The sequence below is a fragment of the Janthinobacterium saanense genome, assembly GCF_014200675.1.
GTDB lineage: Bacteria > Pseudomonadota > Gammaproteobacteria > Burkholderiales > Burkholderiaceae_D > Janthinobacterium.
In genome coordinates this window covers 1-229894 of the sequence record NZ_JACHCI010000002.1, presented here as the reverse complement: position 1 = coordinate 229894, position 229894 = coordinate 1, and the positions used below count along the sequence as shown (strand labels likewise).

The 229894-nt window shown below is 58.9% G+C and carries 221 protein-coding genes and 2 pseudogenes (1 of these 223 cut by a window edge); 110 read left to right on the top strand and 113 right to left on the bottom strand.

All coding sequences use genetic code 11. From position 1 onward, the window contains the following. On the bottom strand, positions 1–337 hold the beginning of the coding sequence (locus tag HDE72_RS27945) for a methyl-accepting chemotaxis protein (RefSeq protein ID WP_183737405.1). It extends 1226 nt beyond the left edge of the window; 337 of the gene's 1563 nt are visible here — the first part of the coding sequence; its start codon is at positions 335–337; its stop codon lies beyond the left edge, outside the window. A gap of 378 nt (positions 338–715) precedes the next feature. On the opposite strand from HDE72_RS27945, the gene HDE72_RS03835 reads away from it, so the two are divergent. The 3 genes from HDE72_RS03835 (at position 716) to HDE72_RS03825 (ending at position 2921) form a co-directional block, all read left to right on the top strand. Beyond that, entirely contained in the window at positions 716–1225 is a 510-nt protein-coding gene (locus HDE72_RS03835; protein ID WP_183737404.1) for a GNAT family N-acetyltransferase, read from the top strand. Between the two features lie 51 nt (positions 1226–1276). Next, positions 1277–2380 carry a DNA alkylation repair protein gene (locus HDE72_RS03830; protein WP_183737403.1) on the top strand — a complete coding sequence of 368 codons (1104 nt, stop codon included), beginning with the start codon at positions 1277–1279 and terminating at the stop codon, positions 2378–2380. An 88-nt stretch (positions 2381–2468) separates the two neighbouring features. Continuing rightward, positions 2469–2921 (top strand): DUF4019 domain-containing protein, encoded by a 453-nt coding sequence (locus HDE72_RS03825; RefSeq protein WP_183737402.1) that lies wholly within the window; start codon positions 2469–2471, stop codon positions 2919–2921. 486 nt (positions 2922–3407) lie between these two features. Here HDE72_RS03825 and HDE72_RS03820 read toward each other — a convergent pair whose 3' ends face one another. Continuing rightward, positions 3408–5411 (bottom strand): DUF262 domain-containing protein, encoded by a 2004-nt coding sequence (locus HDE72_RS03820; protein ID WP_183737401.1) that lies wholly within the window; start codon positions 5409–5411, stop codon positions 3408–3410. Between the two features lie 1285 nt (positions 5412–6696). Between HDE72_RS03820 and HDE72_RS03815 the strand changes: the two genes are divergently transcribed. Continuing rightward, a complete protein-coding gene (locus tag HDE72_RS03815) occupies positions 6697–7041 on the top strand; it encodes a DUF4288 domain-containing protein (RefSeq protein WP_183737400.1) in 345 nt (114 codons plus the stop codon). Between the two features lie 142 nt (positions 7042–7183). Here the strand turns inward: HDE72_RS03815 and HDE72_RS03810 are convergent, their stop codons facing one another. From HDE72_RS03810 to cyoA, 7 genes are all read right to left on the bottom strand, one after another. Next, the gene (locus tag HDE72_RS03810) at positions 7184–7720 is read right to left on the bottom strand and encodes a response regulator transcription factor (protein WP_183737399.1); all 537 of its coding nucleotides are present in this window, start codon (positions 7718–7720) and stop codon (positions 7184–7186) included. Beyond that, on the bottom strand, positions 7713–8996 hold the full coding sequence (locus HDE72_RS03805; RefSeq protein ID WP_260176509.1) for an ATP-binding protein: 1284 nt from the start codon (positions 8994–8996) through the stop codon (positions 7713–7715). The genes HDE72_RS03810 and HDE72_RS03805 overlap by 8 nt, the downstream gene beginning before the upstream one ends. Positions 8997–9051: 55 nt before the next feature. After that, complete coding sequence (locus tag HDE72_RS03800; RefSeq protein ID WP_183737397.1) at positions 9052–9870, bottom strand: SURF1 family protein; 819 nt, start codon at positions 9868–9870, stop codon at positions 9052–9054. Beyond that, positions 9867–10268 (bottom strand): cytochrome o ubiquinol oxidase subunit IV, encoded by a 402-nt coding sequence (gene cyoD, locus HDE72_RS03795; RefSeq protein WP_183737396.1) that lies wholly within the window; start codon positions 10266–10268, stop codon positions 9867–9869. The genes HDE72_RS03800 and cyoD overlap by 4 nt, the downstream gene beginning before the upstream one ends. After that, positions 10265–10900, bottom strand: a complete 636-nt coding sequence (cyoC, locus tag HDE72_RS03790; protein ID WP_183737395.1) for a cytochrome o ubiquinol oxidase subunit III — start codon at positions 10898–10900, stop codon at positions 10265–10267. Before cyoC ends, cyoD begins: the two co-directional genes overlap by 4 nt. Continuing rightward, positions 10893–12896, bottom strand: a complete 2004-nt coding sequence (gene cyoB / locus HDE72_RS03785; protein ID WP_183737394.1) for a cytochrome o ubiquinol oxidase subunit I — start codon at positions 12894–12896, stop codon at positions 10893–10895. The genes cyoC and cyoB overlap by 8 nt, the downstream gene beginning before the upstream one ends. Positions 12897–12986: 90 nt before the next feature. Continuing rightward, positions 12987–13970: a ubiquinol oxidase subunit II gene (cyoA, locus tag HDE72_RS03780; protein WP_260176470.1), complete on the bottom strand. Its 984-nt coding sequence runs from the start codon at positions 13968–13970 to the stop codon at positions 12987–12989. A gap of 220 nt (positions 13971–14190) precedes the next feature. Between cyoA and HDE72_RS03775 the strand changes: the two genes are divergently transcribed. Continuing rightward, positions 14191–15537: an MFS transporter gene (locus tag HDE72_RS03775; RefSeq protein WP_183737393.1), complete on the top strand. Its 1347-nt coding sequence runs from the start codon at positions 14191–14193 to the stop codon at positions 15535–15537. A 93-nt stretch (positions 15538–15630) separates the two neighbouring features. Here the strand turns inward: HDE72_RS03775 and HDE72_RS03770 are convergent, their stop codons facing one another. After that, positions 15631–16122 (bottom strand): hypothetical protein, encoded by a 492-nt coding sequence (locus HDE72_RS03770; protein ID WP_183737392.1) that lies wholly within the window; start codon positions 16120–16122, stop codon positions 15631–15633. Positions 16123–16273: 151 nt separating this feature from the next. On the opposite strand from HDE72_RS03770, the gene HDE72_RS03765 reads away from it, so the two are divergent. Genes HDE72_RS03765 through HDE72_RS03750 form a run of 4 tightly spaced genes read left to right on the top strand, consistent with a single transcriptional unit; the run spans position 16274 to position 22917 of the window. Continuing rightward, positions 16274–19741 (top strand): response regulator, encoded by a 3468-nt coding sequence (locus HDE72_RS03765; RefSeq protein WP_183737391.1) that lies wholly within the window; start codon positions 16274–16276, stop codon positions 19739–19741. 8 nt (positions 19742–19749) lie between these two features. Next, the gene (locus tag HDE72_RS03760; RefSeq protein ID WP_183737670.1) at positions 19750–20613 is read left to right on the top strand and encodes a CheR family methyltransferase; all 864 of its coding nucleotides are present in this window, start codon (positions 19750–19752) and stop codon (positions 20611–20613) included. Next, positions 20603–21793, top strand: coding sequence for a hybrid sensor histidine kinase/response regulator (locus HDE72_RS03755; RefSeq protein ID WP_183737390.1), 1191 nt, complete (start codon positions 20603–20605; stop codon positions 21791–21793). Before HDE72_RS03760 ends, HDE72_RS03755 begins: the two co-directional genes overlap by 11 nt. A gap of 8 nt (positions 21794–21801) precedes the next feature. Continuing rightward, on the top strand, positions 21802–22917 hold the full coding sequence (locus HDE72_RS03750) for a PAS domain-containing protein (protein WP_183737389.1): 1116 nt from the start codon (positions 21802–21804) through the stop codon (positions 22915–22917). On the opposite strand, the gene HDE72_RS03745 is transcribed toward HDE72_RS03750, so the two are convergent. Both HDE72_RS03745 and HDE72_RS28045 read right to left on the bottom strand, forming a co-directional pair. Beyond that, a complete protein-coding gene (locus HDE72_RS03745) occupies positions 22914–26144 on the bottom strand; it encodes a PAS domain-containing protein (RefSeq protein ID WP_311735190.1) in 3231 nt (1076 codons plus the stop codon). The genes HDE72_RS03750 and HDE72_RS03745 overlap by 4 nt on opposite strands. A 63-nt stretch (positions 26145–26207) precedes the next feature. Continuing rightward, positions 26208–26531 carry a hypothetical protein gene (locus HDE72_RS28045; RefSeq protein ID WP_260176523.1) on the bottom strand — a complete coding sequence of 108 codons (324 nt, stop codon included), beginning with the start codon at positions 26529–26531 and terminating at the stop codon, positions 26208–26210. Between HDE72_RS28045 and HDE72_RS28040 the strand changes: the two genes are divergently transcribed. Beyond that, positions 26421–26762 carry an FAD-dependent oxidoreductase gene (locus tag HDE72_RS28040; RefSeq protein WP_409254947.1) on the top strand — a complete coding sequence of 114 codons (342 nt, stop codon included), beginning with the start codon at positions 26421–26423 and terminating at the stop codon, positions 26760–26762. The genes HDE72_RS28045 and HDE72_RS28040 overlap by 111 nt on opposite strands. On the opposite strand, the gene HDE72_RS03735 is transcribed toward HDE72_RS28040, so the two are convergent. Genes HDE72_RS03735 through HDE72_RS27665 form a run of 4 tightly spaced genes read right to left on the bottom strand, consistent with a single transcriptional unit; the run spans position 26763 to position 29667 of the window. Next, complete coding sequence (locus tag HDE72_RS03735) at positions 26763–27602, bottom strand: HNH endonuclease (RefSeq protein WP_260176455.1); 840 nt, start codon at positions 27600–27602, stop codon at positions 26763–26765. It lies immediately after the preceding gene. Then, positions 27599–28297, bottom strand: coding sequence for an OmpA/MotB family protein (locus HDE72_RS03730; RefSeq protein ID WP_183737388.1), 699 nt, complete (start codon positions 28295–28297; stop codon positions 27599–27601). Before HDE72_RS03730 ends, HDE72_RS03735 begins: the two co-directional genes overlap by 4 nt. Before the next feature lie 6 nt (positions 28298–28303). Continuing rightward, positions 28304–29194: a hypothetical protein gene (locus tag HDE72_RS03725; protein WP_260176454.1), complete on the bottom strand. Its 891-nt coding sequence runs from the start codon at positions 29192–29194 to the stop codon at positions 28304–28306. A 32-nt stretch (positions 29195–29226) separates the two neighbouring features. Next, entirely contained in the window at positions 29227–29667 is a 441-nt protein-coding gene (locus tag HDE72_RS27665) for a hypothetical protein (RefSeq protein ID WP_260176453.1), read from the bottom strand. Between the two features lie 224 nt (positions 29668–29891). Between HDE72_RS27665 and HDE72_RS03720 the strand changes: the two genes are divergently transcribed. From HDE72_RS03720 to HDE72_RS03705, 4 genes and pseudogenes are all read left to right on the top strand, one after another. Next, positions 29892–30809, top strand: a complete 918-nt coding sequence (locus tag HDE72_RS03720) for an alpha/beta hydrolase (RefSeq protein ID WP_183737387.1) — start codon at positions 29892–29894, stop codon at positions 30807–30809. Then, positions 30806–31342, top strand: coding sequence for a hypothetical protein (locus HDE72_RS03715; protein ID WP_183737386.1), 537 nt, complete (start codon positions 30806–30808; stop codon positions 31340–31342). Before HDE72_RS03720 ends, HDE72_RS03715 begins: the two co-directional genes overlap by 4 nt. Positions 31343–31497: 155 nt before the next feature. Next, positions 31498–32214, top strand: a complete 717-nt coding sequence (locus HDE72_RS03710; RefSeq protein WP_183737385.1) for a DUF2628 domain-containing protein — start codon at positions 31498–31500, stop codon at positions 32212–32214. Positions 32215–32325: 111 nt separating this feature from the next. After that, a pseudogene (locus HDE72_RS03705) lies at positions 32326–32823 on the top strand (DUF6624 domain-containing protein); the annotation flags it as partial. Between the two features lie 109 nt (positions 32824–32932). Here the strand turns inward: HDE72_RS03705 and HDE72_RS03700 are convergent. Together HDE72_RS03700 and HDE72_RS03695 are read right to left on the bottom strand one after the other, a co-directional pair. Further along, positions 32933–33694: a PEP-CTERM sorting domain-containing protein gene (locus HDE72_RS03700; protein ID WP_221291145.1), complete on the bottom strand. Its 762-nt coding sequence runs from the start codon at positions 33692–33694 to the stop codon at positions 32933–32935. 65 nt (positions 33695–33759) lie between these two features. Further along, positions 33760–33987, bottom strand: a complete 228-nt coding sequence (locus tag HDE72_RS03695; RefSeq protein WP_183737383.1) for a hypothetical protein — start codon at positions 33985–33987, stop codon at positions 33760–33762. A 535-nt stretch (positions 33988–34522) separates the two neighbouring features. Between HDE72_RS03695 and HDE72_RS03690 the strand changes: the two genes are divergently transcribed. Continuing rightward, entirely contained in the window at positions 34523–35356 is an 834-nt protein-coding gene (locus HDE72_RS03690; RefSeq protein ID WP_183737382.1) for a hypothetical protein, read from the top strand. A 296-nt stretch (positions 35357–35652) separates the two neighbouring features. On the opposite strand, the gene HDE72_RS03685 is transcribed toward HDE72_RS03690, so the two are convergent. Next, entirely contained in the window at positions 35653–36177 is a 525-nt protein-coding gene (locus tag HDE72_RS03685) for an SRPBCC family protein (RefSeq protein WP_183737381.1), read from the bottom strand. Positions 36178–36315: 138 nt separating this feature from the next. Here HDE72_RS03685 and HDE72_RS03680 point away from each other — a divergent pair, with 138 nt between their 5' ends. The 4 genes from HDE72_RS03680 to HDE72_RS03665 are packed head-to-tail and all read left to right on the top strand — an operon-like array spanning position 36316 to position 41026. Further along, entirely contained in the window at positions 36316–36768 is a 453-nt protein-coding gene (locus tag HDE72_RS03680) for a MarR family winged helix-turn-helix transcriptional regulator (RefSeq protein ID WP_183737380.1), read from the top strand. Next, positions 36768–38342 carry a DHA2 family efflux MFS transporter permease subunit gene (locus tag HDE72_RS03675; RefSeq protein ID WP_409254946.1) on the top strand — a complete coding sequence of 525 codons (1575 nt, stop codon included), beginning with the start codon at positions 36768–36770 and terminating at the stop codon, positions 38340–38342. Before HDE72_RS03680 ends, HDE72_RS03675 begins: the two co-directional genes overlap by 1 nt. Positions 38343–38362: 20 nt before the next feature. Then, positions 38363–39823 carry an efflux transporter outer membrane subunit gene (locus HDE72_RS03670; RefSeq protein WP_183737664.1) on the top strand — a complete coding sequence of 487 codons (1461 nt, stop codon included), beginning with the start codon at positions 38363–38365 and terminating at the stop codon, positions 39821–39823. 24 nt (positions 39824–39847) lie between these two features. Continuing rightward, positions 39848–41026 (top strand): HlyD/EmrA/EmrK family protein, encoded by a 1179-nt coding sequence (locus tag HDE72_RS03665; RefSeq protein ID WP_183737379.1) that lies wholly within the window; start codon positions 39848–39850, stop codon positions 41024–41026. A gap of 82 nt (positions 41027–41108) precedes the next feature. Here the strand turns inward: HDE72_RS03665 and fusA are convergent, their stop codons facing one another. Then, entirely contained in the window at positions 41109–43217 is a 2109-nt protein-coding gene (gene fusA, locus HDE72_RS03660; RefSeq protein ID WP_183737378.1) for an elongation factor G, read from the bottom strand. A gap of 233 nt (positions 43218–43450) precedes the next feature. Here fusA and HDE72_RS03655 point away from each other — a divergent pair, with 233 nt between their 5' ends. Next, on the top strand, positions 43451–44569 hold the full coding sequence (locus tag HDE72_RS03655) for a phospholipase A (RefSeq protein WP_260176448.1): 1119 nt from the start codon (positions 43451–43453) through the stop codon (positions 44567–44569). Positions 44570–44614: 45 nt separating this feature from the next. Here the strand turns inward: HDE72_RS03655 and HDE72_RS03650 are convergent, their stop codons facing one another. The 10 genes from HDE72_RS03650 to mltG all read right to left on the bottom strand — a co-directional run bounded on the left by HDE72_RS03650 (position 44615) and on the right by mltG (position 51749). Further along, positions 44615–44812, bottom strand: a complete 198-nt coding sequence (locus HDE72_RS03650; protein WP_183737377.1) for a hypothetical protein — start codon at positions 44810–44812, stop codon at positions 44615–44617. A gap of 172 nt (positions 44813–44984) precedes the next feature. Beyond that, the gene (locus tag HDE72_RS03645) at positions 44985–45233 is read right to left on the bottom strand and encodes a hypothetical protein (RefSeq protein WP_183737376.1); all 249 of its coding nucleotides are present in this window, start codon (positions 45231–45233) and stop codon (positions 44985–44987) included. Positions 45234–45335: 102 nt separating this feature from the next. Beyond that, positions 45336–46259: a methyltransferase domain-containing protein gene (locus HDE72_RS03640; protein WP_183737375.1), complete on the bottom strand. Its 924-nt coding sequence runs from the start codon at positions 46257–46259 to the stop codon at positions 45336–45338. 293 nt (positions 46260–46552) lie between these two features. Beyond that, positions 46553–47215, bottom strand: a complete 663-nt coding sequence (locus tag HDE72_RS03635) for an ankyrin repeat domain-containing protein (RefSeq protein WP_183737374.1) — start codon at positions 47213–47215, stop codon at positions 46553–46555. 7 nt (positions 47216–47222) lie between these two features. After that, complete coding sequence (locus HDE72_RS03630; RefSeq protein ID WP_183737373.1) at positions 47223–48002, bottom strand: TatD family hydrolase; 780 nt, start codon at positions 48000–48002, stop codon at positions 47223–47225. 66 nt (positions 48003–48068) lie between these two features. Next, a complete protein-coding gene (locus HDE72_RS03625) occupies positions 48069–48437 on the bottom strand; it encodes a VOC family protein (protein ID WP_183737372.1) in 369 nt (122 codons plus the stop codon). Between the two features lie 50 nt (positions 48438–48487). Next, positions 48488–49003, bottom strand: coding sequence for a GNAT family N-acetyltransferase (locus HDE72_RS03620; RefSeq protein WP_183737371.1), 516 nt, complete (start codon positions 49001–49003; stop codon positions 48488–48490). A gap of 35 nt (positions 49004–49038) precedes the next feature. Continuing rightward, a complete protein-coding gene (locus HDE72_RS03615; RefSeq protein WP_183737370.1) occupies positions 49039–50070 on the bottom strand; it encodes a DNA polymerase III subunit delta' in 1032 nt (343 codons plus the stop codon). Between the two features lie 15 nt (positions 50071–50085). Continuing rightward, the gene (gene tmk, locus HDE72_RS03610) at positions 50086–50727 is read right to left on the bottom strand and encodes a dTMP kinase (protein WP_183737369.1); all 642 of its coding nucleotides are present in this window, start codon (positions 50725–50727) and stop codon (positions 50086–50088) included. A 35-nt stretch (positions 50728–50762) separates the two neighbouring features. Further along, the gene (gene mltG, locus HDE72_RS03605; protein ID WP_183737368.1) at positions 50763–51749 is read right to left on the bottom strand and encodes an endolytic transglycosylase MltG; all 987 of its coding nucleotides are present in this window, start codon (positions 51747–51749) and stop codon (positions 50763–50765) included. Positions 51750–51943: 194 nt separating this feature from the next. On the opposite strand from mltG, the gene ygfZ reads away from it, so the two are divergent. From ygfZ to HDE72_RS03560, 9 genes are all read left to right on the top strand, one after another. Beyond that, complete coding sequence (gene ygfZ, locus HDE72_RS03600; protein WP_183737367.1) at positions 51944–53041, top strand: CAF17-like 4Fe-4S cluster assembly/insertion protein YgfZ; 1098 nt, start codon at positions 51944–51946, stop codon at positions 53039–53041. A 7-nt stretch (positions 53042–53048) separates the two neighbouring features. Further along, positions 53049–53339 carry a DUF4936 family protein gene (locus HDE72_RS03595; protein ID WP_183737366.1) on the top strand — a complete coding sequence of 97 codons (291 nt, stop codon included), beginning with the start codon at positions 53049–53051 and terminating at the stop codon, positions 53337–53339. After that, positions 53330–54073 carry an NRDE family protein gene (locus HDE72_RS03590; protein WP_183737365.1) on the top strand — a complete coding sequence of 248 codons (744 nt, stop codon included), beginning with the start codon at positions 53330–53332 and terminating at the stop codon, positions 54071–54073. Before HDE72_RS03595 ends, HDE72_RS03590 begins: the two co-directional genes overlap by 10 nt. A gap of 278 nt (positions 54074–54351) precedes the next feature. After that, positions 54352–55353, top strand: coding sequence for a LacI family DNA-binding transcriptional regulator (locus HDE72_RS03585; RefSeq protein WP_183737364.1), 1002 nt, complete (start codon positions 54352–54354; stop codon positions 55351–55353). Positions 55354–55400: 47 nt separating this feature from the next. After that, complete coding sequence (gene xylB / locus HDE72_RS03580; protein WP_311735198.1) at positions 55401–56876, top strand: xylulokinase; 1476 nt, start codon at positions 55401–55403, stop codon at positions 56874–56876. A 35-nt stretch (positions 56877–56911) separates the two neighbouring features. Further along, positions 56912–57859 carry a transaldolase gene (gene tal / locus HDE72_RS03575; protein WP_183737362.1) on the top strand — a complete coding sequence of 316 codons (948 nt, stop codon included), beginning with the start codon at positions 56912–56914 and terminating at the stop codon, positions 57857–57859. A gap of 117 nt (positions 57860–57976) precedes the next feature. Beyond that, positions 57977–58912: an ABC transporter substrate-binding protein gene (locus HDE72_RS03570; protein WP_183737361.1), complete on the top strand. Its 936-nt coding sequence runs from the start codon at positions 57977–57979 to the stop codon at positions 58910–58912. 77 nt (positions 58913–58989) lie between these two features. Next, on the top strand, positions 58990–60489 hold the full coding sequence (locus HDE72_RS03565; RefSeq protein WP_183737360.1) for a sugar ABC transporter ATP-binding protein: 1500 nt from the start codon (positions 58990–58992) through the stop codon (positions 60487–60489). A 24-nt stretch (positions 60490–60513) separates the two neighbouring features. Continuing rightward, complete coding sequence (locus HDE72_RS03560) at positions 60514–61530, top strand: ABC transporter permease subunit (protein ID WP_183737359.1); 1017 nt, start codon at positions 60514–60516, stop codon at positions 61528–61530. A 50-nt stretch (positions 61531–61580) separates the two neighbouring features. On the opposite strand, the gene HDE72_RS03555 is transcribed toward HDE72_RS03560, so the two are convergent. The 3 genes from HDE72_RS03555 to HDE72_RS03545 all read right to left on the bottom strand — a co-directional run bounded on the left by HDE72_RS03555 (position 61581) and on the right by HDE72_RS03545 (position 62761). Further along, on the bottom strand, positions 61581–62006 hold the full coding sequence (locus HDE72_RS03555) for a GNAT family N-acetyltransferase (RefSeq protein WP_183737358.1): 426 nt from the start codon (positions 62004–62006) through the stop codon (positions 61581–61583). A gap of 336 nt (positions 62007–62342) precedes the next feature. Continuing rightward, entirely contained in the window at positions 62343–62582 is a 240-nt protein-coding gene (locus HDE72_RS03550) for a PIN domain-containing protein (protein ID WP_183737357.1), read from the bottom strand. Beyond that, entirely contained in the window at positions 62573–62761 is a 189-nt protein-coding gene (locus tag HDE72_RS03545; protein ID WP_183737356.1) for a hypothetical protein, read from the bottom strand. Before HDE72_RS03545 ends, HDE72_RS03550 begins: the two co-directional genes overlap by 10 nt. 441 nt (positions 62762–63202) lie before the next feature. Here HDE72_RS03545 and HDE72_RS03540 point away from each other — a divergent pair, with 441 nt between their 5' ends. Further along, entirely contained in the window at positions 63203–63919 is a 717-nt protein-coding gene (locus HDE72_RS03540) for a hypothetical protein (protein WP_183737355.1), read from the top strand. A gap of 9 nt (positions 63920–63928) precedes the next feature. Here HDE72_RS03540 and HDE72_RS03535 read toward each other — a convergent pair whose 3' ends face one another. From HDE72_RS03535 to HDE72_RS03525, 3 genes are all read right to left on the bottom strand, one after another. Next, positions 63929–64924: an NADP-dependent oxidoreductase gene (locus tag HDE72_RS03535; protein ID WP_183737354.1), complete on the bottom strand. Its 996-nt coding sequence runs from the start codon at positions 64922–64924 to the stop codon at positions 63929–63931. A 15-nt stretch (positions 64925–64939) separates the two neighbouring features. Further along, on the bottom strand, positions 64940–65242 hold the full coding sequence (locus HDE72_RS03530) for a Dabb family protein (RefSeq protein WP_183737353.1): 303 nt from the start codon (positions 65240–65242) through the stop codon (positions 64940–64942). A 90-nt stretch (positions 65243–65332) separates the two neighbouring features. Continuing rightward, positions 65333–66511: an acetyl-CoA C-acyltransferase gene (locus HDE72_RS03525; protein WP_183737352.1), complete on the bottom strand. Its 1179-nt coding sequence runs from the start codon at positions 66509–66511 to the stop codon at positions 65333–65335. A 224-nt stretch (positions 66512–66735) separates the two neighbouring features. On the opposite strand from HDE72_RS03525, the gene HDE72_RS03520 reads away from it, so the two are divergent. Beyond that, the gene (locus HDE72_RS03520; protein ID WP_183737351.1) at positions 66736–68436 is read left to right on the top strand and encodes an MFS transporter; all 1701 of its coding nucleotides are present in this window, start codon (positions 66736–66738) and stop codon (positions 68434–68436) included. A gap of 89 nt (positions 68437–68525) precedes the next feature. Here the strand turns inward: HDE72_RS03520 and HDE72_RS03515 are convergent, their stop codons facing one another. Beyond that, positions 68526–68732, bottom strand: coding sequence for a hypothetical protein (locus HDE72_RS03515; protein ID WP_183737350.1), 207 nt, complete (start codon positions 68730–68732; stop codon positions 68526–68528). 127 nt (positions 68733–68859) lie between these two features. Next, the gene (locus HDE72_RS03510) at positions 68860–69786 is read right to left on the bottom strand and encodes a LysR family transcriptional regulator (RefSeq protein ID WP_183737349.1); all 927 of its coding nucleotides are present in this window, start codon (positions 69784–69786) and stop codon (positions 68860–68862) included. Between the two features lie 100 nt (positions 69787–69886). Between HDE72_RS03510 and HDE72_RS03505 the strand changes: the two genes are divergently transcribed. The 3 genes from HDE72_RS03505 (at position 69887) to HDE72_RS03495 (ending at position 71504) form a co-directional block, all read left to right on the top strand. Then, positions 69887–70123, top strand: coding sequence for a DUF2798 domain-containing protein (locus HDE72_RS03505; protein ID WP_183737348.1), 237 nt, complete (start codon positions 69887–69889; stop codon positions 70121–70123). Between the two features lie 62 nt (positions 70124–70185). Then, positions 70186–70584, top strand: coding sequence for a VOC family protein (locus tag HDE72_RS03500; RefSeq protein ID WP_183737347.1), 399 nt, complete (start codon positions 70186–70188; stop codon positions 70582–70584). Between the two features lie 92 nt (positions 70585–70676). Beyond that, a complete protein-coding gene (locus HDE72_RS03495; RefSeq protein WP_183737346.1) occupies positions 70677–71504 on the top strand; it encodes an alpha/beta fold hydrolase in 828 nt (275 codons plus the stop codon). 50 nt (positions 71505–71554) lie between these two features. Here the strand turns inward: HDE72_RS03495 and HDE72_RS03490 are convergent, their stop codons facing one another. After that, positions 71555–73642 carry a 3-hydroxyacyl-CoA dehydrogenase NAD-binding domain-containing protein gene (locus tag HDE72_RS03490; RefSeq protein ID WP_183737345.1) on the bottom strand — a complete coding sequence of 696 codons (2088 nt, stop codon included), beginning with the start codon at positions 73640–73642 and terminating at the stop codon, positions 71555–71557. 488 nt (positions 73643–74130) lie between these two features. Here HDE72_RS03490 and HDE72_RS03485 point away from each other — a divergent pair, with 488 nt between their 5' ends. From HDE72_RS03485 to HDE72_RS03470, 4 genes are read left to right on the top strand one after another with little or no spacing between them, the layout of a single operon-like run. Continuing rightward, a complete protein-coding gene (locus tag HDE72_RS03485; RefSeq protein WP_183737344.1) occupies positions 74131–75828 on the top strand; it encodes a methyl-accepting chemotaxis protein in 1698 nt (565 codons plus the stop codon). Positions 75829–75831: 3 nt separating this feature from the next. After that, positions 75832–76656, top strand: a complete 825-nt coding sequence (locus HDE72_RS03480; protein WP_183737343.1) for a CheR family methyltransferase — start codon at positions 75832–75834, stop codon at positions 76654–76656. Between the two features lie 8 nt (positions 76657–76664). Further along, a complete protein-coding gene (locus tag HDE72_RS03475; protein WP_183737662.1) occupies positions 76665–77222 on the top strand; it encodes a chemotaxis protein CheD in 558 nt (185 codons plus the stop codon). Next, positions 77212–78759 (top strand): chemotaxis protein CheW, encoded by a 1548-nt coding sequence (locus HDE72_RS03470; RefSeq protein ID WP_183737342.1) that lies wholly within the window; start codon positions 77212–77214, stop codon positions 78757–78759. The genes HDE72_RS03475 and HDE72_RS03470 overlap by 11 nt, the downstream gene beginning before the upstream one ends. Positions 78760–78768: 9 nt before the next feature. Here HDE72_RS03470 and HDE72_RS03465 read toward each other — a convergent pair whose 3' ends face one another. Next, a complete protein-coding gene (locus HDE72_RS03465) occupies positions 78769–80415 on the bottom strand; it encodes a 3-(methylthio)propionyl-CoA ligase (protein WP_260176439.1) in 1647 nt (548 codons plus the stop codon). 219 nt (positions 80416–80634) lie between these two features. On the opposite strand from HDE72_RS03465, the gene HDE72_RS03460 reads away from it, so the two are divergent. The 6 genes from HDE72_RS03460 to HDE72_RS03435 all read left to right on the top strand — a co-directional run bounded on the left by HDE72_RS03460 (position 80635) and on the right by HDE72_RS03435 (position 85362). Continuing rightward, positions 80635–82113: a protein adenylyltransferase SelO gene (locus HDE72_RS03460; RefSeq protein ID WP_183737341.1), complete on the top strand. Its 1479-nt coding sequence runs from the start codon at positions 80635–80637 to the stop codon at positions 82111–82113. Positions 82114–82122: 9 nt separating this feature from the next. Then, entirely contained in the window at positions 82123–82524 is a 402-nt protein-coding gene (gene msrB / locus HDE72_RS03455; RefSeq protein ID WP_183737340.1) for a peptide-methionine (R)-S-oxide reductase MsrB, read from the top strand. A gap of 78 nt (positions 82525–82602) precedes the next feature. After that, positions 82603–83232: a septation protein A gene (locus HDE72_RS03450; protein WP_183737339.1), complete on the top strand. Its 630-nt coding sequence runs from the start codon at positions 82603–82605 to the stop codon at positions 83230–83232. 38 nt (positions 83233–83270) lie between these two features. Then, the gene (locus HDE72_RS03445; RefSeq protein ID WP_183737660.1) at positions 83271–83528 is read left to right on the top strand and encodes a BolA family protein; all 258 of its coding nucleotides are present in this window, start codon (positions 83271–83273) and stop codon (positions 83526–83528) included. Between the two features lie 114 nt (positions 83529–83642). Beyond that, on the top strand, positions 83643–84422 hold the full coding sequence (locus HDE72_RS03440) for a peptidylprolyl isomerase (protein WP_183737338.1): 780 nt from the start codon (positions 83643–83645) through the stop codon (positions 84420–84422). A gap of 154 nt (positions 84423–84576) precedes the next feature. Beyond that, positions 84577–85362, top strand: coding sequence for a foldase protein PrsA (locus HDE72_RS03435; RefSeq protein WP_183737337.1), 786 nt, complete (start codon positions 84577–84579; stop codon positions 85360–85362). A gap of 72 nt (positions 85363–85434) precedes the next feature. Here HDE72_RS03435 and HDE72_RS03430 read toward each other — a convergent pair whose 3' ends face one another. Next, positions 85435–85797, bottom strand: coding sequence for a nuclear transport factor 2 family protein (locus tag HDE72_RS03430; RefSeq protein ID WP_183737336.1), 363 nt, complete (start codon positions 85795–85797; stop codon positions 85435–85437). Positions 85798–85926: 129 nt separating this feature from the next. On the opposite strand from HDE72_RS03430, the gene ypfJ reads away from it, so the two are divergent. After that, positions 85927–86826 carry a KPN_02809 family neutral zinc metallopeptidase gene (gene ypfJ / locus HDE72_RS03425; RefSeq protein ID WP_183737335.1) on the top strand — a complete coding sequence of 300 codons (900 nt, stop codon included), beginning with the start codon at positions 85927–85929 and terminating at the stop codon, positions 86824–86826. Positions 86827–86955: 129 nt separating this feature from the next. Here ypfJ and HDE72_RS03420 read toward each other — a convergent pair whose 3' ends face one another. From HDE72_RS03420 to HDE72_RS03405, 4 genes are all read right to left on the bottom strand, one after another. Beyond that, positions 86956–87735 carry a substrate-binding periplasmic protein gene (locus HDE72_RS03420; RefSeq protein WP_183737334.1) on the bottom strand — a complete coding sequence of 260 codons (780 nt, stop codon included), beginning with the start codon at positions 87733–87735 and terminating at the stop codon, positions 86956–86958. Next, positions 87735–88601, bottom strand: coding sequence for a carboxylating nicotinate-nucleotide diphosphorylase (gene nadC, locus HDE72_RS03415; RefSeq protein ID WP_183737333.1), 867 nt, complete (start codon positions 88599–88601; stop codon positions 87735–87737). Before nadC ends, HDE72_RS03420 begins: the two co-directional genes overlap by 1 nt. Next, entirely contained in the window at positions 88598–89731 is a 1134-nt protein-coding gene (gene nadA, locus HDE72_RS03410; RefSeq protein ID WP_183737332.1) for a quinolinate synthase NadA, read from the bottom strand. The genes nadC and nadA overlap by 4 nt, the downstream gene beginning before the upstream one ends. 159 nt (positions 89732–89890) lie before the next feature. Continuing rightward, positions 89891–91489, bottom strand: a complete 1599-nt coding sequence (locus HDE72_RS03405; protein WP_183737331.1) for an ABC-F family ATPase — start codon at positions 91487–91489, stop codon at positions 89891–89893. 194 nt (positions 91490–91683) lie between these two features. On the opposite strand from HDE72_RS03405, the gene HDE72_RS03400 reads away from it, so the two are divergent. Beyond that, positions 91684–91917, top strand: coding sequence for a hypothetical protein (locus HDE72_RS03400; protein WP_183737330.1), 234 nt, complete (start codon positions 91684–91686; stop codon positions 91915–91917). Positions 91918–92072: 155 nt separating this feature from the next. Here HDE72_RS03400 and HDE72_RS03395 read toward each other — a convergent pair whose 3' ends face one another. After that, positions 92073–92264 carry a hypothetical protein gene (locus tag HDE72_RS03395; protein ID WP_183737329.1) on the bottom strand — a complete coding sequence of 64 codons (192 nt, stop codon included), beginning with the start codon at positions 92262–92264 and terminating at the stop codon, positions 92073–92075. Between the two features lie 220 nt (positions 92265–92484). Between HDE72_RS03395 and HDE72_RS03390 the strand changes: the two genes are divergently transcribed. Together HDE72_RS03390 and HDE72_RS03385 are read left to right on the top strand one after the other, a co-directional pair. Beyond that, positions 92485–93024, top strand: a complete 540-nt coding sequence (locus HDE72_RS03390) for a DUF2939 domain-containing protein (RefSeq protein WP_183737328.1) — start codon at positions 92485–92487, stop codon at positions 93022–93024. A gap of 113 nt (positions 93025–93137) precedes the next feature. Beyond that, a complete protein-coding gene (locus HDE72_RS03385) occupies positions 93138–93851 on the top strand; it encodes a DUF6058 family natural product biosynthesis protein (protein WP_183737327.1) in 714 nt (237 codons plus the stop codon). Between the two features lie 23 nt (positions 93852–93874). Here the strand turns inward: HDE72_RS03385 and HDE72_RS03380 are convergent, their stop codons facing one another. Next, positions 93875–94567 carry a DUF3334 family protein gene (locus tag HDE72_RS03380; protein ID WP_183737326.1) on the bottom strand — a complete coding sequence of 231 codons (693 nt, stop codon included), beginning with the start codon at positions 94565–94567 and terminating at the stop codon, positions 93875–93877. 358 nt (positions 94568–94925) lie between these two features. Here HDE72_RS03380 and HDE72_RS03375 point away from each other — a divergent pair, with 358 nt between their 5' ends. From HDE72_RS03375 to HDE72_RS03335, 9 genes are all read left to right on the top strand, one after another. Continuing rightward, the gene (locus tag HDE72_RS03375) at positions 94926–95396 is read left to right on the top strand and encodes a DUF6138 family protein (protein WP_311736793.1); all 471 of its coding nucleotides are present in this window, start codon (positions 94926–94928) and stop codon (positions 95394–95396) included. 111 nt (positions 95397–95507) lie between these two features. Continuing rightward, the gene (locus HDE72_RS03370; RefSeq protein WP_183737324.1) at positions 95508–96194 is read left to right on the top strand and encodes a hypothetical protein; all 687 of its coding nucleotides are present in this window, start codon (positions 95508–95510) and stop codon (positions 96192–96194) included. A gap of 69 nt (positions 96195–96263) precedes the next feature. Then, the gene (locus HDE72_RS03365; protein WP_183737323.1) at positions 96264–96902 is read left to right on the top strand and encodes a hypothetical protein; all 639 of its coding nucleotides are present in this window, start codon (positions 96264–96266) and stop codon (positions 96900–96902) included. Between the two features lie 74 nt (positions 96903–96976). Next, positions 96977–97840, top strand: coding sequence for an alpha/beta hydrolase (locus HDE72_RS03360; RefSeq protein ID WP_183737322.1), 864 nt, complete (start codon positions 96977–96979; stop codon positions 97838–97840). A gap of 155 nt (positions 97841–97995) precedes the next feature. Then, the gene (locus HDE72_RS03355; RefSeq protein ID WP_183737321.1) at positions 97996–98841 is read left to right on the top strand and encodes an undecaprenyl-diphosphate phosphatase; all 846 of its coding nucleotides are present in this window, start codon (positions 97996–97998) and stop codon (positions 98839–98841) included. A gap of 46 nt (positions 98842–98887) precedes the next feature. Continuing rightward, on the top strand, positions 98888–99451 hold the full coding sequence (locus HDE72_RS03350; RefSeq protein WP_183737320.1) for a manganese efflux pump MntP: 564 nt from the start codon (positions 98888–98890) through the stop codon (positions 99449–99451). Positions 99452–99534: 83 nt separating this feature from the next. Next, entirely contained in the window at positions 99535–99741 is a 207-nt protein-coding gene (locus tag HDE72_RS03345; RefSeq protein ID WP_183737319.1) for a hypothetical protein, read from the top strand. 255 nt (positions 99742–99996) lie between these two features. Continuing rightward, positions 99997–100299 carry a hypothetical protein gene (locus HDE72_RS03340; protein ID WP_183737318.1) on the top strand — a complete coding sequence of 101 codons (303 nt, stop codon included), beginning with the start codon at positions 99997–99999 and terminating at the stop codon, positions 100297–100299. Between the two features lie 103 nt (positions 100300–100402). Next, the gene (locus tag HDE72_RS03335) at positions 100403–100657 is read left to right on the top strand and encodes a hypothetical protein (protein WP_183737317.1); all 255 of its coding nucleotides are present in this window, start codon (positions 100403–100405) and stop codon (positions 100655–100657) included. 10 nt (positions 100658–100667) lie between these two features. Here the strand turns inward: HDE72_RS03335 and HDE72_RS03330 are convergent, their stop codons facing one another. Then, positions 100668–100889, bottom strand: a complete 222-nt coding sequence (locus HDE72_RS03330; protein ID WP_183737316.1) for a hypothetical protein — start codon at positions 100887–100889, stop codon at positions 100668–100670. Positions 100890–101032: 143 nt separating this feature from the next. Between HDE72_RS03330 and HDE72_RS03325 the strand changes: the two genes are divergently transcribed. After that, complete coding sequence (locus HDE72_RS03325; protein ID WP_183737315.1) at positions 101033–101743, top strand: SOS response-associated peptidase; 711 nt, start codon at positions 101033–101035, stop codon at positions 101741–101743. Here the strand turns inward: HDE72_RS03325 and HDE72_RS03320 are convergent. The 8 genes from HDE72_RS03320 to queE all read right to left on the bottom strand — a co-directional run bounded on the left by HDE72_RS03320 (position 101719) and on the right by queE (position 110293). Next, complete coding sequence (locus HDE72_RS03320; protein ID WP_311735192.1) at positions 101719–102918, bottom strand: DUF418 domain-containing protein; 1200 nt, start codon at positions 102916–102918, stop codon at positions 101719–101721. The two genes, HDE72_RS03325 and HDE72_RS03320, sit on opposite strands and share 25 nt — an antisense overlap. 3 nt (positions 102919–102921) lie before the next feature. Further along, positions 102922–103836: a muramoyltetrapeptide carboxypeptidase gene (gene ldcA, locus HDE72_RS03315; RefSeq protein ID WP_183737313.1), complete on the bottom strand. Its 915-nt coding sequence runs from the start codon at positions 103834–103836 to the stop codon at positions 102922–102924. 35 nt (positions 103837–103871) lie between these two features. After that, positions 103872–104789, bottom strand: a complete 918-nt coding sequence (locus HDE72_RS03310; protein ID WP_183737312.1) for an alpha/beta fold hydrolase — start codon at positions 104787–104789, stop codon at positions 103872–103874. 117 nt (positions 104790–104906) lie between these two features. Then, entirely contained in the window at positions 104907–106073 is a 1167-nt protein-coding gene (locus HDE72_RS03305; protein WP_183737311.1) for a hemin-degrading factor, read from the bottom strand. A gap of 54 nt (positions 106074–106127) precedes the next feature. After that, complete coding sequence (locus tag HDE72_RS03300) at positions 106128–108497, bottom strand: TonB-dependent hemoglobin/transferrin/lactoferrin family receptor (protein WP_183737310.1); 2370 nt, start codon at positions 108495–108497, stop codon at positions 106128–106130. Between the two features lie 210 nt (positions 108498–108707). After that, positions 108708–109208, bottom strand: coding sequence for a tRNA adenosine(34) deaminase TadA (gene tadA, locus HDE72_RS03295; RefSeq protein WP_183737309.1), 501 nt, complete (start codon positions 109206–109208; stop codon positions 108708–108710). Continuing rightward, positions 109201–109647 (bottom strand): 6-carboxytetrahydropterin synthase QueD, encoded by a 447-nt coding sequence (gene queD, locus HDE72_RS03290; protein ID WP_183737308.1) that lies wholly within the window; start codon positions 109645–109647, stop codon positions 109201–109203. The genes tadA and queD overlap by 8 nt, the downstream gene beginning before the upstream one ends. Positions 109648–109657: 10 nt before the next feature. Further along, entirely contained in the window at positions 109658–110293 is a 636-nt protein-coding gene (queE, locus tag HDE72_RS03285; RefSeq protein ID WP_183737307.1) for a 7-carboxy-7-deazaguanine synthase, read from the bottom strand. Positions 110294–110585: 292 nt separating this feature from the next. Between queE and HDE72_RS03280 the strand changes: the two genes are divergently transcribed. The 6 genes from HDE72_RS03280 (at position 110586) to HDE72_RS03255 (ending at position 117595) form a co-directional block, all read left to right on the top strand. Beyond that, positions 110586–111506, top strand: a complete 921-nt coding sequence (locus tag HDE72_RS03280) for a sensor histidine kinase (protein ID WP_183737306.1) — start codon at positions 110586–110588, stop codon at positions 111504–111506. Between the two features lie 98 nt (positions 111507–111604). Then, the gene (locus HDE72_RS03275; protein ID WP_183737305.1) at positions 111605–112615 is read left to right on the top strand and encodes a sensor domain-containing diguanylate cyclase; all 1011 of its coding nucleotides are present in this window, start codon (positions 111605–111607) and stop codon (positions 112613–112615) included. A 31-nt stretch (positions 112616–112646) separates the two neighbouring features. Further along, a complete protein-coding gene (locus HDE72_RS03270) occupies positions 112647–113243 on the top strand; it encodes a TetR/AcrR family transcriptional regulator (RefSeq protein ID WP_183737304.1) in 597 nt (198 codons plus the stop codon). After that, positions 113240–113716 (top strand): nuclear transport factor 2 family protein, encoded by a 477-nt coding sequence (locus HDE72_RS03265; protein ID WP_183737303.1) that lies wholly within the window; start codon positions 113240–113242, stop codon positions 113714–113716. Before HDE72_RS03270 ends, HDE72_RS03265 begins: the two co-directional genes overlap by 4 nt. Before the next feature lie 99 nt (positions 113717–113815). After that, complete coding sequence (locus HDE72_RS03260; protein ID WP_311735193.1) at positions 113816–116704, top strand: M16 family metallopeptidase; 2889 nt, start codon at positions 113816–113818, stop codon at positions 116702–116704. A 264-nt stretch (positions 116705–116968) separates the two neighbouring features. Continuing rightward, positions 116969–117595: a TraB/GumN family protein gene (locus HDE72_RS03255; RefSeq protein ID WP_183737302.1), complete on the top strand. Its 627-nt coding sequence runs from the start codon at positions 116969–116971 to the stop codon at positions 117593–117595. Between the two features lie 42 nt (positions 117596–117637). On the opposite strand, the gene HDE72_RS03250 is transcribed toward HDE72_RS03255, so the two are convergent. Both HDE72_RS03250 and HDE72_RS03245 read right to left on the bottom strand, forming a co-directional pair. After that, positions 117638–117892: a hypothetical protein gene (locus HDE72_RS03250; protein WP_183737301.1), complete on the bottom strand. Its 255-nt coding sequence runs from the start codon at positions 117890–117892 to the stop codon at positions 117638–117640. Positions 117893–117919: 27 nt separating this feature from the next. Next, positions 117920–118705 carry a DNA/RNA non-specific endonuclease gene (locus HDE72_RS03245; protein WP_183737300.1) on the bottom strand — a complete coding sequence of 262 codons (786 nt, stop codon included), beginning with the start codon at positions 118703–118705 and terminating at the stop codon, positions 117920–117922. Between the two features lie 189 nt (positions 118706–118894). Between HDE72_RS03245 and HDE72_RS03240 the strand changes: the two genes are divergently transcribed. Next, positions 118895–119422 carry an SRPBCC family protein gene (locus tag HDE72_RS03240; RefSeq protein WP_183737299.1) on the top strand — a complete coding sequence of 176 codons (528 nt, stop codon included), beginning with the start codon at positions 118895–118897 and terminating at the stop codon, positions 119420–119422. Positions 119423–119449: 27 nt separating this feature from the next. Here HDE72_RS03240 and HDE72_RS03235 read toward each other — a convergent pair whose 3' ends face one another. The 6 genes from HDE72_RS03235 to HDE72_RS03210 form a co-directional block, all read right to left on the bottom strand. After that, positions 119450–120463, bottom strand: a complete 1014-nt coding sequence (locus HDE72_RS03235) for a response regulator (protein WP_183737298.1) — start codon at positions 120461–120463, stop codon at positions 119450–119452. Next, positions 120456–121568 carry a response regulator gene (locus tag HDE72_RS03230; protein ID WP_183737297.1) on the bottom strand — a complete coding sequence of 371 codons (1113 nt, stop codon included), beginning with the start codon at positions 121566–121568 and terminating at the stop codon, positions 120456–120458. Before HDE72_RS03230 ends, HDE72_RS03235 begins: the two co-directional genes overlap by 8 nt. Continuing rightward, on the bottom strand, positions 121558–122913 hold the full coding sequence (locus HDE72_RS03225) for a sensor histidine kinase (RefSeq protein WP_183737658.1): 1356 nt from the start codon (positions 122911–122913) through the stop codon (positions 121558–121560). Before HDE72_RS03225 ends, HDE72_RS03230 begins: the two co-directional genes overlap by 11 nt. Beyond that, complete coding sequence (locus HDE72_RS03220) at positions 122913–124307, bottom strand: methyltransferase domain-containing protein (protein WP_183737296.1); 1395 nt, start codon at positions 124305–124307, stop codon at positions 122913–122915. Before HDE72_RS03220 ends, HDE72_RS03225 begins: the two co-directional genes overlap by 1 nt. Before the next feature lie 575 nt (positions 124308–124882). Then, on the bottom strand, positions 124883–126424 hold the full coding sequence (locus HDE72_RS03215; protein ID WP_183737295.1) for a cryptochrome/photolyase family protein: 1542 nt from the start codon (positions 126422–126424) through the stop codon (positions 124883–124885). 156 nt (positions 126425–126580) lie between these two features. After that, positions 126581–127114, bottom strand: a complete 534-nt coding sequence (locus HDE72_RS03210) for an NMCC_0638 family (lipo)protein (protein WP_183737294.1) — start codon at positions 127112–127114, stop codon at positions 126581–126583. A gap of 545 nt (positions 127115–127659) precedes the next feature. On the opposite strand from HDE72_RS03210, the gene HDE72_RS03205 reads away from it, so the two are divergent. Continuing rightward, entirely contained in the window at positions 127660–128598 is a 939-nt protein-coding gene (locus tag HDE72_RS03205; protein ID WP_183737293.1) for an alpha/beta hydrolase family protein, read from the top strand. 63 nt (positions 128599–128661) lie between these two features. On the opposite strand, the gene HDE72_RS03200 is transcribed toward HDE72_RS03205, so the two are convergent. Continuing rightward, entirely contained in the window at positions 128662–129318 is a 657-nt protein-coding gene (locus HDE72_RS03200) for a hypothetical protein (protein WP_183737292.1), read from the bottom strand. A 203-nt stretch (positions 129319–129521) separates the two neighbouring features. Next, positions 129522–129782 (bottom strand): hypothetical protein, encoded by a 261-nt coding sequence (locus HDE72_RS03195; protein WP_183737291.1) that lies wholly within the window; start codon positions 129780–129782, stop codon positions 129522–129524. Between the two features lie 161 nt (positions 129783–129943). Here HDE72_RS03195 and HDE72_RS03190 point away from each other — a divergent pair, with 161 nt between their 5' ends. Next, positions 129944–130822, top strand: a complete 879-nt coding sequence (locus HDE72_RS03190) for an EamA family transporter (RefSeq protein ID WP_183737290.1) — start codon at positions 129944–129946, stop codon at positions 130820–130822. A gap of 82 nt (positions 130823–130904) precedes the next feature. After that, complete coding sequence (locus HDE72_RS03185) at positions 130905–131333, top strand: c-type cytochrome (protein ID WP_183737289.1); 429 nt, start codon at positions 130905–130907, stop codon at positions 131331–131333. Positions 131334–131536: 203 nt separating this feature from the next. On the opposite strand, the gene HDE72_RS03180 is transcribed toward HDE72_RS03185, so the two are convergent. The 5 genes from HDE72_RS03180 to HDE72_RS03160 form a co-directional block, all read right to left on the bottom strand. After that, the gene (locus HDE72_RS03180) at positions 131537–131893 is read right to left on the bottom strand and encodes a hypothetical protein (protein WP_183737288.1); all 357 of its coding nucleotides are present in this window, start codon (positions 131891–131893) and stop codon (positions 131537–131539) included. Between the two features lie 37 nt (positions 131894–131930). Further along, a complete protein-coding gene (locus tag HDE72_RS03175) occupies positions 131931–132194 on the bottom strand; it encodes a DUF378 domain-containing protein (RefSeq protein ID WP_183737287.1) in 264 nt (87 codons plus the stop codon). Positions 132195–132362: 168 nt separating this feature from the next. Then, positions 132363–132899 carry a GNAT family N-acetyltransferase gene (locus tag HDE72_RS03170; RefSeq protein ID WP_183737286.1) on the bottom strand — a complete coding sequence of 179 codons (537 nt, stop codon included), beginning with the start codon at positions 132897–132899 and terminating at the stop codon, positions 132363–132365. A 7-nt stretch (positions 132900–132906) separates the two neighbouring features. Next, positions 132907–133479 (bottom strand): helix-turn-helix domain-containing protein, encoded by a 573-nt coding sequence (locus tag HDE72_RS03165; protein WP_183737285.1) that lies wholly within the window; start codon positions 133477–133479, stop codon positions 132907–132909. A 43-nt stretch (positions 133480–133522) separates the two neighbouring features. Further along, positions 133523–134425, bottom strand: a complete 903-nt coding sequence (locus HDE72_RS03160) for a LysR family transcriptional regulator (RefSeq protein WP_183737284.1) — start codon at positions 134423–134425, stop codon at positions 133523–133525. Positions 134426–134525: 100 nt separating this feature from the next. Between HDE72_RS03160 and HDE72_RS03155 the strand changes: the two genes are divergently transcribed. Continuing rightward, complete coding sequence (locus HDE72_RS03155; protein WP_183737283.1) at positions 134526–135614, top strand: YeiH family protein; 1089 nt, start codon at positions 134526–134528, stop codon at positions 135612–135614. 54 nt (positions 135615–135668) lie between these two features. Beyond that, positions 135669–136310, top strand: a complete 642-nt coding sequence (locus HDE72_RS03150) for a LysE family translocator (protein WP_183737282.1) — start codon at positions 135669–135671, stop codon at positions 136308–136310. On the opposite strand, the gene HDE72_RS03145 is transcribed toward HDE72_RS03150, so the two are convergent. Next, positions 136269–137060: an alpha/beta fold hydrolase gene (locus tag HDE72_RS03145; protein WP_183737281.1), complete on the bottom strand. Its 792-nt coding sequence runs from the start codon at positions 137058–137060 to the stop codon at positions 136269–136271. The genes HDE72_RS03150 and HDE72_RS03145 overlap by 42 nt on opposite strands. Positions 137061–137151: 91 nt before the next feature. Here HDE72_RS03145 and HDE72_RS03140 point away from each other — a divergent pair, with 91 nt between their 5' ends. Beyond that, on the top strand, positions 137152–137919 hold the full coding sequence (locus HDE72_RS03140) for an AraC family transcriptional regulator (protein ID WP_183737280.1): 768 nt from the start codon (positions 137152–137154) through the stop codon (positions 137917–137919). Here HDE72_RS03140 and HDE72_RS03135 read toward each other — a convergent pair. Further along, positions 137916–138650 (bottom strand): CatA-like O-acetyltransferase, encoded by a 735-nt coding sequence (locus HDE72_RS03135; RefSeq protein ID WP_311735194.1) that lies wholly within the window; start codon positions 138648–138650, stop codon positions 137916–137918. The two genes, HDE72_RS03140 and HDE72_RS03135, sit on opposite strands and share 4 nt — an antisense overlap. Positions 138651–138747: 97 nt before the next feature. Between HDE72_RS03135 and HDE72_RS03130 the strand changes: the two genes are divergently transcribed. Further along, positions 138748–140574 carry a right-handed parallel beta-helix repeat-containing protein gene (locus HDE72_RS03130; protein ID WP_183737279.1) on the top strand — a complete coding sequence of 609 codons (1827 nt, stop codon included), beginning with the start codon at positions 138748–138750 and terminating at the stop codon, positions 140572–140574. A 2-nt stretch (positions 140575–140576) separates the two neighbouring features. On the opposite strand, the gene HDE72_RS03125 is transcribed toward HDE72_RS03130, so the two are convergent. Then, positions 140577–141785 (bottom strand): MFS transporter, encoded by a 1209-nt coding sequence (locus HDE72_RS03125; protein WP_183737278.1) that lies wholly within the window; start codon positions 141783–141785, stop codon positions 140577–140579. Between the two features lie 182 nt (positions 141786–141967). Between HDE72_RS03125 and HDE72_RS03120 the strand changes: the two genes are divergently transcribed. Next, positions 141968–142564 carry a hypothetical protein gene (locus HDE72_RS03120; protein ID WP_183737277.1) on the top strand — a complete coding sequence of 199 codons (597 nt, stop codon included), beginning with the start codon at positions 141968–141970 and terminating at the stop codon, positions 142562–142564. Between the two features lie 136 nt (positions 142565–142700). Here HDE72_RS03120 and HDE72_RS03115 read toward each other — a convergent pair whose 3' ends face one another. The 4 genes from HDE72_RS03115 to HDE72_RS03100 form a co-directional block, all read right to left on the bottom strand. Beyond that, complete coding sequence (locus tag HDE72_RS03115; protein WP_183677707.1) at positions 142701–143015, bottom strand: pentapeptide MXKDX repeat protein; 315 nt, start codon at positions 143013–143015, stop codon at positions 142701–142703. A gap of 205 nt (positions 143016–143220) precedes the next feature. Then, a complete protein-coding gene (locus HDE72_RS03110; RefSeq protein WP_183737276.1) occupies positions 143221–143991 on the bottom strand; it encodes a molybdopterin-dependent oxidoreductase in 771 nt (256 codons plus the stop codon). Positions 143992–144004: 13 nt separating this feature from the next. Beyond that, positions 144005–144610, bottom strand: a complete 606-nt coding sequence (locus HDE72_RS03105; protein WP_183737275.1) for a cytochrome b/b6 domain-containing protein — start codon at positions 144608–144610, stop codon at positions 144005–144007. Further along, positions 144610–145413 (bottom strand): DUF1223 domain-containing protein, encoded by an 804-nt coding sequence (locus HDE72_RS03100; protein WP_183737274.1) that lies wholly within the window; start codon positions 145411–145413, stop codon positions 144610–144612. Before HDE72_RS03100 ends, HDE72_RS03105 begins: the two co-directional genes overlap by 1 nt. 176 nt (positions 145414–145589) lie before the next feature. On the opposite strand from HDE72_RS03100, the gene HDE72_RS03095 reads away from it, so the two are divergent. The 14 genes from HDE72_RS03095 (at position 145590) to HDE72_RS03030 (ending at position 162068) form a co-directional block, all read left to right on the top strand. Then, positions 145590–146171, top strand: a complete 582-nt coding sequence (locus HDE72_RS03095) for a sigma-70 family RNA polymerase sigma factor (protein ID WP_183737273.1) — start codon at positions 145590–145592, stop codon at positions 146169–146171. After that, entirely contained in the window at positions 146168–146809 is a 642-nt protein-coding gene (locus tag HDE72_RS03090; RefSeq protein WP_183737272.1) for an NrsF family protein, read from the top strand. Before HDE72_RS03095 ends, HDE72_RS03090 begins: the two co-directional genes overlap by 4 nt. A 359-nt stretch (positions 146810–147168) precedes the next feature. Next, positions 147169–148668 (top strand): DUF4331 domain-containing protein, encoded by a 1500-nt coding sequence (locus HDE72_RS03085; RefSeq protein WP_221291144.1) that lies wholly within the window; start codon positions 147169–147171, stop codon positions 148666–148668. Positions 148669–148692: 24 nt separating this feature from the next. Continuing rightward, the gene (locus tag HDE72_RS03080; protein ID WP_183737271.1) at positions 148693–148941 is read left to right on the top strand and encodes a hypothetical protein; all 249 of its coding nucleotides are present in this window, start codon (positions 148693–148695) and stop codon (positions 148939–148941) included. A 69-nt stretch (positions 148942–149010) separates the two neighbouring features. Then, positions 149011–150222, top strand: coding sequence for a tetratricopeptide repeat protein (locus HDE72_RS03075; RefSeq protein WP_183737270.1), 1212 nt, complete (start codon positions 149011–149013; stop codon positions 150220–150222). Further along, a complete protein-coding gene (locus HDE72_RS03070; RefSeq protein ID WP_183737269.1) occupies positions 150219–151412 on the top strand; it encodes a HupE/UreJ family protein in 1194 nt (397 codons plus the stop codon). Before HDE72_RS03075 ends, HDE72_RS03070 begins: the two co-directional genes overlap by 4 nt. A 94-nt stretch (positions 151413–151506) precedes the next feature. Continuing rightward, positions 151507–152013 (top strand): sigma-70 family RNA polymerase sigma factor, encoded by a 507-nt coding sequence (locus tag HDE72_RS03065; protein WP_183737268.1) that lies wholly within the window; start codon positions 151507–151509, stop codon positions 152011–152013. After that, a complete protein-coding gene (locus tag HDE72_RS03060) occupies positions 152010–152999 on the top strand; it encodes a FecR domain-containing protein (RefSeq protein ID WP_183737267.1) in 990 nt (329 codons plus the stop codon). The genes HDE72_RS03065 and HDE72_RS03060 overlap by 4 nt, the downstream gene beginning before the upstream one ends. 101 nt (positions 153000–153100) lie before the next feature. Beyond that, entirely contained in the window at positions 153101–155575 is a 2475-nt protein-coding gene (locus HDE72_RS03055; RefSeq protein ID WP_183737266.1) for a TonB-dependent siderophore receptor, read from the top strand. 11 nt (positions 155576–155586) lie between these two features. Beyond that, positions 155587–156789, top strand: coding sequence for a PepSY-associated TM helix domain-containing protein (locus HDE72_RS03050; protein ID WP_183737265.1), 1203 nt, complete (start codon positions 155587–155589; stop codon positions 156787–156789). A gap of 90 nt (positions 156790–156879) precedes the next feature. Beyond that, positions 156880–158289, top strand: coding sequence for a protein kinase domain-containing protein (locus HDE72_RS03045; RefSeq protein WP_183737264.1), 1410 nt, complete (start codon positions 156880–156882; stop codon positions 158287–158289). Between the two features lie 11 nt (positions 158290–158300). Further along, positions 158301–159449 (top strand): UvrD-helicase domain-containing protein, encoded by a 1149-nt coding sequence (locus HDE72_RS03040; RefSeq protein ID WP_183737263.1) that lies wholly within the window; start codon positions 158301–158303, stop codon positions 159447–159449. Positions 159450–159455: 6 nt separating this feature from the next. Continuing rightward, positions 159456–160901, top strand: a complete 1446-nt coding sequence (locus HDE72_RS03035; RefSeq protein WP_183737262.1) for a hypothetical protein — start codon at positions 159456–159458, stop codon at positions 160899–160901. A gap of 171 nt (positions 160902–161072) precedes the next feature. Further along, positions 161073–162068 (top strand): IS481 family transposase, encoded by a 996-nt coding sequence (locus tag HDE72_RS03030; RefSeq protein WP_183737261.1) that lies wholly within the window; start codon positions 161073–161075, stop codon positions 162066–162068. Positions 162069–162108: 40 nt separating this feature from the next. Here HDE72_RS03030 and HDE72_RS03025 read toward each other — a convergent pair whose 3' ends face one another. Further along, positions 162109–164166, bottom strand: coding sequence for a TonB-dependent receptor (locus HDE72_RS03025; RefSeq protein WP_183737260.1), 2058 nt, complete (start codon positions 164164–164166; stop codon positions 162109–162111). Between the two features lie 97 nt (positions 164167–164263). Between HDE72_RS03025 and HDE72_RS27930 the strand changes: the two genes are divergently transcribed. After that, positions 164264–165427: a response regulator gene (locus HDE72_RS27930; protein ID WP_183737259.1), complete on the top strand. Its 1164-nt coding sequence runs from the start codon at positions 164264–164266 to the stop codon at positions 165425–165427. A gap of 5 nt (positions 165428–165432) precedes the next feature. On the opposite strand, the gene HDE72_RS03015 is transcribed toward HDE72_RS27930, so the two are convergent. Continuing rightward, positions 165433–168114: a polysaccharide deacetylase family protein gene (locus tag HDE72_RS03015; RefSeq protein ID WP_183737258.1), complete on the bottom strand. Its 2682-nt coding sequence runs from the start codon at positions 168112–168114 to the stop codon at positions 165433–165435. Positions 168115–168301: 187 nt separating this feature from the next. On the opposite strand from HDE72_RS03015, the gene HDE72_RS27655 reads away from it, so the two are divergent. Further along, positions 168302–168433 (top strand): hypothetical protein, encoded by a 132-nt coding sequence (locus HDE72_RS27655; protein WP_260176406.1) that lies wholly within the window; start codon positions 168302–168304, stop codon positions 168431–168433. On the opposite strand, the gene hmgA is transcribed toward HDE72_RS27655, so the two are convergent. The 9 genes from hmgA to HDE72_RS02970 form a co-directional block, all read right to left on the bottom strand. Then, positions 168430–169752 (bottom strand): homogentisate 1,2-dioxygenase, encoded by a 1323-nt coding sequence (gene hmgA, locus HDE72_RS03010; protein WP_183737257.1) that lies wholly within the window; start codon positions 169750–169752, stop codon positions 168430–168432. The genes HDE72_RS27655 and hmgA overlap by 4 nt on opposite strands. 109 nt (positions 169753–169861) lie before the next feature. Continuing rightward, positions 169862–170260, bottom strand: a complete 399-nt coding sequence (locus tag HDE72_RS03005) for a DUF1842 domain-containing protein (protein WP_183737256.1) — start codon at positions 170258–170260, stop codon at positions 169862–169864. A gap of 320 nt (positions 170261–170580) precedes the next feature. Further along, on the bottom strand, positions 170581–171093 hold the full coding sequence (gene msrA, locus HDE72_RS03000) for a peptide-methionine (S)-S-oxide reductase MsrA (protein ID WP_183737255.1): 513 nt from the start codon (positions 171091–171093) through the stop codon (positions 170581–170583). A gap of 41 nt (positions 171094–171134) precedes the next feature. Further along, complete coding sequence (locus tag HDE72_RS02995; RefSeq protein WP_183737254.1) at positions 171135–172508, bottom strand: MBL fold metallo-hydrolase; 1374 nt, start codon at positions 172506–172508, stop codon at positions 171135–171137. 81 nt (positions 172509–172589) lie between these two features. Further along, entirely contained in the window at positions 172590–173564 is a 975-nt protein-coding gene (hemB, locus tag HDE72_RS02990) for a porphobilinogen synthase (protein WP_183737253.1), read from the bottom strand. A gap of 101 nt (positions 173565–173665) precedes the next feature. Further along, on the bottom strand, positions 173666–174628 hold the full coding sequence (locus tag HDE72_RS02985) for a VirK/YbjX family protein (protein ID WP_183737252.1): 963 nt from the start codon (positions 174626–174628) through the stop codon (positions 173666–173668). Positions 174629–174813: 185 nt separating this feature from the next. After that, on the bottom strand, positions 174814–176184 hold the full coding sequence (locus HDE72_RS02980; protein ID WP_183737251.1) for a sensor histidine kinase: 1371 nt from the start codon (positions 176182–176184) through the stop codon (positions 174814–174816). Continuing rightward, a complete protein-coding gene (locus tag HDE72_RS02975; RefSeq protein WP_221291143.1) occupies positions 176184–176918 on the bottom strand; it encodes a winged helix-turn-helix domain-containing protein in 735 nt (244 codons plus the stop codon). The genes HDE72_RS02980 and HDE72_RS02975 overlap by 1 nt, the downstream gene beginning before the upstream one ends. 18 nt (positions 176919–176936) lie before the next feature. Further along, a complete protein-coding gene (locus HDE72_RS02970; RefSeq protein ID WP_183737250.1) occupies positions 176937–177842 on the bottom strand; it encodes a LysR family transcriptional regulator in 906 nt (301 codons plus the stop codon). A gap of 113 nt (positions 177843–177955) precedes the next feature. Here HDE72_RS02970 and HDE72_RS02965 point away from each other — a divergent pair, with 113 nt between their 5' ends. From HDE72_RS02965 to leuD, 3 genes are read left to right on the top strand one after another with little or no spacing between them, the layout of a single operon-like run. After that, positions 177956–178858 carry an alpha/beta fold hydrolase gene (locus tag HDE72_RS02965; RefSeq protein ID WP_183737249.1) on the top strand — a complete coding sequence of 301 codons (903 nt, stop codon included), beginning with the start codon at positions 177956–177958 and terminating at the stop codon, positions 178856–178858. Beyond that, positions 178855–180282 carry a 3-isopropylmalate dehydratase large subunit gene (leuC, locus tag HDE72_RS02960; protein WP_183737248.1) on the top strand — a complete coding sequence of 476 codons (1428 nt, stop codon included), beginning with the start codon at positions 178855–178857 and terminating at the stop codon, positions 180280–180282. Before HDE72_RS02965 ends, leuC begins: the two co-directional genes overlap by 4 nt. An 8-nt stretch (positions 180283–180290) precedes the next feature. Beyond that, positions 180291–180908: a 3-isopropylmalate dehydratase small subunit gene (leuD, locus tag HDE72_RS02955; RefSeq protein WP_183737247.1), complete on the top strand. Its 618-nt coding sequence runs from the start codon at positions 180291–180293 to the stop codon at positions 180906–180908. A gap of 11 nt (positions 180909–180919) precedes the next feature. On the opposite strand, the gene HDE72_RS02950 is transcribed toward leuD, so the two are convergent. Next, a complete protein-coding gene (locus HDE72_RS02950) occupies positions 180920–181294 on the bottom strand; it encodes a hypothetical protein (RefSeq protein WP_183737246.1) in 375 nt (124 codons plus the stop codon). 244 nt (positions 181295–181538) lie between these two features. Here HDE72_RS02950 and HDE72_RS02945 point away from each other — a divergent pair, with 244 nt between their 5' ends. The 4 genes from HDE72_RS02945 to HDE72_RS02930 all read left to right on the top strand — a co-directional run bounded on the left by HDE72_RS02945 (position 181539) and on the right by HDE72_RS02930 (position 185672). Further along, the gene (locus tag HDE72_RS02945; protein ID WP_183737245.1) at positions 181539–182342 is read left to right on the top strand and encodes a DUF481 domain-containing protein; all 804 of its coding nucleotides are present in this window, start codon (positions 181539–181541) and stop codon (positions 182340–182342) included. Between the two features lie 14 nt (positions 182343–182356). Further along, positions 182357–184228 (top strand): esterase/lipase family protein, encoded by a 1872-nt coding sequence (locus HDE72_RS02940; RefSeq protein ID WP_183737244.1) that lies wholly within the window; start codon positions 182357–182359, stop codon positions 184226–184228. A 117-nt stretch (positions 184229–184345) separates the two neighbouring features. Continuing rightward, positions 184346–184990, top strand: coding sequence for a hypothetical protein (locus tag HDE72_RS27650; protein WP_260176404.1), 645 nt, complete (start codon positions 184346–184348; stop codon positions 184988–184990). A 1-nt stretch (position 184991) separates the two neighbouring features. Further along, positions 184992–185672 carry an RES family NAD+ phosphorylase gene (locus HDE72_RS02930; RefSeq protein WP_183737243.1) on the top strand — a complete coding sequence of 227 codons (681 nt, stop codon included), beginning with the start codon at positions 184992–184994 and terminating at the stop codon, positions 185670–185672. Between the two features lie 18 nt (positions 185673–185690). Here the strand turns inward: HDE72_RS02930 and HDE72_RS02925 are convergent, their stop codons facing one another. From HDE72_RS02925 to ppc, 5 genes are all read right to left on the bottom strand, one after another. Further along, a complete protein-coding gene (locus HDE72_RS02925; protein WP_221291142.1) occupies positions 185691–186686 on the bottom strand; it encodes a response regulator in 996 nt (331 codons plus the stop codon). Positions 186687–186711: 25 nt separating this feature from the next. Then, on the bottom strand, positions 186712–190425 hold the full coding sequence (locus HDE72_RS02920; protein ID WP_260176403.1) for a PAS domain S-box protein: 3714 nt from the start codon (positions 190423–190425) through the stop codon (positions 186712–186714). Between the two features lie 674 nt (positions 190426–191099). Beyond that, positions 191100–192560: a pyruvate kinase gene (pyk, locus tag HDE72_RS02910; protein ID WP_183737239.1), complete on the bottom strand. Its 1461-nt coding sequence runs from the start codon at positions 192558–192560 to the stop codon at positions 191100–191102. Positions 192561–192660: 100 nt separating this feature from the next. Beyond that, positions 192661–193671: a type I glyceraldehyde-3-phosphate dehydrogenase gene (gene gap / locus HDE72_RS02905; protein ID WP_183737238.1), complete on the bottom strand. Its 1011-nt coding sequence runs from the start codon at positions 193669–193671 to the stop codon at positions 192661–192663. Between the two features lie 108 nt (positions 193672–193779). Continuing rightward, entirely contained in the window at positions 193780–196533 is a 2754-nt protein-coding gene (ppc, locus tag HDE72_RS02900; protein ID WP_221291141.1) for a phosphoenolpyruvate carboxylase, read from the bottom strand. A 420-nt stretch (positions 196534–196953) separates the two neighbouring features. Here ppc and HDE72_RS02895 point away from each other — a divergent pair, with 420 nt between their 5' ends. After that, a complete protein-coding gene (locus HDE72_RS02895; RefSeq protein ID WP_183737237.1) occupies positions 196954–197403 on the top strand; it encodes an RrF2 family transcriptional regulator in 450 nt (149 codons plus the stop codon). 71 nt (positions 197404–197474) lie between these two features. On the opposite strand, the gene HDE72_RS02890 is transcribed toward HDE72_RS02895, so the two are convergent. From HDE72_RS02890 to hmpA, 3 genes are all read right to left on the bottom strand, one after another. Then, on the bottom strand, positions 197475–199148 hold the full coding sequence (locus HDE72_RS02890; RefSeq protein WP_183737236.1) for a cation acetate symporter: 1674 nt from the start codon (positions 199146–199148) through the stop codon (positions 197475–197477). After that, a complete protein-coding gene (locus HDE72_RS02885; protein WP_183737235.1) occupies positions 199145–199453 on the bottom strand; it encodes a DUF485 domain-containing protein in 309 nt (102 codons plus the stop codon). The genes HDE72_RS02890 and HDE72_RS02885 overlap by 4 nt, the downstream gene beginning before the upstream one ends. Positions 199454–199579: 126 nt before the next feature. After that, positions 199580–200761 carry an NO-inducible flavohemoprotein gene (hmpA, locus tag HDE72_RS02880; protein ID WP_183737234.1) on the bottom strand — a complete coding sequence of 394 codons (1182 nt, stop codon included), beginning with the start codon at positions 200759–200761 and terminating at the stop codon, positions 199580–199582. Positions 200762–201055: 294 nt separating this feature from the next. Between hmpA and HDE72_RS02875 the strand changes: the two genes are divergently transcribed. After that, positions 201056–201859, top strand: a complete 804-nt coding sequence (locus HDE72_RS02875; RefSeq protein ID WP_183737233.1) for a substrate-binding periplasmic protein — start codon at positions 201056–201058, stop codon at positions 201857–201859. Between the two features lie 4 nt (positions 201860–201863). Then, a complete protein-coding gene (locus HDE72_RS02870) occupies positions 201864–202985 on the top strand; it encodes a metallophosphoesterase (protein WP_183737232.1) in 1122 nt (373 codons plus the stop codon). A gap of 1 nt (position 202986) precedes the next feature. On the opposite strand, the gene HDE72_RS02865 is transcribed toward HDE72_RS02870, so the two are convergent. Beyond that, entirely contained in the window at positions 202987–203910 is a 924-nt protein-coding gene (locus tag HDE72_RS02865; RefSeq protein WP_183737231.1) for a LysR family transcriptional regulator, read from the bottom strand. A 125-nt stretch (positions 203911–204035) separates the two neighbouring features. Here HDE72_RS02865 and HDE72_RS02860 point away from each other — a divergent pair, with 125 nt between their 5' ends. Then, on the top strand, positions 204036–204797 hold the full coding sequence (locus HDE72_RS02860; RefSeq protein ID WP_183737230.1) for an SDR family oxidoreductase: 762 nt from the start codon (positions 204036–204038) through the stop codon (positions 204795–204797). A 17-nt stretch (positions 204798–204814) separates the two neighbouring features. Here HDE72_RS02860 and hpaR read toward each other — a convergent pair whose 3' ends face one another. From hpaR to HDE72_RS02845, 3 genes are all read right to left on the bottom strand, one after another. Continuing rightward, positions 204815–205270, bottom strand: coding sequence for a homoprotocatechuate degradation operon regulator HpaR (gene hpaR, locus HDE72_RS02855; RefSeq protein WP_260176394.1), 456 nt, complete (start codon positions 205268–205270; stop codon positions 204815–204817). A 98-nt stretch (positions 205271–205368) separates the two neighbouring features. Further along, on the bottom strand, positions 205369–207180 hold the full coding sequence (locus HDE72_RS02850; protein WP_221291140.1) for a DUF885 domain-containing protein: 1812 nt from the start codon (positions 207178–207180) through the stop codon (positions 205369–205371). An 80-nt stretch (positions 207181–207260) separates the two neighbouring features. After that, positions 207261–208271 (bottom strand): LacI family DNA-binding transcriptional regulator, encoded by a 1011-nt coding sequence (locus HDE72_RS02845; protein ID WP_183737229.1) that lies wholly within the window; start codon positions 208269–208271, stop codon positions 207261–207263. An 87-nt stretch (positions 208272–208358) separates the two neighbouring features. On the opposite strand from HDE72_RS02845, the gene HDE72_RS28035 reads away from it, so the two are divergent. Beyond that, positions 208359–208589, top strand: coding sequence for a hypothetical protein (locus tag HDE72_RS28035; protein ID WP_183737228.1), 231 nt, complete (start codon positions 208359–208361; stop codon positions 208587–208589). Between the two features lie 211 nt (positions 208590–208800). Here HDE72_RS28035 and HDE72_RS02835 read toward each other — a convergent pair whose 3' ends face one another. Next, positions 208801–210822 (bottom strand): glycoside hydrolase family 3 protein, encoded by a 2022-nt coding sequence (locus tag HDE72_RS02835; RefSeq protein WP_260176392.1) that lies wholly within the window; start codon positions 210820–210822, stop codon positions 208801–208803. Positions 210823–211047: 225 nt separating this feature from the next. Between HDE72_RS02835 and HDE72_RS02830 the strand changes: the two genes are divergently transcribed. Further along, complete coding sequence (locus tag HDE72_RS02830) at positions 211048–212076, top strand: helix-turn-helix transcriptional regulator (protein ID WP_183737227.1); 1029 nt, start codon at positions 211048–211050, stop codon at positions 212074–212076. A 7-nt stretch (positions 212077–212083) separates the two neighbouring features. On the opposite strand, the gene HDE72_RS02825 is transcribed toward HDE72_RS02830, so the two are convergent. Beyond that, positions 212084–212464: a winged helix-turn-helix transcriptional regulator gene (locus HDE72_RS02825; RefSeq protein WP_183737649.1), complete on the bottom strand. Its 381-nt coding sequence runs from the start codon at positions 212462–212464 to the stop codon at positions 212084–212086. Between the two features lie 162 nt (positions 212465–212626). Between HDE72_RS02825 and HDE72_RS02820 the strand changes: the two genes are divergently transcribed. The 3 genes from HDE72_RS02820 to HDE72_RS02810 all read left to right on the top strand — a co-directional run bounded on the left by HDE72_RS02820 (position 212627) and on the right by HDE72_RS02810 (position 214254). Then, positions 212627–213199 carry an FMN-dependent NADH-azoreductase gene (locus tag HDE72_RS02820; RefSeq protein ID WP_183737226.1) on the top strand — a complete coding sequence of 191 codons (573 nt, stop codon included), beginning with the start codon at positions 212627–212629 and terminating at the stop codon, positions 213197–213199. 121 nt (positions 213200–213320) lie between these two features. Then, positions 213321–213608, top strand: coding sequence for a putative quinol monooxygenase (locus HDE72_RS02815; RefSeq protein WP_183737225.1), 288 nt, complete (start codon positions 213321–213323; stop codon positions 213606–213608). Positions 213609–213687: 79 nt separating this feature from the next. Further along, positions 213688–214254, top strand: coding sequence for a hypothetical protein (locus HDE72_RS02810; RefSeq protein WP_183737224.1), 567 nt, complete (start codon positions 213688–213690; stop codon positions 214252–214254). 49 nt (positions 214255–214303) lie between these two features. Here HDE72_RS02810 and HDE72_RS02805 read toward each other — a convergent pair whose 3' ends face one another. The 5 genes from HDE72_RS02805 to folE2 form a co-directional block, all read right to left on the bottom strand. Beyond that, positions 214304–214492 (bottom strand): hypothetical protein, encoded by a 189-nt coding sequence (locus HDE72_RS02805; RefSeq protein ID WP_183737223.1) that lies wholly within the window; start codon positions 214490–214492, stop codon positions 214304–214306. 98 nt (positions 214493–214590) lie between these two features. After that, positions 214591–217065: a penicillin-binding protein 1A gene (locus HDE72_RS02800; protein WP_183737222.1), complete on the bottom strand. Its 2475-nt coding sequence runs from the start codon at positions 217063–217065 to the stop codon at positions 214591–214593. 81 nt (positions 217066–217146) lie between these two features. Next, positions 217147–217923 (bottom strand): class D beta-lactamase, encoded by a 777-nt coding sequence (blaOXA, locus tag HDE72_RS02795; protein WP_260176503.1) that lies wholly within the window; start codon positions 217921–217923, stop codon positions 217147–217149. A gap of 173 nt (positions 217924–218096) precedes the next feature. Next, complete coding sequence (locus HDE72_RS02790; RefSeq protein ID WP_183737220.1) at positions 218097–218267, bottom strand: hypothetical protein; 171 nt, start codon at positions 218265–218267, stop codon at positions 218097–218099. Positions 218268–218337: 70 nt separating this feature from the next. Next, entirely contained in the window at positions 218338–219264 is a 927-nt protein-coding gene (gene folE2, locus HDE72_RS02785; RefSeq protein WP_183737219.1) for a GTP cyclohydrolase FolE2, read from the bottom strand. 368 nt (positions 219265–219632) lie between these two features. Here folE2 and HDE72_RS02780 point away from each other — a divergent pair, with 368 nt between their 5' ends. Together HDE72_RS02780 and HDE72_RS02775 are read left to right on the top strand one after the other, a co-directional pair. Further along, a complete protein-coding gene (locus HDE72_RS02780; protein ID WP_183737218.1) occupies positions 219633–221864 on the top strand; it encodes an NADP-dependent isocitrate dehydrogenase in 2232 nt (743 codons plus the stop codon). A 406-nt stretch (positions 221865–222270) separates the two neighbouring features. After that, entirely contained in the window at positions 222271–222807 is a 537-nt protein-coding gene (locus tag HDE72_RS02775; RefSeq protein ID WP_183737217.1) for a Csu type fimbrial protein, read from the top strand. Between the two features lie 179 nt (positions 222808–222986). Here HDE72_RS02775 and HDE72_RS02770 read toward each other — a convergent pair whose 3' ends face one another. After that, entirely contained in the window at positions 222987–223928 is a 942-nt protein-coding gene (locus tag HDE72_RS02770) for a GlxA family transcriptional regulator (protein WP_183737216.1), read from the bottom strand. On the opposite strand from HDE72_RS02770, the gene HDE72_RS02765 reads away from it, so the two are divergent. Both HDE72_RS02765 and HDE72_RS02760 read left to right on the top strand, forming a co-directional pair. Further along, entirely contained in the window at positions 223927–224796 is an 870-nt protein-coding gene (locus tag HDE72_RS02765; protein ID WP_260176390.1) for a DJ-1/PfpI family protein, read from the top strand. The two genes, HDE72_RS02770 and HDE72_RS02765, sit on opposite strands and share 2 nt — an antisense overlap. Positions 224797–225017: 221 nt before the next feature. Beyond that, a complete protein-coding gene (locus tag HDE72_RS02760; RefSeq protein WP_183737215.1) occupies positions 225018–225476 on the top strand; it encodes a hypothetical protein in 459 nt (152 codons plus the stop codon). A 318-nt stretch (positions 225477–225794) separates the two neighbouring features. On the opposite strand, the gene HDE72_RS02755 is transcribed toward HDE72_RS02760, so the two are convergent. Genes HDE72_RS02755 through HDE72_RS02745 form a run of 3 tightly spaced genes read right to left on the bottom strand, consistent with a single transcriptional unit; the run spans position 225795 to position 229393 of the window. Then, complete coding sequence (locus HDE72_RS02755) at positions 225795–226502, bottom strand: TIR domain-containing protein (protein WP_183759339.1); 708 nt, start codon at positions 226500–226502, stop codon at positions 225795–225797. Positions 226503–226505: 3 nt separating this feature from the next. Then, positions 226506–226877: a hypothetical protein gene (locus HDE72_RS02750; RefSeq protein ID WP_183737213.1), complete on the bottom strand. Its 372-nt coding sequence runs from the start codon at positions 226875–226877 to the stop codon at positions 226506–226508. 26 nt (positions 226878–226903) lie between these two features. Continuing rightward, a complete protein-coding gene (locus tag HDE72_RS02745) occupies positions 226904–229393 on the bottom strand; it encodes a P-loop NTPase (protein ID WP_183737212.1) in 2490 nt (829 codons plus the stop codon). Between the two features lie 294 nt (positions 229394–229687). Here HDE72_RS02745 and HDE72_RS28120 point away from each other — a divergent pair. Further along, positions 229688–229797 (top strand): annotated as a pseudogene (locus tag HDE72_RS28120) (helix-turn-helix domain-containing protein); the annotation flags it as partial. Positions 229798–229894: the final 97 nt, after the last annotated feature.

Here is a 229894-nt window from a genome sequence, read left to right as displayed (position 1 = left end):
GACGGTCTTCGTCCGTGCTGGCGCTCTTTTCCAGCTGGTTTATGGAGGCTACGATGACTTTCGCGCCGGTTTCTATGCTGTCGAGTTCACGCTTGATCTGCGCCGGATCGGACAGCAGCATGGCATTGCGCATGCTGATGACGGCTTCCGTGACCTTGCCCTTGATCTGGGTGGCCAGCACGGTTTTCGGGTACAGATAATTATTGGTGGAATCGATATCGCGGTCCAGCGCATCGATACGCACAAAGGTCAGCGCAGCGATAATCGCCAGCAACGCCGCCACCACACCGAAGCTCAGGCTCAGCCTGTGCCCGATGCGCAAATTCTTGACATCCATTTTCTTCCTTGAGTGATAAATATAGGTACGCTGCATGTCGTGCTGCCCCTACTGCTGATCGCGTTGATCTTGAGGCAATCTACCAAAATAGCATATTAGACAAATGTTTCACTAAGGAATTATTATTGCGGATTGTACACATTGCGTTACATTGTTAATGTTCGTGCCATGAGCCCTGCTGTCTGTTCTCTGCCACTCCTTTTACTATCAGGCACAAAAGGAGTTGTTAAAAATAAATATTCTGGCGATACTGGATAGTGCCCCCTCACCTGAACAACTTTGAAGGCAATATGAAAAAATTATTCCTTGGTGCACTCGCCACCTTGCGTTTGCTCGCCGCTGGCGCCGCCAGTGCAGGTACGATGCCCCACTAAGCTGATGAGCCTGACAGTTTGCATCACCATCCGCCCCACGGCTCCTCTCGACTGGGGCGCGCTGAAAGCTATCCGCCTGGCCGCCCTGCTCGACGCGCCGACGGCGTTTGGCGTCAGCCACGCCAGCGCGGCGGCCCAGGGCGATGAAGAGTGGCAACAACGGGCCAGCAGTTCGGCCCAGCGGACCTTTTTCCTGGCCTGGCATGGCGAACAGGCGGTCGGCATCGCCGCGCAGGTCGTCAATAGTCTGCAAGAATGCATGCTGATCGCCATGTGGGTCGATCCCGCTTACCGGGGCATGGACGTGGCCGCGCAACTGGTCCATGCCGTCAAGCAGCGCGCCATGGCAAGCGGCCATCGCCGGCTGGTGCTCGATGTGGCGGCAGACAATGCACGGGCGGCGGCGTTTTACCGCAACCAGGGTTTTGTGTTCTTGCCGGAATGGGAGCCGCTGGCCAGCCATCCGCATATCCAGGTGCAGAAAATGGAATGGCTGGCTACTGACAGAAACTGACAGCAGCGTGCAGCATACTCACGCCTCCCAGCAATCGAACCCTGCGTCACCATGACAACATCTACCAATACGCCACTCAAGCAATCGATGGGCGCACAGCAATTGCGCACCCTGTCGGCCACTCTGGCCGCGATCGCGCCCGCATTTGATGCCACAGCCTTTCTTGCCTGCGCACTCGAGGGCCTCGATCAACTGAGCCTGATGCAGCGCGTGCGCCGCGCCAGCGAGGCCATCGTCGCAGCCAGCCTGGCCATGGATGGCTACGAGGCGGTCTTGCCCATGCTGATGGAAGCGGCGCCCAAGCTCGGTAGCGGTTTCGTTTCGCTGGTGGCGCCCGATTATGTGAGCCAGTATGGCCGCCATGCCTTCGAGCGCTCCATGGATGCCTTGAAATTCTTCACGCGCTACAGCACTTCCGAGTTCGCCGTGCGCACATTCCTGCGCGACGATACTTTACGCGCGCTGGACATCATGCAGGGCTGGTCGCAGGACGCCGATGCGGCGGTGCGCCGGCTGGCATGCGAGGGCTGCCGGCCACGTTTGCCCTGGTCATTCCGTTTGCGCATGATCGAACAGTCGCCCGAACTGGCCGCGCCCATCCTCGACAATCTGCGCGCCGACGCTAGCCTGTACGTGCGCAAGTCGGTCGCCAATCATCTGAACGATGTGACAAAGAGCCATCCTGCCTGGGTACTGGAACGGGCGGCGTTATGGGGCGTGGAAAACGCGCACACGCGCTGGATCGTGCGCCACGCCTTGCGCACCCTGCTCAAACAGGGCAACCCGCAAGCGTTGGCCATGCTGGGGGCGGAAACCGCACCCGAGATTATCGTGGGCAAGTTCGAGGTGACGCCGGGCCAGATCATTCTTGGCGAAACCCTCACTGTGGCATGCCAGCTCAGCTCGACCGCGCCCGGGCCGCAGAAGCTGCTGATACACCACCGCATCGGCTATGTGCGGCAAAACCAGGCCACCACGGCCAAGGTCTTCAAGCTCAAGGAAGTGACTTTGGAACCTGGCCAGCATATTGCGTTTGAGCGCAGGCAGCAGATCCGCGACTTCACGACGCGCACGCATTATGCCGGCCGTCATCAGGTGGAATTGATCGTCAATGGACAGCTGGTCGCGCAGAGTTTTTTTGATCTGCTACGCTAGCGTTCATCTGGCCTTCCACCAGCATGATGCTACGCGGCGACATCTGCTTTTAAAAATACTATGCTGGGCATTGCCTTCGAGATAATATGTGAGATTACCAACATTTTCCATCGCCACCATGAAAACCCTGTCTGCCCTGATCGTCGCCGCCACCGTGTTTGCCGCTCAACCCGTGATTGCCCAGGAATCCCCGGCCGTTGCAGCCGCCAAGGTATCGGCCGATGCCTGGCTCAAGCGCGTCGATACGGCAGATTATGCGGGAAGCTGGGAAACCAGCGCCGCTTCCATGCGCAGCGAGATGTCGAAATCAAGCTGGAAGATGTTGATTACAGCCCTGCATTGGCCGCTGGGCGATTTCAAGTCGCGCAAGTTCAAGTCGGCCGTGCTGCAAAAAGCGCCCGCCGGCAAGCCGGGCCCGGACCAGGTCATCATCGATTACGTGAGCCAGTATGAAAACAAGGCCGACGTGAAAGAAACCGTCACGACGACCTTGGAGAAAGACAATAGCTGGAAAGTGTCCGGCTTTAATATCAATGGATAGGAATCCTATTTGCTACGGGTTGCCCTGCATCAAGAATCTATACGACAGAAAAAAATTCTGCAATCAGTTCATCACGATACTTTCGAAGTTTACAAAGGATATACAGCCAATTAACTCAAAGACGAGGTAAAGCATTTATACGACCATATCAGCTCTGATTGATGCTCGCATGGAGATACGTATCCATTGAAACAACTAGAAAGCAGATCTGTATCAGTAGCGCTGATCGATTGAAACCATGTTTAAGACTTTGATAGGGCTTGAACTATAAATTTTAGAATCTCTAAAAAAATTACAGTATAGAAATCCCCCTTCATTATCGCTCATTGATTCGCTCAGTATAAACATCCTCATAAATTTAAAAATTCAGCGAGATCTAATCGGATTGGCAGAAAGACCTTTATTTATCCAGAGCAATAAATCTCATACTCTTAGGATACTTATTACACTTAACACCAACCCGCATATTTATTGCAACAAATAAAATTATTGAGAACTGAATTTATTACTTCTCAGCAAAAACGAAAGTCCAAGTGCTTTAATTTTTTGCTCATTATCACCAATAACAAATCCCCATTTTGACTCCATAAAACTTAACATTTTAATTCCACGCTCAACAATCTCAGGCGCACCCCAATCTGCATATGCAGCAACTTCATTCTCTGAATAACTACCATACCGATATCCAACAGTATCACTTTCTCTTCCAATTTTCTCATGAAATGATTTATTACCTAAGCTGGAATTTTTCGGAGCCGAAAGAGCAAGTAAATTACCCAAAGAATTTCTTAGGAGACGTTTTTGAGTAGGTGTAAAACTCCCAAACCTTTCAGTCCAGTACGGAGATCTTGCTTTCTGAGGATATATATGCTCAATAGACGAGTAATCGCTTTGGAAATTTTCAGCACAAAATGCATCCCAATCAATTTTTGATCTGGAAGATTTAGATTTTTCTTTTAAAGAAAGTTCATATTCAAATAAAAAATAGTTAATGCTTCTCCATCCGTAATATCCTGGCCCATTTTTTATCCAATTATTTATTGAATCAGCAACAGATTCTTCTTTTAATATCTGATCGATAGTGTTTGTGTAAAAAGTTACCAAATGATCTATTTTTACTTTGCCTTTCATGAATTTAACAACTTCAATATTTATATAGCGATTAAAATATAAGGTTCTTTGAACACCCCACTTCATGGATGTTAAAAAGTTCCAACGCTCAAATGCATGAAGCAAAGTATGACGTTTTGCCGAATTTTTTTCCAAAACATACAATGTCAACAACAAAGGACTTGCACCATATCCCCGCAATCGCCCTAAGCGCTCGAGCATTATTTTCTCATTTTCTGAATAATCACTTCTATCAGGAGTGCTTATTTTAAAATAAATTTCTACAGAAGATTTTAAGTGTGCAGCATAGTCGTGAAGTGTTTCAGACGTAATATTCGGAAGAGGATCATTCGGACTCTCAGAGAGCCTTTTTCTTGTAAATAATCTACCCAATAAAAAGCTAGATGTATTATCAATAACCGTCATATATTTTGACATATATCGCTGACTCTCATCTTCGTCCACAGGAAGTTCTGGGCTTACATATAAATGATAATATAATGAAAAATGAGTTCTTAAAAAATCATCATCTGCAAGTTGTCGCCTTTCATTTTTCCCTAAATTATGATAAACAGTTTTCCATGCATCATTAATAACTCGCCTCAATCTTGTTCCATCACCATTACCAGCATCAGGCATCTGCATTGCTAAATATATTAATCTATTTTTCAGCAGCTCAAGAGTTGACAGTGGCTTCCCTCGATTATTCATAGTCTCAAATGCGACAAATACATCTATTTCTTTTGCTATTTCATATACATTAAAAACTAATTGTTGAGAAATTTTTGTATATAAAACTTCTAGGCTTGACTTCTTTATATCTTTTAATTTTTTTATGAAAAAATCTTTAGCATTTAAAAGATTTCTTGTGTAAATTGTTTCTTCGTTTGTGGAATGATGGTCAGATGGTTCACCAAATATCTTTGTTTTTAGATATTCATAACTTGGATTGTCTTTTTCATATCCAAATATATAGGCTCTAGAGTGACTTTTTGCACGATGATCAAAAATGTATTTTTTCTCAACAGAATCGGCAGGAGTAAAATTTAAATCGTCATCACCGGAAATTTCCAATATACATTGCAGTAATATAGTGATAGTTGTAAGACGTTGTTGACCATCAACGACATAGTATGGCGCATATCTCCTCGATTCAATTATCCACCTATCATCAACCCAATTCTCCCAAATAGTTGCAGGTACAGCTTCTAAAGTTAACACACCGGTATAGTGGTTCTTTCCTTCGACGAGCTGCTCCAAATCTGCCCAAAAATCTTTCAAATGACGCTCCTCCCAAGAGTAGCCACGTTGGTAATCTGGAATGCGGAAGAGTGATTCGTGAAATATTTTTGATACTGTAAAGAGCTCCGTTTTCATCATTTATCTTCCATTGCTATAATTTAAATTGCAAGAAATGCCACACTACCATAGTTCCATCCTTTTGGGGAATTATATTTACTCCAGACTTATTTCTTTAACAACATAATTAAACCAAGAATCACAAAGAAAATTATCTAGAAAAAAAATAGCTAGAGATTCCCTACATCCCTTTTTATTTGTAAATCTAAATAAATATATGATTTATAAATAATAAAAAAATAGGCCTTATTCCTTGGATAATGAAGTGGGTTTTTACTATTGGTATAAATTTCACTCCCTCAACACTTCAATCATGTAATTACTTCTCGAATGGCTATGCGTAAATTCAGAGGTGACCGACATATGAATTTCCAATAGGACGAATATTCCATTTTAGTTTAAAGGTAGAAAATAAGGCGCTAGGAAAATACTGATTATTCATCGACGGCACTTCTCTAAGGAAGCGCTGATTAATTCAGTTTCTAAAAATCCGTCCCCTTACAAATCAAGAACTTACATACATGGTTTGGACGAAAAGTCGAATTAATCGGTGGCTCCCTAACGCATTGAGCTGAGACAACAACGGCATTTCACCAGCCCATCAGGCTTTGACAGCAAAAAATTGATGAACTACTTAGATATGGAACTAGAACTAACCACCGCAGTGCGAGAAAGAATAATGTCGCTCTCGGCATCAGTTGATTAGCTAAGTAATCTCCACGAAATTATTGTGCATTGGTCGTAAACAGAAGCGGATGCGCTGCAAGGTGGCCGCCGCGATGCAATGGAGCAGAGGATGAACCTTACTGACAGCCCTACAGCGCGCCGCTTATGAAATTCAGGAATAACAATAATTTAATGCAACTTACTTAGTAAAGGTCAATGACTGTGTGGTGCGAGTTCGAAGTACAACGAGACTTGGAAGATTGTTTCTGAACCTAAAAGCGAATGGGAGGCTAGCACCTGATTCCTGGCAGCAATGGCAGACGCACGCTTCCCCTGGGGGTATTGTCAGTTTGGATGCGTTTTGCTATACAATGATCTTCCCTAGTGGCGCAGACATTCAATTCTTGCATCTTCGCTTGGAACAATGTGCATTAGAGAAAAGTGAATTGGATGAAGCCGCAGAATACTTAACATGCGCATATATGCTGAAAAAACGGGAATTCGTTTGGTCGGGTAACTGCAAATATTTTTAATTCTTAAAGAGCAGGATAATATCGCCGGAACCTGGCCAGTGGCAGTTCCTCGTCGTAGGCGTGTCAAGCTTTCTATCTGTGCTTGCAATGGTCGCGCAGGTGACGATGTGGCCGTCACGAATTGCGCGCAGCCGACCTTACTCATTGAAATCGTATTGATCAAGGCTGACTGTCCGGACGCGGCCTATATGAAGGCCAATTTACTCTGCGAATCGTCGGAACATGTTTACATGAATCGTCAGGGCAAGGCCGTGACACAGCGATATGTGGGACTTCATGCGCTAGACAGCTTGCAGACTGAGGAACTTGACGATGAAATGATACTGCAAGTGCGACTTGTAGACGACCCGCGTGCAGACCAAGCTGACTTGCTAGTGCGCTCTCGCGAGCACTTGTCCCTCTTTGGCGGGAAAATGGAAGGGATCGACCATCTCGACCATCTCGATCAGTGAACTATTCTGTGCTTAATCACTGCCCGACCGGGCGAGAATTTTTGGGAATTCAACCTTCATCCTCAATCAAACAGCCCGAAGTCGCACTAGCCGTTGTCATGCGCGCCGTCGGGTATGGGAAGCAGAGCCGGCAGATCAGCCCCTACTTCACCCGCTGCTTTTCCAGCTTCCTCGCCAAAGTCCGCCGGTGCATGCCCAGGCGGCGGGCCGTTTCCGAGATATTGAAATCCGTTTCGGCCAGCATTTCGTGGATGCGCTCCCATTCCAGGGTCTTGATATTGGTCGCGCGGCTGGTCAGTTCGATTTCGGCGCTGCCGGCCACGTGGCCGAAGGCCGCCTCGATATCGTCCGTGTTCGATGGCTTGGCCAGGTATTGGCAGGCGCCCAGCTTGATCGCCTCCACAGCCGTGCCGATGCTGGCGTAGCCGGTCAGCACGACGATCAGCATGTCTTCATTGCGCTGGTGCAGCATCTGCACGCAAGCCAGGCCTGAGGTGTTGCCGTTCAGCTTGAGGTCGACCACCGCGTAATCGGGCTTGTGGTGTTCCAGCAAGGCGCTCGCTTCATCATGATTGGTGGCGTGGATCACGGTGTAGCCGCGCCGCTCGAACGAGCGGGCCAGGGTGCGCGCAAACGCCGCGTCGTCTTCCACGATCAGTAACAAACGCTCGTCAGTCATTATTCTTGTTTTCCGTTTCCAGTTTGATGGCCGCCAGCGGCAAGGTCAGGTGCACTACCGCCCCGCCCTGCACGCGGTTGCGCGCCGTTACCGTGCCGCCCAGGGTGCGCGCCACGTTGACCACCAGGAACAAGCCCAGTCCGCCGCCGGGTTTGCCCTTGCTGGACTGATACGGCTTGCCCAGGTGATTCAGCATCGAGGGCTCGAAACCGGGGCCGGCGTCGGTGACGACCAGGTGCAAGGCATCCTGTTCGCGCGTGGCTTCGAAGCGCAGCCAGTCCGGCGATGCTTCCAGTGCATTATCGAGCACATTGCAAATGGTTTGTTTTAAAGTCGAATCAAACACCACCGGCACATCGTGTTCGATGCGGTTGTCGTATTCAAAATCATGGATCGGGCGGCTGCTGCGCCATTCGTCGACCAGGTCGCCCAAAAAGGTATTGATCGTGGTCTTGACGGAAGATTCGCCGCGCGCCTCGCCAGCCGACAGCAAGATGCCGCTGACGATGCTCTTGCAGCGTTGCAACTGCGCCTGCATTTCGGTGATTTCTTCCAGCAACTCGCCATTCTTGCTCAATTCGGGCATGCGGCGCCAGTCACCGAGGATGACCGATAAAGTGGCCAGCGGCGTGCCCAGTTCGTGCGCCGCACCGGAAGCCAATAGACCCATGCGGATGATATGTTCTTCTTCGGCCGCGCGCTGGCGCAAATCGGCCACCTTGGCGTCGCCGGCGCGCTGGTTGCGGTTGATGCGCGTGATAAACACCACCAGCAAGGCCGCGTTCAGGATAAAGCAGATCAGCAAGCCCTGGACGTACAGGCTGGAAAAGCCGCGCTCGGGATCGATGGACAGGATCAGCGGTGGCCCCGGCAGCAAGGCCAGACCGCCCAGGCACAGACTGGTAATGGCCACCATGATCCAGGTCGACCATACTTCCAGCAGCACGGCGCTGAGGATGACTTGCAGTAAATACAGGAAGGCAAACGGGTTGCTGATGCCGCCGCTCAGGTAGAGCTGGGCTGTCAGCACGGTCACATCGACCAGCAAGGCCAGGAATAGCGCCGTGTTCGAGACGGGCTGGCGTTCGTGCCAGCGCAACAGGCTGGCCAGGTTGAAGGCGATCAGACAAGACAGCACTTCGAGCATATACGGCACGGGCAATGCGATCCCGAGGCCGACGCCGACGCCAAAAATCGTGCTGATCTGGCCGATCACGGCCAGCCAGCGCAGCTGGATCAGCAGCTTCATGTTCTGGTGGCCGGCCGGATGTTCCATCTCGGCCGCCACCGCACCGCGTTCCAGCACAGCGCGGTTAGGCAGTATTTCCACCTTAGCCGCCCTGCTGTCCAGCTTGTTTTGCCTCGGCCTTGGCCTTGCGCTTGCGCTCTTCGCGCAGCAGCCACCAGCTGATGCCGGCCACCATCAGGGCCAGCGCATACCAGGTGAAGGCGTACACCAGGTGACTGTTATGGAAGGAAATCACCGTCAGGCCACCGACCGGGGCGTCGGCGGCGGTTTCCTGATTTTTTTCGGCATCGACAAAATATGGCGCCACCTTGGTCAGCATGTTCGAGGTGGCAATCGCCGCCACGTCGCGCGAATACCAGTGCTGCGTGGCAGGACTGTTTTCACGCAAAAAGCCGCCGCCCGTCTCGCTGATGCGCAGCAAGCCCTGGACGGTGACGATGCCGGCCGGCGTGCTGGCGGCGATGCTTTCGCGCCTGGGCACGAAACCCCGGTTGATCAGCACGGTGCTGCCGTCTGCCAGGCGCAAAGGCGTCATCAGCCAGTAGCCGCTGCCGAGTTCGGTGGTGGCTTGCACCAGGGTATTGAATATGGGGAGATAAGTACCGGAGAGCCGCACGTGGCGGTATTCATCCGTTTGCTGCGTCACACTGGCCCATGCTGCAGGTCCAGGTGCGTCCGTTGCGGGCGCATGTACGCGCTGGTCGACGCGCGCGATCAGGTCAAGCTTCCATTGCAGGCGCTTGACTTGCCAGGTGCCCAGGGCACAGAAACCGGCAAACAAGATCCCCGCCAGCACCAGCCATACATAACGCATGACTGTGCCGCGTGGGCCTGGCGCGGCATCTTGCGATGCGGCGCCAGGGGCGCGCCCGATACTGCCTGGGCGCGGTTGACTCATCATGGAGCCGATTGCATGTGCATGGCGTCAGGCATCATGCTAGGCATCATGTTGTGGTTCATGTGGTACATGACCCACAGCGAACCGGCCATGGCAATGACCACCACCATGATGGTGAAGACCAGTGCCATCATGTTCCAGCCGCCTTCGGACTTGGCGTTCATGTGCAGGAAGTACACCATGTGTACCACCACTTGCACTGCTGCAAACGCCAGCAGTACCAGGCCCATCGTGCCCGAATCGGTGATGACCTTGTTCATCACCAGCCAGAAAGGAATTGCCGTCAGGATCACCGAGAGGATGAAACCGATGGTGTAGCTTTTCAGGCTGCCATGATCGTGCTGGTCATGGTGCTGGCTGTCATGGTGATCATGGTCGCCGTGTGTGGTGTGGTCGCTCATGGCAGGACTCCCATCAGATAAACAAAGGTGAATACGCCGATCCAGATCACGTCCAGGAAATGCCAGAACAGCGACAGGCACATCATGCGGCGGCCATTTTCAGGCGTCAGGCCATGCTTTTTCAGCTGGAACATCAACGTCACGAGCCAGACGATACCGAACGTCACGTGCAAGCCGTGGGTGGCAACCAGCGCGAAGAACGAAGACAGGAACGCGCTGCGTTGCGGGCCTGCGCCTTCGTGGATCAGGTGATGGAACTCATACAGTTCCAGCGACAGGAAGGCCAGGCCGAACAGGCCGGTAATGGCCAGCCATACCAGGGTAGCGCCCAGTTTCTTGCGCTGCATGGTCAGCATGGCGAAGCCATAGGTGATCGACGACAGCAGCAGCATGGCCGTGTTGACGGCCACCAGCGGCAGGTCGAACAGTGCGGCGCCGGTCGGACCGTCTGCATAGTTGCGGCCCAATACTGCATAGACGGCAAACAGGCAGGCGAAGATCAGGCAATCGCTCATCAGGTAGAGCCAGAAACCCAGCAAGCTGGCGTTTTCCGGGTGGTGCTCGCGCACAAAGTAGCTGCGCGATGGTGCGGCGCCAGCGGCGCCGGTGTTATGGGCGATGGTATCAGACATGGCTGCTCAGCAATTTAGTGTAAGCGTCTTCGGTACGGGTCACTTCTTCCGCCGAAATATAGAAATCGCGCTTGTAGTTAAAGGTATGGGTGATGATGGCAGCCATCATGACCACGAAGCCGAGGCCGGCGACGAGCCACATTTGCCAGATCAGGCCAAAACCAATCACGGCGCTCAAGGCGGCGATCACGAAACCAGCCCAGGTGTTCTTAGGCATGTGAATCTTCGTGAAGCCCGACGTCGGACGCTGGTAACCGTGTTTCTTCATGTCGGTCCATGCATCGAGTTCGTGCACTTGCGGCGTGAAGGCGAAATTATAGTCTGGCGGTGGCGACGACGTCGACCATTCCAGCGTACGGCCGCCCCATGGGTCGCCGGTCACATCGCGCAGTGCTTCGCGGTTGCGGAAGCTGACATAGAACTGCACCAGCATCGAACCGATACCCAGCGCGATCGAGACAGCACCAAACCAGGCGATGATGGTCCACACTTGCAGCGATGGATCTTCAAAGTGGTTCATGCGGCGGGTCACGCCCATCAGGCCCAGCACGTACAGCGGCATGAAGGCCAGGTAGAAGCCAACGAACCAGAACCAGAACGAGCATTTGCCCCAGAAGTTATCGAGCTTGAAGCCGAATGCTTTCGGGAACCAGTAGTTGATTGCAGCGAACACGCCAAACACCACGCCACCGATGATCACGTTATGGAAGTGAGCAATCAGGAACAGGCTGTTGTGCAGCACGAAGTCAGCAGGTGGTACGGCCAGCAGCACGCCGGTCATGCCGCCGATGGTGAAGGTGATCATGAAGCCGATCGTCCACATCATGGGCAGTTCGAAACGGATACGGCCGCGGTACATGGTAAACAGCCAGTTGAAGATCTTCGCGCCCGTCGGGATCGAGATAATCATGGTGGTGATACCAAAGAAGGAGTTGACGCTGGCGCCCGAACCCATGGTGAAGAAGTGATGCAGCCACACCAGGTAGGACAGGATCATGATGACGCAGGTAGCGTAGACCATCGAAGCATAGCCGAACAGGCGTTTGCTGCTGAAGGTGGCGACGACTTCCGAGAACACGCCGAACAGTGGCAGGATCAGGATGTACACCTCTGGGTGACCCCAGATCCAGATCAGATTGACGTACATCATGGCGTTGCCGCCCAGTTCGGTGGTGAAGAAGTTAAAGCCGGCGATACGGTCCAGCGACAGCATGGCCAATACAGCGGTCAGCACCGGGAAAGCAGCGACGATCAGGATGTTGGTGCACAGAGCGGTCCAGGTGAACACTGGCATTTTCATCCAGGTCATGCCAGGCGCGCGGAACTTGACGATGGTGGCGATCAGGTTGACGCCAGACAATAGCGTCCCGACCCCGGCAATCTGCAATGACCATATGTAATAGTCTACCCCCACATCCGGACTGGCAGCGATGCCAGACAGCGGTGGATATGCCAGCCAGCCCGTGCGCGCGAATTCGCCGACGAACAGGGAAGCCATCACCAGCACGGCACCGAAGGTGGTCATCCAGAAGCTGAAGTTGTTCAGGAATGGGAACGCCACGTCGCGGGCGCCGATCTGCATCGGCACGACATAGTTCATCAGACCCGTTACGAAAGGCATCGCGACGAAGAAGATCATGATCACGCCGTGGGCGGTGAAGATCTGGTCGTAGTGATGCGGAGGCAGGAAGCCAGGGTTGTCGCCAAAGGCGATCGCCTGCTGGGTACGCATCATGAGCGCGTCGGCAAAGCCGCGCAACAGCATGACCAGGCCCAGGATCATGTACATGATACCGATTTTTTTATGGTCGATACTGGTAATCCAGTCGCGCCACAGGGTACCCCAGACGCGGAAATACGTCAGCGCTGCAAGCAGTGCGACGCCGCCCACTCCGACCATGGCAAAGGTCGCGAGCAGGATAGGTTCGTGAAATGGAATTGCATCCCAAGTCAGACGGCCGAATATAAGCTTCGTCAGATCAATATGGTCTAGCATTGTTACTCTCAGAGAAAAAAGGGAGGCGCCAGGCAAACGGCGCCAGTATCTGCAGCGCCAATACCATGCGCTGCCTGATTCATGCAGTTGTTACTTGGATTGAACGCCCTTTTCAACGACTGCATCGCTAGCGACTACTGCCGTTACGGCCGCTACCGGGCTGTTTGCCACCGGCGCCTTGTAAGGCTCGACCGGCGTAACACACAGGGCGTCCGAAACGATGGTGCGGTTCAGGATAGCCTTGTACAAATCAGCCGGCACATTGCTGTAGCGGCGCACAGGATCGCGCTCGCTCGGCTTTTCCAATGCCAGGTAATCGTCGCGGTTCAGCGCGCCGCCACCGGCACGTGCCGTTTCTACCCATTTATCAAAGTCCGCGTCGCTCACGCCATGGAACTTGAAGCGCATGCCCGAGAAGCCGGCGCCGCTGTAGTTCGACGAGAAGCCGTCATACACGCCGGTCTTGTTCATCACGGCATTGAGTTTCGTTTCCATACCCGGCATGGCGTAGATCTGACCTGCCAGTGCTGGAATGAAGAACGAGTTCATGACGGACGAAGCGGTAATCTTGAAGCGGATAGGACGATCAATCGGCGCATACAGCTCATTGACCGTGGCGATACCTTGCTCAGGGTAAATGAACAGCCATTTCCAGTCCAGCGCCACGACTTCCACGATCATCGGCTTGGTGCTGGCCGGAATCGGGCGGTTGGCGTCGATACGGCTCAATGGACGATATGGGTCCAGGGTGTGGGTGCTGATCCAGGTCAGCAGGCCCAGCACGATAATGATCAGCAGGGGCGCGCCCCAGATGATCAGCTCGAGGCGAGTCGAGTGGTCCCAGTCCGGCTCATATTTGGCCGCGGTGTTGTTTTTACGGTAGCGCCATGCGAAGAGCAGGGTCAGGGCGATCACCGGAACGATAATCAACAGCATCAGCAATGTCGAGATGACAATGAGATTGCCTTGCTGAATAGCAATGTCACCGGACGGATTCAGTACCACTGTATTGCAACCAGCCAACAGAGTCAGGGGTAACAAAGCCAGTCCGTGACGAACTTTTAATGAAAACATACAGGAAAATCCAGTACAGGGGATGAAGATATGTTACTGTATTCTTACTGGAGCGCGTTGGCAATTGGACGTTTTGTCCACCCCCTGGCTCGGACTTTTACTCGGCAGCAGCTGGTTTTTTTGCTACTACCGCATGAATAGTCCACCTCCGGGCGTGAGACCCCCGGGGTAGTGAGCAAACGCGTTGGCCGAACTCGAAACTATATTGGAGACGATCATCATGTCCAGCACGCGCACACACAACGGGGACGTTCCTGCCGACTTTTCCCCACATTCCCTGCGCGACGCACGCGGGGCCGGCACCGAAGAGTCGCACATCGACCCTGGCGAAATTGCCGTCGGCGTCATCATCGGCCGCGCTTCCGAATACTTTGACTTCTTTGTGTACGCCATCGCCTCGGTGCTGGTGTTTCCGCGCGTCTTCTTTCCGTTTGAAGAGCGCCTAGAGGGCACCTTATATGCCTTTTTGATTTTCTCCTTCGCTTTCATCGCCCGCCCCTTCGGCACCGTGATCTTCATGGAGATCCAGCGCCGCATGGGCCGCAGCGCCAAGCTGACGATCGCCCTGTTCCTGCTGGGGGTATCGACCGCCGGCATCGCCTTCCTGCCCACCTACTCCCATCTGGGCTTCGCCGCCATCATCTGGCTGTCCGTGCTGCGCATCGGCCAGGGCGTCGCGCTCGGCGGTTCCTGGGATGGCTTGCCGTCCTTGCTGGCCCTGAACGCGCCAGCCAACAAGCGCGGCTGGTACGCCATGCTGGGCCAGCTGGGCGCACCGGTCGGCTTTTTGATCGCCGCCGGCCTGTTCTTATATATGCTGGTCACCCTGTCCGACGATGAATTCCTCGACTGGGGCTGGCGCTACCCCTTCTACGTGGCCTTCGCTATCAATGTGGTAGCCCTGTTTGCCCGTTTGCGCCTGGTATCGACCAATGAATATGCGCGCCTGCTCGATGAACGCGAACTGCAGCCGGTCAGCGTGTTCGAGATGAGCCGCGGCCAGGGCCGCAACGTGGTGATCGGCGCCCTCGCCGCGCTGGCCAGCTACGCCCTGTTTCACCTGGTCACCGTGTTCCCGCTGTCGTGGATTTCCGTCTACCAGACGCGTTCGGCGCCCGACTTCCTGAAAGTCCAGATGGTGGGCGCCGTGCTGGCCGCCGTCGGCATCGTCCTGTCGGGCTTGCTGGCGGACCGCTTCGGCCGCCGCACTACCCTGGGCGTGCTGGCCGTGCTGATCGCCATCTTCAGCGCCTTCGTGCCTACCCTGATGGGCGGCGGCAATACCGGCCAGGACGTCTTCATCCTGGTGGGCTTCAGCCTGCTGGGCTTGTCCTACGGCCAGGCCGCCGGCGCCGTGACCGCCAACTTCCCTGCCCGCTTCCGCTACACGGGCGCCGCCCTGACCTCCGACCTGGCCTGGCTGGTCGGCGCCGGTTTCGCCCCACTGGTGGCACTGGGACTGTCGGCCAACTTCGGTCTGGCCTACGTCAGCTTCTACCTGCTGTCGGGCGCCGTCGCCTCGCTGGCCGCGCTCAGCCTGAACCGGGCGCTGGAGATACGCGACTGACATATATGTAGCCGTCAACTTCAAGCCAACAAAAAGCGCCGGACAATTTGTCCGGCGCTTTTTCATTTACCCAGTAGCAGCCGCATCAGCCAATCACGGCATCAGGTGATACACATTGATAAATTTCCGCACACCATCAGGATGGGCCGTTTTCCACGCTTCCAGTTCGGGCCGGTAAGCTTCTTTATATTGCAGCATCAATAAGGCGGTTTCCAGCTGGCCGGCATCGGCCAGTTTGCGCATCACCTCTTGCGCCAGCGGATCATTGGCGTCAAGGGCAATTGCGCGCGCCGCCAAGCCCTGCGAGGCGCTGCGTGCATCCTTGTGTTGTTCAGCAGTGAGGCTCTTTTCATTCGACACCACGTAATAAAGCAAACTCAGGGCACTGACCGGATTGGACGCCACAGGATCGGCCTCGCTTGCCTGTTCAAATTTTCCACGCGCTTCCTTCATTTGCCCCGAACTCAGCAAGGTTATGCCCTGCTGCACCAGTTGCTGGCTTTGCTGGTTACCGAGCACCACCGCTTGCGCGCTCAGCTGGACACTGCCAGCCAGCATGGCGCCGAAAATAATATGACGAAGCATAGACTCCCTATTCTTGAATGATGGAAAAACACCAAGCAGAATGGCATTGCTGACAACTCGCCAGACATGCTAATGCAAGCTGCGCTCCCGTGCATGAAAAACATTGCACTTCAGTTAAAATCCTTTCCACCGCTCACCCACCCCGGCCCCGATGAATACCAAGACGCCTATCGACACCTTCAGTTTCCGCCGCATACTGGCCCGCAATGTCACCCTGCCCCTGATCGTGGGTGTGGTGACGGCGCTGGTGTTTGTCGGCCTGATCGCCTACCTTTTGTCCTCATTGCGTTCCGTCGAGCATTCGGAACGGGTGATCGGCAATGCCAATGAAGTCATGAAATTGTCGGTCGACCTGGAAACGGGCATGCGCGGCTATTTGCTGACGGGAGATGAAACCTTCCTGGCGCCCTATAAATCGGGCAAGGCCAAGATCGCCGTCGAAATGTCTACCCTGCTGGAACTGGTAGCCGACAGCCCGATGCAGGTCGACCGCCTGCGCCGCATCCGCGCCTTGCAAGGCCAGTGGATGGACTACGCGGAAAGCGTGATCGCACAGCGCCGCAACAACCAGGAATTCCTGGTCCGCGTACGCCAGGGCGAAGGCAAGCTGGAATTCGATGAAATCCGCCGCGAATTCCTCAACTTCATCACCATGGAGCAGCGTTTGCGCCAGGAACGCAGCGACCAGGCCGAAAATGGCACCACGTTCACGGTGCTGGTATTTCTTTTCCTGAGCCTGGGCTTGTCGGGCCTGCTGGCCTACCTGGGCCGGCGTGAGTTGCTACAGCTATCGTCCATTTACAACGAGGCACTGGAGCAGCGCGGCAAGGATAATGATGTGCTGCAAGAACAGGCGTGGTTGCGCACGGGGCAAACCGAACTGGCGGAACACACGCGTGGCCAGTTGGCCCTGCAGCAACTGGGGCGGCAAGTACTCGATTTCCTGGCCAGGCGGCTGGAAGTTGCTGTCGCCACCCTGTATGTGGTCGATGACGATGGCAGCCTGCGCCGTGCAGCCGTGTATGGTTTCACCGAGCAAGGCGCGCGCGAAAAACAGGTGTTCAAGCTGGGCGAAGGACTGGTGGGTGAAACGGCGCGCGAAAAACGCCTCAAGCATATCCGCCAGGTGCCGGGCAACTATCTGACCGTCCATTCCAGCGTGGGCCATGGCGCGCCGCTGGAACTGGTGCTGTTGCCGGTGGATAATGAAGGCACCGTGAATGGCGTGATCGAGCTGGCCTTTACGCACCCCGTCGACAAACGCGACCTGGAATTGCTGCGCCTGATCGCCGCCAATGTCGGCACTTCGGTGGAAGCGGCGCAATACCGTCAGCGTCTGCAAAATGTACTGGAAGAAACCCAACAACTGAATGAAGAGCTGGAAGTGCAGCAAGAAGAATTGCGCACCGCCAACGAAGAACTGGGTGAACAGTCGCGCGTGCTGGAACAGTCGCAAGCGCATCTGGAAACGCAAAAAACGGCGCTGGAACACTCCAACGAGCAACTCGCCGTGCAGGCACTGGCGCTGGACCAGAAAAACATGGCCATAGTCGAAGCCCACACCCAGCTCGAGGCGCGCGCCGAGGAATTGCAAAAGGCCAGCCGCTACAAGTCGGAATTCCTGGCCAATATGTCGCACGAGCTGCGCACCCCGCTCAACAGCTCCTTGATCCTGTCGAAACTGCTGGCCGACAATAGCGGCGGCAATCTGACGCCCGAGCAAGTGACGTTCGCGCAAACCATCTATTCGGCCGGCAACGACTTGCTGACCCTGATTAACGACATCCTCGACATTTCCAAGGTCGAAGCCGGCAAGCTGGAACTGGTGCCGGAATCCGTGCCTTTCGAAGAGTTATTAAGCAGCATGAAGATGCTGTTCGGCCCGCAAGCCCAGCAAAAGCATCTGGACTTTGTGGTGCAAGTGGCGCCCGATACGCCGCCCGCGTTTGTCAGCGACCGCCAGCGCCTGGAACAAATCCTCAAGAACCTGCTGTCGAACGCCATCAAATTCACGGATGCGGGCACGGTAACCCTGCACGCCGGCGTGGACGAGGCCGGCAATGCGCGCTTCCAGGTACAGGATTCCGGCATCGGCATCGCCAGCGACCAGCAGCAGCGCATCTTCGACGCCTTCCACCAGGCCGATGGCACGACCAGCCGCCGCTATGGCGGCACGGGCCTGGGCCTGTCGATTTCACGCGATCTGGCAGCATTGCTGGGCGGCAGCATCGAGCTGGCCAGCACGCCGGGCCAGGGCAGCACGTTCAGCTTGACCCTGCCGCTGGCCTGGCAAGCAGCGGCAACGCCGCATCGCCCAGACCTCGTTAGCGCACCAGCCAGCCAGCCTGCCGCACCTGTAGCCATACCTGCAAGGGCCGTGCCCTTGCCTACTTTCAAGGATGACCGCGACCAGGCAGGCGCCGCCAAGACGGGCCAGCGCTCGGTACTGGTGATCGAGGATGAACCGGCGTTTGCCGGCATCCTGTTCGACCTGGCGCATGAAATGCACTACCGCTGCCTGGTGGCGCACGGCGCCGACGAGGGCTTGCGCCTGGCCTTGGAGTTCTTGCCCGACGCCATCTTGCTCGATATCGGCCTGCCCGACCGGCCAGGTTTGCTGGTCTTGCAGATGCTCAAGGAAAATCCGCTGACCCGCCATATCCCCGTGCACATCGTGTCCGGCAACGACCAGGTGCAAGCGGCCATGCAGCTGGGCGCCATCGGCTACGCGACAAAACCGCGTACGCGCGACCAGCTGAAAGACGTATTCCTCAAGCTCGAGGCCAAGTTCACGCAAAAGATGAAACGCATACTGCTGGTGGAAGACGATGAACGCCAGCGCGCAAGCGTGGTGCGCCTGATCAGCGACGATGACGTGGAGATCACTGCCGTGGCGCTGGGCGAAGAGGCTTTGGCCTTGCTGAAAACCCAGACTTTCGATTGCATGATCATCGACTTGAAACTGCCCGATATCCAGGGTAACGAGTTGCTCGAGCGCATGGAACACGAGGAACTGTGCTCCTTCCCGCCCGTCATCGTCTACACGGGGCGCAACCTGAGCCGCGAAGAAGAAGCGGACCTGATGAAATATTCGCGCTCCATCATCATCAAGGGCGCCCGATCGCCCGAGCGCCTGCTGGACGAAGTGACCTTGTTCCTGCACAAGGTAGAGTCGGAACTGTCGAGCGAGCGGCAAGGCATGCTGCAACAGGTGCGCAGCCGCGAGCGCGTCTTCGAAGGCCGCAGAATCTTGCTGGTGGACGACGACGTGCGCAACATCTTTGCCTTGACCAATGCGCTGGAGCAAAAAGGCGTGCTGGTGGAAATCGGCCGCAATGGTTTCGAAGCGATCAGCAAGCTCAACAGCGTGGACGATATTGACCTGGTGCTGATGGATGTGATGATGCCCGGCATGGATGGACTGGAAGCAACGCGCCAGATCCGCGCCGACGGCCGCTTCAACAAGCTGCCCATCATCGCCATCACGGCCAAGGCCATGAAAAATGACCAGGAAGAATGCCTGCAGGCGGGCGCTTCCGATTATCTGGCCAAGCCTATCGACCTCGACCGCCTGTATTCGCTGCTGCGCGTGTGGATGCCGAAGATGGAACGCATGTGACGCAAACGATGCATGCCTCGGTAGTACCCTATACAGATGCGCAACTGCAAGCGTTGATGGAAGCGCTGTACCAGCGCTACAGCTACGACTTTCGCCACTACGCCCTGCCCTCGCAGCGCCGCCGCCTGAACCACGCGCTGGAGCGTTTCCAGTGCGCCAGCCTGCCCGCTTTGCAGCGGATCGTGCTGGACGACGCCGTCGCTTTTGGCCAGCTGCTGCAGATTTTGACCGTGCCGGTAACGCAAATGTTCCGCGACCCCGGTTTTTTCCTGGCCTTGCGCCAGCAGGTAGTGCCTGTGCTCAAGACTTACCCTTCGCCCAGGATCTGGGTGGCCGGCTGCTGCACGGGCGAGGAAGCGCTGTCGCTGGCCATCGTGCTGCACGAAGAAGGCTTGCTGGCGCGCAGCCTGATCTACGCCACCGATATCAATCCGCAGGCGCTGCAGAAAGCAGCCCAAGGGGTGTATCCACTGTTGCGCATGGAGCAGGCCAGTGCCGACTATCTGGCGGCGGGCGGCACGGGCTGGCTGCAAGACTATTACACGGCCGAGCATGCGACGGTGCGTTTCGATGCCCGTTTGCTGGAACACATCAATTACGCCGACCACAGCCTGGCGACGGACAGCGTGTTTGCGGAAACGCAATTGATCTGTTGCCGCAACGTCTTGATTTACTTTAACAAAACCTTGCAAGACCGGGCGCTGGGCCTGTTTCACGAATCGCTGTGCCACCGGGGTTTCCTGGGACTGGGCAGCCGCGAAGTACCCAACTTTTCCAGCGTTGCCGACGATTTCGAGCCTCTGCCTGAAGTAGCAAAGCTGTACCGCAAGCGCGCCAGGAAACACGTTTCAGGAGTACGCCATGACACATGACAGCAGCACCAAATTATTGATCGTCGACGATCTGCCTGAAAACCTGCGCGCCCTGAACGCCCTGATACGCGAACACGACCGCAGCATCTATCAAGCCTCGTCGGGCGAAGAAGCGCTGGCTTTGCTGCTGGAACATGATTTCGCGCTGGCCATCCTCGACGTGCAAATGCCCGGCATGGATGGTTTCGAGCTGGCGCAATTGATGCGCGGCACCGAAAAAACCCGCCATATTCCCATCGTCTTCGTCACGGCGGCCGGCAAGGAAATGAATTTTTCCTTCCAGGGTTATGAAAGCGGCGCCGTCGATTTCCTGCACAAGCCGCTCGACATCAATGCCGTGCAAAGCAAGGTCAACGTCTTCGTGGCCCTGCACCAGCAGCGCATGGAAACGCGGCGCCAGGTCTTGGCGCTGGAACAAAGTCGTTTACAACAGGAAGCGCTGCTGCAGGAATTGCGCACCACCCAGGCCGAGCTGCAGCGTTCCTTGCGCATGCGCGACGAATTCATGTCGATGGTGGCGCACGAATTGCGCACGCCATTAAATACCCTGTTTTTGGAAACGCAGATGCGCACCTTGAACCTGGAACGCGACAATCTGGCCGCATTCGCGCCAGACAAGCTGCAAAAAATGGTCGAGCGCGACGGGCGCCAGATCCGCAGCATGGTGCGCCTGATCGACGACATGCTCGACGTATCGCGCATCAGCAGCGGCAAGCTGTCGATACGCCGTGAACTGGTCGACCTGAGCGAACTGGTGCGGCGCCTGGCCGACGATCTGTCACCCTATGCGGCATCGACCGGCAGCACGCTGGAGCTGCAGGCGCTGGAGCAGATCAGCGGTTACTGGGACGCCTTCCGCGTCGAACAGATCGTCGTCAACCTGATCAGCAATGCCTTGCGCTATGGCGGGGGGAAACCGGTTGCCATCAGCCTGGCGGCCACGCAAAACAGCGCCGTCATCGAAGTGCGCGACCACGGCATCGGCATCAGCGCCAAGGACCAGGAACGTATCTTTGACGCCTTCGAACGGGTGGTGCAGCATGACCGCAGCGGCGGCCTGGGCCTGGGACTCTTCATCACCAAGCAACTGGTCGACGCCCACGGCGGCGCCATCACCCTGCAAAGCCAGCCCGGCCACGGCGCGCTGTTCAGCGTCACCTTGCCGCTGGCAGGAAGCTGAGGCCCGGCATGACCGAGATCAACAAATCTGGCACTGCCGCCTTTCTGCTGCAGCTGGAACGCCGCTTGCGGCCATTGCACGATACGCACGACATCCTCGCCCTGTCGGCGCAGATGCTGGGCCAGCGCCTGGGCGCGCAGCAGGTCAGCTGTTTTGAGGTCGACCCAAAGCATGCTGGCCTGATCGTGCAGCATGCCTGGAGCGACGGCATGGTGCCTGGCGCCGCGGGCGAGTATGTGCTCGGAGATGAATTAAAGGCGGAATTGGCGGCCGCCCGTCCCGTCGCCATCAGCGACGTGGCCCACGATACGCGCACGTCCACGCCGGCAGCCCTGGCAGCATTCTTTCGCCTGTCCGTGCAGGCCCTGCTCTACGTGCCCATCACCAGGGAAGGACGGCTGGCCGCGCTGGTCGCCATCCACAGCCACACGGCAAGGCTGTGGCACGCGGACGACATCGAACTGGCCGTGCATGTGTCGGAGCGGGCCTGGTCGACCATCTTGCGGGCGCAGGTCGAAACCAGGCTGCGCGCGCTGAGCGCCAACATGGAACGCCTGCTGGCAGAGCGCACGCACGCATTCGGCCGTACCTGGACAGTCAGCCCGGACCTGCTGGGCGTGCTCAACCTCGATGGCTATTTCGAGCATTCCAATCCCGCCTGGCAAGCCACCCTGGGCTGGAGCGAAGAAGAAATCCGCCGCACGCGCTTTCTGGAACTGCTGCATCCCGACGACCTGCTACGCACCCAGGCCACCTGGGAAGCGGCAAAACAGGGCCAGCCCGCCTTGCGCTTTGAAAACCGCTACCGCCACAAGCTGGGCGGATGGCGCTGGCTATCGTGGGTGGCCGTGCCCGAGGGAAACAAAGTATATTGCAGCGCCCGCGACATCAGCCTGGAGAAAAAACTCGAAGCGGAACTGCTGCAGGCCTCGCGCCCCTTGCACGGCAGCGTGGCCCGCGATCTGGACGAGGTGCTGCAAATTATTGCCAGCAAGCTGCAATTGCTGCAAGCCAGCGTGGCCAACGATCCGCAAGCGGCACTGCAACTGGCCGCTTGCAGCGCCGCCGTCGAACAGGGCGGCGCACTGGCCGCGCAGTTGCTGGCCAGCCGAACCGGCAGTTAGCCTGCCTGCGCAGCACGCCTGCGCTTGAGCGCGGCTGCCAGTTCATCCAGGCTGTAGGGTTTTTGCAGGAAATGCGCATGCTGGTCTTGCGCCAGGCTGGCGCCCCAGTCGTGGCCCGAGGCAAACACCACGTCCAGGTGGGGCCAGCCGGCGCGCGCGTGGCGGGCCAGTTCCACGCCGGACAGGCCGGGCAGGCTGATGTCGGTCACCAGGATGTCCAACCCCGGCAAGGCCAGCAGCGGCAAGGCTTCTTCGGCGCTGCGCACGCCGTGCACGGTATGGCCGAGGATATTGAGCATTTCCGTGCTCATCACACGGGCATCGTCATTGTCTTCCACCAGCAGCACGCGCCGGCCCGAGGGGTCGGGCGCGCCCGGCAGGCGGCGGTCGGCCAGCAGATGGCGTACCGTGCGCGCCAGGTCTTCGCGCCGGTAAGGTTTGCTCAGCAGCTCCACGCTGGGCGCCAATCGTCCATCCTGCATGATCACGTTATGCGTGTAGCCCGAGGTAAACAAGACGGCCAGTTCCGGCAGCAGCAGCCTGGCCTGGCGCGCCAGTTCGGTACTGCCCACGGCGCCGGGCATGACCACGTCGGTAAACAACAGGTCGACGCTGACGCCGCCGCGCAGAATCGTCAAGGCAGTCGCGCCATCGCCCGCGTGCAGTACTTCATAGCCCAGGCCGCGCAGCATGTCGACCACCGTGTTGCGCACGGCGGCGTCGTCTTCCACCACCAAAATGGTTTCGCCGCCGCCCAGCACGGGGCCGGCCAGGCCAGGTGGCGGTTCGGCCAGGCGCTCCAGCGAGCGCGGCAGGTAAATCTTGAAGGTGGTGCCGGCGCCGGGCGCGCTATCGACCTTGATGTGGCCGGCGCTCTGGCGTATGAAACCATAGGCCATGCTCAGGCCCAGGCCGGTGCCATCACCTTCTTTCTTGGTGGTAAAGAACGGCTCGAAAATCTGGTCGATCACGTGGCGCTCCATGCCATGGCCCGTGTCGGTGATAGTCAGCAAGACATACTGGCCGGGCAGCACATCGGCCTGCTGGCTGGCATAGGCAGCATCGAGCGTGACATTGCTCAAGGTAAAAGTGAGGCGGCCACCCTCTTCCATCGCATCGCGCGCATTGATCGCCATGTTCAGCAGCACGTTTTCCATCTGGTTCGGGTCGACCAGGGTGTGCCACAGGCCGTCACTGATAAACGTTTCTTCGGCGATTTGTTCGCCCAGCGCGCGCCGTATCAATTCATGCATGCGGCGCAGCAAGCGTCCCAGGTCCGTCACCAAAGGCCGCAAAGGCTGGCGGCGGGCAAAGGCCAGCAATTGGGACGACAGCTTGGCGCCCCGTTCGACGGCTGCCGCAGCCGAGGCCAGGCGCTGCGCCGCCTGCGAATTGTCGGCCAGGGTCAGTTTCAGCAATTGCAGATTGCCCGAGATAATTTGCAGCACGTTATTAAAGTCGTGCGCCACACCACCCGTCAGCTTGCCAATCGATTCCAGCTTTTGCGCCTGCAGCAGCGCCTGCTCGCTGCGCACCAGCGCCAGCCGCGCGTCGCGCTCATCGGTCACGTCGCGGCCGATCGCATGCACCAGGTTTTGCGCGGGCACGGCCGTCCACGAGATCCAGCGGTAACTGCCATCGCGGCGCCGGTAACGGTTTTCCATGCGCAAGGTGGCGCCACAGCGGGCCATGCGCGCCAGATCGTCCAGCGCCGCGCTGCGGTCTTCGGGATGCACCAGGCTGATGAAATCCATGCCCAGCGACTCGATTTCAGGTCGCTCCAGTATATGGGTCCAGGCCGGATTGACAGCGATAATCTTGCCGCGCATATCGGCCACCAGCATGATGTCGGTCGACAAGCGCCACATGCGGTCGCGGTCCGCCGTGCGGTTGGCCATTTCCTCTTCCAGCGAAGAATTCAGATAGGCCATCTTTTCCAGCAGATTTTTTTGTTCCTGCACGTCCGTGTTGGTGCCTACCCAGCGCAACACCAGACCCTGCTCGTCGAACAAGGGCATGGCGCGCGCCAGGAACCAGCGGTAGCTGCCATCGCTGGCGCAGCGCATGCGAAATTCATTTTCATAGGCGCTGGCGTTGGCCACGGCCTGCCGCCAACTGTCTTTGGAAGCCTGGCGGTCATCGGGATGCACGCATGCACGCAAGCCGCCTTCGACCAGCGCCTGCAGCGACAAGCCCGTGTATTCGCAGACGCGCTCGTTGACCCAGTAAGTGTTGCCCTGGCTGCAGGCCAGCCAGGCCTGGTTGGGCATGGCCGAAGCCAGCGAGCGGAACTGGGCCTCCCGGTCAAGCAAGGCATGGCGCGCATGCCAGTGGTCATCGATATCTTCCGTGGAGCCATACCATTTCATGGGCTGGCCAGCCTCATCGCGCCGGCAATAGGCGCGCGCCCTTACCCAGCGGTAGCGCCCGCCACGCCGCTGCACGCGCAACTCCACGTCGCAGGGCTGGCCGCTGACAACCGCCTCGCGCCAGGCCGCCTCGGTGCGCGCCAGGTCTTCGGGGTGGACTGCATCGCGCCAGTCGTCGCCGAGGCCGGGATTACCCGTCCATTCGCGCCAGCGCTGGGCCACGTAATCGAGCTGACCCTGCTTGTCGGCGGTCCACAACACCTGGGCGTTGAGTTCGATAGCGTACTGAAAATGTTCGCGGCTGGCGTGCAAGGTCGCTTCCAGCTCGCTGCGTTCGATCACATGGGCCGTAATGCGCGCCGCGACCAGCAGTAATTCGATTTCGTCTTGTGTAGGATGTCCAGGCGCCTGGAACAGCAGGCCCAGCACGCCCAGGATGTGGCCCTTGGCGCTAAACACGGGGGCGACCCAGCAGGCACGGTAGCCGTGCAACAAGGCTTCCTTGCGGCCCAGGCTCCAGCCTTGCTCGCGCGCAATGTCGCCGCAATACACGGGCGCGCCGGAAAAAGCCGCCACGCCGAAGGGCGACAGCGGCGACGGCGGCGTATCTTGCTGCAGGCTATGGCAAAGATCGTGTGGCAGGCTGGGAGCGGACAGACCACTGATGCGGTCAGCCTCGTCGATCGTGACGACGCAGCCATGCATGATCTCCTCTGACTGGCCTTGCAGCGCCAGCAACAGATGTTCCAGCACATGGACCAGGCTGCTGCCCGCTGCAATGCTTCCCAAGGCGCCATGTTCGGCGTCCAGCAGTTTGATGATGTTGTTTGCGTGCACCTTGTCGATAAGCCATGTCACTGATGCCCGGAATATACCATGGTGCAAGCCTATCAAGACAGAAAAGCATAACAGTGTTTTCTATCAGGCCGCCATCTTCACCATCCCAGGCAAGCGCTGTTGCAGCAGCGCCAGCAAGGCGCGCGTCTTGGCCGCCAGGTGGCGATGGCTGGGATAACAAGCCACCACGTCCAGCGGCATCGCGTCAAGATCGAGCTTGACATGCACCAGATTGCCCTGCGCCAGGCCGCCATTCATGACCACGATCCTGTCGATTGCTGGCACTGCGGCAATGTTTTGCTGGTAGGCGATGCCGCCCACGCCGCCCTGCCCACCTCGGGCCAAGGCGCCTGCCAGGCACTGGAAGATGCGTATCACCTGGCGCAGTGCCTGCAACAGTGTCTGCAAGGAAGTGACCTGGAGACAGCCTTGCCTGCGTTCACGGCCCGCCGGCAAACCAAGACAAGCCAGATCACCTTGCAGGCGCGCGCCGTGGCGCAAGCCTTGTTCAACACAGATAAACACGCCTGCCGGCAACGCGACGAACAGGCGCGCCAGGCCGATACGCGGCAAATCATGGCCGATATGGCGCGCGGCTGGGGCAGTGGATTGCCGCTAAGCAGAAATTTACTTGCTTAGCTAATGACGGGCCTGCATATACTCCTGATAGGACGGCAGGCTCTTCATATGGCCGTGGAAGGGTTCCTCAGCATGGCAGCGGATGCATAGCAGCTCGAGATTCTCGTCAACATTATCGCTCTTTACCCCATTGCGATGATGCAAATGAAGATACTGCGCCATTACACCGTTCAGGTTCACCCTGCATTTATTACACGAATACCCACGATTTTTCTTGACCGCCAAAGCGATATCTTGCCAATCCGCCGGATAATCATTCAATGGGGCCGTGTCCGATGTATGTGCCGGCCTCACTGCGTTGAGATCTTTGGGGTAAGTTTTAAAAAATGCCTTTAATTCAAACTGCCGGACTCGCCCTAAGCGCACGTCTTGCGCCAAGCCCATATGAAAATCTTGCCAGCGTATGTGGACCAGACAAAGCTGGCAGACATTGAGCATCGCCATCTTGGAAACAACCGGTTGGCCAATGAGATTCACCTGAAAATGACCATCATCGCGATTCGCCACCACATAGCGCTCAAAACGCCGTTTTTGACGCATGCCGTCGAGCGTCTTACAAAACGTCAGGTGAAATTTAGGCAACTCCTGCTTTCCGCCATAGTTGCTAACATCACGGATATATAACAGCACGCGGTGACCACGATAGGCAAGCGTCTTATCTGAAAGAATTTGTATCTCTTCCAGGCCCACGTCGATACCATTTTCCTGCAATCGCGTGACGACGGGCAGTTCGATTTCTTTCATACGATGCTGGCGTCCAAAAGCCTCGGCCAAGGGCGCCGCCATGTGATGGCGCAGATTATTGAGCAAGGGCCAATCCAGAAAGTTAGGTAACTTCAAGATGAGCCCGCCTTGAGATCATGCGCAATCTGATCCATGCGATCGCTGGCATTGGTGACGATACGAAATTCCACCCGCTGATTTGCCAGTTGGGCGGCAGCAGATTGTTTACCGGGCGCTATAGGCCGCGATGATGACAAACCATTCGCAGTCACATGTTGTATCAGCCAATCCTGATCATTCGACACGGCAGGGAGACTCAACAGATACTCCAGCGCACTGCGCGTTCTTTCCTGCGATAGTCCCATATTGAGAAAATACGCGGTTTTCACATCCGTTTCCTTGGTCCAGTCAAGACTGGTATGCCCCTCGATACGTACTTCCTTGACAGCAGCCTTATAGCGCTCCGAGGTCAGCAACGCGATATACCGCGGAAAGAAAGTAGCGAGTATCTGCTTGAACTGAGGCCTCAGCTGTGCTGAACCGGTGGCAAACAACACGGTAGGATCATTAAAGCGTATGGTCATATCGCCCAGCAACTCGGCATTCCATTGCTTCAAGTCCTGGGCGAATTCCTTCTGCAGCGCCTGCAGCATGTCATTCTTGGTATCTTCGTATTCCTTCACCACCAGGGTAGTGGTCTGCTCCACCCGCAACATGAAGGCGGCCGTCAGCAGCATGAATATCATCATCAGCCCGGTCATCAAGTCCGCCAGCGGAATCCAGTATGACTGGTTACTTTCTTCGTTTTCCATGATTTATCACCTCGCCGCCATTTGCACGACGTCACGCAAACGCTCAGTCAGCGGCGTGTAGTCACTGACAAATTTCTCCGACAAGGAAGCAAGTTGTCGTCCCAGCAATTCCAGACTTTTCGTCAGCTCTTCCTGCAAGCCCTTGTCCAGCGTGATAACACTCTGGCGTACCACATCCAGTCCTTTCGAAAGCTCATCATTGACCTCCTTCTGTGACTTTTTCAAGGTTTCAGCCAAAAGCTGTTTCATCTCGGCGGACGAACTTTGTACCTGGGTACCAAAATTGCGTACCACGTCGCTCACATCCGCTTGCACTTTCGCTACACCACGCTGCATGCTCGATGCGAGCTCATCTAATTTCTGAGCAAACTGGGGCGCGACATCTTTCATTTCCATCAACACAGTGGATAATGAACGCTGGGACTGTTCAATAATCACCGATTGCTGGGCCAGTCCACGCAATATCGACTCCATACTCGCCGCAGCATCAGTGAATGCACCGGCCCGTTCCGTCATGGCAGACAAACTGCCAGCGGCGATACGCAAATCGTCAGCAGCCGAACGCTGCACGGTCTGCATCTGATCGAGCTCCACGCGATATTGCTGCTGCCAGACGACTAATTCCCCCACTGCGGCATTTAAATGTTTAAAGTTTTCGCCAAACTGCTCATTGATTTGAGTATTAAAGTCGCCGATCACTTCCTTTAAAGCCTCAATCAACGCTTTGGAACCGTCTTCCGCCATTTTGCTGGCAAATGTATCGAACGATGCCCGCAGCCCGCCTAACTGATCTGCCTGTTCCTGACGCATGAGCTTCATTTGGGTTAATAAACTTCCCTCCTCTGATCCTGCCAGACTTTTCTGCAACGCCTGAACAGCTGAAACAACATCACCCATGCCTGCCACATGGGCCGCACCAGGACTTGGCGCTATAGGGATTTTCTGTTGATGATGACGAAAACGGATAACCAGCGATCCGGCAACACCACAAAACGGATAACCAGCGATCCGGCAACACCACTGAGTGACGCCCAGAATGCCGTCTTCACGCCTTTTAACAGCTCCGGAACACTTGATGAGACATTCGATGTATCAAATCCCATGAGGGCAACTGCAATTCCCAGGAAGCACCCAAGAATACCGACGGTTGTCAACACTTCTGGTCCATGTTGGACGGCAAAACGATTGAAGCGATAACCAGCAAACCAAATCGTCAATAAAATATTAATTCCAATAAATATCGGCGTTATTGGCTCATCAAACATCGAGGCAAAGCCCGTACTTGCGTAAGCGAAGGATGGAAAACTGGTAAAGAAAAGCAGTAACAAAAAACGCATTGTAATCCCATGAAAAACAGCAATCAGAAACATCAACGTCTGATGCCGTAGTCAATTAAATGACTTTTAATAAAAATAACCTTTTATTTTATCACTAACGAAATTAGCCGTCAGGAAATTGTTTTCACAATAAATATTTATTGATTGCCGCTTTCATCGCCCAGGCGCGTGAAAACTCTCACCGGAATGGGCAGGCTTCAGGGATGGCCCTGGCTATGCTAGAGTGGGAAATTGCCCCAACAACAAGTGTGAATGCCATGCCCCACAGTCTGTCTCACTCCCTGATCGCCACCGCCCTGCTCGCCTCCATCCACGGCGCCGTTGCCGCTCCCATGAGCCTCAATGATTATCTGGCCCTGCATGGCCCCGAGCCGACGGTGCAAATCCCTTATGGCGCGGCGCCCTCGCAATACGCCCAGCTGTTCCGCCCGACTGGTGCGGGGCCGTTTCCGGTGGTGGTGCTGGTGCATGGCGGCTGCTGGACGGTGGAGTTCGGTGGCATCACGCAAATGCATAACGTGGCCGGCGCGCTGGCTGCGCAAGGCATTGCCGTGTGGAACGTGGAGTATCGGCGCGTCGATGAAGCCGGTGGCGGGTATCCCGGCACTTACCAGGATATGCATGCGGCGCTCGACAGCCTGCAAAACCATGCGACGCAATATCAGCTCGATACCAGCCGTATCGTGGCCATGGGCCATTCGGCCGGCGGGCAACTGGTGCAATGGATCGCCGGCCGCGCCAAGTTGCCGAAAACCAGCCCGCTGTACCGCGACAACTTCCTGCCCGTCAACAACATCATCAGCCTGGGCGGCCTGGCCGACCTGCGCCATGAACAAGACTTGATCAGGAGCAGTTGCGACCGTGAAATGGTGCAACTGGCAGGCAGCGCCAGCAGCGAGCGCCCTGACATCTACAGCGACACCAACGCGGCCAATCTGATGCCCAACGGCAGCCGCACCGTGCTCGCTAGCGGGGAACTGGACACCATCTCCCCGCCGAGAGTCGCCCACGACTATGCGGCCAAGGCCAAACTGGCCGGCGACCAGGCGGAAGTGCTGATCTTGCCAGGCGCCAGCCATTACGATGAAATCGCCGCCACGTCGAATGCCTGGAAAATGATCTTGCCGGTAATACGCCAGATGCTGGGCATGGATGCTGGTGAGGCTCGCCCATGAAGGAACTGAAGTTCCTGCAATGTCACATTCAAGCCATCGCCGGCATGCTGCTTGCCGCCAGTTCCGCCTTTGCCTACGGCGAGACCGGCCAGCAGCTGGAAACCGGCTTGATCCATGCGCTGCAACTCAAGCCAGGCACAAGCGAGCGCAGCGGCTATTCAGGCAAGGCCATCCAGGCCTATATGCAAGCTGGCCTGGTCGGCAAGAAACCGAACCAGCGTTCTGACTACACCGATTACTATCTGGTGGCCGAGGGTGCAAGCTTCCTGGGTCATGAACTGGTGCTGATCGAAGAAGAATACATCACGCAATACATAGGTTGCTGCGTCAGTCCCGGCGCCGGCGTCACGGTGAAAGTGAATGGCAGTACGAAAAACCTGGCAGCCTTCGCCAAGACCAATCGCTGCACCTTGCTAGACCCGGTCGATCTCAACCATGCACTGCGCGAAGACGCCATCAAGGCCCGCTTCCCCAAAGCACACTATGCGTCGCTCAGTTGCAGGGAGCGCGATGCCATCCCTGACGATGCCTGACTCAAACCAGGCTCCATGTCACCGGCCTCAAGATATTCCAGTCAATGTGACAATGCACGCATATTTCCATTTGGCAATTTGATATCCTCTTGCGGCCATGAGCGGGGAGATAGATTCAGGATATTTCCCGCTCTGGTACTTACATAGGAACGCATATGAGTGACCGTATCAAAGTTGGCGATGTATATTTTGAACTGCCGAAGGGAGCACTGGGGCGCCCTATGAAGGTTGTTGCTGAAAAAACTGAATTACCCCAAGCCCTGGACCCGGTGGCTTTTGCTCCGTCCACACCAGATTTACTCACACAATACTTCACGCATTCCGCCACGGTGGAAAAGCATGAAAGCGTTCGGCCAGCATCCGAACCGGAACTCGATCAAATGACAGCCTTGCAGACATTTGTCGGCGTAAAAAGCACGTTGCCAAAAAAGTGGCTGGAATATGCTGACGGCAAGCGCAAACATGGCGGCTTCAACATCTGGACCTTTGTGTTCGGATTCTATTGGTTTGTCTACAACAAGATGTACGGCAAGGCGACCATTTCCGCAATTTTTGAACTTTTCATGCTGTTGCTCGCATTGGGCACCGTCGGCGAGATCATCCAGTCGCCCGGCTATCAGCCATCAGGCGTCCCTCTGGAACTGCTCGCCGTATTATTTGGCTTCGTCCTGCCACGCCTTGTCATTGCTTACTGGGCAAACATCGCGCTCTATCGAAAAGCCACGCGTGAAATAGGCAAGATACGCAGCTTTAAAGTCAACAAGCAAAGAACACTCTCCATGATCGCCAGTGCCGGTGCAGGAAGCCTAGGTTCAGTGATCTTTCTCAATATCGCATTTTTCATCATACGATTTGTATTTAACAATTCGTAATTTATTGAGTGCAATGAAAAACAATGAAGATTCGTTTCTATATTTTCTTACTGACCCTCTGTCATACGCTTGCCTCGGCAACAGAACCCTGCCTGAGCCAGTGCGGATCAGCAAATCCGGCAGGAATGGAATGAGCAACAGCAAAACCCCGATGCCAGCAATGCGGAAAAAGAAGGATTGCAACAGCGCTGGCGCGCCATCGATGCAGGAAACCTAGCGGAACTCAAAACCATCATCGCTGCTTGCGGCTGGCCGTCCGGCGCACAGGGTAGCCACAGCGCCTGGTTGCTGGCGCAGCATGCCGATAGCGACATCGCATTCCAGCGCCAGGCTAGAGGCTTGCTGGAAGCGGCCGTCAAGAACGGTAGCGCTGCAGCACGCAACCTGGCTTATCTGGCCGACCGTATCGCAGCCGCCGAAGGCCGGCCACAGGAATATGGCACCCAGTTCACACAGCCTGACCGCTGCCACCTGGAAATGCTACCAGTCGACAACATCGACGCCGTAAACCGCCGCCGCCTTGCCATTGGCCTGCCAAGCCTAGAAGCATATGCAGCAGAGAGACGCAAGCGCTTGATTCCTGCAGATTGCCAAAATGATGTCAAATAAACAAACCAGAAAAAATGCTGCTGAACTCACTTCCCATTTTAGTATCCATACCCGGCGAGACTGAGAATAGCCAGAAGTTGGCCAGCTCAAGACCCGCCCAAGATAACACTCAAACCTGGCGTCGGCGTAAAGCAAAGCCTATCAACGCCAGCCCAGCCAGCGACATCGTCACACTACCGGGCTCCGGCACAGCCGAAATGGCTTGAGCATCGAATATCCATTTGCCGCTCGTTGCCGTGGCGCTGGTGATCACATTAATACCGCCATTTTGTCCGCCATCGAAAATACTGAAATACATGGCATAAGAAAGGGCCGACGTACTCCATTGCGGGAGATCATCATCTCCATACCACTGATCGCGCCAGCTTGCACCTTTAGCATCAGACAAAGTATATTCCTGTACACCAGACTGGCCGTTATACAGATTCATAGCGCTCACCGCAACAGTAACCCTGGTCAAGCCATCGGCCTCGGGACGGATCACAAATTTCCCGTCTGCGAAGGTCCCAAACATCGCATTGTGCGCAACCAGAGCATAAGCGCCACCCTCTCCACCTCCAAAGCGAGCCGTCTCATAGGTACCGCTCATCACCATCGTGGGCGCGACACTAACGCTGAATCCGGCATGCGGCACTACGATCAGACCGTCGAATGAGCGCTCAAAGCTACCAGTCGGATAGGAAAAGTGTAAGGGGATGTCCAGCGTATTGCCATTGACGCTAAGGCCGTCGACGCCATATGTATCGATGTCGTAATAAAAGTCCATATTGCTACCAACCAACTTTTCATAATTGGCAGCCTGCACAGGGAAGATACAGGCGAGTGCCAACGCTGCGGCAAGCAAGCGACGAGGCAAGTTCAAAGTTTTCATTGAGTGTCCTGAAATATAATCAAGACATAAAGATAACTATATTGTTTCTTTTAGTATACAAATTTTTAATTTTTATAAATATCATTTACGGCAAGCCCAGTCAACGCAACCATGGCAGGCTCGGCCCATGCGGCAAGGCCGCCGGCAAAAGCGATACGGATGGCCATGGTGCTGGCGGGCAAGCGCCGAGGAAATTGCGGGAGTTGTGAAGTACAGCGGAAAGGCATAGCTGGTCTATCCTTATGTTCTATCAGCAACTTGCTCAGTTGCTCCAGCGCGTGCAGCGCCATCACAAGCACTTCAGCCGATGGCGCAGTATCAGACTGGCCGGCAAGACTAACCAGCTACGCCAAATAAGCCTATTCCATCAGCTGCCGGCGCGGCCGATCAATCAACAGCCTTTTCGCCATCGTCATCAAATAAGCACGCGGCGTCTACACTTCGCCCAAGCCATCGCGCAAGCCCAGCAGCCGCATAAAAGTACCCTGCACCAAATCCACCACCTACTCCGTACACCCTATCTTCTTGCGCCCCCGCAACCAGGCGCTATGGCTGCCGTAAAGTAAGTCGATCTGTTCATGATGCATGTCAGCCATTGAGACGAAGACTGTTCGACTGCATGGAGGAATAGGTCTGAAAGATAGCTAGAGTGCGGCGCTACGTATCTACTAGCGCACGAAAAAATAAATATTTATGCAACAAAATTTCTATGCAACCTTTATAATTAATCCCCTTGATTTAATAAATTCCTTCTTGGCAACAAACTTAGTCCTAATCTTCTGATCTTTTATATTTGTTTTTAATTATGAAACTAACGAGAAATCAATCATGACGGACGCGGCGAAAAGTAAAGATTGCTTCATCATCATGCCAATAGCGGATACGGAAGGCTATCCACAGGGGCATTTTAAGCATGTCTACGACAACATCGTGGCCCCCGCATGTGATATGTCTGGCTATAACGCGGTCAGAGCTGATGATGTCAAGGCTACAAATCTTATTCATCTGGACATTCTCAAAAAGCTTATTGAAGCGCCAGTTGCCATATGCGATCTAAGCAGCCGAAATCCAAATGTTCTATTTGAACTTGGTATCAGACAGGCGTTTGATAGGCCTGTCGTTCTGATCCAGGAAATTGGAACCCCTAAGATTTTTGATATAGCGCCGCTTCGTTATCTTGAGTACTCAAAGGACATGAAGTATCACGACGTACTTAAAAATCAACGCGAGCTAAAGGATGCTATTGAAGCAACCGTTACGGCTAGCGGAGAAGCCGGCAATGTCAACTCAATCGTTAAGCTTCTCGCACTAAGTCAATCTGCGAAAATTCCGGAGCTTAAGGGTGACAAAGAAGGCTTAGCGCTTGGAGTGCTCCGAGCAGAAATGCAAGAGATGAGAAAGCTTATGGAGCTTTCCATGTACGACAGAAATCGTGGTGGCCGCAAAGGATCCATTTCCGCAGTCGAGTACGAGCGAATTCTTAATACACTTGACAAAATTCAGGCATCAAAACGCGTTTCTGCCCCTGAAAGGGCTGAACAATTGCATGTACTGATGCGTGATGCTGAAGAACTAATGATGCGATGTGATGAGAAGGCGGATCATATGCACTTCCGGCATCTTCTTGAGCGAATTCACCGCGCATTGATAGATATTGCATAATAATTCATTCAATTCGACGTCGTTCTGCGGCACGGAATAATTCAGCGTGATCCGAACTTTTGGATTGGGTCGCAAACAGAATTTATCCAACATTACCATACATCTCAAGACCGCAAACCAACCACAAGACCTCGCGTGGGCCCAAGCCCTCCGCCAAGGCTCCCCGGGCCCAGCGGACCTGAAAAATGGCCAGGGCAAGGCGCGCGGGCGCAGACAGTACGCATGTACGGCAAGCCCAAGCAACGCAGCCCTGGACAACTCTCACGCCCGCGACTCAGGCCCGCACTTCTAAAAAATCATTGAACAGTCGCAAGATAACGGGCTAGCTGGGCGAAGGTAGCCTTGAACCCCTCCGTCATGGAAGCATGCCCTTCAACAAAAGTCTTGTGCTGCTCGTCGGTGGCCTTGTGCGGCGTTGAGCGCAACGTCATGGTCGTCTTGCCATTCTCTTCCGTGAGCGTCATGGTATTGAACGACTCAAGAGGCCAGGTCGCACTGGCCGGATGCTGCACAGGATTGCCCTGCTGATCCGCAAACGACAAGATAGAAACGATACGCTCCGGGGCATCAATCTGCTGGTAGGTAAACTTGCCCCACATCTCATAACCATTATCGGCCCGCATGCCGTAGTGAAAAACACCACCGGGTTTGAGCTCCAGCGCCAGCACGCTGAGGGTAAAGCCTGCCGGGCCCCACCATTGCGCCAGGCGTTGCGGCTCCACCCACGATTGAAAAACCAGGTCGCGCGGGGCGTCGAAAGTCTGGCTGATGACAAAGTCGCTACTGTCGCGGTACTGTCCCTGCTGGTCTGCCGTGCTCATGCTGTCTCCCTATGATGGTTTGTAGTTGTCCCACCGCCTAATGTAGCAGCGGCGTGAAAAAACAGGAAGGCCCGCACGCTGCTCAAAACGGCATGCTAGAATATTAGTTCGAAACCTAACTATTAGACGACTCACCTTATGATCTCTATCGAAGAGCGCTTCTCGACCGCGCTCCACCGGACGGCGCGGGGCTGGCGCAATGCCATCGACCGGCGCCTGAAAGACCTGGACTTGGGGCAAGCCAGCTGGCTGACCATCGCCATGATCGCCAAATCGCCCCAGCCGCCATCGCAAAGCGAGCTGGCGCAGCAGCTGGGCGTGGAAAACCCCACCATGGTGTCCATGCTGGACCGGCTCGTGAAATCGGGCTTCGTGCTGCGCCAGCAATCGGAAACCGACCGCCGGGTCAAGCTGGTGGTGCTGACGGAATCGGGCACGCAAGTGTATGACACGGTGCGCAAGGAAGCCGATGGTTTCCGCAAGGAGTTGCTGCAAGGCATAGATCCTGAGCAATTACGCATCGCCACGGAATTGCTGGAAACCTTGCAGTGCATGACGGAACTGGGCGGGTCTGAAAGCGGGTGCGCCTGATGAGCTCCGCCACTGTCGGTAGTCCCCCCTCTCTGCCCGCTTCGCAGGATCCAACCTTGAACCGGCGCATGATCACGATTTCGATCATGCTTGCCACCATCATCCAGGCGCTCGACGGCACCATCGCCAACGTGGCGCTGCCGCATATGCAAGGCAGCTTGTCCGCCTCGCAAGACCAGATCACCTGGGTACTGACCTCGTTTATCGTCGCCGCCGCCATCGCCACGCCGCTCACGGGCTGGCTGTGCGACCGCTTCGGCCAAAAGAATACCTTCCTTGTTTCCGTTGCCGGTTTTACCATCGCCTCGGTGCTGTGCGGCCTGTCTGGCACTTTGTCGGAAATCGTCGCCGCCCGCTTGCTGCAGGGCGTATTCGGCGCGGCGCTGGTGCCGCTGTCGCAAGCGGTGCTGCTCGACATCAATCCGCGCGAGAAACACGGCTCGGCCATGGCCATCTGGGGCATGGGCGTGATGATAGGCCCCATCCTGGGCCCTACCCTAGGCGGCTGGCTGACGGACAGCTATAGCTGGCGCTGGGTATTCTTCATCAATATCCCCATCGGCGCGATGGCCTTTTACGGCATCTGGCGCTATATCCGCAAGGATGCGCCCAAGGGCCGCATGACGTTCGACATGTTCGGTTTCGCCACCCTGAGCCTGTCCATCGGCGCCTTGCAGATGCTGCTGGACCGGGGTGAGCAAAATGACTGGTTTTCATCCCCGGAAACGTGGATAGAAGCCATCGTGCTGGCCATGAGCTTGTGCTATTTCATCGCCCATACGGCGCTGCGCCCGGCCGGCAAGTCTTTCCTCGACTACCGGCTGCTGAAAAACTCGAACTATGTCAGCGGCTTGCTGTTCATCTTTATCGTCGGCCTGGTGCTGTTCGCCACCCGCGCGCTGACGCCATCGATGCTGCAGGGATTAATGGGCTACCCGGCCGCGATTGCCGGCCTGGTTACGGCGCCTAGCGGCCTGGGCACGATGATGGCCATGCTGGTGGTCGGCAAGGTGACAGGCAAGATCGATACCCGCATGCTGCTGGCGGCAGGCTTTTCGATTACCGCGTTTTCACTGTGGCAAATGGCCAATTTCACTCTGACCCTGGTGCCCGGCACGGTGGTATGGAACGGCATCATCCAGGGCATAGGCCTGGGCCTGGTGTTCGTGCCGCTGAGCGCGGCCACCTTCGCCACTTTGTCGCCCGAGATGCGCGCCGAAGGCACGGCGATTTACAGCCTGGTGCGCAATATCGGCAGCAGTATCGGGATTGCCCTGGTGCAAACCCTGCTGGTACGCAACACGCAGATCGCCCATGCTTCGCTGACGGAACACATCACGATCGCCAATCCGGCCCTGCAAGACCCGGGCATTGCCAGCGTGTTTAACCTGAGCACCAGCACCGGCATGGCGGCCCTGAATAATGAAATCACGCGGCAGGCATCGATGATTGCCTACCTCGATGACTTCTGGATGATGATGTGGCTGACCATCCTCGTCCTGCCGCTGCTGTTATTGATACGTCCCCCCAAGAAAAATGCGCCTGTCGTGGTCGACCACGCGGCCATGGAGTAAGCACCATGCATAAGAAAACGATGAAACTTTCCCTGACCGTAATGGCCTTTAGCTTGGCATTAGCCGGCTGCGCCAGCATTCCGCCCGACACGCTCGTGTTGCCGCAGCAAGACCTGGCCACGGTGCAACTGGCGGCCGACATCCACCTGGCCAGCGAAGGCTGGCCGGCCGCCCAGTGGTGGCGCCAGTTCCAGGACGATCAGCTGGACGGCTTGATCAGCCAGGCCTTGGCTGCCAGCCCCAGCCTGGATGTGGCCAATGCGCGCATCAACTCGGCCCAGGCCGCGTTCGATTACCAGCACGCCGACCGCGACGCCAATGTCAGCCTGAGCGCCAATGCCAACCGCCAGCGTTATTCGGGCAATGGCCTGTTCCCCGCCCCCATAGGCGGCAGCTACTACTCGGAAGAAACAGTGGGCGTACAAGCCCATTACGACCTCGACTGGTGGGGCAAGCACAAGGCGCAAATCGCTTCGGCCCTGGGCGAAGTCAATGCGCGCCGCGCCGAATTCGCCATGTCGGAACAGATGCTGGCAGCCGAAATCGCCAAGCACTATTTCAGCATCCAGACCAACTGGGCGCGCATGGATAATCTGCATGCGCTGGTGCAACTGCAGCAAGACCTGGTAGTCGACAAGGAAAAGCGCATCGCCAATGGCCTGGGCGTGAATGACGAACACCTGTCGGCGCAAACCCGTTTGAGTCTGATACAGCAGCAAATCGCCTTGCTGGAAACGCAGATCATCACCGAGCGCGAAGCCATACGCGCCCTGCTGGGCGCCGACAGCACCGCGCTGGCCAACTTGCAGCCGCGCACGGCCCTCGCCTTGCCACACGCCATGCCGGGCAAGCTGGGCATGGAATTGCTGGCGCGCCGGCCCGACTTGCAAGCGGCCCGCTGGCGCGTGCAGGCATCGTTAAGCCGCATCGATGCGGCCAAGGCCGCGTTTTATCCCGATATCGACCTGGGTGCTTCGTTTGGCCTCGATGCCGTAAAACTGGGCAAGCTGCTGGAGTCTGGTAGCCGCACCCTGTTTATCGGCCCGGCGCTGTCCTTGCCGCTGTTCGATGCGGGCCGGCTACAGGCCCAACTGGGTGGCGCGCGCACGGAGCGCAACGAGCTGATCGCCGATTACAACCAGAGCGTCTTCAATGTGGTGCGTGACGTGGCCCAGGCCGGCGCCAAATTGCAGGGCGTGGAAAGCCAGTTGCGCCTGCAAGATGACAACATGCGCACCAGCGAAAAACAATTGCGCAACGCCAATGCCCGCCTGAAACAGGGTCTGGCCGACCGCGCCACGCAGCTCAGTGCGGAAATGACCGTGCGCTTCCAGCAAGACCTGTTGATGCAATTGCAGCAGCAGCGGCAAAACGCGGAAATCAGCCTGAACCTGGCTCTGGGTGGCGGCTACCGCGGCGCCAGCGATTTTCCGGACACCAGCACGGCAGCAACTGTCACAACTTCCACGGCTACACACTAAACATCGCACACTAGAGAACTCATCATGAGCAACGATAACAATACAAATACAGCTTCCGACACGCCTATCGAAGGCAACAACAAGCGCAAGAAAGTCTTGCTGGGTATCACAGCCCTGTTCGTGCTGGCGGGCATCGGCTGGGCCGGCTACTACAAGCTGGTGCTGTCGAAGGAAGAGCAGACCGACAACGCCTACGTGGGCGGCAACCTGGTCACCCTGTCGTCGCAAGTCACGGGCAACGTCAATGAAATCCGCGCCGACGAAACGCAGATGGTGCAGGCGGGCGCACCCCTGATCACACTGGACGGTATCGACGCCGACCTGGCCTTGAGCCAGGCGCAAGCACGTTTGGGCAATGTAGTGCGCCAGGAACGCGAACGCTATACGGGCGTGGCGCAATACGACGCGGTGGTCGAACAGCGCCGCCTGGCCCTGGCCACGGCGCAAGGCAACCTGGCCCGCCGCGCCCCTTTGGCGGCCGATCACACGATTTCCGGTGAAGACCTGGCGCATGCAAAACAAGCTGTGGATGACGCCAGGGCCGCCTTGACGGTAGCCCAGCGCCAGGCCGATTCCATGCGCGCCGGCGTGGCGGGCGTGCTGCTGGCCAGCCACCCGGCCGTGCTGTCGGCCAAGGATGACCTGGTGCAAGCCTGGCTGTCCGTGCGCCGCAACGCGGTGATCGCGCCAGTTTCCGGTTATGTGGCCAAGCGCAATGTGCAGCTGGGCAGCCACGTCACGCCAGGCACGCCGCTGATGTCCATCGTGCCGCTGGATCAATTATGGGTCGACGCCAACTTCAAGGAATCGGAATTGCGCAATATCCGCGTGGGCCAGGCCGCCACCATCGAGACCGACCTGTATGGCAGCAAGGTGGTGTACCACGGCAAGGTGCAAGGCATGTCGGCCGGTACGGGCAGCGCGTTTTCCCTGCTGCCGGCGCAAAACGCCACCGGCAACTGGATCAAGGTGGTGCAGCGCGTGCCGGTGCGCATCGCGCTCGACCCGCAAGAACTGGCCGCCCACCCGCTGCGCATCGGCCTGTCGACCACCGTCACGGTCGACACCAGCCATGGCGAAGGCGCAACCCTGGATCAACCGATGGTGGCGTCCACCGTGTACAGCACCAAGGCCTTGAGCCAGCCGGTGGATGAGGCGGTGAAAATGGCGGATAACATTATTGCGCAGAACCTGGCGCATTGAATTAACGTGCCAAGCCCAAAAGAGGCCGGGGTCGTACCCTCAGGGTACGACCCCAGTCTCTGCCCTGCGGGTTACATCGACACTACTTCGCTTTCCCCGCAGCCGCCACCTGCTCCAAGATATGCTTGGGTACGGCGGCGTAGTGCTTGAACTCCATCGTGTACGTGGCCCTGCCCTGCGTCAAGGAACGCAGGGTGGTGGAGTAGCCGAACATTTCGGCCAGCGGTACCAGGGCGCGCACGATGCGACCGGTGCCGCCGGGGATGTCGTCGACGCCCTGCACCATGCCGCGCCGGGCCGTCAGGTCGCCCATCACATTGCCCATGAAGTCTTCCGGCGTTTCCGCCTCGACCTGCATCATCGGCTCCAGCAGCACGGGCGCCGCCTTGCGCATGCCATCCTTGAAGGCGATCGAACCGGCCATGCGGAAGGCGTTTTCATTCGAATCGACGTCGTGATAGGAGCCGAAGGTCAGGGTTGCCTTCACGTCCACCACCGGATAACCGGCCAGCACGCCCGATTTCAGGGTTTCCAGTATGCCTTTGTCGACGGCTGGAATAAATTCGCGCGGCACCACGCCGCCCTTGATGGCGTCGACAAACTGGTAGCCGGTACCCGGCGCCAAGGGTTCGAGTTTCAGCACCACATGGCCGTACTGGCCGCGTCCGCCTGACTGCTTGACGAACTTGCCCTCGATATCTTCCACCATGCGCGTGATGGTTTCGCGGTAAGCCACTTGCGGCTTGCCCACGTTGGCCTCGACGCCGAATTCGCGCCGCATGCGGTCGACCAATATTTCCAGGTGCAATTCGCCCATGCCCGACATGATGGTCTGGCCCGATTCCTCGTCCGTATGCACGCGGAAAGACGGGTCTTCCTGCGCCAGCCGGTTCAGGGCGACGCCCATCTTTTCCTGGTCGGGCTTGGTTTTAGGTTCGACCGCCTGCGAGATCACAGGTTCCGGGAAGATCATCTTTTCCAGCACGATAATGTGATCGATGGCGCACAGGGTGTCGCCGGTGGTCACGGCTTTCAGGCCCACGGCGGCGGCGATGTCGCCCGCATACACTTCCTTGATTTCCTTGCGTTCATTCGCATGCATCTGCAAGATGCGCCCCAGCCGCTCGCGCGCGCTCTTGGTGGGGTTGTAGACCATGTCGCCAGAATTGACCACACCCGAATACACGCGGAAAAACGTCAACTGGCCGACAAAAGGGTCGGTCATGATCTTGAAGGCCAGGGCCGAAAAGTGTTCATCGTCGGCCGGGTGGCGCTCCACCTCGTTGTCGTGTTCGTCGTGGCCCATGATGGGCGGCACTTCCAGCGGTGACGGCAGATATTCGATGACGGCGTCCAGCATCGCTTGCACGCCCTTGTTTTTAAAGGCGCTGCCGCACAGCATGGGCACGATTTCATTGCGGATGGTGCGTGCGCGCAAGGCTTGCTTGAGCTCCGCTTCACTGAATGTGTCGCCATTCAGATAACGCTCCGTCAATTCGGGCGTGGCTTCGGCCGCCTGCTCGACCAGATTGTCATGCCACTGCTGCGCCTGCTCCTGCAGGGCGGCGGGTATCTCGCCATAGCTGAACTGCACGCCCTGGCTGGCGTCGTCCCAGGTGATGGTACGCATTTTCAACAGGTCGATCACGCCCGTAAAATGCTCTTCAGCGCCTATCGGCAGCTGGATCGGTACAGCAATGCCTTTCAGGCGGTCGCGGATCTGCTGGCGCACGCGCAGGAAATCGGCACCCACCCGGTCCATCTTGTTGATGAAGGCGATGCGCGGCACATGGTATTTATTGGCTTGCCGCCAGACGGTTTCCGACTGCGGCTGCACGCCGCCCACAGCGTCATACACCATCACGGCGCCGTCGAGTACGCGCATCGAGCGCTCCACCTCGATGGTGAAATCGACGTGGCCCGGCGTATCGATAATGTTAATCCTGTGTTCCGGGAAATTGCCGGCCATGCCTTTCCAGAAGGCCGTGGTGGCGGCCGAGGTAATCGTGATGCCCCGCTCCTGCTCCTGCTCCATCCAGTCCATGGTGGCGGCGCCGTTATGCACCTCGCCTATCTTATGGTTCACGCCGGTATAGAACAGGATACGCTCGGTGGTGGTGGTCTTGCCGGCGTCGATGTGGGCGCTGATGCCAATGTTGCGGTAGCGCTCGATAGGTGTTCTGCGGGTCATCACAATCTCCATTGCTAGCCATGTTACCTCTACGCCGCGCCGGGATTGCGCGACGGTTTTTCAGTGTAGCAGACATCGATTTCACCGGCATGACAGGGCCGCATTCTGGTGCGCACGCTAGCCACCCCGTAGAAATAAAGCTTTCCGCTATACTTTCGATCAATTACCAAGACAATAAGCAAGACCAGTTGATCAGTATCAATACCGGTAATTCCCTCCCTGCTATGGCGCCTATGAAAATTGAAATAAAAACCCTCATCCTGACCACCTTGCTGGCCTCGCCAACATTTGCCATGGCCGGCGAACTGGAGCAGCAAATGCAACGCTGCTCCGTGCTCGGCGACGCCAGCGCGCGCCTCGGCTGTTTTGACACTTTGGCCAAGGCCGTCGAAGAAGCAACCATCGCCAATGGCGGCAACCCGCATGCCACGGCCGCTACCCTGGCAGTCGCAGCAGCTTCGACCACCAGTTCCGCCGCCAACCCGGCCGCCATCGTCACGCCAGACGCCGTCAACGCCGCCATTCCGGTCGTGGCCCAGGCTGGCGCCGCGCCACCGGAAGCACCGATTTCGCGGGTGACGCAATTGTGGGAACTCGATGACGCGTCCAAGCGGGGCTTGTTCAACTTCCGCCCGCACCGCGACAATTATCTGTTGCTGGCCAATTACAGCACGTCCTCGAACGACGAACCGTTCAAGGAATTCACCCCGGGCGGCATCAAGAGCCAGCATGTGGAGCTGACGTATCAGCTGAGCTTCAAGATGAAGATGATGGAAGACATCGCCGGCACGCCTATCGATATGTGGTTTGGCTACACGCAGCAAAGTTTCTGGCAAGCTTATAACCGCAAGGAATCGAGCCCTTTCCGCGAAACCAATTACCAGCCGGAAGTCATGCTGGTCATGCCGATCGGCAAAACATTGGCGGGCGTGGACTTCAAGTACCTGAACCTGGGCCTGGTGCACCAGTCCAACGGCCAGACCTCGACCTTGTCGCGCAGCTGGAACCGGCTGTATGCGGAACTGGGCATGGAGCATGAAAACGTGGCGGTTGCAGCGCGCATCTGGCGCCGCCTCGACAATGGCGTGGCGGACAATGACAATATCGATATCGTCGACTACATGGGCCATGGCGACGTGAAGGTCAGCTATCGCAATGACGGACATGAATTCTCCGTCACGGCCCGGCGCAACTTCAGCACGCGCCACGGCTCGCTGCAAGCTGGCTGGGCTTTCCCGCTGAAAGCCAACCTGAAGGGTTATCTGCAAGTATTTTCAGGCTATGGCCAAAGCCTGATCGACTATAACTACTCGCAAAAATCGCTGGGTGGTGGTTTCCTGGTGGATTTCTAAATGCAAAAATGGCGCCGATGGCGCCATTTTTATTCGTGCAAAGATTTAGCGTCGGCCGCCGCCCAATACGCGGGCTGGCAACATCACTATGGCGCGCAGCAACTCAAACACGCCTTCCACGCCGATGCCGATCAAGCGAAACGGCAGCAACATCAGCCAGGCCAGCGGGTACAGCAGCAGGGCCAGCAAGGCCAAGGGCCAGCACACCATCAACAGCAGCAGCCACAGCACGAATCCCAGCATGACACTCTCCCATTTCTCCGAATTAATGAGCGGGGCAAGCTGTCTGGCTCATCCCGCTACTGTGAGCACACTATATAAAAGCGCCACTGCGACAGCAATCGCCATGCGATGAAATGCACGATACGGGGATGGACGGGACTAAAGCTGGAATGAACTGCGTAAAACGACAGACCTACTGGCCGACGCAAATGACCTTGGTCACGTATTCGTGCGCATTCGGCTTCTTGCCGGTAGCCCATTTGATGGCCTGGTTGGCTTCGGCGATGGTCATTACCGTGGCCTTGTCTTTCGACTTGATAAAGGAAACGCCTTCAAACACGCCTTCCTTGCTGCGCATGACCTTGGCAAACACGGGCGGCTTGGTCTCGCCGTCGCTGATTTTGTTTTGTTGCACGAGGTAACGCTGATCGATCTGTTCCATGATAGTAAAGCTGTTCAGTGATAAAGCACGCAATATACCCTGAATGGACAAAGACCGCAGGACGAAATGCCTGCGGTCTTATCTAAAAAATCATTCTGATAATCAGGCAAACACAGGATTCTGCACCACCGGCTGCAGGCAGGCATCATAGACCACCTGGGCTTGCATCGATGCTTCCAGCGAAGGAATCGAACCGCCCGCGCGGTACTGGAAACTTACCTGCAGCACATCACCCGCCTTCACGGCGACCGGCGTGGCCAGCGGCAAACACATATAGTGGTTGAGCCAGTCGATGGTGGTCGAATGTTCGGGCACCACGGCCAGGATGTTCTTGGTGACGAAACGCAAGGCATTCAGGGTACCGCTGCGCTCGACTATGAACTTGCCGTCGAAGCCGAACAGGCCATCGACGGGCTGCGTGAAGTCGATGATGCTGTAGACCGACGGCGGCGCCAGTTCCAGCACGCCGGGGTGGATGGCCGTGGTTTCCTGGAATTGCACGATGGGCGCATGGAAACCTTCGAAATCGTATTCCTGCTGCATAGGCTGCACGGCCATGATCACCGCTTCCGGCAAGAACAAGGGCAGCGGGCCGCCAAAGCGGGCCAGGTAGCGGCGCTTGAACGATTCGATCACTTCGACCTGCTTTTCACGCAGCATGCCCACATGGATCATTTCACAAATGACCACATCGACCGGTTCGGGCGGCAGATATTCAAACGCATCCGCGTGCACGACCTCGACTTTTTCACCGTTGGGATTGAGCGCCAGCATCTTGCGCGCTTCTTTCACCATGTCCGGATTGAACTCCACGCACCATACCTTGTCCGCTTTTGCCGCCGCAAACCAGGACAGCACACCCGTACCGCCGCCCAGTTCCAGCACCTTCATACCCGGCTTGACCGCATAGTCGATGGCCGACTTGAAGCCATGCATGCGGTTCTGGTCCATCAGCATATTGTGGTGGTAATGCACGGGGATAAATTGCCCCAGATAACAACTCTCAATTTCTCGTTCATTCAGCATATCTGTCCTCTTGGAGCCTGGCTCCGATGGCCGATCAATTTTGTCGTTCCAGAAAGCAGTGAGATCGCAGGGGCTGCGTGAGGGGCGGCGACAAAACAGCCGGCGCCTGACGTGCGTATTGTGTGCCATGCGGTCTATCTCCTGATTAATGCGACGAGATCATTATCGTTAATCAGGAGCAAGGACAAAGGGCTGAGATGAGAGGCAATTCCATGTCACTTCCAGCGCTGGCATGGAAACCATTAGTAACGAGATAATGATTGATCTTGTTACCGACTATATTGCCAACATGATTACTTGCGGGCTGCGCGCGCCTGTTGCGCCGCCGTGACAAGGGCAGCCACGCGGGGCTTGTCAGCCGCCATGGCAAACTGGTCGGCAGTCCAGCCATGGTCGCTCTTCAGAGTGGGATCGGCGCCCCAGGACAGCAGCAGCTTGACGGCCTCTTCCTGCCCTTCGCGGGCGGCAAACATCAGCGGCGTGATATTGGTGGTGGCGCGTGCATCAACCACCGCCTGGCGGTCAAATAAAATCTTCATGATGGGCAAGTCACCGGCCGAGGCCGCATAGTGCAAAGCCGTCCAGCCCGGTTGATTGACTTTGGCGCCCTTGGCCAGCAAGGCTTCCACCAGCGCTTGCTTGTGCTTGTAGGCAGCCAGCATCAAGGCCGTATTGCCATTCGTAGCCGGCGTTTCCAGGTTGATGCCTGGCGTGTTCAGCAAAACCTGGAAGACCTTGTCGGCATCATCGCGCACGGCCAGCACCAGTGCGGGTTCATCGTAGACCGTGGAGATCAGATTGGGATCGATGCCGTCGCTCAGCATATCGCGCACGCCGTTGGCATTATCGACCGAGACGGCGCGGAAGAAAGACACCGGATCGGGCGCCGCCTGGACAGCAGTTATGGCAGCCGTCATGGCGGCCGCGATGGCCATGCGCAGAACTCGATTTAGCATGAAGAAATCACCGTACCTGGTTGAATAATTTGAAGAAATTATCAGTCGTCTGTTCCGCCACCTGGGCCAGTGGTATGCCTTTCAAGGCCGACAGATACTCGGCCACATGGGCGACATAACCGGGCTCGTTCATGCGGCCACGGAAAGGCACGGGCGCGAGGTAGGGCGAGTCCGTTTCGATCAGGATGCGCTCGAGCGGCACTTCCAGGGCGACCGCCTGCAAGTCCTTGGCGCTCTTGAAGGTGACGATGCCGGAAAACGAAATATAGAAGCCCATGTCGATGGCGGCTTTCGCCACTTCCAGCGATTCGGTAAAGCAATGCATGACGCCAGCTACGCCGCCGTCCGCCACGCCAGCGCCCTCTTCGCGCATGATGCGGATGGTGTCTTCACTGGCTGCTCTTGTGTGAATAATCAAGGGCTTGCGCGTGATTCTTGAAGCTTTGATGTGAGTACGAAAACGCTCGCGCTGCCACTCCAGGTCACCGGTCAAACGAAAATAATCGAGACCCGTCTCGCCGATGGCGATGATCTTCGGATGATCGGCCAGGCGCACCAGGTCTTCGACCGATGGTTCAGGCGTGTCCTCGTAATCGGGATGCACGCCGACGGACGCGAAAATATGGGGATACTGCTCGGCCAGCGCCAGCACCTGCGGAAAATCCGGCAAGTCCACGGACACGCACAAGGCGTGCGTCACCTTGTTCTCGGCCATCTTGGCAAGAATCTCGGGCATGCGAGCAGCCAGCTCGGGGAAATTGATATGGCAATGGGAATCGATATACATAAGGCAGGATTGTACCGGAGGGCGGGCAAACTGGCAGGGGAAAGCGGGAATCCTGCAGGAAGCCGCCTATTGCCCCTTTGGTGGCTGCCACAGTTCCACCTTGTTGCCTTCAGGATCGATCACCCAGCCGAACTGGCCGTATTCCGAGTCAGGCGCCTTGTCCAGCACCTGGCAGCCTTCGTCGCGCAAGGCTTGCAGCAAGGCGTCGAGGTTGTCGACGCGGTAGTTGATCATGAAGGATGCCTTGCCGGGGGCGAATTGCTCGCGGTCACCGCCTACCGACCAGATGGTGCTGCCGCCAGGATCATTCCAGCTAAACGCCGCGCCGCCCCAGGCTTGCACGTCGATGCCAAGGTGGCGCTGATACCAGGCGCGCAGCGCGGCCGGATCCTGTGCGTGGAAGAAGATACCGCCGATACCAGTGACGCGCTTCATATGATCTCCGTTCAAGACTAGTTGCCTGAACTCTAGCACGCCCGGCTTGCTTAGCCTACCCGCTTGCCCAGGATAATCAGGTCGCGTTCGACGCCGTCCAGGTTCGCCACTTTCGGCAGGTTGGCCCAGATCTCGAAACCGAATTTCTTGAACAGAGCGAGGCTGGGGGCGTTGTGGCCGAAAATAAAACCCAGCACCGTGTGCACGCCCACCGATGGCGCGTGGGCGATGGCCTGCGTCAGGCCGTAAGCGCCTATGCCCTTGCCGCGCGCGGCTTCGGCGATGTAGACGGACAACTCGGCCGTGCCCGAATAGGCGGGGCGGCCATAAAAGTTGGAGTAGGACAACCAGCCCAAGGGCAAAGGCTCGGCGGACGTATCGTCGGCCGCTTCGATGATCCACAGCGGGCGGCGCTCGGGCGTGTGCTCGTGGAACCAGGCCAGGCGCGACTCGACCGTGACCGGCTCCGTATCGGCCGTCACTTCGCGCGAAGCGATGGTGGTGTTGTAGATGGCGACGATGGCAGGCAGGTCGGCAAGCGTGGCGATGCGGTGGCGATAGCTCATATTATGGATTAAATAATGAATTCAAGTGATTGATTTTACTGACAATTCGAGGCGTAATCGAGCAGCATGTCTTCCAGGAACAGCTTCGGCGACAAGGGGTGTTCGGCAATCGCGCGGCGCTCGTTGGCAGCCTTGATGGCAGCCATGAGCTTGCTCACATTGATGCGTCCGGCCAGCGCTTCGAGCTCGCGCCGATGGCGCGGGTAGTAGCGTACGGTGCCCGACAGCTTGATCGAGAACAGGTCGTACAGCCAGCGCTGCAGGGAAGCGACCAGCGGCGCCAGCGGCGCTTTCTGCAATTTGTCGGCCGCCTTCAGGGCCGCTTCCACGCCGGGGTTGGCCAGCACCTGCAGCAATTGCTCCGTTTCTTCGCGCCCGCCCGACTCGGACTGGGCCAGGGCCGCCAGCGGTGCGCCGCCCTGCTCGCGCAGCCAGCTGTCGGCGTCGTTCAAGCCTTGGCCCTTGAGCCAGGCCAGCGCCTGTTCGTGGCTGGGCATGGGCAAGGAAAATTTGCGGCAACGCGACAAGATCGTCGGCAGCAAGCGGTCCAGGCTATTCGATGCCAGCAGGAATACCGTGCCCGGCGGCGGTTCTTCCAGGGTTTTCAGCAAGGCGTTCGAGGCCGGCGTATTGAGCGCCTCGGCCGGATACAGCACCACCACGCGCAGCCCCTGGCGGTGGGTAGAGATATTCATGAAATCGGCCAGGTTGCGTATCTGCTCGATCTTGATATCTTTCGATGGCGTCTTGCTCTTGGCGCTTTTCTTCGCGCCCTCGCCCTCGCCTTCGCCCTCGTCGGCGATCTCGTCTTCCAGCGCTTCCGGGCGCACGCGGCGGTAATCGGGATGGTTGCCCTGGCTAAACCAGCCACACGACGCGCAGGCGCCGCAGGCGTGGCCATCGGGCCGCACGTTTTCGCACAGCAGCGCTTGCGCAAAGTGCTCGATAAAGTCAGCCTTGCCTATGCCCTGCGCGCCATGAAACAAAATGGCGTGCGGCATGCGCGGGCGCAGCGCCTGCAATTGCAGCCAGGCATCTTGCTGCCACGGGTAGAGTTGACTAGTCATTATATTCTTTCAAAATCAACGCGTTACCAGACTTTTCTCAAGCAAGTCATCCAGTAATTGCGCAAGCTGCACTTGAATATCTGCAATGCTTTGCGTGGAATCGATGATGCGAAAACGCGCGGGGAACTGTGCCGCGCGGCGCAGATATTCATTGCGCGTGGCGGCAAAGAAGTCGGCCTGTTCCTGCTCGAATTTATCGAGCGCGCGGGTGGCGTCCAGACGCGCACGCGCCACGGCCAGCGGCACGTCGAACAGGAAAGTGAGGTCTGGCTGCAGATGCGGGTGTACCCACGCTTCCAGCGCTTCCATCTTGCTGATATCCAAACCACGCCCGCCACCCTGATAGGCGAAGCTGGCATCGCTGAAGCGGTCGGAAATCACCCATTCACCAAGCTCCAGCGCAGGCGCGATCACTTGCGCGATATGTTCGCGGCGGCTGGCAAACATCAGCAAGGCTTCCGTTTCCAGATGCATCTTTTCATGCAGCAAGAGTTCGCGCAGTTTTTCACCAAGTTGCGTGCCGCCCGGTTCCCGTGAGGAAACGAGGTTGACGCCGCGCTGGCGCAGGTAGTCGCTCACAAAGCCGATATGCGTGGACTTGCCCGCGCCGTCGATGCCTTCGAAGGTGATGAAGCGGGCTTGATGTTGTTGTGTCATGAAACGTCTTTTGAAAATATTAATCGTCAGCAAACTCAGCGCTGGTATTGATTCACGGCGCGGTTATGGTCGGGCAAATTGGCCGAGAACTGGCTGGTGCCGTCGCCGCGCGCCACGAAATACAGCGCTTGCGTGCGGGCCGGCGCCAGCGCCGCCGTCAGCGATTGCGCGCCCGGCAAGGCGATCGGCGTGGGCGGCAAGCCACCGCGCGTATAGGTATTGTACGGGGTGTCCGCTTCGAGGTCGCGTTTGCGGATCTTGCCCTGGTACTTGTCACCCATGCCATAGATCACGGTCGGGTCGGTCTGCAGCAGCATGCCTGTTTTCAGCCGGTTGACGAACACGCCGGCAATCATGGCCCGCTCGGATTTTTGCCCGGTTTCCTTTTCCACGATGGAGGCCATGGTCAAAGCCTGGTAGGGATTCTTGTACGGCAAGGCGGGATCGCGCTTGTCCCACGCTTCCATCAGCCGGGCGATCATAGCCACGTGCGCCTGCTTGAAGATTTGCATCTCGCTGGCGCCCTTGGCAAACAGATAGGTGTCCGGGAAGAACAAACCTTCGGGCTGCGGATATTCGGGACTGATTTTCGACATCAGCTCCGTATCGCTCAGCGATTCCGTATCGTGCTTCAGGCCCGGGTGATTGGCCATCGCCAGGCGCATCTGTTTGAAAGTCCAGCCTTCGATGATGGTCAGCGATTCCTGCGCGAACTCGCCGCGCGCCAGCTGCGTGATCAGGCGCTGCGGCGTGGTGCCCGGTTTCAACTCGTAGGAGCCGGCCTTGATCTTCGAGGTCTTGCCTTCCAGGCGAGCCAGCAGGTTGAACAGGATGGGCATGATGGGCACGCCCGCGTCCGCAATCTGCTGGCCCGCCGCATGCGCGCCGCTACCCGGCGTGATCGCAAAGGGAATCGCATCGCCTTCCGTGGTGATGGGCTGCTGGGCCCAATACACAAAACCGCCACCAGCACCGATGGCGACAATCACTGAACTGACTACCAATTTTTTAAAGAAGGCCATTGTTCCAATTCTGTTATGCGAGTTATTCCAGAGCATCCAAAGATGACTGCTACTGCGCTTCGTTTAAGCAAACACTTGATCATTCATTTGTGAATAAAAGCACCGTAAAAAACAGCAATTCTTGCCATTGTCGACGCGATTTTCGCGACATCACTATAATGAACCCGTAATGATAATGCTTAATCGCTGATCTAATGGAAAATATGGATAACTGGAATCAATTTTTAATCGCGCAAGGCGCCCGCTCCACTCAGCTGGACGGTGCCGTGCCTGACACCAATATCGCCGATTTCGGCCAGACCCTGAGCACGGCCCAGTTGCAGGATGGCTTCGTCTCCGCCGTCACCGACCAGGGCCTGATCGGCATCACTGGCGACGATGCAGCCACTTTCCTGCACAGCCAATTGACCAACGATGTGGAACACCTGAACCAGCAGCAAGTACGCCTGGCCGGTTATTGCACGCCGAAAGGCCGCTTGCTGGCCAGTTTTCTGATGTGGCGCAACGCCACCACCATTTATCTGCAATTGCCGCGCACCATACAGCCAGCCATCCAGAAGCGTTTGCAGATGTTCGTGCTGCGCGCCAAGGCCAAGCTGCATGACGCTGCCAGCGATGAAGCGACACAAGTCGTGCTGGGCCTGGGCGGCCAGCGCGCCAACGCGGCCCTTTCCATCTGGTTCGAAACGTTGCCAAGCACACCATGGAGCAAGGTCGAGCACGCGCTGGGCACTTTGCTGCGCGTGGCCGATGCCTTTGGCCAGCCGCGCTATCAGTGGCTGCTGTCGGCGGCCAGTGTCCATGACGTTTGGCCGCAATTGGCTGGCGCGCTGAACAAAGGCGGCAATGACGCCTGGCGCTTGTCGGAAATCCATGCAGGCTTGCCGCAAATCAGTTTGCCGACGCAGGAACAGTTCGTGCCGCAAATGGTCAACTTCGAGTTGCTCGGTGGCGTGAATTTTAAAAAAGGCTGCTATCCGGGCCAGGAAATCGTTGCGCGCAGCCAGTACCTGGGCAAACTCAAGCGCCGCACCACCCTGGTCAGCATCGCGGATGCCGACGCACAAGCGGGTAGCGAGCTGTTCGCCGTCAGCGACCCGGATCAGCCATGCGGCATGATCGTCAATGCTGCAGCGAATGGCGCCGGTGGCGTCGATGCGCTGGTGGAAATGAAGCTGGCCGCCATCGAGCAAGGTTCCGGCGAAGCAGGCGCAGTACGCCTGGGCTCGGCCCAGGGCGCAGCCGTACAGTTCCTGGCCATGCCTTACGTGCTAGACGCACTGGATCTGTGAGCCGGCCATGAAAGATCTGTATATTTATTACCAGGTAAAAGACGAGCACGCGCAAGCGCTGGAAGCACGGGTGCGCGCCCTGCAAGCCAGGCTGGCGGAACAATCGGGCGTGGCGCCGCAGCTGAAGCGCCGCCCAGACAGCAAGGACGGTTTGCAAACCTGGATGGAAATCTATCCCGTCGTCGGTGAAGGCTTCGCCGACGTACTGGCTGCGGCAACCGAGGAAACGGGCTTGCTGGCCCTGACGCATGGCCAGCGCCATACGGAAGCCTTCATGGATTTGCCCCCATGTGCCTGATCGTCTTTGCCTGGAAAGTCAATCCGCACGTACCGCTGATTGCCGCCGCCAACCGCGACGAATACTACGACCGCGCCAGTGCCCCTGCCGGCGCCTGGCCTGAGCACCCGCAAGTCTATGCAGGCCGCGACCTGCAGGCGGGCGGTAGCTGGATGGGCATCACCCAGCCTTCCCGGGAAGGCGGGCGTTCGCGCTTTGCCGCCATCACCAATATCCGCAGCCCGAAGGATCACCGCGACGATGCGCCCTCGCGCGGCGCGCTGGTGGCCGACTACCTGGCGGGCAGCATGACGGCGCAAGAATATGTTGCGCAGATCGCAGCGGGCGCCGACGCCTACAACGGTTTTAACCTGGTGCTGGGCGATAGCGATACCCTGATCTGGTTTTCCAACCGGGGCCAGGATGACGCCCGCAATGGCCAGCCTTTGGCGCCGGGCATCTATGGCTTGTCGAACGCCCTGCTCGACGCGCCATGGCCCAAGGTCTTGAAAACCAAGGCCCAGTTCGCCAGCCTGCTGTGCCAGGGCGCACCGGACGACGCGTATTTCGACATGCTGGCCGACACCACGCGCGCGCCCGACTTCCGCCTGCCCGACACCGGCGTGCCGCTCGACCTCGAGCGCGTGCTGTCCGCCGTCTGCATCGAAACGCCGGGCTACGGCACCCGTACCTCCACCGTCGTCAAGCTGTACGCCGATGCGCCGGGCGAGTTGCATGAGCTGCTGATTCAGTAACTCCCCCCAATAGCAGAGACCGGGGTCGGACCCTCAGGGACTTGGCGTCCCCGTCCGGCCCCAGCGTTTGCTTTAGGGGTAAAAGTGACGCCAACTTAAGCTCCTTGCCTCTCCGGCAGCCGTTAATCTTCCGCAAATAATGCGTTTTTTCAGCCACGAAAACGTTTGCGCAAAAAAAGAAAGCGCTTGCGCAAGCGCTTTCTTTTGTTTACGATGGATTCAAAGCGGCATAAAACATAGCCGCACAGCACTAACAACAAGAATATTCTGGAGACACCATGGCCACCATGGAAGATGTAGCAAGGGCGGCAGACGTATCGTTGTCGACCGTCTCGCACGTACTGAACGGCACCCGCAAGGTCAGCCCGAAAACCGTCGCTGCCGTCAACGCGGCGATGCAGCAGATCGGCTATGTGCCCAATATGCTGGCGCGCGCGCTGGCCGGTTCATCGTCGGGCACCATCGGCGTGGCCATTTCCGCTTTCACCAACCATTACTTCAGCGAAACCGTGCGCGCCATCGAGGCGGCCTGCACGCGCCATGGCTTGATGATGCTGTTTTCCGATACCCACGACGATCCGGCCCAGGAATTGAAAGTGGTGCAAAACCTGCACCAGCGCCGTGTCGATGGCATCGTGCTGGCGCCCTCGGGCGATCCGGACAAGCTGGCCCTCAATTACCTCAGCAGCAACAAGATCGCTTCCGTGCTGGTCGACCGCATGTCGCCATTGCCGTTTGACCAGGTCGGCGTGGAAAACGTCGAAGCCACGGCGCAGCTGGTCAGCCACTTGATTACCGTGCACGGCCACCGCCGCATCGGCTTTATTGCCGGCGCGGCAGGCTTGTCGACCACCAATGAACGCGTCGAGGGGTATCGGTTGGCATTGGCGCGCGCTGGCATCACTTTCGACCCTGCCCTGGTGCGTTCGGGCGACTCCAACCTGGCGCGCAGCGGCGCGGCCACGCGTGAGTTGCTGCAACTGGAGCAGCGCCCCACCGCCATCGTGGCGGGCAATAACCTGATGACCATCGGCACCATGCATGCGCTGCGCGACGCGCATATCGCCGTGCCGCAAGAAGTGGCGCTGGCCGGCTTCGATGATTTCGACTGGGCCGATTACTTCAGTCCGCGCCTGACCGTCATGGCCCAGCCGCTGGAAGAACTCGGTTCGATGGCGGTCGACCTGCTGATCGAACGCATCGCCAATCCGGGCCGCGCACAACACGCGAGCCGATTGGCGCCAACCTTGCGCATACGCAATTCCTGCGGCTGCGCTTAAACCAACCTCTTTCTACCGTGCCGACCTCTGAACACATGGACAACGCGATCTCGCTGGGCATCGACCTGGGCACTTCCGAACTGAAAACCGTGCTGATGGACAGCAAAGGCGCCATCCGCGCGCAAGCTTCCGTGCGCCTGGGCGTCAACCGCCCACAGGCGGGCTGGTCCGAACAAGACCCGCAGGACTGGTGGGCTGCCTGCGTGCAAGCCTTGAGCCAGCTGCGCGCAGCCCATCCGCAAGACTACGCCGCCATCCGCTGCATCGGCCTGTCGGGCCAGATGCATGGCGCGGTGCTGCTCGACAAGCACGATGACTGCATCCGCCCCGCCATCCTGTGGAACGATGCGCGCGCCCACGTCGAAGCGGCGGCCCTGGCGAGCGACTACCCTGCGTTTGCTCTCGTTACGGGCAGCCTGGCCATGGCTGGCCTGACCGCGCCCAAGCTGCTGTGGCTGCAGGAACATGAACCACAGGCGTTTGCGGCGATTGCCTGCGTGCTGTCGCCGAAAGACTATCTGCGCCTGCAATTGACGGGCCAAAAAATCACCGACATGTCGGATGCGGCCGGCACCTTGTGGCTCAATATCGCCGAGCGCGCCTGGTATGGCCCGATGCTCGAAGCGAGCGGCTTGCGTGTGGATCAGATGCCGCCGCTGGTCGAAGGCGATGCCGCCACCGGCACCGTGCACACTGTCAGCACCTTGCTGCTGGGCTTGCCTAGCGGCGTGATCGTGGCCGGTGGCGGCGGCGACAATCCTGTCTCGGCCGTCGGTATCGGCGCCGTGTCCGCTGGCGACAGCTTTATTTCACTGGGCACCAGCGCGGCGATTGTTTCCGTCACCGAACAGCCGCTGGGCAACCCGGCCGCCGGCGTGCACAGTTTTTGCCACGCCCTGCCCGGCCGCTGGTACGCCATGGGCGCCATTTTGTCGGGCGCCAGCTGTCTGCGCTGGGCCACGGGCGTGCTGGGGATGCCGAATGAAGCGGCCTTGCTGGCGCTGGTCGAGTCGGCCTTGCCGCTGGCCCAGGGCGTGCCATCGTCCGCGCCACTGTTCCTGCCCTATTTATCAGGCGAACGCACGCCCCACAATGACCCGCAAGTGCGCGGCGCTTTTTTACAGTTGGGCCATGATAGCAATACCGCGCAACTGGGTTATGCCGTGCTGGAAGGCGTGGCCTTTGCCCTGCGCGACGCCATGGCGGCCGTCACCTCGACCGGTGCGAGCGTGCCGCACTGCCTGCTGGTAGGCGGCGGCGCGCGCAGCCAGTACTGGGCGCAGTTGCTGGCCAATGTGCTGGGCGTGGAAATGCGCACCCTGCATGACAGCGAATTGTCGGCCAGCATAGGCGCGGCCAAGCTGGGTTTTGCCGCCATCGGCGAGCGTGGCCTGCTGGAAACCGGCCTGGCCATCAAGAATACCTTTGCACCGGATGCCGCACAACATGCGGCCTTGCAAGTGCGTTATCAGAAGTACCGCAGCCTGTTTCCCGCCGTACAGGCTTTACATCAAGCAGCGTAGTTTCCTGCGCTCTGTATTTATAAGGACGAATAGCGATGAACCAACTGCAACAATTGAAGCAACACAGCACTGTGGTCGCCGACACCGGCGACTTTCTGCAACTGGCGCGCTTTGCCCCGCAAGACGCCACCACCAATCCATCCCTGATCCTGAAGGCGGTATTGCAGCCTGAGTATGCTCCGCTGCTGGAAAGCACGGTCGCCGCCCACCAGAGCGCCTCGCTGGAAGATATCGTCGACCAGGTGCTGGTGCGCTTCGGCCTGGAAATCCTGAAAGTGGTGCCGGGACGCGTGTCGACCGAAGTCGACGCCCGCCTGAGCTTTGACACCGCCGCCACCGTAGCCCGTGCACGCCGTTTGATCGCCCTGTACGAAGCGGCCGGCATTGCCCGCGAACGTGTCCTGATCAAGATCGCCGCCACCTGGGAAGGCATACAGGCGGCCCGCGAACTCGAGCGCGACGGCATCTTTTGCAACCTGACCCTGCTGTTTTCGTTTTGCCAGGCGGTCGCCTGCGCCGACGCCAAAGTACGTTTGATCTCGCCATTCGTGGGCCGCATCTACGACTGGTACAAGAAATCGGCCGGCGCCGCATGGGACGAAGCGGCCCGTTCACTGTCTAACGATCCGGGCGTGCAATCGGTAACGCGCATCTACGATTACTACAAGCAACACGGCATCGCCACGCAAGTGATGGGCGCCAGTTTCCGCAACACGGGCCAGATCACGGCGCTGTCAGGCTGCGACCTGCTGACCATCAGCCCCGACTTGCTGGCCAAGCTGGAAGCGTCCGACACGCCGTTCGAGCGCGCACTGGGCGGCAACGCCGAAGCGCAACCTGCCGTGCATTACGACGTAGCGGCATTCCGCTACGCCATGAACGACGACGCGATGGCAACCGAGAAACTGGCTGAAGGCATCCGTGGCTTCGCCGTCGATGCAGGCAAGCTGGACGCCATGATCAATGCCTTGCGCAGCAAATAGAAGATATCCAGCAACAAACTATGAATCATAGTTAAAAGATAATCAATTTTCACCCTGCAGTACGTTACACCTAGTGCCTGAGTTTATTTCAACACAATAAAAACCTTGGAGATTCATATGAAAAAGATTCTTACCGCCTCCCTGCTCATGTCCATCGCCTGTGGCGCGTTTGCCGCCGACAAGCCCTTGAAATCGATCGGCATCACCGTCGGCGACCTGGCCAATCCCTTCTTCGTGGCCATCGGCCGCGGCGCCGAGGAAAGCGCCAGGAAGATCGGCGGCCCTGGCGTGAAAGTCACTACCGTATCGAGCAAGTATGACTTGAACACCCAGGTCGACCAGATTGAAAACTTTATCGCCAACAAGACCGACATCATCATCCTGAACGCTGCCGATTCCAAGGGCATCGGCCCGGCCGTGAAAAAAGCCCGCGATGCAGGCGTGATCGTGATTGCCGTCGACGTGGGCGCGCAAAACGCGTCGGCCACCGTGATGTCGGACAACACCATGGCAGGCGATGTCTCGTGCGCCTACCTGGCCAAGCAGATCGGCGGCAAGGGCAATGTGGTCATCATCAATGGCCCACCGGTCACGGCCGTGATCGACCGCGTTACCGGTTGCAAGAAAACCCTGGCAGGCTTCAAGGACATTAAAATCCTGTCGGACAACCAGAACGCGGGCGGCAGCCGCGATGGCGGCCTGACGGTGATGTCCAACCTGCTGACAGCCCATCCGAAGATCGACGCCGTGTTCGCCATCAATGACCCGACCGGCATCGGCGCCGAACTGGCCATCAAGCAAGCCAAACGCACTGACATCAAGCTGATCACGGCTGTCGATGGCGCACCGGACGGCCAGAACGCGCTGAAAAACAAGGCCGGCCTGTTTGCCGCCACCGCCTCGCAAAACCCTTACCGCATGGCGGCCGACGCCGTGCAAGTGGGCTACGACATCATGAATGGCCGCGCGCCGAAACAGACGACGGTGCTGCTGCCTACGCCTATCGTCAACAAGGAAAACGTTGCCGCTTACGCCGGCTGGGTGAAAAACTAAGCAAGCTTGCACCACGTGGGATTCGCCAGCGTCGCCATGACGGTGGCCAATCCCAGTTTCAACAGCGAGGACACGTCATGAGCGACGATATTATTTTTGAAATGCGCGGCATCGAGAAGCGCTTCGGTGCCACGCGCGCGCTGCGCGGCGTGCACCTGGTGGTGCGCAGCGGCGAAATCCATGCCGTGATGGGCGAAAACGGCGCCGGCAAGAGCACCCTGATGAAAATCCTGTCTGGCGTCTACACGCCGGATGCAGGCGAAATCCTGCTCGATGGCAAAGCCATCAAGATACGCAGCCCGGGCGAAGCACGCGCGCTGGGCATCAACCTGATTTACCAGGAACTGAGCGTCGCCAAGAACATGACGGTGGCGCAAAACGTGTTCATGGGCAGCGAGCCGCAAGGCCGCTTCTGGACCGTCAATGCAGCCGAGATGCGCGAGCGCACCAACGCCATCCTGGCCGACCTCGGTTCACGCTTCCATGCCGACAGCATGGTCAGCAGCCTCTCCATTGCCGAACAGCAGCAAGTGGAAATCGCCCGCGCGCTGGTGCACAAGAGCCGCATCCTGATCATGGATGAACCGACGGCCGCCCTGTCCGACCGCGAGACGGAACAATTGTTCCGCATCATCGAAGCCCAGCGCGACAAGGGCCTGGCTGTGCTGTACATCAGCCACCGCATGGCCGAAGTCGAACGCCTGGCGCGCCGCATCACGGTGCTGCGCGACGGCGCTTATGTAGGCGAACTGGGCAAGGATGAGCTGGATCAAAAGAAAGTCGTGCAAATGATGGTGGGCCGTTCGGCCGACGATTTTTACCAGCACCAGCGCCGCAGCACGCGGGGCGCCGAGCGTTTGCGCGTGGAAAACATGAGCGGCGGCAAGGTCAAGCCTGCCTCCTTGAGCCTGCACGCGGGCGAAGTGGCCGGTCTGGCAGGCCTGGTGGGCGCGGGCCGCACAGAATTGGCGCGGTTGATCTTTGGCGCCGACAAGAAACAAACGGGCCAGGTCTGGCTCGACGGCGAGCGAGTGCAGATTACGCAACCGCTGGTGGCGATACGCCACGGCATCGGCTACCTGCCGGAAGACCGCAAGAGCCTGGGCTTGTTCATGCAATTGTCGGCGATGGAAAACATGTCGATGAACATTTTGTCGCAGCACGCCACGGCTGGCGTGGTCAACCATGGCGCATTGACGGAGCTGGCGCGCGAATCGATCGCCAGCCTGAACGTGAAAGTGTCGGGACCGGAAGGCATCGTGGGCGGCTTGTCGGGCGGTAACCAGCAAAAAGTCTTGCTGGCGCGCTGGCTGGCCATCAAGCCCAAGGTGCTGATACTCGACGAACCCACGCGCGGCGTGGACGTGGGCGCGAAAAGCGAAATCTACAAAATCATCCACCAGCTGGCTGATGCGGGCACGGCCGTGCTATGCATTTCCAGTGAACTGGCCGAGCTGGTCGGCATCTGCGACCGGGTGATGGTGATGTGCGAAGGCCGCTTGACCGGTGAAGTCACGGGCGACGATATCACGCAGGAAAAGATCCTCGCCTACGCCACCCTGGTAGAAGCAGCTTAAAGAAAATCAATAAGGAGATTCATCATGACTACCCCTACTACCACCCGCGGCGCCGCCGCGCGCGCCCGCGAACCGTTCAGCGCATCTGGCCTGATGCGCCGCCTGGGCATGCTGCCCGTGCTGATCGTGCTTTACCTGGCCATGTATGGCTTGACCGTGTATTTTTCGGGCGATGGCCAGTCGACCTTCATGAGCAGCAATAACACCATGAACATTTTCCGCCAGGTATCGATCAACATCGTACTGGCATCGGGCATGACCTTCGTTATTTTGACCAGCGGCATCGATTTGTCGGTCGGCTCCGTGCTGGCTGTCTCGGCCGTGGCAGGCATGCTGATGTCGCTGTCGGCCCAGTTCGCCGGCTTCTCGATTCCCATGTTCCTGGTGGTCGGCCTGCTGCTGGGCGCCTTGAACGGTGCGCTGGTGGCGCTGGTAGGCTTGAACCCCTTCGTCGTCACCCTGGGCACCATGACCGCCCTGCGCGGCGCAGCCTATTTGCTGGCCGATGGCACCAGCGTGCTGAACACGGAAATCCCCAGCTTCGAATGGATGGGTAACGGCAGCTTCCTGGCCATACCCTGGCTGATCTGGCTGGCCGCGCTGGTCGTCATCATCACCTGGTTCATCTTGCGCAAAACCACCCTGGGCCTGCATATCTATGCGGTCGGCGGCAACGTGCAAGCGGCACGCCTGACCGGCATCAAGGTCGGCCTGGTATTGATGTTTGTCTACACCATCAGCGGCCTGTTCGCCGGCCTGGGCGGCGCCATGTCGGCCAGCCGCCTGTACGCCGCCAACGGCAACTGGGGCTCAGGTTATGAACTGGACGCCATTGCTGCAGTGGTGCTGGGTGGCACCAGCCTGATGGGCGGCGTCGGTTCCGTCTGGGGCACCGTCATCGGCGCCCTGATCATCGGCGTGATGAACAACGGCCTGACGATCCTGGGACTGTCATCGTTCTGGCAATATGTGGCCAAGGGCGTGGTCATCGTGCTGGCGGTGATACTCGATAAATGGCGCCAGTCGCACGCGCAGAACTGATCAACAGCTGGTTTGTCGGGTTACGCGCCATGCGCTAACCCGACCTACGTTTAAAACTGCAGGCGCATCTCCACATGCGCAATCCCCGCCTCTTCAAACTGCTCCCCCTGCTGCACAAAACCATGACGCGCATAGAATGGCGCGGCAGCAGCCTGGGCGTTCAGCACCACAAAAGCATCGCCCCGCTCCTGCGCCTTGCTCATCAGTAACTGCAATATCTGGCCACCCACACCCGTACCGCGCCCCACCTTGCGCACCGCCATGCGGCCAATATGGCCATCGGGCAGTAAGCGGCCCGTACCGATGGCACGGCCCTGGTCATCATAAGCAACGGCATGCAGGCAAACGGCATCCATGGCGTCGAGCTCGATTTCGGCCGGCACTTTCTGTTCATCGACAAAGACTTCAAAACGGATGGCGGACGCGTCCTGGCCCAAAGTGGCCCAGTCGCCGAGGCGGATGGTAATAGTGGTCATGATCATGAGAGGTAAAAGACAGGCGGGTATTGTCGCATGGCTGGGCTGGGGACAGGGAGTGGCCAGCATTTAGATGCTGCCTGCGCGCTGGCTGATACTGCCAATGCCGTGAGCTACGTGAGAATCTTGAACTGTGGACCGGATGGGCTGCCAAATGGCTTGCGTACATTCGAAACAACACCCGTAGCAGAGTCATAGTCATATGGCAGATGAACGGGAACCGTGAGGGAGCTGAAATCCTTCGGATTGCGGGTAACGAGCGGAATACTCCAGCGAACTGCAGTGGCACCAATGATGGCGTCGGGCAATTTGATCTTGGGTGGTTTCAACAGACTGTTACCCCTGATGCCGATTGCCAGTTCCGTGATTTCCCAGTCTATCGGGTACACCGTGAAAGTGCTGAGTACCCCATCGAGTTTTACTTTGTCCTGGGGGCGTAAACTCTCCCGAACGAAGCTCCATATAAGTGATCATGCTGATGGCGGGTTCATCGTAGGCCGCCAGTTCGACAGCTGCTTGATGACAGCCCACAAGCATGTCGATGAAAATGTTGGTATCGAAAAGGATCAGCGCCATTCGTTCCTGATCTCTTCCTGGTATTCCACACCATGATTCGGAATGTCGGTGCGACTCTTCCACATACCGGTGGCCGCCCGCAGCGCCTCTGCGCGCCGGCGACGCTGTTCTTCCAGCGTACCCGATGGTTGCATGACAGGCACGATCAAGGATTCTTGAACATTTGGTTTGGCGCTCATATGGCCTCCCTTGTGTCTATGTCTTTAGATAAGCAGTGTAGCGCAATTTCTTTGCGCTGTACTCCGTATGCTCTTTATGCATCCAATTTCTTTCCTTATCTTGGACTCCATATTGCATTACTGTAAAATATTGACAGCTTGAAAACAGTGCGCACACTTACTGAACTGTAACGATGTCCCAGCACTCCGGCGGAAGACATCGAAATTAAACCCAGCTCAACAGCTTATCGGCTACATCTCGAAAATACTTCCCTTGATGCCTGTGGGTTTAGTGCGGCTTGGCCAAAATACATTGAAGTCAGCACAGGGAAAAAATGCCAGTCACCTATAAGACTGACTAAATCCCTCTTCGGTCGCATTCGGTCCCGTGCCACGACTAGCTCTAGGATTCAAACACACTTCAGCATAAAGATTAACTAACCTTTATTCAGGGATGCTTACATGGCTATTATTTCCCCAACGGCGTTGAAGGTGGCAACCATCACGGCAGCCCTTCTTTTATCTCCTGCCTGTAGCTCCGCGAACGCACAAACGCCAGCCAATTGCACCGCCACGCTAGACCGGGCAAGCGGCTTGAAATATGTGCCGCTGCAGCAATCCCTTGCGGATCTGTCGATCAGCATCGCTAAAGGCCAGGAAAAGAATCTGGTTTTTACCGGCGCCAAATTATTGCAAGGCCCTTGCGCAGATGAGGTCCACGCCTTTCTGATGAACATGATCGCCTTCAACGACGGCGCCGTCTTTGCTGCCAATGCCAAGGGCCAATTTCCCGCTATACCCAAGGCCACGGGACTGATGAATTTCTGGGGCAGCCCGATGACTGGCGGCCATCCAGTCATAAAGGACGCCGAATTCATCACGGGCAGCAAGATCGACGGTACTGGCGCACAGCCCTCACTAAACCTTGGCCTTTGGAAAACAAGCGAGGGTTATCTGCTTGCCGCGTTTATGCGGCGAGAAAGTGGCTTTGGTGCGCCGATTGAACTTCTGCGATCCGCGCAGCAGATCAAAAGCGTGACCTTTTTCCCGTCTCCCGACACCAATACGGGCGGCTTGGGACTGGTGGTCAGTACGGAAACCGGCATCGCGCTGCTTAGCCTTGATTGGGATCACTCCGCCCTTTCAAAAGCCATGACTGCTGAATCGACAGCGAATTGACACGGCATATCACCCCAGCTTGACCACCTGCTTGCCAAAGTTCTGCCCCTTCAACAGCCCGATAAACGCTTGCGGTGCACTGGCCAGGCCTTCCGCCACGGATTCACGGAAGATCAGCTTGCCTGCCGCGACCAGATCTGCCAGTTCTGCCAGCCCTTGCGGCCACCATTCCATATGTTCTGAGACGATAAAGCCGCGCACGGTGAGGCGGTTGGTGAGGATCAAACGGAAGTTGTTGATCGGTGTTGCTTCGCCGTTATAGCCGGCGATCCAGCCGCAGATGGCGATGCGGCCGAAGGCGTTGCTGCGGGCCAGCACGGCGTCGAAGATGGCGCCGCCCACGTTTTCAAAGACGGCGTCGATACCGTCGGGCGTGGCTGCCGCCAGGTCGGCTTCAAGATTGCCAGCCTTGTAATCGATGCAGGCGTCAAACCCCAGCGTGTCGACCACATACGCGCATTTCTCGGCGCCGCCGGCAATGCCGACCACCCTGCAACCCTTCAGTTTCGCCAGTTGGCCCACCACGCTGCCGACTGCCCCGCTGGCAGCCGAGACGACTACCGTTTCGCCAGCCTTGGGGGCCATGATCTGGTTCAAGCCATACCAGGCCGTCATGCCCGGCATGCCCACCGCGCCCAGGTAGGCCGAGGCGGGAATGCGCGTGGTGTCGACCTTGCGCAAGATGCTGCCGTCCGACACGGCGATTTCCGTCCAGCCCAGGCGGCCCTCGACCATGTCGCCCACGGCAAACCTGGAATTCTTGGAAGCGATCACCTCGCCCACGGTGCCGCCGACCATGGTGTCATCCAGAGCTTGCGCCGCCGCATAACTCTTGCCCTCATTCATGCGCCCGCGCATATACGGATCGAGCGACAGATAATGATTGCGGATCAGCAGCTGGCCGTCGGCGATAGCCGGGATGTCCAGTGTTTCAAGCCGAAAATGTTCGGGGAGTACTTCGCCGCTGGGGCGGGAAGCGAGGACGATACGTTGGAAGGTGGGCATGCGGGCTCCTGTCAATTAGATTTCATAGTCCATGCATTGGCGGGCTTCACGCAACGCACCAAAGAATGGTTTGATCTTCACGTGTTCGGGATGGTTTTGATAAGCGTCGAGCGCTTCGCGGCTGGCAAATTCGCTGTAGAGCACGATGTCGTAGGTGGCTTCCAGGCCGGGCTGGGCCACGATGGCTTCAAATTTCAATATGCCGGGTACGACGTTGGAACAGCCGTCCAGTAAAGCCTTGAGTTTCAATGCGTTGGCAGCGCGGTCGGCGCCTTCGGCGTAGTCTTTGAGTTTCCAGAAAACGATGTGCTTGATCATGGTGGCCTGCTGGCGGTGAGAAATGAAGCATTACTGTAACCGTTATCGCCCTGCCTTGCAGGCCACCTCCAGAATGGGTTTATCTAAAAATCAGACGACTTCGAACAGTCCCGCCGCACCTTGCCCGCCGCCTATGCACATGGTGACGACCACGTATTTCACGCCGCGGCGCTTGCCTTCGATCAAGGCGTGGCCCGTCAGGCGCGCGCCCGAGACGCCATACGGGTGGCCGACCGCAATTGCGCCGCCGTTCACGTTCAGGCGGTCCATCGGGATGCCCAGGGTGTCGGCGCAATACAATACCTGCACGGCGAACGCTTCATTCAATTCCCACAGGCCGATGTCGGCCACCGTCAGGCCTGCTTTTTTCAGCAGTTTCGGGATCGCGTAGACGGGACCGACACCCATTTCATCGGGTTCGCAGCCGGCCACGGCAAAACCGCGGAAGATGCCCAGCGGCTGCAAGCCTTTCGCTTCGGCCACTTTTGCATTCATCACGATGGCCATCGACGCGCCATCGGAAAACTGGCTGGCGTTGCCGGCGCTGATCACGCCGCCTTCGATGGCCGGGCGGATTTTCGACACGCCTTCGTAGGTCGTGTCCGCGCGGATGCCTTCATCGGCGGCAATCGTCACTTCGCGCGACAGCAGCATGCCGCTGGCCTTGTCGGCCACGCCCATGATGGTGGTCATCGGCACGATTTCGGCGTTGAACAGGCCGGCTGCCTGCGCGCTGGCGGCGCGCTGCTGGCTTTGCGCGCCGTATTGGTCCTGGCGTTCGCGGCTGATGTGATAGCGTTTGGCGACGGTTTCCGCCGTTTGCAGCATGGGACTATACACTTCCGGCTTGTGCTGCTGCAACCAGGTTTCGCGGACCATATGCTTGTTCATTTCATTTTGCACGCAGGAAATCGATTCCACGCCGCCCGCCGCATAGATATCGCCTTCGCCGGCAATGATGCGCTGTGCCGCCAGGGCAATCGCCTGCAAGCCCGAGGAACAGAAACGGTTGACAGTCATGCCGGCCGTGCTCACGGGGCAGCCACCGCGCAGCGCGATCTGGCGTGCAATATTGCCGCCCGTCGCGCCTTCAGGGAAAGCGCAGCCGGCGATCACGTCTTCCACTTCGCCCGCCTCGATCTGCGCACGCGTGATGGCGGCCGCCAGCACGTGGCCGCCCAGAGTGGCGCCATGCGTCATGTTGAACGCGCCCTTCCAGGATTTGGCCAGGCCCGTGCGGGCAGTCGATACGATAACGGCGTCATTCATTGCATGTCTCCTTTGGGGATTATTTTAGTGGTCTGTCAGCGAGAAGAATAGCATGCTTAAGTACGGTCGTTCGTAAAAATGTCAGGCCCGATTTTGTAAGTTTGGCGTAAGTTTCAAGCAAGCCTGACGTAAGGTTCGGGGAACACACTTCCTTGCAGCTGTTGCAAGAATGGTCAGAAGACCTCGGCAACGGTTCACTATAATGATAGATAGGGAGACACATCATGGCATCATCACCCGGCTCGGCCGACGTGCGGAAAGTTTCCACCAAGGGAACACCGATCACGCCAGAGGAACGCAAGGTCATCTTTGCATCTTCGCTCGGTACTGTTTTCGAATGGTACGATTTTTATCTGTACGGTTCGCTCGCTTCCATCATCGCCAAGCAATTCTTTATCGGCGACCCCACCACCACCTTTATTTTCGCGCTGCTGGCCTTTGCCGCCGGCTTCATCGTGCGCCCCTTCGGCGCGCTGGTGTTCGGCCGCCTGGGCGACATGATAGGCCGTAAATACACCTTTTTGATCACCATTTTGATCATGGGCGGTTCCACCTTCATCGTCGGCCTGCTGCCGGGCCACGCCTCGATCGGTATCGCGGCGCCCATCATCCTGGTTTTCCTGCGCATCTTGCAAGGCCTGGCGCTGGGTGGTGAGTATGGCGGTGCGGCAACCTATGTGGCCGAACATGCGCCGGAAGGCAAGCGCGGCGCCTTTACGGCCTGGATACAAACCACGGCCACCCTGGGCTTCTTCCTGTCGCTGCTCGTCATCCTGGGCACCCGCCTGGCCACTGGCGAGGCGGCGTTTGAAGCCTGGGGCTGGCGCATACCTTTCCTGGTGTCCATCGTGCTGCTGGGTATTTCCGTCTGGATCCGCCTGGCCATGAATGAATCGCCGGCGTTTGCCAAGATGAAAGCCGAAGGCAAGACCTCGAAAGCGCCGCTGACGGAAGCCTTCGGCCGCTGGAAGAACCTGAAGATCGTCATCCTGGCCCTGATCGGCCTGACCGCCGGCCAGGCCGTGGTCTGGTACACAGGCCAGTTCTATGCCCTGTTCTTCATGACGCAGACCCTGAAAGTGGACCTGGCCACGGCCACCATTCTGGTCGCCATCGCCCTGTTGCTGGCGACCCCATTCTTCCTGTTCTTCGGCAGCCTGTCGGACCGCATCGGCCGCAAATACATCATCCTGGGCGGCTGCCTGATTGCCGCGGCGACGTACTTCCCCATCTTCAATGGCTTGACACACTTTGCCAACCCGCAGCTGGAAGCGGCGCTGAAGAACTCGCCTGTAGTGGTGGTGGCGGACCCTGCGTCCTGTCACTTCCAGTTCAATATGACGGGTACCACCAAGTTCCCTTCGTCATGCGACATCGCCGCCGGTTTCCTGACGAACAGCTCGGTGAACTACACCAAGGAAGATGCACCGGCCGGTAGCATCGCCAAGGTACGCATCGGCACCAGGGAAATCACCTCGTTCAACGCCGTCATGACAGCCGACGGCCTGAACTTCGACGCCGACAGCAAGGCCCACGAAGCAGCGCTCAAGAAAGAGATCGGCGCCGCCATCAAGGAAGCGGGCTATCCTGCCAAGGCTGACCCTGAACAGATCAACAAGCCGATGGTGGTCTTGCTGCTGTTCATACTGGTGCTGTACGTGACCATGGTCTACGGTCCGATCGCCGCCATGCTGGTGGAAATGTTCCCTACCCGCATACGCTACACCTCGATGTCCCTGCCCTACCATATCGGCAACGGCTGGTTCGGCGGCTTGCTGCCCACCACGGCCTTCGCGCTGGTGGCCTTCAAGGGCGATATTTATTATGGCTTGTGGTATCCGATCATCGTGGCCCTGGCAACGGTGGTGATCGGCACCCTGTTTGTCAGCGAAACCAAGGATAACAATATCTACGCCGACGATTAAGCGCATGCAGATGCTCCGGCCGCAAGGCTGGAGTTGTAAAGCAAAACGCCGCTGATATGCTCAGCGGCGTTTTTTTATTCAAGGGCGAGTTACTTGTCAGCCGCAGCTGTTTTCTGTTGCTGGCCACGCTGCTGCACATATTCCTGGTAACTGGTCTGGTTGCGCTTGCGGCAAGCGTTGCGGTCATCAAAGTTATTGAGACTATTGCAATAGTCACCGATCTTGTCCCGATTCGCGTCATACAACACTTCGCAGCCGGTGGTGGCTAACAGACAGCTTAAGATCAGATATTTCATTGCATCTCTCATAGCGGGTTGTGAACAAAACGGCATGGCAAAAGCTATCAACTTGCCAGCTTGATAAAGCGGCGACTCAATCTTAACGCGATCTTGCGGTTCCCGACAAGCCTGAGATCATTACTTACTAGAAAGGCTGCTGTGAACGCGAGGCCAGGTCCTCATCGCGCAGCAAGGGATTCTCGGCCGCAAATGCCGCCAGATGTTCCAGCAACACCCGCACCCTTGCCGGCAGATAACGCCGTTGGGGCCAGACGGCGTAGACATGGCGCGGCAGCGGCATCCAGTCGGGCAGCACGCGCACCAGGGCGCCGTCGGCCACTGCGTTGCGGCATTGCAGCAGCGGACACAGCAAGATGCCTATGCCCGCCTCGGCCATGTCGACAGCCAGGCGCATTTCATTGACGCGCAGCCGCGCCTGCGGCTGCAGCACCATTTCGGCGCCATCGCCAGGGCGCCGCAAGCGCCAGCTGCGTAAAGGCTCGGCCACGATCAGCTCATGGCGCTCCAGGTCAAGCAAGTTGTGCGGCACGCCGGTGCGCGCCAGATAGGACGGCGCGGCCACCATCACCAGCGAGGCGCTGCCCAGGCGGCGCTGCATCAGCGAGGAATCGTCGAGCGTACCCACGCGGACGGCCATGTCGGCGCCACTGACCACCAGGTCCTGCAGCCGGTTCGACACGTCCAGTTCCAGCTGGATGTCGGGATACTTGTGCATGAAGCTGACCCAGGCCGGTGTCAGCAAGCCGCTGGCGAAGTCGACCGGCGCCAGCACGCGGATGCTGCCCGAGACAGCCGACAGGCTGGCGTCAAGCTGCTGCGTGGCCTGGCGCAGGGCATGCACCAAGGGCCGGCATTGTTCATAGTATTGCCAGCCTTCCGCCGTCGGCTGCAAGCGGCGCGCGCTGCGGTTCAGCAAGCGGTAGCCCAGCTGGCTTTCCAGCTTTTGCAATCGCCGCGTGACGGTGGCCGGCGGCAAGTTCTCTTTTAAGGCCGCCGCGTTCAGGCTGCCGGCCTCCACGATGGTCACGAACAGGGCGAGATCGTCGAGCATGATTTCATTCCTGGAATTTGAAATTAAAAATTTGACTCTAGCATAGATTATCGCAAGTCTTTACGCTGCAGTCTTCTCAACTCAACAAGAAAGAACAACCATGTCCGACGCCATGCGCCTGCGCCTAGTATTTTCCCTGCTGATGTCATTCGTGATGAGCCTGCTGATGAGCGCCTGGGTGACCTGGCTCAATATCGGCCTGCATCCCGACTTCATGCTGCGCTGGCGCCACGCCTTCCTGGCTGCCTGGCCGGTGGCCTTCACGGTCGTCATCCTGTGCGCACCCACGGTGCAAGGACTGAGCCGCAAACTGATCGGCAAGCTGATCGATAAATAAGGCGGCGGTGACCTGCCAGGTTAGGCTATGCTAGGCTTTCTCTTTTACCATGAAAACTGCCCATGCTAGACCACGTTTCCCTCACCGTCAGCGACCTGGTGCGCTCCGAACGTTTTTATGACGCCATCTTTGCTGCGCTGGGCGTGGTCAAGGTGGGCAGCGAACACAGCGAAGCATGGATAGGCTACGGCGAGCGCAGCGATGCCGACCACCCCGAACGCAGCTATTTTTCCGTGCGCCTGGGGCCGACGCCCGACGACGCGCCGCGCCGCCACACCTGCTTCAAGGCCCCCACGCGCGCGGCCGTCGACGCCTTCTGGCATGCGGGCGTTGCCAATGGCGGCATCGACCTGGGCGCACCGGGTTTGCGCCATTACCACGCCAGCTATTACGCGGCTTTTCTCTACGATCCTGACGGTAACCGCATCGAAGCCGTATGCCACCAGCCCGATAAAGACTAAAACAAAGCAATTTCCCCTCTGTTCGGCGTTTCCACATGGGCACGATTTGCCTATAATGGCTGGCACGCATTCATGAACCTTAAAGGAAATCCATGCCGTCTTTGATCGCAGCGCGCCCCGCGCAGGCCATCCTGCTCAGTTCCCTGAGCCTCTTGCTGTCTGCCTGCGCCTCGTCTGGCGCCAAGCTCGATGCGACGGCCAGCGCCACCCTGCCCGATGCGACCATCGCCTATACCCTGGCGGGACATGGCAAACCAACCGTGGTATTCCAGTCGGGCCTGGGCGATGGCAAGGATGTGTGGGCGGGCGTGTTGCCCGACGCGGCCAAGCACTACACGGTGCTGGCCTATGACCGGCCCGGTTATGGCGCCAGCCCGAAAACGGCCGCGCCGCGCGACCCATGCACGGTGGCCGAGCAGCAGCACCAGTTGCTGGCAAAGCTGGGGCTAAAGCCGCCGTATGTGCTGGTCGGCAATTCTCTGGGCGGCTTGTACCAGTATGTGTATGCAAAACTCTATCCGCAGGAGGTAGCCGGCCTGGTCTTGCTCGACCCTACCCATCCCGACCATTGGCGCCGCATGCAAAACGATGCGCCCGCCTCGGCCATGGCCATGAAAACCATGCGCACGGTGATGTTCAATGCCACGGAAACGGCCGAATTCGATGCCCAGACCCAGTGCCTGGAACGCATCGACCTGCGCACGCCACCGCGCACGCCGGCCATGCTGCTGGTGCGCGGCAAGTTCAGCATTGATGAAATGGGTTCCTACGAAACCATGGTGCATGCACAAGAGAATGACTGGCTGCGCCTGTCCGGCGCACCCAGGGTCGAGCGCGTCACGGGCGCCGGTGCGACCATCCAGAAAGACAATCCGGTGATCGTCAATGAGGCGATCAAGACGGTGTTGAAGCAGAAGTAGCAGTAAAAAAAGGGCAGATGATTCTGCCCTTGTCGTTTTTAGCCAGCCGTTCAGCCGTTAAAACCCTTGCCCTCGCCCGCCAGCTTCACCAGCAAGGGCGCCGGGGTCCAGGCTTCGCCGTGGCGGCCGCGCGCGTAGCCGGCGATGCTCTCTAACACATTCGGCAAGCCCACCGTATCGGCGTAGAACATCGGGCCGCCACGGAACAGGGGGAAGCCGTAACCGGTCAGGTACACCATATCGATATCCGAAGCGCGCAGGGCGATGCCCTCTTCCAGGATGCGCGCGCCTTCATTGACCAGCGCATACACCAGGCGTTCGACGATTTCCTGGTCGCTGATCTTGCGCCGCGCCAAACCGATGTCGTCCGAATGCTGGATGATCATGGCGTCTACCTGTTCGGACGGATACGCCTTGCGGTCGCCCGCCTTGTAGTCATACCAGCCGACGCCCGTCTTCTGGCCATAACGCCCCAGTTCGCACAGCAGGTCGGCCGTCTTCGAATAGGTGACGTCCGGTTTTTCCACGTAGCGGCGCTTGCGGATGGCCCAGCCGATATCGTTGCCGGCCAGGTCGCCCATGCGGAACGGGCCCATGGCAAAGCCGAATTTCTCGGCCGCCTTGTCGACTTGTTCCGGCAAGCAACCTTCTTCCAGCAGGAAGCCGGCCTGGCGGCTGTATTGCTCGATCATGCGGTTGCCGATGAAGCCATCGCAGACACCCGAGACCACGCCGGTCTTTTTCAATTTCTTCGATAACGCCAGCGCGGTGGCCAGCACATCCTTGCCGGTGGCCTCGCCACGGACGATTTCCAGCAGTTTCATGACGTTCGCCGGGCTGAAGAAATGTGTGCCGATCACGTCTTGCGGGCGTTTGGTAAAGCTGGCGATCTTGTCCAGGTCCAGGGTCGAGGTGTTCGAGGCCAAAATGGCGCCCGGCTTCATGACATCATCGAGTTTCCTGAAGACGGCTTCTTTCACGCCCAGCTCTTCAAACACGGCTTCGATCACGATGTCGGCCTGTGCAATCGCTTCGTAGGCCAAGGTGCCGCTGACCAAGGCGATGCGCTGCTCAGCCTTCTCTTGCGTCAGCTTGCCCTTCTTGACGGTGTTTTCGTAATTCTTGCGGATGGTGGCCAGGCCCTTGTCCAGCGCTTCCTGCTTCGTTTCCAGCAAGGTCACGGGTATGCCCGCGTTGGCGAAATTCATGGCGATGCCGCCGCCCATGGTGCCCGCGCCCACGATGGCCGCTGTGGCGATGATGCGCACGGGCGTGTCGGCTGGCACGTCCGGCACCTTGCTGGCCACGCGTTCGGCAAAGAAGGCGTGGCGCAAGGCTTTCGACTCGGGCGACTGCACCAGTTGCATGAACAGTTCGCGCTCGAATTTCAAGCCCTCATCGAATTTCATGGTCACGGCGGCCGCCACCGCTTCCACGCATTTCAATGGCGCAGGGAATGGGCCGGACATGGCTTGCACGGTATTGCGTGAAAATTGCAGGAACGCTTCATGATTCGGGTAATCCACCTTGCGCTCGCGCACTTTCGGCAGCGGACGCAGCTCGGCCACTTTGGTGGCGAAAGCCACGGCGGCCGTCAGCAAGTCCACACCCGGCGCGGTGACTTCATCGAACAGGGCCGTGCCGGCCAGCTTTTCGGATAACACGGGCGTACCGGAAACAATCATATTGAGCGCCACTTCCAGGCCCAGCACTCTAGGCAGGCGCTGCGTGCCGCCCGCGCCCGGCAAGATGCCCAGTTTGACTTCCGGCAACGCCATTTGCGCACCCGGCGAGGCCACGCGGTAATTGCAGCCCAGCGCCAGCTCCAGGCCGCCGCCCATGCAGACGCTGTGAATGGCCGCCACCACCGGCTTGGTCGCACTTTCCACCACATTGATCAGGGTATGCAAGGTCGGTTCGGTCAGGGCTTTCGGCGAATTGAATTCCTTGATGTCGGCGCCGCCCGAAAAGGCTTTGCCGGCGCCCGTGATGACGATGGCTTTGACGGCCTCATCGCCCAGCGCCTGGCGTATGCCCGCGACGGCCGCCGTGCGGGTCGCCAGGCCCAGCCCGTTAACAGGTGGGTTGCTCAGCGTGATGACGGCTACGGAGCCATGAACTTGGTATTCGGCGGTCATTGTCTCTTCCTTGTTATATGGGTGCATGAGTATGAAGCTTTACTATACCGTAAAAAGTACGGCCGTATTATTCTATCCGCCCAAAATGCAGGCTGGCCAGGCCCGTCCAGCCAGCAGAAGCTATCAAACACATACCCTTGAAAATAATAAAATATTAATATCAATGGCAAGCTTGCATCGGGCTAAAAACACTTTCATTTACCGGGAAATGCGAAGAAAACCACGCGTAAAACATTATTTATGTGTTCCCCTTGTTTTTCAGTAAACGCTGGGGAATAATAAAAAATATTGATTCAAATCAATACTCTGCAATTGGTTTACCATAAGGCAATCCATAGAAAAATAAATCCTGCCGATTAGCGATCAGATATTCTCACCAATTATCACGGAGTTGCGTGTTGACACAATAACATTCTCTCCATTTGTAACGAATCAGCAGTACCAGCATACATCGTTACTTATTCCTCGACCCCATTGAAGGAAATATTATGGACGCTGCAAGCCATGTCAGTCACTCCCAGGATCTGGACCTACAAGCAATCAATACGGCGCTCAACAGAGTCCAGGCGGTGATCGAGTTCGAACTCGACGGCACCATCCTGCATGCCAACGACAATTTCCTGAAAGTGCTGGGCTATAGCCTGGCCGAGGTACAGGGCAAGCATCACGCCATCTTTTGCGACCCCGACTACGCGCAAACGCCAGAATACCGCGAATTCTGGGCCAGGCTGGGACGCGGCGAATTCGACCAGGGCGATTACAAGCGCCGCGCCAGGGATGGCCACGAAGTCTGGATCAATGCTTCTTATAATCCCGTGTTCGACGCCGACGGCAAACCATATAAAGTCATCAAGTTCGCCACCGACATCACGGCCAGCAAGCGCCGCAATGCGGAATATGAAGGCAAGGTCAGCGCCATCGGCAAGGCGCAGGCCGTGATTGAATTCGACACGCACGGCGTGGTGCTGGACGCCAACCCGAACTTCCTGGCCGTGATGGGTTATGAACTCGATGAAATCAAGGGCGAACATCACCGCATGTTTTGCGACACGGAATTTGCCAACAGCCCCGATTACAAGAAGTTCTGGCAAAAACTGGCGCGTGGCGAATTCGATAGCGGCCGTTACAAACGCATCGGCAATCACGGCAAGGTGGTGTGGATACAAGCAACCTACAATCCCATCCTCGACCTCAATGGCAAGCCGTATAAAGTAGTCAAGTTCGCCATCGACATCACCGACCAGGTCAATCTGGAAAACAGCATCAAGACGCGCGCCGCCAATGACAGCCGCAAGGTCGATGCGCTGCTGGCCTCGGTGGCACGCGCCGCGCAAGGCGACCTGACCTGCAATATCACGCCCGAGGGTGATGAACCTATCGATTTATTGGCTGGCGGCATAGGCAAGATGATTGTCGACCTGCGCGGCGTGATCGGCACCGTGGTAGCCGCCGCCAACGGTTTTGCCGATGCCTCGCACGCGATTGCCGAACGGGCAACGGGCGTGGCCGTGGGCACGCAGGCACTGGGCGCCACCGTGGAAGAAATGAATGCTTCCATTGATGGCTTGACGTTTTCCATCAATTCCATCGCAGAAAACACCTCCAGCGCCGATTTCCTGGCCAAGGCCACGCAGCAGGAAGCCGAAGCGGGCGCGCGCGCCGTCGCCAAGTCGATCGAGGCGATGGACCTGATCAACCGCTCGTCCGAAGACATAGGCGAAATCGTCAAGGTGATCAGCGAAATTGCCAGCCAGACCAATATGCTGGCCTTTAATGCGGCCATCGAGGCGGCCCGCGCAGGCGAACACGGCCTGGGCTTTTCCGTGGTCGCCGACGAAGTGCGCAAGCTGGCCGAACGCTCCTCGCAAGCCACCAAGGAAATCTCCAAGCTGATCAACGAGTCCGTCAAGCGGGTCTCTACCGGCAGCGAGATTTCGAAGCAGGCCAGCGACGCCTTCGACAAGATCGTCTCGGGTGTCGCCAAGACCACCTTGGCCATTTCCGACATTTCCAAGGCTGCCAACGAGCAATTGCTGACGGCGCGCGAAGTATCCACGGCGATCCAGTACATCGCCGAGGAAACCGAGAAATCGGCCGCCAACTGCGACAGCATCGCCCGCTCGACCGATAGCCTGAACGAGCGCGCAGGCGGCTTGAACCAGACTGTCTCCGGCTTCGTGGTGTAAGCCATGACGCATGCTCCCGCCCTGACGCCCGAAGTCCTGACGACTTTGATCGCCCTGGTGCGCGAGCATACGGGCATTGCCATGACGCAAAGAAAGAGCATCTTGCTGGAACGGCGCTTGCAGCCACGGCTGCAGGAGCTGTCCCTGCACAGTTATCAGGACTATCTGGACCGCGTGGTGAGCGACCGTGATGAAGTGGCGCATTTCATCGATCTGGTGACCACCAACGACACCCTGTTTTTCCGTACGCCACAGGTGTGGGATTATTTTCGCGACCGCTACCTGCCCGGCTGGACCCGCGCCCATCCGGGGCAAACCCTGAAAATATGGTCGGCGGCGGCCGCCAGCGGCGAAGAGCTGTATTCGATCGCCATGCTGTGCGAGCAATTCCAGCAGCAAGTACCCAGCTTTCGCTATCAGATCCTGGCCAGCGATATTTCACAGCAAATCCTGGGTCTCGCCAAGGCGGGCCAATACAGCGGGCGCTCGGTCGAACGCATCCGTCTGTCACACCCGGACTTGCTGCGTAAATATTTCACCGCTTCGCCGTATGGCGTGCAAGTCAATCAGCAATTGAAGCAGAACGTCAGTTTCGCGCTGCACAACCTGCTCGAACCGCTGCGTCCCCCGCAACGTTTCGATCTGGTGTTCCTGCGCAATGTGCTGATTTATTTCGATGCCGAGCACCAGGAAACGGTGTTGCGGCAGGCGCGCCATAGCCTCAAGGATGATGGCCGGCTGATCCTGGGTGAATCGGAAACGATTGCCCGCCTGGCTACCGGCTACCAATTTGAGTTTCCCATGATCTACAAAACAGCTGAGGCATGATGCAGACGATGACGAGCAGCGGCGGCCGCACCCGCGCGACGCGACAGGAACACTTGCAGCAGGTGGCCATGGGCCAATTGAGCGTGGGCACGCAGGAAGAGCAGCTGCAAGCCCTGCTCGGTTCCTGCATCGGCATCGGCTTCATCTGGAAAAAAGGCCGCTGCTGCGGCCTGGCCCATTGTTTATTACCGGAAGCTCCAGCGGGTGGCAGCGCAAGCGAGCGCGGCGTGGGCGCCCGCTATGTGAGCCAGGCCGTGCCCTCGCTCTTGCGCATGATGGGCGCGAGGGTGGCCGACTACCCTGACATCGAAGTGATACTGGCCGGCGGCGCCAGCATGTTTGGCCCCAGCACCAGCCAAAGCCGCTTGCAAGTTGGCAAGAAAAACGTGGAAGCGGCGCAAAAATACCTGGAACAGTGCGGCTTGCACGTGAGCTTTTGCGCCCTCGGTGGCCGGCGCGGGCGCCAGTTGCTGATCGATTGCGCCCACCACAGCTATGCCGTGACCGAAGTGGCGGCCGATGCGCCACCTGTACGCATACGCAAGGAAAGTGCTTATGGACATTGAAGCGAAGATAGAGGCGCCGCCCCAGCAAGCACCATCGCGCAATGACGCCAGCACGGAACTGTTCGGCTCGTTTTTCCTGGGCGACGATGAATTTGCCCTGCCCGCCAGTTGCATCCGCGAAGTGGTCAACTTCCCGGATAAAATCACCTCCCTGCCGCTGGCGCCCGCCTATCTGGAAGGCATGTTTACCTTGCGCGGCAGCGTGATTCCGGTAGTCAACCTGGCCCGGCTGTTTCACGCCGACGCCCCACCGGCCGCGCGCAGCCACAAGATCGCCATCCTTGATTTTCAACAAGTGCTGGTCGGCATTTTGTTTGCCGATACGGGCGAAATCCTGCGCGTGCCTGCCGCGCAGCGCAGCGCCCTGCAGTATGCGGCCGGCGATACGCACGCCGTGATTGCCGGCACCATCTTGCTCGATGGCGGCGCGCGCCTGCTGCAGGTGCTCGACCCGCAAGCCTTGATACGCATAGAAAACGTGCCCCATGTGCTGGCGCGCCAGGCTGGCGCCGGCAAAGCAGTCAATCAACTCATTAACGACCGCTACCATGCGCAAAGCGAGCGGCGCCAGTGCGTGAGTTTCCACGCGGCCGGCTCCACCTTTGCCTTTGAAATGGGCGCCATCCAGGAAATCATCCGCGTGCCAGAGCTGCACAGCTCGGTATTGAATAGCGAACTGTGCCTGGGCCGCATCCATTTTCGCGGCAGCCAGGTGGCGGTAGTCGATTTCAGCGCCCTGCTGCACGCCTCCGGCGCGGCGACGCAGGCAACACCAGAGCAGCGCATCATCGTCGTGCGCCTGGACGACGCCACAGTGGGCTTCCTGGTCGACTCGGTCGACAGCATCGTGCATTTCTTTGGCGATGAAGTGCTGCCGATTCCCTTGCTGAGCAAGACCCGCGCCGCCATGTTTGCCGGCTGCATCACGAAACCGGGCTTGGGCGACATCATCTTTCTCGACCATCGCGAAATTTTGTCACAGGCGGAAATCGTCGAGATGCGCCAGGGCCACGCGCGCCTGTATCCCGCCCAGGAAGCGGCGGCGGCTGCCAGCGGGCGCAAAGTCCAGCGCCAGGTGTATATCACTTTCACGGTAGAAAACAGCTTCGCGGTGGAAATCAAGCAGGTGCGCGAAATCATCGATTTCAGCGGCGCCATCACCAGGCCGCCCGGCATGCCGCCCTTCATGCGCGGCATCTTGAACTTGCGCCAGCAAATGATCAGCATCATCGATCTGCGCCAGCTGTACGCGATGGCGCCGCTGGCTGACGAGAGCGCCGCCAAGATCCTGATCATCGAACGGGGCGATGAGCGCTATGGTTTCCTGGTCGATGCGGTGGACAATATCATGACCATTTCAGACAGCCAGCGCTTTGCCGCCCCGCACATCATCCGCACCGGCACGCACGACGACTTGCGCAGCGAAATGGATGAAATGATCGACATCGGCAGCAAGGAAAAGCCGCAGACCCTGAGCGTGTTCCGCTGCGACCATTTGCTGGAGAAACTGGCGCAGGCCTTGCCTCGGGCAGCCTGAGCGCCAGGCTTAGATGCCCGGCAACTGATGCCCCTTGAACTGGTCGCGCAACTTGTTCTTTTGCACCTTGCCCGTGGCGCCCATGGGCAAGGCGTCGACAAACAGCACGTCGTCCGGCGTCCACCATTTGGCGATCTTGCCTTCGAAAAATTGCAGCAAGACATCGCGCTCGACCTTCATGCCGGGCCGCAAGACCACCACCAGCACGGGCCGCTCATCCCATTTCGGGTGGAACAGGCCGATGCAGGCGGCCTGCAGCACGGCCGGATGGGCCATGGCCAGGTTTTCCAGGTCGATTGTGCCTATCCACTCGCCGCCTGACTTGATCACGTCCTTGCTGCGGTCGGTAATCTGCATATAGCCATCCGCATCGATGGTGGCCACGTCGCCGGTGGGGAACCAGCCATCCTGCAGTACATCGCCGCCTTCCTGCTTGAAATACGAGGAAATGATCCACGGCCCTTTCACCAGCAAATGGCCATAGGCCACGCCATCCCACGGCAATTGCTTGCCATCATCGTCAACGATTTTCATGTCCACGCCATAGATCGCGTGGCCCTGCTTGTGCAAAATCTTGCGCTGCTCTTCCTTGCTCATGGCCAGGTGTTTGGTCTGCAAGCCGCCCGTGGTGCCCAGCGGCGACATTTCCGTCATGCCCCAGCCGTGTATCACTTCCACGCCGAACTTGTCGATCAAAATATCCATCATGGCTGGCGGACACGCCGCGCCGCCGATCACCGTGCGGCGGAAGGTGGAAAACTTCAGGTCATTCTGCAAGGCATGGTTCACCAGGCCCAGCCAGACGGTGGGCACGCCAGCCGAAAACGTCACGCCTTCCGACTCGAACAGCTCGTACAGCGACTTGCCGTCCAGCGCCGCGCCGGGAAACACCATGCGCGCGCCCGACAGGGGCACGGAATACGGCAAGCCCCAGGCATTCACGTGGAACATGGGCACCACCGGCAAGACAGTGTCGGTGGCGCGCACATTGAGCGCGCTCGGCATGGCCGAGGCATACGCGTGCAGCACCGTCGAGCGGTGCGAATACAGGGCGCCCTTGGGGTTGCCGGTGGTGCCCGAGGTGTAGCACAGGGTGGCGGCCGAGTTTTCATCGAACAGCGGCCATTCGTACTGATCCGAATGGCTGGCGATCAAGTCTTCATAGCACAGCAGGTCTGGAATGCTGCTGGCCGGCATGCGGTCACGGTCGCACATCAGCACGAAATGGCGCACGGTCGTGCAATCGGCGGCGATTTTTTCCACCACCGGCAAGAAGGTCAGGTCGAACAGCAAGACCTGGTCTTGCGCATGGTTGGCGATATAGGCGATCTGATCGGGAAACAGGCGCGGATTGATGGTATGCAGCACAGCGCCCGAACCGGAGGCCGCGTAATACACTTCCATGTGGCGATAACCGTTCCAGGCCAGGGTCGCCACCCGGTCGCCCATCTCCACGCCCAGGCCGCGCAAGGCATTGGCCAGGCGCCGCGTGCGCTGGTGGCAATCGTGATATGTGTAGCGGTGCAGATCGCCCTCCACCCGGAGCGACACGATTTCACTTCCCGCATAATGACGCGCCGCAAACTCGAGTATGCTGGAAATCAGCAAAGGCTGGTGCATCATCTGGCCCATCACTGGGCTCTGTGGAAATGTCATCGTGTCTCCTCTAGGTTGGTATATTTGCATGCAGTTTCGTACGGTCGTGCGTAAACGGTCAACGCATTTCGATATTGCATCGCAACATGGAATTTTTCATTCCGTTTTTTACGCTGTTTTCAATCAAGGTAAACCGTCGATTCCGCGCCAGGAAAAGCATGCACTGATACGGTGCGGTAAAATCTCTGCTCTGGGCCGGCACGACCGCCGGTGCACTTTTTGAATGGAATCATCATCACCGCTCATAACCTTCCCCTGGACAATCACTTCGCGTCCCTGCCGCCCGCGTTTTACACGCGCTTGATGCCTACGCCGCTGCCCTCGCCCTACTTCGTGGCCGGCAGCGCGCAAGCTGCTGCCCTGGTCGGTCTCGATAGCGCGCGCCTGGCCGATGCCGATTACGTCGAATTATTGAGCGGTAATAGCGTGGCCGAACGCTCGCAGCCGCTGTCGGCCGTGTATTCAGGCCACCAGTTCGGCAACTGGGCCGGCCAGCTGGGCGATGGCCGCGCGATTTTGCTGGGCGATATCGCCACCCACAACGGCGCCATGGAATTGCAGCTGAAAGGCGCTGGCGCCACGCCGTATTCGCGCATGGGCGACGGCCGCGCCGTGCTGCGCTCGTCGATCCGTGAATTCCTCTGCTCGGAAGCCATGGCGGCGCTGGGCATTCCCACCTCGCGCGCACTGGCCATCATGGGCTCGCAGCAAGGCATCCTGCGTGAAACGGTGGAAACAGCGGCCGTGGTGACGCGCATGGCGCCCAGCTTTGTGCGCTTCGGTTCTTTTGAACACTGGTTTTACCGCAAGAAGCCGGACGAGCTGAAAGTGCTGGCCGATTATGTCATCGACAGTTTTTATCCCGGATTGCGCGATGCAGCAAATCCATATCAAGCCTTGCTGACGGAAGTATGTGTGCGCACGGCCGAGATGATCGCCCACTGGCAAGCCGTCGGTTTCATGCACGGCGTGATGAACACCGACAATATGTCCATCCTGGGCCTGACGCTCGATTACGGCCCCTTCGGCTTCATGGAAGCGTTTGATGCCGAGCACATCTGCAATCACACGGACCAGCAAGGCCGCTATTCCTATGGCAACCAGCCGCAGGTGGGCCACTGGAATTGCTATGCGCTGGGCCAGGCCCTGCTGCCGCTGATCGGCGAGGTAGTACAGGCGCAGGCGGCGCTGGACAGCTATCAACCGGCGTTTGCCGCGAAGATGAGCCAATTGCTGCACGCCAAACTCGGTTTGCAGACCACGCAAGAAGACGATACGGCTTTGTTCGACAGCATGTTTGCACTGATGCAAGCCAATCACGTGGATTTCACGACCTTCTTCCGCGCCCTGGGCAATCTGCAAGTAGATGCTCCCGAGGCCGATACGCTGCTGCGCGATATGTTTATCAACCGCCCCGCATTCGATGCCTGGGCGCAGCAGTACCGGACCCGTTTGCAGGCAGAAAATAGTATCGACGCCGCGCGCAAAACCGCGATGGACAAGGTCAATCCCAAATATGTGCTGCGCAACTATCTGGCGCAGGTCGCCATCGAAAAAGCCCAGCAGCAAGACTACACTGAAGTAGCACGTTTATTGGCGATTCTGGAAAAGCCATTTGACGAACAGCCTGAACACCAGCACTATGCGGCCCTGCCGCCCGACTGGGCCAGCCATCTTGAAGTTAGTTGCTCATCCTGAGGTATTACCATGACCACTGAAAAAGTCAAAAAAACCGACGCCGAATGGCGCGCCATGCTCGACTCCATGCAATATCAAGTCACCCGCCACGCCGCCACCGAACGCGCCTTCACGGGCAAGTTCTGGGACCACCATGAACACGGCGTCTACACCTGCGTCTGCTGCAATACGCCACTGTTCGCATCCGACACCAAATTCGATTCCGGCTGCGGCTGGCCCAGCTATTTCAAAGCGCTGGACCCGGCCAATGTGACGGAAATCGTCGACCGCAGCCACGGCATGGTGCGCACCGAAATCGTCTGCGCCGTGTGCGACGCCCATCTGGGCCATGTATTCCCCGACGGTCCGCCGCCAACCGGGCTGCGCTATTGCATCAATTCGGCATCCCTGCGCTTCGATCCACAGCCCTGAGCAAGCGCTGGCAGAGGCAATAGTTGCTCCTAAGCCAGTTCTAAGGCGATTTTTACACGACCATAGTAAAGTATCACCATGAAATTTTTATTCGACCTCTTCCCGCTGATCGCCTTCTTTGCCGCCTTTAAACTGGGTGGCATATATGAAGCCTCGACACATGCCTTCGTGCAGCAATATCTTGGCGGCATCGTTTCGGGCGGCCTCATCAAAGCCGAACAAGCGCCATGGGTACTGGCCACGCTGGTCGGCATCATCGCCACTGCCTGCCAGGTCAGCTATCTCTTGCTGCGCGGCCGCAAGGTGGACGGCATGCTGTGGTTGTCGCTGTTCATCTTCGTGGTGTTTGGCGGCGCCAGCATTTATCTGCACGACGATTTCTTCCTGAAATGGAAGCCGACGCTGATTTACTGGCTGTCGGGCCTGGGCCTGCTGATCGCCCATTTTGGCTTCAAGAAAAACATGATACGCAAGACCATGGAAGCCCAGGTGCAACTGCCTGAAGCCGTATGGAATCAATTGCTGGCAGGCTGGATCATTTTCTTTGGCGCCATGGGCGCACTGAATCTGTTTGTCGCTTTCGTGCTGTACAAGGGCGACATGGCGGCCTGGGTCAGCTTCAAGGCCTTTGGCGCAACCGGTATTTTCTTCGTATTCATCGTGGTCCAGACCTTGTTCCTGGCTAAACATATCAAGGAAGAAGCGTAATGACGAACACACTTGTCAACAACTCGCCGGAAACCCGCATGGAACGCATACGCTCGCGCCTGGAAACTGCGCTTGCACCGCTCGAATGCGTACTGGAAGACGACTCGGCGCGCCACCGCGGCCATGCCGGCGCCGCCTCGGGCGGGGGGCATTTCAATCTGCGGATTATTTCTAGTCAATTTGAGGGCCTCAGACTCGTCATGCGTCATCGTCTGGTGTATGATTCCGTGCACGATATGATGCATAATGAGATACATGCATTGGCTATTGTTGCATTGGCGCCGTCCGAAGTATGATGTAGGATGGCGTTTTTGGCGTAGCAAGAGTAGTTGGCTGACGCAACAACAAACGCTGTATACAAGATTTCTTCCATGCGTTTTTTACGAAACTTTCCCTAACAGGATTTAATAATGACTTTTAAGCCAGCCCGCTTGCTGATCGCACTACTCTCCGTCGTCGCGGTACCTGTTTTTGCGCAAAATATTGCTGTTGTGAATGGCAAGCCTATTCCGTCGTCGCGCGTTGATGCTGTCGTCAAGCAAGTCGTCGCCCAAGGCCAGCAACCGGATTCGCCGCAGTTGCGCGATGCCATCAAGAAAGATCTGATCGGCCGCGAAGTGTTAGTGCAAGAAGCGGAAAGCAAAGGTTTCGGTAAAGATGCAGCAGTCAAACTCCAAATCGAAAACGCGCGTCAAGCCATCGTCATCAATGCTCTGGTGGGCGACTATCTGAAAAAGAACCCGGTCAGCGACGCCGACATCAAGGCTGAGTACGACCAGTTCATCGCCAAAACAGGCGACAAGGAATACCATGTACGCCACATCGTGGTGGACACCGAAGCCGAAGCGAAAGACATCATCGCCAAGCTGAAAGGCGGCGCCAAGTTTGAAGACCTGGCCAAGCAATCGAAAGATACGGGTTCGGCTGAAACTGGCGGCGACCTGGACTGGGCTCCACCATCGGCATTCCCAAAAGTATTTGGTGACGCTCTGGTGAAACTGCAAAAAGGCCAGATCACTGAAACGCCGGTACAAACGGCGAATGGTTTCCACATCATCAAGCTGGACGATACCCGCGCAGCCAAACTGCCGACGCTGGAAGAGCTGAAGCCGCAAATCGCTGAGTCGCTGCAACAGAAGAAATTGCAGGCATATCAAGAAGAATTGATTAAAAAAGCAAAGATTCAGTAAGTCTGACCTCCCCGGCGCCCTTTGTGGCGCCGGTCGTGTATTCTGCGTTGTAATGCAGACTAGCAGCCAAAACGCGATTTTTTGCATTTAACTTGCACTCAACTTTTGTAGCGAACTTTTGTACCGAACTGTTGTACTAATAATAGGAATGAACATGATTTTGAAGCCAGCCCGCCTGATCTTAGCTTTGGTAGCCGTCGTGGCGACCCCTGCTTTCGCACAAAACATTGCTACCGTGAATGGCAAAGCGATTCCTGCATCGCGCGTCGACCAGGTCGTCAAGCAGGTCGTTGCCCAAGGCCAGCAAGCAGATTCGCCGCAATTGCGCGAAGCCATCAAGAAAGACTTGATCGGACGCGAAGTGCTGATACAGGAAGCGGACAAACAAGGCGTAGGCACCCGTCCTGACATCAAGACCCAACTGGACAATGCCCGTCAGAGCATCATCATCAATGCCCTGCTGGCAGATTACATCAAGAAAAACCCGGTCAAGGATGCGGACATCAAGGCTGAGTACGACAAGGCAAAAGCGCAAGCCCTGCAAGCTGGCGACAAGGAATACCATGCCCGTCATATCCTGGTCGCGACCGAAGCGGAAGCCAAGGACATCATCACCAAGCTGAAAGGCGGCGCCAAGTTCGAAGACCTGGCCAAAGTCTCGAAAGATGGCTCCGCAGCCAATGGTGGCGATCTGGGCTGGGCCAATCCTGGCTCTTACGTAAAACCATTCTCCGATGCGCTGGTTGCCCTGAAACCAGGCCAGATCACGCAAACGCCGGTGCAGTCGCAATTCGGCTTCCACGTCATCAAACTGGAAGAAACCCGTCCGATCAAGTTCCCGACGCTGGAAGAAGTCAAGGACCGCGTCAGTGAGTCCGTGCAACAAAAGAAACTGGCCGCTTACCGCGACGAGTTGATGAAGAAAGCCAAAATCCAGTAATTTTGGATCAGCTACAAAAAAGCGCTCTACGGAGCGCTTTTTTTATGCCTGCAGACTGCCGCCGGGCGAACTTCAGGCAAAGCTGAACCAGGCGCGCGCGATGCGGCCATCGACCACCTCATAGGTCGCCACCAGCTCCTGCTTGCTCGTGCCTTCCGGCGTCACGCTGGTGACGATCTCATGGTCGATCACCAGCTTGCCGCAAGCGATGCGGTTCAGCAATTGCGCCTGCGGCTTGCTGGCCGCAAAGCGGGCCGTAAAACGGGGGCCGATCTGGGCACTACCCTGGGCCAGCAAGGTGTCGGGATGCTGGAATTGCTGTGCGTCATCGGCGTAAATAGCCAGCAAGGCAGGCACATCATGAGCGTTGTAGGCATCCAGTTGGGCCTGAACCACCGAGGTGGGAGAAATAAGCGTGTCGTGTGTGGTCGTCATGCAGTGATACCATGTGGTGAGAGTGGAAAGATTCAAAGGGTAACATCAGCTGCCCTGCTGCGCTGCACTTTGTTGCTAACACTACTGGTAAAATCCGCGCCCGTCATCAATGCAACAGGAGCAAACATCATGAAATGGGAAGGCAATCGCGAAAGCGACAACGTGGAAGACCGCCGTGGAGAAAATGACGGTGGTGGCAATAGCAATGGTGGCGGCGGCGGCTTCGGTTTTGGCGGACGCTCGATCGGCATCGGCACCATCGTCGTCGCCCTGCTCGGCTCCTACGTGCTGGACGTCAATCCCCTCACCCTGCTCAATGTGCTCAGCGGCGGTAGTGGCCAGGTCAGTACCCAGCAAACGCCACAAACGCCACGCCCTGCTGCCGACGACCCCATGAGCCATTTCGTGAGAACCGTGCTGGCCGACACCGAAGATACCTGGGGCGCCCTGTTCAAGGCCGAGGGCGGCAGCTATGTACGGCCCAAGCTCAGGCTGTACACGGGCAGCACGGACACTGCCTGCGGCCCCGGCCAGAGCGCCAGCGGCCCCTTCTATTGCCCGGCCGACCAAAAAGTATATCTGGACCTCGAGTTCTTCCAGCTGATGCAGGACCGTTTCAAAGTCTCGAGCGAATTCGCCGAAGCGTATGTGATCGCGCACGAGGTGGGCCACCACGTGCAAAACCTGCTGGGCTTGTCTGAAAAAGTCGACCGGGCGCGCCGCACGCAATCCGAACGCCAGGCCAACGCCATGTCCGTACGGCTGGAATTGCAAGCCGACTGCTTTGCCGGCGTGTGGGCCTATCACGCCAACCTGGACCGCAAGATCCTGGAAAAAGGCGACGTGGAAGCGGCCCTCAAGGCCGCCAGCGCCATCGGCGACGATGCCCTGCAACGCCAGGCGCAAGGCCATGTCGTGCCCGATTCCTTTACCCACGGCACCTCGGAACAGCGCGTGCGCTGGTTCAGCCGAGGCATCAACAGCGGCCAGATCGCGCAATGCAACACTTTCGAGGCGCGCCAGCTTTAGGCGACAACTCAACAGCCTCAAAGAGCAGTACGGGGCATCGCCGAGCAGCCGATGCGGTACAAATGGGCACAGCTTAAATTAGCCGGCAACGTGTCCTGACTGACCGGTACACTTTAGTTCACCCAGGCGTTACGGCACGCTCACGTCAAAGCGCTTGCCCAGCTTTTTCAATTCACCGCTGCCAATCAGCTTGTTGAGTTCCTGGTCGAATTGCATGCGCAGATTGTCGGATTCGGGGCTACGGGGAAAGGCAAAGTAGCCGTTCTGGATATCGATGACCCTGGGCAGCGCCTTGATCTGCTTCTCATACCCAAGGCGGGCGATCACGGGATCGGTATTGCGGCGGTTGCTGATGAAGACATCGACATGGTTATGGGCCAGCATCCTGACGCCATTTTCCACACTGTTGGCCACGCTGACCTGCAGGCCCGGACGGATACGCTCCCAGTCCGCGCCATACGCCCAGCCATTGAGCAGCACCACGCGGCGATTCTTCAGCGCCGCGTAATCGCCCTCCCAGAGAAAACCCGATCCCTGACGCGTGTAGAAAACGATCTGGTCCTGGTAAAAAGGCTGGGTGGAAAACAGCATATTGGCCATGCGTTCCGGCGTTTTATAAGGACCGATCAGGATATCGGCCTGCCCCTGCACCAGCATGGCTTGCGCGCGCGCCCACGGCACCATGCGAAAACGCACCGTATTGCCGGTACGCGACGCCATCAAGCGCAACAGTTCCGCGCCCAGGCCCGTATAGTCACCGTTGCTCTTGTAGTCAAACACGCGCTCGAATTGGGCGCCCACGGCCAGCAACTCGCGCGCCTGGGCCGGCAAGGCCAGCACCGGCAGCATCAGCGCCAGTGCCGAGGCAAATATGCCCCTGCGCAAGAAGCGCTGTGCTGCCCGTTTCATCAGGCAACGATGCGCAAGGAATAATCGGTGGCCCGGATATCCTTGGTCAGGCTGCCGATCGAGATGCGGTCCACGCCGGTCTCGGCAATCGCCCGCACGGTATCGAAGTTGATGCCGCCAGACGCTTCGAGCAAGGCCCGGCCAGCCGTCAAGCTCACGGCGTCGCGCATCATGCCGTTGCTGAAGTTGTCTAACAGCACCGACACGGCGCCCGCGTCCAGCGCTTCCTGCAATTGGGCCAGGTTTTCCACTTCGATCTGCACCGGCACGCCTGCGTCAAGCGTGCGGGCATTGTCCAGCGCCTGGCGTATGCCGCCCGCCGCCGCAATGTGGTTTTCCTTGATCAGGATGCCGTCGTACAGGGCCAGGCGCTGGTTCTTGCCACCGCCCACGCGCACCGCATACTTTTGCGCCAGGCGCAGGCCGGGCAAGGTTTTGCGCGTATCGAGGATGGACGCCCTGGTGCCGGCGATCACGTCCACGTACTGGCGCGTGGCCGTGGCCACGGCCGACAGCAGTTGCAAAAAGTTGAGGGCGCTGCGTTCAGCCGTCAGCAAGGCGCGCGCCGGCGCCGTGATGGTGCATACGGGGCTGTCGGCTGTCATCATGTCGCCTTCGGCATAATGCCAGCTGATATCGATGCTGCGGTCCAGGCTTTTCATGATGCCTTCGAACCACGGTGCGCCGCACAGCACGGCTGCTTCGCGCACGGTCACACGCGCTGTGACAATCTGGTCTGGCGGCACCAGTTCGCCTGTCAGGTCGCACTGGCCCACGTCTTCCAGCAGGGCGGCCAGCAGATTCGCTTCAAAAGCGCGCGCCAGGGCAGGATCGAAAGGGGCGTAAGAATTAAGAAGTGCACTCATGCGGGACCGATTCCTTGGAACAATTTGGTTTCTTTTGCCAAGTCGGAACCTGGCTGCAGACCGGCTTTTTTAGCGGCGGCAAAGTCGAGCATGCGGTTGATCGAGCGCACGGCCAGCTCACCGACGGCAGGATCGACATGGATTTCATTGTGCATGTTTTCCAGGGTCTCGGCCAGGTTCAGCAAGCCATTCATGGCCATCCACGGGCAATGCGCGCAACTCTTGCAGGTGGCGCTGTTGCCGGCGGTGGGCGCTTCGATGAAACGCTTGCCCGGTGCGGCGGCGCGCATCTTGTGCAAGATGCCATTGTCGGTAGCAACGATGAAAGTGTCGGCATCCATATTTTGCGCGGCAGCAATCATTTGCGAAGTGGAACCGACCATGTCGGCTTGCGCCACCACATTGGCCGGCGACTCAGGGTGTACCAGTACCTTGGCGTTGGGATACTCTTCCTTGAGCAAGTCCAGTTCGATACCCTTGAACTCGTCATGCACCAGGCAACTGCCCTGCCACAGCAACATGTCGGCGCCAGTTTCCTTCTGGATATACGAACCCAGGTGTTTATCGGGCGCCCACAAGATTTTTTTACCTTGGGCATGCAGATGGGCCACGATATCGAGGCCGATCGAGGACGTCACCATCCAGTCGGCGCGCGCCTTGACGGCGGCGCTGGTGTTGGCGTAGACCACCACCGTGCGGTCTGGATGGGCGTCGCAGAAGGCCGTGAACTCATCGACCGGGCAACCGAGGTCGAGCGAACAGGTCGCGTCGAGGTCGGGCATCAGCACGGTTTTTTCAGGACTGAGGATTTTTGCCGTTTCGCCCATGAAGCGCACGCCGGCCACGACCAGGGTCTTGGCCGGATGGTCGCGGCCGAAACGGGCCATTTCCAGCGAATCGGAGACGCAGCCGCCCGTGGCTTCGGCCAGGTCTTGCAGGTCAGCATCGACGTAGTAGTGGGCGACGAGCACGGCTTCGCGCTCTTGCAGCAGGCGCTTGATGCGCGTGATCAGTTCGGCTTTTTCGGCCGGGGAAGGCGTGGCTGGCGTGCGCGCCCAGGCATGGGCTGTGCAGCTGGCGCCGTCTTGTGGATGTTCATACTCGACGGGTTTGATCGATAAGGTTTGCATGGATGTGTCAAACAAAAACGGGATAGACCGGCACTATCGCATATCGCAGCAAGTTGCGCCGGAACGTGATAACCGCGGCGCTTCGGTTCGGGCAGGCTAGCTGCCCGGCGCGCACCCTGTCTTGTCAAAGACAAGGCGCGCACGGCTCAAGGCATGAGATTAATCAATGCCCTGGCTGGTCAGATATTCCTCGTAATTGCCACGGAAATCAACCACTTCGTTTTCCTTGATCTCGATGATGCGGTTCGCCAGCGAAGAGACGAATTCGCGGTCATGCGAGACGAAGATCAGCGTGCCGGCGTATTTTTCCAGCGCCACGTTCAAGGATTCGATCGATTCCATGTCCATGTGGTTGGTCGGCTCATCCATCAGCAGCACGTTGTGGCGGCCCAGCATCAGCTTGCCGTACATCATGCGGCCCTTTTCACCACCGGACAACACCTTGACGGCTTTTTTCACATCATCGCCGCCAAACAGCAAGCGGCCCAGGATGGAACGCACGGCCTGGTCGTCATCGCCCTCTTTCGTCCACTGGCCGATCCAGTCGGTCAGGTTCGTATCCTTGGCGAAATCTTCCGTCGGATCTTGCGGCATATAGCCGACGTTGGCGTTTTCCGCCCACTTCACGCGGCCCTGATCAGGTTGCAAACCGGCGATCTCGCCCGCGATGCAGCGCAGCATGGTGGTCTTGCCGGCGCCGTTGGCGCCGATGATGGCGATGCGTTCGCCCGCTTCCACCATGATGGAGAAATTCTTGAACAGCTGGCGGTCAAAGCCTTTCGAGATATTCTCGACTTCCACGGCCAGGCGGTGCAGTTTCTTCTCGCCGTCAAAACGCACGAAGGGGTAGGCGCGCGACGATGGCTTGATGTCATCGACCTTGATTTTCTCGATCTGCTTGGCGCGCGAGGTTGCCTGGCGGGCCTTGGACTTGTTGGCAGCAAAGCGGCGCACGAACTCTTGCAGTTCGGCAACTTTGTCCTTCGCTTTCGCGTTGTTGGCCAGTTGCTGGTTGCGCGCCTGGGTCGAGGCGAACATGTATTCGTCGTAATTGCCCGGATAAATCTTCAAGGTGCCGTAGTCCATGTCGGCCACGTGGGTGCAGACCTGGTTCAGGAAGTGGCGATCATGGGAAATGATGATCATGGTGGAATTGCGCTCGTTGAGCACGTCTTCCAGCCAGCGTATCGTGTTGATATCGAGGTTATTGGTTGGTTCGTCGAGCAGCAGGATGTCCGGATTCGAGAACAGCGCTTGCGCCAGCAGCACGCGCAGCTTCCAGCCTGGCGACACATTGCTCATCGGCCCCTGGTGCAGTTCGATGTCCACGCCCGCGCCCAGCAGCAATTCGCCGGCGCGCGATTCGGCCGTGTAGCCGTCGTATTCGGACACTTTGCCTTCCAGTTCAGCGGCCTGCATGTAGTCGTCGTCGGTGGCATCCGGGTTGGCGTAGATCGCATCGCGCTGCTGGATGGCTTGCCACATTTCCGTGTGGCCCATCATGACCACGTCGAGCACGCGCATGTCTTCAAACGCAAACTGGTCCTGGCGCAGCTTGCCCAGGCGTTCGTTGGTATCGAGCATGACGTTGCCGCCCGACGACTCCAGGTCGCCGCCCAGGATCTTCATGAACGTCGACTTGCCGCAGCCGTTGGCGCCGATCAGGCCATAGCGGTTGCCGTCGCCGAACTTGACGGAGATATTTTCAAACAATGGCTTGGCGCCAAACTGCATCGTGATGTTAGCTGTGGAGAGCATTAGTATTGGGTCTTTATCCAGTGAAAACAGGTAGTTAAGTACTTTTCTCCCATTATACAGCACCCACTATGAACCACTGTATAAGCCCCCCAGGAACAATGACTGGCAAGCGCACACCATCCGGCCTCTCTCTGTATTGCTTGTCTGTCCACGCTATAGTGCACCTTTGTGCACTTTTAAATGAGGCGGACAGCATGAAATTGAAGATCGCGATGATCGCAGCCATCTCCATTACCTGCCTGACTGCTTGTCTATCGCCCCAGCCCAGGCAGACAATCCAGCAGGAAACCAACGCATGCATGAACTATCGCGCCATGATGACCGCGCCGATGGCGCCGGACGCCATGCAGCGACTGAAGATGGAATGCGAGCAATCCAGGGAGCATGAAGCCATAAAAAACACATGCCAAACTGTATCGGGATGTTAACGGTGGAAAGCAGTAATGGCGGCCTTTATCCAGCTAAAGCAGGTAGTATAATTTTTTCCCTACACTACAAGTTCGACAAACCTGGCCTCGGATTGCGCGCACACCCGATAACCTGGCGTTATCAGCTCGCTGTACGGGATTGGTATCTGAAAAGTTCATTCTTTTGAGCCAAAAAATATATCAAACCATACCCGCAATATGCCTGAAAACCCTACCAGGCAGCCTATCCATATAATAATGGCACCGGTTTCCGGCTGAATATGCATGCCGATACCATAGCCGATAGCCGCGATACAAAGCCCGATGAGACTGATCTTGTTTCCCATTGATTTACGCTTACCACTCATCAACTACTCCATAAAGTCACATTGCAATCAATCACATATAGCCAGGGTGTCAGCTATGGCGGCACGTAGCCCGTATCTCATATAAAACCAGTACGAGTACCGTAAAGAATATATTATTGCCGATCTATCACTTGGCAGGTAATCTACTCCCACTTCGCCGGATAGACAATATCCACCATCATGGTGGCCTTGCTGGCCTTACCTTCAGAGACCATCGACCTTGAAAAAAATCGCCCTCGCCACCGCTGTTGCCGCCGTTGCCCTCGCCGCCAGCGTGTACGCCTCGCCCTACTACGCCTTGCACCAGATGAAAAACGCCATCGCCGAACGCAATGTCGATGCATTGGCCTCGCATGTGGACTTCCCTGCCCTGCGTATCAGCATCAAGAGCCAGCTGGAAACCACCCTGGCAGACAGCATCCAGGCTGCCACGGCCAGCGATAACCCGTTTGCGGCGATGGGGCAAGCCATGGTCACGACCATGCTGGGAAAAATGGTCGATGCCATGGTCTCGCCCGAAGGCGTGGCGGCGATGGTCAGCAAGAGCGCGGTCGGCGCAGAGGCCGATAAAAGCACGCCAGACACCGGAGCACAGCAAAAGAAGGATTACTCCGTAGCCTATGCGGGCTGGGACAAATTTATCGTGCGGGCCAAGGCCGATGGCGACGAAAAAGGCGGTCTGGTCTTGCTACGGCACGGACTGTGGAACTGGAAGCTGAGCGCGATTGAATTGACGCCGGCGGTTGCGGGACATGAATAGCGCATCAGGCGGTTAATAGTATCCAGTACAAATTGAAAAGCGCCTTCCTTGTCAAATCACTAAAATACTGTATATAATCACAGTATCAGATATTCGACAGAGGAAAGCGGCCCATGACAGAACTCAACATCTATCTCTCCCATCACTATCTGAACGAAGCGCAACTGAGCAGCATTGCAGCCATCAGTATCGAAGAGCTTGATGTCTTGATCGAAGGCCAACTGGTGCCTGCGCCAGCCTATGTGGTCAGCGACCACGGCACCGTGCGCTCGTTGGTGTTTGGCGAGATGGCGGCGCCCGGTTCCGCGCCGGGCCGCTACTTTCATCCGGCGCAAGTGCGCTGGGTCGCCGTTGCGCGCGAGGCGCTGGCGAACGGCGAAGCTTTGCACAATGTGCCGGTGCGCCTGAAGGCACAATTTACGGCCAGGTACGCAGCGGCGCTAGCCGACTTGCATCTGACGACCTGGCCTTTGCCTGACAGTTTCGATCAACATGGCACGCCAATCGCGGATGGTCTGCTTGCGCGCACAGACAGCGCCTGGGCCCACTTCTTGAATGGCACATTTTGCCTGTGTGTCTCTGACCCCGTGTCAGAAGCAAAGATCGCTTGTAAGGAGGTGTTGCAGGAAAAGCTTGCGCACAAGAGCGAGCATGGCCGAAAAACGACTTTTACGGCCCAGGAAGCAATCGAGCTAGCTACATTGATCGACGCCTATGCGGCGGCCGCGATGCCCTTTTCGCCGGTGGAGTATGGCTTGAGCAGCCGCAAGCGCCTGGTGGAAGACTTGCGTATGAGACTGTCTGCGGCCACCACTGACGCCGAATAAAGCGTCAGTGGCAAGCCAGGCAATTACATGCCCAGCGACTTGAGCAGGTCGGAGTTGTCGTCTTCATCCGGCGCTGCAGCTGCGGGCGCGGCGGCGGCGCTTTCCCGGTTCGCGTGCTCGGTGGCCATCAGCGCATCGGGGTCGGATTCGCGGGAATCGAAATCATGCAGTTTGATGAACTCGGTACGGTCGATGGCCAGTTCCAGATAGAAAATATTGTTCTTTTCCGTGTAGAAGGTCACGCGGCGCATTTCCGGGCGGTCCAGCGGCGTATCGACGCTGAGCATCACCTGCTTGTTGAGCACCAGCATCTTCGGCTGGTTCTGCGTGATATTGGTTTGCAGCTCGCGGCGGATCTTGCCCGTGAAGTCACCGACGATCTGGTTCATCAGCTCGCCCATGATGTTCGACACCTCATCGGAGGTATAGAAACTGGCCAGTTCCGACTTTGGCATACCCATGTGCAACATGTAGCGCTCGTAGATTTCCATCGCCGTATCGGCGGCGAAGTTGAGCACCACCAAGCCCGTAAAACCGCCGTCGAACATGACGAAGCAGCCGATATCGGGCTTCAGGCCAGTCTTGGTGATGCGCTGCACCATGCCGGAGTAATTCACCCTGCTTTGCGTTGCGACGTTCAGCACCCGCACTACCGAGTTGCACAAACTCATCAACAAATCTTCTGTACCGTATACAACATGCTTCTCTGCGCTCATGGCTAACCTCTTTACTTTTTATAGATAACAGCACTGCCCTGACAATAATTATTTCGTTTCTTTCTGTGTAGAAATAACAATCAACAGCGCAGAATACCGAGATGCAAGATTTCCGTCCAGCCATACCTGCATTTACTTGATTATCAGCATGTAAATATGCGCACACTGTGGCGGACGGGGCAAATCGGCCGCCTGTTTTATACTGCCGCGCACAATGGTCATCCAACAAGAAAGGCATGCTGGCATGACGGCACTGGAACAGCAGATCAGGGACGAGACGACGGCGGCGATCCACGCCTGGATTGATGAACGTTTGTTACGCACCGACCTGGATTTCGGAGATGATAACAAGCGGTAACTGCTGCTCGAACGCATCGACGCGTATATCGAACACAAGCTGCAACAGGGCGGCAAACCGACGAAACCGTTGGAGTCGTTCTTCCTGACGCGCCACCTGCTCGATGCACAGCTGTTTCCCGTACTCGATGTCGCCTGGACCATCAACCAGTTCGAGCGCATACAGCAGTTGAACCGTGAAGACCCGCAAGCTTTGGGCAAACACCGCTCGAATATCATCCAGGCCATATTGGTAGCGTGCCTGCGCCGCTCTGGCGACTATTTGAAACTCAAGCTGCAGGCCGAGCTGGAAGATTTGGAAAAGCTGGGCCTGCTGTACCAGCAAGTACAGGGACTGGAAAGCCATGAGGTAGAAAGAGTGCTGTATCCGATCTGGGGCAAGGTAGAAAAGCTGGCTGCCCTGGCCCGCAAGGCGGAGGGCAAACGCCGGGAACTGCTGGAGGCCTTGCTGGCCAGGATCAACGCCTCCTGAAACCAGCCGTGTGTGCAGTGTGCAAACTTATTCATTTCACCATATATAATGCGCTCGCCAAAATTTCCTTAAGGCAATTTTGGCGATGAACATACTCATATGGAGAAACGCATGCATCAAGCCCGGTATTTAACATCCTTCACCTTGCTGGCTACCCTGATCGGCGCCGCGCTGGCCCAGCCTGCCATGGCCGCAGAATCCGCCAGCACCGAACTGGCGCCTGTCGAGGTAGCCAAGCTCTACATCAAGACTGTGGTCAATGAAGACGAGGCCAGCATTGCTGCGCTCAACGCATACTTGCGTGCCACCCGCCTGGCAGGCCATCAGCCTGCGGAATATGCCTCGTTCAGCGAGCTGCGAAAAGCGGCCGCGGAGTTTCCCATCGAAATGGGCAAGACCATCGCAAGGTTATTCCCGGCCGCAATGCAAGCGAGCTTGACCCCGGCAGCCCAGCAACTGGCGGCGAATGTACTGGCGGCAAAGAACGGCGCCGTCTGCAAGACTACCGGCGCCGAGCCTGTCAAAGAAGAAGGTGGCATGCAGACTTCCGCCGTCAGTTTCGAATGTCAGCTGGTCAAGGCGCCGCTGTCGTGGGCACAGGCGGCACAGCAACTGGCAAAGAGCGGCTGCAAGGCCGAGCAATGCGAGGCCGGCCTGAAAAAGATTGCCGACAGCTACGCATCTGGCCCGCAGCAGACCTGGAGCGCCGTGTTTCCTGTCAGCCGCGAAAAGAGCACGGAAGCCTGGCGTAATGATTTCGCACGAGAAACGTTTAACGATATCTGGGAATATCTGTAAGCCTACAGTGCGCAAGCGGACAGGAGCGTCTTTTATAATGAGCTTCTTACCATCTTGAAAGGAGCTTCGATGCTGTTTTCACCTCCTCACCCATGGTTAGGCCCTGCAATACTGGCCCTGTCCGGCTTGACCGCCTTGCCGGCGGTACAAGCCCAGCCACTGAACTCTGTCGATGCGCGCGCCGTCTGGCCTGAACGTTCCTTGTCGGCTTGCCGCACTACGCAAGCAGAGGCTGTCGATACCTGTCTGCTACGCACCATGCAAAAAAGCGGCGCCCGTCCGCAAGCGATCGCGGCGGCAAAAGGGCTGGCCGCCGCTGGCAATCCGGGCTTTATTTCCGCCTGGCGGCCGCTGGGCAAAGCTGGCCTCGCCACCGTGACGTATCCGTTCCGCGCCAATACCAATCAAGGCAGCCTGCTGGTCAGCAGCGATGGCACTGCCGTCGATATCGACGCCGACCCGCTGCGCGATGAAGATCGGGCCACCGACACCTGGCGCACGTTTGCCGCCGCCCATCCAGACTCGCTGCCGTTTGCCCCAGCCTCCTTCGTGGGCACGACGGGCAGCGGAGATGGTGGCCACAGCCTGCTGTTTTCCACGCCGTTGAAAAGCTGCCACGCCTGCGCTACCGACGGCAGCTTGCTGGTCTCTTATGAGATCGACAAGGCGGGTGTCGTGCAAAACAGAAAACTCTTGGCAATTAAATAAAGCGGTCAATACAATGGCTGATGGCATGCTCATGTTCCGCGCATGCCATCCATCTTTGACACTGACAGGACTCCATGCGCCGCTCCCGCCTTTCCCTTTCCATGTTCACCGCCCTGCTGCTGTACCTGGGCATCAATTACACGGTCGCCCAAGCCAGCCAGACTACAGCGACTGCCAGCAGCACACCATTAGTGATAGGCGAGAGTTTCACCATAGCGTCCAAAGTCTTGGGCGAAACGCGTCACATCAATGTGTATGTGGCGCGCGCCTGGAATACCCCACCCGATGCGCCGCTGCCCGTGCTGTACATGCCGAACGGCGGCATCCAGGAAGATTTTTTGCATGTGGCCGGCTTGCTGCAGGTATCGGTTGCCAATGGCACGATGCGGCCTTTCATGCTAGTCGGCATACAAAACACCCAGCGCCGACGCGACTTGACGGGGCCGACCGATAATCCCGAAGACCGCAAGATCGCCCCGGTGGTGGGCGGTTCGGCCGCCTACCGCAGTTTTATCCGCGATGAACTGATGCCGGAAGTCAAACGCCGCTACCGCACCACGCAGGAAACAGCCATCGTCGGCGAATCGCTGGCGGGCCTGTTCGTGGTCGAAACCTTTTTGCTCGAACCGCAGCTGTTCGACCATTACCTGGCCTTCGATCCCAGCCTGTGGTGGAACCGCAGCGCCCTGCCTGGCCAGGCTGCGACCCTGCTGGCCAAACAGGGGCCGGGCAAGCATAGCCTGTATCTTGCCAGCAGTAGCGAAAAAGGCATCGCCATCGAAGTGCAGCGCCTAGAAGATATCCTGCGCAAGCAGGCGCCGGCAAGTCTGCAATGGCATGTGGAAAAAATGCCGGACGAAAGCCATGGCACGATTTACCAACCCGCTGCCCTGAAGGCATTCCGCACGGTTTTTCGTCCCGCAATTACGATAAACTAAGCCATGGGCCACCGAACATGGACAAACTGTAATGTTCCATGGCCGGTGCGCTGCGGGCCTGCCCTGTAAAATGCGCTGCCGGAAAGACCATAAAATACACTGTTTTTTCGGCACGCAAAACCTCCCGCCTGACGCCTACTCCGAGTACAAAAAACATGACCTTCCTGCAACTATTCATCCTCTCCATCGTCCAGGGATTCGCAGAATTGCTGCCCGTCTCCAGTTCCGCCCACGTCATCATGGCTGAAAAGCTGATGGGCCTCGACCCCACATCGCCTGAACTGACCATGTTGCTGGTGATGTTGCATACCGGCACCATGTTTGCCGTGATCGTGTACTTCTGGAAATCCTGGCGCGCCACTTATTTCAGCTCGACGGCAGCCTTCCGCAGCAATGTTCTGCTGCTGGTCGCGGCCACCGCCATGACGGGCATCGTCGGCTTGGGCTTGTTGAAATTGATTACCCATGTGGTGATGGCCGATACGCCGGGTTTTGAAATCGAACATTTGTTTGGCAACGCCAGGCTGATGGCTGCCGCACTGGCCGCTGCTGGCGTGCTGATCATTGTGTCCTCGCGCATGAAGGCACGCGATACCGGCGCGCTGAGCGTGCCCAAAGCCATCGTCATTGGCGCCGTACAAGGCTTGTGCCTGCCATTCCGTGGTTTTTCGCGCTCCGGCGCCACCATTTCCACCGGTATCGCCATGGGCGTGCCGCAACGCCGCGCCGAAGAATTCAGTTTCGCGCTGGCCGTCGTGCTGACCCCAGCCGTGCTGGTCAAGGAAGGCTGGCGTTTCTACAAAGCCATCGCCGATGGCACCATCGCCCATGCCGGCGGCGTGGGACATTTGATTGCGCCCAGCCTGATCGGCATGGTGCTGTCCTTCCTGGCCGGCTTGCTGGCCCTGCGCTGGCTGTCGAGCTGGCTGGAGCAAGGGCGCTGGCATTTCTTTGGGGCTTATTGCCTGGCCGCCTCGCTGGTCGTGCTGTGGGTGGGGTAAAATCGCGGCGCTAGCTGCCCCTGCCATGCTCCACTGAAAGTCTTTCATGAATTTTGCCGCCACCGCCGCCCTCTCCCTGGCCATGTCCACCGATGCCTTTGCCGCCGCTGTCGGCAAGGGGGCGGCGCTGCACAAGCCGCGCTGGCGCGAGGCGCTGCGCACCGGGCTCATCTTTGGCGTGATCGAATCCATCACGCCCGTCATCGGCTGGGCCCTGGGCCGGGTGGCCGCGCCGTATGTCGAGGCATGGGACCATTGGATCGCCTTCGGCTTGCTGGCCATTATCGGCCTGCTGATGATACGCAACGCCCTGGCCATGCCCGATCCCGACGAAGCGGCCGCGCAAACCCACTCCTTCTGGGTACTGGCCGTCACCGGCTTTGCCACCAGCATCGACGCCATGGTGGTGGGCGCCGGCTTGGCCTTGCTGGGCGCTAATATTGTCGTCACCGCCGCCGCCATCGGCTTTTCCACCTTCGTCATGGTCACCCTGGGCGTGATGCTCGGGCGCGTGCTGGGCACCGTGGCGGGCCGGCGCGCCGAACTGGTCGGCGGCGCCATCTTGATCATCATCGGCTGCGTGATCCTGTACGAACATATCGGACATTGACCGGGCATTGACAGCGGCGCTGCAGACCCGCGCCTTATGCTACATTGAGATCTCTTCGTTTTTACGCTACACAGGTGCCCTTCATGGAAACACTGGAGCTGCTGTTTGCCTCGCTGGTGCGCGAAACCGCCGCATCGATCCGCGACCACCACGTGCCCTTCGCCATCCGCCAGGATGAGCAGGCGTATTACGCCTGGATGGATGCGCATCCGATCGATGGGTATGTGCAGGAAGCGTATCGGGAGATCGAGGAGACCGCCCAGCAACTACGGTCCATCCGCGCTGGGTAGTGGTGGCACTCACCTAACCTGCTGCGCGTTGGTATAGGCAGTCTGCGATGCTCACCGTACATAAAGTACGGTTGCGCTTCTCGACTACCTCTACCTGCCGCTCGCGACGGTTTGGTGAGGTGCTGTTATTACTAAACCAGGGTGTGCATTTGATAATTCTGTATTGATAAATATCAAATACTCTGCAGTTTTGAATCGGACGGCGGGCCAGGAACGGGACAATGAGGGCTGGCAACGGCATTCAATGGATCAATAATGGATCAGGAACAAAAACACCATATCAAGGGGTATGAGTTTCATGTCACGGGGGCGCTGGAGAAGGATGGGCGGTACCGGGGGATGATATTGCTTAGCCGGCGCGGCGATACGGCGCAGGTGTATGCCAAGCCTGTCCTGATCGAAACGCATAGCAGTTTCAAGTCCGTGCATGCGGCGCTGATCGAGGCGTCGGCGTATGCGCATGAATTGATTTTCAATGGCGCCATCAAGGCTTTGTTGCCAGCTGCCGATGGTCTTGGTGCTGAAAAGCCGGTGCCACACTCATCAATCGGCAACTAGGCAGGAAGAAGGGCCAGGGGCTGCGCGGGTATAATCATGCGCACCGCTGGGAGTGTTCTGATGCCCTCCCCAGCATTCCCTGACCTGATGAGACCCTGCCTTGATGGATACCATAAACTGGCCGCTGGCCTTCCTGATCATTTGTGCGCTGGTTGCCTTGCTGGCTAAAAAGAATGGCCATTCCTGGTATCTGTTCTTTTTTGCCGCCAGCGTGCCATCCGTGCCGCTCTTGCTATTGCTACCGCATGTACTCGATGAGAGTATCTCGGGCCTGCCCACCGTCAGGCTGGCGACGGTGCTGGTGTGCCCCGTCATCGCCCTGGTGCTGGGATGTCGTCAGAAGTCCCGCAAACCCTGATCGTTGGTTTTTACCGGGCCGGTCCGGCATCGGCCAGACGCCAGCCGATGGACAGCGCCACTTGCTGCGCTTCGCGTTCATTGCTGCAATCTTCGTAATCGCAGGTATCTTCGTATGCGCCGCAAGCAAGGTTCTGGCTGACAAACGAGCCTACCCAGCGGCCATCACGGCGCTGGCGGGCCGTGGCACTGATGGTGAAACCTTTGTGGGTGGTGGGATTGTCCAAAGTCATAATTCCTCCGCATAAGAGCGTCAGCCACCTGACAGAAGTCCAGTGTGCGCCTTGCCGTGTGGATAGTCTGTGCGCTTGACCACACTCATACCGAAGCGGTGCCGGCATGCATGATGGCCCCCGCGATCGGGTATGATTTCACCATGTGTGGACGACTCAATCAAAATACGACGGCGCGTGAGCTGGCGTCGGCGATGGACTGGAGCGACGCGGTGTTCGACAGCGAGGCCGAGCCGCATCTGAATGTGGCGCCCGGCACTTACCGTCCCGTCATGCATGTGGATAATGGCGTGCGCCGCATCGACGATGTGTACTGGGGCTACCGCCCGGCCTGGGCCACCGCCGCCGCCGCCGTGCCGGGCAAAAAGAAACTCCCGATTGCCATCAATGCAAGGCTGGAAAAGCTGGGTGGCGCCTACTGGAAGCCCTTGCTGCGCGCAGGGCGCGGCATCGTCTGCGTCACGGGCTGGTATGAATGGACGGGTGAAAAAGGCAGGAAACAACCCTGGCATATCCACCGCAAGGACCGCGCGCCCCTATTTTTGCTGGCGCTGGCGCATTTCGGCCCCTATGTACACAACCGTGAAGAAGCCGGTTTTGTGCTGCTCACGGCCGACAGCCTGGGCGGCATGGTCGACATCCACGACCGCCGCCCTGTCGCCGTCAGCCGCGAAGATGCCTGGCGCTGGCTAGACCCCAACTTGACGCCCGACGCGGCGCTGCACCTGGCGCGCACCTGCATGCTGGCCACCGCATTGTTTGAATGGCATGTGGTGGACAATCCGCTGGTGCCGGCGGCAGGAGTCAAACCACCTCCACCGCCTTCAGCTCAAGCTTCTTTCGACTGGGATTGATCCAGGCGCGCCAAACGCCGCCACAGCGCTTCGAACGGCCCCTGTTTGAAATACCTGAGCCAGTACTGGCTCAGCACCACCTGCCCCGCCATGATCAGCATAGTCAAGCCCAGCATCCCGGCGGGGCTCAGGCGCGCGGCCCAGCCCAGGCCGGGGCCTTGCAGCAGCCAGGTGCCAATGAATGATTGCAGCAGATAATTTGTCAGCGCCATGCGCCCCACAGGCGCCAGCCAGGAACCCAGCCATTGCCGCATGAGCGGGCCGGCCAGCATCAGCGCCGCCACATAAGCCGCCGCCAGCAAGGGCCCGCCGATAAATAGCAGGATGCCCAATAGCGGTTCGTTAAACAGCGTCTGATAAGGGTACAAGGTTTGCCACAAGGTGGCGCTGGCGGACAGCAGATTGAAGGGCAAGCCCAGCCCCAGCCCGATCACGCAAACCCAGCGCCATACGTGACGGTGGCGCTGGGGCTGCACCAGCCAGCCGAAACGCACAGCCAATATACCCAGCAGGAACAGCGCGATGATATGCGGCAGCATCACGATGGCGTACAGCAGTTGCAGCGAATAATCGCGCACCCGCAGGGAGACCACGGCCCACAGTCCGCCTTGCGTGTAGGTCGCATAACGGTTGGCAAAGGTTTGCAGCTCTTCGGCAATATCTTGCGGCTTGAGGCTGGCGCCTACCGGATACAGCAGGCATATGAACAGGAGAAAACCGCCCGCGACCAGCCAGGCCCGGTTGCGCACGCGACTCAGCCGAGCGGCCGCCAGCGGCAGGATCAGCATGCCGGCCACCGCATACGAGGCCAGCACATCGCCGCTCCAGATCAAAAAACCGTGCAGCAAACCGCATACCAGCAGCCAGCGCAAACGCCGGCGATACGCTGCTTGCGCCGCCTGCCAGGTTCCCAATTGACGTTTCAATGAACGCGTCTGCAGCGCAAAACCGGCGCCGAACAGAAAAGCAAAGATGGGATAAAACTTCAGTTCGGCGAACGCCGCCACGAAAAAGATGGCGGCCTGGTCCAGCCAGGGCGCGTCGGGTGCCAGGGTGCCGTAACGCAGCGACAGCGTGCCCCAGGCAAAACCCCACACATTGACCAGCAGGATGCCAAACACGGCCAGGCCGCGCAGCACATCGAGCTGCAACAGGCGGCCGGTCTTGCTCTTCACCACTTAAGCGCGCAGGGTCGGGTAACCAGCCACAGTCAACTGGAAGCCGGCTTCATCCGATTGCAAACGCGCATGGCCACCAAACGGTAAAGTAACGCGGCGGCGGATATGGCCAAATTCCAGTCCCGTCAGCACCGGCACGGGCAGGCGTTCGCGCACATAGGCCAGCATGGCGTCGAAATCGTAACCGTTATCGAGCGGACTGAGTTTATAAGCAGAAAAATCGCCGAGCAGCACGGCTTGCTGGCGGCCGATCACGCCCGCGTGCAGCAATTGCAGCAGCATGCGTTCGACCCGGTACGGGTGTTCGTTGACGTCTTCCAGGAACAGGATGCCGCCCTCGATCTCGGGCAAATACGGCGTGCCCAGCAGATGCACCAGCATGGCCAGGTTGCCGCCCCACAGCTTGCCTTCCAGGTTCACGCGTGGATTATGCTCTGCAACGCCCGTCACCGTATGCGTGGGGCCGGCCAGGCAGTCCCACAGCTGCTGCTGGGTAAATTCGACCGGCTCGTCGCGGATGAAGTCGTCGCACACCATGGGGCCGGCAAAGCTGGCCCGGCCGGTTTTCGCCATCAAGCCCATGTGGAAAGCCGTGAAATCGCTATAACCGACAAACAGCTTGCCGCTATCGCTCATGGCCTGGAAATCGATCTCGGGCAAGATGCGGCTGATGCCGTAACTGCCGCGCAAGGCGATCACCACCTGCACCTCGGGATCGGCAGCGGCAGCGTTCAGTTGCGCCAGCCGCCCTGCTTCCGTGCCGCCGAAACGCTGGAATGTATGTGCCGGATCATAATAATTGTGGACGGTGGCGCCTTGCGCCTGCAGGCGGGCGATGCCGCGTGCCAATGCTGCTTCATCGGGCGCATAACCGCCGGGCGCCACGATGGCGATACCAATCTTGGGTGTCATCAAAATAAAATCCGGACGTAGGGAAAGAGGCCGCGCGCCTAGGCGAGCTGGGAGCGCAATTGCTCGGCCATCTTACCTTGCAGATGCATATCGATCAAGGCAAGCAGGCGCTCGATCAGCTGCGGCGGCATGTCGTGGCCCATGCCTTCGATCACTTCCAGGCGGGCGCCCGGAATCAGGGCCGCCGTATCGATGCCACAGGCCACGGGGATCAATGGATCGGCTGCGCCGTGGATGACCAGCGATGGGCAGCGTATGCTCTTCAAGAGTTCCGTGCGCTCGCCCGAGGCAGCAATCGCCACCATTTGCCGGGCCGCGCCTTCTGGGCAACTGCCGCGCTCCAGCGCCGCGGCGATACGCCGGTACAAGATTTTTTCAGCAATCGGATACGAGGGACTGCCGATCACTCGCACGGTGGCCAGCATATGGGCCATCACTTCGTCACGGCTGGCCTTGCGTTTCGGACCTTGCAGCAAGGCCAGCCTTGCTGCCCGCGTGGGACCGGGCAAGCCGCGCCGGCCACTGCTCGACATGATCGATGTGAGGCTCAGCACTTGCTCGGGCGCACGCGCCGCCATCACTTGGGCGATCATGCCGCCCATCGAGACGCCGATCACGTGCGCTGCTTCGATGCGCAGGGAGGCCAGCAAGGCTAGCGCGTCTTGCGCCATGTCATCGAGGGTGTAGGCACTTTTCAAAGGCCAGCCCACCAGGTTTTTCAGGTAGGCCAGCGGCAGATGCGGTTTGCCCGCCTGCGTCATCTTGCTCGACAGACCGGCGTCGCGGTTGTCAAAGCACAGCACATGAAAACCTTGCTCGACCAGCCCTTCGACGAAATCTTCCGGCCAGGCGATCAATTGCATGCCCAGCCCCATCACCAGTAGCACGCAGGGATCGCTAGGCTTGCCATGCGTTTCGTAGGCAAGATTGAGGCCATTGGCCATGATGGTTGCCATACTTGCCTTTCATCCATAAATAGCCCATCAGGGCCCTGGAATCAGCATAGCACCATTGTGGTCCAGCCATGGCGCCGCACGCGGCAGCCAGGCTGGGGTGTTGCAACTTGACTACGACTACTTGGCGCGAGGCAAACCCTCGGCCAGGTCCATCCACGCTTGCGGCTGGGTCTTGCCCCGCTCGCGCACGCCAAAGAAAGACAATACTTGCGTGCCTTCATAGTCGAAGAACTCGACCGAGGTCACGCCGCCACGCTTGACGATCCAGCCGCTGCGCAGCGCCGTATCGCGGATATGCAGATTGAAGTCAGGATCGAGCACATTGTAAAAGCCGCCGGCAGCCATGGTTTTTTCCACTTTGCCGCTATAAATCTGCGTCAAGCCTTCATTGCCCAGGAACACCATGATGGCGACCTTGTTCTTCGCTGCGCCCTCGAGCAGGCTGCGCAGCGCTTCCGGCGTCACGCGCTCGACCGCGCCGGCGGGCGCCAGGCGCAAGGCTTGTTCGCGCGACAAGTGGAATTCACGCATGATTTGCGCAAACTGGTGCACGTCCGTCATGTCTTTCCACGCCAGCTGGAATTCTTTCACGTCGATTTCGGCATCCGGCTTTTCAGCGGCTTTCGGCGCGGCGGCGACCACGTTCAGCTCGGCACTTTGTTCCGGCATGCGGAATTTGGCGACGATCTGCTCAAACACGGCCACGCCAGGCTCGTTGCGCAGGAAAATCTTGTGCACGGCCATGCCGTTGGCGTCAAAGAACTGCAGGCTGCGCGTCAGCTTGCCGTCGCGGCCGGGCTGGGCCACGGCAAATGCATATTTCCAGTTTTCAAAGTGGAAACGCAGGTCGATGGCGCCGCCCAGGTAGCCACCGGCGATATTGCGCTGGCGCGCTTCTTTTTCAGGGTCCTGCTTATTGTCGGCCTGGTCTGCCTGTTCGGACTTGTCGCCCGCCTGCTTGAATCTGCTGGCGGTGCCGGTGGTTTCGATCACGCCATTTTCATTGCGCGTGATCGCCTGCACCAGACCCAGGTCCAGCGCGGCGCGCATGATTTCGCGCGGCTGATTGCCATCGGCTTGCAGGCGCGTCACGCCCTTGCCGAGATTGGTCGCCAGCAATTGTGCTTCCGACACCCCCAGCGCGCGCGCCGCATCGCGGATCTGCAGCTTGGGCTGCTCTGCGCGCAGGGTGGACCAGCGTTCTGCCAGGTTGGCTGGGGTCGCGTATGCGTTTGCAATCAGCAGGCTGCCTAGCAGGGAAAGAACGAGATGGGATAACTTCATGAATAGTCCATTCTATAAAACATGGGAGGCAGCAAACGCCTCCCGGTTGGGAATTTAGTAATTGACGCTCAGGCTGGCGGCAATATTGCGGCCCGGTTTGGCATAGCGCTCGATTTCACTACGCGTGGCAAGCGTGGTGCCGGCCGGCAGCGAACGCGAGGCCGAGTAATCCCAGTACTTGCGGTCCGTCAGGTTGTACACGCCGAAGATCAGCTTGGCGTGCTGGTTGATGTTCCAATAGCTGGACAAGTCAAAGGTGGTGTACGACGGCACCTTGAAACGCGGCGTGGCCACGCCCGAGATCACATCGTCCGGCGCCTGCTTTTCACCGGCGTGCAAGGCCACCAGTTCCACGCCGAACAGCTGGTTCGTATGGTCATAGCCAAACGACAAGGCTGTCTTGGCCGGCGCCACCGACGCCAGGCCTGCCGTCTCGCCCGACAGGGTATTGTAGGCGCGGCCCTTGGCGATGCCGGTGGCCAGGTTGGCGTGGTAGCCCTGGAATCCCGGCAGCCAGGCGCCCAGATCGGCACGCAGGTTCAGCTCGCTACCCCAGGTGCGCGCATTGTCGATGTTTTCCGGACGGTACAGGCCATACACGATGGTCGGGAAATTGACCGGGTCCGGGGCTTGTATCACGTACTCGATCATATCCTTGTATTCGGTCTGGTAGACGGATACATTCATGCTCAAGCCCTTGGTGACATCGCCTTTGAGGCCCAGCTCGAAGGCCGTGCTGGTTTCCTTGCGCAAGTCGGCATTGCCCAGGATGGCGTAGCCATTGCCGGTGCCCGTATAGCTGAAGGAATCATAAGTGCCGGTACGCTCGGCAGCGGTGGGCAAGCGCGTGCCGCGCGTGGCGGTGGCGTAGGCGTCCAGTTGCGGCAGCACTTCCACCGACAGGCTCAGGCTGGGCGTAAAGTAACTTTCGCTTTCCTTGCGCACTTCCTTCGATGCGCCAGGCACGGCGATCAGGTAGTTTTGCAGGTTTTTGGGGTCCAGCTTGCGGTAGTCGCCGCGCAAGCCTGGCGTCAGGGTAGCTTTCTTGCCAGCCAGATTAAAGGTGTAATCGTCGCGCAGATACAGCGCCAGCTTGGTGGTATCGATATCGGCCATGCGGTTCTTGCGCGTGATCTGGTGTTCGCCGGTGGCGATCACGGTGCGGTCTTCCACCCAGGGGCGGCGCGACTGGGTCTGTTCCAGCTGCAAGCCATACACCAGGGCATTGTCGGCATTGACTTGTTTGAATGCTTCCGAAGTGATGCCCACGCTATTGTTGGTGAAGCTGGTGTCGATATTGCGGAAATACGGCTTGCCGCCCGTGATATAGCGGCCATGGGTTTTATCTTGCACCTTGGCGTCTTGCAGATACACTTTGGACGTCAGGCGATCGAACAGGGCAAAATCTTTCAAGACGATGTCATGGCCCAGGCTGATACGCGTGCGGCGCGTGACGGAATCCTGCTTCACGCCGTCCGGATACGAGGCGCTGATCTTGTTGTCGACTTCGCGCTGGTTCATGCGCTCGAACATGTCCACGGTCAAGTCCAGCTTTTGTTCGCCCGGCAAGGCCCACACCAGCTTGGACAGCAAGGCGTTCGAGTGCCAGTCGTCCGGATTGACGGTAGTGTCGCCCCGGCTTTCAGTCTGCTTGCCATCGCGGCGCACGTACACGGCCAGGCCTTGCAGGCTGGTCCCGATCTTGGCCGCGCCCGTCACGGTGTGGGCGTTGCTGCGGTTCGAGGTCGTGCGGCCGAATTTATAGCCGGCATAATAATCCTGCCCTGGCCCCAGATAATCTTCAGGCGACTTGGTGATGAAGGCCACGCTGCCGCCCAGGCCAGGATTGTTGGCGCCAACGGACGTCGTGCCCGAATCGATGCGCACTTCGCGGAACGTTTCCGGATCAAAATAATCACGGCCGGTAGCAAACGCGTTCAGGGTCGTGCCATCCGGTTTCGGGGCTGCATCCGGCAGCGAGATGCCATCGACGTCCAGGCTGACGCGGTTGCCTTCCATGCCACGGATGTTGTAGCCGGTATTGCCCGAACCATCCCACACGTTGCCGCTGCCCGAGGCGGCTGCCGGCGCGCTGATCAAGGGCAGATAACGCACCACGCCGCCCATGTCCGTCACGCCCTGGCGTTCCAGGTCGGTGCTGCTGATCACGGTCTTGGTGCCGGCGCGGCGTTCATATTCCTGCTTGCCGCTGACGACGATTTCCGGGAAGGTCGGCAGCTTGGCCGGCTCCTGGGCAGCCGTGCCGGCATTGACGGCAGCGCTGGTTTGGGCGTGGACGGGCAACAAGGGCGTGGCAAACAGCCCCAGCAAGGCGGCGCGCAGCACCAGATTATGGCGGCGCGCAGGCGTTGTTTTAATGGAAATATCGGTGGCAGCGTAACGCTGCAGATGCACTGGTGTCATGATGATCCGGTCTAAGAGTAAAGGCTGGCTCTTGAACCCGGATCGACAAAGTGACGCGAGGAAAGTTTGCTGGCAAAACAATACTGTAACACGAATCATTCTCATTTGAGAATGGGCATATCGTCTATTCAGATGTTATTTAGCAACAGTGGGGGGGGGGAAACCGCCAGCCTGAACGGCTGGCGCAAAGACTTATTTTGCTGCCAAGATTTATTTGGCTACCAGGCGGGCTGCCGCCTGTGCGCGGCGGCGCTCGACAAAAAAACGCTTCAGGAAGGCGCCGCACTCGTCGGCCATCACCCCGCCGCTGATCGCCGTCTGGTGGTTCAGCGCGGCCTGTTCGAACAGGTTCAGCACGGAGCCGCAAGCGCCTGTTTTCGGGTCGCTGGCGCCAAACACCACGCGCGACAGGCGCGCATGCAGCATGGCGCCCGAACACATCACGCACGGTTCCAGCGTCACATACAACTCACAGCCAGGCAAGCGATAGTTGCCCAGCTTCTCGGCGGCGGCGCGCAAGGCCTGGATTTCTGCGTGCGCAGTCGGGTCGTGGCGGCCGATAGGCTGGTTGTAGCCGACCGCGATCACGGCCCCATCCTTGACGACGACGGCGCCCACCGGCACTTCACCCAGGTCCCACGCGTGCTGCGCCTGCTCCAGCGCCAGCTGCATAAAACCGGCGTCGGCGCCGTTATCCTGCATCTCAGTCATTCGTCACTTCTGCCCAGCAATTCGGGGTTTCATGCAAGACCAGCTTATGCAGGTGCAAGCCGGTGCCGAAATGGTCGGTAAAGGCAGCTTTCAGGATCTCGAAAGCGATGCGGGCCAGGTTTTCCACGGTGGGAATGCGGTCGATGACAACCGTCTTGTGATCCGGCAAGCTGGCCAGGAAGTCGCGCACCGTCACATCCTTTTCATACACCAGGAAGGCGTGGTCCCAGACATCGACCAGATGCTGCTTGGCCAGGGTTTTCACGTCGGAAAAATCCATGATCATGCCATTGTCGGAATTGCCTTCGGCTTCGATGACATTGCCAACCAGGGTGATTTCTACCGTGTAGCGATGGCCGTGCAGGTTGCGGCACTGGCTTTTATGGTCGGGAATGCGGTGGCCCGCGTCGAATTCGAGCTTGCGTGTAATAGTCAGCATAGTTTTTATATTAAGGAATTTGCAACAGTTTATGGGTTTGCAGGCTCAGCTTCCACTTCGGGTTGCTTTTGCATGTCTCGATGGCCAGCTTCATATTGTGCGCGGCCAGCGGACCGTCCATGGCTTGCACGAAGAAATTCTCGAAATCGAGTTGTTCGTAGGCAGCCAGGTCTTGCTGGAATTGGGGTATCACCACCTTGATCTCGTTACCCTTGTGCACCACCAGGGTGGAACCCATCTTCGGGCTGACGCAGATCCAGTCCACGCCTGCCGGCACCGGCAAGGTGCCGTTGGTTTCGATGGCGATGGTAAAGCCGACCGCATGCATGGCGGCGATCAGGGCCGTGTCGAGCTGCAACAGCGGCTCGCCGCCCGTAAACACCACGTATTTGCTGGCGGTATATTTTTCCGGCCACAGGCTGTTGATCAGCTCGGCCAGTTCCTGCGGCGTCTTGAACTTGCCGCCGCGTTCACCGTCCGTGCCGACGAAGTCGGTATCGCAAAACTGGCAGACGGCCGTGGCACGGTCGCTTTCGCGGCCGGTCCACAGATTGCAGCCTGAAAAACGGCAGAATACGGCCGGCCGGCCCGCGTGCGCGCCTTCGCCCTGCAGCGTGTAAAAAATCTCTTTGATGCTATAAGTCACTGTATTTCCTAAGAGCTGGCTGGCGCCACCGCGCGGGCGGGCACATGAATACGGGGGCCGCGCAGGGCAAGCCGGGGCCGCAAAAGCCGATTGACAACCCTCTATTATAAGCGTGCACAGGGCTTCCCGTGCAAATACGGGCCGCCCGCCTGGCAAGACCCTTGTAGCTGTCACGCCACAGACAGACGAATAATCCCGAAGTTTTTGCGTTTAGACAATATAAATATCCTTAAGTTAATATATTTTCAAACGATGGTATTTCCTGTTGGAAAAACAATCGGGGAGCAAGAACATGCTGCAATGCAAGGCACAGCTGAGCAACCACCTTTGCCTCTTCGTCTGCGCGGCAGCCACCGGCCTGGCGTTTGCCACCGGACAAGCTGGGGACGCCGATGCCCAGTGGCCGTCCGGCGACGCCGATCTGTTCAACCTCGTCACCTTCTGTGCCGTCCTGCTGGGTCTGCTCGCCTTGCTGCTGCTATGGCGCCAGCGCCAGCTGAACGGTGTCCATCTCAGGCTGCACCGTTTAAAACGTGAGCAGCGGCAATTATGTGAACAGGAACGTGAGCAGGAGCGGCGGCGCATCGGCCGCGATATCCACGACGACCTGGGCCAACATTTGCTGACCCTGAAGATGGATCTGGCGTTGCTGCAAAAAAACGCGCACGGGGCCTACCCGCTGCTGGCGCAGCAACTGGCCATGATGGTGCAGAATGTGGACCTGAGCATCGCTTCGCTGCGCTGTGTCATCGACGACTTGCGCCCTCCCGCGCTGGCACAGGGCTTGACTGTGGCCTGCAGCACCTTGCTGGCTGAATTCTCGCGCGTCAGCGGCATCGGCTACGACTGCGCGCTGGGCCAGGAGGATGCCGGCCAAGCCCAGTCCCTAAGCAGCCGGCATGACGCCCTGCTCTACCGCGTGCTGCAGGAAGCGCTGGCCAATATCGCCCGCCATACCCGCGCCACGCGCGTCAAGGTCAGGCTGGCACGCCTGTGCGACGACGCCTTGCATCTCGACATCACGGACAATGGCATCGGCCTGCCCGCCAGTCCCGGACCAGGAGGCAGCGGCCTGGCCGGCATGCGCGAGCGCCTGGCAGCCGCCGGTGGCACGCTGGAGATCGGCACGCAGCCAGGCGGCGGTACGCATATCCACCTGACATTGCCGCCCGGCACATCGTCCATCATTGAAAATATTGCTCATTATCAATAACAAAAGCGGCCGGCGCTGCATCATGGCCCTCTCGTTCCCGACACCGCCTCAGCCAGACACCTCACATCCTATGCCCAATGCCGATGAAGGACCCGCTCATGCCGGATAGCCACGCAAGCCTGCCTGGTAGCGCTACGCCGCACGCCGCAGCACATGGTTTTGCCGTGCAGATGATGGAAATGCTGGTCGTGCCCACCTTTGTGCTGGATGCGGCCGGCAAGGTAATCATCTGGAACCGCGCCTGCGAGCGGCTGACCGGCGTGCCGGCCAAGGAAGTGCTGGGCACGGACCGGCACTGGCGCTGCTTCTATGTGCGCGAACGCCCGACCCTGGCCGACTTGCTGCTTACCGGGCGCGGTAGCGACTTGCACGCCTTGTATCAACAGCAGCAATACCGCAATAGCACGGGCAACAATCTGTGCGCCGAAAACTGGTGCGACATGCCGCGCACGGGCCGGCGCCGTTATCTGGCAGTCGACGCCAGTCCCATCCTTGACAGCAGCGGTGCACTGGTGGCGGTGGTGGAAACCCTGCGCGACATGACCGATGAAAAGCGCGCCCAGGTGGCGCTGGAACGGCTGGCCACGCGCGACGGCCTGACGGGACTGGCCAATCGCCGCTGCTTCGACGACACCCTGCACGCCGAATGGCAGCGCGCCCTGCGCCAGGACCAGCCGTTATCCTTGCTGATGGTCGATGTCGACAATTTCAAGCAGTACAACGATAGCCACGGCCATGTCAAAGGCGACCAGTGCCTGCGCAAGGTGGCCGGCGCCGTCTCGGGCGAAATGCGCGCCAACGACCTGGTGGCCCGCTATGGCGGTGAAGAATTTGCCGTGATCCTGCCCAACCAGCAGCTCAAGGGCGCGGCCATCGTTGCCGAACGCATACGCCGTCGCGTGGAACGGCTGCAACTGCCACGCGGCACTGGCGGCGATTCCAGCGCCACGGTCACGGTCAGTATAGGCGCCGCCACCGCCCTGCCCGGCCCGGGAACCGAGCTGGGCCAGCTGATCCATACGGCCGACAGCGCCCTGTACCGCGCCAAGCACCTGGGCCGCAACCGCATCAGCCTGCCGGAAACGCCATCCATCCCCGAAAGTGCTTGACGATGGAGAACGATCGTTCTACCATCTGCGCATGGATAACACAGATACACCCTCCTCTGCCCGCCAGAGCCTGCTCGACGCGACCGAAGCGCTGATTTACGCCGGCGGCATCAACGCCACCGGCATGGACGCCATCGTCAAGGCGTCCGGCGTCGCCCGCAAAACCATTTACCGCCATTTCGCCACCAAGGATGCCCTGGTGGCGCAGGCGTTACGCGAGCGCGATGCGCGCTGGATGCGCTGGTTTAGCGAAGAAACTTGCCGCGCTGAACCGGGCCCGGCACGCCTGCTGGCCAGCTTTGACGCCTTGTCATCCTGGTTCGCCACTCCCGGCTTTCGCGGCTGCGCCTTCATCAATGCGGCCGGCGAGACCGGCGACCCGGCGGACCCCATCCGCATCGTGGCGCGCGAACACAAGGCCAGCCTGCGCGCCTTTTTGCTGCAACTGGCCATCGAAGCATACATAGCCGACGCTGACGCCCTGGCCGGCGCCTGGCTGATCCTGATCGATGGCGCCATCAGCGTGGCGCTGGTCACGGGCGACCTGCAGGCGGCCCGCCGCGCGCAAGCCATGGCGCGCTGCCTGCTACCCACATTTTTTGCTCCCACCACCAAGGAATTGCCATGAACGACATCACACTGCGCCCGCCGCTGCCGCCGTTTACACGCGAGAGCGCCATCGAAAAAGTCCGCCTGGCCGAAGATGGCTGGAACAGCCGCGATGCGTCCAGGGTCGCGCTGGCCTACAGCCTGGACACCCGCTGGCGCAACCGTGCCGAATTTGCCGTCAACCGCGACGAAGCACGCGCCTTCCTGGAGCGCAAATGGAACAGGGAACTCGATTACCGCCTGATCAAGGAACTCTGGGCTTATACCGACAACCGCATCGCCGTGCGCTACGCCTATGAATGGCATGACGACGCCGGCAACTGGTACCGCTCGTATGGCAATGAGAACTGGGAATTCGGCCCTGACGGTTTGATGACGAAGCGCCACGCTTCCATCAACGATATGCCGATCAAGGCGGGCGAACGCCTGTTTCACTGGCCGCTGGGACGCCGCCCTGACGACCATCCGGGATTGTCGGCATTGGGCTTGTAAGCTAAACGCCACGGCAAGATGGCGGCCGCGCCATCTTGCACTATGCACAGTCTTGCAGATATCCTATGTGTTGCAACCCGTTCAACAACAGGAGACCCTGTGTCAAAAATCAAGCCCGCGTTTATTCCTCTCTTCGCCCTGGCCCTATCGGCCATGGCGTCTTCCAGCCTGGCCCAGCAAACCCCTGCCGCCACGCCCGCCCCGCAGGCAAGCAGCGCCAAAAGCGCCGCCAAGGCTGATTTACTCCCCCTCAAGGCCACTGAAAAGACCCTCGCCAATGGTTTGAAGATCATCATCGTGCCGACCGGCTTCCCCAACATCGTGTCCTTGCAAATCCCCGTGCAGACGGGTTCGCGCAATGAAGTCGAGCCAGGCAAGTCCGGTTTTGCCCATTTCTTCGAGCACATGATGTTCCGCGGCACCAAGGCCTACCCGCCAGAGAAATACCAGGCCATCATCACCAAGGCCGGTGCGCGCCAGAACGCCTACACCAGCGATGACCTGACCAATTACCACACCACGTTTGCCAAGGAAGACCTGGAAACCGTGCTGAAAGTGGAAGCGGACCGCTTCCAGCATCTGGACTACCCGGAAGACGCGTTCAAGACCGAATCGCGCGCCGTGCTCGGTGAATACAACAAGAACAGCGCCAATCCGGTCTCGAAACTGTTCGAAGTCATGCGCGACAGCGCCTACACCACGCATACCTACAAGCATACGACGATGGGCTTCATCAAGGACATCGAAGACATGCCCAACCAGTACGCGTATTCGAAGGTCTTCTTCGACCGCTGGTACCGGCCGGAACGCACGACCGTGATCATCGCCGGTGACGTCGATCCGCAAAAAGCCATTGCGCTGGTGGAAAAATACTGGAGCCAGTGGCAGCGCGGCAAGCCGCAGCCCGCCGTGCCGGCCGAACCGGCGCCGCACGGCCCCGTGTACACGCATGTGGCCTGGCCGACGCCGACCCTGCCGTGGGTAGCGGTCGGCTTCCATGCGCCCGCGTTTTCCGTGAAGAACAAGGACCAGGCAGCGCTGGCGACCCTGCTGTCCCTGTCGTTCGGCAATACCTCGCCGCTGTACAAGCGCCTGGTGCAAAACGAGCAAAAGGTCGACCAGCTGTTCGAGATGACGCCGGACCGCGTCGATCCTACCCTGGCCGTGATCGGCGCGCGCGTGAAAAACAGTGACGACGCCGTGTATGTGCGCGACGCCATCCTGAAAACCGTGGCCCAGCTGCGCAGCACGCCGGTCAGCGACAAAGACCTGGCGGACGCCAAGTCGGCCGAGAAATACGGCTTGATACGCTCGCTGGACAATACCGAGCAAATCGCCGGCACCCTGGCGTCCTTCGTGCATTTCGACCGTTCCTACGCCACCATCAACCAGTACTACCGTTTGATCGACTCGCTCACGCCAGCCGACCTGCAAGCGGCTGCGCAAAAATACCTGAGCGACGATGGCCTGGTGGTCAGCACCTTGTCAAATCAAGCCTTGCCTGCCGCGATCGCCACCACGCCGACACTGGCCAGCTTGCTGCCAGCCGTGTCAAACAGCAAATTTGACGTGCTGGTGCAGAAATCGGCCTTGCCGCAAATCCGCTACAAGCTGCTGTTCACGGTCGGTTCGGCGCAAGATCCGCAAGGCAAGGAAGGCCTGGCTGCGCTGACGGCCGCGATGGTCACGGCGGGCGGCTCCAGCGAGCGCAAGATCGATGAAGTCAAGCAAGCCCTGTTCCCGCTGGCCGGCAGTTTCAACCAGCAGACGGACAAGGAAATGACCACGTTTACGGGCTCCATCCACAAGGATAACTGGGCCCAGTTCAACCAGATCGCCTTGCCGCTGCTGCTCTCGCCCGGTTTCCGCGAAGACGACTTCCGCCGCCTGAAAGATGCGCAAAAGAACGCGCTGCTGCTGGACCTGAAAGACAATAACGAAGAGGAATTCGCCAAGGAACGCCTGCAAACCAATGTCTATGCGGGCACGCCCTACGGCCACCCCGTTCTGGGCACGGTAGCCGGCATCGATGCCATCACCCTGGACGACGTAAAACAGTTCTGGAAAACCGCCTACACGCAAGAAGCAGTGAAAATCGGCATTTCCGGCGATGTCTCCGAGACCATGACGGCCTCGCTGACCCAGGCGCTGGCAGCACTGCCAGCCGGCCCTGGCTTGCCAGCGATCGCCAAACCGGTGGGCCACAAGGCGCACGGCCTGGAAGTGGAAATCATCGAGAAAAACACGCGCGCCACGGCCATCTCGTTTGGCTTGCCGCTGGACGTGACCCGCACCGACCCGGACTTCCCTGCCCTGTGGCTGGCGAAAACCTGGCTGGGCGAGCACCGCGCCTCGAACTCCTTCCTGTACCAGCGCATCCGTGAAATCCGCGGCATGAACTATGGCGACTACGCGTATATCGAAGCGTTCCCGCGCGGCATGTTCCAGTTCTTCCCGAATCCCAACCTGGGCCGCAAGGCGCAGCTGTTCGAGATCTGGATACGCCCGGTCGCCCCGGAAAACGCCCACTTCGCCCTGCGCGTGGCCCTGACGGAACTGGGCAAGCTGGTCGACCATGGCTTGACGCAGGAAGATTTCTCCAATACCCGCGACTACCTGATGAAAAACGTGTTTGTCATGACCTCGACGCAAGACCAGCAGCTTGGTTACGCGCTGGACTCGCAATGGTATGGCACGCCGGAATTCACCAGGCTGATGCGTGACGGCCTGTCGAAACTGACGGTGCTTGACGTCAACCGCGCCATCAAGCAGCACCTGTCGGCGAAGAACCTGTCGGTCGTGGTGATTGCCAAGGATGCGGCCGGCCTGAAGGAAAAGCTGGTCAGCGACGCCTTCTCGCCCATCAAATACGACGGCAACAAGCCGCAAGCCCTGCTCGATGAAGACAAGGTCATCGGCGCCATGAAACTGAACATCCAACCCGAAGCCGTGACCATCACGCCAGCGGGCGCGGCGTTCGCGCAGTAATCGTTGTACTGGCCCGCATGCATCAGGCGCAGGCTGGTGGATGCATACGGGCCAATGGCGCAGTCCCTTGGCGCTCCAGGCAAGCCATGTTATCTTGCAACTTTGAAAACTATTGAAAGATACGCCACATGTTGCAACGTCTGCTGCCTGCCCTGTATCTATCCCTGGCTGTCTCGTCCGCTTGGGCGCAAGCCGATACGGCTTCCCTTGCAAGCGAGCCTGAAGCCGCAGAGGCCGGCGAAAAAATCCTGGTGGTAGGCCGACGTGTACGCGCGCTGGCAGCCGCTGAAAGCAAAATACCTGGGTGACAACGACAGCATCGAACGCGAGCGGCCCATTTTCGCGGCCGATACCCTGTTCGAGGCGGGACTAAAGCAGGCGGGGCTGTCCAAGGGTTATGACGTGAGCCGCAAGATCGACAAGATCGTCGAGCAGCACAAACTCAAGGTCGTCAAGACAGGCATCGAGCTGACTATGGACGATCCATCAAAGCTGCTGAAGGATTTCAAGAAGTCGCAACTGGCCGATGCGCAGTGTTTCTCGAAGACGCTGGCGCGGCTGGAAGGCGATATCGACGCCATGCGCGTACGCGCCAATGCCTGGGCCAAGGGCGATCTGCAAGGGATACAGAAACTCGATTACGCCGACCAGGAAAGCGAATGCAGCAATGCCATGCGCAATGGCGAGTTCGCCAAAAACCAGCCAGGCTTCCAGCATGTCAAGGAACGCATGCTGGAAGCCTGGCTGGCGGCCGCCGAGAAAGCGCTGGCGAACAATACCAGCAGCTTCGCCTCCCTGCGTTTGGCTGACATCCTCGACCCGCACGGCTATTTGGCGTCGCTGAAGGCCAAGGGTTATCGCGTGGAAGATCCGGATGGCGAACCGTATTAAAGCGCGCCTGCGCGACTTTTCATGGCGCGCAGTGATAGCGCCTTATGCAAACGGATTGGCCACCGTCGTTGTCACCGGCGGCGGCAGCTGATCCGGCAATGCTGCTTTTTCCAGCTGGGCCACCACATCGCCCAGCAGTTTCTGCAGCTGCAGGGCCAGGGCCAGGCCGGCCTTGTCCTGGGTCAAATCGATATCGCCGCTGAGGCTGATGCGGTCCAAACGGTTTTCGATTGACAGGCCGCCGATGGACAGCACGTCGCTTTCATTGGCGTAGGGGATGAATTTCTTTGCACTCATGGTTTTCTTTCTCCAAATTCAAACGAATTATTTCTTGGACTTGCGGTTCACCTTGGGCAAGCTCAACATGGACATTTTTTGCTGCCGCGTCAGCGACGGTAACAGATTGATGCCTATCCTGTCTTCCAGTTGCGCGATGCTCAGCACTTCGTAATCCCTGGTGTCCGTATTGGCGATGAAATAGGCCGCGCCAGCGCGCTGGCGGGGGCTGTAGACGGCCTTGTACAAATGGCTGGGCACCAGCACGCGGCCGACTTTCTGCAGGTTGCCGCCGATAAAGGCCGGCCCGGTGATCACATACAGGTCGCCCTCCTTCTTGGCCATCTTGCGCACGGCGCCTTCGATGCCGGCCCACACGTAGCGGTTGTTGGCGCTGTCTTGCGGCACCATATTGGCCAGGGTAAAACTGTCTTGCTGGCTGATGCGGTCCGGCATGTCGCCATTCGGCGCCATATGGCCACGGTCAAAGCCGCTGCGCGCATAGTCGCTCAGTTCGGCGCGCTGGCCAGCTGGCAAGCGGCGTTCGGCATGGAAAGAGTTTTCGCGCGACAAAGTCTGCGCCGCTTCCACATTGCTGGCGGTTAAATGTTCGGCCGACCACAGCGGGGTGCGCGTCAGGCCCGAATGCATGACGCCAAACACCGTGTAGCACAGCTCGGTGGTGGCGACGTCCATCTTGGGATTGGTGATTTCCGGTTTGCGGCCATCGACATACATGGCCGGACAGGCATCGGCGTGCGCCAGGTTCGCGGCGAAGGCGGAAGCCAGCAGGCCGCACGCCAGGGTCAGCCTGGCGATCGATCGTTGAATCATAATTCCTTAGTTGAATTCTTTGCGGGCCAGCATTCTAGCGGACGATGGCGCCGCACGACAACGCGCTGTGCAAGGTGAGACCGAAGTGGCGCAAATAATACGGCGGCCGAATGGCGCGCACAGATTGATATCTGCTAAGATTGATCCGATCTGTTCGTATCGTATCTACTATTATAATTTGGAGAGCATATGATCAAGAAGACCCTGCTAGTCATCGTTGTCATCGTCGCCGCCATCCTCGGCTACGCCACCACCAAGCCCGATACCTTCAGCGTGCAGCGCGAAGTGTCCATCAAGGCGCCCCCAGAAAAAATCGCCGGCATGATCACCGACTTCCACTACTGGGCGGCCTGGTCGCCTTGGGAAAAACTCGATCCTGCCATGCGCCGCACCTTCAGCGGCCCGAGCAGCGGCCTGGGCGCGCAATATGCGTGGCAGGGTAACGACAAGGTGGGCGCCGGCCGCATGGAAATCACCGAGGCGGCAACGCCAGAACGCACTGTCATCAAGCTCGATTTCCTGAAGCCGTTCGAAAGCCACAACACCACCACTTTTACGCTCTCGCCCGATGGCGACAACACCAGGGTAAACTGGACCATGACCGGCCCCAGCCCTTACGTCAGCAAGGTCATGAACGTGTTCGTCAGCATGGATACCATGATAGGCAAGGACTTTGACAAGGGCCTGGCTAATTTGAAGATGGTATCGGAGCGCTGATCCGATCAATCAACGCCCCGGATTTTTTTAAAACTGCTCTATCCAGGCGGCCAGATGATCGGGTTTTAATGCTGGCTCGGCCTGTACCAGCCGGCCCTGCAAACCGTGCTCGCTGGAACTCAAATGCAGCGACCAGCCGCGCCGCGCCAGCCATAACAGGCTGGCCAGCCAGAACGCGTGCACGGCCGACACCGGCGTGCCGGTCGGCGTTTCCAGAAACTCCGTCAGCAGACGGGATTCGAGAAACAGCGCCGTGCCGCCTCTGTCTTGCAGCGCTTCCCCAAATACGGGCTGCAGCATCTCGAAGGCTTGCTCCACCCCCGGCCCCGGATGGTCGCGCTCCAGCTTGTCCAGTTGCTGGCGTACGGCCGCGGCAAATGCGGTGCTGCGGAACGCTTCGGAACTGACCAGGTCGGCATGGTCCATCGTCAGCCAGTCGGGCTCGGGCGGCGTCACGCCGGCCGTCAGCGCCGCCGACAGATAGGCTTCCACCGGCAATTGCTGCTCCGGCCCGGCCAGGCTGGCGCACAGCAGGTACAAGCTGCCGATGCGGTTGGCGATCGCCTGCCGCTGGCGCACCAGCAATTTTTCACGCAGCAATTGCGCATGCTCGTTGCGCAGCTGGGCCAGGTCCAGCGCCTGCTTCAATTCCATGCGCAGGGCCGCGATATCCCACGGTTTCTGGATGTAGCGGTGTATCTGCCCCTGGTTGACCGCTTCCACCGTATGCTCCAGCTCGGAATACGCGGTGGTCAGGATGCGCACGATGTGCGGGTGGCGGTCCCAGGCATAGGACAGCAACGCATTGCCGTAGGCACCAGGCATGCGCTGGTCCGATACCAGCACGGCGATCCGCCCGCCGTGCTCATCGAGGATGCGCTTGCCCTCTTCCACCGAGGTGGCGGTCAGGACTTCGGCCATCGGTGCGATGGCGCGCTGAAAATATTTCAAGGCGTTGGCTTCGTCATCGACATACAGTATCGTCGGCAGTTCCTGCTCAGGCGCGCGCTGGGGCGGCAAAGGCAGCTTGGCGTCAATCATGCTCATTCCTTATGTGGACTGGAAAACTCAGGGTGACAGTCGTCTCGCTGTCAGCGCCATTGCCAACAATACCGATATCGATATTGCCACCAAAAGAATGCATCATGCGCTGACAGAAAATCATACTCCAGGCAGGCTCTGCTACGCTATCGTTAGTGATGGGATCATGCAACAAACGCTCAGGCAAATCCGGCAGGATGGCGGCGCCGTTATCGTTCAGGCTGATATGGCCATTGCCGACCGTGAACAGCAGCAGCGGATGCGGGTGGCCGGCCAGCCGTCGCAAGGCATGGCCCAGCACCGAGGACAGGATCAGTGCGACACAGTTGGGCGACTCGCTGATGGCGAAATCGTCTTCGATAGCCAGCGTGATGGCGGCACGCTGGCTGGCCGACAAAGGATAGCTGTCGAGCAGCCCCGCCAGCACTTGCCCCGCGCTGGCGGCGTGGCGTCCCCGCCCTGCCTGCATGCCAGGTCCGGCGCTGGCCAGGCGTACGGTGTCGACAAAGCTGGCCAGGATCGCCAGGCAATAACGGGCATTCTCATGCATCAGGGCCGCCGCTTCGACAAGCTCGGCCGCTGGCGTGTCGGCCACGCCCGCGCGCCGCTCGATGCCGCGCGCAAAATTGGCGATCGCCCCCAGCGGGGTATTCAATTCATGCGCCAGGAAAGCCAGCGATTCATCGATGGCCATCAAACCCTGGCGGCGGGCCGCCCGTTCGCGCCCCGTCTGCACGGCCAGCTGCAGCGCGTTCAACATGGACGGCATGTCGAAGGGCTTTTCCAGCAGGCGGAACAAGGTGCCGCCATTGATCAGTTCAAGCAACACTTGCTTGTCGGCATAGGCTGTCACCAGCATGCACACGATATGCGGATACAGGCGCGCCACTTCCTGCAGCAATTCACTGCCCAGTCGGCCCGGCATGCGGTAATCGGTGACCAGTACGTCGACCTCGCCGCCCGTGCCGACCAGCAAGGCCAGGGCAGCATCGACACCGGGCGCCGTCAGCACACGGTAGCGCGCGCCGACTGTGTGGCTGAAATACTTGCACGCCAGCTCTTCATCATCGACGTACAGCACGGTGGCGCGGCTATCATCTTTCATGTTGATGCCCCTCCCAATCCGGCCGGGGCAAGTCGAAATTCATGCTGGCCCAGGCGCCGAACTCGCTTTCGGCGCTCAGGGTGCCGCCGTGGCGCTCGATCACGCCATAGCTGATGCTCAAGCCCAGCCCCAGTCCCTGCCCCACTTCGCGGGTGGTGAAGAATGGTTCAAACACACGCGCCAGGTTTTCCGGCGCAATGCCGGGGCCATTGTCGCGCACGCCGATTCGCAGCCGGTCGCCATCCCAGCGGGCGCTGATGCGGATCTCGAACGGCGGCGCATTGCGCTTGCGCATGGACAGTGCGGCATTGCCCAGCAGATTGATCAGTACGCCAACGATGGCGGCCTCGTCACCGCGCACCAATGTATCGTCGGGCAGCTCACGCACGATGCTGACGCCTTTCGTTTCATGGCCCACCAGGCGGATGGCCGCGTCCAGCGCGCGGGCAAACGGGAAATGGCCGTTTTCCAGCTGCTTGCCATTCTTGCGATAAGCAAAGGTTTTCAGATCCGACACGATGTGCTGCACACGCAGCATGCCCTGCCTGGCGTCGGTCAGGCATTCACTGATCAGCGCGCTTTTCTTGGCGGCCGGGTCTTCGATGGCGACTTCGATCGCCATCATGCAAAAATTGACAGGGTTATTGACTTCGTGCAGCAAGCCCGCCGCCAGCGTACCGATGGCGGCCATCTTTTCCTGCTGCAGCATCTGCCCTTTGATATCGGCCAGGTTGCGGTTGGTTTCCTCAAGCTGCATGTTTTTCTGCGCCACTTCCGCCTTCAGCTGGAACAGCATGAAGCGGGCGCGCTCATTAAAATAGGTAAACACGGTACTGATGCTGGCCGACATGACCAGGAACAGGGTGTTGACGACAAAGGCGGCCCGCAAGTCAAAGCCGCGCGCATACCAGACGCAGGCGCAGACATACAGCAGGCATGACACTGCGCCAAAAACCATGTTTTGCCACAGGCCAAAGGCCAGCACGATGCCGGAGGAATAAATCGCCAGGGTCATGCCTACATAATAGATCGATGCAGCGCCCTCGGTCACGGCAATCATCCAGGCGATCATCAATTGCGGCAGCAGCAGCCACATAAACGTCAGCCACTGTATGCGTTCCTGCGCCCAGCGCGTGCGCATGGCCAGCACCACGCACAGTATCAGGGCCGCCACCAGGATGCGCGCGCCTGTGAAGGCGGCCTGCTTGCCGGGATACAGGGCCGAGTCGAGCCCCATGCCCAGCAGTATCAGCACGATGCCCGTATATGCTCCGCCGCGGCTGAACTCCAGGCGAAAATTGCGCAGGGTCGCCGCATAGGCCTCCAGCAAGCCTGCGTTATCCATCATGAAATGCTCACCTCGGCAAAGACATTGACGCCCGTGGCATCGACATAGATATGGTGCGCTGTCGCGTGCGCGGGCAGCAAGGCGGACAAACTCTCTTCATTGCGATAGATCAAATGCCACTCAAGCAAATGCTCCATGCCGAACTTGCCGGGATTATTGGCGTGCACATTCGTCACCAGCAAACGCCCGCCCGCCCCTACCCGGCCAGCAAAATGCTGCAGCAAACGCGTGCAGACCTTGTCGGACAGATAGTCGAACAGGCCGGCGCAATACACCACGTCGCAGTTGTCGGGCTCGATGGCCGCACCGTTGCCCCGCCGCCGCTTGAGCAGATTATGCACGGAATCGTGCACATAGCGGATCTCCACATCACGTCCCGTGCGCTGCAGGATGGCGGCCAGGCGCGCGCGCGTCCATTCCAGCGTTTCGACGCTGAAGTCCACCAGTTCAAAGCTCAGCCATTGCGCGTCGGGACAGCTTTCCAGAAAGCGCTGCACCTCGATGGCCGGGCCGCAGCCCACGTTGAGCACCTTGAAGACGCGCCCGGCCGCACGCGCCAGGGACGCCTTGTGGGCGAGAAACTCGGTCAGGATATCGATGCGGTTGCGGTGCGCGATGGCCACGGCCGCCTGCAGGAAAGCCGCATTGACGATCTGAAAATAGGTGCTCGGTCCCTGGCGCGGATCGTCCAGCAACTGATTCACCATCTGGTAGTCGCCGGCATAGCCGAGCGGCTTGGTGAAGGTGCGAAAAACAAAGGGTGCGCGCAGGATCAAGGGGTGCAAGGCCGCCTGGGCAAAAGCGCGATGGGCAGGCGCATGTTCAATATCGACCAGCGCTGCCGCCGCCTCCAGCTGGCGCAAATAATGCTGGGTTTGCGCCATCAGCGGCAGCGCCAGTTCATCAAAGATGTCGGCGCGCAGGCGGCCATTTTCCTTGGGCCAGGCGTCGGACAGGTCGACCTGCTCGACCCAGCGCGCCACTTCCGACAGAAAGGCGCGCATCTCGTTGACGACGATCTGATAATCGCTGCGGATGCGGAAGCGCTCGCCCCAGCCCGACACAAAGGCCATGGCCTCGCGCGCCACGGCGCCCTTCACCAGCACCACCTCGCTCAAGGCACGCCACTCGTCGATCAGGGTGACTGAAATAATCGCCGTCAAGCCCGTATTGACGCTGCTGATCACCACGGCCTTGCCGATGTAGGCGTTTTTTGCCCCCATGCGTACCGTCAATTCATTGAGCACTTCACTGACCTGCACGATGGCTTCGGGATTGTAAATCTCCATCACCATCGAATTGCGCTGCAGATTGAAAATAGTGCCGCGGATTACCTCACCTTGGGTAGTGCGAAAACTGACGACTGGATCGATTTGCGATTGTGAATACACGATAGGACATGGTCAAGATGCCTGGTCCCGGACGCACGGGCTGCACGGGCGCGCCTGGGGCCAAACGGGTTGAGGGCAAGGCACGCGGGGCGGCAGCCGCCAGAGCGCCATCCATTGAATCGAGCTAAACCATATAAACCATTTAAGAGCATGACGCCACTGCGCGTCTTCCTGCTTTCTCTTGCCGAGTGTACACTGGATGCAACAACACGGGCAATCGTTGCTGAAAGGAAGACATTTCCAGTGCGCAAACGCCACAGCAGCGCAAGTTCTCCCTCTTGATACCGTGCCGGACAGCGACAGCGCTGGAAGGAAGGGCAACAATTGCTGGCGTCGTGAAAATCTGGATAGGCGGCCACGGCCTCGCTATCGTCACCATGCGCCTGAAATAGCCAGATGGCTTTGTGCGCGCGCACGAGATCGAACTCGGCCTGAAAATAACTGCAGTAGCCGCTGCCAGCCCCTACCACTGAGCAACGGCGCCGTGGCCCACAGCGTCAGGCCGCCGCAGTACCCGGTGCCGGGTAGACCTGATGCCGTGATGGTGGCAGCATTGCTGCCCTCCCCGCCATTCATCACAAGGCATTCAAGTTGCCCAACATCTTCGCCGCCTGCTGTTTGAAATCCGCAATCGCTGCATCATCCATCTTCTCCAGCTGGCGATAAGCCATGCCGATACGGGGATTGCGTTCCAGTACGCGCGCATTGCGATGGAAAAAGTCCCAATACAGGGCATTAAATGGACAAGCCTTGTCACCGATGCGTGCCTTTTTATCGTAATGACAGCCCTTGCAATAATCGCTCATGCGGTCGATGTAAGCAGCGCTGGAGACATACGGCTTGGTGGCCAATAAACCGCCATCGCCAAACTGGCTCATGCCCACCGTATTCGGTAGTTCCACCCATTCAAAGGCATCGATATAAATGCCCAGGTACCAGTGATGCACTTCGGCCGGATCCAGGCCGGCCAGCAAGGCAAAATTACCGATCACCATCAGGCGCTGGATATGATGGGCGTGGGCTTGTTCCAGCGACTGGCTAATCGCTTGTGACAGGCAATGCATTTTTGTTTTGCCATCCCAAAACCAGGACGGCAATGCACGCGTATGGCCAAAGAAGTTTTTGTTTTGGTAGCCCGGCATATGCGCCCAGTACACACCGCGCACATATTCGCGCCAGCCCAAAATCTGCCGGATAAAGCCTTCCACTGCGGCCAATGGCGCATGGCCCGCATGGTAAGCCGCTTCCGCCCTGGCCACGACTTCACGTGGATTGAGCATTTTCACATTCAGCGCAAACGATAATAACGAGTGAAACAAACGCCAGGCCTGGCTGCTCATGGCATCCTGAAAATCGCCGAAATGCGGCAAGGCATTGCCAATAAAGGCGTCAAGCTGCAGCAAAGCCTCTTCGCGGTTCAAAGCCCAGGGCAGACAATCGGCCTTGGGCGCGCCAAAGCTTTTTACGCCCGCTGCCACGATGGTGTTCCACAGCAGCGTGTGGTCGTGCAGGGTGCGGGGATCTTTTGGTTCAAACGGCGTGCCGCGCCAGGGCTTGCGGTTATCGTGGTCAAAATTCCACTGGTCGCCGACCGGCTTTTTCGCATCGGCCATCAAGACCGCGTGTGCAAGGCGCATCTGGCGGTAGAAAAACTCCATCAGCCATTGTTTGCGCCCGGCGAAAATATCGGCCGCTGCATTACGCGTAGTATAAAAATGATCGCTGTCGACCATCAGCCACGGTATGCCGGAGCGGCGCCCATGCTGATACAGCTGTTCATCGAGGCGCCACTCGTCGGGCGCCTGGTATTCAAACGCGCTGGCGCGATAATGGACAATCAGCGCTTCGATATTGTCCGGTATCGAGCGCACGCTCTCCACATCATCGATCGTGATGTAATGCACCCGGTGGCCAGCCGCGTGCAACTGCCGCGCCATCTCGCGCATGGCCGCAAAGATGGCCAGGATTTTTTGCGCATGGTGCAGCACATAATCCGTTTCTTGCCGCACTTCCATCAGGATATAGGTCGTGGCGTCGTCCACGTCGCTGAACCAGCGATGTTGCAGATTGAGCTGGTCACCCAGGATCAGGCGCAGGGTATGTTTGGGTGCAGTCATGAGGATGTGCTGTGGCTCAAGCCACACGGTTATTCCGATGCCGGACTTTACCGTGCAAGCCGGGTATGGTGAAGACTTTTTTATGCTGGTGTTATTGCTAAAGACTAGCCTGCGCATTCAAAAACAACACCAGATCTGCACTCTTAGCATGCTCAATTAATTCGCCGCTGCCCGCACTGAAACTGTACCGATACCACCTTGTGGCCTTTGCGCAGTCCGCAATACCCAGCTGAACACCAGCTTGTCGTCGCGTAAAATGGCATAGGAGGCTGTTTCCACCTCGCCCTGCTTGTCGTCCGCTTCCTTTTTTACGATAAAACCACTACCAGCTGGTGGCAGCCAGCGCTCGAACTCGCGCTTTAATTCTTGCGGATCAGTCTGGTCGATAAAAACCGTACAGGTTTGCGGCGCTGTTGCAGCCACGCTAAATTGGCCACCCGTTTCCTGACTGGACCAGACTTTGCCAACTGCGTCGGCCAGGAAAGGCTTGGCACGTTCCGCCGTCAATTCGACCATCTTGATGTTTTTCAAGCCTGCTTCGATCACATCAGCATCACCGCGCGAAGGAACGCAAACGCCCATAAACAGCTGCATGCCCAGTGCTGCTATTGTTTTATCCGATTCAGCGTGGGCGGCGCACAGGGTGCTCAAGGCGAGCACACCCATCATATAGTTGATTATTTTTTTCATTACTTATGGTCTCCATATTGTCTCCAACATATAACCGCCTGGTTGAATAAACCATCATACCGGATTGACCATCCTGGCTCAAAGGCACTCGCTGACCAGCGCAGTGAGCTCCCTTTCATCTTGCTTTCATCTCGCATTCATCATTTCCTTAACAAAGCGACAGCATCTTGCGCTACTATTGCTTCATGACACCTTCCTCCCGCCTCCGTATTCTTCCCCTCCTCGTGTTCGCGCTCACGGCTGTCGGCCCGTCGATCGCGGCAGAGCAAGCAACTGCCATCACAAACGCACTTGTTCCGGCTGCCTGCGAGACAGGTATTTATCGCAAGGATCAGACCACTTTTCTCAGCATCACGAAAGCAGGCAAAGGCTTTGGCTACACTTTTAGCGATGGTGTCATCGGCAATACGCAAGATGCTGCCCCTCTGGTCGTATGCGAAAGCGGAGCAGTACGGGTGCGGGGCCAGGAAATCTGGCCAAAAATTGCCATTACAGAAATTAATACGCGCTTCGCATCGCATGGCGTGATGCTGGCAGGCCGCTTGATGGAAGCTCCCGCTACAGGAAAACAGACGCCGCTGGTCATTTATGCGCATGGCTCCGAAGAAAGCGGCTGGATAGACCGTGCGCGCGATCCATACCAGATGGTGGGTCGTGGCGTATCCGTGTTTGTCTACGACAAGCGCGGCACCGGACTTTCCGAGGGTGAATACACGCAAAACCTGCCCCGCCTGGCCGACGATCTGGTGGCCGCCTCGTTGACGGCCAAAAAGCTGGCCGAGGGCCGCTATGGCCGTTTCGGCCTGTTTGGCGTCAGCCAGGGTGGCTGGATCGCTCCGCTCGCAGCAACGCGCGCCAAAGCAGAATTTCTGGGCATAGGCTTTGGCCTGGTAGCCGACATTGCGGAACAGGACGCGGAGCAGGTAGCCAGGCAATTGCACGACCAGGGGTATGGCGACGACATCATTGCCCACGGCAAGACCATCACCGACATCACGGCCAGGGTGGTGAAAAGCGGCTACAAGGATGGTTTGGACGAGCTGGCCAAGGTACAAATTCTATATGGCAAAGAACCCTGGTTTGCGGCCATCAAGGGCGGTTATACGGGCGTGCTGTTGAGCATACCGGTTGATGAACTGCGCAGCAAAGGCATACCGCGCTTCGACAAATACGATATCGACTGGTCGCTCAAGCCCTTGCAAGTGTTGAGCACAGTCAAAGTACCGCAACTGTGGGCACTGGCCGCCGAAGACCGCCAAGCCCCGGTGGCGCTGACGGTAGAACGCCTGTCGTCGCTGCGCAAGCAGGGCCAGGATATTACGATGTATCTCTTCCCCGATACCGACCACGGCATGCGCAATTACACCGTGGCAGCCGATGGAACGCGCAAGTACAGCAACATCGCGCCGGGGTTTTATGACTTGATGGCCGATTGGGCCAAGGGCAAGCTGGATGGTGGATATGGCAAGGCTTACCTTCAATAAGCGTTCAATGCAATTGCTGACGATATCAGAGGCGCTGCGCCATGTGCTTCCTTATTCCCTGGCCTAATAGACAACAGGAATAATCTCTCCAGAGAAAAAATGCTCGCCAAGCTGCTGCTGCACTACAGTTTCAGCAGGATAAGTAACATGCAATACCGGTCCCGGCAACCATTTCAATTGCACGTCGTCAAAAGTGCAAAAAGCGAGGAACACGCTTCCCCCGCCGCGCGCCGCACCGACCTCGCGCTGCAGATAGACCTGCATAAGATCAGTACCAGGGATACTCACTGCTACCGCCTTGCCGCGGCCGTCCGGTGCTGCCGCTTCATGCCTGGGCGATGGTTCAGACGTCTTGATCTTTCGGGGACGTCTGGATTTAAGCTGGGGGCCGAGTAACTTTGTGCGCAGCTCTTCCAGTATCCCGCGCCGCCGTTCCAACAACTTTCCAGACCAGCGCGTCAGGTCCGAACCTGCATCAATCACCGCCACAGCCTGCTGTCTCACTTCCGCCTGCAGACATCCGTACTCATATTGTGTCGCGGCTAATGCCAGCCAAAAAATGGGAGCATCGTCGCTATCGTCAATCGACGCAGACCATAGAGACAAAAGCAGTTTCGACGATTCTTCTGCAGAATGGCTTTTTCGAAGAAGATTCAGGAAATCATCTCGCACATCGTTCGCCATATCATCGTGAAGCAGTCTGGCGCCGTAAGTACCCATATCTCCCTTGTCTAGTCTGTTGCAATGTATACTTCTGGGGCCACCACAGTGGATGACTCCCACACTGCAGCGATGGGCCAATAGTCGAAGCGTTCAGGAGACTCGCTCCTATGCCCCAGGATTGATTCACTTTACCCGGCAAATTGATCGATGACAGGAAATTGATGGCTAGCGTGATTGCTACGAGAATTTTCTCTCGCGGCTTACGGATGATCTTCGATGCACTTTAATCCCTCTGCAACATGTTCCGCCCAACCGGTCTTGTGCGTTGCAAACCATGCCTCCATTTGTGGTTTTGTGGTCCCACAATCAAACGCAATTTTTTCAATGTCTTCTGCACTCTTTTCTGGCGAAGATTGAGTGCATCCTGAAATTAAAGATGCTAAAACTCCGACACCCAACCATAAATCATTTCTCATCAATTTCTTTCCTATATCAATTAGCAACAAGAAAACTGCACGCATGGTTGCGTTGATGCAATCTCTGGCTCTAGCCGTTAGCAGACACATCTGAAACTCTAACGCATTTGATAATATAACAACAGAAAAAAGCGACTCCCGGGACAAATCTTCCTTTCTTCCATGCAGTCGGCAGCTATGGCTCTTACGTATTAAAATAGCAGCCCATGACCTCCACCACCACGACTTCCCCCGTTCCCGACAGCTTCCTGCTCCCTTCCCTGGCCGTTCTGGGAGGGCAGATTTCCGTCAACCTGGGGGCGGCGATGGCCAAGCAGCTGTTTCCGGTGATCGGCGTGGAAGGCATTACGGCGTACCGGGTGGGATTTTCGGCGCTGATCTTGCTGGCGATCGTGCGGCCGTGGCGGTTCCGGCTTGAGCGCAAGGATGTAGTCAATCTGCTGATCTACGGTTCCGTGCTGGGGCTGATGAATCTGCTGATTTACCGGGCGTTTGCGCTGATACCGATCGGCATTGCGGTGGCCATCGAGGTGACGGGTCCGCTGGCGGTGGCGATGCTGTCGTCGCGCCGGCCGCGCGACTTGCTGGCGGTGGCTTGCGCCGTGTTTGGACTATATCTGCTGCTGCCGCTGCAGGGTGGCGCGGGCAGTCTGAACCCTGTGGGCGTGGCTTATGCGCTCGGCGCAGCGCTGTGCTGGGCGCTGTATATCATCTTCGGCAAGCGCGCCTCGACCTTGCAAGGTGGCCAGGCGGTGGCCTGGGGCATGACGGTGGCCGCCGTGCTGATGGTGCCGCTCGGCGTGAGTTATTCGGGTACCGCCTTGCTGGTGCCATCGATTGCCTTGATGGGATTGGCAATCGCCATGCTGTCCAGCGCCCTGCCATATTCCCTGGAAATCTTTGCCTTGCGCCGCTTGCCGCAAGGCGTGTTCGGCATGTTCAGCAGCGCCGCACCCGCGATCAGCGCGCTGGCCGCCATGCTGGTATTGGGCGAACACCTGAGCCTGATCCAGTGGCTGGCGATAGCCTGCATCGTGTTTGCTTCGGCCATGGCTGCGCTGGGAGCACAGGGCGCCAAACGATAAGACATCAATGCGTGCACAGGCAGGCGATTGCCCTGCCCTGTAAAATAGCTGCTAGTCACTCAAGCACTACTCTGCTGCAACCATGAAAAGTTTTCTCCATCACGGCCTTCCGACTCGCCCTCCCCGCCTGCCTTCGATACTGGCGGCCGCGCTGCTGACGGCGCACTGTATCACCGCGCACGCTGCCCCGGCGGCCCCTGCGCTGAAGGGCAACGCTGAAGCGGGCAAGGCCGCATTTCACAAGTGCGCGTCCTGCCACCAGGTCGGGCCGTCGGCGCGCGGCGGCTTTGGGCCTACACTGACAGGCGTGATCGGCCGCAAAGCTGGCTCGACCACCGATTACAGGTATTCGCCTGCCATGAAGAATGCCAACTTCGTCTGGACCGAGCAAAACCTGGCCAACTTCCTGAAAGCCCCCAGCGACTTCGTCCCCGGTAACAATATGCGCTTCTGGGGTATCAGCGACCAGCAGCAAGTGGCCGACTTGCTGGCTTACCTGCGCACGCAATAAGCAGCCACGCGTAAGCCCGATAAGCTTAGACTGGCTGAAACTATGATGGTCGAGTTATTTATCATCGCCTTGCAACCCAGCAGCAAACCCTAGGATCGTACCCTGAGGGTACGACCTTGGCACTCTCGCTGTTGGGTTGAATGGCTTTGTGTGCAGGCCGTTTAACTTCTTGGCATCGCAAGGGTATTCAAAAAACGTCAAACCTACTTGTCCAGCGCCTCGAGCACGCCCTTGCGCTTCTTGTGCGCCGCTTCATAATCGCGCACCCGCCGTAACTGGGCAGTGCTCAAGCCCGCGAGCTTCTTGCGCACTTGCGCTACCGTCAGGTGCTGGTAGCCGTCTATGGGCAGATTGGGCAGATTGCGCTCAGGCGCCTTGCCAGCCTTTTCGGTATCGCGCGCCGTTTTGGCCGGTTTGGTTTCGCCCTGTTCAGCCCGCTGCTTGTTGACGATGCGGGCCGCGACTTCTTCTTCGCGGCCACGATAACGTCCCTCCTGCTTGAAGCTCTTTTCCAGTTGCTTGAATTCGCGCTCGCGTTTGGGACTGGCGCCTGTAGGCATGGCTTCCTCCTGTCTCAAGATAGTACGGTCGCTCAAATCACGGCGTGGCCGGCAGCTTTTTCACGCACAGATAAATCGAATAGATTGCCGCCAGGCCCACCAGCACATACACGCCGCGCGAGGCTGTGCTCATGACGCCCAGGATGCGGGCCACGATATCGATATCGAACAAGCCTACCAGCGCCCAGTTCAAGCCGCCTATGATCAACAGCACCATGGCGACCCAGTCCAGCGCATTCATGCGCCGTGCAACCCGCTCTGTGCTGATTATGCCATCCGTTCCCGCTTGAATATTCGCCATCTTGCCCTCCTGAAGATAACCAAGGAAAGCCTGTCGCCAGGCTCGTCGAGATCACAGTGTAGGCGCGGCAGACGCAGGCAGCAGTCGGACGATGCCGGGTGTCTGCGTAGGAGAACTCTGGAATTGATCAGGTGATTTTATCCGGCAACAGCGTGGCAGCGAACCCGGCTACAGCTGCTTGTACATGATGGTGGTGGCGTCCAGCCCGCCATGGTCGACCGCCAGCGCATAGCCGGGAATGACGCCTGCCATCGTGTAACCGAGCGATACATACAGCGGTTCGGCATGGTCGTCCGAGCGCGTATCGAGGGTCAGCAGACTGCGCGGCAGCTGGCACGCCCGCGCTTCCACTTCCTGCATCAGCAAACGCGCGATGCCGCGCCGGCGATAGTCGGGGCTGACCATCAGCTTGCGCACTTCGGCCCGGTGCTGCTGGTTGGCGGGGCTATCCCAGTCCAGTTGTACCGTGCCCACAATCTGTCCCTTCTGCTCGGCGACCAGCAGCAAACGCCGGCCACGCTGCACGGCCGGCAGCACGTTTTGCGTCCAGAAGGCCGTGCTTTCGGGCAGCGTGAAAGGCAGGATGAAACCGATGCTGGCGCCATCGTGCACGCAGGCTTGCAGCAGCCCGGCCAGTTGCGGCAAATGCTGCTCGATATCGGATACGGCGCAGGAGCGGATGAGGATAGAATCGGCGGCGGTCATGGCAGTCTCAGACAATGAATAAAAAATAGCGGGCGCCGGCTGCCGGTCCTGCATCGAAGGCACTGGGGCCGGATAATTGATAGCGCAGGCAGTCGCCAGCGTGCAAAACGTAACTTTTGCCCTCCAGGGTCACCGTCAACTGGCCTTCCTGCAGTAATAAATGGTGCTCCATGCCGGGCCGGGGCGACGCCGGGTAGGCAATGTGCGCACCCGCAGCCAGAATGCATTCGAGCGCCTCGCCGGCCAGCGCATGCGAGGGCGGCGAGACGGAGCGGCGCTGGAAACCCGCTTGCGTATCGCTCCAGACCGGCTGCTCTTCGCGCCGCAGCAAGGGTGGAAAATCGTCTTCCACCATGCGCATCAAACGCGACATGCTGAGGCCATACACGGCGCACAAGCGGCCCAGCACGCTGGTAGTGGGACTGACTTCGGCATTTTCCATGCGCGACAAGGTGGCGCGGCTGATCTGGCTTTGCGTGGCCAACTGGTCCAGCGACCAGCCCTGTTCGACACGCAACTGCTTGAGGCGCTGGGCCAGCCGCTGTTCCGTGCCATCGTCTTGCTGCATTAAATTTTCCATATTTGGGAATATATTCCACATATGGGATTTCAGCAAGCAAAGTTCAGGCTGGCGCGTGCCTTGCCTGCCGGCACAGCTCCAAAAAGCCAGACAGCCTCGGCGACAGCACTTTTTTAGCCTGCCGTATCAGGTAGAAATTGCGCTGCAGGGGCGGCAGCATGGTGTCGAGCACCACCAGTTGTCCGCTGGCCAGCAAGTCGGCCACCACCACGTGCGACAAGCAGGCGATGCCCAGGCCGGCAGCCGCGCCATATTTGATTGCTTCGGAATTGGAGAATTCACCGGCCGGCCGCAGATAATGCAAATACGGGACCAGCGCCTGCTCCACCGCTTCGCGCGTGCCCGAGCCCGCTTCGCGCAACAACCAGCCAGCCTGGTTCAGCTCGGCAAAACTCAGCAAATGCCGCAGTTGCGCCAGCGGATGCGAGGGCGCCGCCACGATCAGCATCTGGTCGGCGAGCCAGGGTTCCACCAGCAAGCCCGCCTCATGGCATGGCCCTTCGATCAAACCGATATCGACACGGAATTCCGCCACGGCGGCAGCGATATCGGCCGTGTTGGCAATCATCACTTGCGGGATGCTGGGCCCGTGTTGGCGTACCGCCTGGGCCAGTATCTGCGGCAGCAGATAGATGCCGATGGTGGTGCTGGCGCCGATTTGCAGGCTGACCGACACAGACGGGTCGGCGCCCGCGAACTGGCGTGCGATGCCTGCGGCCGCGTCGCGCATCTGCCGCGCTTGCGGCAACAGCAAACGGCCATTGTCGTTCAGCACCAGGCGTTTTCCCACCCGGTCGAACAGTTGCGCACTCAGCAAGGTTTCCAGCTCATTCAAGGCGGCGCTGGTGGCCGATTGCGATAAGGCGATCAGCCCGGCGGCGGCACTGGTGCTGCCGGTATCGGCCACAGCCAGGAATATCTGCAATTGTCGTAAGGTCAAAGACATAATCTACCTGTTTTTCAGCTTGAATATACAAAAACAATCCGTTTTACCATTTAATTACCTGTCTGTACAGTAATGGCATACGCATACAACGGAGTACACCATGCCATCCCTATCGACTACCGGCAGCAACAGCTTTTCAGACCGCTGTAGCCGCCTCTTGCCCGGCCTGCTGCTGAGCGCCATCATCGCCTGTGCGGCGATACAGCTGGGCAAGCTGGAATGGATGCAAACGCACGGCATGAGCGCGCTGACCCTGGCCATCATCGTCGGCATTATCCTGGGCAACACTGCTTACCCGAAACTCGCGCCAGCCTGCGATGCCGGCGTCACATTTTCCAAGCAAAGCCTGCTGCGCCTGGGCATCATCCTGTACGGCTTCCGCCTGACTTTCCAGGACATCGGCCAGGTGGGCCTGGCCGGTATCGCCATCGATGCGCTGGTGCTGACGTCCACCTTGGGCCTGGCCCTGTTGCTGGGCACCAAGGTATTCAAGCTGGAGCGCAACAGCGCCATCCTGATCGGCGCGGGCAGCTCGATTTGCGGCGCAGCAGCCGTGATGGCCACCGAACCGGTGCTCAAGGGCCGTGCGGAAGAGGTGACGGTGGCGGTGTCGACGGTGGTGGTGTTCGGCACCCTGGCCATCTTTGTGTATCCGCTGCTGTATCAAGCCAATCTGCACTGGCAGCTGCTGGGCGCCACCCCGGCAAGCTTCGGCGTGTATATCGGTTCCACCGTGCATGAAGTGGCGCAAGTAGTGGCGGCCGGCAAGGCGATCAGCCAGGACACGGCCAACGCCGCCGTGATCGCCAAGATGGTGCGCGTGATGATGCTGGCGCCCTTCCTGGTGATACTGTCAGCCGTGCTGGCCCGCAGCAAAAGCGCGGGCAAAGGAGAAAGCAAGCCCGCAGCCAGGCTGGCCATCCCCTGGTTTGCCTTTATCTTTATCGCCGCGGTGGCCTTCAATTCGCTGGATTGGCTGCCTGGCAAGCTGGTGGCGTCCATTACCGATATCGACACGGCCTTGCTGGCCATGGCCATGGCGGCCCTGGGCTTGAGCACGCATCTGTCGGCCATCCGCCGCGCCGGCTTCAAGCCGCTGCTGCTGGGCGGCCTGCTGTTTGCCTGGCTGATCGTGGGCGGCGCCGTCATCAACCATCTGGTCGCAGCCCTGTTCACACTGTTCAGCTAGGCAGGCTACAATGCAGGGCTGTGCTCTTGCCTCCATTGCCCTTCAGGAAATACCATGCATATCTCGAACTGGCTGCTGTTTTGCAGCGTCTCCCTGCTAGTCACTTTTTCGCCCGGCCCGGCCGTCTTGCTGGCCATTTCGAACTCCATCGCCGTCGGCCCGCGCCGCGCCATGATCAGCAGCATGGGCAATGGCACGGGGCTGTTCATTATTTCCGGCATCGCCATGGCCGGCATGGGCGTGGTGCTGGCCACCTCGGCCACTGCCTTCATGCTGCTGAAACTGGCTGGCGCCCTGTACCTGGTCTACCTGGGCATCAAGCAGTGGCGCAGCAAGACCAGCATCGTCGCCAATGCGCCGCAACAGCCGGGCGCGGCCAATCCCAATTCGAATGGCAAGCTGTATCGCCAGGGCATGATGGTGGCTTTGACCAATCCCAAGGCCATCCTGTTCTTCTCTGCCCTGTTCCCGCAGTTCATGGTGCAAGGCCAGCCGGTGGCGATGCAATTCACCGTCCTGACCACGACGTTTGTGGCCTGCGCGATGGCGGCCCATCTGTTTTACGCCCTGCTGGCGCGCTTGCTGAAAAGCCAGCTGGCCAATCCGGCGCGCGCACGCCTGTTCAACCGCATCTCGGGCGGCGCTTTCGTGCTGTTAGGCTTGAGCTTGCTGCGCCTGCGTGCCAAGGCTGCCTAGGAACGCTTCGATACTGGCCACCAGCGCCAGCGGCGTTTCATTCATCGGGTAATGCCCCGCATTGGCCAGCACTTCCAGCCTGGCTTGCGGGTAGCACGCCAGATAAGTCTGCTGCATCAGGGCGCGGTCAAAACGGGGATCGTGCTCGCCGGCCAGCGCCAGCACCGGCAAAGATGAGCGCTGCGCCCGCACTTGCGCACTGAAATCCGTCCCGCTCCAGGCCAGGAAATACGCCGCAAACGCGGCCGTATCACAACACTCCCAGGAATAAGCCGCCTTCCAGTCCAGCCACGCGCAAGGCAGGCGGCCACCCGTGCTGCGCTCGATGATGCTGCGCCGCGCGGCCAGATTATCGGCGGCACCCAGGAACAGCGCGCGTGCGGCATCCTCCATTGCCACGCCGCAACTGGGCACGGGCGCCACGGCCACCAGTGCGCGCAGGCGCTGCGGCGCCAGCAAGGCGATCTTCTCCGCCACCATGCCGCCCATGGAGTGGCCGATCACGCTGAAACATTTAAAACCCAGGTGGTCGGCCAGCGCCAGCGCATCAACAGCCACCTCGGCTATGCTGTAATCGCCCTCCACACCGCGCATGCCGCCGTAACCGCGCTGATCCATGAACACATAAGTGAAGGCGACGCCATCGAGCCATTGTTCCATCGGCGCAAACGCGTGCGCATCGCCAAACCAGCCATGCAGCACGATGATGGCGTGGGGGCCGTGCCCCACGCGGTGAGAGGTATTGAGCATGACAGCTCCTGCGCACTTTAAAAAATGCATGATAGAACGACGCAAACAGGCCCACTTTCGATGATAGGTCAAATAGTATAGAGTTCAGGCCATGCTTGAACCCGATCATCCTCACTTCTATACCGAACTGCCACGCGAGCTGATTGCGACGGCCCGCAACTATGCAGCGGGCTTGCGCTTTCCCCTGCACAGCCACCCGCGCGGCCAGTTTGCCTATGCCGCCACGGGCGCCATCAGCGTGTTGACGCCGCAAGGCAACTGGCTGGTGCCGCCGCAGCGCGCCTGCTGGCTGCCCGCCGGGCTGGAACACGGCATGCAGATGCATGGCGAAGTGCTCATGCTCAATGTCTTTATCCGTGCGCAAGCCGTGGCCAGCCTGCCCGGCCATTGCAGCGTGCTGGAGACATCGCCGCTGCTGCGCCAGTTGCTGGCCGAAGCCGTCAAGTTAGATGCCTTATATGTAGAAAACGCGCGCGACGGCAGGCTGATGGCCTTGCTGCTCGATGAAATCGCGGCCATGACGCCGCTGGCGCTCAATGCACCATTGCCGCAAGACCCCAGGCTGGCCCGGCTGTGCACGCAATTATTCCAGCAGCCCAGCCTGGACATCGGCCTGGACACCATGGCGGCCAGGGCGAACATGAGCCGGCGCACTTTTACGCGCTTGTTTCGCCAGCAAACGGGGCTGGGCTTTGCGCAATGGCGGCAGCAAGCCTGTCTGCTGAGCGCCATCACGCGGCTAGCCGAAGGGCAGGCTGTCACGCGCGTGGCGTTTGACCTCGGTTATGGCAGTGCCAGCGCCTTTACGGCAGCGTTTCGCAAGGTGCTGGGCAAGGCGCCCAGCGAATACCTGCCTTAAGCAATCATGCTGGCGATCTTGTCCGCCAGATCTTGCGCCAGCTTCTGGATGTGATAACCATCGACAAAACCGTGGTGCGCCTGCACTGAAAACGGTACAGTCATGCGGCCATCGTCTTGCGCGGGACCAAACTTGCCCCAGGTAAAAGTCGGGATATCGGCGTCGCGGTGCTTGTAGACGGGATGCTCGATGGCCTTCATGTCCAGCCACGGCAGGCTGGTGACGTAGACATTGTTGCGCCGCTCGCGTTCGCTGGCATCTTCGCCCGTATTGATCAGCGCGGAACTGGCTTCGGCGAAACGTTTCGCTTCCAGGCTGCGCGCGATGAACAGGTCGAGCTGGTCGGTCATCTCGAAACGCGTGTAATTGAGGTTATCGTCGCAATTGATGACCGTGTAGGACGCCGGAAAATCATCGATCTTGATGACCTCATCCTGGTAGATGCGGTACAGGAAATTGTCGCTTTGCTTGACCGTGTTCAGCACGCAAAACAGGAAGAAATGGAATACAGGGAGTTGGCGCGCCTTGCAATACGGACGGAAATCCGGCACGTCCAGATGGAAGTTGATGTTGACAAGGGGGTTCTCGAAGGCGCGGAACAGCTCGTAGCGGTCGCGCCGCTTTTCAAAATTTTTCATGGGGCGAGTGTAGACGATGGGCAAGGCCGCAGGCAAGTCCATGCGCGTGCCGTAAGTCGTCGAAATAAATTTCCAATATGTAATTCTTTCCACGGAAACCATCTAAAGTTTCATGCTATATTGAAATTAATTAGATCACCCGGCAGCATTCCAGCGACCTGTTACCCCTCCACCAAGGAAGAGCGACTCCATGAAGCGAAGCAAACTCACACAGACCATGACCATGACGGCATTGGCCACCGCCGCCAGCCTGCTGGCCGCGACCCATGCCCACGCCGGCGTGGGCGCGACCACGCCTTTCACCAGCTATGAAGCCGAAGCCGGCACCCTGGTCAACGGCGCAAAAATCGTGTCACTGACGGCGGCGCCCACCACGCGCTTTGCCAGTCCGGAACTCGAATCGTCGGGCCACGCCTACGTCGCATTGACCGGCAATAATCAGGAAGTATGGTGGAGCAACAATACCGGCAAGGCGATCAGTTTCATCAACGTGCGCGCCAGCATCCCCGACGCGCCGGGCGGCGGTGGCATGACGGCCACGCTGAACCTGTACGTCAACGGCGTGTTCCGCCAGCACCTGAACCTGAACTCGCGCCAAAGCTGGATTTACGAGGGCCAGGAATACCAGGCCAGCGACCAGAACCCGGCCTCGGGCAAGCCGCGCGCCTTCTTCGACGAAAGCCACGCCTTCATCGTCGGCGATCCGATTGGTCCGGGCAGCACGTTTTCCCTGCGCAAGGATAGCGACAATACGGCTGCTTTCTACAATATCGATGTGATCGACGTTGAAAACCCGCCTGCGCCGCTGGCCCAGCCCGCCAATTCCATCGCCATCACCAGTTGCGGCGCGGTCGCCGATACGGCGCCGACCAATGGCATGGGCAATCCGAACGCGGTGGACAGCACCAGCGCGATCCAGAATTGCATCAACCAGGCGCAGTCGCAAAACAAGAGCCTTTGGATACCTCAAGGTACTTTTTACCTGAAAGGCACGAATGGCCTGGTCGCCAAGGGCATTACCATCGAAGGCGCGGGCATGTGGTACAGCACGATTTACCGCGACGTGCCGCTGCCGAATGCCAACGGCCTGGGCGCGATCTTCCAGGTGACGTCGTCGACGGTGCGCAACTTCCATGTGGACTCCAACTCGCGCAGCCGCGAACCGGTCGATGGCGCCGGCGGCGCGATGGATACCACCGGCACCAATTGGCTGGCGGAAAACATCTGGACCCAGCACGTCTTGTCCGGTTTCTGGGCCTCGGGCACTGGCGGCACCGTGCGCAATAACCGGCTGACGTCGATCTGGGCCGATGGCTGCAACCTCAATAACGTGGCGCTCGACGCCACAGTCGGCAACTACCTGACCGCGACCAATAACTTTGTGCGCGGCACCGGCGACGATGGCATGGCGATCAACTCGGTCGACTACAACGATACCGACCACGGCCGCGTGTTTTACTCGCCGATGAGCAATATCACCCAGACCAACAACACCATCATCGGCGCCTGGAATGGCAAGGCCCTCGGCGTGTATGGCGGCAGCGGCCACCTGGTGGCAAATAACTACATCGCCGACACGGCCCGCTATACCGGCCTGGGCGTTGGCCGCTTTGGCGTCAATGGCAGCGACCTGCACTCGTCGCGCATCACTGGCAACACCATCGTGCGCTCCGGCGGCAATGGTTTCGACCAGGGCCAGCCGGCGCTGCATATCGGCAATGGCAGCGATGGCCAGAACGTGGGCATCGTCGACGATATCGAAGTCAGCAACAATACCATCGTCGCTTCCCTGTATGACGCCATCGGTTTCTCGACCTCGACCAATATCCGCCTGACACAAAATACCGTGACGGCGCCATGGCGCAACGGCGTGGTGATCGGCGCACCGTTCTACCCCGCGCCCACGGGCAGCGCGACTATCAGCAACAATACGGTCAGTGGCGTCAGTGCGGGTAAAGTTCCATTTGCCAACTACTCCACCGGCTACCAGGCCACGCTGAGCGGCAACAACTGGTAACGTCAGCTGGCTATGCCCTTCTGCACTTTCCACGCCAAGGGCAAGGTCAGCAGCAAAATCGCCGCCAGCACCATCAATGCGATGGGTACGCTGGCGGCATCGCCGAGCGCACCGAACAGCACCGGCGACAGCGCACCGCCGCCAATGGTGCCTGTATAAAACAGCGCAAACGCGTGTTCGCGCTTGCCAGGTTCCGCCAGTTCCGGCACCACGCCGTACAGCACGGAGGACGTGCCATTCAGCGCCAGCCCCAGCAGGGGCAGCATGGCCATCACGCCGAACAATGGCAGCCACAAGGCCAGCACGATCAGCAAGGACGTCATGGTTTCCGTGATCCACACGGTTTTCATCATGCCGATGCGCGCACCCAGATAGCCGCACAGCAATTTACCAAAAGCGCCGCCCACGAACAGCAGCGACAGCGCCATACCGATGCCGGCCGTGCCGGCGCCCTTGCTTTTCAGCAGGAAAGGTAAAAAAGTCAGAAAGCCCATGCGCACGGCGCTGTCCAGGGTGCCGGTCGCCAGCAGCGCACGGAAACCACCCTTGCTGCCATTGCCGACAATGGTCTTGCCTGCTTTTTTCTGGTTAGCCTGCAACTCACCTTTCCTGGGCAATAGCCACCACAGCAAACCGGCCGCCGCCAGGCCCAGCAAGCCGATCAGGCTGACGCTGGTTTGCCAGCTGCACACCAGCAATAGCAAGCCCACCAGCGCGGGGATCAGGGTCTTGCCGATATCGCCGGCGAAATTGTATTGCGACAGCGCTTCCTTCACGCCACCGCCCGCCTCATGCGTATCGGTAACGATGGACGAGGCCAGCGGATGCTGGGTACTGGCGCCCAGGCCACCGAGCAGCAAGGCGAATAGCAAGACGGCCAGGCCGCCCGCCTGTCCCGCCACCAGATAAGCAAGACCGGCCAGCGCCGTGCCGCCTATCAGCATACGCTCACGTCCCCAGCGCTTGGCCATGCGGCTGGCCAGCAACTGGAAACCGGCCATCATGCCCGAATACGATCCGCGCAGCAGTCCCACCATGGCGTAGCTGATGGCAAATTGCGCCTGCCAGATCGGCAGCAGCACATAGATCACATCGGTCAAGCCATCGTGCACGGCATGCGCGCTGCAGACGGCGATCAGGGAGCGGCGGCGGGTGGATTTTTCGGTGGGGTCAAGCGGCGGCGCGGCGGCGGAAGTATCAGGAACAGTCATTGCTCTGCATGCGTAAGAATCAACAAGTGATCAGCTTACTATAACTGGCGATCAATTAAAGTCTTGAGTTTGCATGCATAATCGCTACTGGATTCAATCCGAGCTGGCGCAGCATATCAGTGCGTTACAGTTCGATGACGATGTACAACATAGCTTAAAGCATACGTTCACGGAAGTTTCAAATGACACACTATGGGAAAATGTTGAAATTTCTTTTGCTATATGCGGTCACCCTACCTGCGATGGCGGCTGAATACACCCAATCAGCGGCAAGTTTTGAGGCGGCAGTCAGCAATATAAGCACCTCGCCGTCTTACGTGATGGTGACGATAGCCGATGCCAATACGGGGTTGGAGCGGCAAATCTGCACGACCGCCAATTTCCTGGCAGGCGCGATTCACTTTGAGTACGGCCTGGGGAATGACCATGCAGGACTCAAACGCGCCACGGAACTGGCATTGTCCAATACCAGCCATCGTTTTGTTTTCACAAAGCAGACTGCATTAGACAATGTGCGTATTGAATTCACGCCACAGGATCTGGAGAAAGTGCGGGCATGGCTTGCGCCTTTATCGAATGAGGATTTGATGGCCGGTGCGCATCCATGGACCCAGCGTGAGAGTGCCTATTATGCACACCGCTACAGGGACGCCGTCGCCTGTGTGTTGATTGAACGGGGACTATCGCCCTATCAGGCAGATTTGTCGGGACAGGTGGTTGTTGCGGGCAGTAAAGATATTCCGGTCTATGCACCTGCCATTGCACCGGTACATCCGTAAAAGAATGCCGTTGAGGATGAGGGCGACAATGGCGGCATCAGAATGATCCGGCGCCGGAGATCCATACCCTGCGAGGGCTAAAATGTGAAACGCTCCAGCCTTGCGCCACCCCAGGGCGGCGCAAGGCTGGCTAGCCTTACTTGGCCATTGCATCCTTGGCCATGCCGTCTTTCTTCATTTCATCCTTCTTCATGCCATCCTTGGCCATCGCATCTTTAGCCATGGCATCTTTCTTCATGCCATCCTTGGCCATATGATCCTTCTTCATGCCGTCCTTCTTCATGCCGTCCTTGGCCATGCCATCTTTAGCCATGGCATCCTTGCCCATGGCATCTTTTTGCATCGCGCTAGCAGGCGCAGCCATCGCATCTTTCTTCATTGCGTCCTGAGCAAAAGCAGCGCCCGACATCAGGATAGCGGAAGCGATGATGGCGGTGATCGTGGTTTTCATGGTGGTTTTCCTTAGAAAGAGATGGGCGAAATTGCCCGGTACTGCGATTAAAAAATAAGTTTTCTATCAAATAAATAAGGTCACGGCGGCAGGAAGAACCGAAGCGAGCGGCGATGATTTGTGGCCGAGAAGCGCAGCTGTGCTGGAGCACAGCGAGCATCGCCGGCCGCAAAGCGCGCCGCGCAGCCGGTTATTCCAGCCGCCATCACGACCCGCCGAACCAGTTGTATCCCTGGTCTTCCCAATACCCGCCCGTATAGGTATTGGTCACGTAAATGGCGCGGATATGTTTTGGGTTCTTGTAGCCCAGCTTGGTCGGCATGCGCAGTTTCATCGGGTAGCCGTATTTCGGCGGCAGTTCCTGGCCGTCATAGGTCAAGGCCATGATGGTTTGCGGGTGCAGCGCGGTGGCCATGTCGATGCTGGTGAAATAGTCGTCGTCGCATTTGAAGCCCACGTACTTGGCCGTCTTGTCGGCGCCGATCAGGTTCAGGAAGTGCGCGAACGGCACGCCGCCCCATTTGCCGATGGCGCTCCAGCCTTCCACGCAGATATGGCGCGTCACTTGCGACTCCTGCGGCAAGGCGCGCAATTGCGCCAGGCTCCAGGGCTTGCGGCGCGTCACCAGGCCGCTCAGTTCCAACCGCCAGCTGTCGCCGTCGATTTGCCTGACTTCGTCTTCGCCATAAAAGGCATTGAAGGGAAACGGCCTGGCGATCATCGAATCAGGGTAAGTCGGCGCCAATCTGCTTGCGTCGAACAGCAGGCCCTGCACCTTGTCATTGAAGCGCGATACCTGGTTCAAGCCGGCATCGATGCTGGACTCGTCGCTGACGTCGCAGCCGGTCAGCAAGGCCAGGCCGCCCAGGGTCAGGCTGCGCTGCAAAAACTGGCGGCGCGACGGCTCTTCGATCTTGCGCAAGGCGTCGGCCAGCATGGCTTGTCCCTGCTCCTGCACGATAATGGTCTTTTTCATGGGAATGCTCCTCTTAGCGGCCGCGCAGCATGGCGATCAGGGTCTTGGGTACCAGCGCCACCATCACCAGGTGGATGCCTACGAAGCCCACCAGGCCGGACATGGCGATGAAGTGCACGCGGCGCGCGCTGTCGTAGCCGCCCATCAGCTCACGCAGGATGGGGAATTGCACCGACTTCCACAGCACCAGTCCGGACATCACCAGCACGATGCAATCGAGCATCACGAACAGATAGGCGGCGCGCTGCACCATGTTGTAGTGGCGCGGGTCGGCGTGGGCCAGCTTGCCTTTCAGGGCGGCCAGCAAGTCTTGCACAATGGCGCGCGGCGACAGCGGAAAAAACTGGCGGCGCAGGCGTCCGGTGGCGATATTGATGCCCAAATACAGCACGCCATTGGCCAGCAGCAGCCACATGGCGGCAAAATGCCATTGCAGCGCGCCGCCCAGCCAGCCGCCCAGGGTCAGGCCGCTCGGCAAGCTGAAGGGGAAAAACGGCGAGGCGTTATAGATGCGCCAGCCGCTGGTGGCCAGCACCACCACGGCCACGGCATTGAGCCAGTGGGTCAGGCGCAGCCAGGCCGGATGGATGATGTCTGTTTTCAAGGATGGGGATCGCATTACAGTACTCCTTTTTCACATTGGGCCGTGCTGACGGCTTGTAAAATGGCGCCCCCGCCTGCCTGCTGCACAAAAGCGGCGACCTGCAGATGGTCGCGGCGCCAGCCGGCCGGTATGCTCAGTTCGCGGTGCAGGCTGGCATGGCCCTGTTGCAGGGCAACCGGTCCCAGCCAGACGCGCACTGCCGCGTCATGGTGCAAGGTGGCGCCCTGGTTTTCACCGCGCAGCACGGTCGAAGACAGCGCGTTTTCGCTGAGCGCCAGGTACAGCATGCCGCCCGTGCGGCCATCGGCTGCGCTGGCGTCGGCAGCCAGCTGCAGCTTGCCGTCCGGGCCGCCCGCCGCCGACACGCTGATATTGACCGGCGCCGTGACGGCGTTGATGCGGCGGATGGCGGCAGGCAGTTGTGTGTCCCAGCCGCGCAACTCGCTGCCGCTGACGAAGAACTGTGGCGTGTAGGCGACGTGGCGCGGCTGGTAGGAAAGCAGCTCGGCCTGGCGGGCGTCGAATGGCTTTTGCGCCAGGCGGTCAGCCCAGCCGATCTGGTCCCAGTAAGTCACATGCAAGGCCAGCGGCACGATCAGGGCGTCAGCACCCGCTTCCCGGTGCAGGGCGCTCAGGCGCTGGTCTGCCGGCGGGCAGCTGGAACAGCCTTCGCTGCTATACAGCTCCACCAGGGCAGCTGTCTTCACGCCGCTTTTCGCTTCGCAGCGCGGGGCCGCCAATTGCGCAAACGCTGGCCCGGCCTGGCCCAGCATGAGCACGGAAATGATACTGGCGGTACTGAGGCACTTGATGTTCATGGTGACTACCCGTTATAGTGGATCGGTAAAGTGAAACAGATGAAGTTCGCATAAGCAAACTACGAAATCATGCTAGCGACACTGGTCAATTCGCCCCCTGGTGCGGATTGGTTACAGCCACCATCAAATATTTTTTCCGTGAATTTATTTTTAAACACCTGTCACCAAAGGCTGGCATGCAACGAATACCTGTAAGCGAGCATCTGCACGGCACCGAGTTACGCCTGCACGGGCTGATGTTGCGCGGGCTGGACGGCGATGCAACGGCGTACCGCAGCTTCTTGCAGGCCACGGCGTCGCATTTGCGCGCTTTCCTGCGGCGGCGCCTGCAAAGCTGGCCCGATGACGTGGAAGACCTGGTGCAGGAATGCCTGCTGGCCATCCACAACCAGCGCCTGACGTACGATACGGGCGTGCCACTGACGTCGTGGATACACGCGATCGCCAGGTATAAGCTGATCGACTGGCTGCGGCGCCATGCGCGGCGCGATGCGCTGCATACGCCATATGACGAGGAAGATGAAACGCAAGACTTGTTTTCCAGCGCCGACGCGGAGGCGGCCGAAGCGAGCCGCGACCTGGGCCAGCTACTCGCTACCCTGCCGGCCCAGCAGCGCGACGCCATCGTGCATACCAAGCTCGATGGCTGGTCCGTGCGCGATACAGCCCTTGCAATGAATATTTCGGAAGCCAGCGTCAAAGTGGCCGTGCACCGCGGCCTGAAGACACTGGCAGCCAATTTAAGGACACCATCATGAAAACTGACGATTTGATCGCCATGCTGGCCAGTGGGCCAGACGTGGCGCCTGCCCCGCCACCGGGCGCACGCTGGCGCATGGCCGCCACCCTGGCCGCCGGTATCGGTATCAGCATGCTGCTGATGGCCACCTTGCTGGGCGTGCGCCCCAACCTGGGCCAACTGTTATTCCTGCCCGATTTCTGGATCAAGGTCGGCTTTGTGCTGTCCGTTACGCTGGCGGGCGCTTATGTCGGGCGCCGGGTCGGTTTGCCTGGCACCCATGCGCAGCCGCTGCTGATCGCCGTGCCCCTGCTGCTGATGTGGGCGCTGGGCGCCATCATCATGATGGAAGCGCCGCCGGAACAAAGGATGGAATTGTTCTGGGGCACCACCTGGCGCGCCTGCCCCTTCCTGATCGCCATGCTGTCGCTGCCCATCATGGTGGCCGTGCTGCGGCTGATGCGCGAGATGGCGCCGACGCGCTTGCGCGTGGCGGGCGCAGCGGCCGGTTTTGCTTCCGGCAGCGCGGCAGCCCTCGTGTATTGTTTGCATTGCCCGGAAATGGCCGCCAGCTTCATCGGCTTCTGGTATGTGCTGGGCATGCTGGTGCCGACTGTCATCGGCGCGCTGATCGGACCAAAAGTGCTGGCCTGGTAAGCTGAAAAGCTGGGCGGCAATTTTCCGCCTATTGATTCCATACCCTCAAGCTCACACATACTCACGGCGGCCAGCACCCTGCCTGGCCCGCCTTCCCTGCCCCCACGCCCGGCAAGCGCAGTTCATGCGCCGCTGACAGCCTGTCTTTTTCTGTTCACAAAAGATTTATTTTTGGCAACGCCCACGGCAGGCGTAGATTCGAGTGGCGCGCGTCAACCGTTCCGGTCAGGAACATTCAATCTGCCACCAAAAAAATTGTAAGCAATTGAATCTGATCTTGCTTGCCGTCCGTACAAGTCATGCAGTCCGCAATTCCTTGTAGTCCTAACTCTGCGCATAATAATTCAGGGAGAATCGCCATGTCTTTGTCACGATCGAAAACCGTACTGGGCGCCGCCATACTGGGCAATCTTCTGCTACTCACCGCCACCCCATCCGTCTTTGCCTCCAGCCACCGCGAGGCGCCATTCATCACGCAAAACCCGAAAGTCGACGCCACCGACTTCTATATGTTCCGCAGCTACGAAGCGGGCCGCAGCGCTTACACCACCCTGGTGGCCGACTATGTACCGCTGCAGGATGCGTACGGCGGGCCGAATTACTTCGCGCTGGACCCGGCCGCCCTGTATGAAATCCATATCGATAACAATGGCGACGGCAAGGAAGACATCACCTTCCAGTTCCGTTTCAGCAATACCAACAAGGATGGCCAGTTCACAGTGGGCGGCAAAAAGGTCTCGATTCCGCTGGTAATCAATGGCGGCCCCATCGACAGCGTCAACCCGGCCGGCCTGAATGTGCGCGAAACCTATAGCGTGACCGTGGTGCGGGGCGACCGCCGCAGCGGCACCCGCAGCGCCGTGACCAATGCCAGCGGTGGCGGCACCGTGTTCGACAAGCCGGTCGACAATATCGGCAATAAATCGATACCCAACTACGCCGCCTACGCTGCGCAGCATGTGTATTCCGTCAACATTCCCGGCTGCGCCACGCCGGCGCGCATGTTCGTCGGCCAGCGCAAGGACCCGTTCGTGGTGAATCTGGGTGAAACCTTTGACTTGATCAACATCAAGGCGCCCGCCACCGAATTTGCCGCCAATGCGGAATCGGCAGCCAAGGATGACCTGGCCCTGAAAAACGTCACCGCCATCGAAATGGAAGTGCCCACCGCCTGCCTGACGGCCGGCACCGACCCGGTGATCGGCGGCTGGACCACGGCCAGCCTGCGCCAGGGCCGCCTGCTCAATCCGACGCCGAACACCACCACCAGCGCCTCGAAAGAAGGCGGCGCCTGGGTGCAGGTATCGCGTCTGGGCATGCCGCTGGTGAATGAACTGGTGATCGGCCTGAAAGACAAGGACCGCTTCAACGCCAGCAAACCGGTCAACGACGCCCAGTTCGCCGACTATGTGACCAACCCGACCGCGCCAGCGCTGGTGGAAGTGCTGTACGGCTCGGCCGGCGCCAAGGCGCCCACCAACTTCCCGCGCAATGACCTGGTAGCGGCCTTCTTGACCGGCATCAAGGGCGTGAACCAGCCTGTCACGGTGGCGGCGTCGGAAATGCTGCGCCTGAACACCTCGATCGCCCCGACCGCCGTCGGTTCGCAAAACCGTCTGGGCGTGATCGGCGGCGACAATGCGGGCTTCCCGAATGGCCGCCGTCCTGGCGACGACGTGGTCGACGTGGTGCTGCGCGTGGCCATGGGCAAGCTGTGCACGCTCAATATCGGCTGCGCTCCCAGCGATGCCCCAGCCGGCGGCCTGCACTTCACCGATGGCGCCTACCTCGACGAGACGTTTTTCACGGCAGGTTTCCCCTACCTGAAAACCCCCATCGCCGGCTCGCCACAACAATAGTCGTCCTCAATGAAGGAGTACCTCATGAAAAAGCTCTTGATGACAGGCGCCGTGGTCACGGCGGCGCTGGTGGCAGGCTGCGGCGGCAGTAGCAGCAGTAGCGACAATGGCAATGGCAACGGCGGCGTCAATCCGCCGCCGGTGGTCTTGCTCGATGCCTTTTTCGTCGCCGTCAGCAATTTGATCCTGACCACCAGCGACGACAAGGAAGCGGTCAATATCGACGCCATCGTCGCCACCGCCCCGGAAGATACCGAGCCTGTACCGTTGTAAGTCGTAGCAGGCACCGGGGATGCGTCCCTGGTGCCTGTGCCGCCCACCGTTCGCCCGAAAGCGTCCGCGATGAGATTATCTGTATTCATGCTCTGTATTTGCCTGGCCAGCCTGGCGCAGGCAGCTCCCTACACGCCAAAAGATGGCAATGCCGTCATCGAACACTTGCCACGCCGCGCCGACGCCACCCAGATCGCATTGCGGGCCCTGCGTGCGCAGCTGAGCAGCAATCCGCAAGACATGGCCCTGGCCACCAGCCTGGCGCAGCGCTATATCGGCCTGGCCCGCAGCGAAACCGATCCGCGCTACCTCGGTTATGCGCAGGCGGCGCTGGCGCCGTGGTGGCGGCAAACGGCGCCGCCTGCGCCCGTACGCCTGCTGCGCGCCACGATTTTGCAAAGCACCCACCAGTTTGGCGCCGCCCTGCAAGACCTGGACGCCGTCATCGAACAGGAACCCGCCAATGGCCAGGCCTGGCTGACGCGGGCCACAGTGCTGACCGTGCAAGGCCAGTACAGCAAGGCCACGGCCGATTGCGCCCGTTTATCCGCCTTCACCGCGCAGCTGGTCACCGTCACCTGCATCGCCAATGTGGCCGGCGTGACGGGGCGCGCCGCCAAGAGCGAACAATTGCTGGACCTGACGCTGCGCCGCAGCACGGGCGCGGCGCCCGAGATGGAAAGCTGGGCATTGACCCTGCTGGCCGAAATGGCCACGCGGCGTGGCGAAACGGCGCTGGCCGAGACCCGCTACCGGCAGGCGCTGGCCCAGCATCCGCGCGACAGCTATCTGCTGGGCGCCTACAGCGACTTTTTGCTCGACCAGCAGCGGCCACTGGAAGTCATCAAACTCTTGAAAGACCAGCAGCGCATCGACGCCCTGCTGCTGCGTTATGCACTGGCGCTGCAGGCGGTGTCGGACCAAGCCGCTGCCCTGGCAACGGCGACCGAGGAACTGACGGCCCGCTTCAACGCCGCCATGCAGCGCGGCGATACCGTGCACCAGCGCGAACAGGCGCGCTTTGCGCTATTGCTGCAGCACGATGCGCGCGGCGCCGTGCAACTGGCGCAGAAAAACTGGGCCATCCAGAAGGAAGTACCCGATATGCGCATCTTGCTCGAAGCCGCGCTGGCCGCGCGCGACTACCCGGCCGCGGCTCCCGTGCTGGAATGGATCACCGTCAATAACGTGGAAGACGTGGCCCTGCAGGCGCTGGTAAAAAAACTGGGGACCCAGGATGGGCAAAAACTCGGCGCGGCAGTCCAGCGGAGGGCGCTATGAAGCAGTTCTTGCTCTGCCTGCTACTGTTTGCGTGGCTGAGTCCTGCGCAGGCGCACAAGCCCAGCGACAGCTATTTGAGCATCGCTGTACACGGCCAGCAGATAGCCGGCCAATGGGATATCGCCTTGCGCGACCTCGATTTCGCCATCGGCCTCGATGGCAATGGCGATGGCGAACTGACCTGGGATGAAATCCGCGCCCGCCACGCCGCCATCGCCGCGTATGCGCTGCAGCGGCTGCAGATGGCCAGCGCCCAGGGCGTCTGCCCGCTGCAAGTGACCGAACAACTGATCGATAACCATACGGATGGTGCCTACAATGTGCTGCGCTTTCATGGTATCTGTCCTGGCGCCGCTCCCGGCAGCTTATCCATAGGCTACACCCTGTTCGCCGACCTGGACCCGCAGCACAAGGGCTTGCTGAAACTGAGCAGCGACGGCCACACGCAAACGGCCATCTTCGACCCGGACAGCCCGCGCCAGACCCTGTCACTGACCGCGCCCAGCCGCCTGGCCCAGTTCGGCGCCTACGTCAAGCACGGCATCTGGCATATCTGGATAGGCTACGACCATATCCTGTTTTTGCTGTCCTTGCTGTTGCCAGCCGTACTGCAAACCCAGCAACAAGGCTGGGGTCGGACCCTGAGGGTCCGACCCCGGATTTTGGCCTCGGGTTTACACAGTCCGGATACGACTAGCCTATCGACCAACTTTGATTTCAAAGCCGCCTTTTTTGACGTGCTCAAAGTCGTCACCGCCTTCACCCTGGCCCACTCGATTACCCTGACCCTGGCCAGCCTGTCGGTCATCTCGCTGCCCTCGCGCTGGGTGGAGTCGGCGATTGCCGCCTCGGTGGTGCTGGCGTCGCTGAACAATCTGTTCCCGCTGTTTCGCGGCCGGCGTCCGGTGGCGGCGTTTGTGTTCGGCCTGATCCACGGCTTTGGTTTTGCCAGCGTGCTGCTCGACCTGGGTTTGCCGCAATCGTCGCTGGTGGCCAGCCTGTTCGGCTTCAATCTGGGCGTGGAAATCGGCCAGTTGGCGATTGTCGCCGTCTTCCTGCCGCTCGCCTGGCTGCTGCGCAAGACCTGGTTTTACCGCCAGCTGATGACGGTGGGTTCGCTGCTGATCGCCATCATCGCAGCCATCTGGCTGCTGGAGCGGGTGGCCGACATCAAGCTGATCTCAGGCTGACCTCCCATGACAGCGCTTTCGGGATACAATACGAATCATTCTCAATTGCATCAAAGTCCATCCGTCCTGCCGGACCATGGCACAGGAAGCTTGCATGGTTCACCCCGAATTGGAACTGCATCAGCAAATCAAAGTGCTTTATAGCGACCACCATGGCTGGCTGCAGGGCTGGTTGCGCCGTAAGCTGGGCAATGCCTGCGATGCGGCCGACCTGGCGCACGATACGTATTTGCGCATCATCACGCGCGGCAGTGCGCCCCAGCCCGAAGAATCGCGCCAGCAGCTGGCGCGTATCGCCAACGGCCTGATGGTCGACCTGTTCCGGCGCCGGCATATCGAGGCGGCGTATCTGGAAGCGGTGCGCGCCATGCCGGAGACGGCCGTCCCCTCGCCGGAAATGCACGCGCTGATCATCGAAGCGCTGGTGGAAATCGATACCATCCTGGCGCGCCTGCCGGCCAAGGTGCGCGAGGCTTTTTTACTGTGCAAGGTCGAGGGATTGAACTACCGCGAAATTGCGCTGCGCCTCGACGTGTCCGTATCGTCGGTGGAAAAATACATGGTGCGCGCGCTGCTGGCCTGTTGCGCGGCGCAGGCATGACGGTCCAAGCCGACAACTCGCCACTCTCCCCCGCCATCCTGCAGCGGGCGGCCGAATGGATGGCGCGGCTATGGTCGGACGACGCCAGCGAGGCAGACGCCGCGGCCTGCGCCGAATGGCGCGCTGCCCACCCTGAACATGAACGGGCCTGGACCAGGCTGCAGCGCTTCACGCAGCAATTTGACGCCATCCCGAATGTGGTGGCGCGCGGCGCGCTGTCGACGGCCCCGCGCCGTACCGGCGTGGATCGCCGCCGTGCACTGCAGTTGCTGGGCCTGGTGATGGGGGGCGGCGGCTCTGCCTTGCTGCTGCACGAATCCGGCATATGGCAGCGCGCCAGCGCCGATTACCGCACTGCCCTGGGCGAGGTACGCGCAGTGCTGCTGGCAGACGGCACACAAGTGGTGCTCGATACAGCCAGCGCCATCGATGTGCGCTACAGCGATCGCGAACGGCGCATCGTGCTGCGCACCGGGACCATCCTGGTGACCAGCGCGCCCGATACGGCGGCCATCCACCGGCCCTTGCTGGTGCAAACCGATCAAGGCACGGCAACCGCGCTGGGCACCCGCTTCAGCGTGCGCGCTGGCGATGGTCTGAGCACGGTGGTCGTATTCCAGGGAGTGGTTGAACTATGGCCGGCACAGGCCAATATGGCCGGCGTAAGCTTGCAGGCGGGCCAGCGCGGCACGTATGGTATCCATGCCGTGCACGAAGTGGCGCTTGTGGAAGACAGCGCCGCAGCCTGGACGCAAGGCAGGCTGGTGGCCGAACGCATGCGCCTGGGCGACCTGGTGAAAGAGTTCAGCCGCTACCGCCATGGCCTGCTGCGCTGCGATGAAGACGTCGCCGATCTGCGCGTGACGGGCGTGTACTCGCTGCGCGACATCGACCGCTCGCTGGACAACCTGGCCCTGAGCCTGCCCGTGCAGCTGCGCTACCGCACGCGTTTCTGGGTCACGGTGGGTGCGCGCCCGGCTGCCTGAAAAATAAATTCAAAAAAATGTAAAAAAAGTTGAGGGTTTTCTTGTCTGGTTCGGAATACGGGAAGAACAAACACTTCTTCTTACCGTACAAAGGACACCCCATGACAGCTCGCACACTTGCGCCGACCAATTTGCGTCCATCTGCCCTCGCCCTGGCCATCCAGGCACTGTTCCTGGCTGGAGCCGCCTATGGCGCCCTGGCCTTTACGGCGCCCGGCGCCCGCGCACAAACATTGGACAGCGCCGAAGTCAAACGCCAGTACGCGATACCGGCCGGTTCGCTGGAACGTGCCCTGACCAGCTTTGCCAGCGCGGCCGGCGCGGAATTGTCGGCAGATGCTGCGCTGTTGCAGGGCAAAAGCAGTTCGGGTTTGAGCGGCAGCTACACGGTACGCCAGGGTTTTGACGCCTTGTTGCGTGGCCAAGGCTTGCGCCTGGTGGCTGGCGCGAACGGCGCGTATGCGCTGCGCACCGAAGCTGCGCCGGTGACGAATGCAGCACCTGCAACCACGTCCACCAGCGCCGCCACCCTGCCCGCCATCACGGTCAACGCCGCGCTTGAGCGCGAAACGGCCACCGGCCCCGTGCGCGGTTATGTGGCAAGGCGCAGCAATTCTGCCACCAAGACCGATACGGCGCTGAATGAAAATCCGCAATCCGTCTCGGTCGTCACGGCCGATGAGATCAGCGACCGCAATGCCGAATCGCTCGATGAAACCCTGCGCTACACGGCGGGCGTGACGCCCAACCAGCGCCCGCTGGGCAGCGACGATTCCTCGCTGCTGCGGGGATTTACCATCGAGACTACCGGTATTTTGCAAGACGGCTTGCGTAATTCAGGCCGCACCTTTGGCGCCAGTATCGAGCCGTATGGGCTGGAACGCCTGGAAGTGCTGCGCGGCCCGGCCTCGGTGCTGTATGGCCAGATCCCGCCGGGCGGCGTGGTCAACGCCGTCAGCAAGCGTCCCAGCGCAGACGCCGTGCGCGAAATCGGCCTGGAATACGGCAGCTACCAGCGCCGCCAGCTGAAAGCCGACGTGGGCGGCGCCATCGATGGACAAGGCGCCTGGACTTACCGCGTCGTTATGCTGGGCCGCGAGGCCAATACCCGGCTGGACCACGATAGCGACAACCGCCTGTATTTCGCGCCCTCACTGACCTGGAAGATCGATGCCGATACGCGTCTGACCTTGCTGGCGCGCCATGAACGCGACAACCAGCAATACGCGTTTCCCAACCAGCTGCTGGAACCGGGCCCGCGCGGCCAGGTCGACCCGCACGTCAACCTGATGGGCTACGACAACCGCTTCAAGCGCAGCAACACCATGCTGGGCTATGAGTTCGAACACAAATTCAATGACACCTGGACCTTGCACCAGAACCTGCGCTACACGCGCTTGAAAAACGAGCGCACCGACATGTTCCCGCTGGGCCTCAGCACCGACGGCATCGTGGAACGCTACTTCCGTCCGGTCGACACGGAGTCGACCAGCGTGCTGGCCGACACCCGGCTGCAAGCGCAGTTCGCCAGCGGCGCCCTGCGCCACCATGTGTTGCTGGGCATGGACTATGCGAACTTCCGCAATACCGACGACTATATTTACCAGGTCGGCTTTATCGCGCCGCTCGACCTCTACCATCCCGTATATGAAAAGCAGCTCAAGCGGCCGTCGACCAAACCCACCATCGTCTATGCACCTTCGCGCCAGCTGGGCCTGTATGCGCAAGACCAGCTGAAATGGGACCGCTGGGTAGTGACGGCGGGCCTGCGCCGCGACAAGGCCACGCAATCGCAGACCACCACCAACGTGCTGACCGGCGCGGTACGGCCCGACTACGCACTGTCGCCATCGGCCACCACCGGCCGCCTGGGCGCGGTCTACCTGTTCGACAATGGCTGGTCGCCCTATGTCAGCTATGCCACCTCGTTTTCGCCCGAACTGGGCAAGGCTATCGATGGCGGCGCCCTGCAGCCGTCGCGCGGCAAGCAGCTCGAAGCTGGCGTACGTTTTGAACCGGTGGGCCAGCGCGCCAGCTACACGGCGGCCGTGTTTGACCTGGTGCGCAACAATGTCTCCACCGCCGCCATCGGCAACCCGGGTTTCCTGCTGCAGACGGGGCAAGTCACTTCGCGCGGGCTGGAACTGGAAGCACGCACCGAGTTCGCCAGCCATCTGAGCCTGATCGCGCAATACACCTACCTGGACACGAATATCAATCGCAGCACCAATGGCGACCAGGGCTTGCAGCAGCCAGGTGCACCGCGCCATAGCGCATCGGCCTGGGCCCGGCAAGCGTTTAACGTGGCCGATGGCCTGCCCGCCTATGCGGCGCTGGGCATGCGCTTCCTGGGCGCCATGCGTTCCAATTCCGACGGCGACAACCTCAATATCCGCAATGGCGGCATCACCCAATGGGACGCGGCGCTGGGCGTGACGCGGGGGCCGTGGCAGTTTTCGCTGAACGTCAACAACCTGCTGAACAAGCAATCGCTGTATGACTGCGGCTACCTGCCCGGCCTGTGCTACCGCAATGCCGAACGCACGGCCAACGTCAGCGCCATGTACCGTTTCTGATGCCACGTCAGATGCGTCCAGCCCTGGCGGCGCTGCACCGCTACGCCGGCCTGCTGATGGCCGGCTTTTTGATCGTGGCCGGCCTGACGGGCAGCGCGCTGGCGTGGAAGGATGAACTGGAAGGCGCGCTGCTGCCGGGCGTCTTTCGCGTCACGCCGCCCGCACCGGGCGCGGTGCCGCTGGACGCCCTGCTGCTGCGCGAGCGGGTAGCGGCGCACTTTCCGCAGGCGCAGATCAGCTTCGCACCGCTGTCGGCGCCGGCCGGCCACAGCATGCAGTTTTACCTGCCCCACCGCGACGATGCACCGCTGGCCAGCGATGAAGTGTTTGTCGACCCGTACACGGGCGCGATGCTGGGCCAGCGCCGCTGGGGCGAGATCAGCCAGGGGTTGATCAACCTGCTGCCCTTTATCGAACGCCTGCATTACGCACTGGCGCTGGGCGACACGGGTTTGCTGATGTTTGGCCTGATCGCCATTTTGTGGACGATCGATTGTTTTATCGGCGCCGCCCTGACCTTCCCTGCACGACTGAAAAACTGCAGTCCAGGCGCCAAGCCCTGGTTGCAGCGCTGGCGCCCTTCCTGGCTGCTGCGCCGCCACGGCGGCAGCTACAAGCTGGTATTCGACTTGCACCGCGCAGGCGGCTTGTGGTTATGGGCCATGCTGCTGGTGTTTGCCTGGAGCGGCGTGGCCTTCAATCTGTACGATGTGTATGCGGCCGTGATGAAGCCGATCTTCCCCCATCAACCCACCGAGGAAGTGCTGGCCACGCATACGCCCACGCGCGCGCCGCAGCTGAACTGGCAGGAAGCACGCGCCCAGGGCCGCGTGCTGATGGCCGGGCTGGCAGACCAGCAGCATTTTTCCATCATCGAAGAAAACGCCCTGTCGTATGAAAGTCGCTTGGGCCTGTACAGCTACAAGGTGCGCAGCAGCCGCGACGTGCGCGAACAGAAGGGACTCACCACCGTCATCTTTGACGCGGCCAGCGGCAAGCTGGTGACCACCTGGCTGCCGACCGGCACGGCCAGCGGCGACACCTTCCGCAGCTGGATCAGCGCGCTGCATATGGCGTCGATGTGGGGCTGGCCCTTCAAGCTATTCATCTGCGCCATGGGTGTGGCGGTGACGGGACTGAGCCTGACGGGGGTGCTGGTCTGGCGCCGCAAGCGCCAGGGGCAAGCCAAGGCGGACAAGGCGCTAATTCGTTAGCATAGCTAATTAAAGTAAAGGGACCTAAAATTATTAAAAAAAATACCATTTTTTTGTAGCGACTGGTATTCTCTATCTAGGAGGAAAGAGATGCCCGCACTTGACGATAAAGTTATCCAAGATGTAACAGTCCGATTGCAGACATACCTTGCAACGAAGGTGGGATATTCAGTTCCTGTTTATTTGACTTCAGGGGGGTCGGCAGCAATCTTCCAGGTTCAAAGCCCTGCTGGACCCCGCGCATTTAAAGTATTTGACCCGAAATTTTTTGCAGGGGAGTCGGGTGACGCTGAAAGACGTCGACTCGAAGTTCAGCGCCGCCTAATAGGCCATGAATGCGCTTCTTTAGTTCAAACTTATCAAGTGGAAGAGGCCCTCGGTACCGCCTTCATGGAGATGGAGTTTGTGCCCTGGGTAGACTTAAACAAGGCGCTAGCGCAGGTTCCAGATACCGAAGTCGCTACGCTTATAAAGCAGTTGGTCGAAGCAGCTCGTTTTCTTGAGGACCAAGGTATTGTTCACCGAGACATCAAACCAGAAAACATTAAAATAGCTTCCGACTTCAAAACATTAAAACTTCTAGATTTAGGAGTTGCCCGGGACATTGAAGCACCGGAGGGAGCCGACGCCGCAGTAACCGATCATGGGAAACTTCGACCTTTTTTAGCGACAGCGCAATACAGTTCACCCGAATACCTGTTCAGGTTAGACAAACCATCTGACCGCCTATGGAAGGCATTGAATTTTTACCAAATTGGGGCTGTTTTGCATGACCTAATCATGAAAGTCCCGCTGTTCAATCAAGAAATGGAGGCCGGAAACCGATGGCTGGTAAGTAAGGCAGTTCTGACCAAAACCCCTTCATTTGCGGGTGGCGAAGTCAACCGACTCCGAGACCTAAAAGCACTTTCTGCCCGATGCTTAGTTAAAGACTTAGACCTTCGCCTTCAAATTGTTGGGTGGGATGACTTCTTACTGGAAGGCGCAAATGATGCCCTCAGTGCCTTGCGTGACCGGCTGACGAAGTGCGCAGTTAGTGTTGGCCCCCAAGCCAAAGCTGCAGCGGAAGCACGACTAGAATTTGAGCGGAATTCCTTTGCAAAGAGCTTCATGGACCGTGTCAGAACAGAGTTGATATCAGCCTGCGGGACCAGTCTGCCAATTACTATGCCCGATAGTCCCGACAAATTAACATATACATACCTATTCTCGCCACCAGAAGCAGTCACTATCCAATGTCAAGTAATGGTTGTCTGGGGAACTGAACTCCGTGCAAGAGACGCACAGCTATCGATTTCGGCAGTTGTATGCCATGGTAAAGATAACGTGAATGCGTCAATGCCTGACCCGCTTTTGACTTGTACAGTATCAATAGGTGTCAACGAGGAAATTGCCGTAGGAGCTTTGACCAGAACGATAGCAAAAGCCGTAGGTACCGGACTCGATATTATAGAGTTAGTCGACAACATCGAAAATATTCAAATACGTAGTTTGATATAAGGCATCAGTCAATGAACAATAATTGGTGGCGCTCTTTTGATGAGCTGGATAATGATCAAAAAGATTTTATTAGACTACCAGTTCAGGGCAAACATTTATTAGAAGGCCCTCCTGGCTCCGGAAAAACAAATCTTCTTCTCTTACGAGCTGAGTTTATGGCAGGGCGAGGAGATAAAAACGTACTTGTTTTAACCTATACAAAAGCTCTCAGGAATTTTATTCGGAGCGGCATAGGAACACGAGGTTTGATATCGCCCAGTCAAATTCTTACCTATCATGCTTGGGCTGCGGCGCATATATTAGAACAACTAGGACGCCGCCTGGTCACCAAGGATGGAAATTTTGATGACAGCACCCGTGTGGAGGCCATTGAATTACTAACAAAGGCAAACGAAAAATTACCATCACGAAATCTATTCAGTGCAATTTTTGTAGATGAAGCTCAAGACTTATCCGTCCAAGAGCTTGAACTATTACTTTGTCTTAGCGAACGGGTCTGCATTTGTGGCGACACCAAACAAGGAATCTATCACCGTGACGGCCTCGGTGTAGCAGACGTGCTAGGCTTACAGAAGCATACTCTCACCCGCCATTTCAGGATTGGGCATAGAATTGCGAAAGTGGCGGATAAGTTCCTGCCAGTTGCCCCAGGTCTTCCTTCCCTGCAGGCCACCTGCAACTACGACCCATCTAAGTATGGTGACGCAAGGGCAACTATTTACCCCTATACATCAAGAGATGAACAGTTTATCAAGATGATCGATACAATAAGGGTTCAGCTTGATGCATACAATGAAGAAACTATAGGGGTCTTCTGCTGTAAAAACGAATCATTGATAGAACTACGCGAGAGATTTGATGCAACAGAGTTAGCAGATGCAGTATGTGTCCATAAAACTGATGAAAGGCCTGATTTCTCCGGAAGGCATCGTATTCATGTTTTATCAATTCACTCCGCAAAGGGTACAGAATTTAGGGCCGTACATTTATATGGAATAGAAGAAATGGCAAGGCATCCATTCAATCGTAGTACATTGGCCTATACAGCAATTACTCGCGCAAAAACCGCACTCGATGCCTATTATACGGGTGAGACAAATAAGCGTCTTGAAAATGCGTTCGCAGAAGAAACTCATTTTGAACCTGAAGATTTATTTTAACAAAAAATGAATAAAAAAGAAATAATCTGGTATTCTTTTGAGCGAGATGCGGTACCGCACGCCCTTAACGGCAGCGTTGACGTACGTCTAAATGGACCTGCGCTAACCTTTGGATCTCCACGCCCAAGAGAAGGTGATATAGTTATTGGTTTTGCAGAGCGCCCAAATTATCAAAAACGTATTCCTCCACTACTTATCGTAACCAACGAATCTTCCACTATGGATGTATTCTCATGGCTCAGTACTTATGCGCCTGAAACTTTTCCATTAAGCCAGTTCGCAAGAGTTGTTTCAGACGCAGACTGGAAAATATTCAGTTTAAAAGAAAGTCAGGAATCTCCAACTTATGAATACGAAGATCGATGGGCAGCCGTCATCCTTGGAGAGCTTCTTGCTCAAGGTGAAAGCGATGCAGAGCTAGCCAGTATTCCTCTCTCTCGATCAATCGCGTGTTTTAGTATGGCTATTGCACGGACATCGCTTATTTATGCACGAGAAAACTCAGCATTTTCCACTTGTATTTCACGACTGAAAAAAATTGAACGCGATGTGCGGTTCATTCGACGGCCTGTTGCAATTTTAGAACTAACAAAAGTTTGGGAAGTTCTTCAGCAACACGAGCATCGCCGAGATGAATATAATGACTCGCTAGATGTGAGAATGCACGACGCGATATCATTAGTTCTCTATCACCAAGGAGTGTCAGAAAAGAATGTACAGATACATCTTGAAAATTATCCAGGGTTAACGCGTAATTCAATGGAAGAACGTGTATTAGCATTTCAAAAAATGATCCTGGACATAGGCCCACAGTCCACAAATGAGATTCCTGACTCCAAGAAAAATGCCCTTATTGCAGCTGGTGCCTTTTTAGTAGGACGCGGTACATCACATATTTTTTTACTAAGGCGGATTAGCAAAGTCTTTCCATCAGCGATACTTTGGTTCGGCGCAATTGCTTCAATAGCAGGGCCAAGGTGTTGGGACCAAAATTGGGCAAGGGCTGTCCGAGGTGTCGAAAAGTATTTGCGCCCTCAATTCCACTGGGCAGACCCATCCCTATCCGATTTGTGTTGGCATGAATATGAGTGGCTTTCGGCAGTCTATGGTGGAAGTAAGGTGTTCGACTCTCTTTCAAAAAATGCGCCCAACGTTATTTCCGTCGAGGTCGTACCAGGAGCCTCCTGTCAGATGAGGCTAGCGGCTTCGGTCGGAAAAGCATTGGAACAAGAAAAATTTAGCGAACGACCACTTGAAACCCAAAACGCGAGGGTTCAAGAACTTGAAGCATGGATGGCTCAAGTACTTGCAATAGCTAAGAAGGGACAAGATATTTTGCAGTCAAACAGAAGGAACCAGCAGGAACAACCTTCTATGTTTAAGGACGACCCAGTACTTTCATCAAAAGCGCCTAAAAAACGGGCAAAAGGTGGGGCCGGATTTGACCGATGAAGAATACTGGGGACTTTTCTCAAAAGCTTGGCGCAAGAAGATGAATAGGAATTACTGCCTTTATTAAGTGTCTAGAGTCGTGTGATTATGTACCCTCTCGTCACTGGCCGCTCTTCAAAGCCAGATACGTTTTGCGTACACTGTTAGACAACCTCAATCAGCAGCCTTCACATGACCCAAGCCTTGCATAGCCGCGCCCGGACCACCCACCTGATCCGGGAAGAAATCAAGAAATCCACGCTGTCCCAAGCCGAGTTGGCCAGGTTGTACAACGTCAGCCGCCAGACCATACGCAAGTGGCAGGACCGGGACAGCGTCGATGATGCGTCACATCGGCCCAATACGATGCGCACCACGCTGACACCAGAGCAAGAGCTGGTCGTCGTGGAGTTGCGCCGCACGCTGTTATTGCCCACTGATGACCTGTTGAGCGTCACCCGCGAGTTCATCAATCCGGCCGTCTCGCGTGCTGGCCTGGGCCGCTGCCTGCGCCGCCACGGCGTCTCGAGCCTGCTCGCACTGGCCGCACGGGAAGGCGACAAGCCGGTCACCAAGAAGTCGTTCAAGGACTACGAGCCCGGCTTTTTACATATGGATATCAAGTACTTGCCGCAGATGCCAGACGAAACGGAGCGCCGTTACCTGTTCGTCGCCATCGACCGCGCCACGCGCTGGGTCTTCATGGAGATCTATGCCGACCAGTCCGACAGCAGCAGCACCGACTTCCTGATCAAGCTTAACAAAGCCTGCCCGGTCGCCATCGTCAAGCTGCTCACCGACAATGGTAGCCAGTTCACCGACCGCTTTACCAGTAAGCAGAAAGACCCGGAAACGGGCGACCGGATTCCCAGCGGCAAGCATGCATTTGACGTGCTGTGCAAGCAGCTGGCGATCGAGCACCGCCTGATTCCGCCACGCCATCCGCAGACCAACGGCATGGTCGAACGCTTCAATGGCCGCATCAGCGAGATCGTCAACCAGACCCGTTTCGCTTCCAGGGCCGAACTTGAATCGACGCTGCGCAATTACCTCAAAATCTATAACCACAACATTCCACAACGCGCTTTGAATAACGAAACGCCGGTGCAGGCGATGAAGAAATGGCAGGCGGAAAAGCCGGAATTATTCGTTAAACGCGTTTATAACCAAGCGGGTCTTGACAATTAAGTGGTCTGTTTTCCAATCTTGTAGATGCCGCCTACCCATCTTAAAAAGCATACCCCACGGTCAAACGCACCGACCTCGGTTCGACCGGATGAAAATGCCGGTCGTTCACGCCATCGTCCGCTTCGCCGGGCAGGCGCGAGGCGTAGTAATAATCGATGTCGCTGGCCTGCTTGTCGAACAAATTAAAAACGTCGAGCGAGATGCGCGTCTTGCGGTTGAGCTGGTAGCCCACGCGCGCATACGCCAGGGTGGTCGAGGCCGAGCGCACGGAGTTGTCTTCGATCAGCGGACGCGGACCGAAGTAGCGCAGCTGGAAGGCGCCCGACCATGGCCCCTGGTCGCTCACCGTCACGCCAAACGAAGCCACCTTGTCGATGGAACCAGGGATATAGTTACCGACCGGGTCGTCCTGCGTATAGCGGGAACGCGAGGCGGCCAGGTCCAGGTCGAACAGCAGCCAGGGCGCGGCAATATAATGGTTATTCCACTCGATGCCGTGGCGGCGGCTGGCGCGGCTCGGTTCCGTCTCCCCGGCGTCACCCACGAACAGCAGTTCCGACGCGATATCGAGGCGCCACAGGGCCAGCGAACTTTGCAAGCCCGGCAGCCATTCCGTGCGCGCCCCCAGTTCCATGCCCTTGGTGGGCACCAGCGGCGTGACGGGTGTCGAAACGCCGCCGTCCGGCAAGCGCGTTTGCGTGGTGCCGCGCGCGTCATTGCTGTGAAAGCCCTTGCCATAGTTGGCAAACAACTCGGTCTTGCTCCAGGGACCGAAGATCAGGGACAGCTTGGGCGAGGCCACATGGTCGCTGGCCGCGCCGCTATTGCCGTCTATGCTGCTGTTCACATTGAAACGGTAAGCGTCATACCGCACGCCCGCCACCGAACGCAGCCACGGCAGCCATTGCACGGTGTTTTCACCATACAGGCCCAGGCTGCCCTCGCGCACCGCATCTTCGCGCACCGTGCTTTGCCGCACGCGGTCAAGCGTGTCGTACAGGCCCACCGGCGAGAGCCAGTCATAACGGCCTTGCAGGCCCAGCTTGTTGCGCATGGGCAGGCCCGCCAATTGCGTGTTCCAGCTTTCACTGGCGTTGAAACCGGCCACCGTGCGCCGTTCGCTTTGCTGGAACTGGTCGCCCTGCTCGGGATTATTCAGGAAATACGTGAAGTCGCTGTACAGGTCCAGCCGCGAACGGATTACATAGGCGTCGAATTCAAACAGGCGGTTGTCGCTGCGCTTGCGCATGGCGTAGGACAGGCTGTAGCGCGCCGTATTGCCGCCATCGCTGGGGTCGAGCGCGCCAAAGCGGCCGATCAGGCCGGCGTCTACCGCGCGCTGCGGGATCTGGTCGGTGGAATTCCAGCTGTTTTGATACGCCATGGCGGTCACGCTGTAGCCATCATCCTGCGTGCCCTGGCTGTAGCGCAGCACCCCGCTGTATTTTCTGACGTGTTCCGGACTATCCCAGGGGCCATTGTTGCGGTTTACTTCCAGGCCGTACAGCAAGGTGCCTGGCCCCGCATCGACGGAATCGGCCACCACGCCCCGCAGGTAGCCATGCTGGCCGACGGAGATGCTGGCCTGCCCTTGCGCCAGTTTGTCGGCCAGGCGGATATGGGCGCTGCCGGCCGAGGCGAAATCGCCTTCGCTGGCAAAATACGGTCCCTTCTTGTAATCGATGCGCTGCACCAGTTCAGGGATCAGGAAATTGAGGTCGGAATAGCCTTGCCCATGTGCATGCGTGCGCATGTTGACGGGCATGCCGTCGACATAGGTGGCGAAGTCGGTGCCATGGTCGAGATTAAAGCCGCGCAGGAAATACTGGTTGGCCTTGCCGTCGCCGCTATGCTGGGTGACGATCAGTCCCGGCACGAATTCCAGCAATTCACCGGTGCGCAAGGCAGGCCGGTTGACAATCAGATCAGTAGTAATGACGCCCTGGCTGGCCGCATCCGAGGTGCCGACGGCGTTGTCATAGTGGCCAGTGACCCTGACCGTGCGCCCCTCATCTTCTAGCTCGGCTGCAGCATCAGAGGCCATGGCCAGCAGGGCCAGGCTTAAAGCTGCCGCCAGTTTGCTTTTTATCAATCGCATCGCATCCCCAGTTTTTATGATGAAAGCAGCCACCCCAACTATATACGCAGTCCGGTCTTTTCCGGATTCAATATTGTCAGCAAATTCAGGAGCTTTTGTGAACACCAACAACAAGATCGGCGGGCAAGACAGCACTCCCCGCAAAAAAGACGTGCTGCCGCTGATACTGCTATCGATCTTGCTAGCGGGAATCGTTGCCGTGATCGCCGGCGCCGCGCTGGCGCCGCAATACCGGGCCGTGCCCGCCCTGTTGTGGAGCCTGGGTTTTTGCGTCAGCGGCATGTTGCTGGGATTTTTATTCGGCATACCGCGCACCCTGCCGTCGGGCACGGTCAATGTCGCGCCGCCCGAAACGCGGGCCAGCGACGGCGCTCCTGCCAGCAGCACTGGCCCGGGCAATAGCAGCAATACGATGTTCCTCGGCACGCCGACGCCGATGGAAATCAATTCCAACCTGGTGGAAGTGTCGGACTGGCTGACCAAGATCATCGTCGGCGTGGGCTTGATCGAACTCAAGTCGCTGCCGGCCACGGCCCGCAGTATCGCGGCCTTCATCGCGCCCAGCCTGGGCGTCGATGCGCCTACCGGCATGGCCGTGGTGGGCGGCATCATGCTGTTTTTTTCCGTGCATGGCTTCCTGATCGGCTATCTGCTGACGCGCATCTACCTGTCCATCATCATCAAGCGGGCCGATAGCATCGTCAAGAATGCGTCGGTACGCCTGGAAAGCGGCAAGGAAATCGACGTCGCAGAACTGAGCCGTTTGCAGCAGAAATCGCTAGACGACTTGCAGGAAGCGGTGACGCGGCTGCTGGTGGCGCCGCCGCCAGGTGGCGCGGACGCCGTGTCCGCCATGGCCAGCTTGCCTGCAGCGGTCAAGCCGCTGAACAATCTGCTATGGGTGGACGACCATCCGAGTAAGAACACCTTGCTGGTGGAGCAGCTGGAAAGGGACAATATCAAGGTCGACCAGGCCGTGGCGAGCCGGCAGGCGCTGGCCATGCTGCAAAAGAAAGCCTATGACCTGATGATCACGGACATGGCGCGCCTGGAAAATGGCAGCGCCGTCAAAGATGCCGGCGTGCACACGGTACGCGAGGCACGCCAGCTCAAGCCTGAGCTGCCTGTCATCATCTATTGCAACAAGGACACGGCTGCCCTCTACAGCACGGAGGCGGCGGCGGCCGGCGCGCGCTTCATCACCACCTCGGGCACCAGCTTATTGGCCGCCATCAACAAGCTGCTGCGCACCGAACCCTGATACGGCTACAGCTTCTCCATCTTTTGCCGCACGGCCGGCGCCGTGGCCGACGTGGGCGCCAGTTCCAGATAGGTCTGGTAAGCCGCCCTGGCCTTGGCCGCATCGCCCGCCCTGGCGTGGGCATCGCCCAGGTTCAGATAGGCAATCGCGCGCGACGGGTCCATCTTGACGGTGTTTTCAAACCAGCGGGCCGCTTCGCGGTACTTTTCCTGCTTGTAAAAAACAAAGCCCAGGTTATTGGCCGCCAGTGCAAAGTCAGGCCGCAGTTTCAGCGCTTCCGTAAATTGCGCTTCCGCTTGTGCATACTGCTTTTCCTTGTACAGCTGCAAGCCCCGGTCGTTGGCCCTTTGCGCCAGCTGGCGCGCCGAGGTCGGCACGGCGCTTGGGGTGACGATCTTTTGCTCGCCGCCCTGCAAATCCTTGACCGTCACGCTGGCTGCCGCCGGTTTGGCGTCCAGCTTGCTGTTCAGGGCAATCGCTTCCGTCGACAGCTGCATCGTGTTCGGGCTGAGGAATTCCGTTTCAGCCGGCAATTCAAACACGAAGTCGCCCCCTTCCGAACCGGGCAGACTGCCAAAGGCCGGTGTCTGGTTCGATACGCTGGACACCGCCGGCGCCACATAGGCCGCCAGTTCGGTGGCCGTGATCAAGCCGTCGCCATTCAGGTCCGCCTTGCCAGCCAGGCCTTGCAGCAAGGTCCAGGTAAACACCGAATGGCCATTCGGGCCGCCATCGGCCACCAGCTGGTCGCCGCCGCCCGCCGTCAGCATTTGCCGGCCGATGCGCTTGGCGTTATCGCGCAAAAAGTTGCTGGAACCGGCGCCGCGCGTCAGGCCCAGGCCGCTGTAACAGGCATCCATCACAAAAAAGGCATGCTTGGCCGTCAGGCTTTCGGCGATATTCTGGATTTCCGTCATCGGTATCGCATCCGTGGCGAACTGCGCCGGGTCGGAATCGACCGGCACGATATAGCCAAGGTCGCGCCCCGAACTGAGTTTGCGCGTGGCGCCGTGGCCGGCAAAAAAGACGAAGATGCGGTCATTACGCTGCACGCCGCCATGGGCCAGCTTGTCGTGGAAGGCCGCCAAAATATTATTGCGCGTCGCTTCCGCGTTTTTCAGGGTCACCACGCGCTCGGCTGCGAAGCCGAACTTGTCGATCAGGGTTTCACGCACGCTCTGGGCGTCGCGCACCGCATATTGCAGCTTGGGCCACCTGGCGTAATCATCGATGCCGATCACCACCGCCCAGGAATTGGCGTAACCGGTGCTGACAGGCACTTTTTCAGCTGCAGGCGCCGTGCTTTTCGCCACCTGGAAACTGCTGCCGTCCCAAGCCGCGAATTGATAGCCTTCCGCCACCAGGCGATCGAGCACGGCCGGCAAGGCTTTTACCGTGCGCTCATGGATGTCGTGGAACAGGATGATGCCGCGCCCTGCCTTGTCGACGGACGCCAGCACCCGGTTCGTGATGGAGCTGGGCACGGGATCGGCCCAGTCCAGCGAATCGATATTCCACATCACCGATTTCAGGTGGGCATTGGCCAGCGCGGCCATGCCTTCGCTATTGCGCGCGCCATAGGGGAAGCGGAACAGCGCGGCGCGGTCCGGGCTGATGGCTTTTAATAAAGTATCGGTGCCGAGGATTTCGCCCTTCAGCTTGTCGCCCGTTTCCTTGGATAATTGTGCATGACTGAAACTATGGTTGCCCACGGCATAACCTTCGGCCATCAGCTTGCGGGAGACTTCCGCGTTGGCGCCCAGCTTGGCATGGCCTTCGGCATCCAGCGTTCCCAGGTTGCGGCCCACGTTGAAGAACACGGCCGGCACGCCATATTGCTTCAGGATCGCGCTGATTTCTTCCGTGTAGCGGCGGTGCGGGCCGTCGTCAAAGCTCAGTACGATGGTTTTCTTCGGCAAGCCCAGGCCGAAGATTTCCGCTTCGTCCTTCTTCACCTCTGGCTTAGCATCAGGAACGGCGCCGCCCGGTGGCACGGCATAAGGCACGACGACGCCGTTTTCCTTGAGTATCTGCTCGCGGTTATACAGTTTTTTCAGGTGGACCACATAATCGTCCCAGCGCTCGCGCTTGAGTTCGATGGCGCGCTGGCCCAGGTTGCCGAAGATCTGGCGGATTTCCTTTTCATAATTGCGCTCGATCTCGCCCAGTGCATCGAGGTCTTCCGAAATGCGCTTGTGCACCTTGATCGCCGGCAAGGAGCTATCCCTGGCCACGTCGGCCAGCATGCTTTGCAGCAGCTCGCGGAAGGCCAGCCGGTCGGCATCGTACAGGCCGGGATCGGATTCGATATACGTCAGCAAACCGTCGAGCGCCTCGAAGCGGCCCGGATTGCCGGACGCCGTCAACTGGTCCAGCATGGCGTCCAGCTTGGTCATGCGTTCCTGGTTTTCATGGAACAGGCTTTGCCCCACTTTGCGCGCCTCGTCGCGGGCGCCGTCCGGCAGCGCTTGCTCATCGGCCAGCAAGACGATGATCTTGCGGAAATTGGCCAGCAAATCGCGCAATTGCGCCGAAATGGCAACCGCATCCACGGCGCCTTGCGGCGTTGCGGCAGGAGCGCCGGCATGGGAGGCGGTCGCGGCAGGACGCATGAACGTGTAGATGCCGGCACCGGCGGCCAGCGCCACGATCACGGTGGCGGCTATCTTGATCGGCTTGGAAGTCACAGGCTAGTCATTCCCTTCACATACTATTGAGCAAATTAATGTAGTGCAAACGCACAAGGCCCGTTATTGTAGAACACGCTTGGCAATTTGATCAGCCCGCTCTGATGGAAGTAGCAATATAATAGAAGATGTGTGTAAAGAAACATATGCCGCACTGCAACACCAACACTCTGGGACAGGACAGTCGATGAAAAAGAAACTTTGCGCAGGCGCGCTGATGCTGGGCATGGCGCTGATGCTGCTGCAACTGCGCGCGCATGCCGGTGACGGGGTAGCGTTTGCGTCGGCATCGGCTACCACCTGGGATGAAGAAGACTAAGGAAGAAAATGCTTGCGCAGCCCCTGCCAGCATTCAAAATAATCGGTTTGCAGCAAGCCGCCATCGAGCGCAAACGGCGTAGGCCTGATCATGCTGCGCGTTTCAAACATGAAGGCCATGGTGTCGCCCACTTTCAGCGGCGTGGCCGTATCGCTGTGCGAGGCTTTTTCAAACGTTTGTGCATCGGGGCCGTGGCCCGACATGCAATTGTGCAGGCTGGCGCCGCCCGGCACGAAGCCGGCCGCCTTGGCGTCATACACACCATGGATCAGGCCCATGAATTCGCTGGCCACGTTGCGGTGAAACCAGGGCGGACGGAAAGTGTGCTCGGCGGCCAGCCAGCGTGGCGGAAATATCGCAAAGTCGATCGCACCGAGCTGCGGGTTGTCGCTGGGCGCCTGCAATACCAGGAAAATCGATGGGTCGGGATGGTCATAGCTGATCGAGCCTATGGTATTGAAGCGGCGCAAATCGTATTTATACGGCGCATAATTGCCATGCCAGGCCACCACGTCCAGCGGTGAGTGATCGAGCACCGTGCGCCACAGATGGCCGCCAAACTTGGCGATCAGTTCACACTCGCCGTCGACATCTTCATAGGCCGCATGGGGCGTGAGAAAATCGCGCGCATTGGCCAGGCCGTTCGATCCGATCGGTCCCAGCTCAGGCAGGCGGAAAGCGGCGCCAAAGTTCTCGCAGATATAACCGCGCGCCTGGCCGTCCGGCAGGCTGACGCGAAAGCGCATGCCGCGCGGGATGACGGCGATTTCCTGCGGTTCGACTTCGATCAATCCCAGCTCGGTAAAAATGGACAGCCTGCCCTGCTGCGGCACGATCAGCCACTCGCCATCGGCCGAATAAAAACAGCGCTGCATAGCCCGGTTGGCTGCATACAGGTGTATCGCGCAGCCGCTCATCGCCTCGGCGCTGCCATTGCCCGCCATCGTCACCAGGCCATCGATGAAATCCGTTTCAATCTGCAGCGGCGGCAGCGGCAAAGGATTCCAGCGCAGCTGGTTGGGCGGCGTCGGTGGCATGGCATGAAAATCGCTGACGATGCGGGTATTTTCCAAGGGGGTGAACGGCCGGTGCTGGCTGGCGGGCCGGATGCGGTACAGCCAGGAGCGCCGGTTTTGCGCACGCGGCGCCGTGAAGGCCGTGCCCGACAACTGTTCCGCATACAGCCCGAAAGGCGCGCGCTGCGGCGCATTCTGCCCTTGCGGCAAGGCGCCAGGGATGGCCTCGGTGGCAAACTCGTTGCCAAAACCGCTTTGATAGCGCGCCGCGGTCGTGCTGCTACCCTGTCGCTGATGATGCATGCTGTCTCCTCCATGAACTTTTTCGCTCATGATACGCCGCTTTTCAATCGGGAGAACAGACGTAAAAACGGCGGCGCCCCAGCAGGGACGCCGCCGCTGACAGTCGGAATTAGCCGCGTTTCTTGATCGGCACATCCTTCACGGTCTGATCGCCATAGGTGAAAGTGCCACGGCCTGTCCAGTCATTATCGGTGACGAAGGTGGCAGTGAACTTGGCCAGATAGGTACCAATGGCGGGTGGCGGCACGGATACCGTGTATTCGCCGCTCAGGGTGAACGCGCGGGTGTAATGCTGCAAACCCAGTCCGTGCGCCTGGCCGCTGACGGGACGGATCACCACGCGGCCATTGGGTGGAGCGATGGCCTGTGCAATCAGCGCCTCGCCGCTCAGCGCACCATCGGCCGAGTTGTACAGCACAGCCAGATTCAGGATCGGGGCGCCGGGCAAGCCCAGATTACCGGCCGTCAGATACAGGTGTTCGACCACGTTCTGTTCAGGTGTTGCCATTATCTACTCCTTTTGGGGTGATGATTCCTGAGCCGTAGGGAGATCGCGGATTGCGACAGGCGCTGGCTATCCGCCTTGCCGATGCCTGGACTGCGTGGCATGCATTCGGTACTCAACAACCATCATAGGCGGTAATTTCATGTCAATATACTCACATTATTTCCTTGTATTCCGGAAATTTTATGCACGCCCATGTCGAAGCGATTTGCTGGCATCAACCGGAGTGATGCCCCTGGATCTGGCGCAAACATTGTGTTGATGAAGATCAGAAATGAAAACGCCCGGCTAAGCGGGCGTCCAGCTAAAACGAGCAGACTTTGTTAGCCGCGCTGCGGCAGCACCCAGTCCGGGCGCACGAAATGGCAGGTATAGCCATTTGGCAGACGCTCCAGGTAATCCTGATGCTCGGGTTCCGCTTGCCAGAACGGGCCGGCCGCTTCGACTTGCGTCACGACCTTGGCTGGCCACAGGCCGGAAGCATCGACATCACGGATGGTGTCCTGCGCCACCTGCTTTTGCGCTTCGCTGGTGTAGAAAATGGCCGAGCGGTAGCTGCTGCCCAGGTCATTGCCCTGGCGGTCCACCGTGCTGGGATCATGGATCTGGAAGAAGAATTCGAGGATCTTGCGATAGCTGATGACGGCCGGGTCGAAGACGATTTCAATCGCTTCGGCATGCGTGCCATGGTTGCGGTAGGTGGCGTTGGCCACGTCGCCGCCGCTGTAGCCCACGCGCGTGGCCAGCACACCAGGATAACGGCGCAGCAAGTCTTGCACGCCCCAGAAGCAGCCGCCTGCCAGGATCGCGGTTTCAGTGTTGTTGTCATGTGCCATGGTAGTCAATTCCTTGTTCAACAATGCGTAAAACAGCTATCTTACCGTGTCGTGGATTTTTCGGCTGGACGTGCCAGCAAACGCTCTAGCTGCGCCGCCTGGTAAGCGCCGATGGCGTCGTTGAACAAACAGCGTATCAAAGGGTCGTCAACGATATCGGCTTCGTCGAGCAGCGCCTGGGTGGCCGCGTCGAACGCATGATCGTTGATGCGCATATACATCGACGTCAGCGATTCGCCCAGCACCAGCGCCGCATGGCACTTTACCAGCGGCAGCTCGGTGGTCCAGCCGGGCGCCTCGTCCGTCTGATCCGCCAGCACGATCTGGTCGCCATGCGTGCGGTAATACAGCACCGTGGCGTCACCGTCATGGCCGTACAGCGACAAGCGCCATAAGCGCGGCGCCTGGAAATAGCTGTCCTCGGCCAGCTCCATGTCGCGGTAGCGCTGCAGCAAGCCGTCACGGCAAAAATCCAGCACCAGCGCGGCGTCAGGCTCGCTCAAGGGCGCGAAGCGGCGCGCGATATCGGCAGTAGAAGGTGGGATCAAACCGGGCCGGTAATCGAAATCGATATCCTGCGGCCCCACGGGGATCACCCAGGGCAGCGGCGCAGCTGGCGTCAAGCCTTCGCTATCGAGCAGCACGGAGGTGGAAGGATCGAGCCTGAGAATATGCGCGTCCGGCAGCGCGGCGCCGATTTCCTGCGCAAACTGGCGGTAGGTGACGGGGAACATGGCGTGGTTATACCAGGACCAGTCTTCCTGCACGAACTGGCAGGAGCTGGGCACGATGTAGCGCGGCGCCAGCGCGCGCAGCTGCGGCGCCCAGTCGTCGGGCAGCTCCACCGGTCCTGTATCCATGCCAGCGCGCGATGGCGCGATCACGGCGATTTCACGCATGGTCTGGAAGGGCCACAAGACCATGTCCCATGGCGCGTAGGCCGCCAGTTGCGCGATGGTTTCGGGGCCGATCCAGGAATCGACCACGTTCAGGACATTCAAGCCCGCCGCCCGTACCTGGAACAGGGAGTCGACATCGTCATCGAGCGCGCGGCGCGGAATGATCTCGATGCTGCCCACCTGTACCGGCAGATCGACCTGCAGGCGCTGCACCTGTGCAAAACCCAGCGCTTTGATCATCGCGAACAGCTCGTCGAAGACGCAATACAGATAAATCGGCGTGCTGCGGTCGAACTGATCGAGGCTGTCGAGCGACAGATGATCGTCGTGCAGGTGCGAGATAAAGATCGCATCGAGGCGCAGGCTGCGCACCTGTTCCAGCTCGAAGCGCACGGAGGGAAAGGCGTGGCAGTTGCGGCTGAACGGGTTTTCAACGATGGGATCGAAGGCGATGGACGTGCCATCGTTTTCGAAGACATAACCGGCGTGCAGGATACGGGAGATTTTCAGGGACATGGGCAGCTTATTATCAACATCGCTATCAACAGCGCGCCATCATAGCGGAAATGGCGCGCCCTGCCCCCTATCTCTGCTTGCTTAGTAGGGATTGTTCAGCACATCCATCGCGAAATACGTAAAGATCATGTCGGCGCCCGCGCGCTTGATGGCGCCCAGGGTTTCCTGCACCACGCGGCGCTCGTCGATGGCGCCTGCCTGGGCGGCAAACTTGATCATCGCGTATTCGCCGCTGACCTGGTAGGCGCCGATCGGCAAACGCGTCACTTCGCGCAGGTCGCGGATGATGTCCAGGTAGGCGCCGGCCGGCTTGACCATCAGCGCGTCGGCGCCTTCGGCTTCGTCGATCAAGGACTCTCGGATCGCTTCGCGGCGGTTCATCGGGTCCATCTGGTAGGTTTTACGGTCGCCCTTCAGGGTGCTGCCGGCCGCGTCGCGGAACGGGCCATACAGGCCAGAAGCGAACTTGGTCGAATACGCCATCACGGGGGTGTCGTGGAAACCGGCCGCATCGAGTGCGCTGCGAATCGCGGCTACCTGGCCATCCATGGCTGCCGAGGGCGCGATGATGTCGGCGCCCGCCTGCGCGGCGATCACGGCCTGCTTGCCCAGGTTGAGCACGGTGCTGTCATTGTCCACCGTGTCGCCATGCAGGATGCCGCAATGGCCGTGGTCCGTGTATTCGCAAAAGCAGGTGTCGGACATGACCACCATCTCGGGCACGGCGTCCTTGATGATGCGCGACATGCGCGCCACCAGGCCGTCCGGGTTCAGGGTGTCGCTGCCCTGGCCATCCTTGTGGTGCGAAATACCGAAGGTCATGACCGAACGCAGGCCTGCGCGCGCATAGCGCTCGACTTCCTGCGCCAGCTTCGCTTCAGGGATGCGGCGCACGCCGGGCATGGAAGCGATCTCGATAAAGTCGCTGCTGCCTTCATCGACGAAGATAGGCAGGACCAGATCGCGCGCGTTGATGTCGGTTTCGCGGAACAGTTCGCGCAGTTGGGGCGTTGCGCGCAGGCGGCGCATGCGCGAAGTAGGGAAAGTTGCTGGCATGGGGTGACTGGCTTCAGGTTAAGAATGCCGGCAAGTATACGCCCATCGCGGCGCTTTTGCCTGGCGCCGTGCCGAAAAACGCGCCATGGTCAAGACACAGCTCAGAAAATACTGGCGAGCGGCGGCCAGGACGTGCGCGCCACAGTGCAAGCTCGCGAACTGGCGCCAGCCGGCGTCGTCAGCAAGGCCGACAACTGCCAGCGCATGTCGCTGCCCATTTGCACCAGCATGGCGCCGCGGCGGCGCGCACAAGCGCGCTTCTTCGACGCCACCTGGGACAGGTCTGGCGCCCTGCAAGGACTGCAGGGCATCCGGTAATTACCGTCGCCATCCGGCGTGGCGTGCATTTCCTGCCACGTCAGGTCGTAGTCGGCCGATATCTGCCGGCGCCGGCGTGCGTTCAGGGCGATGCGATTGGCATTGCTGACCAGCGCCAGCTCGCCACAGCCGAAAAAGTCGCCCAGGTCGCGCAAGGCCGCCACCATCAGGTTTTTCGGCCGGCAGCCATGCAGCGCGCGCGTGGCCTCGCGGATCGATTGTGCACCGGCCTGCGAGCGCAGCCCCTGGATGGCGCCCAGCTGGATGACAGCGCTGCCAGCCTGCGGCAGGAATACAAAACTGGCCAGGTAGAGCGACACGCCGTCGCGCGTCAGGCGCAGGCACAGCTCACCTTCACGGTGGCTGTCATGGATGGCAGTCAGCTGCAAGCGGTAGATCAAACCGTCCTTGCCTTCGATATTGGCCAGCACCAGCGCGCGCCGCGCCGCGTATTCCACCAGCGGACGGGCACCCGCCTGCCACAGAAACTGATAATGGCCCTGCAGCAGCGCGACCCTGGCCGAGCAGCCCAGATGGCGGCTCGCGTAAGGACGATAAATCTTGTACAGCAGGCTGGGATGCGATTGCGCCAGCGCCATCAGGCCAGGCAAGTCCTCGACAAAGGCTTGCCAGCGCGCGCGCTGCAAGGGAAATACCAGGGCGCCCAGCGCGGCCTTGATGCGGTGGCCATGCTGGCGCGGTGCTGGCAGCGCGATGCGCTCCCCGGTAACGGTAAAAGTAGGCATGAAACGTCTCTGCGGCGAACAGCGAAATAAGCGCGGCATCGGCCGCGTGCGGCCCGGCGCAGACAGCCACCAATCAAAGCCGCTCTACGCCAGGTAGCGCCGATGATAGGTGGCTGTTGAAAAGACAGGGGTTACAAGTTGGTAATGTGCCAATGCACAACAATGACACTGGCAATACTGATGAATTAACGCAGCAGGCGCAAACGTATGCACAGGCCAGGCGCCGCATCCTCGATCACCAGGCTGCCGCCGTGCAGGGCCGCGATGGCCGCCACGATGGACAGGCCCAGGCCATTGCCGGGCAAGTGACGGCTCTTGTCGAGACGATAAAAGCGCTGCGTCAGTTTCGGCAATTCTTCGGGCGGCACGCCAGGGCCGTTGTCGCGCACGGCCAGCCAGCTGCCATTTTCATCCGTGCCGGCCGACACTTCCACCGTCGCCCCCGGTCCCGCATACTTGATGGCGTTGTCGACCAGGCTGGCCAGCGCACTGCCCAGCAAATTGCGGTCGCCGCGCGCCGGCACGTCCTGACCATACATCTGCACCAGCAGCACGCCGCGCTCGTCGGCCGTGGCCTCATACATTTCCACGATGTCGGCGCCGATCTGGTGCAAATCGATGTCGCTGAAATTTTCGGGCCGCATGCCCGATTCGGCAGCGGCGATCTGCAGCAGCTTGTCGAATACACGGGTCAGTTCATCGATATCGTCGATGGCCGCCTGCGCCGCCAGTGCGTGGCCTTCACGCGTCTGCACCTCGGCAGCGACACGCAGGGCGCCATCGAGCTTGTTGCGGATACGGCCCAGCGGCGTGCGCAAGTCGTGCGCAATCGCGTTCGACACATGCCGCACGCCTTCCATCAAATGTTCGATGCGGTCCAGCATGCGGTTGATGTCGCGGCTCAGCAAGCCGAATTCATCATCGCTGGTCACCGGGATGCGCTGGCTCAGGTCACCGGCCTCGATGTCGGCCGCCGTGCGGCGGATGCGTCCGATACGCGCTTCGAGCTGGCGCCGGAACAGCAGCGCACCGGCCACCGCCAGCAGCACGGCCGCGCCGCCGCCAAAGGCCAGCGAGCGCACCACCAGGCTGCGGATCGATTCGCCCTCTTCCATGTCGCGGCCCACGAACAAACGCGCACCGCCGTCGAGGTCGCGTATCAGCAGCCGCGCCGGCACGCGCCGGCCTTCACGCGTCACCTCGCGGTGCAGCAGCCGGCCCACCGGGCTGGTGGGGTCTGGCCATTCCGACAGATTGCCCGAGATGCGCTTGCCATCGGCGTCCACCAGCAAAAAGATCTCGGTATCGCTGTCGGTGCGGTCGGTCAGCAAATGGGCGATTTCAGCGGACACGGCGCCGCCGCCATCGTTCACATCGTACAGCGAGGCCAGGCGACCGGACAGCACCACCAGCTTGTGGTCCACGCTGCGGTCCAGCACGCCGATGGTGCCGACATAGAACACGCCACAGACGACGGCGATAGACAGCGCCGTCAGCAAGCCATAGCCCAGCGCCAATCGGGCCGCGATGGAGCGGTGGATATTATGTCCCGCCATTAGCCACCATCCAGCACGCCCAGCGTATAGCCCACGCCGCGCACCGTGTGGATCAGCGGCGGGGAAAACTCCTTGTCAATCTTGGTGCGCAGGCGGCTGACCTGCACGTCGATGACGTTGGTTTGCGGGTCAAAATGATAATCCCACACGGCTTCGAGCAGCATGGCGCGCGTGACGGACTGGCCCTGATGGCGCATCAGGTATTCCAGCAAACGAAATTCACGCGGCTGCAGCGCAATCTGGCGGTTGGCGCGCGTCACGCGCATGGTGCGCATGTCGAGCACCAGGTCGGCCACCTGCAATTGGGTGGCGTCCGGCACCGGTGCGGCGCGGCGCAGCAGCGCCTCGATGCGCGCCAGCAGTTCGGCAATCGCAAATGGTTTGGACAGATAATCGTCGCCGCCGCTACGCAGGCCGCGCACGCGCTCGTCGACGCTCGACAGCGCCGACAGCACCAGCACCGGCGTATTGCGGCCCAGGCCGCGCAGGCGCGCAACGATGGCCAGGCCATCGAGCTCGCCGGGCAGCAAGCGGTCCAGTATCAGGGCATCCCATTCTTCGCCGCAGGCCAGGCGCATGCCGTCGATGCCGTTGTCGCAGGCGGTGACGTCGTGGCCCGCCTCGCGCAAGCCGGCGCAGATATAACGGGATGTATCGGCTTCGTCTTCGATGACCAGGCAGCGCACGGGGTATTCCTTGTAGAAATGGAGTAAATCGGTGAATACGCGCAGCATACGCCAGGCAGCGCCGGCTTACCAGTCCTGGCGTGCGGTGGTGGCGAAATGACGCTGCAGGAAATCGATAAACGCCGTCACGCGGGCCGACAGGTTCAGCTTTTCCGGATACACGGCAAAGATGTCGGCCGGCGCCAGACTCCACTCGGGCAGCACGCGCACCAGCCGTCCCGAACGCAGATACGGCGCCACATCCCACTGCGATCGCTGCACGATGCCCTGCCCGTCCAGCGCCCAGTCGAGCGCGATTTCGCCATGGTTGGTACTGAGCTTGCCGCGCACCTTGACGCTTTCCTGGTTCCGGCCCTGGTACAAGGTCCAGTGGCCATAGGCAGCGTCATTTTCGCGCAGCACGATGCACTGGTGGCGTGCCAGGTCGCGCGGCACGGCAAGCGGCGGTTTGCCGCGCAAATACTGGGGCGCCGCGCACAGCCAGCGCTCATTGGCCGCGATACGGCGCGCATACAGGCGCGAATCGGGCAACGCGCCGATGCGGATGCCCACATCGAACGCCGTATCGGCCAGGTTGGCGGGCCGGTCGCTGACCTGCAGTTGCACTTCCACCTCGGGATATTCGCGTGCAAACGCAGTAATCGCCGGGCCGATATGGCGCCGCCCGAAACCGATGCTGGCATTCACGCGCAACAGGCCACGCGGTGCGGCGCGGCTGGCCGCCACCGTGCTTTCCAGCTCCTCGATTTCAGCCAGGATGCGCGAGCCTTGCGCAAAATACAACTCACCCTCCTGCGTCACGCTCATGCGCCGGGTGCTGCGGTTCAGCAGGCGCACGCCCAGCCGCGCTTCCAGGCTGGCCAGGGTCTTGCTGATCACGGGCGGCGTCACGCCCATCTCGCGCGCCACCGCCGCCATGCTGCCATGCTTGACCAGCATGGCAAAGAAAGCCAGGTCCGAAACAGCACTCATTCTTCACTCCAAAGAAATAATGGCTTAATCTTGAGCACATTATATCGCAGCAAAACTATCCTAGAATGCAGGCATACCAATCATCACCCTACTTACGTTTTGCAGGAGACGCCATGTTCGAGCATTTCACTTCCCACACCCTAGATGTCGATGGCTCGCCCGTGCATTATGTGCGTGGCGGTTCCGGCCCGGCCCTGCTGCTGTTGCACGGCCACCCGCAAACCCACGTCATCTGGCACAAGGTGGCGGCCCAGCTGGCACGCCACTTCACGGTGATCGCCGCCGACCTGCGCGGTTATGGCGACAGCGGCAAGCCGGCCGGTCTGCCTGATCACAGCAATTATTCGAAGCGCGAGATGGGCAATGAACAAGTGCGGCTGATGCAGCTGCTGGGCTTTGAGCGTTTCCTGGTGATGGCGCATGACCGTGGCGGCCGGGTCGCCTACCGCATGGCGCTCGACCACCCTGAACGCATAACACGGTTGGTGGTGCTCGACATCGCCCCCACGCTGGCCATGTATGAAAAAACCGACCGCGAGTTCGCCACCAGCTATTTCCACTGGTTTTTCCTGATACGCCCGGCGCCGTTCCCCGAGCTGCTGGTGAGCGGCAACCCGGACGCCTACCTGCAGTACACCATAGGCGGCCGTTCGGCCGGACTGGCGCCATTCACGCCGCAAGCGTATGCCGAATACCTGCGCTGCCTGCGCGACCCGGCCACCATCCATGGCATATGCGAAGACTACCGGGCCAGCGCCAGCATCGACCTGGACCATGAACGGGCCGACCTGGCCGCCGGCAAGCGCATCACCTGCCCCATGCTGGCCCTGTGGGGCGCCGATGGCGTGGTCGGGCGCTGCTTCGACCCGCTGGCCGAATGGCAGCTGCTGGCCGAGCAGGTACAGGGCCAGGCCCTGCCCTGCGGCCATTACATCCCCGAGGAAAATCCAGCCGGACTGCTGGCCGCCACCCTGCCCTTCCTGCTGGGTCCAACCCCTGTTGAAAGCCAGCCATGACCTCCCGGCCAGCCACGCTTTACCAGAAACTGGTCGATAGCCACACCGTCGAACACCTCGACGCGGACCACGTGCTGCTGTACGCCGACCTGCATATCATGAACGAGTACACCAGTCCGCAAGCCTTCAGCAGCCTGCATGACAAGCAGCGCGCCGTGCTGCGCCCTGGCCAGCAACTGGCGGTCGTCTCGCACATCATTCCCACCGCGCCGCTGGCGGTCGGCCAGCGCGTGATCGGCGACCCGGCGTCCAGCCTGCTGGCGCTCAATCTGCGCCGCAATTGCGAACGCCACGGCATCCGCCTGTACGACACCAATGACATGGACCAGGGCATTGAGCACATCATCGCGCCGGAACAGGGCCTGGTGCGCCCCGGCATGGTGATCCTGTGCGGCGACAGCCACACCACCACCTATGGCGCGCTGGGGGCGCTGGGCTTTGGCGTGGGCACTTCCGAAGTCGAGCATATCCTGGCCACGCAGACGCTGGTCTACCGGGTGGCGCAGAGCATGCGCGTGCGCATTGATGGCCAGCTGGCGCGCGGCACCTCGGTCAAGGACCTGACCTTGTACCTGATCAACCGCCTCGGTGCACAGGGCGCGCGCGGTTATGCGGTGGAATTCTGCGGCACGGCCATCACCGCGCTGTCCGTCGAGGCGCGCATGACCTTGTGTAATATGGCGGTGGAAGCAGGCGCCCGCGCCGCGCTGATCGCGCCAGACAGCGCAACGCGCGACTACCTGCGCAGCCACGCCGCCCCCTTCCGCGACGGTGCCCTGCCGGCGCTGTGGGACGAACTGCATAGCGATGCGAACGCCGTGTTCGACCTGGAACACGTATTCGACGCCAGCGAGGTCGCGCCCTATGTCACCTGGGGCACCAGCCCGGACCAGGGCATGGCCGTCAATGCGCGCATTCCCGGCCCCGATGATGCATCAGGCAGCGCGGACCCGCACGCACCGGCAATGGCCCGCAAGGCGCTCGCCTACATGGGCCTGCAAGCCGGCGAACCCATCATGGGTCTGCCGATCGACCGCGTCTTCATCGGTTCGTGCACGAATAGCCGCATCGAAGACTTGCGCGCCGCCGCCGCCATCGTGGGCACGCACAAGGTCGCGCACAAGGTGCGCGCCATGGTGGTGCCGGGATCGGGCGCCGTGCGCCGCCAGGCCGAGGCGGAAGGCCTGGCCGACATTTTCATCGCCGCCGGTTTCGAGTGGCGCCAGCCTGGCTGCTCGATGTGCCTGGCCATGAACGACGACGTCTTGTCGCCGCTGGAGCGCTGCGCCTCGACCACCAACCGCAATTTCGAAGGACGGCAGGGCCGTGCCAGCCGCACGCATCTGATGAGTCCTGCGATGGCGGCCGCCGCCGCGATCACGGGCGTCATCAGCGACGTCCGCACACTGGAGCACGCACAATGAGTAATCACATGCCTGAACAATTGACAAGGATCGCCGGCCTGGCGGCGCCGCTGCTGATCGATAACCTGGACACCGACCAGATCATGCCCAAGCAATTCCTGCGCACCATCAGCAAGCAAGGGCTGGACCGGGGCTTGCTGTATGACCTGCGCTTCGATGGTGATGGCCAGCCGCACACCGATTGCATCCTGAACCAGCCGGGTTACGAGGCAACGCGCATCCTGATCGCCGGCTCGAATTTCGGCTGCGGTTCCAGCCGCGAACACGCCGTATGGGGTTTGCAGCAGTTCGGCATCGCCGCCGTGATCGCCCCCAGCTATGGTGAAATCTTCTATGGCAATGCGCTCAATAACCGTTTGCTGCCCATCATGCTCGAGCAAGCCGCCATCGATGCGCTGGTGGCCGCGCTGGCGCAGGCAGCGCAGCCAACATTGGAGATCGACCTGCTGGCGATGACGATCACCGCGCCGGACGGCACGCTCACGCCCTTCGCGCTGGCGCCACGCTCGCGCCGCATGCTGGTCGATGGCATGGACATGGTCGCCCTGACCCTGCAGTCAATGCCGCAGATCGTAGCGTTCGAGCAGCGCCACGTGGCGGCGCAGCCGTGGATACGGGTCTTGTAGTCATCTTGTAGTCAATTACATTTGCCGCGCAGCTTGGCCACCGCCACGAACGGTAGCGCCAGGATGCCGCCCAGGCCGATCGGCCCGATATTGGTCGGCTGGCGCTTCAAACCGTCTTCATGCAGGCAGTCGGGCACTTTCGCCTCACTGAAGGCGGCGGCAAATTTTTCATATTTATCGGCGCGTATCGTCACCTGCTGCACCACGGGCTGCCCCTCGGCGGCTTTGGCGTCTTCCGCCAGCACGGCGTGCACGGCGTCACGTATCATCGGCTGCGTCAATTGCGGTGCAGCTGGCGGAGTCTCCACCGCCGGCACAGGCGCAGGAGCCTGCGCACCAGCAAAACCAGCGGCCAGCAAGGCAGCGCCACAAACCAGCTTTTTCATCGATCACTATCCAGTATCAAGTCAGGAATCACTATACCAGCATTCCCACGCCAGACAAGATGGCAAGCGATCAGCGGATAGCACACAGGCTCAGGTACAATACGGCCTCGACAATGATAGGCCGCGCCCGCGCACACGGTGTTGATGCCCCGTGCCGGCGGCCCTCAGCGTCATCGCTAACCAATTGACGAACCGCAGGCAGTACGTCACCGCTGACGCACTGGCCAAAGACACGCTTATAGCCATGAAATCGACCACTACTCTCGCACTGGCGCTGGCATTGTCCATCGCCCACGGCGGCGCCTATGCCATCGACGCCAAAGATCCCAAGGACAGCAAACCGATCAAGCAAACGGTACTGTTTGACGAAATCCCCATCGGCAGTTGGGCCACCTCGGCCGAACTGGGCGCCATCACCACCACCGGCAATACCGTCGGCACGTCGGTGACCGGCAAGATCGATGCGCGCCAGGAGCTCGACAACTGGAGTAACCAGTATATTTTCAGCGGCTATTTCAAGGAAGACGAAACCACCAACGAAGAAGGCCAGAAAATCCGCGAGCGCTCGGCCGAACGCTTTTCAGCGTCCGCCAAGGCGGCTTACAAGCTGACGACGGAAAACGAAAAACTGTTTGTGCTGGCCACGCACGTCAACGACCGCTTCGGCGCCTATACCCGATACTCGACCCTGGCAGTCGGTCATGGCTCGCGCTGGTACCAGTCGGACGACAAGAGCCTGGACGTCGAAGTCGGTCCAGGCTACTTCAACGGCACCTCGGAAACCGGCGAATCGGAACATGGGCTCACGATACGTGGCGCGGCCGCCATGAAATGGAAAATCAGCCAGTCGGCCCTGTTCTCGCAAACGCTCAGCGTCGAACGCGGCACCTCGAACACCCACTCGATCGCCGAGACGGCGCTCAGCACCAAGATCAACGGCACCATGCAGATGAAGGCCGCCTTCAGCGCCCGTAGCGATACGCACGTCCCTGAAGACAAGAAAAACACCGATACCCAGACTTCCTTGACCCTGGTGTACTCGTTCTGAGGCAGGCAACGCACATGCTGACGCGCACACGCAGCCTGCGATACAGCCTGCTGCTGTGCGCTACGCTGCTGCTGAGCGGTTGCGCCGCCGTCACCGTCAGTTCCATTTCTCCCGCCGACTATCTGCAGCAGCGGCGCGGCGACATCCTCACCACCGGCAAACTGAGCGCCTCGGCAAACGAAGTGCTGCGCATCATCGGCAGCGACATCGCCGCCTGCGAGGCCAATGCCGGCTCCTGCCGCGCCGACCTGGCCCGCTCCGAATTGCTCAGCGACGAGCAGCGCCTGGCCACCCTGTCCGAACTGTGGCTGGAAAGCGCGCTGACCGAAGAAAAACAAGGCACGAAAAACAATGCCGACGTGCTGGCCGCCTGGCTGGAATCGGCCCGCTACGCCTACGCCTACCTGTTCTATACGGCGCGCTCGCCCGGTGAACGGGCCTTCGAAGAGCGCCAGACGCAGATTCGCGATTACTATAACTATGCCGTGCAAAAAGCCGTCGGCAACCTGTTCCACCACCGCGGCGAATACCGCCCTGACGGCAAGGTGATCCGCGTGGCGGGCTGGGACATCGACAGCGAGTTGTCGGCCCTGCGCCTGCCGCACGACGGCACCCTGCCGGAAGAACTGCTGCCTGCCACCTCATTGAAATTTTCCGGCTTGCGCAATGTCTACCGGCGCGACGGCTTCGGCGCCGACCTGGTGGCTGTCATGCCCAAGCCTGGCCAATCATCTGGCGTGGAAGTGCCCTACCAGGAAACGCGCTTCCCGGTCGTCACGGCGCTGATACGCTTCGAAGGCAAGACCCTCACCGAAGTGCTGGCCACGCAGCAGTTGATGATCGTGCTGGCCGACCCTTACCGCAACGCGAGCATCAGCATGGCCGGCCGCGAACTGCCCGTGGCCGCCAACTTCACGGCCGGTTATGGCTTGTGGCTGGCCCGCTCGGGCTTCGGCGTGCAGGCGCTGCGCACCCTGTTTGGCCGCGCCGAAGGCATCGCCCGCCCGCAGGTGCATCTGATGCAGCCCTACGATCCAAACAAACGCACCATCGTCATGCTGCATGGCCTGGCCAGCAGTCCGGAAGCATGGATCAATGTGGCCAATGAACTGATGGGTGACGAGCAGCTGCGCCGCCGCTACCAGATCTGGCAAGTGTATTACCCCAGCAATGCGCCGCTGGCCGCCAACAACCTGGCCATCCGCCAGGCGCTCGATGCCACGCTGGCCCATTTCGATCCATCGGCCAGGGCGAATGCATCCAACGAGATGGTCTTGATCGGCCACAGCATGGGTGGTGTGCTGTCGCGCCTGATGGTCTCGAATGCCAGCACGACCCTGCTCGACGCCATCACCGAAGAATACAATTTGAAGGGCAAGAAGGCGGAAAAAGTGCGCGCCGGCCTGGCGCCCTACCTGGAATTTGGCGCCATGCCGCAAGTGAACCGCGCCATCTTCATCGCCGCGCCACACCGCGGCACCTCGTTCGCCAACCACAAGGTGGCGCGCTGGATCGCCAACCTGATTACCCTGCCGATCACCATGCTGGACCAATTCTCGGACGCCGTCGGCAGCCTGGCCCAGCTCGACACGGGCAGCAGTGAACCGCTGCGCATCCCCAACAGCATCGATAACCTCAGCGACAAGGACCCGTTCGTGCGCCTGGTGGCCGACCTGCCGATCAGCCCGCAGGTGCGCTACTACTCCATCATGGGCAACGACACGCCGGATGTGCCACTGCAGGCATCGAGCGACGGCGTGGTGCCCTACGCCAGCGCCCACCTGGACGGCGCGCAATCCGAGAAAGTCATCCCCTCCTGGCACAGCGTGCAGGAAAGCCCGCAGGCGATCCTGGAAATACGGCGGATTTTGAGGCTGGCTGACTAAAGAGAAGCAAGCTCATGCAGTGATAAACTTGCGAAACTCGAGAAACTTGCATATAGTGGACTATGACTTCTAGCCTGCCCGAAGCAGTCGATGTATACATTTACCTGAGGAACCAATATGACACCGCATGTAAACCACCACGCTCTGCTACCCGGCCATCAGGAATTATCCGGTAGCGACTTGCGGCTAATTGAACAATTCTCAAGACTGGTCAGCACGCGCCTCGACATACTGGCGCAAGGCCCTGACCGTAGCCGATTGCTCGATCTGGCCACGCGCGCACTCAATGAGGCGCGCATCGCGCTGGGTACGGACTTGCCGTCCACGCAAGCGCGGCTTCCAGTATCAAAGCTCAAGGTGTCAGAGGTAGTCGAACAAGGATGGGTGGAGCTGTCTCAGGCATCGCTGTATCGTGCGGTCGACAACAAGCGGTTTTATTGCGTGACACCCAAGGGCCGCAGTATCGGCAAGGAATTTCCGGCCTGGCAATTTATCCAGCCAGTACCAGAACTGATAGCACCCGTACTGGCCATATTTACCGGCCAGCCGAGTAGTGAAATTCATGCCTTCTGGGTAAGCAGTGCCGAGGAACTTAACGACCTTTCACCTGCGGAAATGCTAGCAGGAAAATCGTTCGAAACACGTGCCGAGATTCACTCCAGCCAGCAAGCGCTGCTGGATCTGCCGGCACGCGAACGACTACGCAAGGTGATAACGGCGGCACAGTGGCAGCAAAGAGGCATGGCCGATATCATAGGCTAGCATGCTATATCAGCTCAAGGAAACGCCCATCCCGCCCGGGGTGGCGGCACAACTTCCATCGTTTGCCTTGCTGCGCGCTGAATTATTGAGCAATGTTATTACCCTTCAAGCAAACCAAGCCTTGGTGCGCGCAGCCTGGAACAAGGCATCGATCTGGCCATTAAAAGTCGAACGTACCTACCGCTTCGGCCCGCCTGCTGAGCTGGCCGGCTTGCATGGTTTCCCTTATCACTGGGTGTATCTTGCGGACGATGCCTACACAGCAATCTGGGAAGCACAGCTTTGCCGTAACGACGTCACGCGTCCCGGCACGTTTTACATCGACTACGGTGCGGAGCAAGCCCTGATGGTGACCCTGTCATTCAGCGAGTCCTTGCACTTGCTCGACCTGACTGGGCTGGCCGCCAGCCGGCTGGGCATCTACGATCAACTGCGCAGTCCCGATCACGCCTGGTGCCAGTGGCTGGGCTGGCAGCTTGACCAGATCATTGCGCAGGAAGAAGAACCAATTCATGGCTTCGTGTATCCGTCACGCCGCCAGCCGGGCAAACTTGCCTATGCCATTTCCTCGCGCCACATGGAATCGCTGGGCAAACAAATGACGCACTCATTCCTGGCGTTCTGCGATAGCCAGGCCTATGCGCAGTTGCTGACCGATCAGTTGCGCATAGCTCCGCCCTGAAATGAGGCCGGCAAGATATCAAGCCGGCTCGCGCCACTGCTCCTTGATCGCCAGTATCGCCGGCAATTGCGCGATAAACAGTTCGATCAGTTCCGGGTCGAAGTGCGTGCCGCTGTCGCGCTGCATGGCGGCGATGGCTTCCTCGACCGTCCAGGCGCGCTTGTAGGGGCGCTCACTGGTGAGGGCGTCAAACACGTCGGCAATCGCCACGATCCGCCCTTCAAGAGGAATTTCTTCGCCCTTCAAGCCATGCGGATAACCGCTGCCGTCCCATTTTTCATGGTGCGTCAGGGCAATGGTGCGGGCCATCTTCAGCAGTCCATCTGCGTGTTCACCGATGATGGCGGCGCCGATCTGGGCATGGCTGCGCATGATTTTCCATTCCTCGGCATCGAGCTTGCCCGGCTTTTGCAGGATGGCGTCGGGGATGCCGATCTTGCCTACGTCGTGCATGGGTGCGGCAGTCAGCAGATCCTCGGCCTGCGCCGCGCTGTAGCCGGCTGCCAGCGCCAGTTCGCGCGCGTAATAGCTCATGCGGATGACGTGCATGCCCGTCTCGTTATCCTTGTACTCGGCCGCCTGGCCCAGGGTTTGGATCACTTGCAGGCGCGAGCGGCGCAATTCCTGGGCGTCGACCAGCGACAGATGCGTGCGCACACGGGCACGCACGATGGGCGGGCTGACCGGCTTGGTGATGTAATCGACGGCGCCCGCCTCGAAACCGTCTGCCTCGTCCTTCACATCGCACAGGGCGGTGACAAAAATGACGGGAATGGCGGCCGTCAGCGGCATGGCTTTCAGGCGGCGGCACACATCATAGCCCGTCATGTCGGGCATCATGATGTCGAGCAGGATCAGCTCAACGGCATTGTTTTGCGCCAGTTCCAGCGCCTTGGCGCCATCCTTGGCATACAGCAGGCGGTAGTCATCCTGCAGGATCTGGCGCAGCACCTGCAGGTTGGTCGCTTCATCATCGACCAGCAGCAAAGTAGGTTTTTGTTCGGGTAATTTCATCGTCATTATCTTGTTGTTACCATATTCAGTCAGCCAGTCCGTTCTGTACCTGCGTCTGTTCCTGCAGCCATGCCTGCATGTCCTGCAGCACGGCCACGGCACGCGCGAATTCAAAATCATCGACGGCTGTGCCCAGCGCCTGCAACTGGCGCTGCTGGCCATGCGGCGCCAGCAAGGCGGCAATCTGCGCCATCAGGGCGTCGTCCAGCTGCCCGCCTTCCAGGCTGGCGATGGCTAACTGCAGCAGGCCATCGGCAGCCGCGTGGTCCAGCACTGGCGCATCCGCTTGCGGCGCTTCGACCATGGCCCCGTCGTTTTCTCCGGCTGCCAGCTCTGCCTCCAGCGCAAGGAAGGCCGCCGTCAACTGCTCCAGCAATCCGGCCACGTCTTCCTCGCGCGAGATGGCTTGTTCCAGCCGCGCCAGGATGCTGCCCAGCTGAGGCAGGCACAGGTTGGCGGCAGCGCCTTTTACGCGGTGCAGCAGATGGCCCGCCACGCTGGTGTCACCGCGCGCCAGTTCAGCGGCCAGCAGGTTTGCGCAGTCGCCATTGGCTTGCACGAAGCGCAAGATGGCGCGCCGCAAGGCTTCGTGGCTGCCCCACAGGGCAACGCCACGCGGCCAGTCGATCTGCTCTGATCCCGTTCCTGCGCCTGCTGCGGCGCTGGCCTGCAACTGCGGCGCCGGCACGGTGATGTCGAGCAGGCGCGCAATCTCCGCCGTCAGCTTGTGCATTTCCAGCGGTTTAGAGGCAAAACCATTCATGCCCGCTGCCTGCGCCGCGCGCCGGTCCTGTTCCAGCACGCTGGCCGTCAGGGCGATGATAGGCGTCGTCTTCAGGCCCTGCTCGCGCTCATGCACGCGTATCAAGCGGGTCGCTTCCAGGCCATCCATGCGCGGCATCTGCACGTCCATCAGGATGATGTCGAAACTGCCCGTGCGGTATTCGCGCACGGCGCTCTCGCCATCGCTGGCGGCGATCACCTGGTGGCCGGCCGCGCCCAGGCTGATCAGCAGCAGTTCGACGTTCTGCGGCACGTCGTCGGCGGCCAGGATGCGCAGCGGCGGCAAGGCCACCACCGGCTGTTCGCTGCGGCGCAGGACAGATTTGCCCGCCACCAGCGGCAGCAGCACGTGGAACACGCTCCCCTCGCCCAAGGTACTTTCGACGGTAATAGTGCCCTTCATCAGCTCGACCAGCTGGCGCGAGATCGTCGTGCCCAGGCCCGTGCCGCCGAACCGGCGGCTCATCGAGGAGTCGGCCTGCGTGAATGGCGCAAAGATTTTCTCCAGGCGGTCGGACGGTATACCGATGCCCGTATCGTGCACGGCGATATGCACCAGGCTACCCTGCATGCCAACCGCCACGCGCACGTGGCCCACCTCGGTGAACTTGACGGCGTTGCCGATCAAATTTGTCAGCACCTGCTGGATGCGCCGCGCGTCACCCAGGAAGAACTGGCCGATGCCGGGATCGTAGTCCACATGCAGCTCCAGCTTGCGCGCCTGCGCCGTGATGCGCAGCGAAGCGGCCACGTGGTCGACCAGGTCCGGCAGCGAAAAGTCCACCAGTTCCAGCTCGGTCGCGCCTTTTTCCAGCTTGGCCGTGTCGAGGATATCGTTCAGCAGTTCCAGCAGCGAACGGGCCGACTGGCGCACCGTGGTCAGATGGCGCCGCTGCAGGGTGTCCAGGGCAGTACCCAGCAACACTTCCGTAAAGCCGATGATGGCATTCATCGGCGTGCGGATTTCATGGCTCATATTGGCCAGGAAGCTGGTCTTCGATTCAGCCGCCAGTTCGGCGCGGTCTTTCGCCGCGCGCAGGTTTTCCTGCATCAGGCGCCGGTCGCTGACGTCGGTGGCAAATTTCACCACCTTGAACGGTTTGCCGTCGGTATTGAAGATCGGGTTATATGAGGCCTGTATCCACAGCTGCTTGCCGCCCTTGCCGATGCGCTTGTATTCGGACGCGTCGAATTCGCCATTGGCCAGGCGCTGCCAGAACGCCGGGTAGGCAGGCGAAGCGACATAGCCGGTTTCGCAGAACAGGCTGTGGTGCTGCCCCAGCACTTCATCAAGACTGTAGCCGACCAGTTCGAGGAAGTTCTCGTTGGCGGCCAGCACGCGCCCGTGCAAGTCGAATTCGATGACGGCCAGCGCGCGCGAAATGGCCGTGACCTTGCCCTCGTATTCGGCATTGCGCAATTCGCTTTCGGTGATGTCGAGGATCACGCCGTCGATCCAGCGCACCACGCCATCCTTGTCGAGCACAGGACCACTGCTTTCGCGCACCCAGCGCTCGCGTCCGTCGCGGTGCATGATGCGGTAGACGTTCTCGAAATCGCGTTTCTCGCTGGCCGCCTGCAGGCAGTTATCGCTGACGCGCTGGCGGTCGTCCGGATGCACCAGGTCGAACATATCGACCCGGCCGGCGATGAAATCTTCCGGCATCCAGCCCGTCAGAGTGCAGACGGCGTCGCTGATAAAGAGCATGCGCCAGTCGGGGGCGAAGTTGCAGTGAAAGGAGACGCCGGGAATATTGCGGATCAGGGTGCGGTACTGGCGTTCACTGTCTTGCAGCGCCTGCGCCATGTCGCGCGAAGAGCGCATGTCCGTGACAAAGGCCACGAACAGGGGCTTGCCCGGCATATCGATCTTGCCGATGGCGACGCGGATGGGCAGCATGGCGCCATCGCGATGACGGCCATCGAGTTCGCGCCCGCTATCGAGAATATGCGATACGCCCGTGGCCAGATACTCGCGCAGAAAACCCTGGTAGCGCACAGCGTCGGTATCTTGCAGCAGCACGCTCGCTTCGCGTCCCACGATATCGGCTTCGGACCAGCCAAACAGCTTTTCCGCCGCCGGATTGAAGGAGCGCACCTTGCCCTGGCCATCAATGGTGATCAAGCCATCGGCGGCCGTGTCGACAATCGCGCGCAAACGCGACTCGCTGGCACTGGCGTGGCGCAGCAACTGGCGGTAGCGCAGCAAGCCGTTGGCGGCCGCAACAAACACGGTCAGGGTGACGGTGATCAGGGCCACGGCCAGCGCCACGAACGAAGCATGGACGGTAAAGCTATTGTCGCCCATCACCGGCGTGCCGGCGAAACGTGCCGCCAACATGCCCGTGTAATGCATGCCTGAAATCGCCAGGCCCATCACCAGACTGCTGAGCAGCAGTGTGGTCATCGGATGCAAACGCTGGCGCCAGGCATTCAGGCCGAAGCGCACCCACAGCGCCAGCATGGCCATCACCACCGCCACCAGGATGGACAAGGCAAACAGCCAGGGCTGGTAATGCAGGGTCAGCGAAGACTGCATGGCGGCCATGCCGCTATAGTGCATGGAACCGATGCCCAGGCCCACCAGCACGCCGCCCACCACCAGTTGCCGCCAATTGATTTCTGGCCGCGCCAGCAAATGCAGCGCTACCCAGGATGCCGCCATACCTGGCAACATCGACAGCAAGGTCAGGGTAGGCTCGAAACTGACGCGGGTGCAGATATCAAAGGCCAGCATGCCGATGAAATGCATGGACCAGATACCGCCGCCCAGCGCAATGGCGCCCGTGACGATGGCCGTCTGGCGCTGGAATCCGCGCTCGCTGCTGCGCGCCATACCGGCGATCTGCAAGGCCATGAACGAGGCAAAGATGGCGATCGCAATGGAAAACAGCACCAGTTTGGTATCGAAGGTACCGTACTGGTAAGGCATCGAAGGCGGGGCTACGCTAAACATGGAACTGAACATAAGGTCGTAACGCGTGAGCGTGATGATGAACGTGCCACCAGGCACAGGTGCACTGCACACTTGATTAGCCAAGTGGCAAAGCAGCGAAAATAACAACGGGAAGAATCGACCGGATGATGACTTGGTCATCACGCCCTCGCATGGCGCGCGGGGTAGGCTTATTCAGACAGAAAAAGCGCAATGCAGACAAACCCTGGCGCGCATTATCGGCGGCCAGCGTGACATGATTTTTCAAGAACTCGTGAGTATAGTTGCTTTACAAAAATATTCATAGGACTTCAGCAAGACCATTATTCGAAAAGCAACTACGTTAAATCAGGATGCAACAAGCTGTCTCTGCGGCGCTTGAAGTAGTACAGGCGCAAGCCGCAGGGCTTATGCGAGCATAAGGCTAACGCTGGGAGGTATATTGATGCATAGCAACGCTTCAACCATATGTAGCGTCGTCAAGCATGCGGCGACACCAGGCCAGCTGCTCGCGCGTCAGCTAATTGGCTGTTTTCAAGACGGGATTGCTGGAAGGCGTGCTTGAGCGGAGTCAAGGGGCAATAACCGGCAAAGTGGCAGCGCTTTCTGCAAGAAAGGCCGCCGTGTAGCAGGGGCGCCATCACGGGCACGCCCCGCTGCACAGTGCCGGCCTGGCGGCCGGCGGTGTCACGCGATCAGTGCTGGCCGATCTTGGTGATTTTCAAGGAATTGGTGCCGCCCACCTTGCCCATAGGCTCGCCCCAGGTCAGCACGATGGTATCGCCCTTCTCGACCACCTTGTGCTCCAGCAACAATTCTTCGGCCTGTTTCAAGACCTTGTCGCGGTCGGTGCCGGAACCCAGTTCCACCGTGCTGACGTTGCGGTACAGCGCCAGCTTGCGGCGCGTGGCGATGCTGGGCGTGAGCGCAACGATAGGAATGTCGATGTTGTAGCGGCTCATCCACAGGGCGGTGGAACCCGATTCCGTCAGGGTGGCGATGGCTTTCACGCGCAGATGGTGGGCGGTAAACAGCGCACCGTAGGCGATCGACTGGTCGATGCGGGTAAAGGTCGAGTTCAGGAAATCGGCGTCCAGCTTGCAGGTGTCCCATTTCTCAGCATCGAGGCAAATCGCCGCCATCGCTTCCACCGTTTCTACCGGATACCTGCCCGATGCCGTTTCGGCCGAGGTCATGACGGCGTCCGTACCGTCCAGCACGGCGTTAGCCACGTCGGACACTTCGGCGCGGGTCGGCACGGCATTGACGATCATCGATTCCATCATTTGCGTGGCGGTAATGGCCAGCTTGTTCGAGGCGCGCGCCATCTTGATCATGCGTTTTTGCAAGGCTGGCACGGCCGCATTGCCCACTTCCACGGCCAGGTCGCCGCGGGCCACCATGATGCCGTCGGAGGCGTCGAGGATTTCCTGCAGCGCAGGAATGGCTTCGGCGCGCTCGATCTTGGCGATCATCATCGGCTTATGGTCCCACGCTTCGCCGGCGATATTGGCCAGCTGGCGCGCCATGATCATGTCGGTGGCGTTTTTCGGGAACGATACCGCCACGTAATCGGCCTGAAAACTCATCGCCGTTTTCACGTCTTCCATGTCCTTGGCCGTCAGCGCAGGCGCCGTCAAGCCGCCGCCCTGGCGGTTGATACCCTTGTTGTTCGACAACTCGCCGCCGATTTTCACGGTGGTGTGGATTTCGCTGCCGATGACTTTATCGACCACCATCACGATCAGGCCGTCGTTGAGCAGCAGCACGTCGGCCGCATGCAAGTCGCGCGGCAATTCCTTGTAATCGAGGCCGCAGCGTTCCTGATTGCCCAGCTCGCCATTTTCACCCCAGCGCGAATCGAGGATGAACTTGTCGCCGTTTTCCAGAAAAATCTTGCCTTCTTCAAACTTGCCGACGCGAATTTTCGGTCCTTGCAAGTCCGCCATGATGGCCACTTCACGGCCGCACAGGGCCGCTGCTTCGCGCACCATGCGCGCGCGGTCGATATGGTCTTGCGCCTTGCCATGCGAAAAGTTCAGGCGCACGACGTCGACGCCGGCCTTGAACATGCGCACCAGGGTGTCGATATCGTTGGAAGCGGGGCCGATGGTGGCAACGATCTTGGTTGCGCGTTGTTGTACTTGCGTGCTCATGGTGTGCTGCTTTCTATTAATAAGTCGTGCTACAAGGGCCGGCCTTGTGGGCCAGCCATCCTGGTGCGCTGGATCAGCGTCTGTTGAGGTAAGTCTGTGTTTATTTGGCCGCCATCAAGGCGACCGTGGTGTCGAGCATGCGGTTCGAAAAACCCCACTCGTTGTCGTACCACGACGATACTTTCACGAGGCGGCCCGAGACCTTGGTCAGGGTGGCGTCGAAATTCGACGAAGCCGGGTTATGGTTGAAATCGATGGAAACCAGCGGTTCTGTCTGGTACGTCAAAATGCCGGCCAAGGCGCCTTCCGATGCTGCTTTCATCAAGGCATTGACTTCCTCGACCGTGGTATCGCGCTTGGCGATGAAGGACAAGTCCACCAGCGACACATTGATGACCGGCACACGGATGGCAAAACCGTCCAGTTTGCCATTCAATTCCGGCAAGACCAGGCCCACGGCGGCGGCGGCGCCCGTCTTGGTGGGTATCATGGAATGCGTGGCCGAGCGGGCGCGGCGCAAGTCTTCATGCATCACGTCCGACAAGACCTGGTCGTTGGTGTAGGCGTGCACGGTGGTCATCAGGCCCGATTCGATGCCGATGGCGTCGTTGAGCGGTTTGACCAGTGGCGCCAGGCAATTGGTGGTGCAGGAGGCGTTGGAAATGACCGTATCCGTGGCTTTCAGCACATGTTGATTCACGCCAAACACGATGGTGGCGTCCACATCCTTGCCGCCCGGTGCGGAAATAATCACTTTTTTCGCCCCGCCCTTCAGATGGGCCGAAGCTTTTTCCTTGGTGGTGAAGAACCCCGTGCATTCGAGCACCACATCCACGCCCAACTCTCCCCAAGGGATCAGGGCCGGATCGCGCTGTGCAAACACGCGGATGGCATCGCCATTGACGATCATATTGTCGCCCTCGACCGTGACGGTGCCAGGAAACTTGCCGTGCACCGTGTCATGGCGCGTCAGATGCGCATTCGACTTGGCGTCGCCCAGGTCATTGATGGCGACGATCTCGATATCCTGCTGCTTGCCGCCTTCATAAAACGCGCGCAAGACATTGCGGCCGATACGGCCATAGCCATTGATGGCAACTTTGATGGTCATGCTGTCTCCTTGTTTGGTTTGCTGGTTTTTAAAGCCAACCCAAGTGCAACTGCCGGGGTCGAACCCTGAGGGTTCGACCCCAGCCTTTGCCGTTGGGCTTAAAAATAATCAACCACTATTCCTCAACCCCGCCGCAATCCCGTTGATCGACAAATGAATCCCCGTGCGCGCCGCCGCATCCTGCTTGCCTTCACGGAAGCGTTGCAGCAATTCCACCTGCACGTGGTTCAGCGGATCGATGTAGGGGAAACGGTTGCGGATGGAACGCTGCATCAGCGGATTCGCCTGCTGCAATTCTTCCTGGCCCGTGATCAGTTTCAAGGCATCCAGCGTGGCCGTGTATTCGGCGCGGATACGCGTAAAGATGGCGACACGCAAGGCTACATCCTTGACCAGTTCTGCATACTTGCCGGCAATCGCGATATCGCTCTTGGCCAGGACCATGTCCATATTCGACAGCAAAGACGTGAAGAATGGCCAATCCTGGTACATGCCGCGCAGCACTTCTGCGCCACCAGCAGGATGGGCCGCCAGGTAGGCTTGCACGGCGGAACCGAAACCGAACCAGCCCGGCAGCATCAAACGGCATTGGGCCCAGCTCAAGACCCAGGGAATGGCGCGCAAATCTTCGATGGACGTGGATTTCTTGCGCGATGCCGGGCGGCTACCGATGTTCAAGGCGGCAATCTCGGCGATCACGGTCGATTCCCAGAAATACTGCTCGAAGCCTTCGGTGCCGTAGACCAGCTCGCGGTAAGCATTCAGCGCCGTGCCCGACAATTCTTCCATGGCGGCCAGGTGGCCCGCGCTGGCCGAGGCGCTCGGCTGCAACTGCGCTTGCGGCAGCAAGGTCGACTGGATGGTCGCGGCCACCAGCACTTCCAGGTTGCGGCGCCCGACTTCCGGGTTCGCATACTTGGCCGTGATGACTTCGCCCTGCTCCGTCAAGCGGATCTGGCCCTGCACGGCGCCCGCTGGCTGGGCCAGGATGGCTTCGTAGCTGGGGCCGCCGCCACGTCCGACCGAACCGCCCCGGCCATGGAACAGACGCAGCTTGATCTGATATTCCCTGAACACCGTCACCAGTTCGATCTCGGCCTTGTACAACTCCCAGCCGGAAGTGAGGAAACCGCCATCCTTGTTGCTGTCCGAATAACCGAGCATGACTTCCTGCTGGTCCGCGCGGGATGCCAGCAAGCCGCGGTAGAACGGCAAGCCGAAGGCGCGCGCCATGATGGCGGGGCCGGCGCGCAAGTCGTCTATGGTTTCAAACAGGGGGATGATGTTGACGTCCACTTCCAGCGCGTCCTGGCGCAGCAGGCCCACTTCTTTCAGCAGCAGCGCCACTTCCAGCAAGTCCGACACGCTGGCCGCCTTGGAAATAATGCAGTTCGGCACCGATTCGCGGCCATACAGGCTGTGCGCTTCACGAATCGCGCGGAAGATATCGAGCTCCGAGGTGGTTTCTTCAGAGTATTGCGCATACGGCGACACCAGCAAACGCGGCGAAGCCAATTCCGTCAGCAGCAGGCTGATACGTTGCTCTTCATCGAGGTCGATGTAGACCAGGCCAGGCTGCACGCCGGCAAACAGCTCGCCCACCACGCGCTCGTGCACGTCGGAATTCTGGCGCAAGTCCAGCGGCGCCAGCGAAAAACCGAACACCTTCACGGCGCGGCGCAACTGGCGCAAACGGCCACGCGCCAGCGAACGCAAGCCGCTGGCCACCAGCGACTGATGCACCACGTCCAGATCCGCCAGCAAGTCGGCGGCCGAAGCGTAGGGTGTCACGCCATCCTGCTCCTTGCCCTTGCTACCCAGAACAACACGCGCTGCTTCCAGGCGCGCGTGGATGCCGTGCAGCGCGCGCCGGTACGGTTCGTCCGCGTGGTGCGGCGAGGTATCGGCCGAGCTTTCGGCCAGCGCGCGCAGCGCATCGCTGCCGCCATTGAGTTTTTGCGCCAGCGACAGCTGCGAGGCCAGCTTGCGCAATTCGCCGAGGTAGAAATCCAGCGCCTTGTCGGCCTGGCGCGCCAGAGTGCTGCGCAGGATATCGGCCGTGACAAAAGGATTGCCGTCGCGGTCGCCGCCTATCCAGCTGCCCACTTTCATGAAATTGGGTAATTCTGTATCTTCCCAACGCGCATCGCGCTGGGCCAGCATGGTTTCCAGCGAGGAATACAGCTGCGGCAATTCGGTCAAAATAGTGTGGTCGTAGAAGGACAAGCCGTTTTCCACTTCATCGAGCACGGACAACTTGGTCGTGCGCAACAAGCGCGTTTGCCATAGGGTCACGATGCCGCGCCCCAGCGCTTCTTCATTTTGCTGCGCTTCGTCAGGCGTCATTTGCACGCGGTCGCGCTCGCTCAACAGGCGCGCGATAGCCATCTGGCAATTCTGTATGCTCTTGCGCTGCACTTCCGTCGGATGGGCCGTGAAAACAGGGCTGACGAAAGCGTCTGCAAAAAACGCTTCCAGCGCATCGGCCTGGCCGGCATCGAAAACATTGCCAACCGCATGGCTGAGACTACCCTGGCGCGGCGGCGAGCCGGCGATCAGATGGGCGCGCGTGCGGCGGATGTGGTGCTGGTCTTCGGCAATATTGGCCAGCAGCGAGAAAAAGCTGAAAGCGCGTATCAGCTGCGTGGTTTCTTCCTGCGACAACGCTTGCAGCGCGTCCGACAGTTGCGCGCGGGCAGCTTCGTCATGGTCGCGGCGGAAGCGGATGGCCAGCTGGCGCACATGCTCGATACGGTCGAAGGCGGGATCGCCCAGGTGGCTGCGGATGGCGTCGCCCAGCAGCCGGCCCAGTTGACGGATATCGCTGCTGAGCAGCTCGTCTTTCACTTCATTCATTTGCATCGGTTTTATTCCACGGGCACAGCGCCCATTTGCAGCCACAGCAGCACCGCACAGATTGCATCACACGCGCTTCCCGTCACGGAAAACGCCATCCTTGAGTCCATCGACATCGTAATGTAGTAAATTTACCTCAATGTTTGGCAATCTCCTTGATTTTCATCAAGACAACCGAGCAAAAAGCAACATTACTGGGCTGGCTATCGGTTCATGACTACAACAATATGAAAATTTACTACGCATCTGCGCGAAAAGCAATCGTCTTTTGATTTTTTGAGTAGGAAAGTGTGCGTAAAACAGATAAGGAAAAGGCGGGGAAAGTGGCCGCGGCGCGCGGCGGCCAGCACTCTATTACTTGCTTTTGCTGTATGCTGGCGACCTAAACAAAGATGTCATCCACATCTTTACAGCCCTGGAAACACCATGCGATTGACCGCCTATACCGACTACACCCTGCGCACCCTGATGTATCTGGGCACGCACCGCGACCGGCTCGTGACGATCCAGGACATCGCCGACCTGCACGCGATCTCGAAAAATCACTTGATGAAAGTGGTCCACCAGCTGGGCTTGTCTGGCATCGTGGAAACCGTGCGCGGCCGCAACGGCGGCCTGCGCCTGGCGCGCGACCCGGCCGAGATCAATATCGGCAGCGTGGTGCGCGAGACGGAAAGCGATTTTTTTATGGCCGAGTGTTTCAATCCAGAAAGTAATACCTGCCCGCTGACGCCGGGTTGCCAATTAAAATCGGCGCTGGGACAGGCGACGGGCGCCTATCTGGCGGTGCTGGACAAAGTGACGCTGGCGTCGATCCTGGAGCCGAAACCTGCCACGCCAGCGCCGGGAGTGATACCGCTGCGGGTAGAGAAATAATCACCCCTAGCGGCGAAATGCTGGGGTCGTACCCTGCAGGGTACGACCCCAGTCCTTGCTTTGGGGTGCAATTAATGCGCAGTAGCGCCCGCCGCACCGATCCCCGTCTCCGAGCGCATCTGCTGGGCTTCATACCCTGCCCGGTCGATGCGGGCGCGCGGGCTGCGGTCCAGTATCGAGAACAGCCAGATACCCACAAAACCGGCCGTCATCGAGAACAGCGCGGGCGAGGCGTAAGGGAATAGCGCCTCGCCATGGCCCAGCACATCGACCCACACGGACTTCGACACCACCGTCAAGCCCACGGCCGTGATCAAGCCCAGGAAACCACCGATGGTGGCGCCGCGCGTGGTGCAGTCTTTCCACAGCACCGACATGAACAGCACGGGGAAGTTGGCCGAGGCGGCAATCGCGAAGGCCAGCGACACCATGAAGGCGATGTTTTGCTTTTCAAACGCGATACCGAGCGCCACGGCAATGATGCCCAGCGCCACGGTGGTCAAACGCGATACTTTCAGCTCGCTGGCGCCGGTCGCCTTGCCCTTCTTGACGACAGTGGCATACAGATCGTGCGACACGGCCGAGGCGCCCGACAAGGTCAAGCCAGCGACCACGGCCAGGATGGTGGCAAACGCCACGGCCGACATGAAACCGAGGAAGACATTGCCGCCCACGGCCTTGGCCAGGTGCACGGCCGCCATATTGTTGCCGCCCAGCAGTTTACCGGCAGCATCCTTGAAGTCAGGATTGGTGCTGACCAGCACGATGGCGCCAAAACCGATGATGAAGGTCAGAATGTAGAAATAGGCGATCCAGGTGGTGGCCCAGAACACGGACTTGCGCGCTTCCTTGGCGCTAGGCACGGTAAAGAAACGCATCAGGATATGCGGCAAGCCGGCCGTGCCGAACATCAGCGCCATGCCGAACGAGATCGCAGAGATCGGGTCCTTGATGAAGCTGCCCGGCCCCATGATGGCTTCCCTGGTGGCGTGCACGTCCACCGATTTGGCGAACAGCGCTTCAGGGCTGAAGTTGAACTGCGCCAGCACGGCCACCGCCATGAAGGTGGCGCCGCCCAGCAGCATCACGGCCTTGATGATCTGCACCCAGGTGGTGGCCGTCATGCCGCCAAACAGCACATAAATCATCATCAAGGTGCCGACCAGCACCACGGCGATCCAGTATTCCAGGCCGAACAGCAGCTTGATCAGCTGGCCCGCCCCCACCATTTGCGCGATCAGGTAAAACGCCACCACCACCAGGGTGCCAGAGGCGGAAAAGATGCGGATGGGCGCCTGCTTGAAGCGGTAGGCGGCCACGTCGGCAAAGGTGTAGCGGCCCAGGTTGCGCAGGCGTTCGGCCATCAAGAAGGTGATGATGGGCCAGCCGACCAGGAAACCGATCGCATAGATCAGTCCATCGTAGCCGTTCAGGAACACGGCGGCGGAAATGCCGAGGAAGGAGGCAGCCGACATATAGTCGCCGGCAATCGCCAGCCCATTCTGGAAACCCGTGATGCCGCCACCGGCCGTGTAAAAGTCGGAGGCCGACTTGGTCTTGGCGGCCGCCCACTTGGTGATGAACAAGGTGAAGATGACGAAGACGGCAAACATGATGATCGCCGTCCAGTTGGTAGGCTGCTGTTGCACCTGGCCCAGGTCGGGGCCAGCCGCCCACGCAGCGCCGCTGGCAGCCAGCAAGGCCGCGATGGGCAGACCGTATTTCAGTTCCGGACGGGCGCTCATGCCTGCACCCGTGCCTGGATGGCGCTGGTCAAGTCATCGAACTGCTTGTTGGCGCGACGCACGTAAATGCCGGTGATTACCACCGTGAAGACGATGACAAACAAGCCGATCGGCATGCCCCAGGTCATCACGCCCTCGCCGGTTTTACTGGCGAGAAATTCCTTGTTGAAAGCAATCAACAATATATAGCCGTAATACACCAGCAACATCAAGCCTGTCAGTGCCCAGCCGAAGCGCGAGCGCAGCTTGACCAGCTGATGGTAATTGGGATCTCCCTTGATTTGTTGAACCAGGTCATCGTGCATCGTGTTGTCTCCTGTTATGAAAAAACCTGCTCTTTCGCGAGCTTGTTTTCACCTTACAGGGCAAGGCTTACCCGCCCCTTACGCCGACTATTTTTCTCCAACGCAAGGAAGATGAGCGATTTGCGCTTAGTTCAGTGCCGACGCAGGACCGAAAAATTCATAATGCGTTTGCGCTTCCGGCACGCCCAGTTCACGCAAGGAAGTTTTCACCGCGCGCATGAAGGGCTGCGGGCCCAGGAAATACGCATCGACGTCGCGCGTGGCCGGCAGCCATGAAGCCAGCAGCTCAGCATCCAGCAAGCCCACGGCATCGGGCGCCACACCGTCGCCAGCATGTTCGGCGTAGCAATAAAAGCGTTTGAGCTGGGGATGCTGGGATGCCAGCACATCGATCTGGGTGCGAAAGGCATGCACGCCGTGGTGGCGCGCTGCGTGGATGAAATGCACGGGACGCTGGCCGCGCAAGGCTGCCGTCAGCATGGCCAGCGCTGGCGTGATGCCGACGCCACCGCTGATGAGCACTAAAGGCTTGTCGCTATCGCGCAGCACGAAGTTGCCCGATGGCGGCGTCAGCTGCACCGTGTCGCCCGCTTGCACGCTGTCGTGGAAATAGTTCGACACCTTGCCGCCCTGCTCGCGCTTGACGCTGATACGGTAAGTCTGTCCATTGCTGGCCGCCGACAGCGAATACTGGCGGCGCATGGGAACACCGTCGACCGTCACCACCACGCCGATATACTGGCCCGGCTTGAAATCGAGCACGGCCTGGCCATCGGCGGGCGCCAGCAAAAAGGAGGTGATTTCCGCGCTTTCCTCCACCTTGCTGAGCACCGTGAAATCGCGTGCGCCGCGCCAGCCGCCCGGCGCTGCGGCCTGGGCTGCATAGATGCGCCCTTCTTCGCCCGCCAGGATGTCGGCCAGCTGGCCATAGGCCACACCCCAGGCGTCGATGACGTCATCGGTGGCGACCTGCGCACCCAGCACTTCGCGGATAGCCTGCAACAGGCTGGCGCCGACCAGTGGGTAGTGTTCGGCGCGTATCTGCAGGGCCACGTGCTTGTTGACGATGGTGGAAACCAGGCCGCCCAACGCTTCGAGCTGGTCGATATGGCGCGCATACATCAGCACGCCATTGGCCAGCGCGCGCTGCTGCTCGCCGCTGTGCTGGTGCGCCTGATTGAAATAAGGCAGCACTTCGGGATGATCGCGGAACAGGTTCTGGTAGAAATGGCGCGTCAAGGTTTCGCCGCCCTGCTCAAGGATGGGAACGGTAGCGGTAATGATGGCGCGATGTTGTTGGCTAAGCATGGGCAACTCCTGTATGTAGATAGCGGCAAGCTGCGGCCCGGTGGCCGCCTGCCTTTGTTGACCTGTTCAGTGTAAAGGAATCAGCCTAAACATGCAAACTATATACATCTTTAAATTCCATCATCCAGCCTGCATATGCCTGCAGTGAATGAGTTCAAACCTGTGCAAATAAGGCTTCGGCTATAATCGGCGCGTACGAAACGATGACGTTTCGAGCCATCTGGGATAATTATTTTGCGGCTTCAAACGTTAATCAAAGGAAAACACGCGCCTGCCCTTTCCTGCGTCAAGACTGTGCTGGCCTGCGCTGCGCTGGCCGCAGGCATGGTGGCGCCGGCGATGGCCAAGATGGCCGCCGTGCCCGCGCCTGCATTGGAAACGCTGCCCGCCAGGCTGGTCTGCCACGACGACGTCTTCGTGCCTTATGTCATGCTGAACCAGGGCCGTATCGAAGGCTTGAACGTGGATATATTGCGCGAAGCGGCGACACGCCTGGGCATCGCCATCGAATTTCGCGTCATGCCTTGGCGGCGCCTGGAAAATGAGCTGGCCAAGCCGCAAGGCAGCGTCGATTGCGCGTTTGCCATGAGCCGCACGCCGCAGCGCGAGCAATATCTCGAATTTGGCAAGACCCCCTTGCAGCCGACCGAATATGCGCTGTTCGTGCGCCAGCCGGAAACTACGGCGGCAGCCGCGCCTGCCGTGACAAAACTGGACGATCTGGCCGGCAAGGTGATCGGCGTGCGTGCGGGCTTTCGCCTGCCCGAGGCCATCGCCGCCGGCGCGGCGCAAGGCCGCTGGACCCTGGCCGAAGTGCCTACCGATACGGCCAATTTCCAGAAACTGGCGCTGCGCCGCATCGACGCCGTGCTGGCCGACAGCTCGGTGGGCCTGTACACGCTCAAACAGTTGAAACTGGCCGATATCCGCAGGCTGGCGCCACCGCTTGTGCGCTTCGATACCTATCTCGTCTTTCGCAAGAACGCCGCTTCACCGGCACTGGCCGCCGCCTTCGACCGGGAACTGAAACGCATGCGCCAGGATGGCACTTTCGCGCGCATCAGCGCCGCCTACCTGGGCGTCCCCACACTGGAATAATCATATGAAAACACGTACGCCTCTACTGCGCATCACCATGATACTGGGCGCCCTGCACGCCCTGCTGGGCTGGCTGCTGCTGCCCGCCCTGCCCGTCGGCCCGGCCGGCTGGATCGTCGGCGCCCTGATCTTGCTGGCCTCGACCATGCTGATGCCGATGACGATCTTTGCGCGCGCCGTCACCAGCGATCATCATCTGGCCGACCGCCTGGCGTGGGCCGGTTCGCTGTGCATGGGCTTTTTTTCTTCGCTGTTCGTGCTGACACTGCTGCGTGAAATCGTGCTGATTTATCCACCGGCACGCCTGCATGCGGAAGCGTCTTCAGTCGCCGTGCTGGTGCTGGCCTTGCTGGCCACGCTGCTAGGTTTCATCAATGCGCGCCGCGTGGCCCGCGTACTCGAGATCGACGTCCCTGTCGCCGGCTTGCCCAAGGCGCTGCAGGGCTACACCATCGTGCAACTGAGCGACATCCACGTCGGTGCCACCATCAAGCGCGCCTATGTGGACGCCATCGTCGCGCGCGTCAATGCGCTCAATGCCGACGCGATTGCCATCACGGGCGATGTGGTCGATGGCACGGTGGAGCTGCTGCGCGCGCACACGGCGCCGCTGGGCGAGCTGCGCGCACGCCATGGCACTTTTTTTGTTACCGGCAACCATGAATACTATTCGGGCGCCGCACCGTGGGTGGCGGAATTTCGCCGCCTGGGCATGCAGGCGCTGATGAATGAACACGTCGTCATCGAACACGATGGCGCGCGCCTGGTCATGGCCGGCGTCACCGATTACACCGCAGGCCACTTCGATGCCGCGCAAGCGAGCGATCCGCAGGCAGCCATCGCCGGCGCCCCTGCCGGCATACCCCGCGTCCTGCTGGCGCACCAGCCGCGCAGCGCCGAAGCGGCCGAACAGGCAGGCTACGACCTGCAATTGTCCGGCCACACCCACGGCGGCCAGTTCTGGCCATGGAATCTGTTCGTGCCGCTGCAGCAACCCTACGTGGCAGGCTTGCACCGGCGCGGCAAACTGTGGATTTACGTCAGCCGCGGCACCGGCTACTGGGGCCCGCCGAAACGCATCGGCGCGCCAGCCGAGATCACGCGCCTGCGCCTGATAGCAGGCTAATCTAATCCGGCACCATCAACCCCGCAAAATCCTGTTCCCGGAACTGCCCGACGATAAAGTCGACGAACACGCGCGTCTTTGCGGGCAGCAGTTTTTTGCTGGGGTAGTACAGCGACAGCGGCCCGGAATCGGCGCGCCAGCCTGGCAGCAAGCGGATCAGGGCGCCGCTGCGCAGATGGGGCAGCGCGTGCGGCATCGGCAGCAGCGCCACACCGATGCCGTCGATGGCGGCTTGCGCCATCGCTTCCGGATCATCAAAAATCGCACGCGGCCGGCATTCGGCCAGGCCTTCGCCACCGTTCCCATCGCGCAATATCCAGTTGCGCAACCGTCCGCTGCCGGCCGAGCGGCGCACCACGCCATCGAATGGGGCCAGATCTTGCGGATGCGCGGGCATGGCCTTGCCCTGCATGAAGGCTGGCGAAGCCGTGGCGACGATGTAGATAGGCCCCAGTTCGCGCGCTACGACGCCTGGCGTCAGCTCGATGCCGCCGCCGATGGCTGCATCAAAACCCTCGCCCACCAGATCCACGGGACGGTTGTCGAGATGGCAGTCGGGCACCACGCCCGGATAACGACGCACGAACTCAGCTAACAGCGGCAATACATAGCGGCGGCCAAACGAGGGCGCCATGCTGATTTTGAGAATGCCGGACGGTGGCCCGCCCTCGCCTGCCGCCTCGTTGATTGCGTCATGCAGGGCGCCCAGCGGGCCGCCGATCTGCTGCAAAAAACGCTCGCCGCCTTCGGTCAGGGTCAAACGCCGCGTGCTGCGCTGGAATAAACGCAGCCCCAGGCTGGTTTCGAGGCGCGCTACGTTCTTGCTGACGGCGGCCGGCGTCAAGCCCAAACGGCGCGCAGCCGCCGAAAAACTGCCGGTTTCAGCAGACAACACGAATGATTGCAAGTGATTGAGTGCGTCCATCGCTGTATTCTAACCCTCCCATTTGATACTGTCAGTTGAAAGTGATTGTAGCGATACCCGGCTAGTAAGCATGCAATGGCAGGCAGATACTGGCTACCTCGCTACTCACTACAGGAAACACCATCATGAACCACGCCAACAACTCCCCACTGCGCCACGCCGAAAAAATCGCCTTTGTCACGGGCGGTTCGCGCGGCATCGGCGCCGCCATCGTGCGCCGCCTGGCCGGCGAAGGCGCCACCGTGGCCTTCACCTACCAGCGCTCGGCCGATGAAGCGCAGGCGCTGGTGCAAGCCGTTGAGGCGGCAGGCGGCAAGGCGCTGGCCCTGCAGGCCGACGCGGCCGACGCCGGCGCCCTGACGGACGCCATCAGCAAGGTAGCAAAGCAATTCGGCCGCCTCGATATCCTGGTCAATAATGCAGGCATTTTCCTGGTCGGCGCCATCGATGATTTTTCGCTGGCCGATTTCGACCAGACGGTGGCCGTCAACGTGCGCGCCGTGTTTGTGGCCATCAAGGCAGCCGTGCCGCATATGCGCGAGGGCGGGCGCATCATCAACATCAGCAGCACCAACGCGCACCGCGCGCCATTCGGCGGCGCGGCGGCCTACGCCATGAGCAAGTCAGCCTTGTCAGGCTTGACGCAAGGCCTGTCACGCGATCTCGGTCCGCGCGGCATCACCATCAATAACGTGGAGCCTGGCCCCACGGCCACCGACATGAACCCGGCCGATGGCGACTTCGCCGCCATGCTGCACGGCTTGATGGCCTTGCCGCGCCATGGCAGCGCCGAGGAAATCGCCGGCATGGTGGCCTACCTGGCCAGCAGCGAAGCGGCCTTCGTGACGGGTGCGGGCTTGAAGATCGATGGCGGTTTTGCGGCGTAAAACCTGATCAGGACAAATCAGCGCAAGACCGCCGGCGCCACCGGCAAGGTGTCGAGTGCGATAAACGCTTCCAGCGCCAGCCGCATGTCCTCGAACACCTGCTTGCCATAAGCCTGTTCCAGGCTGGCATATTGCAAGTCGATCAGCTTGCCGATCTCGATCACCAGGCTGGCGCCCGCGTCCGACAGCTGCACTTGCAGGCGGCGCTGGTCGCCCGCCACCTTGCTGCGGGCGATCAATCCCGTGTCTTCCATGCGCGCCAGAATGCCGCTCATGCTGGGACTGGAAATCTGGCACAGATCGCACAGTTCGCGCGGCTCCAGCGTCGAACTGACATTGAGCGCGCGCAGGATGCGCCATTGCTGTTCGGTTACACCGAAATGGTTGAGGATGGGCCGGAAATGCTGCAACAGGCTGTCGCGCGCCTTGTGCAGGAGCTGCGGCATATTGGGATAGCGTATCAAAGGCTGCAAGCGTTACTCCAGGGCAGAGGTGGTGGGCTTGCTTGTAATTATACAACTGACAAGACTTTATCCCCGTCCGCAAAACATGCTTGCGGACGGGGATGCGGTCAGCCCCTGGTTTTTTGCGCGGGGATGAATTGCTCACGCACCGCCTTGGCCAGCAAGTCCGGCGGCAGCAAGCCCTGGCCCAGCAGGAAGTTGTTGAAGGCGAGGCGGTCAAACTTCGCGCCCAGCGCCAGCTCGGTCTCGGCACGCAATTGCAGGATGCGCGTGTAGCCATAGAAATAGCTGCCCGCCTGGCCCGGCATATTGAAGGTGTAGCGGTCCAGTTCCTGGCGCGCCATCGGTTTCGACAGCATCACTTCATCGGTCAGGATGCGGTCCGCCTCTACACGCGTAACCTGGCCCAGGTTCAGCATCGGGTCCAGCATGGCGCGCGCCGCCCGCAGCATGCGGAACTGCAGCGCGATGAACTGGCCTTCGACCGGCTCATACGGCAGCATCTCCGCTTCCGCATACAAGGCCCAGCCTTCCACGTTGACGCTGTTGAAGGCATACAGGCTGCGCGCCTGCGACACGCCGCGCTCCACCATGGCGCTGAACTGCAACTCATGGCCAGGACGGCCTTCGTGCGCGCTCAGGGTCCAGGCAGCGCCCGAGAAATTGAAGTCGTCATACACTTCACCCTTGCCGCTGGTGGCGGGATTGCTCACGGTGAGCACGAACTGGCCATGTTCACCGGTATTGCCGATCAGCGGAGGCGGACGCATATGCGGCGCCGGTTGGGCCGCCGATTCAGCGGCCGACGCCAGGCGCATGGTCATCGCGCGCTGCGGCAGATCGACCACGCCCTGCTGGCGGATGCGCGCTTCGAGCTGCGTATTGACCTCCTTGTAGTGCGCTTCCAGCTGCTCGTTGGGAATAGAGTCGCTTTTCAGCGCGCGCAGCACCTGGCGATAATCATTGCCATCGATGCCCTTCAAGGCCAGCCTGGCCGCCACCACGGGCGCCAGCGCCTGCATGGCGGCGCGCGTTTCCAGGTAGGCCACTTCGGCCCGCTCGATCAGCGCCTGCGGTGCAATGTCGATGCCCACCTGCTTCAGGCGGAATGCGTACAGTTCGGGCGCCATGCGGAAATCCGTGCGCGACAGCGGCAGCACGGTCTGGCGCTCCCACGCCGCATACTCGTTCAATTGCTGTTCCATGGCCGCCAGCGCCGGCTCGGCGCCCGCTATCTTCATGTCGGCAAACAGCTTGCGGATGCCGGCGATATAGGTCGGCACATTGTCCAGCGCCTGCTCCACCTGCAGGCGCACGGGGCCGGCCAGGCCCTTCTGGCCAATTTTTTCGGTAAACCTTGCCTTGGCCTGTGCCGTGATCGGCGTGCTGCCGGGGAACTGGCCCACATAACGCTGCAGGCGTTCCAGCGCCTTGGCGCGGCGGGCGGCCGGACGCTGTTCCTGCAGCAGGCTTTGCATGCTGCCGAACACCAGCTGCGGCACATCGACCCAGGGTAAAGTATATTTGGCGTCCAGCTGCGCGCCCGTGATCTCGTTGTCGACGGCGTGCGTCAATATCTCCAGATCCTGGCGGATGCGCTCATCCTTTTCGGCCGCCAGCCGCTGCTGCAGCTTGGCACGCGCCTGCTGCATGGCGGCCACATAACGCTCGGTAATCTTCGGCCCCAGGTCGGTGGCCAGGCCATCGTATTGCGGCAAACCCGTGTCCGATGCATTCTCGGGCGAGAACTGCGCCTGCGCTTCGAGCACGATGGCGGCATTGCGGTTGCTGGCATCGACCCAGGCGGCCGATGCCGCCGGCGCAGTAGCGGCATCGGCCGGGGCGGCAAACGCGCTAGCCAAGGCCAGTGCAAGCGTGGCCGCCATGACGGTCTTGTACAATTTCGGAGGTACGGACATCGGGGCTTTCCTTCCAAGGGTGAACGATGAGCGAAACAATGAGTATCGGCCAGCACCCCACCGCTGTCAATCGGACATGCTTAGCCGTGACGCAGCGCCAGCGCCGGCAAATTACAGGGCGTGACAATCTGGATGGCCGACAGGGCTGGCGCCTGCTGCAATGCAGGCAAGGCACCCTGTGCTCGCAAAATATCCTGGCAGGCGCGGCGCATGTCCTGGCCCAGGTCATGATGCAGCACGGCGTGGATGGCGCCTTGTTTCAGCAGCGCCAGATTGTCTGCATCGAGATCGTGACCAATAAACACCTTGCAGCGCCGGCCCGCCTCGCGAAACGCTTGCACGATGGCGGCATTGCCGCCGCCGATGGAATACACGCCGGCCACGCCGGGATGATCAAGCAGGGCCTGGCTTACCAGCGCCCCCGTGGCGCCATCGATGCCATGCCCTTCGCTCACTTCAACGATCGTCAAATGGCGGTGATGCTCGCGCAATGCGCGGCGAAAGCCGATCTCGCGCTCCTCTTCGCCATGAAAACGATTGCTACTGAGTGTGACCAGCACTTGCCGTTGCTTGAGGCGCCCCATCCACTGGCCAATCAGGCAAGCCGCCGTCTCACCTGCCGCGCGGTTATCCATGCCCACATAGCTGTGGCGCGCCGCCCCCGGCACATCCGTCACCAGGGTCACCACGGGAATGCCGGCTGCCGCCAGGCGACCGATGGCCTCAGCCACCGGCGGCACGTCCGGCGCCTTTAACAGCACGCCGTGCGAGCCGTTTTTGCGGATGCGCTCGAGCTGTTCGACAATCTGCCCGACCTCCAGGGTTTCATGCAGCAAAAAACGCGAACGCAGCACGGCCGGGTGCAGCGATGGCAATTGCTCTTCCAGCGCCAGGCGCACGGCATGCGTAAAACGCTGCGGCGCCACCATCAGCACATCGATCATGAATTTTTTACCGGACAGGCTCCCCTGCCCGCTGCGGCGCACCGTATTGGCGTGCACGCCGCCGCGCTCCTTGATCACGCGGTCGACGGTGGCCACGCTGACACCGGCTTGCAGGGCCACCACCTTGACTGGAAATGGATGCGTCATTGCAGCTCTTTTGAGGGTTTTTTGAGGGTTTTTATGAGGAAAAATGCGCTGATTCATCCCTATACTAATGTGGTGCTCAAGCGCGCTGTGGATGACCTCGAATTGCTGGAGCAGGTCAATGCCGTGTTTCAGGCATTGATCGCCGAACAGCATGCCAGCGGCCAGGCCGGTGGCGACCATTTTGCCAGGGCCGGCGCCAATGACCGCATCTGGAACGCCCAGCAAAAGCTGTGTCTGCGCGCGCCTGAAGTCTTCGCCCGCTACTACGGCAATCCCGTGCTGGCATGGATCTGCACTGCTTGGCTGGGCCCAGCCTAGCAGATCACGGCCCAGGTCAATGTCGTCAATCCGGGCGGCGCCGCGCAAGCGCCACACCGTGATTACCACCTGGGATTCCAGGGCCCGGCAACTGGCGCTGCCTATCCTGCGCATGTGCACGCCATGTCCTCGTTCCTAACCTTGCAGGGCGCCGTGGCCCACTGCGATATGCCCGTGGTATCGGGCCTGAACCCACTGGCCACTCGCCCCTTTAATACCCCAGGCCGTAACCGAACTTGTACAGCGGATGTGCCGTGTCATAAGGCAGGTCCGATTTCTGTGCCAGTACCTCGGCCATCGACGATGGCAGTTCGAACGGCAGCTTGCCCTGCGGCCTGGCCTTGCCCGTCAGGACGTCGAACAGCGCGGTATCGCTGACGCCAAAGTTGGCCAGGATGGCGCTGGCCTTGTCCTGGACATTGCCCAGGATGGCAGGACGGTCCAGATACACCGTCACCACCGTCTTCGGCGCATACTTGGCAGCGTTCTTGATCGCTTCATAGTCGGCGTTGCCATCCAGGTAATCAAGCCGGCCTTCATGCTGCATGCTGCCAAAGATATAGTTGGGATGCAGCGTTTCGTAGGGCGCCGCCACGCGCAGCAGCGCCACATCGGCTTCTTGCGGCGTGGCCACCACGGTGTAGCCATACTGCTTCGCCACGGCCGCATCGATACCGTACAGATAGACTTTCCGGACGCTGGCCGCCAGCGGCAAGACCTTGTCCTTATTTTCCAGCAATACCAGCGAACGGCGCTGCGCCTCCAGACCCGCTGCGACAAATTCCGCCTTGCCCACCGTGGCAGCTGCCTTGGCAGCATCGACAAACGGATGCTCGAACAAGCCCTGCCTGAATTTCTGGACCAGGATGCGCCGCGCCGAAGCCGTGATGCGCGCTTCCGTCAACTGCCCCCTTTGCACGGCTTGCGTCAGATACGGCGCTTCCGTCACGCCGCCAAACTGGTCCATGCCGGCCAGCACGGCCTTGACGTAACGCTCGGCCTTGGTGGAGTCTTCCATGCCCCACGGTGTGCCAAAGCCGATAAAGCTGGGCGCCACACCAGCTGGCGTGCCATTGCGGCAGTTGGCATCGCAATCGGAGGTAATGCCCCAGTCGGACAGAATCACGCCATCAAAACCATATTTACCGCGCAGCAAATCGGTCAGCAAGCTCTTGCTGAAACCGGCGCCCACCTGTTCCAGCGTGATGCCATCGATGGTGATATTACCGTCCGGCATGGCATAGGTGGGCATCACGGACGCCGCCCTGGCCGTGAACGCGCCCTCGAACGGCTTCAAATGATAGGCAAAGTTATTGCCCGGGTAAGTCATGTAGCGGCCATAATAATTGTGGCCATCGTAGCCTTCGCGCGTGGCGCCATAACCTGCCCAGTGTTTGACGACGGCCACCACGCTGCCGTCGTGCAAACCGGTATTGCCATCCTGAAAGCCTTCGATATAGTGCTGCACCATGCGTTTGGCCAGGTCGGCATCTTCACCAAACGTGCCGTTGATGCGCGACCAGCGCGGCTCGGTGGCCAGGTCGGCTTGTGGCGACAGCGCCTGCGTGATGCCCACGGCCAGGTATTCCTGGCGCGCGATATCGCCAAAGCGGCGCACCAGCGCATCGTCGCCGATGGCGGCCAGGCCCAGAGTTTCCGGCCATTGTGAAAAACCGCTGGTGGCCGCGCTGGCGCCCACCGTGTATTGAAAATGGTGGCGCGGATCGGTGCTGATGGAAACCGGTATGCCCAGCCGCGAGCTTTCGCTCAGCGCTTGCAGCTGGTTGTACTGCGCCGCCATATTGGCCGTATCGCCGCCCATGCGCGTGATAAAAGTATTGATGTACTGCCTGACGATCAAGTCTTGCAAGGCCGTCAAGTCATACGCCCCTCCCAGGCCGATGCCAGACGGATCGGCCACCGTAGGGGCGGTGCCATGCATCATCAAACCCGCTTTTTCATCGAGTGTCATGCGCGACAGGAGATCGTCGGCGCGCACCTCGGCCGACAAACGCCAGTCTTCATACGGCTCTAGCGTGCCATTGCGGTTCATATCCTTGAAGCTATAGCCGGCCAGCTTGATCTGGCTATAGGTGGTGGCGCCAAACAGGGGCTGGGTGTAGTCCGGGTCATCGCTGTTGCCGCAAGCGGCCAGCGCCAGCGCGGCCAGGCCACTGGCGACCGCCACGGTCATCGGTTTTAATCTGCGGCTAATGTGGGTAATCTGGGTCATGCAAGTCTCCTGATTTATTGTATTTGTCTGTATGGCGGACGGCATCCAGGCCGCCCCGCAAACAATGTAGCGTGAGAATCTGCGTATTTCTTGACCTGGCAGCAGCAGTTTTATACCCGCGAAAACAATTTTTGACGCACGCGCAAGATCAGCGGCGAGCTGCTACAAAATGCTAATATCCGTGAAAAATTACTACAAAAAAGAGTATAAAAACGGGAGACAGCTTTGCATAAACCAGATACGCGGACGGTATCGAACCGCATCGCGCAGCAATGCGCGCGCGCCATGCAGGCCGATGGCCACCACCCCGCCGACTTTTTTCGCCAGACGGGCATCACGCCTGCGCAACTGGACCAGCCTGACGGACGCATCGGTGCGCAAGGCCATCGCGGCATGGTCGCTTATGCCCAGCAACTGCCGCCCCATCGCGGCATCCTGGAGCTTGATGTAACGCAGTGGTTCGCGCATTTTTCTGCCATCGCCCAGGTCTGCTTCAACCGCCCTACCCTGCGCAGTGCGCTGCACGAATTGCTGCATTTACGCGGGCTAATCGGTGAATTTGATTTCATGCTGATCAATGAAAGCGGCGCGCGCATCGAGATTGAATATATCTCCGAGTTTTGCACCCGGGGCGGCGCCATGCAGGCGTTGGCCAATTTCCGCATGCTGTCGCTGCTTACGCGCGCCTACGACACGGGCGCGGCCACGGCTTTCCAGGCGGGATTCGTGGGCAAGGCGCCATGGTTTGCGCCAGCCATTTCAGAGTCTTTCGGCGCCCAGGCGCGCTATGGGCAGGCGCGCAATACGCTGACCTTCGAAGCGCCCCGGCTGGACTTGCCGCTGGCCCAGTTCAACGCCATGCTGGCGCCGCACGCACTGCAGCATGCCCAGACGCAACTGCAGCAATTGCAGGGCGCACAGCTGTTTTCGGCCCGCGTGGAACAGGCCATTATCGGCTTGCTGGACAAGCAAGGCAGCACGGATGCCGATGGCGCCTCGCTGCTGCTGGCACTATGTGACGATATGGCGATGAGCCGCTGGACCTTGCAACGCCAGTTGCAGCAGGAACAGACCTCGTTTCGGGCGCTGGAATTGCGCGCCAAGAGCCGTGAATCGCGCCGTTTATTGCGCGACACCACCTTGAGTTTGTCGGAAATCGGCGACCGCCTGGGCTTTTCTTCACAAAGCGCGTTTACCCGCTTCTTCAAGACCCAGTTTGAACTGCCGCCAGCACGCTACCGGCAAGGCATGTAAAGCCTTCCTACACGACCTCGTTACGTGCATCAAACGCCAGCCGCGCCGCATCGACGGCGTCGCGGTGGACATAGGCCCAGGTGCCCAATGCGCTAATCGGTATCAATAGTGCACGGCCCATATCCGTCAGCGCGTAGTCGACGCGCGGCGGCACCGTGGGAAACACGGTGCGCGTCACCAGGCCATCGCGCTCCAGGCCGCGCAGGGTCAAGGTCAGCATGCGCTGCGAAATGCCGCCGATCAGGCGCCGCATTTCATTGAAGCGCTTGGTGCCATTGCCAAGCAGCATCACCACCATCACGCTCCATTTGTCGCCCACGCGCGTGAGGATATCCGTGATGGGGCGGCATGACTGCTCGACGCCGGCATGGCCGCCCTGCTCGCGCATGCGCCGCTCCAGCTCGGCGCTTCGCGCAGCGACATCGCCAATAGTCACATCCATGTGCCCCAGTGTGGGAAAAGTGCCTTCTTGTGCGCTCATTTTATAGTCACTATATTAGCCTCGGTTACAAAAACATACCACCCGATCATATCATCCAACGAGGCTATCATGAACATCCTGCATATCGATTCGAGCATCCTCGGCGACCATTCCGTCAGCCGCCAATTGTCCGCCGCCATCGTGGCCCGCCTGCAAGCGGCTGCACCCGGCGCTACCGTGCAATACCGTGACCTGGCGGCCCGGCCACTACCGCAATTCACGGCCGCTCCCGGCGCCGCAGAAGCGGCCGAACTGGCCGCTGCGCTGGATCAGCTGCTGGCTGCCGACGTGATCGTCATCGGCGCTCCCATGTACAACTTCGCCATCCCCAGCCAGCTGAAATCCTGGCTCGACGCGCTGGCCGTGCCAGGCAAGACGTTCCAGTATGGCGCGACTGGCCCGCAAGGCTTGCTGGGCGCCAAGCGCGTGATCATCGCCTCGGCACGCGGCGGTTATTACGGCGCCGGCACGCCGGCCGCCGGCGCCGAACACCAGGAAAGCCATTTGCAAAGTTTCCTGGGTTTCCTGGGCGTGCATCAATTCGAGATCGTGCGCGCCGAAGGCCTGAAGGTCAGCGACGAAGCGAGGGCGCAGGCGCTGGCAACGGCCTATGAGCAGATCGCAGCGCTGCAAACGGCATAATCGCCGACGATGATCTGGCCGCGCCGGACACTGTTTCTGCGCGGCCCCTCTGTGACTGACGGGCAAGAAAGTGCCAGATGCGCTAAGCTGTTCCCGCCCCTATCACTTCACAAGGAACACCATGACCCTGATCGTCGTTGCCACCATCGATGCACTCCCCGACCATATCGACGCCGTGCGCGCCGCCCTCGAAACCGTGGTGCCGCCTAGCCGCGCGGAAAAAGACTGCCTGCGTTACGAACTGCATGTCGACAACAAGATTCCCACGCGCTTCATCATGCTGGAAGAATGGACCGACAAGGCCGCCCTGACGGCCCATGACAACACGCCCCACTTCAAGGCGCTGGGCGCCGCCGTCGCTGGCAAAGTCAGCAAGGTAGATGTCGCCGAGCTGAGCAAGCTGAAGTAAGAATCGCCGGAAGACACTAGCGTGCGGCCTGCCGAGAAAGTTGCCCTCTATAATATGGCAACTTTTTTTAATAACGATCATGACGCCATTCTTTTCGCTGAAAACCGCCGCAGCGGCAGCCGTCCTCAGTCTCTGCATGAATGCCTCGGCACAAACCGCCAGCGCCGGCCTGGTGGGCGATTACAACCTCGCTTCATCGACCACCGTGCCGGCCAGCACCTGGGGTTATTCCAAAGGGCGCATCTCGATCAAGCAGCTTGACGACAAGCACTTGCTGATACTGTTCGCCTGTGTATGGAAACGCGAGCCGAAAGCTGTCTGTGGCGACCATTACTTTGCCCAGCAGCGCGATGACGGCCTGTATTTACAGGACATGAACACGGACGCCCTGCGCCTGTATTTTGATCCAGCTACCCGCAAACTCACCCTCATATCGCGCGGCTACGACGCCAAGCAAAGTGTGCGGCACGACATCTTCAGCGCCACCAGCGCGCCGCTCAGCGATACCGCCTTGCTACGGCGCATGAAGCGTGAGCAAGCCAATGCCAGCGACAAGGAAAACCTGCGCGTCTTTGGCCCTTATCAAAAGCGGGACTACCAGAACAACCGCATCGAGTTCCAGCACCAGTCCATGACGACGCCTTGAGTACGCCAGCGCATCGTGCGCACCCTGGCAGCACCCTTGCCGAGTGTGCTCAATGTGCAGCACCTGGCGCCGATACCGCGCTTCGATCTCGGCTGGTCGCCTCCCATACATCAACCAGTGTCGCCAATATATCAAGGCGATCAGCTTCAATCGTCCCCAACTCGGCGCTCATCAATGACTCGATTTCGCGCGGCGCGGCGCAATCGTCATCTTCTGTATCCAATGGTTTGATGTCCATGATAGAAGCTTCACTGTCGGTGCATTGATCAGGTCGTGCCCAGATTACACTGATAAAGCAGGCCTGTCTTCCACACCTGCTGCACCATCACATCAAGCTTAGCCTTGCGGCGCCGGCTGCGGACTCGGCACAGGAACTGGCGCCGGGGCCGGGGCCGGCGCCGGGACCGGGACCGGGACCGCCTCCTGCCCATCCGCGCCTTCCGCTGGCATCGCTTGCGGCGCGGCTGGCGCGGCGGGCACGCCCTCCTGCTGCAGGTCGCCCGGCTCTTCCACGGGCTCGTCCTGCGGCGCCTCGACCGGCTCTACATGGCGCAACGGTGGTGGTGGTTTGCCGCCGGGGAAGATGGCGTCGCGCGACAGTTTGCCCGATTCCAGCGCCGTCCTGAAGAAGTCGCCCACCAGCAGCACGGCGTTATGGCCGCCCTGGCCCCAGTAATTGCTGCGGATGGTGACCCGCGCATCGTTGAAACCCACCCAGGCGCCGCCCACCAGTTCCGGGTGCATCATGATGAACCAGCCGTCCGCATTGTTTTGCGTGGTGCCGCTCTTGCCTGCCACGTCGGAACGAATGCCGAAACGGTTGCGGATGGCCGTGCCGGTGCCGCGGTCGATCACGCCGCGCATCATGTCGGTCAGCATATTGGCCGATTTTTCCGTCATGGCGCGCTTGGGCTTGTCGTCGCCAAAACGGGCGATGGTCTTGCCCGTGCGGTCGGTGATGTGGCTGACGACAAACGGCAGGCGCGCCTCGCCCTGGGCCGCGATGCTGGCATAGGCGTTGACCATTTCCAGCAAGGTGACGGGACTGGTGCCCAGCGCCAAGGATGGCACGGGGGCCAGCTTGCTGTCGCGCACGCCCAGCGCGCGCGCCATTTTGATAATACTGGGCAAGCCCACGTCTTGCATGACTTGCGCCGTAATCGTGTTTTTCGAATACACCAGGCCATCGCGCATGGTCATGTCGCGCCCGGTGGTGCCGCTCATGTCGGTGGGCCGCCATTTGCTGCCGTCAGCCGCCTTGATATCCATCACGGCATCGCGATACACATGGTCGGGACTAAGCCCCTTTTCCAGCGCCGCGCCATACACGATGGGTTTGAAGGTGGAGCCTGGCTGGCGTGCCGCCTGCGCCACATGGTCGAATTGTTCATGCGCAAAGTCGCGGCTGCCCACCCAGGCACGTACGGCGCCGGTGGCGGGGTCCATGGCAACAAAACCCGCTTGCAGCCGCGTCTTGGATGTATGCAGGGCGGCCATGAAACTACGGTCTTTTTTCAGTCGCGCCAACACCTCGCCAGCTGCGCCACCATCGGCGACGGCCTTGCGGTATTCGCTTGACTCGCGCACGACTGCGTCTTCCAGCGCCGGATGCGATTTCCAGAAATACTCGAAAGCGGGGCTGCCTGCCTGCATGGCGGTGTACATGCCGGTCGAAGTGGACGACGGCATGCCGGCACGGCTCCATTCCACGTCGGCTATCGCCTGCAAGGCATTCGCCTGGCGCTCGACCGCGTGTTCGGCGGCCTGCTGCAAGCCGTAATCGAGCGTGGTATGCACCACCAGGCCATCGAGCTCCAGGCTGTAATCGTTTTCATCGGCCCAGTCGATCAGCCACTTGCGCACATAGGCCGTGAAATGGCTGTCCGATTGCGCGCGCTCGCTCTGGCGCTCGAAATGCAAACGCAAGGGCCGCTTGATCAGTTGCCGGTAGCGGGCCTCGTCGATGAGACCGTATTTGCGCATCTGCCCCAGCACCACATTGCGGCGCTGCAGGGAACGCTCGGGATTGCCAACGGGATTGTAGTAATTCGTGCCCTTGAGCATACCCACCAGGGTGGCGCTCTCCAGGATATCGAGACGCGCAGCGGGCTTGTCGAAATAGGTGCGGGCCGCCATTTCGATGCCGTAGGTGTTGTACAGGAAAGGCACGGTATTCAAATACGCTTCCAGGATATCGGTCTTGCTGTAGGTTGCCTCGATCTTCAGCGCCGTGATCAGCTCCTTGAGCTTGCGGTTCAGATTGCGCGAGCGGCCTATTTCCTCGGGAAACATATTGCGCGCCAGCTGCTGGGTGATGGTCGAACCGCCCTGGGCATCGCCTTTCATACTGTGCAGCATGGCGCCCGCCGTGCGCTTGAAATCGATGCCGTGGTGTTCATAAAAGCGCCGGTCTTCGGTGGCGATCAGGGCGCTGATCACATTGGGCGAGATCTGGTTCAGGGTCACTCTTTCCTGCAAGCCCTGATCGAAGCGCGCCAGTTCCTTGCCATCGGCGCTGACCATGGTGCTGGGCGCGGCCGCACGCGCCTGGCGCAAGTCGTGGATGCTGGGCGTGAGGGGGATCAGCAGCAGCATGTAGGCGATCAGCAACGCCAGCAAGGCCAGGCCTGACCACAATCCCAGCAGCAGGACCCGCCGCACGGGCGACAAGCTCAGCAAATGGGCGCGCTTGCGCGCATACAGCGACAGCGCCCATACCCTGCCCCGTCCGCCCCACTCCACGGCGACTATGCGCGCGCGCTGTGCCCAGCGGCGTGCCGCTGCCTGAAACTGTTCCATGCCTGAAGCCATGCTTGCTACCTTGTCTGATACGGGAAGATCCGTTTCGGCAAGTATACAGGGCAGGCAAGCTGGCAGGATGAAAATCGAAGCTTACTGCAGCGGCGCCTTTTCCAGCATGGCAGGCAACTCTTTCAGCATGGCCTCGCGCGTGCGCAGGCCGGCTGATTGCTGGCCCTTTTGCGCATCTTGCACCAGGCGCGCAAACACGATGGTGCGCTCGCCCTTGGTGGCCCAGCCCACGAACCAGCCATAACCGTGCGCTTCATCGAAGCTGCCGTCGGCCTTGCGCGGGAAAGCGGCGCCCGTCTTGCCATGTAATTGCCAGCCGCCAGGCAAGTCGTCCAGGCGCGTGAGCTTGCTGGTCATTTCGACCGCCTGCTTCGACACCGGCAAATGGCCGGTAACCAGTTTACGCAAGAAGCCCAGTTGCTCCAGCGGCGAGATTTTCAAGGACGATGCTATCCAGGAGCGCTCCAGGCCATTGTTCTTGCCAGGGTCGCCCGCCACATCGGCATTGCCATAACTAAAAGCCTTGGCGTATTTCTGGAACTTTTCCTGGCCCAGCCCCTGCGCCACCAGCTGCGAATACCAGACCACGGAATATTGCATCCAGCGCGACGGGTCCGTATCCTGGCGCCAGGGCGCACCGCCCCAGTCCACATAGCCTACACGGTATGGCAGGCTGGGCGTATGCTCATCCTTGAGGAAGCCGGCGTCGTAGCCCATCAGGCTGATGGCGATCTTGAAGGTGGAAGCAGGCGTGACCCGCTCCACGCAATTGCCTTCTTGCAGCAGCACCGAACCGGACTTGGCGTCGACCATGGCCGTGCACAGGGTGGCTGCCTGGGTATTGGTGGCAAACAGCATCGCCGCAGCAAGGCCTGTTGCGGTGCGCACTACGGTGGGAAGCAAGCGTATATATGTCATGGGCAGTATGAGAGCTGGAGCAGCTTCAAATGGCAGGATTAAAAATTGTAATGGCCTGCGGCAGACAACACCAGCAATGTTGCACTTTTATGGTGCAAACAAGCCGCATGCCTTCAGCGCGGCAGCTTGCCCGGCGCCGGCACACGCTCCCGTTTCAAATGCTCTTCTTCCAGTTCGTCCATGCCCAGCTTTTCCTCGTCGATCAGCATGTGTTCACGCCGTTCGCGCTCGAGTTCCTCTTCCAGCGCGTCATCGGTATCCACCCGCCCGGTTTTCTCTGCCATGATCCACCTCCCATCATTCAATACACAAGTGCATAAAGTGTAGTCCCTTTATATGACAAACGGGTGACTGTCAGGCGATCAGTGCACCGGCTTGCGCCACGGCATCGTGTGGATGCAGGCTCTCCATATGCCGCACTTGTACTTGCGCACCCGCATAACGGGGAAGCAGCGCTGCCTGCACGCGCCGCGCCGCATCTTCCACATACATCAGGTTCTCGCCGTTCAAGCGAGCAAAAGCTTGCTCATCGGCCCGCTTGACGGCCGTTTGCAACGGCGTGGCCAGCGCCGCCTCCACCGCATCGATCAGGCTGAACAAGCCCAGCGGTCCATCGCCGTGCAGGGCCACCGTCACAGTGGCCACGCTGCGCTGGCTGTGTGGCGTGGCCAGGCTGCCATGTTCGCGCAGCCAGGCCTGGGCTAGCGCGCCATCGATGCTGCCCGTGCCAAACTTGGCCGCAAAACCGTCGGCCAGCAATTGCCGCGCCAATGCTGCCGAGCATGGGCAGGTCGATGAATAGCCTGTTTCCACGCTGACGTCCAGGCTGAATCCTCGTGGCGACAATTGCGCCTGCAAGCGCACGGGATACGATTTCCAGCCTGCCAGCCCCGCCGTCAGCAAGGCTGGCTGGCGCCGCAGCAGCGGAAAAGCCAGCACCAGCCGCGCTTGCGTGGCGCTGCAATCGGCGTGGCTGCCCACCATGCGCAGCAACAGATCATGCAGCGCAGCCGCGCCCAGGCTTTGCTTCGCAACAAAATCATCGAGCAGCAAATACAGGCGTGACATATGTATGCCCTTCACGCGCGGGTCGGGCAAGTCGACTTGCACATCGGCCCAGGCGTGCACCTGCTGCACCGTGCTTCCGGTCGCGCTTTCTTCAAGCAGCTGCAGCGGCAAGGCGATGCCTTGCATGCCGACCCATTCCAGCGGCAGTTGATTGCCGCCATAGCCGCCGGCAGCGACGTCGGGCAGCGGCGTGTTGAGTTGATCGCGTTTCATACCTAAACTCCTCAATGGCAAGATGGCCCGATATCATGCAGAAGTGTCGCCGTTTTTGCAAGTCAATTGCATTAATGGCGAATTTTGACGTATGTTGAGGACGCCTAAGACTCATATAAGATGTCTTATATATGATTGACATTTCATAATTTAGGCATAGAGTGGTCGGACAGTCTAAAATAGAGATTGGCTGAAGCAGGCGCCAGCGCCCGCACACCAAGTGTCCAATGCAAACAAGATAATAGTTGTATTTGGAATGGCAACACCTGGCACTGCCAGGTGTGCCTGGGAATGAAGCAAAACGGAAGTAAGGGTAGCAAGTTAACCGCCGGGAACTACCGGGCACCACCGCATACGAGGAAATGAACATGGCATCACAAAAATCAAAAATCATCTATACGCTGACTGACGAAGCGCCATTGCTGGCGACCTATTCCCTGCTGCCTATCATCAAGAAGTTCACGGCCCAAGCAGGCGTAGACGTGGTCGCCAGCGATATTTCGGTGGCATCGCGCGTATTGGCCGAGTTTCCTGAATACCTGAGCGACGACCAAAAAGTACCGAACACCCTGGCCGAACTGGGCGCACTGACCCAAAACCCGGACACCAACATCATCAAGCTGCCGAACATCAGCGCCTCCGTCTCGCAACTGATGGCTTGCGTACGCGAACTGCAAAACCTGGGCTACAAACTGCCGGACTATCCGGAAGATGCCAAGACCGACGCTGACAAAGCCCTCAAGGCACGCTACGGCAAATGCATCGGCAGCTCGGTCAACCCGGTCCTGCGTGAAGGCAATTCCGATCGCCGCGCGCCTAAAGCCGTGAAAGAGTTTGCACGCAAGCATCCGCATTCGATGGGCGAATGGAGCCAGGCTTCGCGCACCCACGTTTCGCATATGCACCACGGCGACTTCTACCACGGCGAAAAATCGCTGACCCTGGAAAGCGCGCGCGATGTCAAGATGGAACTGATCACCGCTTCGGGCAAGACCATCGTGCTCAAACCGAAGGTTGCGCTGCAAGCCGGCGAAATCATCGACAGCATGTTCATGAGCAAGAAAGCGCTGCTGGAGTTCTACGAAAAAGAACTCGACGATGCGTACAAGACCGGCGTGATGTTCTCGCTGCACGTCAAGGCGACCATGATGAAGGTATCGCACCCTATCGTGTTCGGCCATTGCGTGCGTATTTTCTACAAGGATGCGTTCGCCAAGCACGCCGCGCTGTTCGAAGAACTGGGCGTGAACGTCAACAACGGCATGGTCAATCTGTACGACAAGATTGAAACCCTGCCGGCGTCGCAAAAAGATGAAATCCTGAAAGACCTGCACGCTTGCCACGCCAACCGTCCAGAACTGGCGATGGTCGATTCGGCCAAGGGTATCACCAACTTCCATTCGCCGAACGACATCATCGTCGACGCATCGATGCCAGCCATGATCCGTATCGGCGGCAAGATGTGGGGCGCCGATGGCCGTCCGAAAGATGCCAAGGCAGTCATGCCTGAGAGCACCTTTGCCCGTATCTACCAGGAAATGATCAACTTCTGCAAATGGCATGGCAACTTCGACCCGCGTACCATGGGTACCGTGCCGAACGTGGGCCTGATGGCGCAGCAAGCGGAAGAATACGGTTCGCACGACAAGACGTTTGAAGTGTCGGAAGCCGGCGTTGCCAACATCACCGACCTGGTAACGGGCGAAGTGCTGCTGTCGCAAAACGTCGAAGAAGGCGATATCTGGCGCATGTGCCAGGTCAAGGATGCCCCTATCCGTGACTGGGTCAAGCTGGCCGTCACCCGTGCCCGCAACTCCGGCATGCCTGCCGTGTTCTGGCTGGACCCATACCGTCCACACGAAAACGAAGTGATCAAGAAGGTACAAACCTACCTGAAAGACCACGACACCAACGGCCTGGACATCCAGATCATGTCGCAAGTACGCGCCATGCGCTACACCCTGGAACGTGCATGGCGCGGCCTGGACACCATCTCGGTGACCGGCAACATTCTGCGCGACTACCTGACCGACCTGTTCCCGATCATGGAACTGGGCACCAGCGCCAAGATGCTGTCGATCGTGCCACTGATGGCCGGTGGCGGCATGTACGAAACAGGGGCTGGCGGTTCGGCGCCTAAACACGTCAAGCAACTGGTGGAAGAAAACCATCTGCGCTGGGATTCCCTGGGCGAGTTCCTGGCCCTGGCCGTGTCGCTGGAAGACATGGGCATCAAGACCGGCAACGCCAAAGCCAAGCTGCTGGCCAAGACGCTGGACGAAGCCACCGGCAAGCTGCTCGACAACAACAAGTCGCCATCGACACGCACCGGTGAACTCGACAACCGCGGCAGCCACTTCTACCTGGCCCTGTACTGGGCACAGGCGCTGGCCGCCCAAACGGACGACGCCGAACTGCAAGCGCACTTCGCGCCGCTGGCAAAAACCCTGTCGGAAAACGAAGCGAAGATCGTTGAAGAGCTGAAGGCAGTACAAGGCCAGGCCATGGATATCGGTGGCTACTACCACCCTGATCCAGTGAAAACGGACGCCGTCATGCGTCCTAGCGCCACCCTGAACGCGGCGCTGTCGACCATCTAAGGATGAACTCGGATGCCGGCGGCAACGCCGGCATCTGCTACAATTCCTGCAACAAAAACGCCATGGCCCGCTGTTCCCAGCGGGCCATGGCGCCCTCCCCTGCCAGCATTACCGCGTAGCAACAGCCCCCCCCCATCAAAACAGCGCTTGTGTTAGCTGACACACAGAGCACGCGTCTTTTTTTGCATTCTTCGCCCGCATCAAAAGTGCTTTCACCGCTAGCAAAAGCAGCAATTTTTCAAATCGCTAATAATCCAGTCATAGATTGACTCAAAGCAATTTGAGTTGCTCAAATGACACTTTAACGTGGAAGGACGCATGGCAGCGCCAGCAATGCTGCGACATCCCATCGCCGCCCTGCACCTGGAAAAGTCGATTCATGATCCCCCATCATCCGGAGGCCATAATGTTACCGTTGCGCATAAAACTCTCCCGCTTGTCCACCATCGCCGCGCTGTCCCTGCTGGGCGCCACCGCCACCATCCCCGTCGGCGCCGCCGTGTACAGCACCGGCACCAATACCGCACCATTCGACGTCACCTTGAAAATCGTCGCCAACTGCATTATTTCAGCCGCCCCGCTGGACTTTGGTGAAGCCCAGGGCTTGCTTTCCACGCCCCTCAACGTCAACACCACGGTCAGCGTCACCTGCACCAACACCACCCCCTATAACGTGGGCTTGAGCGCCGGCACCGGCACCGGCTCCTCGGTCGCCACCCGCTACATGAGCGGCACGACCAGCGGCAATACGGGCGTGGTGCAATTCAACCTGTTCCAGACCTCGGGCGCCACCAACTGGGGCAACACCCAGGGCACCGACACCGTCAGCGGCGTCGGTAGTGGCTCCGCACAAGCGATCACCGTCTACGGCAACGTCCCGCCACAAAATACGCCATCGCCGGACACCTACAAATCGACGATTACCGCAACAGTGTTTTTCTAGGCTAGCCCGGACAGAAAGCCCATCGGCAGCGGGTGTTTCCTAAGCAGCCTGCCAGGCGGTGGGCTGCAGCTCCTTGATTCTTTGCTCTGTATATTCAATCATGCAGTCGAGATAAATCGCCGCTGCCGCAGCACCGACCCTGGCTCCGCTTTAGCTCCGGCCCGGCGTAATGATCAGATCTAGTTTGCAGCGCTGAATCGACGACGGTATTCTGTCGGGGTAAGACCGACAACCCGCCGGAAACGTGACCGGAAGGTCACAGCTGAACCGAACCCCGAAAGAAATGCTGTCTGATCTATCGATAGCTCGCTCTCCTCAAGTAATTCACGCGCTCGATCGATGCGCGCATTGAGCAGCCATTGCAACGGGGTGGTACCGGTCTGTTCTTGAAATCGTCGGGCAAAGGTGCGGGGGCTCATATTGGCGTGTATCGCAAGACTATCGACCGTGTGCACGGCGTTCAAATGGTCTCGCAGCCACTCGATCAATGACGTCAAGCTGGTTGGCGAGCTGGGCAGCTTCTGGCGAATGAATTGCGCCTGACCGCCGTCCCGGCGCATAGGCGCGACCGCCAGGCGGGCAGTGTTCGCAGCAACAGCCTGGCCGTAATCGCGTTGCACGAGATGCAGGCACATGTCCAGACCTGCCGACGCGCCGGCCGAAGTCACGATGCTACCTTCATCGACGAACAGCACATTCGGTTCGACTGTTATCTGGGGGTAAAGCCTGGCAAGGTCCTCTGCAACACGCCAATGCGTAGCAGCGCGCCTTCCATCAAGCAGACCGCTTGCGGCAAGGGTAAAGACTCCCGTGCAAATAGACGCCAATCTTGTCCCGCGATCATAGGCGCTCTGAAGAGCCAAGCTTACAGCCCTTGGAACCTCTCTGAAAGGGTCTTCACTTCCTGGTATGACAATGGTGTCGGCTTGCACAAGGCGATCAAGTCCGTGTCGCACCTGCATATCGAAGCTGGCCGTCCGAATTGTCCGCCTGGGTCCGCACACCTCTACATCGTAGGCTTTGCTTCCGTCAATCTGACGGGCCAAGGCAAAAACCTGATAGGCGATACCAAAGTCCAGCGGTACCACATCATCCAACACCAGAACCGCGATCCTATGCATGGAAATGGACTCCTTTTCATCAATTTGTAAAATGCAAACGCTGGCAGAAACCAATCGCCTTTTGTCATTCCTGCCACTCACGCATATTGTCTGGCAGGGCTATGCTGTAGTCAAGCCCAACAAAAGGAGAAAAACGATGTCGGATAAACCGAGTAAGAAAATTGAAGACCGCCAACTGCAGATAGGGATGGTGATCTTTCCAGGCTTTACGCTGCAAGACTTGGCAGGGCCACAGACTGCATTTGGCCTTCATGCCAAAACACACATCATCTGGAAAACCATGGACCCTGTTCCGACGGATATGGGGGTCACCCTGAACCCGACGATTACAATGCATGACGTTCCGGACAATTTGGACGTGCTGTTTGTCGCTGGTGGCGCGGGAACCCCGGAGATCATGAAAGACCAGGAATTTCTGGACTTTATTGCTCGGGCCGGAAAGACTGCCACCTATATCACCTCCGCATGCACAGGCTCTGTGCTTCTCGCAATGGCGGGGCTGCTGGAGGGCTACCGCGCCGCTACCTACTGGCCGTTCTACGAACCACTCATAGCCTTGGGTATCGAGCCGAGCTATGAACGGGTCTGCGTCGACAGGAACCGCATCACCGGCGGTGGCGTAACGGCTGGAATTGATTTTGCACTGCAGGTCATCGCAGAGATCAAAGGGCGGGATGCGGCAGAGTTTACACAACTCGTTCTGGAGTACGATCCTCAGCCGACAATGAACTCGGGACATCCGCGTAGCGCGCGGCCGGAAATCGTCGAACAAATAAAGGGCCTGTGGGGGCGAACCGACGAAGCGGTACGAGTGGCGAAGGCGCACATGGAGCGTCTAGCACGGTCGCACACACCAGCTTCCGTCTAAGTGCAGTGATCAAGCAATTCCGGGCACAGCGATAGGTGCGCGTGCTGCCAGTTCCTGCTCACAGCAAGAGCCCCGCGAATAATTGCTCGGCGAACGCCCCCTGGCGCTTGATGCTCGTATTTGCGCAATCGGCCATGTATTTTTTCGGTGGAGTCAACGGTACGTGCGGCTCTGCGTTAACCGGTGCAAGCACGTCATTCCGTGCACACTGGAGACCTTAAATGAAAAACTTCATTGCAATCCTCGCAGTAAGTGCAGCCTTCGCATCGCAGGCGTTTGCTCAGAGCCAAGCGTCTGCGCCTTCGGCCGCACCTAAGCCTACACCCTCGGCGATGGGAAATCCGGCGGCACCCGATGCTACTCCGACGCCCAAGTGTAAAGATGGCTCTGCGCCAGCCGACCAAACTACCCATGGTTGCCGGGGACACGGCGGCATGATGAGCACTGGGAAGATGGCAGCTGGAGCAGCTCCTGCGGCAAGCACCGCTAGTAAGGTAGCGTCAGCTCAGGTGGCCCCGGGTGGCGGCGATGGCAAGGTTTGGGTCAACACATCAAGCAAGGTCTATCATTGCGAAGGTGATAAGTACTATGGGAAGACAAAAAAAGGCGAATACATGGCAGAGGCTGATGCTAAAGCCAAAGGCTTCCATGGTGAGCATGGAAAGGCTTGCGGAAAATAATCCTGCATTGATGGATGATTGCCAGCCTGCGACCTGCCTGCTAGGGAAGTACTGATTAATTCAGTTTATGAAAATCCGTCCCTTTAGAAATCAAAGACTTACACACGAAGTTTGGACGAAAAGTCGAATTAATCAGTGACTCCCTAGTCCCTCGTCAGCCCGCTCACGCGGGCTTTTTTGCTCCCAAATAGGCGAATAATTTACAAGTTGGATAAATTACACCCGAAACTACACCTAAAAAAACCGCCTATCGATGTGATCGCGGCCATGCATAGCTGAGGCTGTGTAGGAATGGCAGAACTGACCCTCGCTCCCCAATTAATTTTTAGAATACTCTTTTAACATAGGCGTCAACTTAGCCTTCAGCTCTTCATTATCTTTGTAAAATAGTATTCTCTTCGCCTGTACATCGAATGGGATTGGCGACGAGTGATGTGATATCAATATAACTTTTTTGTCAAATGCGTGAGCCAACCCAAGTTCGTAAAAAACATTTGGATTTCTACCAGTAATATTGGCCACAATAATATTTGAAGATAAAATTAAATTCAAAATTTGCAAAAATATTGAGTCTGCCTCGACACGTTCATCTCCACGATTAACATTAAAGTCTAGCGATTCACCAGCCTCTTTCACTGCGGCAAATTCATCGCTCAGATCTTCATGGAAAGGCGTAATGACAAAGAGTAAATTTTTATCGACTTTTATTTCAGAACGATTGATTCCATGCTGCGAAAGAAATGTCGAGGTGACTCCGTGCATGTTTGGTAAAACTTTCGGAGTCTGACCAGCTAAAACAAGATGATTTAACTCCTTCCACTTGCCTTCCGACACAGAAAATTTCAAGTTCAACTCCATCAACTGACGTTCAAGATGAGCTCTAAAATCATCCAATCTGACGCGTTCCTGGAGGAGAGTGGCTTCCTTGGCAGTAATATACCTTTTAAATAAAAAATATATCGCTGTCGCCAATAGATATGTCGCGATGAAAATAACACCAGCTATAATAAAAGTTTGTTTATCCATCATTTAACCAATAACAGTAAAAGCTATATAAAAAGTTACTATAGAAAGAGCTGCGTTAAGTGGAAAAGCCCATAGAAAGTTCTTTCCCAAGCTTGCACTAACGGCGCTATCGCTTATACGCCACAATACGGTGGTAAAAACACTGACTATCAAATACAAGACTATTCCCGCAATTAACATATTTTGATCATGATTTGGCACGGTAGCCGCTTTAATGAAGAAACTCACAACCAAAAATGATACATCTACGGGAATGGATGCTATAGTCTTTAGGTAATCTACTGAATTTGGCTTGTTTTGCAAATGTAACTTAAAGGCCTGTTTTAATAAAATCAAAAGCCCAGCTATAATCATTGGCCAATTTGGATTTAGCATTTTCTCTCACGCGCCCATATTAATATTTATCTCTCGCTCATAGAATAATAGCGTTTTATTATTCGCTGAAACGTTATATCATCTTTAAAATTCTTAAGCCCATTATTCATACAAGAGAGAAATCTTTCATTCACGTCAGTGTTAGATGGCCTAACTTGCATTATATCAAGCAAAAGCTTACACATCGTTGTAGTTGGATACGGATCGCGAGGACCTCGCCTTATGATTTCCTCATCTAATATCGCGACGCCTTCAGCATAAAGATCTTCATCTAAGCAGTTTGTAGCAACAAATTTTTCCAACAGAGCGGTTCCAAGGGAATGTCTAGTCTGGAATGAGTCATAGAACATTAACCCTGTACGGAAGCAGTCAATCGCATTATCAAATTCGCCGATTTTTCGATAAAACCTTCCGAATTGCAACCAAAAAACTCCGTCGGTGCCAAAAAATCTTTGCGCTTCGTGATAAGTTCGCTCCGTATCTTTCCTGCGACTTGACTTTGGAAAATAGTCATCATATAGAAAATTAAATGAAATTATTTTCCGATATATCTCGTACGCCAAGGGATGATAACGTATATCGGCGATTGTAAATTGTCGAGAGAGGAATTCGAGTATTCCAACTACTAGATTTATATTCCCTTTACCAGCTATGCAATTTTTAAAATAAAAATCTGCAATAACACGATGTCGGCACATGACTTGCATACGTGCTTTACTCATAACTGCAATTCCCATTAAATCATGGCTCATCTTTTCCATGATTTCTCGGGGTTCAATTTCCAAAAAGCCAGACATATAATTAATTGGAATTGAGAACCCTAAAGAGCTCATAATCGCCGTTACCTCCAAGATATCTCTAGGACTACCTTCAGCTACAGAATGATACTCTTTATAAATTCGGTCTTCAAAATTTTCGTGCGTTGTCAACGAGAACAGTGTGGATAAAAGATCGCCGTTATATCCACGCTCCGAATCCAGAATTATTTTCGCTCGTTGATCGATTGTATTATTAGAGAATCCCTCGAAAATAATACTCAAAGAATCTAGCTTCTTTGCAACAGCTTTAGCATCATCTATAGACATGCGACCAAACTCAAATTCGGTAGCAAACGTAGCACAGTCCACCAAATGGTGCCTATTTTTCAAAAACGAATTAGTTCTCTCCTCCAATATAAAGAGAACAAACGGTCTTGGCTTATCCTTGAGTTTTATTGCCAGTGCGTTAACAGTATAATAGTAAGCGGCAGCTGAATAGAATACAATTATTGATTTTTCAGAAAAATTATCCAGTATTGAATATAAATATTCAATATCGATTCCATTTTCGGAGTCGAATTCATAAATATAAGGATATAGATTGACCAAACTGTGCAGCGATGCACGTATCCCGGTTGTTTTTCCAGAGCCACTTGAGCCCGTGACATGCAATACTCCAAGTTTATCTTGACTCGTACTCATAAGATAAGCAACTTTTCGAGTCAGAGATTCTATTTTTGGAGTCACGGCATGAACATTATTTTGTATATAAAACCAATCAGGATATGCTCCCATAATAAATTGGCGCAGAATTCCCGCTTGAAGTTTTGCTTTTTCAATTTCATTTAATATAGTATTGAAAGCACTCCTAAACCAAACCATTGCCTTTATATTAAAGCTTGATTTTTTTTCTGCTGGCACATCTTTAGACATCGCCTCGTATATTCCTACTGGCGCTATATTTAAATAAACAAAATTAAAGAATTCTTCTGGCGTTGAATCAATAACAACAAAGCCGGCCGCCTTGTAATTAGAACATTTTATTTCATCCGGATTATTCAGAATCACCCAGTTTTTTGGTTGATGCTCGACGTCCTTAGAGTCAAATACCAATGCAGTCGAACAGGCATCGATATCATTTTCATCTAGCTCACCGATTACTATGAGCCCGCCTATCAACATTCTCGCAGGCAATTCGTTATGCCAATCAGAAATTTTTCTCGAATCAACCGATCCATATTCCGAATTGTCCAATAGGAAACCATTTTCAATAAATTCTATTGATCCATTTATAGAAATAACTGGAATGCTACCAATTGAGCTTCCAATTATACTATTATCTGAATAATTTAAAAAAACAAAGTCTGCTGAATTTTTTCCATTTTTCTTAACTTTTGAATAAGATAAATTCAGTGAATTATCAATGTTTGTTGTATATATTCTATTCCAAACAAACTCAAATATTTTATCCTGCCAAGGCGATGTCTTTGTAGCTGAAAATATCTTACTAAAATACACCGAAAAATTTGGTATATTGCGCTCAGCATATTTATATGCATCTTTTAATGTAGTGCGCGAACCAGGTGTTTTACCACAATCATTAAGTAGTCTATTTTTTAGCTCATCTGCATTTGGTATCGTCCCGCTTAAAGACGAACTACCGCGACTGAAATGCTCACCAAGAAGCAGTGCTGCTTCGCCCGACAAAATAAGCGGGCAAATCACTTCCTTGATATTTTTTTTTTCGATTTCGTTCAAAACGCTCCCCTACTAGGACGGCCGCGAGGCTTGAGTGCATGCCAATTTGTGTATTTTGCACAGAAAATTTCCGAAAGTATAGCTAATTATTCTTCGGCAATAGATTTCTCCAAAGGAACGAGCGACGAATTGACATGCCGGATGCAACCATATGAAGCTGTTTACGGCCCATAGAAGCTAAGGAAGTTGAATTCGAAAAAAGGGAGCAAGGATCAATTCTGCAATTCAGACACGGCCTTAACTATAGGCAGCCTCTAAAACCAAGTGCAACACCTACTCCTGTAATGTGTTGCCATGCCCAGAATCTATTGTCACCTAACAATCCAAGAGCGTGCTGTCGTGATGACCATGCGCGATGACCAGGCAGTATCCGAACGATTGCTCAACGTCTTGGCCGTTCGCCTAGGGAAGCGCTGATCAATTCGCTTTCCTAGCGAAATTGACGCGCCAAATGGTCGAACAGTAAGTCGATCAAGCGTATTTTCGGTCGATTTGACGCGA

Bases quoted from the DNA above. Each gene is read 5' to 3' on its own strand.
- HDE72_RS03835 (WP_183737404.1), top strand. From the start codon at position 716: ATGAGCCTGACAGTTTGCATCACCATCCGCCCCACGGCTCCTCTCGAC.
- HDE72_RS03830 (WP_183737403.1), top strand. From the start codon at position 1,277: ATGACAACATCTACCAATACGCCACTCAAGCAATCGATGGGCGCACAG.
- HDE72_RS03820 (WP_183737401.1), bottom strand. From the start codon at position 5,411: ATGATGAAAACGGAGCTCTTTACAGTATCAAAAATATTTCACGAATCA.
- HDE72_RS03810 (WP_183737399.1), bottom strand. From the start codon at position 7,720: ATGACTGACGAGCGTTTGTTACTGATCGTGGAAGACGACGCGGCGTTT.
- HDE72_RS03805 (WP_260176509.1), bottom strand. From the start codon at position 8,996: ATGGAACATCCGGCCGGCCACCAGAACATGAAGCTGCTGATCCAGCTG.
- HDE72_RS03800 (WP_183737397.1), bottom strand. From the start codon at position 9,870: ATGATGAGTCAACCGCGCCCAGGCAGTATCGGGCGCGCCCCTGGCGCC.
- cyoD (WP_183737396.1), bottom strand. From the start codon at position 10,268: ATGAGCGACCACACCACACACGGCGACCATGATCACCATGACAGCCAG.
- cyoC (WP_183737395.1), bottom strand. From the start codon at position 10,900: ATGTCTGATACCATCGCCCATAACACCGGCGCCGCTGGCGCCGCACCA.
- cyoB (WP_183737394.1), bottom strand. From the start codon at position 12,896: ATGCTAGACCATATTGATCTGACGAAGCTTATATTCGGCCGTCTGACT.
- cyoA (WP_260176470.1), bottom strand. From the start codon at position 13,970: ATGTTTTCATTAAAAGTTCGTCACGGACTGGCTTTGTTACCCCTGACT.
- HDE72_RS03775 (WP_183737393.1), top strand. From the start codon at position 14,191: ATGTCCAGCACGCGCACACACAACGGGGACGTTCCTGCCGACTTTTCC.
- HDE72_RS03770 (WP_183737392.1), bottom strand. From the start codon at position 16,122: ATGCTTCGTCATATTATTTTCGGCGCCATGCTGGCTGGCAGTGTCCAG.
- HDE72_RS03765 (WP_183737391.1), top strand. From the start codon at position 16,274: ATGAATACCAAGACGCCTATCGACACCTTCAGTTTCCGCCGCATACTG.
- HDE72_RS03760 (WP_183737670.1), top strand. From the start codon at position 19,750: ATGCATGCCTCGGTAGTACCCTATACAGATGCGCAACTGCAAGCGTTG.
- HDE72_RS03755 (WP_183737390.1), top strand. From the start codon at position 20,603: ATGACACATGACAGCAGCACCAAATTATTGATCGTCGACGATCTGCCT.
- HDE72_RS03750 (WP_183737389.1), top strand. From the start codon at position 21,802: ATGACCGAGATCAACAAATCTGGCACTGCCGCCTTTCTGCTGCAGCTG.
- HDE72_RS03730 (WP_183737388.1), bottom strand. From the start codon at position 28,297: ATGGAAAACGAAGAAAGTAACCAGTCATACTGGATTCCGCTGGCGGAC.
- HDE72_RS03725 (WP_260176454.1), bottom strand. From the start codon at position 29,194: ATGGGTGATGTTGTTTCAGCTGTTCAGGCGTTGCAGAAAAGTCTGGCA.
- HDE72_RS27665 (WP_260176453.1), bottom strand. From the start codon at position 29,667: ATGTTTCTGATTGCTGTTTTTCATGGGATTACAATGCGTTTTTTGTTA.
- HDE72_RS03720 (WP_183737387.1), top strand. From the start codon at position 29,892: ATGCCCCACAGTCTGTCTCACTCCCTGATCGCCACCGCCCTGCTCGCC.
- HDE72_RS03715 (WP_183737386.1), top strand. From the start codon at position 30,806: ATGAAGGAACTGAAGTTCCTGCAATGTCACATTCAAGCCATCGCCGGC.
- HDE72_RS03710 (WP_183737385.1), top strand. From the start codon at position 31,498: ATGAGTGACCGTATCAAAGTTGGCGATGTATATTTTGAACTGCCGAAG.
- HDE72_RS03700 (WP_221291145.1), bottom strand. From the start codon at position 33,694: ATGAAAACTTTGAACTTGCCTCGTCGCTTGCTTGCCGCAGCGTTGGCA.
- HDE72_RS03690 (WP_183737382.1), top strand. From the start codon at position 34,523: ATGACGGACGCGGCGAAAAGTAAAGATTGCTTCATCATCATGCCAATA.
- HDE72_RS03685 (WP_183737381.1), bottom strand. From the start codon at position 36,177: ATGAGCACGGCAGACCAGCAGGGACAGTACCGCGACAGTAGCGACTTT.
- HDE72_RS03680 (WP_183737380.1), top strand. From the start codon at position 36,316: ATGATCTCTATCGAAGAGCGCTTCTCGACCGCGCTCCACCGGACGGCG.
- HDE72_RS03675 (WP_409254946.1), top strand. From the start codon at position 36,768: ATGAGCTCCGCCACTGTCGGTAGTCCCCCCTCTCTGCCCGCTTCGCAG.
- HDE72_RS03670 (WP_183737664.1), top strand. From the start codon at position 38,363: ATGAAACTTTCCCTGACCGTAATGGCCTTTAGCTTGGCATTAGCCGGC.
- HDE72_RS03665 (WP_183737379.1), top strand. From the start codon at position 39,848: ATGAGCAACGATAACAATACAAATACAGCTTCCGACACGCCTATCGAA.
- fusA (WP_183737378.1), bottom strand. From the start codon at position 43,217: ATGACCCGCAGAACACCTATCGAGCGCTACCGCAACATTGGCATCAGC.
- HDE72_RS03655 (WP_260176448.1), top strand. From the start codon at position 43,451: ATGAAAATTGAAATAAAAACCCTCATCCTGACCACCTTGCTGGCCTCG.
- HDE72_RS03650 (WP_183737377.1), bottom strand. From the start codon at position 44,812: ATGCTGGGATTCGTGCTGTGGCTGCTGCTGTTGATGGTGTGCTGGCCC.
- HDE72_RS03645 (WP_183737376.1), bottom strand. From the start codon at position 45,233: ATGGAACAGATCGATCAGCGTTACCTCGTGCAACAAAACAAAATCAGC.
- HDE72_RS03640 (WP_183737375.1), bottom strand. From the start codon at position 46,259: ATGCTGAATGAACGAGAAATTGAGAGTTGTTATCTGGGGCAATTTATC.
- HDE72_RS03635 (WP_183737374.1), bottom strand. From the start codon at position 47,215: ATGCTAAATCGAGTTCTGCGCATGGCCATCGCGGCCGCCATGACGGCT.
- HDE72_RS03630 (WP_183737373.1), bottom strand. From the start codon at position 48,002: ATGTATATCGATTCCCATTGCCATATCAATTTCCCCGAGCTGGCTGCT.
- HDE72_RS03625 (WP_183737372.1), bottom strand. From the start codon at position 48,437: ATGAAGCGCGTCACTGGTATCGGCGGTATCTTCTTCCACGCACAGGAT.
- HDE72_RS03620 (WP_183737371.1), bottom strand. From the start codon at position 49,003: ATGAGCTATCGCCACCGCATCGCCACGCTTGCCGACCTGCCTGCCATC.
- HDE72_RS03615 (WP_183737370.1), bottom strand. From the start codon at position 50,070: ATGACTAGTCAACTCTACCCGTGGCAGCAAGATGCCTGGCTGCAATTG.
- tmk (WP_183737369.1), bottom strand. From the start codon at position 50,727: ATGACACAACAACATCAAGCCCGCTTCATCACCTTCGAAGGCATCGAC.
- mltG (WP_183737368.1), bottom strand. From the start codon at position 51,749: ATGGCCTTCTTTAAAAAATTGGTAGTCAGTTCAGTGATTGTCGCCATC.
- ygfZ (WP_183737367.1), top strand. From the start codon at position 51,944: ATGGAAAATATGGATAACTGGAATCAATTTTTAATCGCGCAAGGCGCC.
- HDE72_RS03595 (WP_183737366.1), top strand. From the start codon at position 53,049: ATGAAAGATCTGTATATTTATTACCAGGTAAAAGACGAGCACGCGCAA.
- HDE72_RS03590 (WP_183737365.1), top strand. From the start codon at position 53,330: ATGTGCCTGATCGTCTTTGCCTGGAAAGTCAATCCGCACGTACCGCTG.
- HDE72_RS03585 (WP_183737364.1), top strand. From the start codon at position 54,352: ATGGCCACCATGGAAGATGTAGCAAGGGCGGCAGACGTATCGTTGTCG.
- tal (WP_183737362.1), top strand. From the start codon at position 56,912: ATGAACCAACTGCAACAATTGAAGCAACACAGCACTGTGGTCGCCGAC.
- HDE72_RS03570 (WP_183737361.1), top strand. From the start codon at position 57,977: ATGAAAAAGATTCTTACCGCCTCCCTGCTCATGTCCATCGCCTGTGGC.
- HDE72_RS03565 (WP_183737360.1), top strand. From the start codon at position 58,990: ATGAGCGACGATATTATTTTTGAAATGCGCGGCATCGAGAAGCGCTTC.
- HDE72_RS03560 (WP_183737359.1), top strand. From the start codon at position 60,514: ATGACTACCCCTACTACCACCCGCGGCGCCGCCGCGCGCGCCCGCGAA.
- HDE72_RS03555 (WP_183737358.1), bottom strand. From the start codon at position 62,006: ATGACCACTATTACCATCCGCCTCGGCGACTGGGCCACTTTGGGCCAG.
- HDE72_RS03550 (WP_183737357.1), bottom strand. From the start codon at position 62,582: ATGGCGCTGATCCTTTTCGATACCAACATTTTCATCGACATGCTTGTG.
- HDE72_RS03545 (WP_183737356.1), bottom strand. From the start codon at position 62,761: ATGAGCGCCAAACCAAATGTTCAAGAATCCTTGATCGTGCCTGTCATG.
- HDE72_RS03540 (WP_183737355.1), top strand. From the start codon at position 63,203: ATGGCTATTATTTCCCCAACGGCGTTGAAGGTGGCAACCATCACGGCA.
- HDE72_RS03535 (WP_183737354.1), bottom strand. From the start codon at position 64,924: ATGCCCACCTTCCAACGTATCGTCCTCGCTTCCCGCCCCAGCGGCGAA.
- HDE72_RS03530 (WP_183737353.1), bottom strand. From the start codon at position 65,242: ATGATCAAGCACATCGTTTTCTGGAAACTCAAAGACTACGCCGAAGGC.
- HDE72_RS03525 (WP_183737352.1), bottom strand. From the start codon at position 66,511: ATGAATGACGCCGTTATCGTATCGACTGCCCGCACGGGCCTGGCCAAA.
- HDE72_RS03520 (WP_183737351.1), top strand. From the start codon at position 66,736: ATGGCATCATCACCCGGCTCGGCCGACGTGCGGAAAGTTTCCACCAAG.
- HDE72_RS03515 (WP_183737350.1), bottom strand. From the start codon at position 68,732: ATGAAATATCTGATCTTAAGCTGTCTGTTAGCCACCACCGGCTGCGAA.
- HDE72_RS03510 (WP_183737349.1), bottom strand. From the start codon at position 69,786: ATGCTCGACGATCTCGCCCTGTTCGTGACCATCGTGGAGGCCGGCAGC.
- HDE72_RS03505 (WP_183737348.1), top strand. From the start codon at position 69,887: ATGTCCGACGCCATGCGCCTGCGCCTAGTATTTTCCCTGCTGATGTCA.
- HDE72_RS03500 (WP_183737347.1), top strand. From the start codon at position 70,186: ATGCTAGACCACGTTTCCCTCACCGTCAGCGACCTGGTGCGCTCCGAA.
- HDE72_RS03495 (WP_183737346.1), top strand. From the start codon at position 70,677: ATGCCGTCTTTGATCGCAGCGCGCCCCGCGCAGGCCATCCTGCTCAGT.
- HDE72_RS03490 (WP_183737345.1), bottom strand. From the start codon at position 73,642: ATGACCGCCGAATACCAAGTTCATGGCTCCGTAGCCGTCATCACGCTG.
- HDE72_RS03485 (WP_183737344.1), top strand. From the start codon at position 74,131: ATGGACGCTGCAAGCCATGTCAGTCACTCCCAGGATCTGGACCTACAA.
- HDE72_RS03480 (WP_183737343.1), top strand. From the start codon at position 75,832: ATGACGCATGCTCCCGCCCTGACGCCCGAAGTCCTGACGACTTTGATC.
- HDE72_RS03475 (WP_183737662.1), top strand. From the start codon at position 76,665: ATGACGAGCAGCGGCGGCCGCACCCGCGCGACGCGACAGGAACACTTG.
- HDE72_RS03470 (WP_183737342.1), top strand. From the start codon at position 77,212: ATGGACATTGAAGCGAAGATAGAGGCGCCGCCCCAGCAAGCACCATCG.
- HDE72_RS03465 (WP_260176439.1), bottom strand. From the start codon at position 80,415: ATGACATTTCCACAGAGCCCAGTGATGGGCCAGATGATGCACCAGCCT.
- msrB (WP_183737340.1), top strand. From the start codon at position 82,123: ATGACCACTGAAAAAGTCAAAAAAACCGACGCCGAATGGCGCGCCATG.
- HDE72_RS03450 (WP_183737339.1), top strand. From the start codon at position 82,603: ATGAAATTTTTATTCGACCTCTTCCCGCTGATCGCCTTCTTTGCCGCC.
- HDE72_RS03445 (WP_183737660.1), top strand. From the start codon at position 83,271: ATGGAACGCATACGCTCGCGCCTGGAAACTGCGCTTGCACCGCTCGAA.
- HDE72_RS03440 (WP_183737338.1), top strand. From the start codon at position 83,643: ATGACTTTTAAGCCAGCCCGCTTGCTGATCGCACTACTCTCCGTCGTC.
- HDE72_RS03435 (WP_183737337.1), top strand. From the start codon at position 84,577: ATGATTTTGAAGCCAGCCCGCCTGATCTTAGCTTTGGTAGCCGTCGTG.
- HDE72_RS03430 (WP_183737336.1), bottom strand. From the start codon at position 85,797: ATGACGACCACACACGACACGCTTATTTCTCCCACCTCGGTGGTTCAG.
- ypfJ (WP_183737335.1), top strand. From the start codon at position 85,927: ATGAAATGGGAAGGCAATCGCGAAAGCGACAACGTGGAAGACCGCCGT.
- HDE72_RS03420 (WP_183737334.1), bottom strand. From the start codon at position 87,735: ATGAAACGGGCAGCACAGCGCTTCTTGCGCAGGGGCATATTTGCCTCG.
- nadC (WP_183737333.1), bottom strand. From the start codon at position 88,601: ATGAGTGCACTTCTTAATTCTTACGCCCCTTTCGATCCTGCCCTGGCG.
- nadA (WP_183737332.1), bottom strand. From the start codon at position 89,731: ATGCAAACCTTATCGATCAAACCCGTCGAGTATGAACATCCACAAGAC.
- HDE72_RS03405 (WP_183737331.1), bottom strand. From the start codon at position 91,489: ATGCTCTCCACAGCTAACATCACGATGCAGTTTGGCGCCAAGCCATTG.
- HDE72_RS03400 (WP_183737330.1), top strand. From the start codon at position 91,684: ATGAAATTGAAGATCGCGATGATCGCAGCCATCTCCATTACCTGCCTG.
- HDE72_RS03395 (WP_183737329.1), bottom strand. From the start codon at position 92,264: ATGAGTGGTAAGCGTAAATCAATGGGAAACAAGATCAGTCTCATCGGG.
- HDE72_RS03385 (WP_183737327.1), top strand. From the start codon at position 93,138: ATGACAGAACTCAACATCTATCTCTCCCATCACTATCTGAACGAAGCG.
- HDE72_RS03380 (WP_183737326.1), bottom strand. From the start codon at position 94,567: ATGAGCGCAGAGAAGCATGTTGTATACGGTACAGAAGATTTGTTGATG.
- HDE72_RS03370 (WP_183737324.1), top strand. From the start codon at position 95,508: ATGCATCAAGCCCGGTATTTAACATCCTTCACCTTGCTGGCTACCCTG.
- HDE72_RS03365 (WP_183737323.1), top strand. From the start codon at position 96,264: ATGCTGTTTTCACCTCCTCACCCATGGTTAGGCCCTGCAATACTGGCC.
- HDE72_RS03360 (WP_183737322.1), top strand. From the start codon at position 96,977: ATGCGCCGCTCCCGCCTTTCCCTTTCCATGTTCACCGCCCTGCTGCTG.
- HDE72_RS03355 (WP_183737321.1), top strand. From the start codon at position 97,996: ATGACCTTCCTGCAACTATTCATCCTCTCCATCGTCCAGGGATTCGCA.
- HDE72_RS03350 (WP_183737320.1), top strand. From the start codon at position 98,888: ATGAATTTTGCCGCCACCGCCGCCCTCTCCCTGGCCATGTCCACCGAT.
- HDE72_RS03345 (WP_183737319.1), top strand. From the start codon at position 99,535: ATGGAAACACTGGAGCTGCTGTTTGCCTCGCTGGTGCGCGAAACCGCC.
- HDE72_RS03340 (WP_183737318.1), top strand. From the start codon at position 99,997: ATGGATCAGGAACAAAAACACCATATCAAGGGGTATGAGTTTCATGTC.
- HDE72_RS03335 (WP_183737317.1), top strand. From the start codon at position 100,403: ATGGATACCATAAACTGGCCGCTGGCCTTCCTGATCATTTGTGCGCTG.
- HDE72_RS03330 (WP_183737316.1), bottom strand. From the start codon at position 100,889: ATGACTTTGGACAATCCCACCACCCACAAAGGTTTCACCATCAGTGCC.
- HDE72_RS03325 (WP_183737315.1), top strand. From the start codon at position 101,033: ATGTGTGGACGACTCAATCAAAATACGACGGCGCGTGAGCTGGCGTCG.
- HDE72_RS03310 (WP_183737312.1), bottom strand. From the start codon at position 104,789: ATGGCAACCATCATGGCCAATGGCCTCAATCTTGCCTACGAAACGCAT.
- HDE72_RS03305 (WP_183737311.1), bottom strand. From the start codon at position 106,073: ATGAAGTTATCCCATCTCGTTCTTTCCCTGCTAGGCAGCCTGCTGATT.
- HDE72_RS03300 (WP_183737310.1), bottom strand. From the start codon at position 108,497: ATGACACCAGTGCATCTGCAGCGTTACGCTGCCACCGATATTTCCATT.
- tadA (WP_183737309.1), bottom strand. From the start codon at position 109,208: ATGACTGAGATGCAGGATAACGGCGCCGACGCCGGTTTTATGCAGCTG.
- queD (WP_183737308.1), bottom strand. From the start codon at position 109,647: ATGCTGACTATTACACGCAAGCTCGAATTCGACGCGGGCCACCGCATT.
- HDE72_RS03280 (WP_183737306.1), top strand. From the start codon at position 110,586: ATGCTGCAATGCAAGGCACAGCTGAGCAACCACCTTTGCCTCTTCGTC.
- HDE72_RS03275 (WP_183737305.1), top strand. From the start codon at position 111,605: ATGCCGGATAGCCACGCAAGCCTGCCTGGTAGCGCTACGCCGCACGCC.
- HDE72_RS03270 (WP_183737304.1), top strand. From the start codon at position 112,647: ATGGATAACACAGATACACCCTCCTCTGCCCGCCAGAGCCTGCTCGAC.
- HDE72_RS03265 (WP_183737303.1), top strand. From the start codon at position 113,240: ATGAACGACATCACACTGCGCCCGCCGCTGCCGCCGTTTACACGCGAG.
- HDE72_RS03250 (WP_183737301.1), bottom strand. From the start codon at position 117,892: ATGAGTGCAAAGAAATTCATCCCCTACGCCAATGAAAGCGACGTGCTG.
- HDE72_RS03245 (WP_183737300.1), bottom strand. From the start codon at position 118,705: ATGATTCAACGATCGATCGCCAGGCTGACCCTGGCGTGCGGCCTGCTG.
- HDE72_RS03240 (WP_183737299.1), top strand. From the start codon at position 118,895: ATGATCAAGAAGACCCTGCTAGTCATCGTTGTCATCGTCGCCGCCATC.
- HDE72_RS03235 (WP_183737298.1), bottom strand. From the start codon at position 120,463: ATGATTGACGCCAAGCTGCCTTTGCCGCCCCAGCGCGCGCCTGAGCAG.
- HDE72_RS03230 (WP_183737297.1), bottom strand. From the start codon at position 121,568: ATGAAAGATGATAGCCGCGCCACCGTGCTGTACGTCGATGATGAAGAG.
- HDE72_RS03225 (WP_183737658.1), bottom strand. From the start codon at position 122,913: ATGGATAACGCAGGCTTGCTGGAGGCCTATGCGGCGACCCTGCGCAAT.
- HDE72_RS03215 (WP_183737295.1), bottom strand. From the start codon at position 126,424: ATGACTGCACCCAAACATACCCTGCGCCTGATCCTGGGTGACCAGCTC.
- HDE72_RS03210 (WP_183737294.1), bottom strand. From the start codon at position 127,114: ATGAAAAAAATAATCAACTATATGATGGGTGTGCTCGCCTTGAGCACC.
- HDE72_RS03205 (WP_183737293.1), top strand. From the start codon at position 127,660: ATGGAAGCTCCCGCTACAGGAAAACAGACGCCGCTGGTCATTTATGCG.
- HDE72_RS03200 (WP_183737292.1), bottom strand. From the start codon at position 129,318: ATGGGTACTTACGGCGCCAGACTGCTTCACGATGATATGGCGAACGAT.
- HDE72_RS03195 (WP_183737291.1), bottom strand. From the start codon at position 129,782: ATGCGTGCAGTTTTCTTGTTGCTAATTGATATAGGAAAGAAATTGATG.
- HDE72_RS03190 (WP_183737290.1), top strand. From the start codon at position 129,944: ATGACCTCCACCACCACGACTTCCCCCGTTCCCGACAGCTTCCTGCTC.
- HDE72_RS03185 (WP_183737289.1), top strand. From the start codon at position 130,905: ATGAAAAGTTTTCTCCATCACGGCCTTCCGACTCGCCCTCCCCGCCTG.
- HDE72_RS03180 (WP_183737288.1), bottom strand. From the start codon at position 131,893: ATGCCTACAGGCGCCAGTCCCAAACGCGAGCGCGAATTCAAGCAACTG.
- HDE72_RS03175 (WP_183737287.1), bottom strand. From the start codon at position 132,194: ATGGCGAATATTCAAGCGGGAACGGATGGCATAATCAGCACAGAGCGG.
- HDE72_RS03170 (WP_183737286.1), bottom strand. From the start codon at position 132,899: ATGACCGCCGCCGATTCTATCCTCATCCGCTCCTGCGCCGTATCCGAT.
- HDE72_RS03165 (WP_183737285.1), bottom strand. From the start codon at position 133,479: ATGGAAAATTTAATGCAGCAAGACGATGGCACGGAACAGCGGCTGGCC.
- HDE72_RS03160 (WP_183737284.1), bottom strand. From the start codon at position 134,425: ATGTCTTTGACCTTACGACAATTGCAGATATTCCTGGCTGTGGCCGAT.
- HDE72_RS03155 (WP_183737283.1), top strand. From the start codon at position 134,526: ATGCCATCCCTATCGACTACCGGCAGCAACAGCTTTTCAGACCGCTGT.
- HDE72_RS03150 (WP_183737282.1), top strand. From the start codon at position 135,669: ATGCATATCTCGAACTGGCTGCTGTTTTGCAGCGTCTCCCTGCTAGTC.
- HDE72_RS03145 (WP_183737281.1), bottom strand. From the start codon at position 137,060: ATGCTCAATACCTCTCACCGCGTGGGGCACGGCCCCCACGCCATCATC.
- HDE72_RS03140 (WP_183737280.1), top strand. From the start codon at position 137,152: ATGCTTGAACCCGATCATCCTCACTTCTATACCGAACTGCCACGCGAG.
- HDE72_RS03130 (WP_183737279.1), top strand. From the start codon at position 138,748: ATGAAGCGAAGCAAACTCACACAGACCATGACCATGACGGCATTGGCC.
- HDE72_RS03125 (WP_183737278.1), bottom strand. From the start codon at position 141,785: ATGACTGTTCCTGATACTTCCGCCGCCGCGCCGCCGCTTGACCCCACC.
- HDE72_RS03120 (WP_183737277.1), top strand. From the start codon at position 141,968: ATGACACACTATGGGAAAATGTTGAAATTTCTTTTGCTATATGCGGTC.
- HDE72_RS03115 (WP_183677707.1), bottom strand. From the start codon at position 143,015: ATGAAAACCACGATCACCGCCATCATCGCTTCCGCTATCCTGATGTCG.
- HDE72_RS03110 (WP_183737276.1), bottom strand. From the start codon at position 143,991: ATGAAAAAGACCATTATCGTGCAGGAGCAGGGACAAGCCATGCTGGCC.
- HDE72_RS03105 (WP_183737275.1), bottom strand. From the start codon at position 144,610: ATGCGATCCCCATCCTTGAAAACAGACATCATCCATCCGGCCTGGCTG.
- HDE72_RS03100 (WP_183737274.1), bottom strand. From the start codon at position 145,413: ATGAACATCAAGTGCCTCAGTACCGCCAGTATCATTTCCGTGCTCATG.
- HDE72_RS03095 (WP_183737273.1), top strand. From the start codon at position 145,590: ATGCAACGAATACCTGTAAGCGAGCATCTGCACGGCACCGAGTTACGC.
- HDE72_RS03090 (WP_183737272.1), top strand. From the start codon at position 146,168: ATGAAAACTGACGATTTGATCGCCATGCTGGCCAGTGGGCCAGACGTG.
- HDE72_RS03085 (WP_221291144.1), top strand. From the start codon at position 147,169: ATGTCTTTGTCACGATCGAAAACCGTACTGGGCGCCGCCATACTGGGC.
- HDE72_RS03080 (WP_183737271.1), top strand. From the start codon at position 148,693: ATGAAAAAGCTCTTGATGACAGGCGCCGTGGTCACGGCGGCGCTGGTG.
- HDE72_RS03075 (WP_183737270.1), top strand. From the start codon at position 149,011: ATGAGATTATCTGTATTCATGCTCTGTATTTGCCTGGCCAGCCTGGCG.
- HDE72_RS03070 (WP_183737269.1), top strand. From the start codon at position 150,219: ATGAAGCAGTTCTTGCTCTGCCTGCTACTGTTTGCGTGGCTGAGTCCT.
- HDE72_RS03065 (WP_183737268.1), top strand. From the start codon at position 151,507: ATGGTTCACCCCGAATTGGAACTGCATCAGCAAATCAAAGTGCTTTAT.
- HDE72_RS03060 (WP_183737267.1), top strand. From the start codon at position 152,010: ATGACGGTCCAAGCCGACAACTCGCCACTCTCCCCCGCCATCCTGCAG.
- HDE72_RS03055 (WP_183737266.1), top strand. From the start codon at position 153,101: ATGACAGCTCGCACACTTGCGCCGACCAATTTGCGTCCATCTGCCCTC.
- HDE72_RS03050 (WP_183737265.1), top strand. From the start codon at position 155,587: ATGCGTCCAGCCCTGGCGGCGCTGCACCGCTACGCCGGCCTGCTGATG.
- HDE72_RS03045 (WP_183737264.1), top strand. From the start codon at position 156,880: ATGCCCGCACTTGACGATAAAGTTATCCAAGATGTAACAGTCCGATTG.
- HDE72_RS03040 (WP_183737263.1), top strand. From the start codon at position 158,301: ATGAACAATAATTGGTGGCGCTCTTTTGATGAGCTGGATAATGATCAA.
- HDE72_RS03035 (WP_183737262.1), top strand. From the start codon at position 159,456: ATGAATAAAAAAGAAATAATCTGGTATTCTTTTGAGCGAGATGCGGTA.
- HDE72_RS03030 (WP_183737261.1), top strand. From the start codon at position 161,073: ATGACCCAAGCCTTGCATAGCCGCGCCCGGACCACCCACCTGATCCGG.
- HDE72_RS03025 (WP_183737260.1), bottom strand. From the start codon at position 164,166: ATGCGATTGATAAAAAGCAAACTGGCGGCAGCTTTAAGCCTGGCCCTG.
- HDE72_RS27655 (WP_260176406.1), top strand. From the start codon at position 168,302: ATGAAAAAGAAACTTTGCGCAGGCGCGCTGATGCTGGGCATGGCGCTG.
- hmgA (WP_183737257.1), bottom strand. From the start codon at position 169,752: ATGCATCATCAGCGACAGGGTAGCAGCACGACCGCGGCGCGCTATCAA.
- HDE72_RS03005 (WP_183737256.1), bottom strand. From the start codon at position 170,260: ATGGCAACACCTGAACAGAACGTGGTCGAACACCTGTATCTGACGGCC.
- msrA (WP_183737255.1), bottom strand. From the start codon at position 171,093: ATGGCACATGACAACAACACTGAAACCGCGATCCTGGCAGGCGGCTGC.
- HDE72_RS02995 (WP_183737254.1), bottom strand. From the start codon at position 172,508: ATGTCCCTGAAAATCTCCCGTATCCTGCACGCCGGTTATGTCTTCGAA.
- hemB (WP_183737253.1), bottom strand. From the start codon at position 173,564: ATGCCAGCAACTTTCCCTACTTCGCGCATGCGCCGCCTGCGCGCAACG.
- HDE72_RS02985 (WP_183737252.1), bottom strand. From the start codon at position 174,628: ATGCCTACTTTTACCGTTACCGGGGAGCGCATCGCGCTGCCAGCACCG.
- HDE72_RS02980 (WP_183737251.1), bottom strand. From the start codon at position 176,184: ATGGCGGGACATAATATCCACCGCTCCATCGCGGCCCGATTGGCGCTG.
- HDE72_RS02975 (WP_221291143.1), bottom strand. From the start codon at position 176,918: ATGCTGCGCGTATTCACCGATTTACTCCATTTCTACAAGGAATACCCC.
- HDE72_RS02970 (WP_183737250.1), bottom strand. From the start codon at position 177,842: ATGAGTGCTGTTTCGGACCTGGCTTTCTTTGCCATGCTGGTCAAGCAT.
- HDE72_RS02965 (WP_183737249.1), top strand. From the start codon at position 177,956: ATGTTCGAGCATTTCACTTCCCACACCCTAGATGTCGATGGCTCGCCC.
- leuC (WP_183737248.1), top strand. From the start codon at position 178,855: ATGACCTCCCGGCCAGCCACGCTTTACCAGAAACTGGTCGATAGCCAC.
- leuD (WP_183737247.1), top strand. From the start codon at position 180,291: ATGCCTGAACAATTGACAAGGATCGCCGGCCTGGCGGCGCCGCTGCTG.
- HDE72_RS02950 (WP_183737246.1), bottom strand. From the start codon at position 181,294: ATGAAAAAGCTGGTTTGTGGCGCTGCCTTGCTGGCCGCTGGTTTTGCT.
- HDE72_RS02945 (WP_183737245.1), top strand. From the start codon at position 181,539: ATGAAATCGACCACTACTCTCGCACTGGCGCTGGCATTGTCCATCGCC.
- HDE72_RS02940 (WP_183737244.1), top strand. From the start codon at position 182,357: ATGCTGACGCGCACACGCAGCCTGCGATACAGCCTGCTGCTGTGCGCT.
- HDE72_RS27650 (WP_260176404.1), top strand. From the start codon at position 184,346: ATGACACCGCATGTAAACCACCACGCTCTGCTACCCGGCCATCAGGAA.
- HDE72_RS02930 (WP_183737243.1), top strand. From the start codon at position 184,992: ATGCTATATCAGCTCAAGGAAACGCCCATCCCGCCCGGGGTGGCGGCA.
- HDE72_RS02925 (WP_221291142.1), bottom strand. From the start codon at position 186,686: ATGAAATTACCCGAACAAAAACCTACTTTGCTGCTGGTCGATGATGAA.
- HDE72_RS02920 (WP_260176403.1), bottom strand. From the start codon at position 190,425: ATGTTTAGCGTAGCCCCGCCTTCGATGCCTTACCAGTACGGTACCTTC.
- pyk (WP_183737239.1), bottom strand. From the start codon at position 192,560: ATGAGCACGCAAGTACAACAACGCGCAACCAAGATCGTTGCCACCATC.
- gap (WP_183737238.1), bottom strand. From the start codon at position 193,671: ATGACCATCAAAGTTGCCATCAATGGCTATGGCCGTATCGGCCGCAAT.
- ppc (WP_221291141.1), bottom strand. From the start codon at position 196,533: ATGCAAATGAATGAAGTGAAAGACGAGCTGCTCAGCAGCGATATCCGT.
- HDE72_RS02895 (WP_183737237.1), top strand. From the start codon at position 196,954: ATGCGATTGACCGCCTATACCGACTACACCCTGCGCACCCTGATGTAT.
- HDE72_RS02890 (WP_183737236.1), bottom strand. From the start codon at position 199,148: ATGAGCGCCCGTCCGGAACTGAAATACGGTCTGCCCATCGCGGCCTTG.
- HDE72_RS02885 (WP_183737235.1), bottom strand. From the start codon at position 199,453: ATGCACGATGACCTGGTTCAACAAATCAAGGGAGATCCCAATTACCAT.
- hmpA (WP_183737234.1), bottom strand. From the start codon at position 200,761: ATGCTTAGCCAACAACATCGCGCCATCATTACCGCTACCGTTCCCATC.
- HDE72_RS02870 (WP_183737232.1), top strand. From the start codon at position 201,864: ATGAAAACACGTACGCCTCTACTGCGCATCACCATGATACTGGGCGCC.
- HDE72_RS02865 (WP_183737231.1), bottom strand. From the start codon at position 203,910: ATGGACGCACTCAATCACTTGCAATCATTCGTGTTGTCTGCTGAAACC.
- HDE72_RS02860 (WP_183737230.1), top strand. From the start codon at position 204,036: ATGAACCACGCCAACAACTCCCCACTGCGCCACGCCGAAAAAATCGCC.
- HDE72_RS02850 (WP_221291140.1), bottom strand. From the start codon at position 207,180: ATGTCCGTACCTCCGAAATTGTACAAGACCGTCATGGCGGCCACGCTT.
- HDE72_RS02845 (WP_183737229.1), bottom strand. From the start codon at position 208,271: ATGACGCATCCATTTCCAGTCAAGGTGGTGGCCCTGCAAGCCGGTGTC.
- HDE72_RS02835 (WP_260176392.1), bottom strand. From the start codon at position 210,822: ATGACCCAGATTACCCACATTAGCCGCAGATTAAAACCGATGACCGTG.
- HDE72_RS02825 (WP_183737649.1), bottom strand. From the start codon at position 212,464: ATGCGCGAGCAGGGCGGCCATGCCGGCGTCGAGCAGTCATGCCGCCCC.
- HDE72_RS02820 (WP_183737226.1), top strand. From the start codon at position 212,627: ATGAACATCCTGCATATCGATTCGAGCATCCTCGGCGACCATTCCGTC.
- HDE72_RS02815 (WP_183737225.1), top strand. From the start codon at position 213,321: ATGACCCTGATCGTCGTTGCCACCATCGATGCACTCCCCGACCATATC.
- HDE72_RS02810 (WP_183737224.1), top strand. From the start codon at position 213,688: ATGACGCCATTCTTTTCGCTGAAAACCGCCGCAGCGGCAGCCGTCCTC.
- HDE72_RS02805 (WP_183737223.1), bottom strand. From the start codon at position 214,492: ATGGACATCAAACCATTGGATACAGAAGATGACGATTGCGCCGCGCCG.
- HDE72_RS02800 (WP_183737222.1), bottom strand. From the start codon at position 217,065: ATGGCTTCAGGCATGGAACAGTTTCAGGCAGCGGCACGCCGCTGGGCA.
- blaOXA (WP_260176503.1), bottom strand. From the start codon at position 217,923: ATGCTGTTTGCCACCAATACCCAGGCAGCCACCCTGTGCACGGCCATG.
- HDE72_RS02790 (WP_183737220.1), bottom strand. From the start codon at position 218,267: ATGGCAGAGAAAACCGGGCGGGTGGATACCGATGACGCGCTGGAAGAG.
- folE2 (WP_183737219.1), bottom strand. From the start codon at position 219,264: ATGAAACGCGATCAACTCAACACGCCGCTGCCCGACGTCGCTGCCGGC.
- HDE72_RS02780 (WP_183737218.1), top strand. From the start codon at position 219,633: ATGGCATCACAAAAATCAAAAATCATCTATACGCTGACTGACGAAGCG.
- HDE72_RS02775 (WP_183737217.1), top strand. From the start codon at position 222,271: ATGTTACCGTTGCGCATAAAACTCTCCCGCTTGTCCACCATCGCCGCG.
- HDE72_RS02765 (WP_260176390.1), top strand. From the start codon at position 223,927: ATGGAAATGGACTCCTTTTCATCAATTTGTAAAATGCAAACGCTGGCA.
- HDE72_RS02770 (WP_183737216.1), bottom strand. From the start codon at position 223,928: ATGCATAGGATCGCGGTTCTGGTGTTGGATGATGTGGTACCGCTGGAC.
- HDE72_RS02760 (WP_183737215.1), top strand. From the start codon at position 225,018: ATGAAAAACTTCATTGCAATCCTCGCAGTAAGTGCAGCCTTCGCATCG.
- HDE72_RS02755 (WP_183759339.1), bottom strand. From the start codon at position 226,502: ATGGATAAACAAACTTTTATTATAGCTGGTGTTATTTTCATCGCGACA.
- HDE72_RS02750 (WP_183737213.1), bottom strand. From the start codon at position 226,877: ATGCTAAATCCAAATTGGCCAATGATTATAGCTGGGCTTTTGATTTTA.